Genomic DNA, 230,686 nt, shown 5'->3' with positions numbered 1-230,686 from the left:
ATAAACGCGCACATTGGCATGCCCCTCACTGAGCAAATGGTGAGCATGCAGGCGACTCATCACGCCTTTGTCGCAATACAGCAGGTACTGGCGAGTCGGATCCAGCTCCTTGAAACGAGCGTTCACTGCGTAGAACGGCATCGTCTGTACTTCTATTCCGGCAAGCTGCAGCGGGTCATCCTCGGCGGCATCCGGGTGACGGATGTCGATAACGATCTGACCGGCCAGCGCTTCGCCGACTTCTTCAATCTGCAAATCCTGGCCCAATTCGTCGATCACCCGATCGATCGGCACCAGTTTGGCGTTTTCGAGCGCTCGCTCGAGCACCGCCATGTCGAATTCTTTCTCTTCGTGCTCAACGCGACCACGCTTGGCAGCGGTCTTCGGATTGACCGAAATGACCCCGCAGTATTCGGGCATGTGCCGGGCGAAATCGGCAGTGCCGATCTCGTTGGCCGTGTCGATGATGTCCTGCTTGTGGGCGACGATCAGCGGACGCAGGACCAGTTTGTCGGTCACGCAGTCGATCACCGACAGGTTCGGCAGCGTCTGGCTCGACACCTGGGAGATCGCTTCACCGGTGACCAGCGCGTCGATGTGCAGGCGGTCGGCAATGGCCGTGGATGCGCGCAACATCATACGCTTCAATACGACGCCCATATGACTGTTATCGACTTTGCCGAGAATTTCTCCCAACACTTCTTCGAACGGAACACTGACAAATAGCACGCGTTGCGAGCTTCCGTACTTCTTCCAGATGAAATGCGCGACTTCCATCACGCCCAATTCGTGGGCACGACCACCGAGATTGAAGAAGCAGAAGTGCGCCATCAGGCCGCGCCGCATGATCTGGTAGGCCGCAACGGTCGAGTCAAAGCCGCCGGACATCAGAACCAGGGTCTGCTCAAGTGCGCCCAGCGGATAACCGCCGATGCCGTTGTGCTGGCTGTGGATGACAAACAACCGTTTGTCGCGAACTTCCATGCGCACTTCGATTTGCGGTGCCTTGAGGTCGATTCCGGCAGCGCCGCACTCGCGACGCAGCTTGCTGCCGACGTATTTTTCGACGTCCATCGAACTGAATGCATGCTTGCCCGCGCGCTTGCAGCGTACCGAGAAAACCTTCCCGGCCAGCGCATCGCCGTAGTGCTGCTTGCACTTTTCGGTGATGTCGTCGAAGTCGCCCAGCGGGTACTCGTCGATCTGCAGAAAGTGCGCGATGCCGGGCATGCAGGTCAGGCGCTCAACCATCTCTTTCAAGGCTTTGGGATCGGTAACGCGGGTTTCCAGCTCGAGATTGTCCCACACACCGTTCACCACCACGGCCGGGTCCAGGTCACGGAGCACGGTGCGGATGTTCTTGGCCAACTGGCGGATAAATTTCGTCCGGACAGGTCGGCTTTTGATGGTGATCTCGGGGAAGACTTTTACGATTAGTTTCATGAAAACAGCGCGCGCTGGGCCAGCCGAAAAAGGGGGGCGCGGATTATAGCGGAAATTGCTCAAGGTTTAACCAGTTAATGTGCAGAAGGTTTTGCTTGCACCAAAACAGGTCATCTTTCACCTGAAGCGCTACATTAAGGGGCGACATTTTCATCTTTAAGGCGCTTTGAACCTTTAAAAGCGTGAATTTGGGGCAAAAAACCCATGCTGGGGCACTGGCATGCAATTTGCTCCCTTGTGAGGCAGGTTGCCTTGGCAGAGTATCTGCGCCGGCATCACCCATATTAAGGGCATCCATTACTAGCCCTAAGCCACCCGGAGGACACTATGTCGAAGTCGGTTCAACTCATCAAAGATCATGACGTCAAGTGGATTGATCTGCGCTTCACGGACACCAAAGGCACTCAGCACCACGTGACCATGCCGGCTCGCGATGCGCTGGAAGACGACTTCTTCGAAGTCGGCAAGATGTTCGACGGTTCCTCCATCGCAGGCTGGAAAGGCATCGAAGCCTCCGACATGATCCTGCTGCCGGACGACGAAACGGCCGTGCTCGACCCGTTCACCGAAGACGCGACCCTGATCCTGGTCTGCGACATCATCGAACCGTCGACCATGCAAGGTTACGATCGTGACCCGCGCGCCATCGCTCACCGCGCCGAGGAATACCTGAAGACCACCGGTATCGGTGACACCGTCTTCGCAGGTCCCGAGCCAGAATTCTTCATCTTCGACGAAGTGAAGTTCAAGTCCGACATCTCCGGCTCGATGTTCAAAATCTACTCCGAACAAGGCTCGTGGATGTCCGACCAGGACATCGAAGGCGGCAACAAAGGCCACCGTCCAGGCATCAAAGGTGGTTACTTCCCGGTTCCGCCGTTCGACCACGACCATGAAATCCGTACTGCCATGTGCAACGCACTGGAAGAAATGGGTCAAACCGTTGAAGTTCACCACCACGAAGTGGCGACTGCCGGTCAGAACGAAATCGGTGTCAAGTTCAACACCCTGGTGAAGAAAGCTGACGAAGTTCAGACTCTGAAATACGTTGTACACAACGTTGCCGACGCTTACGGCCGCACCGCGACCTTCATGCCGAAGCCACTGTACGGCGATAACGGTTCGGGTATGCACGTTCACATGTCCATCGCCAAAGATGGCAAGAACACCTTCGCTGGCGAAGGCTATGCCGGCCTGTCCGAAACCGCTCTGTACTTCATCGGCGGCATCATCAAGCACGGCAAAGCGCTGAACGGCTTCACCAACCCGGCGACCAACTCCTACAAGCGTCTGGTGCCAGGCTTCGAAGCTCCGGTCATGCTGGCCTACTCGGCGCGCAACCGTTCCGCCTCGATCCGTATCCCTTACGTCAACAGCCCACGCGGCCGTCGTATCGAAGCACGTTTCCCGGATCCGGCTGCCAACCCGTACCTGGCTTTCGCAGCACTGCTGATGGCCGGCCTGGACGGTATCCAGAACAAGATCCACCCAGGCGATGCCGCTGACAAAAACCTGTATGACCTGCCGCCTGAAGAGGCGAAAGAGATCCCGCAAGTTTGCGGCAGCCTGAAAGAAGCCCTGGAAGAGCTGGACAAGGGCCGTGCGTTCCTGACCAAGGGCGGCGTGTTCTCCGACGACTTCATCGATGCTTACATCGCGCTGAAATCCGAAGAAGAAATCAAAGTCCGTACCTTCGTACACCCACTGGAATATGAGCTGTACTACAGCTGCTGATCCGGTAGCGCCGCGCTACGCGGCGTAACAAAAAGAGGCCTTCTTCGGAAGGCCTTTTTTATTGCCCGTGATTTCATTGGCGACGCACCACCCTGAGCGGGCTTGCTCGCGAAGGCGTCTTGTCAGTCGCCATATCCTTCAGTGACCGACCGCGTTCGCGAGCAAGCCCACTCCCACAGGGATTTTTGGCGGGCAAATAATCTCTGGATATGTCCAGGGTTGGGCCTACCGCAGCACCTGGCCTATGCTGCAACCCATCGCGTTCATTCCCGGTCGATTTCATGGGTCGCTTCTTTCTCTCCATCCTGCTGCTGATCGCCGTTCCCGCCGCCGCGCAGATCTACAAGTACACCGATGCCAACGGCAACACGGTGTACAGCGATCATTCGCCGGACGGCGTCAAGGCACAGCCGGTTGACCTGCCGCCGCTCAACACAGTCGAGCCTCCGTCACCGAGCGCACCCGCCGCGCCCACTACCGACAACCCGAAGCCGTCGCGCAATGCCTATGACATTCTCGAACTCGCCGGCCTGCCCACCGAAGAAGCCCTGCGCGCCAACAACGGCACCTTCACCGTCAATGTGTTGATCAAGCCGCGCCTGCAGCCGCCGCACCAATTCAGGCTGGTCCTGGACGACGAGCCTTACGGCCAGCCCAGCAACGTACCCATCCTGCAACTGGTGAACATCAATCGTGGCGAGCATCGACTCGCGGTGCAGGTGATCGATGGTCAGACGATCATTCAGCAGAGCCCTCCAGTGACCTTCACCGTGCAGCGGGTGCACACGCCATGATCCGCGCATGGCTGATCGTTGTGTTGGCACTGACGGCACTGCAAGCCACGGCGGAGGTGTTCACCTACGTCGATGGCCAAGGCAATCGCGTCTACACCGACCAGCCACGCGGGAACGCCAGGAAGGTTCCATTGGCGACCAGCAATCGCATGCCCGCCAATCCGACCGGCGCAGCACCGATCACCCCCGCGAAAAAGCCCCCGGAGCAACCGCCATTTCATTACGACATGCTGCGTATTCTGGTGCCCGAGCCTGACGCAACCATCCGCAGCAGCGCCGGCGAATTGATCGTCAGTGTCACCAACGAGCCAGGCCTGCATGCCGGCGATCGATATCGCCTGTTGCTGGATGGTCAGGCCGCCGGCGAGCCCGGCGTCAGCCCGGTTTTTCCGCTAAGCAACATCGACCGGGGCAGCCACAACCTGTCGGTGGAAATCCTGGATGCCGCGGGCCGCACCGTCGAGCGCACCGCCAACCAGCCTTTCCACATGCTGCGCATTTCGCTGGCACAGAAACGCCAGGTCAAACCCTGCACAAAAGACGATTACGGTGTGCGCCCGGAATGTCCGCTGAAAGACAAACCTGAAGAGCCGAAAAACCCCTTCCTGCGTTTCTTCTAACGCCATTGTGCTTTGCGCACTATATTGGTGCAAAAAACTGCACACTTCCCACTTTCCAACCCATTTTGGTTCGAAAGTACCCGCAAGAGCTGGCAAAGCGCCACGCAAACGAGCGTCAAACGCCCGTTTCAGGGGCTGAACGCTTCTTTTCGGAGCCTTGGTTTGGTTTTTGCATTTTCCATCCAAACACGCTTGTTTCTTGCGCACGCTCCGCCCCCAAAAGAGGCCTTGATGACTATTAGCGACGCAATCCCACGCTTGCTGCTCGACAACCTGACCACCGCCACCATTCTGCTCAATGCCCAATTGCGCCTTGAGTACATGAACCCGGCCGCGGAGATGCTGCTGGCCATCAGCGGGCAGCGCAGCCATGGCCAGTTCATCAGCGAGCTGTTCACCGAATCCACCGAGGCGCTCAATTCGTTGCGCCAGGCGGTCGAACAAGCGCACCCGTTCACCAAACGCGAAGCGATGCTCACCGCCCTCACCGGTCAGACCTTGACCGTGGATTATGCGGTGACGCCCATCCTCAGTAACGGCGCAACCCTGCTGCTGCTGGAAGTCCACCCGCGTGATCGCTTGCTGCGGATCACCAAGGAAGAGGCGCAAATTTCCAAGCAGGAAACCAGCAAGATGCTGGTGCGCGGCCTCGCCCACGAGATCAAGAACCCTCTGGGCGGCATCCGTGGCGCAGCGCAATTGCTGGCGCGCGAGCTGCCGGAAGACAGTCTGCGCGATTACACCAATGTGATCATTGAAGAGGCCGATCGCCTGCGCAATCTGGTCGACCGCATGCTCGGCTCCAACAAGCTGCCGTCGCTGGCCATGTGCAACGTCCACGAAGTCCTGGAGCGCGTCGGGCATCTGGTTGAAGCCGAAAGTCAGGGCTGCATCACGTTGGTGCGCGACTATGACCCAAGCATTCCGGACGTGTTGATCGACCGCGAACAAATGATTCAGGCGGTGCTGAACATCGTCCGCAACGCGATGCAGGCGATCAGCAGCCAGAACGAGTTGCGCCTGGGCCGCATCAGCCTGCGCACCCGTGCCATGCGCCAGTTCACCATCGGCCATATCCGCCATCGCCTGGTGACCAAGATCGAGATCATCGATAACGGCCCGGGCATTGCGGCGGAACTCCAGGAAACCATTTTCTTTCCCATGGTCAGCGGCCGCCCGGACGGTACCGGGCTGGGCCTGGCCATTACCCAGAACATCATCAGCCAGCACCAGGGCCTGATCGAGTGTGAAAGCCATCCAGGCCACACCACGTTCTCGATCTTTCTGCCACTGGAACAAGGAGCCACATCGACATGAGCCGTAGTGAAACCGTGTGGATCGTCGATGACGACCGTTCTATCCGTTGGGTTCTGGAAAAGGCCCTGCAGCAAGAAGGCATGACCACCCAGAGTTTCGACAGCGCCGACGGCGTGATGAGTCGTCTGGCCCGTCAGCAGCCGGACGTGATCATTTCCGACATCCGCATGCCGGGTGCCAGCGGCCTTGATCTGCTGGCGCGGATTCGCGAGCAGCACCCACGGTTGCCGGTCATCATCATGACCGCTCACTCCGATCTGGACAGCGCCGTTGCCTCCTATCAGGGCGGCGCGTTCGAATACTTGCCAAAGCCGTTCGACGTCGATGAAGCCGTATCGCTGGTCAAACGCGCCAATCAGCATGCGCAGGAACAACAAGGCCTTGAAGTCGTTCCTTCGCTGACCCGCACCCCGGAAATCATCGGCGAAGCGCCGGCGATGCAGGAAGTGTTTCGCGCCATCGGCCGCTTGAGCCACTCCAACATCACCGTGCTGATCAACGGCGAATCCGGCACCGGTAAAGAACTGGTGGCCCACGCCCTGCACCGTCACAGCCCGCGCGCGACCTCGCCGTTTATCGCGCTGAACATGGCGGCGATTCCCAAGGATCTGATGGAGTCCGAACTGTTCGGTCACGAGAAGGGTGCGTTCACCGGCGCGGCCAACCTGCGACGCGGTCGTTTCGAACAGGCCGACGGCGGCACGCTGTTCCTTGATGAAATCGGCGACATGCCGGCCGACACCCAGACGCGCCTGCTGCGCGTTTTGGCCGACGGCGAGTTCTATCGCGTTGGCGGGCATGTGCCAGTCAAAGTCGACGTACGCATCATCGCCGCGACCCACCAGAACCTGGAAACCCTGGTCCACGCCGGAAAATTCCGTGAGGACTTGTTCCACCGCCTTAACGTGATCCGCATCCACATCCCGCGTCTGTCGGACCGTCGCGAAGACATCCCGACCCTGGCCAAGCACTTCCTCAGCCGCGCGGCACAGGAGCTGGCGGTCGAGCCGAAACTGCTGAAAAGCGAGACCGAGCAATACCTGAAAAACCTGCCGTGGGGCGGCAACGTGCGTCAGCTGGAAAACACCTGCCGCTGGATCACTGTCATGGCGTCCGGGCGTGAGGTGCACATCAGCGACCTGCCACCGGAACTGCTGAACTTGCCACAGGATTCGGCGCCGGTGACCAACTGGGAGCAAGCCCTGCGTCAGTGGGCCGATCAGGCGTTGGCGCGTGGCCAGTCGAACCTGCTCGACAGCGCGGTGCCGGCATTTGAGCGGATCATGATCGAGACGGCGTTGAAACATACCGCCGGGCGTCGTCGTGATGCCGCGGTGTTGCTGGGTTGGGGGCGTAATACCCTGACGCGCAAGATCAAGGAACTGGGGATGAAGGTCGATGGTGGGGATGATGATGAGGGAGACGAAGGCTGATCAGCCACGACCCAATGTGGGAGTGGGCTTGCTCCCACATTTAGCCCTCCATGCACCAACCTAATGCACTTGGACCCGTGATCGGGCATCGCAACCTGTTCAAAAAACACCCAGAAAAAGCTGAAAAACCCAAGCTGCAGAAGCATGAAAGCCCCGAATTACGGGGCTTTCATGCTTCTGGGGACTTTTTCTGTTTCCGAATACTGAAAACTGGCACGCCCCCTGCAATATCGCTTACAGGTGATTCGATTCACCACCCGTTTCGGGGACCTTGGTACAGGCAGGCCGGGGATTCCCCTCTTTACACCGGGCTCATACCACAACGGATGCGCCTACCCTTTTGGGATCCTTGGTACAGGCAGGCCGGGGGTTCCCTCTTTACAGCGGACCGACGCCAACAGCGAAGTCCACCTTTTTGGGAACCCTGATACAGGCAGGTCAGGGATTCCCGCTTTTACACCGCTGGCCCGGTTTCGGGGTCAATTGACCCTCGGACGCTTGGGTAAATGATGCAAGGGGTGGTTCTGCCGCCCAGGATCAAACGCCTTTAACTCCTCTTCCAGCCTGTCCAGCATCTGTCCGGGACTGACCTCCTCCTTTGCGATGCTTCTCAAGCGCGACTTTTCGACAGCGCCTGCCTTTTCGAAATGTTCAAGGAACGCCCAGACCCGGCGCTCTAACAGCTGACGCTCGACGAAGAATTCAGGCGTACGGCTCAGATTTCGAATCCGTTTGAACAGGTTGTTTTCAGAAATGGTATTCAACCTGTCCCAAAGCGCCAGCTTCTCTGGCACTTGCGCTTGCGGTACATGCCGCAGCCAGAGATCCGCCGACGTATCGACGCTCTCTACTCCCAACCAGATATCGGTGCCCGTTTGCCGACGGGCGAATATCAATCGCCTCAGGGACGCCGGGTCGGAGACAGGATTACCGGTTAAATTGAAGCCTGCTCTAAGCTCCACGGACTCGGGAATCGATCTGATTCGATTATTCGCGAGATTCAAAACTGTACGGGGAATTTCAGACGTAATGCCTTCCGGAAACGTGTCGATATCGGTGTTGGAAAGATCGAGCTCCTGCAACTTGCTCATTCCTTCCAGCGAAGGCGTTTCAAGCAGCGCGTTCTCGCCAAGTTTCAGCACTTGCAACCCTTTGGGGCCATTCTCGGCGCCGAGCCCGACAGGCAACTGGTTGATTCCGGTGTGCGTCAAATCCAATATCCGCAGCTCGGACATCCCGGTAACGTCAGGAGCATTGCGTATATAGGGATTTCGTTGAAGGTCCAGTACCTCTAACCGTGACCGCACGGCCAGTTCACTCAGTCCGCCGGGCAGGTCTAAAAGCCCTGTGTTACCTAGTTTCAACACGCGCAGTTGCGCCATACCGCGCACCGAAAAACCGTACCCGACGGTTTGACCTTCCAGGTTCAGCTCCTGCAAGCGTGGCAACTTTTTCAACTGTTCGATATCGGCTGGCGCTATGTGGCCCCATGGGTCACTCAGATCAGCGACTCGCAATGCCTTGAGCATCCCGACGCCGTCAGGTAGTCCATTCATCTGGCCTGACGCACGCAGCACTTCAACGTTGGGAAACGCTGCAAAGAAATCCTTAACGACCAGCGGCGAAGGACCTCTCAGAGTAAGAGAAACAACGGAATTGATCGGTGTGGAAAAAACTGGAGTCATTTGCATTGGCCATGCACTCAGATCGATATACGCCTTGAAGCCCACCATTCGCCCACCGCGATAGACTCGCCCCCAAGGGTCGAGAGAGTCGCCTTGCCACTTATACAGTTGAATCAGCTTGCTACTCATTAACAGTCGACTAGCGCGCTCAGCGCCGGGAGAATCCTTGAGCGCATCCGTCCAGACGCTTAATTCACGCTCCAGTTGCGGCAAACCCGATTGAATACGCTTGAGTTCCGCCTCTACCGTCTCCTTGTCACCAAACCGGGATACAAAGTCATCCGCCTGTCGATCAGACAGTTGCGCAAGGTATTGTTTGACTTGCGCTCGAAGGGTCGAGTCAACCACCTCGCGCGCATGCCAGAGGCCGCTGTCATTGTCGCGCACCAACTCCGGTCCCGAGGCATACCGTTCACGGGATAACCGGGCACGAACCGTTGCCTCGACCAGATCCATTGCGACAAGAACAGTGCCGCCCTCTGACAGATCGACGTAAGTTTGCTTGTTAAAAACCCTGATGCCTCTACTGTCGGCACCCGGAAGCATTACGCCTGCGTTGATCACGTAATTCTCCAGCAGCGGCGCGGCTGCCGGAGGACGGATGTCATCGGGAGCCATGTGTACAACGACGGCCGGCGCCGGGCGGATGGCATCAACGCTTGCATCCCCGGAAGAGCCGGCTCGCGGATGAGGATTATCGAGAGAAATACCCGAATTGGCGCCTCGGCGGCCCGATGGGCCGGGGAGCAAAGTGTCCGCCTGAACCGATCGGCTCGAGCTACCTGGAACATCCACGTGGGTACTGCCACCGCGAGGTGGTTTTACTGGCATGTTTTTCATCCTTGAAGAACTCGCCCTTGGCATTCGCTCAAGGGACGAAGGTTCCGGCATCCTGCCGGTTTGAAAGAGAAGCGCACGATAGCGCGCACTAGCGATGAAGAAGAGCGGAAAGGCAGACTTGTGTGGTAGGAAACGGCATCAATCAGCGTGGGAGTGAACCAGCAGGACGGTAAGCCTCGGCTCAGTTCGCGTGCAGTCGAATCTCCAGCCGCCAGCGGTCATCGAACTTGCTGCCGGCCCATTCTGCTTGCAGCGGCCGCGCCGCCAGTACTGTCAGCAGCAGCCCACCGTCACTTGCTCGCGTACGCCAATTCACATCTTTGCCATTGAGCTTGAGCTGACCTTTCTGCGCGCGGCCTTCGGCCTGAAACAACAACGCCACCGCACCATCGACGATCTCGCCGTGCAACTTGGGCTCGTTGTTGAACCACACCACCAGGCCATCGTCGGTGACGTCAACCTGCTGCAGCACGCTCGGATCCGGCGTGGTCAGGCGACCGATCATCAAACCGATCATCAAACCGACAATCGCCAGCGAACCGATCACCCGCGGGAATAGTTTCGAACGCGGGTCCGCTTGCGGCGTAGAATGCGCGTCATCTTTACCTTCGGAGCCGTGCATGTTTCACGTCATCCTTTTTCAACCAGAAATTCCGCCGAATACCGGCAACGTTATCAGGCTGTGCGCCAACAGCGGCTGCCACCTGCATTTGATCGAACCGCTGGGCTTCGAGATGGACGACAAGCGCTTGCGCCGGGCCGGTCTCGACTACCACGAATATGCCACGCTGCAACGTCACGCCGACCTTGCCAGTTGCCTGGAGAGCCTGGGCAATCCACGCTTGTTCGCGTTCACCACCAAGGGTTCGCGGCCATTCCATGATGCCGCGTTCGTCCCGGGCGATGCGTTCATCTTCGGCCCGGAAAGCCGTGGCCTGCCGCCAGAGGTACTCGACGCCCTGCCCACCGAACAACGCCTGCGCCTGCCTATGCGCGAAGGCTGCCGCAGCCTGAACCTGTCCAACACCGTGGCAGTGGCCGTGTACGAAGCCTGGCGCCAGAACGGTTTCAAATAACACCGCAAAACAAATGTGGGAGCGGGCTTGCTCGCGAAGGGGCCGTATCAGCTGACATCAATGTCGCCTGACACACCGCTTTCGCGAGCAAGCCCGCTCCCACAAGGGTGTTGCTTAACCGTTTACTGAACGGTCGGGGCCTCGCCGCTTTCCTGCATGCGCTGCAGCTCTTGCGCGTACAGGGCGTCGAAGTTCACCGGAGCCAGCATCAGTGCCGGGAACGAACCACGGGTCACCAGGCTGTCCAGGGTTTCACGGGCGTACGGGAACAGGATGTTCGGGCAGAACGCACCCAGGGTGTGGCTCATCGAAGCCGGGTCCAGGTTCTTGATCAGGAAGATACCGGCCTGTTGCACTTCAGCGATGAAGGCCACTTCGTCGCCGTTTTTCACGGTCACCGACAGGGTCAGCACGACTTCAAAAAAATCGCCTTCCAGCTCTTTCTGGCGAGTGTTCAGATCCAGACCGACGCTCGGATCCCACTGCTGGCGGAAGATCGCCGGGCTTTTCGGGGCTTCGAATGACAGGTCGCGTACGTAGATGCGCTGCAAGGAAAATTGCGGTGCGGTTTCTTCTTCGCTGGCTGCAGTGTTCTGTTGGTCAGTCATCTCAGATCCTTATCGATCTTGGGTCTTTAGGGAGTGCTGTACGTGGGTGCAGCCGTTCAGGCCTTGAGCAGCGCGTCGAGCTTGCCCGCGCGTTCCAGGGCATACAAATCGTCACAACCGCCAATGTGCTTGCTGCCGATCCAGATCTGCGGCACGGACGTGCGCCCGGCCTTATGGGTCATTTCGGCGCGCACCTGCGGCTTGCCATCGACCTTGATCTCTTTGAAGTCCACACCTTTGTTCGCCAGCAGATACTTGGCTCGCGAGCAGTAAGGGCAGTAATCGCTGGAGTAGACGATGACTTCACTCATATCACTTCACCAGCGGCAGGTTGTCGCCTTTCCAGCTGGAGATCCCGCCGGACAGCTTGGCGGCGGTGAAGCCGGATTTCATCAGCTCGCGAGCGTGGGTGCCAGCGGTCTGGCCCAGTGCGTCGACCAGAATGATGGTTTTGGCCTTGTGTTTTTCCAGCTCGCCGATGCGAGCAACCAGCTTGTCCTGGGGAATGTTGATCGCGCCAACGATATGGCCAGCGGCGTAATCTTTCGCCGGACGGATGTCCACCACCACGCCTGCATCTTTATTAACCAGCGCGGTCAGCTCGCCGGTGCTCAGGCTTTTACCGCCGCCCTGCATCGTGTGCACCAGCAGCAGAGCCAGCAGTACGACGAAGATACCGACAAGAATGTAGTGGTTAGTGGCAAATTCAATCAGGTGAGCAACCATCGAAGGAGGTTCCAGGGCGTTAAAATGTCGGCCAGTATACACAGCCACTATGGTGGGCCAAACCCCGTCCGGCGGTGACGCCGTCGGAACTTCGCTTTAAACTCCAACTCCCTTTTCCATCTCCCCCTTCTTTATTAGCCACGAGTGGATTCCATGACTACCACGCCTAAACCTTTGGTTCTGATGATTCTCGACGGCTTCGGTCACAGTGACAGCCACGAATCCAATGCCGTTTATGCGGCGAAAAAGCCTGTACTCGATCACCTGTGGGCCACCGTGCCAAACGGTTTGATCTCGGGCAGCGGCATGGACGTCGGCCTGCCGGACGGCCAGATGGGCAACTCCGAAGTCGGCCACATGAACCTCGGCGCCGGTCGCGTGGTGTATCAGGACTTCACCCGAGTGACCAAATCGATCCGCGACGGCGAGTTCTTCGAGAACCCGACCCTCTGCGCCGCTGTGGATAAAGCCGTGGCCGCCGGCAAAGCCGTGCATTTCATGGGCCTGCTGTCCGATGGCGGCGTACACAGCCATCAGGATCACCTGATCGCCATGGCCGAACTGGCCTTCAAGCGCGGCGCCGAAAAAATCTACCTGCACGCCTTCCTCGACGGCCGCGACACCCCGCCAAAAAGCGCCGCTTCGTCGATCGAACTGCTCGATGCGACGTTCAAAGCGCTCGGCAAGGGACGCATCGCCAGCATCGTCGGCCGCTACTTCGCCATGGACCGTGACAACCGCTGGGATCGTGTATCCCAGGCCTACAACCTGATCGTCGACGGCCACAGCGAATTCAACGCCGCGACCGCTCAACAAGGCCTGGAAGCGGCTTATGCGCGCGGCGAGAGCGACGAATTCGTCAAAGCCACCACCATTGGCGAGCCGGTGAAGGTCGAAGACGGCGACGCGATGGTATTCATGAACTTCCGTGCCGACCGCGCCCGCGAGCTGACCCGCGTGTTCGTGGAAGACGATTTCAAGGAATTCGAACGCGCCCGCCAACCCGAACTGGCCGGTTTCGTGATGCTGACCCAGTACGCCGCGAGCATCCCGGCACCGTCGGCTTTTGCTCCCGGCAGCCTGGAAAACGTGCTGGGCGACTACCTGGCGAAAAACGGTAAAACCCAACTGCGCATCGCTGAAACCGAAAAATACGCGCACGTGACCTTCTTCTTCTCCGGCGGTCGCGAAGAACCGTTTCCCGGCGAAGAGCGCATCCTGATTCCGTCGCCGAAAGTCGCCACATATGACCTGCAGCCGGAAATGAGTGCGCCGCAAGTCACCGATCGCATCGTCGACGCCATCGAAAACCAGCGTTACGACGTGATCGTGGTCAACTACGCCAACGGCGACATGGTCGGCCACAGCGGCGTGTTCGACGCGGCGGTGAAGGCAGTTGAATGCCTGGACACCTGCGTCGGGCGCATCGTCGAAGCGCTGGAAAAGGTCGGCGGCGAAGCATTGATCACTGCCGACCACGGCAACTGCGAAAAAATGTCCGACGAAGAAACCCACCAGGCACACACCGCGCACACCACCGAGCCGGTGCCGTTCATTTATGTCGGCAAGCGCGACCTCAAGGTCCGTGAAGGCGGCGTGCTGGCGGACGTAGCGCCGACCATGCTGAAACTGCTGGGCCTGGAAAAACCGGCTGAAATGACCGGTACTTCGATTCTGGTCTGACCCTCAACAACAAAACACCGCAAACCCCTGTGGGAGCGGGCATGCTCGCGAATGCGCAGTGTCAGTCAACATCAACGTTGCCGACACACCGTATTCGCGGGCAAGCCCGCTCCCACATTGGTTTTGCGCTATTTTCAATAGCGAATCGGCTCCAGTTATCACACAGCCCCAATTGGGCGTTTTTTTTGCAGCGTCGGGCGGGCATACTAGGCCGTCCCTTACCCTGGTACCGCCCGCCCCTATGCTTCGCGTCCTGATCGCCCTTGCTCTGACATGCCTGCTCCAAACGGCCTTCGCTGACGAGCGCGCGCAAACCCAACAGCAACTGGACGCCACGCGCCAGGACATTGCCGAGCTGAAAAAGCTGCTGGGCAAGCTCCAGGAAGAAAAATCCGGCGTGCAGAAAGAGCTCAAGGGCACCGAAACCGAGATGGGCAAGCTGCAGAAGCAGGTCGATGCCCTGCAAAAGGAACTGCGCAAGAGCGAATCCGAGCTGCAGCGGCTCGATGAGGAGAAAAAAAAACTCCAGAGCGCGCGCACTGAACAGCAGCGACTGATCGCGATCCAGGCCCGAGCGGCCTACCAGAACGGTCGCCAGGAATACCTCAAACTGCTGCTCAACCAGCAGAGTCCCGAGAAATTCGCCCGTACCCTCACCTATTACGATTATCTGAGCCAGGCCCGCCTGGAGCAGTTGAAGAACTTCAACGAAACCCTGCGCCAACTGGCCAGTGTCGAAAAAGACATCGCCATGCAACAAGCGCAGTTGCTGGTACAGAAAAGCAGCCTGGACACCCAGCGCGAAGCGCTGGAAAAAGTCCGCAAGGAGCGCCAGCAAGTCCTCGCCAAACTCAACGACGACGTGAAAGCACGCGATCAGAAACTCGCCGCTCGCGAGCAAGATCAGGCAGACCTGTCTAAAGTCCTTAAAACCATTGAAGAAACCTTGGCCCGCCAGGCCCGTGAGGCAGAAGAGGCGCGACAAAAAGCGCTGATCGCCCAGCAGGAAGCGGAAAAAAAGCGTTTGCGTGAGGCGCAAGCTGAAAACAGCGATGCCCCACGCAAACCCGCCAGATCAACCTCCGGCCCTTTGGTGTCCAGCCGCGGCGAGACCTTCGGTGGCCCTTTTGCTGCAACCCGGGGAAAACTTCCTTGGCCGGTTGATGGTCGACTACTGGCGCGCTTCGGTGAAAGCCGTGGCGATGATGCCCGCACCAAATGGGACGGCGTGATGATCAGCGCCTCCGCCGGCAGCCAGGTGCATGCCGTACATGGCGGGCGCGTGGTGTTCGCCGACTGGTTGCGCGGTGCCGGGCTGCTGGTGATCCTCGATCATGGCAACGGGTATCTGAGTCTTTACGGTCACAACCAGACGCTGCTCAAGTCGGCCGGCGACGTGGTAAAAGCCGGTGAGTCCATCTCCACTGTGGGTAACAGTGGCGGCCAGGACACACCCGCACTGTATTTCGCAATTCGTCAGCAGGGTCACCCGAGTGATCCGGCGCAATGGTGCCGCGCGCAAGGATAGGCGTTGAGTCACCAACTTTAGGAGTTCGTTCGACATGCTGCATTTGTCCCGTCTTACCTCGCTGGCCCTGACGATCGCCCTGGTGATCGGCGCGCCTCTGGCGTTCGCCGCTCAGCCGGCCCCGGTCGTCGCTCCGGCAGGCACTGCCGCGACCTCCAAGGCACCGCTGCCGCTGGAAGAGTTGCGCACCTTTGCCGAGGTCATGGACCGGATCAAAGCTGCTTATGTCGAGCCGGTGGACGACAAGACGCTGCTGGAAAACGCCATCAAGGGCATGCTCAGCAATCTTGATCCGCACTCCGCCTATCTGGGTCCTGAAGACTTTACGGAATTGCAGGAAAGCACCAGCGGCGAGTTCGGCGGTCTGGGTATCGAAGTCGGTTCCGAAGACGGTTTCATCAAAGTCGTCTCGCCTATCGACGACACGCCCGCCTCGAAGGCCGGTATCAAGGCCGGTGACTTCATCGTCAAGATCAACGGCCAGCCGACTCGCGGCCAGACCATGACCGAAGCCGTGGACAAGATGCGCGGCAAGATCGGCCAGAAAATCACCCTGACCCTGGTGCGCGACGGCGGGACACCGTTCGATGTGACCCTGGCGCGCGCGGTGATTCAAGTGAAGAGCGTCAAGGCACAGTTGCTGGAATCGGGCTACGGCTACATTCGCATCACCCAATTCCAGGTCAAGACCGGCGAAGAGGTTTCCAAGGCCCTGATCAAGATGCGCAAGGACAATGGCAAGAAGCTCAGCGGCATCGTTCTTGACCTGCGTAACAACCCCGGTGGCGTGCTGCAGGCGGCGGTGGAAGTGGTCGACCACTTCATCACCAAAGGCCTGATCGTCTACACCAAAGGCCGGATCGCCAACTCCGAACTGCGCTTCTCCGCCACTGGCAAGGACGAAAGCGAAGCGGTGCCGATGGTCGTTTTGATCAACGGTGGCAGCGCCTCGGCCTCGGAAATCGTCGCCGGCGCCCTGCAGGATCAGAAACGCGCCGTGATCATGGGCACCACCAGTTTCGGCAAAGGCTCGGTACAGACCGTGCTGCCGCTGAACAACGATCGCGCGCTGAAGATCACCACCGCCCTGTACTACACGCCGAACGGCCGCTCGATCCAGGCTCAGGGCATCGTCCCGGACATCGAAGTGCGCAAGGCGAAGATCACCAATGAGGCGGATGGCGATTACTTCAAGGAAGCCGATCTGCAAGGCCACTTGAGCAACGGTAATGGCGGCGCCGACAAACCGACCAAATCCGGCACCAAGGCCAAGGCCATGCCGCAGGATGACGATTACCAGTTGGCCCAGGCCCTGAGCCTGCTCAAAGGCCTGAGCATTACGTCCGGCCGTTGAGGATGTCTTTGCGTTTCGTCTTCGTCCTGTTGTGCTGTCTGGCGGGTGCTGTGCAAGCAGAACCCGCCAGCTCCACGCCTCACAAAGCCTACCTGACACTGATCATCGACGATCTGGGGCAAAACCTGCCTCGGGATCGCCGTGTGCTTGCGCTACCCGGCCCGGTGACCACGGCGATCATGCCCGACACGCCGCATGCCACCGAGTTTGCCCGCGAAGCCCATCGCGCCGGCAAGATCGTTATCCTGCACATGCCCATGGATCCGGCGACCGGCCCCTACGCCTGGCTTCCGGAACTGCCTATCGAAGCGCTTGAGAAGCGCCTGAACGCCGCCTTCAAAAAGGTCCCTTACGCGGTCGGCATCAATAACCACATGGGTAGCCGCATGACGTCCCAACCGGCGGCGATGGCGTGGTTGATGGGCGAGTTGCAGCGCCGGCACAAATTCTTCGTCGACAGTCGCACCAGCGCGCAGACAGTGGCCGCACAACAAGCACAGAAGATTGATCTGGCGAGTGTTTCGCGGGATGTATTCCTCGATGACGAACGCACTGAAGCGGCGATCTTCACGCAGTTGCAGACTGCGATCACCCTGGCCCGCAAGCAGGGCTCGGCCGTCATGATCGGCCACCCTTATCCACAGACCCTCGCTGTGCTGGAGCGCGAGCTGCCCAAACTCGCAGCTCAGGGCATCGAGTGGATCGACATCAAGCAGATGATCAGTGTGCGCAGTAACCGCGCCATGGTCGGCCATGGCAAAGACGGCATTTATCGGTAACACCCTGATACGTTGCTCAATACATAGTTACCGCCAGACACTTGACCCAATTCCCGATAGTGAGACCTGCAACAGGTCGCGACTCCGCTGAGTCGCCTTTCTACTTTCAGGATTGACTATGACGACCCACGAACCAATCCCCTCGCCCGCGGGGCAGGTTGACTCCATAAAGATCGATAACCTTCTGATCAACTTCACGACGGAGTTTCTCCGTGTCTGGGATACCGCCGGTTTGCGTACAAAACCGGCCGCGTTCTGGCACCCCACTCCGGCACCCGATCTACTGCCAGGCTATTTCCCCTTGGGCGATGTCGCCGCTGCCGGCCATGGCAACATCAACGGAAAAAGAGTGGTGGTTGTGGCTCGCGAAGCTGACACACCCAGCGCTGACCCCACCAAAGGCAAGGCACTGCGCCGCCCCGACGATTTCGAGTTGATCTGGAAAGATGCAGGTTCAAGATCGAAGAAAGACCTCTCGATTTGGCGACCGATCCCCCCCGAAGGCTACGTGGCGCTGGGTTCGGTCTGTTCAAACGATCACGAAAAACCTTCGTTCAACGCTGTTCGTTGTGTCCGCGCCGACCTGGTGATCGCGTCAGCGACCAGCGAACTGGCATGGAACGACAAGGGGAGCGGTGCACGACAAAGCATCAGCGCCTGGCATGCCGTTCCGCCAACCGCCGCAACAGGTGAAATCCACCTGGCCCCCGGCACCTTTGTGGGATTTTCCGGTTACTCAAAACCCGAGAATTTCCTCGTCTACTCGCTACGCATGCAGATCCCGATCAAGGTCAATCCGAAGCCTGTGGCGCCGCTGCTTTGCGGGGAAGTACCGACCCTGCCGGAGGCACCGGATCAGCCTACATACATCGCCGAACTTCCGTGGTTCACGATAAAAGACCCATTGCTGTCGCCACTCGAGCAGCTAAGCAGATCGCCTTTGTATCTTCTGGAGCGCACGGATCAGTATTTGCTCGTCGGCCATGCCCACAACGCCGAAAACGAGAGCAGAACGTTCAGGTGGGTAGCGCCTCGTGCGCAGCGAGCGGGAAGCCTGCGGTCATTCACCTACAACACCTCTGTCGAATTTGGTGCTCAATGGCAAACCAACTTGCCCAACCCGTTCCTGTTTTCGGCAAGGCTGAACCATGATTTCACCCAGTGCGAAATACACTCGAACGAATGGCTCAACGCAGCCGCCATTGACGTTGTAGCGGTTGTGGACAAACAAAAGTCCGTGGCGATTTACCTGATTCAGAGCGATTACAGGCTGCGGCGTACCGACGGTACACCTGTGACCAGTGGTTTCAGTTACACCGATGGCAACAGCTTGCACATCAGCCAGTACGTACCTGAAATGCCTGAACCCATTGTCGTTCCCGAACAGGAACCAGAAGCGCAAATGCCCCTGGACACTCTGGCAGCAGACGACGAACCCGCCGCCCCGCTACCCGAGCCAGAATTGCCGACGGCTACAGATACCGCGCCATGATGTCGTCCACCACGCCTTCTTTGCGCAGTTGGTCCAGTGCGGCCTGAAGCCTGGCAACGACTTCGTCCGAGACATCTTTGTTCAATGCCAGATACAACTGCGCACTGTTGAAGCGCAGCACGGTCTTGAGTCCGCTCACACCATCCTGCCGCGCCAGATAACGCCCGGCAGGATCACCCGTTGCCCACAGGTCGATCTGGCCGCTGACCAGTTTCTTGGCGTTGTCCTGATCGCGCAGTACGACCACCGGCTTCAAGCCTTGTTTGGTCAGCGTCTCGGCAATCGCATCGCCCTTATAGGCGCCGATCTTGTACTTGCGTGCGTCATTGAGCGTTTCGAGGGTGATCTTGCTGTCAGCCTTGGCCAACAGGATCCAGTCGTCAGGGCCGATCGGGCCGACCCACTTAAAGAGCCTCTCGCGATCCGGCAGTCGCGCCATCACGAAGGCACCGTAACCGGGATTTTCCAGCGCCAGCTTGTACACTCGCTCCCAAGGGAAGCGCAGGGTCAGGCTGTAAGTAATGCCGGCACGCTGGAACATCTCGCGCACGATATCGGTAGCGATACCGTTGATGTTCTCGCCCTGGGCGAAGTTCTTGCCGTTCTTCGCCATGTTGTACGGCGGGAAGTTTTCGGTGAGAAGCACCAGATCGGTGTCAGGACTGGTTTCGGCCCGGGCCGGGCTGAGCAACAACACAGAGGCACTGGCGAGAACAAGAAGCAGGCGTTTGATCATGTCGGGCTACCGGAATCCATGGCGTGCCCAAGAGTGCCTTGGGTACGCCATGGTGTCCACTGGCCTGTACCGATTTTGGCGCTTAGCGCATCACGATGGCGCGATGAGCCATATACGCCTTGGCTTCCTGCACGGTGTATTCGCCGAAGTGGAAAATACTCGCCGCCAGCACCGCGCTGGCGTGGCCTTCAATAATGCCGTCGGCCAGATGCTGCAGGTTGCCGACGCCGCCGGAAGCGATCACCGGAATACCCAGTGCATCGCTGATGGCACGGGTCACGCCGAGGTCAAAGCCGTTTTTCATGCCGTCCTGATCCATGCTGGTCAGCAGGATCTCGCCGGCACCCAGGCCTTCCATTTTCTTCGCCCACTCGACCGCGTCGAGACCGGTCGGCTTGCGACCGCCGTGGGTGAAGATCTCCCAGCGCGGGGTTTCACCCGGGCCAGAAACCTTCTTGGCGTCAATGGCGACGACGATGCACTGCGAGCCGAAATGCTGCGCGGCTTCGCCGACGAACTCCGGGTTGAACACCGCCGCGGTGTTGATCGACACCTTGTCGGCACCGGCGTTGAGCAGGTTGCGGATGTCCTGCACGGTACGCACGCCACCGCCGACGGTCAGCGGGATGAACACCTGGCTGGCCATGCGTTCGACGGTATGCAGCGTGGTGTCGCGACCATCGACGCTGGCGGTGATGTCGAGAAAGGTAATCTCGTCGGCACCCTGCTCGTCATAGCGACGGGCAATTTCCACCGGGTCACCGGCATCGCGGATGTTTTCGAACTTCACACCTTTGACGACCCGGCCGTTGTCCACGTCCAGGCAAGGGATGATGCGTTTGGCCAGCGCCATGGTCAGTCCTCAGCCTTGGTACGAATCGCAGAAAGCTTGCGCTTGGGCGACGTCGAGGGTGCCTTCGTAGATCGCCCGGCCAGTGATGGCGCCGATGATGCCTGGCGCCTTGGCGTCGAGCAGCGACTTGATGTCACCCAGATTGTGAATGCCGCCGGACGCGATCACCGGGATCTTGGTAGCGGCAGCCAGCGCAGCGGTAAACGGTACGTTGCAGCCCTGCATCATGCCGTCTTTGGCGATGTCGGTATAAACGATCGAGGACACGCCGTCGGCTTCAAACTGCTTGGCCAGATCGATGACCTGGACGGTGCTGATTTCAGCCCAGCCATCGGTGGCAACAAAACCGTCTTTGGCGTCCAGACCAACGATGATCTTGCCCGGGAACGCGCGGCAGGCTTGAGCGACGAACGCCGGATCTTTAACGGCTTTGGTGCCGATGATCACGTAGCTCACGCCCGCCTTGACGTAGTGTTCGATGGTTTCCAGCGAACGGATGCCGCCACCGATCTGGATCGGCAGGTTCGGGTAGCGCTTGGCGATGGCGGTGACCACTTCGCCATTGACTGGCTGGCCTTCGAACGCGCCATTGAGATCGACCAGATGCAGACGACGGCAACCGCCCTCCACCCACTTGGCAGCCATGCTCACCGGGTCATCGGAGAACACTGTGGAATCTTCCATGCGGCCCTGGCGCAGACGTACGCAGGCACCGTCTTTAAGATCGATAGCGGGAATAATCAGCATCTGGCAAACCTTCAAATTTGAATGTTCAGCTTGGCTCGGAAATCAGTTTTTCTCGAGCGCCCACAGGTCGCTTTCGATGCTTTCAAACCGCTCTTTGAGGTGGGTCTGCACATCGAAAATCGCCCTGTTGTAATAATGCGGAGCGATTTCGCGGGTAAACAGCTCAAGAATCTCCGCCGCTTCGAATGACCCGAGGTCAAGTTCGAAACGATCCTCCATGAACCGCTTGATCTTGTGACTGGCCTCGCTCTCCTGCTCGGGAGTGAGGGTCAGGATCGGCGGCCTGGATTTCTTGACGGCCATTTACCAGCGACCATCCCACGCGGCGAAGTTCTGCAGCAATTGCAGGCCATGGGTATGGCTCTTCTCCGGGTGGAACTGCACAGCGAAACGCGAGCCATCGGCCAGCGCCGCAGCGAAATCAACGCCGTAATGACCGCCACCGACCACCTGCCGCGCATTGGCGGCGGCGATGTAGTAGCTGTGCACGAAGTAGAAACGCGCCATGTCCGGAATGTCATGCCACAGCGGGTGGCTGACCTTCTGCTTCACTTCGTTCCAGCCCATGTGCGGGACTTTCAGGTGTTCGCCGTCTTCGTGCAGGTCTTTGCCGAAGAACTTCACCGCCCCCGGAAACAGGCCGATGCAGTCGACGCCGTCGTTCTCTTCGCTGGTGTCGAGCAAGGCTTGCATGCCGACACAGATACCGAGGAACGGACGATCCTGACTGACTTCACGCACCAGCGAGTCGAACCCCAGACGACGGATCTCCGCCATGCAATCGCGAATCGCGCCGACGCCGGGGAACACCACGCGGTCGGCTTCGCGGATCACATCCGCATCGCTGGTGATCAGCACTTTGCCGGCACCGACGTGCTCAAGGGCCTTGGCCACCGAGTGCAGGTTACCCATGCCGTAATCGATCACTGCAACCGTCTGCATTACAGAACGCCTTTGGTCGATGGCATCTGCCCGGCCATGCGTTCATCCAGCTCGACGGCCATGCGCAGCGCGCGGCCGAAAGCCTTGAACACGGTTTCGATCTGGTGGTGAGTGTTGGTGCCACGCAGGTTGTCGATGTGCACACTGACCAATGCGTGATTGACGAAACCCTGGAAGAACTCCTGAAACAGGTCAACGTCGAAGCCGCCGACGGTGGCGCGGGTGTATGGCACATGCATCTGCAAGCCTGGACGGCCGGAGAAGTCGATCACCACACGCGACAGCGCTTCATCGAGCGGCACGTAGGCATGGCCGTAACGACGGATGCCTTTTTTGTCGCCGATGGCTTTGGCGAAGGCCTGGCCGAGGGTGATACCGACGTCTTCCACCGTATGGTGGTCGTCGATATGCAGATCGCCCTTGCATTCGATATCCAGGTCGATCAACCCGTGACGGGCGATCTGATCCAGCATGTGCTCAAGAAAAGGAACACCGATATCAAATCGGGCCTTTCCGGTGCCATCAAGGTTGATCGAGGCTTTGATCTGGGTTTCCAGAGTGTCGCGCTCGACAGACGCCTTACGTTCGGCCATCACCAGCTCCGCAAAATCATTGGGCGAAAAAGGCAGCCATTATAGGGGCGCGGGGCCGAAACAGAAACACGAGACGCAATATGGCTGACGGATAGAACCCCCGGCTGTCGCGGGTAGACATGTCCATACAAGCCATTACAGGCACCCCAAAACAACTGTGGGAGCGGGCTTGCTCGCGAAAGCGCTGGATCAGCCGACATTGATGTCGACGGACAGAACGCCTTCGCGAGCAAACCCGCTCCCACAGAAGTAAGTGCTGGCCTGAGAGATCTCAGGCCATTGACTCAGTGAAACAGTACCGCTGTCTTCTGCAGGGTCACCCACACACCCCACGCCAACGGAATACCTACCGCCAGCCACGCAGCAATCGCCAGCGGCTTGCTGCCCGGGGCGGCCTTCCACTCCAGAACGGTGGTCCCATCAGCACCTTTGTCGTGACCCAGCGCCTGTTCGGCAGCCAGTTCGGCGTCGGACATGAAGTACTTGTCGGCCACCGGGCGCACCATCAGATTGCACAGGAAGCCCAAGACCAACAGGCCTGCGAGGATGTACAGGGTAATGTCGTAAGCGGCCGCGCGTTCAACGCCGATGCTCAACTGATACTCACGCAGGTAGTTCACCAGCACCGGGCCGAGTACACCGGCCGCAGCCCAGGCAGTCAGCAGACGACCGTGGATCGCACCGACCATTTGCGTGCCGAACAGGTCGGCCAGATACGCGGGGACGGTCGCGAAACCACCGCCGTACATCGACAGAATGATGCAGAACGCCGCCACGAACAGCGCAACGTTGCCCAGGTGGCCGAGGTTGGGGATCAGCGCGTACAGCGCAAAACCGAGGGCGAAGAACACGAAGTAAGTGTTCTTGCGACCCAGGTAGTCCGAGAACGAAGCCCAGAAGAACCGGCCGCCGATGTTGAACAGGCTCAGCAGACCGGTGAAACCGGCAGCAATCGCGGCAATCGAAGCCAGTTGCCCGGCGTCCAGTTGACCAAACGGCACGTCAACACCCAGCAACTTGCCGCCGAACACTTCCTGCAGCAGCGGCGAAGCCATGCCGAGAATGCCGATACCGGCCGACACGTTCAGGCACAGCACCAGCCACACCAAACGGAATTGCGGGGTTTTCCACGCCACATTCACATGTACGTGACGGTGGGTGATCATCGAGTTGGAGGCTTTTTTCGCCGGAGCGGTCCAGCCTTCAGGCTTCCAGCCGGTTGGCGGTACGCGGTAGGCCAGGGCGCCACCGATCATGAACACGAAGTAGATCGCTGCCATGACCGCAAAGCTCTGCCACACACCGACACTTTCAGGCGAGGCGAAGTGACTCATCAGTGCCGTTGCCAACGGTGCACCCACCATCGCGCCACCACCGAAACCCATGATCGCCATGCCAGTCGCCATGCCGCGCTTGTCCGGGAACCACTTGATCAGGGTCGACACTGGCGAGATATAGCCCAGACCCAGGCCGATACCACCGATCACACCGGAGCCGATCCACATCAGCCAGATCTGGTGGGTATAGATACCCAGCGCCGAAATCAGCAGACCGCCGCACCAGCACAACGCCGATACAACACCCGCCTTGCGCGGCCCGGCGTGTTCAAGCCAGCCACCCCAGATCGCTGCCGAGCAGCCGAGGAAGATGAAGAACAGGGTGTAGATCCAGCCGAGCATCGAGATCGGCCAGTCGCATTGCGAGGAAAAAACTTGTGCGATGAAGCTCATGTCCGGCGCGCAAGCCACCGGAGCGGTAATGCCCAGCGCCTTGGACAGCGGCAACCAGAACACCGAAAAGCCGTAGGCCATGCCGATGCACAGGTGGATGGCCAAGGCGGCCGGTGGCACCAGCCAGCGGTTGAAACCGGGCTTGGCGATGATGCGCTCCTTGGACAGGAACGCGGGCTGGTCGGCTTTGAAGCCGTCCGCCGTTATGCTCGTGCTCATTGTGTATCCCCCAATTATTAGAATGGTTCGCCAGCCACTGCTCACCCTCGGCCTTATGCACGCAGGCACGACCGTTTTTTAAGGTGAAGCTCCCTGAAGGCGCGACGTTAAGTCGCAGAAGGACGGACGAACGCGCGAAGGTTACCATTTGCAGATGACAGAAAAACCAAACTGATATCACCTTTTTTCAGTTGTCTGATCTCTTGCACAAAGCATTTCTTGCCGATAACGCCATGCCGGTCATCCTTCAAACCCTTGAAAACGTCCGTTATCAGGATCAGCAGGACTTGCAGAAAACCTGCCGCGATGTTCCCGAATCGCTGTTTGCGCCGTTTTCCGGAGGAGTTCATCTGATCGAAAGCGCCTTGGCTGGGGGTTCATTTATTGCCGGACGTTTCAATCACCGCTTACTCGGCACGGGACGCCTGCAAAGGCACGGCAGCGTCTGGTATCTGTTCCATTTGTGCGTGCGAAAAGTTACCCCACGCCGTGGCGTCGCTGAACGATGGGTGAACCAAGCGCAGAAAATGGCGTCGCAAGCGGAGGCCGGACTGCGCCTGCCGGCACCCGCCGGACATCTTCAAACTCAGGCCACCGCCGCCACGTTGCCTGTGCCGCTGGAGGTGCTGGCAACATAGCTTCACACCGAACCGGGCAGATGCGGCGCTATACTCCCCGGCTAAATTACGAATTCGACTAACTACAAGGACTCGCCCATGAAAGCGTTCGGCAAAATCCTGGGTCTGGTACTTCTCGGGCTGTTGCTGATCATTGTGGCGGCAGGTTTTGCCCTGACCCACCTCTTTGATCCCAATGACTACAAAGACGAGATCCGCCAGATAGCCCGCGACAAGGCCCACATCGAGTTGACGCTCAATGGCGATATCGGCTGGAGCCTGTTCCCGTGGCTCGGGCTGGAATTGCACGACGCCAGCGTTGCAACCCTGATCAAGCCTGCCGAACCGTTTGCTGACCTGCAGATGCTCGGCCTGTCCGTGCGCGTGCTGCCGCTGCTGCGCCGCGAAGTGCAGATGAGCGACGTGCGCGTCGAAGGCCTCAACCTGCGCTTGAACCGCGACAAGAACGGCCACGGCAACTGGGAAGACATCGGCAAGCTGCCGACAGCCGCCGCACCGGCGGGCAGCCCGCCGCCTGCCAGCGAACCCGCTGCCGAGACAACCGCCAAAGCGGAAAAACCACCGCAGCCGATCCGGCTCGACATCGACAGCCTGACCGTCAACAACGCCCGCGTTGAGTACAACGACGAGCAGACCGGCAAGCAGTTCAGCGCCGAAAGCATCCAGTTGAGCACCGGCGCGGTGCACGATTCGACCAATATTCCGCTGAAGGCCACCGCATTTCTCAGCACCAATCAGCCAATGCTACGGGTACGCACCGAACTCAATGGTGAACTGCGCATTGAGCGCGCGCTGCAGCGCTACAAGTTCGAAGACTTGAAGCTCTCCGGTGAACTGACCGGCGATCCGCTGCAAGGCAAAGCCATGACCTTCTCCGCTCAGGGCCAGATGTTGCTCGATAAAGCAGCAAACGTCGCCGAATGGACCGGGATCAAAATCTCCGCCAACCAGTTGCGCGCCTTGGGCGAACTGAAAGCCAACAACCTCGACAAGACCCCACAGATCACTGGCGGCCTCTCGATCGCCCAGTTCGATCTAGCAAAATTCGTCGACAGCATCGGCCAGATCCTGCCAGCCATGGCTGAAGGCAGCCTGAGCAAGGTCGAACTGGTCAGCCGCGTGTCCGCTACGCCAACCAGCGTCGCGTTCGACAACATCAACCTGAAACTCGACGACAGCAGCTTCAGCGGCCGAATCGCCGTCGACGACTTTGCCAAGCAATCGCTGCGGGCGACGCTCAAGGCTGACACCTTCAACGTTGACCGCTACCTGCCGCCGAAATCGGCTCAGGCCACAAGCGACACGCAAGTGCGTCAGGCTGAAGTCGCCAGTACCGAAGCCAATGCCGTGGCCGGCGCCGGCACGACGCCACTGCCGGACAAACCGAGCAAAAGCGCCTGGAGCACCGAGCGCCTGCTGCCGGTGGAACGCCTGGCCAAGCTCGACGTGGATGCCGACCTGACCTTCGGCCAACTGACGCTCGACAAACTGCCCATCCAGAACGCTTCGCTCAAGGCCAACGGCCAGGGTGGCCTGCTGACCCTGACCAATCTGAGCGGCGAACTGTACAACGGCACTTTCGAAGCCAAAGGCACACTCGACGTCCGTCCGAGCGCACCCGTGCTGAACATGCAGACCAAAATCAACCGTGTGCCGGTGGAAAAAATCCTTGAGAGCCAAGGCAAGAACCCGCCGGTCAAAGGTCTGGTAACCCTCAACAGCAACGTCACTGGCAGCGGCAACAGCCAGCAGGCACTGATTGACTCACTCAACGGCAACGCCAGTTTCGTGATCAACAACGGCGTGCTGCTCAACGCCAACCTTGAACAGCAACTGTGCAAAGGCATCGCCACCCTCAACCGCAAAACCCTCAGCGGCGAGCCAAGGGGCAAGGACACACCGTTCCAGGAACTCAAAGGCAACCTGACGTTGCGCAACGGCATCGCCAGCAACCCCGACCTGAAAGTGCGCATCCCCGGCTTGACCGTCAACGGCGACGGCGACATCGACCTGCGCGTGCTGGGCATGGATTATCGCGTTGGCATCATCGTCGAGGGCGACACCAGCGCTATGCCCGACCCGGCCTGTCAGGTGGGTGACAAATTCGTCGGTATCGAGTGGCCGCTGCGCTGCCGTGGCCCTCTGGAACTGGGCGCCAAGGCTTGTCGCATCGACAACGAACGACTCGGCCAGGTCGCGACCAAACTGGCCGGCGACAAGCTCAGCGAAAAAATCGAAGAGAAACTGGGCGACAAGGTCAGTCCGGAATTGAAAAACGCATTGAAGGGGCTGTTCAAGCGATGAAAGCGGAGCAGTTTTCCACGGCGGTGCTGGATTGGTTCGACCGCCACGGCCGCCACGATCTGCCCTGGCAGCAAGACATCAACCCGTATCGGGTGTGGGTGTCGGAGATCATGCTGCAGCAGACGCAGGTCAGCACCGTGCTCAATTACTTCGACCGTTTCATGGCCGCGCTGCCGACCGTCGAAGCCCTGGCCGAAGCGCCGGAAGACGAAGTGCTGCACCTGTGGACGGGCCTGGGTTACTACACCCGCGCGCGCAATTTGCAGAAGACCGCAAAAATCGTCGTCAGCCAGTACGGTGGCGAGTTTCCGCGTGATGTCGAAAAGCTCACGGATTTGCCGGGCATCGGTCTGTCCACGGCTGGCGCCATCGCCAGCATCAGCATGGGCCTGCGCGCGCCGATCCTCGACGGCAACGTCAAACGCGTGCTGGCGCGTTTTACCGCGCAAGAGGGTTATCCGGGCGAGCCGAAGGTCGCCAAACAGCTGTGGGCCAACGCAGAGCGCTTTACGCCGCACGATCGGGTCAACGCCTACACTCAGGCGATGATGGATCTCGGTGCGACGCTATGCACGCGCAGCAAGCCGAGTTGCCTGCTGTGCCCGCTGGAACGTGGCTGCGAGGCGCACATGCTGGGTCTGGAAACTCGCTACCCGATTCCCAAGCCACGCAAATCCATCCCGCAGAAACGCACGCTGATGCCGATGCTCGCCAATGGCGACGGTGCGATTCTGCTTTATCGCCGCCCGTCCACAGGCTTGTGGGGCGGTTTGTGGAGCCTGCCGGAACTCGATAACCTCGACGACCTGCAACATCTGGCCGATCAACACTCACTGGCGCTGGGCGAGCAACAAGCATTGCCCGATCTTGTCCACACGTTCAGCCACTTCCAGTTATCCATCGAACCCTGGCTGGTTCAGGTGCAGGAGGCCAGCCATCACGTGGCCGAGGCCGACTGGCTCTGGTATAACCTCGCCACCCCGCCGCGCCTGGGCCTCGCCGCCCCGGTCAAAACCTTGCTCGAACGCGCGGCCGCCGTATTGAATACAGGAGAGTCGCCATGACCCGCACCGTAATGTGCCGCAAGTACAAAAAAGAATTACCCGCTCAGGAGCGCCCTCCGTTCCCGGGCGCCAAAGGTCAGGATATTTTTGACCACGTCTCGGCCAAGGCCTGGGACGACTGGCAAAAACACCAAACCCTGCTGATCAACGAAAAACGCCTGAACATGATGAACGCCGAAGACCGCAAATATCTTCAGGGCGAAATGGACAAGTACTTCTCCGGCGAGGAATACGCCCAAGCCGAAGGCTACGTTCCGCCAGCCGAGTAACCCCGCAAAATCGGGGGGCGGGTCGTAAGCAACGGAATTAATTTAAGAAATTTTAAAAAAGTCGTTGACGAGAATCCGAAAAACCCTTTTAATGCGCCCCGTTGCCCAGATAGCTCAGTCGGTAGAGCAGGGGATTGAAAATCCCCGTGTCGGCGGTTCGATTCCGTCTCTGGGCACCAAATACCGAAAACCCTGAATCGCAAGATTCAGGGTTTTTTTATGCCTGCGATTTGATGAGGACTGTTATCGACCTCTGGATTCGCGATAACTTGCCCCCCCTTACGGAAGAGGGTCGCCCCGTCGATGAACCAGAAACGAACCCGCATACCCCTGCCACATCCGCCGCCGTATCGCCCAAGCCGCGCAACTTACTGGCTGACAGTGTTCGTTGCCGTGATGATTGCTTTCGCCATCGGCGCATCGATCTACATGCTGATCGACAGCTGGGTCACTGGCTCCATCACCACCAACAATCGCGGCCCGCGCAGCACCTACACCCTGGCCCTGCAACCTCGGCGGTTTTGGTTCGAGTTCGTTTGGCAAAGCATCGGTACTGTATTTCTGCTGGTTATCGGGGTGTTCGGGCTGTGGGTTTATCGCAAAGTGCAGGAGCCTGTGGAAAAACCCAAAGGCAAGCGCCAACGCTAAGCACAGGTCGCATTCAAAGAGTGTTGACGTAATCGACCGGCAGCAAGACCGTGTCCAAAGCAGCGTCTACCGGCAGAGATACGACTGTAATCAGCGGGCAGACGATCATGAAGTAGCAGATGACAGCATGTGGCATGCCGTCCCCTCCTCTCACGCCAAGCAAGTGCAAGTTGCCATCGACGCCTTTGTAGTAAGGCTCTGCAGAGTCACCGTTCAATCGCCCGATCATCGTTCCACAACCGGCCAACATCAAAACCAGACTGGCTACTGAGCCAATACGCAAAATCCCTTTCAAACCAGCGCTCCCTTACGTCACAAAACATGAGGCGCGGGATTGTACCTGCGTCCATTCCATGCGAATGGATTATCGCTACGGCACGGTTGCGTGCCATCGAACGTCTGCTCGACTACTTCAGCAACGCGCCAAAAACACACTTGCGCATCGAGCCGCAGGACATCGGCGAACAACAAGTCGGACATTTCGCCTTTTTTCGCAGCGCATACCAAGCCACACTATGGCCCATCGCTCTGACCTGGCTGCATACCGGCGAACTGGCCCCCGACACACCCGGACGGCACCTGCCGCGCAGCTGAGCCCCTCCAACGCACGATGGAACACATCATGGCCTCCGCCAACAAGCAGCAAAAACGCGCCGCCCGGGCCAAGACCAAGGCCAAGCAGAACCGCACCAAACGCGCCGAGGCGCCGGTCGAACTGGATCCGAACGATGACCGCATTGATTTCGAATCAGTGGACCTGACCGAGCTGTTCAAGAAAATGATCGACGCCGAGAAGATCAGCCAGCAAGCCCTGTGCGCCGCGTTCCTCGAAGACCCGCTGCTGGAACTGGTCTACGAGCAGGAAGGCGAAGAAGGCGCGATGGACTTCATCCTCGCCGCGCTGATCGAGTATCGCCAGTGGTCGCAGGACACCGACGAAGCCGGCGCGCTGGCGTGGATTGAATCGCCGGCCTTCCAGGCCGACTATGTGGCGGCGTCCGACGCAATCGCCGCACAAACCCAACAGAAGAACTGAGTTCCCATGGCATCCCTGAACAAGCAACAAAAACGCGCCAAACGCGCCAAGGCCAAAGCCAAGCAAATCCGTATGGTTGGCCGCAAGCCGCTGGAGCAGGACGACGACCTCGGCCACCTCGCCGAGCCGATCCCGGAATACACCCTGGCGATGTTCAGCAAAATGCGCGACGCCGAAGCGGTCAGCCGTAACGAGATGCTGCTGACGCTGCTCAGAGAACTGGCGTTCATCATCGTCGACCACCCCGACCTGCTGGACATGGAGAACGCCGAAAACGAAGGCATGGCCGCCACCCATCTGGCCGCCGACATGTTGATCGACTACCGCATGTGGGCCGATGGCATGGACATCGAGACAGCCCAGGCCTGGCTGACCGAACCGCAGTTCATCACGGACTTCGGGATTGCGCTGGACACTTACGGCAAGTCGCTCGATACCGCCGAAGCCAAAGACGAGTCAGTCTGAAACGCTGAAATCTCAGGCAAAAAAAAAAACGGGCGCAATCAGTCATGATTGCGCCCGTTTTTTTGCCTGATCGAAGCGTTGAACCTTAGGCTGCGGCAACGCTCAGGCGCGGGATTTCAATGCCCAGCTTGGCTGCGGCGTAATCCAGTTCACCCTTGGCGATGGATTGAGCCTTGTAGCCTGCAGCGATCAAGTCCTGCACGTACAGCTTGTTGTAGATGAACATGAACACGATATTGCTCAAGCCCAGAGTGAAGCTCGCCGCGAGAAACATGATCGCAGCCCACTTGATATCACCACGGAACAATGGCGGAAAAAAACCAAAGAAAAACACGGTCCACGAGAAGCCGATTGGCGCTTCTTTCATGGCACCGGTGTTAGGGTTTTTGAACACAACCGATGTAAACGCCATGCTTATCTCCTTGAAGCCCCAATGAGTTGGCTGAACGGCCGGGCTAACTCCATGCAGCTCTTTTTAACGGCAAGCACGCAAAATCGCATCTGTACGTAGCGTCAGATGAGGGAGCAGACAAGGAAGAATCGAAAGCTTTAGCCAGAAAGGCTGAGGGCGTCGAACAATCCATGTCCTGAAACTCCATCGCATCCCGCAACAGCGAGATACATATTCGTCGCGCAGGCTACTATTTAGCCACCACTGTGTCCATCAAATTGCCAAGTAAAAACGACCGCGATCATCTCTGATGGCGGTCGTCTCTGTGGGCGAGCAACGTTTGGCGTGGAGTCAGAACACTCAGCGAGCCACGGCTGCGCTCAACTTCTCGTGACGACGCCGACGCGCCACCAGCAAACCGGTAGCCACCACCAGCAGGCTCAGCAGGCCGGTCGCAAGGATTTCCACGCGGTGGGCTTCCTGGAACAGCATGATGGTCAAAGCCGCGACGATGAAGATGATCACCGCGTAGGTCAGGCCCGGGAAGAGCCACATGCTGAAGACGATTTTCTCGCCGCGAGCCATGCGCTGCTTGCGCATACGCAGTTGCGAGAACGCGATCACCAGGTACACCAGCAGTGCGATCGCGCCGGAGCTGGCCAGCAGGAACTCGAACACGGCCGCCGGCGCCACATAGTTGGCGAAGGTGCACAGGAACGCCGCACCGGTCGACAGCATCACCGCCCAGTAAGGCGTACCGCTTTTGTTGACCCGAGTCGACATGGCGGGCGCATCACCGCGTTTGCCCAGTGAGAACAACATGCGCGACGACGTGTAGAGGGCCGAGTTCAGGCAACTGGTGACAGCGACCAGCACCACGATGTCGACGATCATTTTCGCGTTCGGGATGCCCATGCGCTCAAGCACAGTCTGGTAGGAACCGAGGTTGGCCAGGGTCGGATCGTTCCATGGCACCAAAGCCACAACGATGAAGATCGATACGAGGTAGAACAGGCCGATCCGCCAGATCACCGAGTTGGTGGCCTTGGAGATTTGTTTGCCCGGGTTCTTCGATTCCGCGGCCGCGATGGTCACGATTTCGGTACCCATGAACGAGAACATGGTGGTCAGGATCGCGCCCAGCACCGCGCCCATGCCGTTAGGCAGGAAGCCACCGCTGTCGAACAGGTGCGAAACGCCACTGACCTGGCTGTTTGGCAGGTAGCCAAAGATCGCCGCGAGACCGAGGGCGATGAAGCCGATGATCGCCAGCACTTTGATCAGGGCGAACCAGAATTCGAACTCGCCGTAATTCTTCACGCTGAACAGATTGGTGACGGTCAACAGCAGCGTGATGACCAGTGCAAATGCCCAGATCCCCACACTTGGGAACCACGCGTGCAGGATGGTCGCGGCGGCGTTGGCTTCCAGAGGAATCACCAGCACCCAGAACCACCAGTACAACCAGCCGATGGTGAAACCGGCCCAGTGCCCGATGGCACGGTCGGCGTACGTCGAGAACGAGCCGGTGTCCGGCGATGCAACCGCCATTTCACCGAGCATACGCATCACCAGCACCACAAGGGTGCCGGCGGCGGCATAGGCCAAGAGCACAGCGGGGCCGGCGGCGGCGATAGCGTGGCCGGAGCCAACGAACAGACCGGCGCCGATCACACCGGCGATCGACAACATGGTCACATGACGCGGTTTGAGCCCCTGTTCGAGGCCGTTGGAGCTTGGGGTACTGCTCATTGAAACTACCTTTGCGAGGAAAGCGATTGCGTCCGGCCTGTCTGGTTTGTTCTTTCTCGTAAAAAGAATCCAACAGGGCGTTCCTTATTCTGCACGCAATATTTGCGCCAAAATGTTTCAACCTCTTTGCTGCCGCGGCTTTGCGCGCGACCGGACGGTCATCGCAAGTCATTGAGAACAATGGCAATTCGCCAGAACGTTACCCTGCGACTCACTTTCAAGACGAATCAGCGCACCAAAAACACACTTAAAAAGTGTGGGATGCACAATAAAAGGGCGAATCAGGAACGTTCGGCCGGATAGCGCTTCCAACACCCCGCCAAAGCTGGCAACATCGCGCCTTTTTTTACGCGACACCCACGGGAATCCACGTTTAAACACCCGTTCGGTTGTTGATGGGGCGACAGTCTGCTGCGCCAATGCGACAACCTGCCACACGCCATCCGTTTACCGCTCGTAGCGCTGTTGGCTGCCATTGAAACGCTATGCTAGCTTGGCCGCCTCGCCAGGAAGGCCAACCAACAGCAGGAGCGCAACATATATGAGGAACGCACATGGCTGAGGCCACGCCCGCGCTTGAAATCCGTAACTTGCACAAACGCTACGGAAAGCTTGAGGTGCTTAAAGGCATCTCGCTGACCGCCCGCGACGGCGATGTGATCTCGATCCTCGGTTCCTCCGGTTCCGGCAAGTCCACGTTCCTGCGTTGCATCAATCTTCTGGAAAACCCGCATCAGGGCCAGATTCTGGTGGCCGGAGAAGAACTCAAGCTCAAGGCCGCCAAGAATGGCGAACTGGTTGCCGCTGACGGCAAGCAGATCAACCGCCTGCGCTCAGAGATTGGTTTTGTGTTTCAAAACTTTAATCTGTGGCCGCACATGAGCGTGCTCGACAACATCATCGAAGCCCCGCGCCGCGTACTCGGCCAGAGCAAAGCCGAGGCAATCGAAGTCGCCGAAGCGCTGCTGGCCAAGGTCGGCATCGCCGACAAGCGCCACGCCTACCCGGCGCAATTGTCCGGCGGTCAGCAACAACGCGCGGCCATCGCCCGCACGCTGGCGATGCAGCCCAAGGTGATCCTGTTCGACGAGCCCACCTCCGCCCTTGACCCGGAAATGGTTCAGGAAGTACTTAGTGTCATCCGCGCATTGGCCGAAGAAGGCCGCACCATGCTGCTCGTGACCCACGAAATGGGCTTCGCCCGTCAGGTCTCCAGCGAAGTGGTGTTCCTTCACCAGGGCCTGGTGGAAGAGCAAGGATCGCCACAGCAGGTGTTCGAAAACCCGCTTTCGGCGCGCTGCAAACAATTCATGTCCAGCAACCGCTAACGGAGCAACATGCATGCAGAACTATAAAAAGGTCTTCCTGGCTGCGGCCGTCACCCTCGCATTCAGCGCCGGTGCCATGGCTGAAACCCTGAAGATGGGCATCGAAGCGGCTTACCCGCCGTTCAACAACAAAGACGCCAGCGGCAACGTGGTCGGCTTCGACAAAGACATCGGCGACGCCCTGTGCGCGAAGATGAAAGTCGAGTGCACCGTGGTCACGTCCGACTGGGACGGCATCATCCCGGCCCTGAACGCCAAGAAATTCGACTTCCTGATCTCCTCGATGTCGATCACCGACGAGCGCAAAGGCGCGGTGGACTTCACCGACCCGTACTACTCCAACAAACTGCAATTCATCGCGCCGAAAGACAAAGAGTTCAAGACCGACAAAGACTCTCTGAAAGGCAAAGTGATCGGCGCCCAACGCGCGACCCTGGCCGGCACCTTCATGGAAGACAACATGCCGGACGTCGAACTGAAACTTTACGACACCCAGGAAAACGCCTACCTGGACCTGACGTCCGGTCGTCTGGACGGCATCCTCGCTGACAAATACGTCAACTACGAATGGCTGAAAAGCGAAGCCGGCAAAGCCTACGAATTCAAAGGCGACCCGGTGGAAGAAAGCGACAAGATCGGTATCGCTGTGCGTAAAGGCGACCCGATCCGCGAGAAGCTGAACGCTGCGTTGAAGGAAATCGTCGCTGACGGTACCTACAAGAAGATCAACGACAAGTACTTCCCGTTCAGCATCTACTGATCCTGACCTGCCGGACTGACGCCGTTATCCGACGGCGTCGGCTCCCGGCCCTGCCTGCCGCGATTTGAACAGAAATCCATGATTATCGACCTCTACGGATTCGGCCCGGCGCTCGCCGCTGGCGCGCTGATGACCGTCAAACTGGCACTCTCGGCCCTGTGCCTTGGGCTGGTGCTCGGTCTGCTCGGCGCCTTGGCCAAGACTTCCCCGTACAAGCCGCTGCAATGGCTTGGCGGCTTTTATTCAACGCTGGTGCGTGGTGTCCCGGAATTGCTCTGGGTGCTATTGATCTACTTCGGTACGGTCAACCTGATGCGCGCCCTCGGTGAGTTCTTCGGCAATCCCGACCTGGAACTCAGTGCCTTCGCCGCCGGTGTGATCGCGCTGGGCCTGTGTTTCGGCGCCTACGCCACGGAAGTGTTTCGTGGCGCGATCCTCGCCATTCCCAAAGGTCACCGTGAGGCCGGCGTGGCCCTGGGCCTGTCGAAATGGCGGATCTTCACCCGGCTGATCATGCCGCAGATGTGGCGCATCGCCCTGCCGGGCCTGGGCAACCTGTTCATGATCCTGATGAAAGACACCGCACTGGTGTCAGTGATCGGCCTGGAAGAAATCATGCGTCACGCGCAGATCGGTGTGACCGTATCCAAACAGCCCTTCACCTTCTATATGGTCGCCGCGCTCATGTATCTGGGCCTGACCGTGCTGGCAATGACTGGCATGCACTTGCTGGAAAAACGCGCCGCTCGCGGCTTCGCGAGGAGCACCCAATGAACTGGGAAGTCATCATCAAATGGCTGCCGAAACTGGCGCAGGGCGCGACCCTGACTCTGGAACTGGTGGCCATCGCCGTGATCGCCGGCCTGCTGCTGGCCATTCCGCTGGGCATCGCCCGCTCTTCGAAGCGGTGGTACGTGCGCGCGTTGCCCTACGCCTACATTTTCTTTTTCCGTGGCACACCGTTGCTGGTTCAGTTGTTCCTGGTCTACTACGGGCTGGCGCAGTTCGACGCCGTCCGTAACAGCCCGATGTGGCCGTACCTGCGCGATCCATTCTGGTGCGCCACAGCGACCATGACCCTGCACACCGCCGCGTACATCGCCGAGATCCTGCGCGGCGCGATTCAGGCGATTCCACCGGGCGAAATCGAAGCGGCGCGGGCCTTGGGCATGTCCAAACCCAAGGCGATGTTCTACATCATCCTCCCCCGCGCAGCGCGCATTGGCCTGCCGGCCTACAGCAACGAAGTGATTCTGATGCTCAAGGCCAGCGCCCTGGCCAGCACCGTGACCTTGCTGGAATTGACCGGCATGGCCCGCACGATCATTGCCCGCACCTACCTGCCGGTGGAGATCTTCTTCGCCGCGGGCGTGTTCTATCTGCTGATGTCCTACGTGCTGGTGCGCGGCTTCAAGCTGCTGGAGCGCTGGCTGCGCGTCGATGCCTGCCAAGGGCGCTGACACTTCCCACGTGCTGACGGGCGAGGACCTGCTCGCCCGCTTCACGGCGCTGGATACGTTTCTCACAACGCATCAAGCGCTGTGGAAACCTCGACCTTTCACGCATCTTTCGCTGGCCTGGGAAGCGTCCTACCCGGAGTTGGCCTTGTGGCTACGCGGACGGTCGCTGGACGATGCGGAAAACGCACACAACCAACCTGCTGATCTTGTGGATGCGCCGGAGCCTTTTGCCTCACTGGCGGCGATATCGGCTGAGCTGAGCGCTGTCGGTGAGTTGCCCGGGCATGCGCTGGAAGCTGCGGGCCATCGCTTGAATGTCGATGTGCCGGGGCGCAAGTGGCTGCAGATTGAAGCGTTTGCCAGTCGTCTGTCTTTTGCCTCGCAACCGACGCATTGGCTCGACTGGTGTTCCGGCAAGGGGCACTTGGGTCGACGCCTGTTGTGTGAAGGGCAACAACTGACGTGTGTTGAGTACGATCCGGCGTTGGTTGCCAGCGGTCAGGCGCTGAGCCAGCGCCATCGTCTGCATGCCTTGCATGTCGAGCAGGATGTGTTGGCGGCAGATGCAGCGACTGTGTTGAACGCCCAACACACACCGGTCGCCTTACACGCCTGCGGCGATCTGCATGTGCGCCTGATGCAACTCGCCTCCGCCAGCGGCTGCAAACAACTGGCCATCGCCCCGTGCTGTTACAACCGGATCAATCGCGCCACCTATCAGGCATTGTCCTGCGCCGGTTTGAAATCCGCTCTACAGCTGTCGCAGGAAGATCTGGCCCTGCCAATGAGCGAAACCGTCACGGCCGGCGCGCGAGTGCGACGTCAGCGCGACACCTCCATGGCCCGACGACTGGCGTTCGACCTGCTGCAACGGCAATTGCGCGGCCTCGACGAATATTGGCCGACACCTTCGCTACCCAGTGCCTGGCTGGATAAACCGTTCGCCGATTACTGTCGCGATCTAGCCGCTCTCAAACAGTTATCCACAGTCGGTACGCCAGATTGGTCGGCACTGGAAGCTGCCGGTTGGCAGCGGTTGGCCGAAGTTCGCAACCTGGAGTTGTTGCGCGGATTATTCCGACGGCCGCTGGAGCTATGGCTGACTCTGGATCGGGCACTCTTCCTCGTCGAACAGGGCTACGCCGTACGCCTTGGCAGTTTCTGCGAAACACCCCTCACCCCTCGGAACCTGCTGCTATTGGCCGAACGCGAATAATTCATCGCCGCCCTGTGGATAACTCTGTTGATGAATTTCGTTCGGATCCAATAATTACGGCTGTTTCGGGGCATTAACCACACTGGTCGTTTTTTGTTCACATTAATAAAAAACCGATAAAACAGGGATTTGCGAACAAAATGAGAACGCGTCCACAAAAATCCGCCTAAGCACGGTTTCAGGCCAGCCAGTTGTGCATAAGCCGCCAATCAAAACGACATAACCGCCGAAATTCCCCCGTTAGCCGCGAATCATTGCGGCGTCCTGTCAGCCTTGCTATACAAGGCCACAACGTGCCGCCAGCACGCGTCCCGACAAGCACAAATCAAACCGACAGGAAGCGACCGTGACGTTCATTTCTTATGCACAGAATTTCGAAGACGTCCGCTTGTGGCGTGCTCTCAAGCAAGTCGAACAGGGCTTCTATATCGATGTCGGTGCCAACGACCCGAATCACGACTCGGTCACCAAAGCCTTCTACGATCACGGCTGGCAAGGCGTGAACGTCGAACCGATGCAGAACTACTACGACGCCCTCTGCCAGCAGCGTCCGCGCGACCTCAATGTGCAATGCATCGCCAGCGATCAGCCCGGCGAAATGACCTTCTACGCCATCCCCGACACCGGCCTGTCCACCGCCGACCCGGCGATCGCCCAGCAATACAAAGATCAGGGCATGGACGTGCGCAACCTCACCGTAAAGTCGCGCACCCTCACATCGATCTGCGAGCAATATGCCGCCGACCGGCCAATCCACTTTCTGAAAATCGACGTCGAAGGCCACGAAGAGAGCGTCCTGCGCGGCATGGACTTCACGCGCTTGCGACCTTGGATCATCGTCATCGAAACCCCATGGCAACGCGACCACACCTGGGAACCGCTGGTCACCGACGCCGGTTATCAAGCGATCCTGTTCGACGGCCTCAACACCTGGTTCCTCGCCGACGAATACCTCAAGCTCAAACCCGCCTTCGACATCCCGCCGTGCAACCTCGACAACTTCCAACTGTGCAAAGGCCACGCCTTCGCACACCCGATCAGCGCCAGCGAACTCGACACCGCCCAACAACTGGCCAACGCTCTGCAACGCGCCGAACAGGCCGAAGCACAACTGTCGGCCCTGCAAAACAGCCGCACAGTGAAGGCGGTGCAAACGCTGCGAAATGTGCTGCGCAGGGCTTGATTCGAGCGAATGCAAAAATAGTCTGAATTCAGGGGTTTACAGGATCTTCCCAGTCGCTATAATCGTCGCCCACACGCCGGTATAGCTCAGTTGGTAGAGCAACTGACTTGTAATCAGTAGGTCCCGGGTTCGACTCCTGGTGCCGGCACCATACAAGGTTCCATAGAAAGCTTTCAAAATCTCTGGAACCCCCGAAAAACCCGCCTCTTGGCGGGTTTTTTCGTTTTAGCGTTCCATCGGTTTCCGTCAGAAACTGGTGGATTCCAACCGTTTTAAGGGTAGAGTTTGGGATACAGGTCACTTCGATAAAAGGGAGTACCCTTATGTCGCGCACCACAGCTCCGCTCTCCGACGCAGCTTGCCGCTTGGCAAAACCTACAGACCGCGCCTACAAGCTTTTCGACGGCGATGGCCTCTACCTCCTAGTCCAACCCAATGGCCGCAAAGGCTGGCGGCTCCGTTACGTCAAACCTGACGGACGCGAAGGACTGACCTCGTTCGGCAACTACCCCGTCATTGGCCTCGCCGATGCTCGCCGCAAGCGCTTGGACGTCAAGCGAATGCTGGCGGATGGCATTGATCCCATAGAGACCAAGCACCAAGCCAAGGCGCAAGCCGTAATCAAAGGCAGAACCTTTGAAAGCGTTGCGCTCGACTGGCATACGGAAATGTCGGCCAAGTGGGCACCAGGCCATTCCAAGACAGTGATGAGCCGCCTCAAAACCCACGTATTCCCGCTGATCGGCGCCCGCGCCATTGTTGATCTCGACACCCATGACCTTATGCAGCCCTTGGAAGCGATCAAGAAGCGCGGAACGATCGACGTTGCTTTAAGGGTACAAAACTACCTGCAGAGCATCATGCGCGAGGCAAAGCGCCTCCGGCTTATCACCATAAACCCTGCTTACGATCTCGAAGGCTCGATCAAAGCCCCGCGGGTGGTACATCGCCCCGCTCTACCCTTATCGCGACTGCCGGAACTGCAGGAGCGGATCGACACCTATAAAGGCCGAGCACTTACCCGTCTGACGGTGATGCTGTCGCTGCATGTGTTTGTACGATCCAGCGAGCTGCGTTTCGCACGCTGGAGCGAGTTCGACCTCAAGCGCGGCACCTGCGAGATACCGGACACTCGACCCGCGTTGGAGGGAGTACCCTTTTCCACAAGGGGTACGAAGATGGCAGGGGATATCCATTTAGTACCCTTATCGCCGCAAGCAGTGGCGCTACTCGAAAAAATCCATGCACTCACAGGCAAATTCGCATTGGTCTTCGCAGGTGATGCCAAACCCTGGAAACCCATGTCCGAAAATACCGTGAACAACGCGCTTCGGATGATGGGATACGACACCAAAACCGATATCTGCGGGCATGGATTTCGTTCGATGGCCTGCAGCGCACTGATTGAGTCAGGACTGTGGTCCGAGACAGCCATTGAAAGGCAGATGAGCCACAAGGAACGCAACAACGTCCGCGCCGCCTACATTCACAAGGCTGAGTTCATCGAGGAGCGTAGGCTGATCATGAACTGGTGGAGCCGGTACCTGGAGGCCAACCGGCAGGAGCATGTCACTCCACACGAGTTCGCGAACCAGACCGGAGCGAACGTCACTCGCCTAAAAGCAAAACGTGGCGCAACCGAGTAAGCGCTCGGTCTTCATATCTCAGTGATCCGCTTGTCCACGCGGGTCCATCCAAACAGGGCTGCAAAGCCGCCCAGTTTGGATGGACCTCACTTAAAAAATCTAAAGCCCACGCAACTGTCTGTGGAAAACCACAGATTTCCACCGGTGGATAATTTCATCCACAGCCGCAGAACTCCCAAAAATTCGAGCCTTGACCCGAATTATCCACAGGCGTAGAAAAGATCTGGCAAATCGCTGTCGCTGACAGCAACCCAGGTAGCCAGGACCTTTAAGGCTACGCCACACCGTGGTGGTTCTCCCAAAGTGCGATTAGCGTCCGGCGGCTCGCACGGTCACAGCGATGTGATGGATGCCTACTTTTATCAGTGTGCCCACTGCGGCAACTCATCCCCTTTCATAGCTGCCCTGCAGCAACCTATCCGCTTGGGCATGTCATTGCGCCAACCTGCGCCCGTCTCTTTCTCCCAGAAAGAGACGGGCGCTCCTACCACTGCTGCAGCCCATGTCGTACATGGCTTTGCGGCATTTCCCCTCGTGACAATCGGCGTGACAAACACCGAAGTCACCAGCAACAGCGATGCAGATGATGGTGCCGCAGTCCACGGAATGGACTTCACCTGACTGACAGTCAGGCACGCCCCGGTCATCGCTTCACTGCCTTCACCTGACTCAGGATCTCGCGGCGCTAGTCTCGTCAGCCAGCGCAACCTCCACCCGCCCACTTCCTCGGAAGTGCCCAGGAGGCCAGATCATGAGATGCCCAAGCTCCCGGTCGTAAAGAGCCGCCAGTCCCGCGTTAGTGGACAACCCTCACAGGTCGCAGGGGCCTTGATCCCTGATAACACTCAACATTCGTGGCGGGATGACGTGGGGAAAGCTTCAAGGATTTTGGCTTCGAGAGGAGTTGGATCATGGCATTGGTCGGTAGACGGGATGGGCGCAATTTTGGCTATGGGCGACAACTGAGTTATGCCGGGCCGCAGGCGCTGAAAGATCTATTTGGCGGCGGGCATTACGGCACGGTCAAAGCGCACAGTGATCGGTGGCGGGCGTTTGTGCGCTGGTGTCGGTCCGAAGATGGGCCGGGATTCAACGATGCGAGGAAGATCGACCGGCAGACCTTGCTGGACTACGCCGGGTATCTGCGCCAGCAAGTTGAACAAGGTGAGCTTGCCATCGCGACTGCGCAAAACCGATTGTCCAGCGTCAACCGAACCATGGCAGCGCTTCGTGGTGATGAGTATGTAAGGGTGGCGAGTCCGAGCAAGGCGCTTGGAATGCAGCGCACCACTGTTCGCACTACGGCCCCGCTGGGTCAGGATCGTGACCAAGTGATGCTGATTGTCAATGCGCTCCGCGAACAACAACTGCCGCGTGCTGCGGCTATTGTGTACTTGGCTCGAGCCACCGGTATGCGTCTACGCGAAGCCATCCTGACCAATCTTCCCCGCCTAAAACGTGAGGCAGTGCAATACGGCAGGATCAACATTCAGGATGGCACTAAAGGTGGCCGCTCAGGTGCATTAGCACCTCGCTGGCTCTGGGTGAATGACAATATTCGCAAAGCGCTCCGGTATGCCGAGCTGACTTCCCCCGCTGGGAGCCGAAATTTGCTCGCTCCGAATGAAAGCTACCTCGATTTTCAACAACGAATCGTCCGCCCCGCACGGGACATCCTCCATACGCTTAACCTCAAAGGTTTTCACGAATTGCGGGCAGCCTATGCGTGCGAACGCTATGAGCAAATCACCCATTATCTTGCGCCCGTCAAACGGGGCGATTGTAACCAGCTTGGCCGGAACCTCGACCAGGAGGCCCGAGTACAAATCAGCTATGAGCTGGGGCACGGTCGTATCGATGTGGTATCGGCTTACATCGGTGGACAAATATGACTAAGCCATTCGATATAGTCCTTTTCCTCAGTGGCGTGCTCACTGGCTCTGAAGCAACTCGCAGTAGGCATTTGAGGCAGGCAAAAGCAATCCAGGTTGAAATCGTACGGCGCTGGAAGCGCGAGAACCCTTGGACGTGGCAACGAAAACATCTAGCGTGGTTTCTCTCGCGCGGAATTGGCGGCAGCGCCATGGACACGCGCTATTACTACCTGCTGACCGTACGCCTGATCACGCTACGGTTAGGTAAAAAGTGGATTTGGCATTAAGCGGCTTACGCTCTCCCTTTATTGAACCAACCACATGGCAAAATACTGGCCAGCAACCCAAGATTGGCGCTATGCTTTTCTTTGCCGGCTCGGACCTACTCGGTAAAGGATGAACCTGAGGAGAGACTAAGTACTGACCATCTGCATGCAGGTCAATACAATTTAATAACCTCAGTGTCGTTATTATGCTGGAACAACACACACGGAAGTTTGTAATTGAACATCACCGAAATCAAACCTAGAGAAATTGTTGGCCGTGAAACCACCCGTAGGTTTGAAGCGCAATTCAAGGCTGCCGCGCTTGAAAGCCTACAACTTCTCGACCATTATAATATCGACAGAGTATTCTGTGACTTTCATGATGATTATGTCGTTCGTTACATATCTGCTTCTGGCCCATCCTACAGATTCGTCCAAGTAAAGACCAACGGCAAACTGAATAGTTTATGGTCTCCTCTAGAAATTTTCGGCATAAAGAAAAAACCGAAGAAAGGGGCGATTCACGATTTAAAATCTAGCTTCGCTGGCAGATTATTTTTACACATTGAAAATTTCGGGCCTGCGTGTAGCTGTGTCCAGCTTTCGACCAATATAAGTTTTGACGACGACGTACTTGCGCTTGAAAAAGACCTAAATGATGGGTCTCAGTTCGCGAAATACTCCGCCGCATTGATAAGTGAGCTACGCGCTAATTTCCCCACCTTAGAAGCAATCGACGACAGTACTATATTAAAGAAATTTTCCGCGCTTAAGCTTAGCCCCAGAGAGCACATTCTAGACGACGAAAAAGACCTTTTCGTCATGCAAGCGTCAACCAAAATATATAAATATAGCGAGGTACACTTATCCCCTCCCGAAGTTTTGAAAATTGTAGATAGCTTGGTCGACCTAGTGCGGAAAAAATCTTCGACTTCAATCTTGGAGGGTATGTCACAATTAGAACTAGACCAGATCACGTCGATCTGCCTCGACGATATACTTAGTCTACTTAGCATTTCAAAAACGGCATTCGAGATACTTAAAGACGGGGGCGATGAGCACGCCATAAAAAGCGCTTCTATTTTGCAAAGAACGTTAAAAAAATCAAATTTCTCTCAAGAAACGATAAATATTTTTGCGCAATATAAAAGCGATTGGGACACTTGGTTCAGAACCAACCGACATATCATTCCTAGTTTTAAGTTTATTATCTACTTAGAGCAGGCAACGGAAATCGCTAGAAAACTTGCCTGCGGCAGCCTAGACATCCAAAAATTATACGATGAAGTTGAGACATTATTTTCTCTAGGAAAAACCACTCCTGGAATGCTAACCATTAATGAAAACCAAGTAATGGGTAGTATTCTCGCCGAGCTGGTCAGGGGAGAGGGTGCATGAACCTACGATCTGTATTGGAGAAAGCCTCCACGGAGGCTAGGTTCATCCAAGCCGAAAACATTCCGGAGTTAAGAAAAGATCCATTTCAAAATGAATCTCTCTTTCACATCCCACTTATTGCCATGGCTGTACTTACCCTGACCAAGGGTCGATCAAAGCCTAAAGCAGAAGAGATCGGGCAGATTATCGGAGAATGCTTCGAGCAGACACTTGCTGGCTTTAAGGGCTCATCTCAAGGTCTCGGCTGGTCTGCCAATTTAAGAATACGGACAGTAAAGGCAGTTACATTTCTTGAGGTTTCACGTCTTATCATAAAAGATCAGACGACTGGAAAATTACAGTCAACTGAAGAGGGACGAAAAATCGTTGACAAGGTAATCGAAGAAGGTACCCAACTTTCAATAAGTTTACTTAAAATCAAAAGAGCTTATCGCAACATCTGCAAAGAGCGGACTATAGAGTTGGAGCTTGAATGAAACTTTTGTCGCTGGAAATTAAGCCAAATCCTATTTCAGGCTGGGCGTCTCCGATACTAAACTTCGGAAATGACATCACGCAGCTTTACGCAAAAAACGAAAGTGGTAAGACACCCATAATCCAATCGATTATTTTCTGCCTGGGATATCCAGTAGATTTCAGAGCCGACATAATCAAGCATTGTGCCTCTGCAAATCTAGTCGTGGAAATAGAAGGCGTCGAATATGTTTTCATCCGCCGATATGACTCAAAGTTTGATTTGACTGTAAAAAAAGACAATCTCGAAATTCATAGATTTTACAATGAGGCTGATTTTTCAAAGTTTATCCTGCCTGCTTTAGGGTATGCCCAAGACAGATTAGTTACAACGAGCAATCAGCCGTCACCGCCATACGTGTCGGCAGTAATCCCGATATTTTACCTAGATCAAGATCGTGGTTATTCTGAATATTATTTCCCAGCAAATAGCTTTTTTATAAAAAACCAATTCCCAGAGATGGTCCGACTCGCCGCGGGATTCCCTCCAATAAACTCATACGACCGCAAAGAAAAAGTAATTGAGGTAAGAAACACCTTAAAATATTTAGACCATTCTATCATCGACAGTAGAAAGCTTCTCCAGCGCCTACGAGGAGAAGTAAATGTACAGGGTCGAAATATTGACAATATAAATTCAGAAGTTGACACACTAAAGAAAAATTTAGAAAACTTAAAAAATACGAAAGATATAAAATCAGAAGCATTAAATAGTTTTGACGTACTTATTCATAAATTAAGATCTCAACTCCGAGAAGTTATTTCAGAGGAGCGTGATCTCCAATCAAAAATAAGCAGCTCAAAATCAATACAAAAAGAAATTGAGTCAGAGATAGAAACGCTCGCCTTAAATGAAGAGTCGTTGAGCGCCTTCAGAACTCTCTCTGAAATTTGCTCCACTCCGAACTGCGGCATGTTTTTTGCCAGTTCTGAATCTTATGGAAAAAGCCTACTTTATCTAAAAGATCAGATTAAAGACTTAGCCACCTCCACCGCAACAAACCAACAGCGCCTCGATATGATGACAGCAGAAAGAACTGTCATTGAGAAGTCGATACAGGAGCTGTCTGAAGAGCGAGGTCAAGCGGTATCCAAAGAAGGTATCGACTTGTTTGTTAAGGCAATAAGTCAAATATCATCTAGCATTTTCGATCTTGAGTTACAGAAAACCAAGCTATTGCAAATTAAACAGCAAGAGTCTAACTACTTAAACCTACAGTTAGAACGTGACAGGAACATCTCGCTAGAGGAGTCGATGCAAGGATCAAGAGAACCATCTGCCGAAATGATAACGTTTCGTCGGAATCTTGCAATCCAAATGGCCGACTGGTTAGACACATTACGTTCAATGACAATCTCTCGAGAGGTTAAAATAGACTCAGAGTTCAAACCAATACTTGGCGAAGAAAAACTAAAAGTATTCAAAGGCAGCTCCAAGGCGCGCACCGTACTGGCATACCATGCCGCGCTATTTTCTCAATTATTATCACGTACTGATAGCGGCTTCAGGTTCTTAATATTCGACACTCCGCGCCAGCATGAACTGCAGATAGAGGATCTCGATGACTATATGCAACTACTAAAGCAAATTGCCAGAGACTGTAACGCGCAGATAATTTTCTCCACCACCAGCTATCGATACAGTTTGACTGAGGGCGACGAAGAGTGGCTGCCAAGCTTCCCGCAATTTAATCAGCCTATGTACCTTGGTTAAAGCATTGACATGTAGTGATAAATATTTAGATATACTATATTTATCACTCACTCCAAAATGTTATACCACGCAGTCAATCTATTTCATTAGCCTAGAAATCAGCACACGGAATCAACTCAATGCGCGGGACAGACAAACTGACGAACGACCAATATATAAAACATCTATTTGAAGTTCTAAAGAGGGTAGACTCCTATATAGGTACGACAAATACCAAATGCACGCTAATCATGTCTTATTGCGCAGCTGCAATCGGCATTGTAGCTTTAAGCACATACAGAGTGATACCAACTATAGAAAACAATCTATTCCTGTATTTTTTTGGCGCGATATGTTGTTTTGTTTTCGCTACAGGGGTGGCATGCATGTTCTTGGCAATAAAAGTTATATTCCCGATTACTTTCAGTTCCGTTGAAAGATCTAAAGGTGATTCAGTAGTTTTCTATGGCGACGTTGCTACCTTTAACGGTGGAGCTGGAGGATACCATCTAAAATTGCAAGAAATTACAGAGGACGACTTTATAAAAGATCTGAGTCAACAAATCTTTACGGTGTCTAAAATCGCGTCGGATAAATTCTCAAAAATCCAAACCATCTCAAGCCTTCTTATATGGCTAAATTTTCTTCCGTTAGTGATTCTACTAATCTCATGTGTAATCCACTCAGTTATTTGTAGGGGTTTAGTATGAAAAAAGGATTTTCCTCGAGGGGTTTTGAGGCCATTGTCGAGAACGCCTTAAAACGCAAAAGCATTACAAAGTCTTTCGGGATGGGTACTGAATCATTTGAACAACAAATTTATGAGCGTGCTTTCGCAACAGATAATGCTATAGAAATACAAACAGAAGACACGTTACAAAAAGACATCCGTCGAGCATTCGGGAGGTCCGGAGAAAACTCAGCATCCATTGGAACACATCCTGACTTCGCTCACCTCGTGGGAACTAAGGATCAAGAATACCATCATATATCCTCACTTTTTCTTGACATAAAAAACTCAACTCGACTGTCGTTTCTATATGATCTCGAGGATGTGGTATGGATTAAAGACAGTATATTGAAAGCCGCATCAGAAACAGTTAGAGGAATGGATGGATACGTACATCGTTTCATGGGAGACGCTCTCTTAGCCTTTTTCGGAAGTAAAAACAAAAATAGAGATGACAGTATAATTGACGCTATAAACTGCGCAGCAGTACTTGAATCTTTGATGGTTGGGACTATCATACCATTTTTAGAGAGCAGGAACTTTGATGCGGCTTATCTTGGTTTCAGAATCGGTTTAGACTTCGGACCTGATGAAAAGGTATTATGGGCATCGTATGGATTCAAGGAAGTAAATGAAATAACTGCTACATCCTTTTATGTAGACGTAGCTGCTAAACTCCAGAGCATGGCGCGCAAAAATACCGCAATGCTTGGAGAAAACATTTTAGACACCATCGACTTCCCTAATGATTATGTTCAAAAGAAAGTCATCACGGTAAAGGGCGAGCGCACCGAAGTTGAGCATCTAAATAAAGTATATAGCGACCGGGATGGCCTACAACATCGCTACAAAGTAAGAGAATTAAAACATGATGCATACAGAGATCTTCTGCCGTACACTCCAGATTTAAAGCAAGAGTTCCCAGGAACCAAAATAGTTTCTGCCGAGGGTATAGATTTCAAATGTTACGCCAAAGACGGAGAAAACTTTAAGGAGTACTATTCCGTCTCGCAATCGCTAAAGAAAAATGTCGACTTACAATTCAAAGTACTTATTTCAAGAGTTTCATATAAAAAATATAACTTTCCATTATCGGTAAAGTTCACAAAAAGAAACTATGGCCGAGAGGCGCAATTAAAAACACAGGCAGGAGTTTTTCAAAAAACGGAGATACCGGTTACTATCACTCACCAAGATATTACCAGCGGATTCTTTCGTGGCCAAACAGTTATTGAGAACGAATCGACTTCCTATCGTGGACTACACACTATGGAAGCCCAAGTTAAAGATGCTAACGGCCAAGTGCTATTTCGCGACATCATTGGCGTTTACATTGAGTGACTCTCTCAGTCCAAATAACAATTTACATTAAAATTCCAAGCGAAGAAGTGAGCCCTAACTGACACCCTCTTAACAAAACTTTATCTTGAGGGTAAAAATAGGGATAGCACACGAGACTCAATCTAGTTAATTCTTTTAATATCATGCTGTTATTTTTTGATTCGACTCCTGGTGCCGCACCATACAAAACGACGCCCCTGCAGAAATGCAGGGGCTTTGTTGTTTCTGGGGTGTTTATATTTTTAGCAGCGTTTCAGCTTCAGTAGAAATAGCGCCTCTCCTCTGCACACGTCGATCTAACGCGCGGCCTCACCGGCCTTCATCTGACGTACAGACTCCAGTAAATCCTGCTGGAATTGGTCCAGTTCATCGACCATCGCTGATCTCCTCGTTCTGGTGTTTAGGAAGGGCTAAGGGCAAGTCGTAACCGACAAAACGCACGCCGCTAAATCCTGAGAAATGTGTTGTAACGACAAGCCAAGCAAAGCCACTACTGGCCACGATTGCGCGCCTGCCACTCCCCAAGCTACCGTCAAACCCGTCGCTGCCAATTCAGCGACCGGGCCTGAGAACCCGGGTAAGATACAGGCGCACCAGCGCCCCACCCACAATTGCCGGCGCTTTTTTTAGTGTCCGCATTCACGTGTTATGGCGGCTGTGCGTGGGAGACCTTCGGGTCTGCCGGGTTCCTGTATCTCCGGTTTCTCAGCCTGCGCATAGCTGCCACCCTTTCGCCTGAGAACGAAAATGGCGGCTCTCATTTGATACAGGGAGTTTCACAAATGAATGTCATTGATCCATCCGTAATCCGCCGCGCTGCCACACCGGTCACCTCACTCCACGCCTTCCGTACGGCAGGTGAAACGAAATGACCGACTACCTCGATTTGAAAACCCCAGGCCTTACGCACTTTTCCTTCCAGGCCAATCAGGCGCTGTTCCGCACCAATCATGGTGTTCCAGTGATCGCCGCCCTCTCACACGCCTCACACTTGCTTCACATCTCCAAACTACTGACCGCCGACTCCACAGTCTCGCGCGATCCTGATCTTCACGCTTATGCCTCGCAGTATTTGCAGGAGTTGAGCAAGGCGCTGATCGACGACGTGGTGAAAGTGCTGGATGCGCCAACAGCAAGCCATTGACGAAAACCATCGATATTAAGCCCTCACTATTTCGAGGGCTTGTTTGCGTTTCAAACCTGACTGATCTCAAACACAAACGAAATCCTGCGCTGACTCGCACTCCACACATACCGCAGATGCTTGCCCTGTTTCGGAATCGACACCGCCGGCGGCCTAAACGCGGCGACACATTCGTGGCCCGGCAGGCGGACGCTGTTGTAGAGCAGGCCCCAGGATTCGGACTCGCGCAGTTGCCGGGCAAATGCCTGGGACGGGCCATAGGCGTCTGGATCAGGTTGATGTAAGTCGGGAAAGCCGTGGCGAATATCGTGTAACGGTTTAACCACCCGATTAACGTAAGTCCGCATGGTCAACTCAAGGTCCGCTTCTTGGGTCGCCGCAAGAAATCGCTCCTGGTGATAACAAGTCTCGGCAATGGCCGCAGCCTGACTGCTCGCAGCGTAGTAGACGCCGAAGGTGCCATCGGTGAAGCGACTGCTTTTGCCGATGTGGGTGAACGCGGCCATTACCGGGGTCGAACCGGGGCCGGAGAGTCGGTCTTCGGGGCGTACGCGGGCGAGGACGCCGGCCTGTTCGATCAGCCGATCATTGGTCAGCGCTTCCAGCGCATAGGCGATTTCCAGGTCTTCGGGGTCGAGCACGTCCTCGAACAACGCAATCGGCGGGAAGCTGCTGTTGACGATCCGAAAGGCTTTCGGCCATTGCGGCTCCACCAGCGGCGGGGGCTTCAACCGCGCACCCCGTCGAGGTAACGGCGAACGTCAGCGATGTCGACCACCCTCCCCGCCAGCATGTAATCCAGCGCCGTCCGGCCATTGAATGGCGCGGCAGCATTGGGGCTGCTGACCCAGGTGTAGGCGCGTTCGCGGCTGTTGCTGAAGATGATGCTCAACGCCTTGTGAATGCCCATCAGATACGAGATGCGCTCCAGCGTGTCATGCGGCAGGCGTATGTTCGGCGGCAGGTGTTTGTACTTGTAGAACGTGGTGTTGCCGACGCCCCCCAGCAGTGTGCGCTGCTGCTCGGCGTTGCAACCCCAGCGCTCCATGAGGTTGAAGAAGAACTTCAACGCAACACGCCCGGCTTCGGGGACGTCGAGCTGTTCGCGCGGGGTGAGGACTGGGGATGAGGTAGGCACGGTCGCCTCCATTGATGGGTCACATACGATCCAGCCTAGTACAGGTATGGATATTTTTTATCTATTAATCCGCAAATGAATCAATTCGTCCCTTTTATCAAATCCTCGAAAGAGCCAAGAATTGTTATTCCGAGTCAGCTTTTTTTGACCTTCATCACCCCAACGTCACCAAAAACCCCGATCCTGTGTCAGCCTCCAGCCATCGGTGGAGACATCAATTCGCTACTAAACCCGCGACAACTATGCTCAGGTGCTGGAATATAGCCGGCATAAGACGCCGGACCGGCAGTCTCGTAAACAACAATACCCAGCCCACTTTAGAGGGCATTACCCATGGATAGCAGAACCTTACGCAACCTCATGCGCATCGTGCAGACCGGCTCTTTGTCGGCCGCAGCCGAGCATTCGTGCCTGACTGTGCAGGCGTTGGCCGCGCAGTTGAACAAGGTCGAAGAGCAGTTCGGTTTCCGCTTGTTTCGTCGTTCCAACAAAGGGCTGACGCTGACGCCGCAAGGCACTGAGCTGACGCCGTATATGGACAGAGTGCTGATTGCCACGCGACAGATGGAAGATAAAGTCGAGGCTCTGAAAGTGCCGGGGCAGCGTACGTTGAAGGTCGCGTTGAACAACACGTTGTCGCCGGACTTCAACCGGCGAATGATCGGGCGCCTGATTGAGGTGTTTCCCGATTATCAGATGGAGTTCAGCTACGCCGAGTCGATGGAAAACCTCAGCAAGCTGAAAAATGAGGACTTTGACCTCGCCGTGCTGATTGGCCCGCAGCGACCGGGTTTGCCGAGCATCGTCCTGCCCGAGGTGCAGGTGCAGGTGGTCGGGGCACATTGCGGTCAGGAGAATGATCCGCTGACGTTGCTGGGGGACAAGTTTCAGGTGCGTCCTGCGGAAGACTGTCCGTATTCCCACAGCTTCTTGCGTTTTCTCGACGCCGGTCTGGGCAATCACGAGAACGGACAGCGCATGGTCTACTCGTGCAGCGAAACCCTGACGCTGTCGCTCATCACGCAGATGGACGCGGTGGGCATGGTCTCGCGTGAGGCCGCGCAGAAAAACGGCCTGACGATTTTCCCCGGGTTCGAGGATTTCCTCGAGGTGCGCCTGGCGGTGAACAATCCTGAGTTGTCGAGCCAGGCGTTGAGCGATGTCGCCGCACTACCGCTACATGAACGAGCCGAGCGCAATGTACGCAGCCGTGCCAACCGCCACACTGAGAAAGAGGTTTTTGCTGAAATACGCACATAACAGCGTCGGAATCGCGGCATAGAATTCCGGGCGATCGAGCTGTAGGTGCTGATCCTTGATCAACAAGGGTGTCAGGCTGATCGCAGCGACGATCGCCACCGGCAAGTATTCCAGCGCCCGTGCAATAAACGGCGGCCAGTGCTCGGTGTTGACTTGCAGTGGCAGCGCGCGTGGCAGGAAGGTCACGGCCATCATCAGCGCGACCACCAGAATCAGGAACGTTTGGTCAGGCATACACCGACTCCGCAGCCCACAAACGTGGCGATAAACACATTAAACGGCGAGCTGCTGACCAGGCTCAGTGCCCCCATGCACAGCACGGCCGCCGCGGCGGCGATGAGTTTGTTGCGGGTGTTGCACAGTGACACCAGCACGTAGAGCATCATTGCGGTCAGTGCGTAATCGAGCTGGTATTTGATCAGGTGCGCCGCGTACTGCGCGCACACCGCTCCCAACAGGCCTCCGAGCACCCACGAGGTGTGGCAAAACAGGTTGAAGCCAATCAGATACCGCACGTTCACCGGTGCGCCGGTGCCCAGTTTCACGCTGTGAAAAGCAAAGGATTCGTCGGTCAGGCCACCGGCGTAACACCAGCGCTCCATGCGACTGAGGCCCATGGCACGCAGGGCCTTGGCCATGTACACCGACATCAGCATGTGCCGTGCGTTGATCAGGAACGTGGTCAGCACAATGGTGGTCAGCGACGCACCGCTTGAGATCAACGCCAACGCCGCAAACTGCGAAGCCCCGGCATAAACAAACAAGCACATTGCCACCGGCAGCCACATGGGCAACCCGGCATTCACAGCCATCAAGCCGAATACAAACGACACCGTGAAATACCCGGCCACCACCGGACTGGCTTCGGCAAAGGTGCGCGACGGCTGATGATTGACCATCAGCGGCGCACTGCCGGACGTTTCATTCATAGGTCCCTCTCAAATGTCCGTTCGCCGTGAGGCTCGCAAAAACCCTGGGCAGTCCAGAAACGTTTGCCCGCGAGGTTAGCATCGTCGACGAACAGAAACATCCGCAACACACCGACCCGCTTCATGTCGGACGACGCCGCTTCAACCAGACGTTGACCGACGCCCTGGCTGCGATAGCACGGGCTGACGGCCAGATGGTTGATCGTGCCGCGGCTGCCGAGCATGCCGCCCAACACCGCGCCGACGATTTCGCCGGCCACGTCGAAGGCGAGATAGGCCGTGGTGGTTTTCTGGATCAACACGCCGCGCAGACATTTGGCGTCCTGCCATTCGCAGAACGACACTTCGTCGAACTGGCGGAAGAAGCGCTCCATGGGTTGCGCATCCTTGGCCGTGGCGCGTCGCAGCACCACGGGCGTCGAACACTCGACGCCGTCGATTGGGGTGATCTGATTAGCGAACAATGTCGAAAGCGGTCCCGGGCCGCGAGAAGGAAATCGCCAGAATCTGCCGGTACGCCATGGCATGGGTGTGCGTGTTGCGCGCCGGGGTCACGTAGTGGCGCATGTCGCGGTCGAGGAAGTAAGTGGTATCGAGAATTTCCTGGTAGGTGGTCGACGCCAATTGATGCTCGTGAATGTCGTACAAACGACTTTCCGCACCCTCGACATTGTTGCGCCCCCAGAAGTGCACACCGCTGAACGGATAACCGTCGCAGTGAATCCCTTCGGGGGTAATTTCCAGTTGTTTGCCGGGTTTGATCTCGATGCGGATCTGATGGATCTGGCACTGCCAGATTTCATCGTGCAGTTCTTCCGGCAACACGCTTTTGTACACTTCGAAATCGGTGTCGATCAGGCTGCGCATCACCGGCGACTCGATGACTTCATCAGAGAAATCCTGAAAGTGGCGCACCAAACCGCCGACATAAGCGTTGTTTTCCTTGGACTGCACGTAGGCGCGATGCTCGAGTTGCTTCAGTTCGCGCGTCTTGGGGTTGTACTCAAAGTCGCTGTAACGACGGTAACGCATGCCGGCTTCGGCCTGACCGTAGTAGCTGTCAGGCTCCATGTTTTCCCAACTTTTGGTCAGTCTGACGAAGTCGGCAAAATGACCGTAGAGATTGAAGTCACCACCCTGGACGTTGACATATTTGTCGCGCCGTAGCGATTCGCCCACTTCTCTGTTCAAAACGATCATTACCAAATTCTCCGCTGCGTTGAGCGGCCTAATCTATTAGGTGGAGAATTTGCGTCCATGAGAAAGAATTTCAGGCATTTAAAGCCCTGCTTGAAACGAAGTTTGAAGTGGCTGAAAAACAACTTTCACATGACAAAAACACGGTTTTTTTCTGGTTTTCACCGGGAAACAGTCGAAAAAAAACCCCGACCAGTCGGGGTTTTTCTCAGATGTATTACACCTGTTCGATCATCAGAAGATGTTGATCGGGTAATCGACGAATACACGCACTTCGTTGCCGCTGACGTTGTACTCGCTGGATTTTTGCGAAACACGCAGGATCGAGCTGCGCAGTTTCACGCTCAGGTCTTTGGCCGGGCCGCTTTGCACGACGTACTTGAACTGGTTGAAGATTTCGCGCTCGGTGCCGCCTTCGCTGGTGGACGTGGTGATGTTGTCGCCACGCACATAAGCGAAGTTGTAGCTCAGGCCCGGTACGCCGAATGCGCCGAAGTCCAGGCCGTAGCCCAGTTGCCAGCTGCGTTCGTCTTCAGCGTTGAAGTCGGACCAGTAGGAGTTGGCCAGGTAGATGGTGTTGCCACCGTCGCCGACGCGACCCTGACCTTTCTGATAACCGCCGTAGGCGTAGCCCAGGTTGCTGTCGCCGGTGGAGCGCTGGTGCGCCACGGTGAACGAGTGCGGACCGGTGGCGAAAGTGGCTGCCAGGCTCCAGATCTTGTTGTCGTCACCGGTTACACCGTTTTCGCGGACATAAGAGTTGTCCAGCTTGGTGCGATAACCGTTGAAATCCAGGGTCAGGGACTGATCCTTGTCGATCGGGAACACGTAGTTGGCGTTCACGTATTGTTTCTTCAACACGTCTTCAACGTCGGATGCGTAGAGCGCCGCCTTGAACTGTTCGGTGAACTGGTAGCTACCGCCCAGTACGTTGATCGATTTCAGACCACCGCTGTCACGGCCTTCAGCGCTCTTGCGCGATTCGGCGGTGAAACGACCGGCGTTCAGCTCCAGGCCTTTGATCTCTTTGGAAGTGATCAAGGTACCGGTGTAGCTTTCCGGCAGCAGACGCGAGTTGTCGTAGTTCAACACCGGCAGGGCCGGCATCTGGTCACCGTAGGTCAGTACGGTGTTGGACACACGGAATTTGACCGCTGCACCAAACCTGGACAGATCGTCAGCCGCGTTGCCGCTGTCGCCCTGTTTGAAAAAGTCGATACCACCGGCGCCGCTGCGGCCCTTGCCGCCGTCCAGACGCAGTGCGTAAAGACCGAAGGCGTCAACGCCAACACCGACGGTGCCTTGGGTGAAACCGGACGAGAACGTACCGATGGCCGCTTGGCCCCACTCGGCTTTGTCTTTGTTACCGTCTTTGTAATCACGGTTGATGTAGGCATTGCGCAGCAGCACTTTGAGGCTGCTGTCTTCTTGAAAACCCTTGGACTCGGCCTGGTCGTTAGCCATGGCCGACGTGGCGCTCAACATCCCCAGAGCGATCAGGCTGATTCGCTTGTTCAACATTTTGTTTTCCTTATTACGGGTTGAAACGCACTGTGTCGAACGGCTGAAACGGCGCTCATGCGCTCTTTTTTCACTCCGAAACAAAAAGACCCGCCCACGATAAAGTCGTGTCGGGCCTTCTTGTTATTTTTGAGTCATGGCGGTTGGCCACAGGCGTTGGGGCGAATCCTAGCCGCGCCCGGAACAATGTGTCAATTTCAAGAATCGTCTTTAAATAGGCAAAAATCGTCTAAGAAACGTAATTTTTCCGCTGACTGGTTGCTCGAAAATGCTTGCAGCCAGTGAATCGCGCGCGTATCAGGCGCAACCGTCCAGTCCACAGAAGGCTGAAGACTCGCCAACCCCTTCGCGGCCAATGGCCTCCCCCAACCATTGAGCAAAAGCCTGCGGCTTGCCCAGCCAGGGACTGATGTCGATGAGGGTAAATTGACCGTTCTGTTCCAACGCAAAAGTCGGAAATCCCTGCCCTCCCAGTTGGGCCAACAACCCACGACTGGCTTTTATGTGTGCCTCGGTATCAACCGATTCAACCCTGGACTGAAAGGGTTCCCCGACGTATCCCATTTGCTCCGCCAGTTCCAGGAGAACGGATTGATCGGCAATTCGCCGCCCCTCCACGTAATGCGCTGTCTGCAACCGCCCGAGCATCTGCAAACCACGCGCGTCGATGGCCTCTGCGGCCAGGACGGCGGCAATCGGAGGCGTCGAATCGAAAACGGCGGTGTGATCGCGCAGCAAACCTTCGAAATACGCCTCGCCAAACGGCTGCCCGGTGTATTCGGCGATGCGCCGGTCGTGGGGCATGACGTAATTGCGCAACTGTGGCGTCACGCGCTGGCGGTTGGTGCCGCTCATCATGCCGCCCGCATGGGCGATTACCGGCAACACGTGTTGCGCCGCTTGCACCAGCGGTTTGGCGCCGTAACACCAACCGCACAACGGGTCATAAATGTAGTGAAGGATCATCAGAGCGCTCCGGCAGGAAAGTGGGAAAAATCGATGCCGGCAGACTAGTGCTCAAGCTGTTGCAGAAAAACGCCGGAATGGCTTTCAGACTGTTTCGTGAATCGGGCGAATGATCGGGTGTATCCAGATAGACATAAATTGAAACAATCAGACCAGGGAACTTCTTCGGAATAATTAACGGAAGCAAATGCAAAGCATTACCATTCGCGCGCTCGATATTCTTCCCACCTTTCGGATGCGCTTTTCAATGCCTGCCCCGTTTCGTCTTACGCCCGTAACCCTTGGGCTTTCTGCTTTCCTGTCCAGCGGTTTTGCCTACTCGGCGACTGAACTGCCCGCCACCGCCATCAGCGCTGAAGCGCAAGCGGATGACCCGCGCGTCACCATCAGCAACACCGCGACGCGCACATCGACGCCGGTGCGCTATGTGCCGCAGGCCATCGACTCGATCAAAACCTCGAACGTCGCCCAATACGGCACCCACGACATCGGCGACGCCTTGAGTGGCATGCCCAACGTCAGCAGCAGCGCCGATACCCGCTTCGACAGTTTGCGCATTCGCGGCTTCGACGCCAGCAACGATTTCTATCTGGATGGCATTCGTGACGACAGCCAGTACAAGCGCGACCTGCACAACGTCGAACGGGTTGAAGTGCTCAAAGGCCCGGCCGCCGTGCTGTACGGCCGAGGCAGCCAAGGCGGGATCGTCAACCGGGTGAGCAAAATGCCGGTGCCCGGCCGCCGCTCGACCATCGAAGCCCAGGGCGGCAGCGAGGATCTGCGCAGTTTGTACGCCGATCTCAGCGCCGATCCGAGCGAGAACATCAGCCTGCGCCTGAACATGGGCAACATGGATGAAAACAGTTTCCGCGACGGCGTCAGCGGCAACCGTCAACTGTTCGCGCCGTCGATGAGCTGGCAACTGACACCCGACCTGAACTGGCTGGTGCAGTACGAATACAGCCGCTACAACCGCACGCCGGATCGCGGTATTCCAGGGGTCAACGGGCGTCCGGCGGAGGTGGGCCGCGACACGACTTACGGCAACGAACACGACTTCATCGACGACAAGACGCAGTCCTTGCGTTCAAAACTCACTTACGAACTCAACGACAACTGGCAGCTGCGCCAGACCCTGGGTGTGTTCAAGCTCGACAGTGATTTCGACAACACCTACCTCACCGGATATACGCCTGCGACCCACAAGGTCACGCGCCAGCACTGGCAGCAGGACCTGACGACTCGCAACGTCTACAACAACCTGGAACTGGAAGGCGCGTTCGACACGTTCGGCCTGGAGCATCGCCTGCTCACGGGTATCGAAACCGGCAGTCAGCGCCGCGATCCAAAGCTGTATAACGCGGCCACCGGCCGGACGCCGGGCGCGCAAGCCGTGCCAGCGCTTGATCTGTTCAACCCCAATCGCGACCGGCGCCACACCGGCGCGATGCAGCGCTCAAGCAGTAGCCACACCGAAGTCGAAAGCCGCGCGGTGTACGTGCAGGATCAACTGCGCCTGAACGATCAGTGGCAAGTGCTCGCCGGCCTGCGCTACGACACCTTCGATATCGAGTCGACCAACAAACTCAAGAACATGTCCGAAGACCGCGACAGCCACAGCACCAGCCCGCGCGTGGGTCTGGTCTGGACGCCGCTGCGCGATCATTCCTTCTACGCCTCGTGGTCCAAGACCTTCTCGCCAGTGGGCGGCGGTCTGATCGGCATCACGCCGGGCGCGGCCGGTAACAGCAACGACCTGAGCCCCGAGCTGACCAGGCAGAAAGAAATCGGCGTGAAGAGTGACTGGCTCGATGACCGTTTGAGCACCACCCTGGCGATCTATGACCTGGAGCTCTACAACCGCCGCACCACCGATCCGAACGATCCAACCCTGACCATCATGACCGGCCTGCAACGATCTCGCGGGATTGAGCTCACCGCCACCGGCAAGATCGTCGGCAACTGGTATGTGCGCGGTGGCGTTGGTGTGCAGGATGCGAAGATCGAGAAGGACAACAACGGCCTCAAAGGCAAGCGCATCAACAACGTCGCCAAGCACAACGGTAGTCTTTTCCTGACCTGGAAACCGGAGATGGGCTGGTACGGAGAAACCGGTCTGACCCTGGTTGGCCAGCGCTATGCCGATAACGCCAACACCACCGTGCTGCCAGGCTATGGCCGTTGGGATGCGCTGGTCGGCTATCGCTTCAAGGACTGGGATTTGCGCGCGGCGCTGAACAACATCACTGATCGCGAGTATTACGCGTCGGCCACCAGTCAATATCAAATCCAGCCGGGGGCGCCGCGTAGCGTGGTGATGACGGGCACCTACAGCTTCTAAATCAGCGCAAAACCCTGTGAGAGGGGGCTTGCTCCCGAAGGCGTCCTGTCAGTGTTCACACTGGATTTTGCAACGCCCATAAAAAAGCGCCGCCATCCCGGCAGCGCTTTTACCCATCGCTGTTGTTTTTCTTATCCTTGCATCACAGCCCACAACGCATCCAGTTCTGCTTCGCTGAACAGGTCAGCGGGGTAACGCTCGATCATCATCCGGCGCGGATCAGCTTCCCTGATCTGACGCGTTCCATTGGATTTCAACCAGTGCGCGACTACCTGGAGCGATTTGCCGTTTACGGCCATGGGGCGCAAAGTTCGTGCTCTGACTGTGTTCACTTCGGCGTTCATTTCGGCGCTCTCCCCCCGTTAATGAGCGGCTAAGTTATCCAAGGTTTATGACAGAACTGTTGAAGTTCTCCTCCCTCCCTAGTACTCAAGATTCAATACAAGAGCTATGCCAATGTTTCGCACTTGTCGACAAGCGGATACAAAGAAGCCCGCCGTCCAACAGGGCGGCGGGCTTCTTTGTCTATCGGGCAAGCGAATCGTCGCCCGGCTGATTGTCCAATCAACTCAAGCTGTTACGACTCAACTCACTCTTTGTGCGGCGCTGGCTGCTGTTGGGTAAGGCAGTGAATATTGCCGCCACCCAGTAACAGTTCGCGGCCCGGCACCATCACCACTTCGTGCTGCGGGAACAGGTTCTGCAGGATTTCCCTGGCCGGGCCGTCCATCGGATCGTCGAAGCTCGGCGCGATGATGCCGCCGTTGACGATCAGGAAATTCACGTAGGAACCCGCCAGACGCACGCTCGGGTTGCGCTCTTGCGTGCCGTCCACCGGATCAACGCCAGCGCACTCTTCTTCGGTGGCAAACAGCGGCCCCGGAATCGGCATTTTATGCACCGTGAACGGGCGTCCCTTGGCGTCGGTGCTGTTTTGCAGCACGTTCATCGCCGCCTGGCAGCGTGGGTAGTTCGGGTCCTGTGGATCGTCGGTCCACGCCAGCAGCACTTCGCCCGGACGCACGTAGCAGCAGAAGTTATCCACATGGCCGTCGGTTTCGTCGTTGAACAAACCGTCCGGCAGCCAGATGATTTTATCCACAGCCAGGTTGGCGCTGAGCACCGCTTCGATTTCTTCGCGGCTCAGGTGCGGGTTGCGATTGCGGTTGAGCAGGCATTCTTCGGTAGTGATCAGCGTGCCTTCGCCATCGACGTGAATCGAACCGCCCTCGAGCACAAAACCTTCGGTGCGGTAACGCGGACTGCGCTCGATCTCAAGGATCTTGCCGCCGACTTGCGCGTCGCGGTTCCATGGCGAGTACAAGCCGCCGTCAAAGCCGCCCCAGGCGTTGAAGGCCCAGTTCACGCCGCGCACTTCGCCGCTGTTGTTGATGACGAACGTCGGGCCGCTGTCGCGTACCCAAGCATCATCGCTGGACATCTCGACCACGCGGATATTCGGCACGTCCAGACGCGCACGGGCGTTTTCGTACTGGCCGGCAGAAACGGCCACGGTCACCGGCTCGAAACGGGCGATGGCTTTAGCCACTGCCGCGTGTGCGGCTTGCGCCGGTTTTCCGCCCAGACGCCAGTTGTCCGGGCGCTCGGGCCAGATCATCCAGGTCTGAGTCTGGGGTGCCCACTCGGCCGGCATGTGGAAGCCGTCGGCGCGCGGGGTACTTTTCAATGTGGTCATCGGGATCAGGACTCCAGGGAACCGTCGAGGGTTTTCAACGCGCCGTACAGATTCGGCCGGCGGTCACGGAATGAACCCCACGCGCTGCGAATATGTTCGAGCTCGTCGAGGTTGAAAGTGTGCACCAGAATACCTTCTTCGGTTTTATTCAGCTCCTGCACTTTTTCGCCGAACGGGTCGGCGATGAATGATGAGCCGTAAAAGGTGATGTCGTAGCCGTCTTGCTCTTCATTGCCGATGCGGTTGCTGGCAATCAGCGGCATCAGGTTGGCGCCGGCATGACCCTGCTGCACGCGCTGCCAGTGATCGCGCGACGAGATGGTTTTGTCGTGCGGCTCGCTGCCGATGGCAGTCGGGTAGAACAGGATTTCCGCGCCTTGCAACGCCATGCTCCGTGCGGCTTCCGGGAACCACTGATCCCAGCAGATGCCCACGCCGATCTTCGCGTAACGGGTGTTCCACACCTTGAAGCCGGTATCGCCCGGGTTGAAGTAGTACTTCTCGTGGTAGCCCGGGCCGTCCGGAATGTGGCTTTTACGATAAATCCCGAGGTTGCTGCCGTCGGCGTCGATGATCGCAATGCTGTTGAAACGCGCACGCCCGGCCAGTTCGTAGAAGCTGATCGGCAATACAACCTGCAGCTCTTTGGCGACTTTGCGGAAATGCTTGATCGCGACGTTTTCTTCAACCGTCGTGGCCAGTTGCAGATAGTCCGGGTTTGGCTTCTGGCAAAAGTACGGCGCCTCGAACAATTCCTGGATCAGGATGATCTGCGCGCCTTGGGCGGCCGCTTCGCGCACCAGCCTTTCAGCGGTTTCAAGGTTGGCTTCCAGATCCCACGAACAGGCCATCTGAGTGGCGGCGACGGTAACGATACGGCTCATGAATCATCTCCGGGCAAGGGCTTTGACGGTCGAGGATTCGACCGAAGAGAAAAAACGCGCGCACCGGACAAAAAATCGCCATGCCGGAGCAATGGCGACTTTATAGCCGATAAATATCGGCTTTAGAAGCTACAAAAATGTATTCCGTCTGATTTTAAAGACTTAATACCGATAGAAATCGAATTAAACCACCAAACGAAAGGTGTGGGCTTGCTCGCGAAAGCAGTGTGTCAGTCACTTTGGATGTCGACTGATGCATCGCTTTCGCGAGCAAGCCCGTTCCCACAGGGGGTCGTGGGTTTACAAGCCTTCGGTGAGCACCCGGTCGAGCATGTCGACAAAGAAGTCCACACTGCGCCGCGGCGTCACCATCGGCGGTTTGATTTTGAGGATGTTCAGGTCATCGCCGGTCGGCTGCATGAAAATCCCCAGTTGGCGCAGACGATCACACAGCAACGCGGTCTCTTCGGTCGCGGGCTCCAGCGTCTCGCGGTTGCGGATCAACTCCAGCCCCAGGTAGAACCCCGACCCATGCACCGCGCCCACCAGCGAATGTTTATCGATCAAGGCTTCGAGCCGCGCCTTGAAGTGGCCGCCCACCACTTGGGCGTTCTCCCAGAGTTTTTCTTCCTCCATCACGTCCAGCACGGCCATGCCGATCTGGCAGCTCACCGGACTGCCACCGGCCGACGAGAAGAAGTAACCCTCAGCCTCCAGCGCCTCGGCGATTTCCCGGCGGGTGATCACCGCGCCCAGTGGCTGGCCATTGCCCATGCCTTTGGCCATGACGATGATGTCCGGTACCACGCCTTGCTCTTCAAACCCCCAAAAGAAATGGCCCATGCGCCCGTAACCGACCTGCACCTCATCGGCAATGCACACGCCACCCTGTGCGCGGACCCGCGCATACACCTGCTGCAGATACCCCGGCGGCAGCGAGATGCCACCGGCATTGCCGTACACCGGTTCGCAGATGAACCCGGCCAGTTGGCGCTTTTGCTCGGCGATTTTCGCCAAATGATGTTCGACGCTGCGCACATAGTCGGGCGCCGAATCGAGGCCACGAAACTCGCCGCGATACATGTTCGGCGCGGTCACTGGATGCACCCAGTCCGGACGGCTTTCGAGGGCTTTGGGGTTGTCGGCAATCGAGGTCGACACCGCATCGGCGCCCACCGTCCAGCCGTGGTAGGCCTCCAGCACGCTGACCATGTCGCGACCGCCGCTGTAAGCCCACGCCAGGCGGATCGCCAGGTCATTGGCCTCGCTGCCACTGTTGACCAGAAACACCCGATCCATGCCCTCCGGCGCCAGCTTCAGCAAACGCTCGGAAAACTCGGCGACCGCCGCATAGTTGAAGCGTGAGTTGGTATTGAGGAGCGACCATTGACGGGCGGCGACCGCCGCCATGCGCGGATGGCCGTGACCGAGCACTGCCACGTTGTTGAGCATGTCGAGATAGGAACGGCCCTGCATGTCGATCAGATGGTTGCGCCAGCCGCGCTCGATGCGCGGCGGATCGACGTAATAGTGTTTTTGTGTGCGGGCGAAACTGGCATCGCGGCGTTCAAGCAGGGTCTTGGCGTCCAGCTCTGGCTCGGCATCGCAGGCCAGCCCCAATAACCCCGCAGGAGACGGGCACAACGCTTGCCACGCGGCGGCGCGCGATGGCGTACAGAAGAGCGGCGCATTCAGTTGCGCAGCGCGATTCAGTTGCACGATCAACGGCCCGCTGACCGCGCCCAGCACCTGACCTTTGACCAGCGCTGCGCCGCTGTGCAGCGAAGGCGTCACGCCCCACAAGCGCACGCTGAGCTGTGGGCCGTCGAGTTGCAGCACGCCATCTGCGTGCTGATGAACCACACCGGCAAACGGCGACTCCACGGGTGTGCCAGTGGGCACGCGCAATTCGACGTGCAGCGCGAACGTGTCCGGTTCTTCAGCGCTGTCCGGCCGGGTGCGCGACAAACGGTATTGGCCATAACGGCTCGCCGCCAAACCATGGGCCGCCGCCGCGTCGTTCAACAGACGCTGATCGATGCCGTCCTGCTCCCAGTTCCCAGCCTCGAAATGCGCGCTCAACACGCCGAGGTCGATCAACGCAAATTCGCGTCCGACCAGACTCGGCAGCAACGGTACAAATCCTTCGCTGTTGATCGTCGGCAACGGCTGACCGACGGCGCTGAGAATCGCCGCTTCCATCAGTGCCAGCGGCACCGAGGTGGCCACGCGGAAGATTTCCCACTCATGGGTCAGGTTGTCGCGGCTGTAGGCGTTGCCCGGATCGATGCTGACCTGCTGCTCGCCACTGAGCACCAGCACCGCCGCCCGAGCGACGATCAACGGCCACAAGGCTTGCAGCTCTTCGTGTTGCAGCGGATTGACCGCGTGATAGGCCTGAACCGCCGGCAGAATGACAAACGGATCGCCACCGGCGTGATGCAGCAACGCCGCACAGGTCACCGACAAATCGGTGATGCGCCAGGTGCGGACCAGATCACCGAAATCGATCACCCCCTGCAACTGCCAATGACGCTGGGCGTCGCGTGCCCACACCGCGTTGTCATCGGTGATGTCCATGTGGATCGCCTGCACCGGCAGCTTGTCTGCCAGCGGCTGCAAACGGCGCTCGGCCTGTTCGGCGGCGTCGGCGATCAAGGTGCGCTGCTGATCGTCCCTGATCACTGGCAGCAAATGGCTGATCAAAGCGCTGGCATGGCGCGCGTCCCACTGCAACGTGCGTTCCAGGCCCGGATGGTCGAAGCCTGCCAGCGCCAGGTCCATCTCGCCACAAAGCCTGCCAAACCCGGCGACCACGTCATGGCCCAGGTGATCGAGATGCGTGAGCGGCTGGCCTTCGATGTAATCGAGCAGCCGCACATGCACTGCTTCACCGTCGACATCCAGCGTCAGCAAGTCCTGACCGTTATGGGCGGCAATTACTCGGGGCACGCTCACGTCACAGTGTTCGGCCAGATGTTTCAGGCCGGCGTGCTGGGCTTGTAGCTCCACGAGGGCGTAATCGCCACGGCAGATTTTCAGGACAAACCGCCCCCGCTCAGTGTCGACGCGGTAGTTGAGGTCTTGCTGGCTGCCGAGGGCCTGCAACGTGCCGCTGAGCCCGTAGTGCTCGGCCAGCCATTGCAGGGCCTGCGCCTGCGAAACCTGCGGGCTGGGCAAACTGGCGCGATGAATCAACGTGGCGAGCGACATGAAACGACCCCTGAAATTTTATTAGGCGCCTATATCGCCACTGCAGCAGAGGATGCGCAACCCCTGATCGTGGTTATTCGAGCGCTCGCATCTGTCGGCACTTTGCGCAAGAATGTCGGCCATTCACATCTGCCTATGGAAATTCTCATGAATGTCATCACCACCGATCTGCCCGGTGTTCTGATCATCGAACCCAAGGTGTTCGGTGACGAGCGCGGTTTCTTCTACGAGAGTTTCAACGCCAAGGCGTTCCAGGACGCCACCGGTCTGGACACCCAATTCGTCCAGGACAACCACTCGCGCTCGCAAAAAGGCGTACTGCGTGGCCTGCATTACCAACTGCAAAACACCCAGGGCAAACTGGTTCGCGTCACGGTCGGTGAAGTGCTCGATGTGGCCGTGGACATCCGCCGCAGCTCGCCGCACTTCGGCAAGTCGGTAGCGGTGCGCCTGTCGGCTGAAAACCATCGTCAGCTCTGGGTGCCGGAAGGTTTCGCCCATGGTTTCGTGGTGCTGAGCGAGTTCGCCGAGTTCCTCTACAAGACCACCAACTACTACGATCCCTCTTCCGAACGCAGCATTCGCTGGGACGACCCTGCTCTGGGCATCGACTGGCAACTGGACGAGGCGCCAAAACTGTCCGCCAAGGATCAGGCAGCAGCGCTGCTCAAGGACGCTGACGTCTTTTCCTGAGGCCGGGCATAATGCGCCTGTTCACTCAGGCGCATCCGGCTTATGAAACCCTCTCTCCCTCGCAGACCCCGCTGGCGCAGCCTCGCCCTTCTGGCCCTGTGCCTGGCGCCACTGCTGTGGCCGCTGGAGCATCTGGCTGAGCGCTATTACCGCAGCGAACTGGCCGGCCAGAACCGCCAGACCCTCGACCTGTACGTCGCCAACCTGTTGGGCACCCTGCACCGCTATGAAGTGTTGCCGCAGATCCTCGGCCAACTGCCGGCCCTGCGCGCTGTGCTCGGGGCGCCAGACGATGGGGTGACCCAAGGCAACGCCAACCGCCTGTTGAAAAACATCAGTGCGCAGACCGGTGCCGAAGTCATGTACCTGATGGACACAACCGGGAAGACGCTGGCCGCGTCGAACTGGGACAAGCACGACAGCTTTGTCGGCCGTAATTTTTCCTTCCGCCCCTATTTCAGCGAAGCCATGGCCGGACGTCTCGGGCGCTTCTTCGGTCTGGGCACCACATCGGCCAAGCGCGGCTACTTTTTCGCCGCCGCCGTGCACGATGGCGAGAGAATCCTGGGGGTGCTGGTGATCAAGGTCGATCTCGATCACACCGAAAGCCTGTGGGGCAAAACCCCGGAACAACTGCTGGTGACCGACCACAACGGCGTGGTCATCCTCACGTCGCGCCCGCAATGGCGCTTCCGCTCGACCCGCGCGTTGAGCGACGCCGAACGTGCCGCCATCAGCGCGATCCAGCCCTACCCGACCCGAGAACCGCGCCCGCTTAACCTCAGCCCCACCGCCTGGCTGACCCAGACTCACGACATCGCCGAAACCGGCTGGAGCGTCAGCATCCTCGCCCCGCGCACCCTGATCGACCGCCCGGTGCGCACGGTGGTGGCCATTGGCGGCGCCACGCTGTTGGTGTTGATGCTGTTGCTCGGTCTGATGATGCAGCGCCGTCGCCACTATCTTGAGCGCATCGCGTTTGAAGCCAAGGCGCGGCGAGAACTGGAAGGTCGCGTCGCCGAACGCACCAGCGATCTGGAAGGCCTCAACCGTCGTTTGAAGCAGGAAGTGCTGGAGCGGGAAACGGCCCAGCAGGAACTGGTACGTGCCCAGGACGATCTGGTCCAGGCCGGCAAACTGTCGGCGCTGGGCACCATGTCGGCGAGCATCAGTCACGAACTCAACCAACCCCTGGCGGCCATTCGCAGCTACGCCGAAAACGCCGAAGTGCTGCTTGATCATCAACGCACCGACGACGCACGCGGCAATCTCAAACTGATCAGCGAGCTGACCGGGCGCATGGCCTCGATCATCGCCCACTTGCGTGCCTTCGCCCGTCGCGACCGCCATGCGCCGGAAAGCGTGGCCCTGCAACCGGCGCTGGACGATGCGCTGGCCTTGCTGGCCAAACGTCGGCGCAGCATGGAGGTTGAGCTGATCCGCGACCTGCCCGCCGCCACGCTGTGGGTCGAGGCCGGGGAAACGCGCTTGCGTCAGGTGCTCGGCAACCTGTTGGCCAACGCCCTCGACGCGCTCACCGAAAAAGGCCCGCCACGCAAATTGTGGCTGAGTGCCGAATCAACCGCCGAGGGCGTCAATCTGTACATTCGCGACAACGGCCCGGGGTTCTGCATGGAAGCCCTCGGCCGCGCCAGTGAGCCCTTCTACACCACCAAGACCCGCACTCAGGGCCTGGGGCTGGGCTTGGCGATCTGTGAAACCCTGATGCGCGCCTTCGGTGGAGAACTGTCGTTCGCCAACCACAAGCAAGGTGGCGCCTTGATAACCCTGCGCCTGCGCGCCGGCGCGCCCGGGGTCAGCCTGCAACCGTCCGAGGATCGAAGTGCATGAGCATCGACAATCGCATTCAGGTGGTGTTGATCGACGACGATCCGCACCTGCGTCAGGCCCTTGGCCAGACGCTGGATCTGGCGGGGCTGAAAATCCTGCCGCTGTCCGAAGCCAAAGGTTTGGCCGCACAACTGGAGCGCGACTGGCCGGGCGTTGTCGTCAGCGACATTCGTATGCCCGGCATGGATGGTCTGGAATTGTTGAGCGAGTTGCACGCCCAGGACCCGGAATTGCCCGTGCTGCTGATCACCGGCCACGGCGACGTGCCTCTGGCGGTGCAAGCGATGCGCGCCGGCGCGTATGACTTCCTCGAAAAACCCTTCGCCAGCGACGCCCTGCTCGACAGCGTGCGCCGCGCCTTGGCCCTGCGCCGACTGGTGCTGGACAACCGCAGCCTGCGTCTGGCCCTCAGCGACCGCAACGAGTTGAGCGCGCGTCTGGTCGGCCACTCAAAACCGATGCTGCGCTTGCGTGAACAGATCGGGGCATTGGCAGCGACCAAGGCTGACGTGTTGATCCTCGGCGAAACCGGCGCCGGCAAAGAAGTCGTCGCCCGCGCGCTGCACGATTTGTCGAGCCGCCGTAACGGCCCGTTCGTGGCGATCAACGCCGGGGCATTGGCCGAGTCCGTGGTGGAAAGTGAACTGTTCGGCCACGAACCCGGCGCCTTCACCGGCGCGCAAAAACGCCGGATCGGCAAGTTCGAATTCGCCAACGGCGGCACGCTGTTCCTTGATGAAATCGAAAGCATGAGCATGGACGTGCAGGTCAAACTGCTGCGCATGTTGCAGGAGCGCGTGGTCGAGCGCCTGGGTGGCAACCAACTGATCCCGCTGGATATCCGCGTCATCGCCGCGACCAAGGAAGACCTGCGTCAGGCCGCTGATCAGGGGCGTTTCCGCGCCGACTTGTATTACCGCCTCAACGTCGCGCCGCTGCGCATCCCACCGCTGCGCGAGCGTGGCGAAGATGCTCTGGTGCTGTTCCAGCACTACGCCGATGAAGCCAGCACTCGCCACGGTTTGCCGCCTCACGAACTGCAACCGGCACACCGCGCCTTGCTGCTGCGCCACACGTGGCCCGGCAACGTGCGTGAACTGCAGAACGCCGCCGAGCGGTTCGCTCTCGGTCTTGAATTGGCACTGGATGACACCGGCATCGAGGGCGGCGGCACGACCGTGGAAGTCATCAGCGGAGGGCTCAGCGAGCAAGTGGAAAACTTCGAGAAATCGTTGATCGCCGCCGAACTGGCGCGCTCCCACAGCTCGGTACGCAGCCTTGCCGAAGCCCTCGGCGTTCCCCGCAAGACCTTGCACGACAAACTGCGCAAACACGGCTTGAGTTTTGCCGACAGTGGCGCCCAAGGAGACGAAACCGAATGAACCGTGACAGCCGCTATCTGCAATCGGTCCTGCATCACGACATTCCCCTGACCCAGGCGATGGGCCTCAAAGTGCTCGACTGGCAGGCGCAGCAGTTGCGCCTGCACTTGCCGCTGGACGCCAACGTCAACCACAAGAGCACCATGTTCGGCGGCAGCCTCTACTGCGGCGCGGTGTTGGCCGGCTGGGGCTGGTTGCATTTGCGGCTGAAGGAAGCAGGGATCGAAGACGGGCACATCGTCATTCAGGAAGGGCAGATCAGTTATCCGCTGCCAGTGACGGGGGATGCCACGGCGATCTGCCTGGCGCCGGATGCGGCGGTGTGGAAGAGGTTCGTGGCGATGTATCAGCGTTATGGCCGGGCGCGATTGACCTTGAATACGCGGATCGTCAATGCCGGCAGTGATGAGGATGCGGTGACATTCAGCGGGCAGTACGTCCTGCACCGCTAACCCGCAGGAACTCACCATGCGGTTGCGGCGAGGGAGGGCTCGCCACAACGGTTCGTTCACCGCTCAGGAACGGGCGAGCTCCAGCAATTTTGAACGCCACGCGGCCTTCGCCGGCAGGGCCAGAAACGACGTATTGAGCAGCGATTCGCGCGCCGGGTAACAGAACGCCTCACCCTGCAAGTCCAGCACCTCACCGCCCGCGCCTTCGAGCACGCCTTGCGCCGCCGCCGTGTCCCATTGCGAAGTCGGCGCCAGGCGCGGATAGCAATCCGCCGCGCCTTCGGCCAACAGGCAGAACTTCAGCGAACTGCCGATATTGGCCAATTGCAGCTCACCCAGACTGGCGCTCAACCCGGCCAGCAAGCGTTCCTGCTCAGGACTCGAATGCCTGCGGCTGGCCACCACCGTGAACGCCTCACCCGGTCCCGGCACATCACGCACCTGAATCGAAACCGGCGTACCGCCCTTGTCACAACGCCAGGCACCGAGCCCGGCACCGCCGACATAGAAACGACCGTTGGTTGGCATCGACACCACGCCAAACACCACCCGACCGTTGTCGATCAGCGCAATGTTGACGGTAAATTCTTCACTGCCGCTGATGAACTCTTTGGTGCCATCGAGCGGGTCCACCAGCCACCAGCGCTGCCACCCGGCGCGAACGCCTTGCGCGATGTCGGCGTCCTCTTCGGACAATACCGGGATGCTTGGATCGAGCGCCTTCAGCCCGGCGACGATCAGGTGGTGTGCGGCCAGGTCGGCCGCCGTAACCGGCGAATCATCCGACTTGGCGGTGACTTCAACACCTGATCGCCAAAACGGCAAAATCGCCTCACCGGCCTGCAATGCCAACTCGACCACCGGCGCCATCAACGGATGGGGAAAATTCATCGACACTTCACTCATGATTGAAAGGATCCACGCTGGGTCAGCAGGTCACGGGTCAGATACAGCGCGGCCAACGCGCGGCCTTCGGAAAACTGCGGATTCATTGCCAATGCCGACAACTCGCGCAGATTGACCTTGTCGACCCGCATCAGCTCGGGCTCGTCGCCCTCAAGCCGCTCCTCGTAAAGATCAGTGGCCAGCACCACTTGAATCTTCTGGCTCATGTAACCGGGCGACAGCGACAACTCGGTCAGATGTTCCAGTTGCCGCGCGCCAAAACCGGCCTCTTCCTTAAGCTCACGCTCAGCCGCCGCCAGCACATCTTCGCCCGGCTCGATCAAACCTTTGGGCAAGGACAATTCGTATTCATCAGTACCGCCGCAATACTCCTCGACCAACACCGCGTGTTCGGCGTCGAGCATGGCCACGATCATCACCGCGCCGTAACCCGCGCCCTTGCCGACCAGCCGCTCATAAGTGCGCTCCACGCCATTGGAAAAACGCAACTTCAATTCTTCGACGCAAAACAGGCGACTGGTGGCGACGATCTCGCGGGCGAGTACGGTGGGTTTCTGGCGCATGCAAAGCTCCTTGGCGTGAACGCGCTACTATAACGCGGCTTTCCCGATTGTTTACGTCGGATATCTTTCTACCGCTCGAGACGTTGCCATGCCTTCTTTACCGTGGTCTGACATCGATACCGTTCTGCTGGACATGGACGGCACGTTGCTGGATCTGCACTTCGACAACCATTTCTGGCTGGAACACCTGCCCCAGCGCTACGCCGAACTGCACGGCGTGAGCCGCGCCATGGCCGAGATGGAGTTGCAGCCGCTGTTCGAGCGACATGCCGGCCAATTGCAGTGGTATTGCCTGGATTTCTGGAGTGCCGAGCTGAAACTGTCAGTGCGTGAACTGAAACAGGAAACCGCGCACTTGATCGCCCTGCGCCCGGATGCCGATACCTTTCTGGCGGCGATAAAGCAGGCGGGAAAACGGGTGATCATGATCACCAACGCGCACCGCGATTCGTTGTCACTGAAACTGGAACGGGTCGAACTGGCGCCGTACTTCGAGCGGCTGATCAGCTCGCACGATTACGGTTACCCCAAGGAGAATCCGCAGTTCTGGGACGCCTTGCAGGCCGATATCGGCTTTGATCCGGCGCGCAGCCTGTTTATCGACGACACCTTGCCAATCCTGCGCAGTGCGCGTGATTTCGGCGTGACACATTTACTGGCGGTGAAGGAACCAGACAGCCGCAAGGGGCCTAAGGACACCGCTGAGTTTGCGGCGGTCGAGGACTACCGCGATTTGCTTGCAGGGCTATAGAGCGAGTCGCCTGCTTCGCGAGTTCAAGCCCGCTGCCATATTGGAATACGTTCCTCTGTGGGCGCGGGCTTGCTCGCGAAAGCGGCCTTGAGTCTTACTCGGGAATACGCAGCACCTGCCCCGGATAGATCTTGTCCGGGTGTGTGAGCTGAGGCTTGTTCGCCTCGAAAATCTTGTTGTACTTGTTGGCATCGCCGTACTCACGCTTGGAAATCGCGCTCAGCGTGTCACCCTTCTTGACGGTGACAAATTTCGCGGCGGTTGCAACACCACCGGTCACGGTGATCTGGTCGTCTACGCCACTGACGCCGTCGACGTTGCCAAGCGCCAGGAGGATTTTTTCTTTTTCTTCCTGGCTGGCCGCTTCACCCGTGGCAATGACTTTCTCGCCTTCAACCTTGACCTGAATCTTCGACGTGTCGATTCCCGTCAGCGCGTCCTGCACATGCTTGGTCAGCGCCTCGCCATTGGCTTGGGCCTTGTCCGGCGTGAGCGCATCAAGGATTTTTTCACCGGCATCTTTCAAAAAGCTGAATAGGCTCATCGTGTTTCACTCCATGGAATAAAAGGGGTCAGACGTCAAAGCCTAGACCACCTTCGCCAAATACGGTTCCACGCCGACCAATGACCCACCCCAGCCACAAGCGTTAGAATCGTCCACCCCTGCCAACACCCTTCGGAGCGAAGATGGACATCAAGCAACTGAAATTCCTCATCGCCCTCGACGAAACCCGCCACTTCGGCCAGGCCGCCGCGCGTTGCCACATCACCCAGCCGACCCTGTCGATGCGTCTGCGCAGCCTTGAAGAAGAACTCGATTTGCCGCTGGTCAACCGGGGGCAACGCTTCGAAGGCTTCACCGCGCCGGGGGAGCGCGTGCTGGCGTGGGCGCGCACGGTGCTGGCGGCTTATGACGGCTTGCAGGCGGAAGCGGCGGCCTGTCGCGGCAACCTCATCGGTACGTTGCGTTTAGGCATCGTGCCGCTGTCGAGCTTCGATCCACTGCCGCTGATACAGCGTTTGCACAGTGCGCACCCGAACCTGCGTTTCGAAATGTCGGCGTTGAGTTCCGAGCAGATCCTCGAACAGTTGGCGAACAACCGTATCGACCTTGGCGTGTCCTATCTCGATCGTCTGGATAATGAGCGTTTCGACTCCCTGGCCTTCAGCGAAACCCACATGGGCCTGCTCTACGATCAGCGCTCCTTCACCTTCGGCGAAGCGCCGTTGAGTTGGGAGGCGTTGATCGAACTGCCGTTGGGGATGCTCACCAGCGGCATGCATTTCCGCCAGTCCATCGACCACAACTTCCACAGTCGGAACCTGACCCCGCAGCCGTTGTTGCAAACCGACGCCGTGCATCAATTGTTACAAGCGGTGCACGGCGGGTTTTGCTGCGCGATCATGCCGCTCGACGCCGGCCTGGAAAAACTCACCGACCACCTGCGCCTGCAACCGATCGAAAGCGCCCAGACCCTCGCCCCGCTGGGCCTGATAATGCGACGCGGCGCCCCGCGATCGGCGCTGGCAGAAGCCTGTTTCGCGCTGTATCGGAAATCACCAAGCGACTCTTGATCGACGTCATCTATCGGTAGATCGAAAGTAGCGATTAGACGCGACATCTTGCCGCGCCTAGTCTTAGCGTTGATCAATCCGTTGGTGATGCCATGAACGCCAAGCGCCCAGCCTGCGCGGCGCCTGCACTCGAAACGCCCGCGCCCGCAGCCAGCCAGACCTACAGCTACAGCGATCTGCCCCTACAGGAATCGGCCAGCACCGCGCTGGCCGAGGAAGTGGCGTTGGCGATTGCCTACAACGGCATCAGTCAGGCAGTCATGCTGGTGACGCCGACCGACCTTGAGGACTTCATCGTCGGTTTCAGCCTCGGCAGCGGCATCATCGAAGACGCCAACGACATTTATGACCTGCAACTGACCGGCGCTGGTTCTGCGCAATATGCACAGGTGACCATCGCCAACCGCGCCTTCTGGAACCTCAAGCAACAGCGGCGCCAGTTGGCCGGCACCAGTGGTTGCGGCCTGTGCGGCGTCGAAGCGGTGGAACAGGCGCTGCCTGACCTGAAGGTGTTGCCCGGCGCACCGTTGCCGCCGAGTGCATGGCTCGACGGTCTGCGCCTGCGCATCGGCGCGTTCCAGCCGCTGGGTCAGCACTGCGGTGCGGTGCATGCGGCGGTGTTCATGAATGCCAGCGGCGAGCTGCTGCTCGGTCGCGAAGACATCGGCCGGCACAACGCCCTCGACAAACTGATCGGCGGGCTGATCCGCCAGCAGATATCCACAGAAGGCGGGCTGGCGATTGTCACCAGCCGTTGCAGCCTCGAATTGATCCAGAAAGTGTTGCGCGCCGGCATCCAGACCCTGGTCAGCCTGTCCGCCCCCACGGGCCTTGCCGTGCAATGGGCCCGTCGGCACAACCTCAATCTCATCCACCTGCCGCACAAAAGTGCGCCGCGGGTGTATAGCCCCGCGATGGAGAATCAAGCGTGAGCCAACATCATCAAGCCGACCAGAAACCTGTCCCGCGCTACAAGCCCTATAAAGGCGCTGCCGGCGGCTGGGGTGCCCTGATCAGTGTGGCTCAGGCCTGGTTGACCAGCGACAACGCGCTGAAAAACCTGCGCATGATGCTCAAGACCAACCAGAACGGCGGCTTCGACTGCCCGGGTTGCGCCTGGGGTGATTCGCCGGAAAGCGGCATGGTCAAGTTCTGCGAGAACGGCGCCAAAGCGGTGAACTGGGAAGCGACCAAGCGTCGCGTGGATGCCAAGTTCTTCGCCAAACACAGCGTGACTTCACTGCTGGAACAGAGCGATTACTGGCTTGAGTATCAGGGCCGCCTGACCGAGCCGATGGTCTACGACGCCCAGACCGATCGCTACAAACCGATCAGTTGGGACGACGCCTACGCGCTCATCGCCAAACACCTGCAAAATCTGCCAAGCCCGGATCTGGCCGAGTTCTACACCTCGGGTCGTGCGAGTAACGAAGCCGCCTACTTGTATCAGTTGTTCGTGCGCGCCTTCGGTACCAATAATTTCCCTGACTGTTCGAACATGTGCCACGAAGCCAGCGGCGTGGCGTTGGCGCAAAGTGTCGGCGTCGGCAAAGGCACCGTGACCTTCGATGACTTCGAACACGCCGACGCGATTTTCGTCTGGGGCCAGAACCCCGGCACCAACCATCCACGAATGCTCGAACCCCTGCGTGAAGCGGTGAAACGCGGCGCGCAAGTGGTGTGCATCAACCCGCTGAAAGAGCGCGGTCTGGAACGTTTCCAACACCCACAGCACCCGATCGAAATGCTCACCAACGGTGACAAGCCGACCAACACCGCGTACTTCCGTCCGGCCTTGGGCGGTGACATGGCGGTGCTACGCGGCATGGCCAAGTTCCTGCTGCAATGGGAGCGCGACGCGCAGAAAGCTGGCGCGCCTGCGGTGTTCGATCACGACTTCCTCAATGCACACAGCGCCAACGTGCTGGAATACCTGGGCGTTGTCGACGACACGCCGTGGGAGCAGATCGTCGAGCAGTCCGGCCTGACCCTGGTCGAGATCGAGCAAGCGGCGCGCATGTACGCCAAAGGCAAGAACGTGATCATGTGCTGGGCGATGGGCATCACCCAGCATCGTCATTCGGTGCCGACCATCCAGGAAATCGCCAACCTGATGCTGCTGCGCGGCAACATCGGCAAGCCCGGCGCAGGCCTGTGCCCGGTGCGCGGTCACAGTAACGTGCAGGGCGACCGCACGATGGGCATCAACGAGCGCCCGCCCGTGGCGTTCCTCGACTCCCTTGAGCGGCGTTTCCAGTTCAAGGTGCCGCGTGAAAACGGCCACAACGTGGTCGAGGCGATCCATGCCATGGCCGAAGGTCGCGCCAAGGTCTTTATCGGTCTGGGCGGCAACTTCGCCCAAGCCACACCGGACAGCCCGCGCACGTTCGCGGCGCTGAGCAATTGCGACCTGACCGTGCAGATCAGCACCAAACTCAACCGCAGCCATTTGGCCCACGGTAAAGACGCGCTGATCCTGCCGTGCCTGGGCCGCACCGACATCGACATCCAGACCGAAGGCCCACAAGCCGTCACCGTGGAAGACTCGTTCAGCATGGTTCACGCCTCCAACGGCCAATTGCAGCCGCTGTCGAACCAGATGCGCTCGGAACCGTCGATCATCGCCGGCATCGCTGCCGCCACGCTGGGCAGCAAACCGGTGGACTGGAACTGGCTGGTGGCCGATTACGGGCGCATTCGCGAGCTGATCGCCGACACCATCCCGAACTTCAAAGACTTCAATGAGAAGATCAAAAACCCGGGCGGCTTCTACCTCGGTAACAGCGCCGGTGCACGTAAGTGGAGCACCCCGTCGGGCCGCGCCAACTTCCGCGCCAACATGCTGCCCAAGGATCTGGTCCACGAACGCACCCGCGCCACCGGGCAACTGCCGGATCTGATCCTGCAGTCGATGCGTTCCCACGATCAGTACAACACCACGATTTATGGTCTCGACGACCGTTATCGCGGGGTGAAAGGCCAGCGCGACGTGCTGTTCGTCAATGAAGCCGACATCATTCGCCTGGGCTTCCGGCCGGGGCAGAAGGCCGACATCGTTTCGATCTGGGACGATGGTCGTGAGCGTCGGGTGAAGGGCTTTACGCTGCTGGCGTTTGATATTCCGGCCGGCCAGGCCGCCGCGTATTACCCGGAAGTGAATCCGCTGGTGCCGCTGGAAAGCACTGGGGATGGCAGCCATACGCCGACGTCGAAGTTCATTGCGATTCGCCTGGAAGCGGCGAGCGAGACCGGGTTGATCATGGCCAAGTCGGCTTGATACGGCGTCTGTTCCGGCCTCTTCGCGAGCAAGCCCATATTGGAATGCACTCCAATGCGCGGGCTTGCTTGCGAAGGCGTCGGTTCAGTCAATGCATTTCTTAAGCTCAAACACTTTTCCAGCGCCCACAAAAAAGGCCGCTTTTTCACAAAAGCGGCCAGTCCGAAGTAGCTAAAGACCGGCGAAAATCGGTTAAGTTCCGCATAAAAAACAGTAACTTGCACAATTGCATACAAGTCGTGTTATTCGTCGGATTTCGATTGTCACGCTTGTTACAGAGCCTCAGGATCGCGCCGTCATCCCTTTGAGGCTCACCTATGAAGTTCTCCTCGATTCTCTTGTTGTCCCTTGGCCTGGTCAGTGGCTTCGCGTCTGCTGGCGGCACCACCGAAGCAGGTGTGGGCGGCGCATTGGGCGGGGTTCTTGGCTCGGTCGTCGGTCAGTCGTTAGGCGGCAATACAGGTTCCACCATTGGCGCGGCCCTGGGCGGCGCGGGTGGTAGCGCCGTTGGCGCAAACAAACACAGCCGTGGCGAAGCGGCCATCGGTGGTGCGCTGGGCGCAGCCGGCGGTAACGTGGTTGGCCGCAGCGTGGGCGGCTCCACCGGCAGCCTGATTGGCGCCGCGGCGGGTGGCGGTGCCGGTGGCGCGCTGGGCAACTACATGGGCAACAAAAGCAATGACGATGATCGTCGTTATGATCGCGGTCGTGACGACCGTCGCTACTACCGCGACGACCGCCGTGGTCGCGGCCATGCCTACGGTCATCGCAAGCATCACAAGTACTATCGTCACCACTAAGGCGAATGCTTGAACAAAAATCGCAGCCCTGGGGCTGCGATTTTTTTTGCGTTTTTCACACCACCAGGCTTTCCAGTGCCCCGCGCAACCCGGCAGGAATCGGCACGGGCTGATTGCTTGCCCGATCAACAAACACATGCACGAAACGCCCGGCCGCACACGCCTCGCTTTCACCGACCTTGAACACTGCCAATTCGTATTGCACCGAACTGTTGCCCAGTTTGCCCACCCGCAGACCGATCTCGATCAAGTCCGGGAAAGCGATGGAAGCGAAGTAATCACACGCCGAACTGACCACAAAGCCCACCACCTCACCGTCATGGATATCCAGCCCACCGACCTGAATCAGGTAAGTGTTCACGGCAGTGTCGAAGAAGCTGTAATAGGTGACGTTGTTGACGTGGCCGTAGGCGTCGTTGTCGTGCCAGCGCGTGGTGATAGGCTGGAAATGCCGGTAGTCGGTGCGTTGGTTCATGCGCAGTTCTCGTCTTGATCGACCTCACACTGACAGCGAGGACGAGCACTATACCTGTGGGAGCGGGCTTGCCCGCGAAGGCGCCAGCACTGGCGCCCCATCACTCAACGGTCAGCAAACCCCTTCCCCTGCGCTGCCAACTCACCGATCAACCGCGCCGGTTTCCACTGATCGCCCTGCCGTGTCTCCAGCGCCAGCAAGCGCTGATGAATATCCGCCAGCCCTTGCTGATCCGCCCAGGCCATCGGCCCGCCCTTGTCCGCCGGGAAGCCATAGCCGTTCAGATAGACCAGATCAATGTCATGCGCCGACTCGGCAATGCCTTCCTGCAAAATCTTCGCCCCTTCGTTGACCAACGCGAGCAAACACCGCTCAAGGATCTCTTGCGGGCCAATCTCACGGCGCTGGAAACCCAATGCGTCACTGACCCGCAACACCAGCGCATCGACCTCGGGATCATGCTCAGCCTGACGACTGCCCGGCTCGTAATGGTAATAACCGTTGCCGGATTTCTGACCAAACCGGCCCATCTCGCACAAGCGGTTGTCCACCTGAACTTCTGGAGCCTCCTGGCCCTTGCCGGCCAACTCACGCGCACGCCACTCCAGATCGATGCCGACCACGTCGTACATGCGAAACGGCCCCATGGCAAAACCAAAGCCCTGCAAGGCTGCGTCGACCTGCTGTGGGTAAGCCCCTTCCAGCAGCATCTTGCGTGCTTCAAGCACATACGGATGGAGCATGCGATTGCCGATAAAACCGTGGCAGTTGCCCGATACCACACTGACCTTGCCCATGCGCTCGCCCAGCGCCAGCGCGGCTTGCACCACGGCCGGTGATGTCTTCGCGCCACGGACGATTTCAAGCAGTTTCATGATGTGCGCCGGGCTGAAGAAATGCAGGCCCAGAACTTGCTCAGGGCGTCGGGTGGCGGCAGCAATCGCATCGATATCCAGCGCCGACGTATTACTCGCCAGCAGCGCCTCGGGCTTGAGCAGACCATCGAGTTCGCGAAAGATCTTCTGTTTGAGTTCAAGGTTTTCGTACACCGCTTCGATCACCAGATCGACATTGCGGATTGCCGCGTAATCCGCCGCCGCACTGACCCGGGAGAGCCGCGCATCTGCCTCAGCCTGATCAATGCGCCCCTGACGCACGTTGTGTGCATAAGTGTCGGCCACCGTGGCGAGCGCCTGCTCAAGCATCTGTGGATTGTTGTCGACCCACTGCACCGTCACCCCAGCGTTGGCCAGGCACATGACAATGCCGCGCCCCATGGTCCCCGCACCGATCACGGCAGCCTGCTGAATATCGAATGTCTGGCTCATGTTGTTCTCTTGTTGGCGATCCATAGACGGGTCTCACCATAGTCAGCCCGCGACGGTTTTTGAAGTTTATTCCCGTGATGATCGACATTCAGCGGATGGATGCAGCCGCGCAAAGACTGTGCACTCTCCCACGGGGCGGGGCTTAATCGAGCAGGTGATTGTCAGCCCAATGGCGGACTTCAGCGTAGGGATACGCCTCCAACGCCGCATACCCGGAAATCGTCCGCGCCTTGAGCTTGGTGAACAGCGGCACACTGATCCCGCACAGAAACCGCGTCAGCCGTTCCGCCGTCGGCGCATGGCCCGTGTGCTGCTCATGCTTGTGGATAAAATCACCGCACAGTGCCGCAAAACTTTTATCCACAAGCGCAGGCAATTCCGGTGGCGCCGGCAACCGGGCAATGTGCCCATGGCACACCGAACAATGCCCACAGCGCTCCGGGGCATTGTGATCGCCGAAGTACTCGGCCAGGCGATACCCCAGGCAACGATCGGTGGCGAACACATCCAGCATGGTGTGAATCCGCGCGACTTCGGTTTGCTCGTGGCGAGTGAAGTCATCGTGCAGTTCTGCGCTCAGAACATCGCTGTCGACGTCGCTGTGCAACAAGCTGTAGACCTCGGTCATCTGCTTGCTCTCAAGCTCGATCCAGGCCTTTTCCTGGAAGTAATCCAGCGCCTTCACCACCCGATTACGCTCGGCCGAATACTGCGTATACATCGCCTCGAAATCCACCGTAGCCCAGGTGCGCGCCCGGCTTGAGGTGTGGATGATCGCCGCGACGAAATCCCGGCGCTCGCCCTCGAAACGCTCAAGCAACGCCTCGGGTTCCAGCAAATATTTGAAACGGTATTCGGCGTAATAGGCGTAACGCGGTGCGATCAAGCCACGCAACTCCAATTGCACCAGCAAAGTCTTCAGGGGCAACGCCCGGATGTTGCTGTGATCGGCCAATGGCCCGAGTAGAAACTCCCACTGCCCTTGCGGTGCCGAAGCTTTCAATTCATCGAGGACATAACGAATGCCTTCGCGTTCCGGCGTGTCGCCGTAGACGAAGTTTTCCAGGACATTGAGGCTGTCGCGATTGGCCAGCACCAGACAGTCCGAAGGCTGCCCGTCACGTCCGGCGCGGCCGATTTCCTGGCTGTAGTTTTCGATGGATTTGGGCAGGTCGAAGTGCACCACATTGCGGATGTCGCTTTTGTCGATACCCATACCGAAGGCGATGGTCGCGACGATGCAATTGGACTGCCCGGCCATGAAGCGTTTCTGGATGCCCTCGCGCTGATCGTGGGGCAGACCGGCGTGATAGGCCTCGGCCTGAATACCGTTGCGCTCGAGGTGTTCGGCGATGTGTTCGGCGGTTTTCTGCAAAGTCACATAGACGATGCTCGGCTGGCCCGGACGCTCGGCCATCCACTCCACCAGACGCCGGCGCTTGTCCTGCCCGCGCACCGGTTCCACCAGCAAATTGAGATTGGGCCGGTAGAAACCGGTGGTCACCACATCGTCAGCGGCAATGGCAAATTTTGCCTGCATGTCGGCGATGACTTTCGGCGTGGCGGTGGCCGTCAGCAGCAAGGCTTGCGGGATGTTGAACTGGCGCTGGTAGTCCGGCAGTTTGAGGTAGTCGGGGCGAAAGTTGTGGCCCCACTCCGAGATGCAGTGCGCCTCATCCACCACCAGCAAAGAGATCGGCACCTGCTGCAGGAAATTGCGGAAGCGCTCGTTTTTCAGACGCTCGACCGAAATCATCAGAATCTTCAACTCACCCGAACGGGCGCGGCCCATCACGTCATTGGCATCGTCTCGACTCTGCGCAGAATCGATGCTCCCCGCCGAAATGCCATGGCGTTGCAGGAACGCCAATTGATCCTGCATCAGCGCCAGCAAAGGCGAAACCACCAGGGTCAGATTCGGCAGCATCAGCGCCGGTAGTTGATAGCAGAGGGACTTGCCGGATCCGGTGGGAAAGATCGCCGCCGCCGAGCGCCCGGCCAGCACCGCGCTGATGGCGGCCTCTTGTCCGGGTCGAAACTGTGGATAACCAAAAACCTGTTCCAGGGTGTTGTGCATTCGCTGTCACTCCTTTGACCGCTGCCATGCCAACAGCCTAGCGGGCGATCGCAGCGAGTCGAGAAAAGGTCGGGGCCAAATCGATACGCAATGATACAGCGAAAGGCGCGGACAACTCAGGGCCCGCGAGACGGCCTGCCAAAGCCATACAACATCCAGAACTCAGGGCCGCAACACCGCCACGCGCAACTGCTCGTTCAGCATTTGCTCATGCACATCCAGGCTCTTGCTCGCCCACAGCGCATGAGCCGGGCTGATGTCTGCGGTGAACGCCGCCGCCAGTTGGCGCAGATCGGAGATGCTACGCACCTGTGGACAAAAGGGTTGCCCGTCACAGTCCTGACTGGCGTTGCGATAGGTGCTCAGCAAACGATCCCAGAGATCATTGCGCACTTGCCTGATCGACTTGAGCTGCACTTGCGGCACGCCCAGCCGTTGCTTCAAACCTGACTCGTCCAGCGCTTCGCTGGCGAGCAAGGCTTTGGCGAACATCAGCACTTCGGCGCGAGAGGCCGTGTCGACATTCGCCTGGTTGGTAAGCGCGCCTGGCCAACCGGTTCGATCCAGATGATCCAGTACCAGCGCATTGCCAATATCGGCTGCCAACGTCAAACGGTAGCCAATAGCCCACAGCAATATGATCGAGGCCATTCGTAGCCACTGCATACCTAATTCCCTTTAAGCGCGTATCAGAAGTTTGGAAACGTCCCACAGATTCTGGCGCGCACAATACAGATGTTTACCCAGAAGCGCCTGATAAAGCCGTGGGAAATTTCCTGTCTAAGGGTTTTGCCTTAAAAAGGTCATGAAAAACTGTAGGGCGAATACCCGCCCCCCCGGAAAACCCCCTACAAACGCTGTCCATCCTGGCCGTCTTGTCCCGCTGCGCAGCACCCTCCTATAGTGGCCGGCGCGACTGAACCTCGCCGTAGCGACTTCTCAAAGGACAGACTTCATCCATGAACTCACTGCATCCACCCATCAACCGCTATCGCCGCTTGAAAACTGTCTACAGCGACAATCCGGTACTGGTTATCGACACTGACGCCAGCCATGAAGACTTGCTGAATGCCGCTCAACAAAGACTGTGCGCCGCCAACAATCTGCTGGAAACGCTTTACTGCATGTGTTTTCAACAAGCGGATGTCAAAGACATCCCCAACATCGTCAATGCGCTTTACTTATTGACTCAGGATGGTTGCGAACTGCTGGAAGTGGCGAAGTTCAAAGCGAATAATAAAAACTGAAAAACAATACGCAACAAACTTGGCAACAACCCATTGCTTCACCACAAAAAACAACCGCACTAGATTGATTGCTCTTCCATTAACAGAGCAACAAACATGACGACTTTAACTGTCTTTTTTTGCGGTACCGGCTCCACCAGATTTGATACGAACAACCCGAACTACTGGAACGGCGAACTGGTTTCCACACTGGCTTCGCACCACAGCGGCCGGGAGTTTGCCGAATGGGTCATCGTCGACGGCCCGGGCACCAGCAATTTGCAGACCGATGAACTGTTTACCGAATCCGGCGATTACGACCTGAGCGGTACGCTGTTCGGAAAAGGTTGGGAGGAGAATGTCCAACATGCCGTGAACATTATCAAAGGCCAGTGCGACTGGCAGCGTGAACAACTGACCGAAGCAGAATACAACCGACTGAAAGCTGCCGGTATTCCCATCGAAGACGTAAAAATAGAAGGCTCGTGGATGTGGCGAAAATATAACTACGGAAAGCGAAGCGTTACTCAGCAAAAGTTACAGGAACAAATCATCAAGACGTTCCGTAAGGATGGCGTCATTCCCACTCAAGTCAACCTGGTGGGATGGAGTCGTGGCGGCGTCAGTTGCCACATGTTGGCCAACGCCTTGTACGCCGACGACGCGCTGAAGAATATTCCGGTCAGGATCTTCGCCATTGACCCGGTTCCGGGTATCGGCAACTTTCAGGAACACCGGGTGAAACTCAACGCCAACGTCAAAGAATACGTCGGCTTTTATGCCCGGAACGAGCGCTCCAAAGGCTTCAGTTGCGTCATCCCGCAAACCGCCACCGGCACCAGAACCAGCGTTTTCCCAATGCCCGGCCGCCACGCCACACTGGTGGGCAACGCCGCCGTTGACGGCGACAGAGGCCCTAACGTGCTGGCCGAACCCGGCCTGATCGTCCGCCACTTCGCCGAAGTGTGCCTGCAGCGCTGGGGCACGCCGCTGAGCAAAACCCTGAACCTGAGTGACGCTGACCTGCGCCAGCACACCGACGCCATCGTGAGGGCCGCCGCGAAATACCAGGCCATGGAAAAGTGTTCGTACACCTACTTCACCGAACTGGATCAAGACGAACGGTGTGTGTCGCTGGGCAGCAAAGGTGTGCCGTTTTCAGCGGTGAAAGGTTCGATTTACACACCCGAAACCGGGCTGACGACCAGTGTGCTGGATACGGCGGCGTACAAGAATCTTGGTTGACGGTGAACCGACGAAAAAACCTACAACAATCTCCTATCTGATCTTCGTACCGATCCTACAGGTCTGGACTCCGTTGCCGCCTATCGGCGCCTGGTAGTTCAAACCTATAGTCGTGACTGTCGCTGCCAAATCAGCGGTTCGGGCTTGGTCACCCGTATGAGTTGTGCACTCGCACTCGTTGTATGCTGCTGGCGCTTTTTGTGTCGGCACGCTTTATGGCGGCTGAGTTCGGGACGCCTTCGGGCGTGCCGGTTGTGAGTGCCTCACCGGTTGACCAACCCGAACGCAGTCCGCCACCTATCCCTTGTGGTCACGGTGGGTGCGAATTCTCATGACATATTTCGAGGCCAAAAATAATGAAAACATGGAACCCGCTCACCCCTGATCGCTACCGCCCACTCGAATCCAACCTCACCGACACCAAGCCCCTGATCATCGACGCTGCAGCCAACCCGCAAGACATCCTCGAATGCGCCGTCCAGCGCCTGCGCGCCTCCAGCGACCTGCTTAAAACCCTCTACTGCCTCAGCTTCAAACAAGCCGACGTCGAAGACATCCCCCACATCACCCACGCCCTCTATCTGCTGACGCAGGATGGCTGTGACCTGCTGCAAGTCGCGCAGCAGCAAATGCTCAACTGGAAAGCGCCAGTCTGAAAAATCTCAGGCAGGTGTGCTCCCAATAAGTGGCGCCTGCCTCACCAAAGAACATGGATGCGGGACACCCGGCGCCCAGTGCAGGAGTTGAATTTTGCAAACTACTATTGATTGCGTACGATGGCAGCCATTGTTCAGCCAAGAGCTCGCCGTCATGACCACTGAAACCATCGATCACAGCATCCTGACGCGCCTGATTGAAAACGGTTCGGTCAGCAGCACACGTATCATCGCCAAGCCTGGTGGCTGGTCGATTCAAATTCATCAGGGAAGCAAAGAATGTTCGCTCGCAGCGCAACGCAGTGGTCAGGTGCGCCTGTTCAAACGCCTTGAAACACTAGTGGCCTATTTGCAAGAACTGGGTATCACTCACTTCGATGTGGATGCATCCAGCTATGACCCGCTGCAAATGAAAACCTACACACGTCCTGATCGCGCTGAAGCAATGAAGCAAGCACATGAGGCGGCGGCGTATGAAGAGTGGTTCAAGCGGCAGGTGCAAATCAGCATTGATGATCCAAGACCCAGCGTGAGCGATGAAGACGCTCGACGAATATTTGCTGCCAAGCGCGATGCCCTGCGTCAACGCGTGCGTTGATGAGGTTGGTCTGGCGCCAAGAGGCGCTTGATGACCGAGACCGAATCATGGAGCACATCAGTGAGGACAACCCTGAAGCGGCTGCGGATCTCGACGATATGTTCGAATCAAAAGGGGAAGTCGCCCGAAAGCGCCCGACCTTATACAGAAGGGGCAGCGTTGAAGGCACACGAGAAATCGTCGCAGCGTCCAACTATGTCATCGTCTACACGATCAAAGATGAATGTGTGGAGGTGCTTCGAATAATGCATGCCCGACAGCAATGGCTATGACAGATCACGAGGATTCGACAGGGCAAACCCATTCCCCGGGTCGACCAGCCAAGTGCAATTATTCTGGCGTTATCACTACCCAAGTGAAGGAATACTAGCGTTATGGCCAGAAAGACTGCGGCTCTGCTTCCTAAAACTGCGCGACTCCTGAAGAACCTTGGCGAACGCTTGAAACTGGCTCGGTTACGCAGGAGGCTGACGGCCAAACAACTCGCACAAAAAAGCCGCCCCTAAAGGGCGGCTTCTTCATTCACCACAAACCAACGCTTACAACTTCGGCCCAGCAGCCTTGATCGCGTCGCTCACTTCGAACTTCTTGAAGTTCTCGATGAACAGACCGGCCAGCGCCTTGGCAGCCTCGTCGTACGCAGCCTGGTCAGCCCAGGTGTTGCGTGGGTTGAGCAGGTTGGTTTCAACGCCCGGTACGGCCAATGGCACGTCGAGGTTGATGGTGTCCAGGTGCTCGGTGGTGGCGCCGATCAGTGCGCCGCTCTGGATAGCGGCGATCACTGCGCGGGTGGTCGGGATGTTGAAGCGTTTGCCGACGCCGTAGCCACCGCCGGTCCAGCCGGTGTTGACCAGGTAGACCTTGGAGCCGAAGCCGCGGATGCGCTTGATCAGCAGCTCTGCGTATTCGCCGGCCGGGCGCGGGAAGAACGGTGCGCCGAAGCAGGTGGAGAAGGTCGACTTGATGCCGCTGCCCGAACCCATTTCAGTCGAGCCCACCAGTGCGGTGTAGCCGGACAGGAAGTGGTAGGCCGCTTGTTCTTCGTTGAGGATCGACACTGGCGGCAGCACGCCGGTCAGGTCGCAGGTCAGGAAGATCACAGCGTTCGGCTCGCCACCGAGGTTGTGCTCGGAGCGCTTGGCAACGTGCTCCAGCGGGTACGCGGCGCGGCTGTTCTGGGTCAGGCTGACATCGGCGTAGTCGGCGTGCTTGGCGTCATCGATGACGACGTTTTCCAGCACAGCGCCGTGCTTGATGGCTTTCCAGATGACCGGCTCGTTCTTCTCGGACAAGTCGATGCACTTGGCGTAGCAGCCGCCTTCGATGTTGAAGACAACGCCTTCGCCCCAGCCGTGTTCGTCGTCACCGATCAGGTAACGGCTTTCGTCGGCCGACAGGGTGGTTTTACCGGTGCCCGACAGACCGAAGAACAGGGTCACGTCGCCTTCTTCGCCGATGTTGGCGGCGCAGTGCATTGGCAGCACGTCAGCGGCCGGCAGCAGGAAGTTCTGCACGGAGAACATGGCTTTCTTCATTTCACCGGCGTAACGCATGCCGGCGATCAGCACTTTCTTCTGGGCGAAGTTGAGGATCACGCAACCATCGGAGTTGGTGCCGTCACGCTCAGGCACGCACTCGAAGTTGGCCACGTTGAGCACTTGCCACTCGTCACGACCAGCCGGGTTGTACTGGGCCGGGTTGATGAACAGGCAACGACCGAACAGGTTCTGCCAGGCCGTCTGGGTGGTCATTTTCACGGCCAGGTAGTGATCTTCAGCCGCGCCGACATGCACATGGGAAACAAAGTGCTCTTGCGCGTTGTTGAACGCCTCGACGCGAGCCCACAAGGCATCGAACTTGTCGGCCGGGAACTTGCGGTTGATCGGGCCCCAGGCGATAGCGGCCTGGGTGGAAGGCTCTTCAACGATGAAACGGTCGACTGGCGAACGGCCGGTACGATGACCGGTGCGAACAACCAGAGCGCCGGTATCGGCAAGCTCGCCTTCACCGCGGTTCAGGGCTTCTTTTACCAGATCATCAACACTCAGATCGGTGTACACGGCGTTATTGGCTTGCGTCATGAGGTTCCCCGTCGGCCAGTGGCCGAGTGTGCTCCAAACGTTTTGTAGTAGAAAGTTGCGCACTACTACCGCGAAAAAAGTGGGCCGGATTATGCCAGAAAAGCCCAAAAAGAGTAGGGTCCTCCCGTCGTAACGGCGAAATTCCGTCGTTGAGCAGTGAATTTACCTGCGCTGAACCGTTTTAGTGCCGGGTATCTGACGGCGTGTCGACGCCCGCACCAGCGAACAATTGAGCGATGTCGGCCGCATCGAACAAGTAGCGTTCGTTGCAGAACTGGCAATCGATCTCGACGTTGCCGCCCTGTTCGGCAACCAGCGCCTGCGCATCTTCCAGACCCAGACTGACCAGCGCATTGCCCGAGCGTTCACGCGAGCAGCTGCAACGGAAACGCAGCTTCTGCACGTCGAACAGGCGCACTTGCTCTTCATGGTAGAGACGATGAAGCACGGTTTCGTTGTCCAGGCTCAATAATTCATCGGCGGTCAGCGTGCTAGCCAGCGCGGTGATGTGCTGCCAACTGGCGGCGCGGTCTTCTTCGTCTTTCAGACGATCGGCCGGCAGTTGCTGCAGCAGCAGACCACGGGCGCGGCGGCCGTCGGCGAACAACTTGAAGCGGGTGCCGACCTGTTGCGACATGACGAAATAATTGGTGAAGCAATCGGACAGGGTTTCGCCGTCGAGATCGACGATGCCCTGATAGCGCTGGCCAACCGTCGGGTCGACGGTCAGGGCCAGCACACCTTTTGGCATCAGGTCGCTGAGGGTCGCATCGGCGGCAATCTGATCGGCGTGGTAGCGCGCCAATCCTCGGATCTCGCGCTCGCTGGAGCATTCGATCATCAGCATCGGGATCGGGCCTTCAGAGCGCGCCTGCAAAATCAGCAAGCCGTCGAACTTCAGGGTGCCCACCAGCAAAGAGGCCGCCGCCATCAATTCGCCCAGCAATTGCGCGACCGGCTCGGGGTATGGGTGTTTGGCGAGCACTTCAGCGTAGCTGCGCTCAAGCGCCACCAGTTCGCCACGGGTGTCGCTGTCATCGAAGATGAAGCGTTGGGTGAAATCGGTATCCGTTAGGTCGGTCATAGGTCCGGTATCTGAAAGTGATGACAAAATGATTACAAAGAATGAAAATTCGCGTTTCTTGGCACCCTCTTTGGTGCCGACTGCTACGCCATGGGAGGCATTTTATGAACAATCCGGGTTTGTTCCAATCAAGGTGGAACCTCGGCCGGCTGGTTCTGTGCAACGTGGTGCCGTTAGCGCTACTGGCTTTCTGGTTATGGCCTACGGGTAACTCGCTGTGTGTGATTTTCGACGAGTGGCTGTTCCGCTCGCTCAATGCACCACTGGCCAGCAACCCCATATGGCTCCACATCTGGGCAATTGCAAGTATGCGTCCGTTCGACATCGTCGTCGGGCTGATTCTGCTGACGCTGTTGATCAAAGGTGACTGGGTATTCAAGGCGATTGATGCGCGCCGTGCTTTTTTCGGTTTTTTATCGATTCTGCTGTTGATGGTGGTGATCCGTACGCTGTTTTCCAAGTTCGCCGATTTCATGGACTGGCAGCACAGCAGTCCGTCGATGGTGCTTGAAGGCGCGGTACACCTCAGCGATTACTTCCCGCATCTGGAAAAGACCTGGGAGTTGAAAGATCGCTCGAGCCAGAGCTTCCCGGGCGACCATGCTTCGGTGTTGCTGATCTGGGCATTATTCATGGGGGTGTTCAGCCGCTCGGTTGGCCAGTTCCTGACGATCTGGGGCCTGGCGGTGCTGTTCATGCTGCCGCGGCTGGTGGCCGGGGCGCATTGGGGTCAGGACGATTACATCGGCGGCGTGTTGCTGGCGGTGCTGGCGTTGGGCTGGGGCTACTACACGCCATTTGCGTATCACGCCGCGAATTTCTGGCTGAAAGTGACGGCGCCGATTTTCAGTTTGCTGGGCAAGCTGCCGCTGATTTCGCGGATGAGTGTGGTGCGTAGCGCCTGATATCGCGGCGTCCATGGCGAGTGCTGTGCACTCGATTCGCCAACAGGCTAGCTCCCACATTGGAATGCAATCTTGTGTGGGAGCTTGCTCGCGAAGAGGCAGTGACGCCCTACTCGCTGCCGCTACCCCGAAACTTGAACAGATCCCGCCGCTGCTTCTTGCTCGGCTTGCCATCGGTGCTCACGCCCAACGCACCGGCCTTGCGCATCGCCGCAGCCGCTTCGCGCTTGGCGATACTCGCCTCGGTCTCCGCATACAGCGTTTGCGCTTCGGGCGCGCCACGACGCACGATAGACAGTGCCTCGACCCTCACTATGCGCACTTCGAAACCGGTGCGAATCTCAAATTCGTCGCCAATGCGTGGCTCTTTGCCAGGCTTGCAGCGCTCGCCTCGACAATGCACCTTGCCACTCTCGATCGCTGCTTTGGCCAAGGCCCGGGTTTTGTAGAAACGCGCGGCCCATAGCCACTTATCGAGACGGACCTTGTCGTCGTCTTCGTTTTTTTGTGCCATGGAATGTCCTCATTCTGAAATATTGGTGAACTGTACTACCGTTTCTGTCGTGCCATGAATGACCCCATCCCGGATTACAATGCACACATTCCGGCGCCTGCTTCAGGCGCCGGTAATCCGGGCTGTAGATATCTGTCGCCTTTTAACCATTATTCTGCGTGAATACCGCGAATCCGGCCCCTGCGGACTGAGCGGTTGTCACGGTTGAGCATTTTTTTGAAGACATTTGACCATTTGACCGTTGTCGGTCTGCGCGAGTGGGTGGCGCTCCCTGATTTGGGAGTCGCGGGCCTGCGGGCAAAAATCGACACCGGTGCCAGCACCTCCAGCCTGCACGCCACTGACATCGAGCCGTTCGAACGCGACGGCGCGAAGTGGGTGCGCTTCACTGCGCACCTGGGCACAGTGGTGCAGTTGCGTCACCGGCGTTGCGAAGCGCCTTTGGTGGCGCGCAAGACCATTAAAAGCTCCAACGGTCAGGCTCAGGTGCGCTATGTGATCAGCACCACCCTGGCCCTCGGTGATCGGGTCTGGTCGGTCGAGTTCACCCTCGCTTGCCGCAAGTCCATGCGTTATCGCCTGCTACTCGGTTCCAAAGCTTTGATTGACGGCCAACTGGTGGTCAATCCGGGCATCAAATATGTACAAGACAAGCCGGTGTTCCCGGTATCTACCTCCTCCACAGGTGTTGCATGAAGATCGCTGTGCTGTCGCGGAACCCGCGTCTGTATTCCACCCGTCGCCTGGTCGAAGCCGGCACCGAGCGCGGGCATGAAATGGTGGTGATCGACACCTTGCGCGCCTATATGAACATCGCCAGCCACAAGCCGCAGATCCACTATCGCGGCAAACCGCTGGAAGGTTTCGATGCGGTGATTCCACGGATCGGCGCGTCGGTAACGTTCTATGGCTGCGCGGTGTTGCGTCAGTTCGAAATGATGGGGGTCTTCCCGCTCAACGAATCGGTGGCCATTGCCCGTTCCCGGGACAAGTTGCGCTCGTTGCAACTGCTGTCGCGCCGGGGGATCGGCTTGCCGGTGACCGGGTTCGCTCACTCACCGGATGACATTCCGGACCTGATCGACATGGTCGACGGTGCTCCGCTGGTGATCAAAGTGCTGGAAGGCACTCAGGGCATTGGTGTGGTGCTGTGTGAAACCGCGACGGCGGCGGAGTCGGTGATCGAAGCGTTCATGGGCCTGAAGCAGAACATCATGGTCCAGGAATACATCAAGGAGGCTGGCGGTGCGGACATCCGCTGTTTCGTGGTCGGCGACAAGGTGATCGCGGCCATGAAACGTCAGGCCAAACCGGGCGAGTTCCGCTCCAACCTGCATCGTGGCGGTAGCGCCAGCCTGATCAAGATCACCCCGGAAGAACGCATGACAGCGCTGCGGGCGGCCAAGGTCATGGGCCTGGCGGTGGCGGGGGTGGATATCCTGCGTTCCAATCACGGGCCGCTGGTGATGGAAGTGAACTCGTCGCCGGGGCTTGAAGGGATCGAGACCACCACCGGGAAGAATGTGGCGGGGATCATCATTGAGCATCTTGAGAAGAATGGCGGGCCGAATATGACTCGCACCAAAGGCAAGGGCTAAACCCGGAAATATGTGGCGGCTCAGAGGCCGCCTTCGCGGGCAAGCCCGCGAAGGCGCCATCAGCCTCACCCTGGATGTCAGTGTTTAAACAGCATCGCGAGGCAGCATCAACCCCAACGGCAACCTGACCCGCGCCTCCAGTCCACCCCCGGACCGATTACGCAACTCAACATTGCCGCCATGCATCGAAGCGATCCGCTTCACGATCGCCAACCCCAACCCGGTGCCTTTGCCGCCACGAGCGCGGTCACCACGGGTGAACGGGTTGAAGATCGCCTCAAGCTCCGAAGGATCGATCCCCGCCCCACGATCCATCACACTCAGCACCACATACGGGGCACTGGTGTCGCCAGACACATACGCGGCGACTTCAACGCCGCTGCCGGCATGATTCAAGGCGTTGCCAATCAGGTTGTTCAACAAGCGCTTCATTGAAACCCGACGCAGCGGAAACGGCTGGATCGGTTCCAGACGCAACCGAACCTTCTCTTCACTCTGGTTGTACGGCGCCACGACTTCACGTACCAGATCGCTGAGATCCACTTCCTCCACAGACTCGTCCCGACCGTCGCGAATGAACGCCAGGAACTGGTCGAGAATCGCATCCATGTCCTCGATGTCGCGCACCATGTCGTCGGTCAGGTCGTTACGGTCGCCCATCAATTCAAGCGACAGCCGCAACCGGGTCAACGGCGTGCGCAAATCGTGGGAAACCCCGGCCAGCATCAACTCGCGCTCACGTCCGGCCTGTTCGACGTCCTCGGCCATCTGGTTGAAGGCGCGATAGACCTCGGTCATCTCGCTTGGCGTGTCGCTGATCGGCAGGCGCACGCTGCGGCCCTGACCGAGTTGCCGGGCGGCATACACCAGTCGCTTCAAGGGTTGGTTGAGCTGGCTGACGAAAATCCATGCCGACGCGGTCGACAGCAAACCAATGGCGAGGAACCAGCCGAGGACGTTCCAGATTTTCTGGCCACGCAATGGATGCGGGTACAGTGGGACTTTCAGCCAGCCATCACCCAGGCTCGGTGCACGGACCCAGAGCGCCGGCGGTGAGTGCATGCGTAATCGCACCTCGGTGTCGGGGCCCAGCTCGGTCTGCATCTGCCGCTGATAGATTTCGCTATAAGGCCAATGTTGTTCGCCTTCCGGCACACCCGCCCCGACCACCCTGATCAGGGGCACCTTATCGGCGATCTTCGCGCGGTTTTCTTCGTCTGCGGCCCAATAGGCGCGCAGCGTCAGAGCGACGCCGTGACTGTATTGACGATCCACCAGCACGTCCTCGTTCATCAACAGATAAACCAGGGTCAGCGCCTTGGAAAACAGCACGACGATGAGCACCAGCCAGAGGGTGCGGGAGAAAAAACTTTGGGGAAACCAGACGGGGGTTTTCATCTTTAACCGCTACACACTTGCAGGAGCGAGCCATGCTCGCATATTGCGGATTGCGAGTCTGTGAGATGGGTCATTCGACCCGCCCCCGACAGACTCGCTCCTACAAATCACCGATCACTTGGTGGCGGTGCCATCCGGTACAAACACATAGCCCACGCCCCAGACCGTCTGGATGTAGCGCGGTTTGGACGGATCGGGCTCGATCATCCGGCGCAGACGGGAAATCTGCACATCGATGGAACGCTCGAGGGCATCCCACTCGCGGCCACGGGCCAGGTTCATCAGTTTATCGCGGGTCAGTGGCTGACGCGCGTTCATGACGAGGGCCTTGAGTACCGCAAACTCACCGGTGGTGAGCATGTGTACTTCGTCGCCGCGCTTCAGTTCGCGAGTGGCCAGCGACAACACGTAATCACCGAAGGTGACGTTTTCGTCTTCGCTGCCAGGTGCGCCCGGCACCGGTGCGGCCTGACGGCGCAGCACTGCTTTGACCCGTGCCATCAGCTCGTCCGGGTTGAACGGCTTGGCCAGATAGTCGTCGGCACCCAGTTCCAGGCCCTTGATGCGGCTCATCTCATCGCCCTTGGCGGTGAGCATGATGATCGGAATCTGGTTGTTCGCCGCCCGCAGACGGCGGCAGGCGGTCAGACCGTCTTCGCCAGGCAGCATCAGGTCGAGGACGACCAGATTGAAAACTTCACGCGAGAGCAGACGATCCATCTGCTCGGTGTTCGGTACGGTACGGGCACGATAGCCCTTGCTGACGAAAAAGCGTTCCAGCAGGCTACTCAGCCCTGGATCGTCGTCAACGATAAGAATTTTTTCGCCTTCAGCAGGTTGTGCAGTGCTGCTCATTGGATGCTCCTTTTAGCTCGGCGCGCATTATGGCGTAGCTGCCGTTATACGCACCGTGTGCATTGTTAGCAGATTTTTCCTTCACTGCCAGAAAACCGGGGTTTATGCCTACAGACTGCAACGCCCCCGAATGACAGAACGCTGGTTATAATGCGCGGCGTTTTGTGCCAGGCAACGTCTGAATCGTTACCGGAGTTGGCCGGGCTTTTTTCCCGGTGGCCGCAGTAATTGTTCGATTTCACGGGTCAATGGGGTGCCTTTTGACCCAGGCAGCGGCAATCCTCTAGCCGTTCAACCAGACTCCGGGCCTTTGTTTCCGTGCCTGCGAGCCTGCTTTCACACTATGTCAGGTGGTTTTATGGACAGCATCAACAGCCGCATCGCCGAGGAACTCGGTGTACGCCCACAACAGGTCGAAGCGGCCGTCGCGCTACTCGATGAAGGCTCTACCGTTCCCTTCATCGCCCGTTACCGGAAAGAAGTGACCGGCAGCCTTGATGACACGCAGTTGCGTCATCTGGAAGAGCGTTTGCGCTACCTGCGAGAACTCGACGAACGGCGCATCAGCATCCTCGCCAGCATCGAGGAGCAAGGCAAACTCACCCCTGCCCTTGAACGCGATATCAAACTCGCCGACACCAAGACCCGCCTCGAAGACTTGTACCTGCCGTACAAGCAAAAGCGCCGCACCAAGGGCCAGATTGCCCTGGAAGCCGGCCTTGGCGACTTGGCTGACGGGCTGTTCAACGACCCGAATCTTGCTCCGGAAACCGAAGCCGTACGCTTCGTCGACGCCGAAAAAGGCGTGGCCGATGTGAAGGCTGCGTTGGAAGGCGCCAAATACATCCTGATGGAACGCTTCGCCGAAAACGCCAGCCTGCTGGAAAAACTGCGCAGCTACCTCAAACAGGAAGCAACCCTCAGTGCCCGCGTAATTGCCGGCAAGGAAGAAGAAGGCGCCAAGTTCCGCGACTACTTCGAACACGACGAGCCGCTCAAAAGCATGCCGTCGCACCGCGCACTGGCGATTTTCCGTGGCCGCAACGAAGGCATCCTCAGCTCCGCACTGAAGGTCGGCGACGAACTGCCGGGCGCCATGCACCCGTGCGAAGGCATGATCGGCCAGCAGTTCGGCATCCAGAATCAGAACCGTCCGGCCGACAAATGGCTCGGCGAAGTGGTGCGCTGGACCTGGAAGGTCAAGCTCTACACCCACCTGGAAACCGACCTGCTGGGCGAGTTGCGCGACGGCGCCGAAACCGAGGCGATCAACGTGTTCGCCCACAACCTGCACGACCTGCTGCTGGCCGCACCGGCCGGCCCGCGTGCGACCCTGGGCCTCGACCCGGGCCTGCGTACCGGTTGCAAGGTGGCCGTGGTCGACTCCACCGGCAAGCTGCTGGATCACGCCACGGTTTACCCGCACGTTCCACACAACAAGTGGGATCAGACCATCGCCATCCTGGCCGCGCTGTGTGCCAAGCACTCGGTTGACCTGATCGCCATCGGCAACGGCACCGCCAGCCGTGAAACCGATAAACTGGCGATCGAGCTGATCAAAAAATACCCAGCCATGAAGATGACCAAGGTCATGGTCTCCGAGGCCGGCGCATCGGTGTACTCGGCGTCGGAACTGGCGGCCAAGGAATTCCCCGATCTGGACGTGTCGATCCGTGGCGCGGTGTCCATCGCCCGTCGTTTGCAGGATCCGCTGGCCGAGCTGGTGAAAATCGACCCGAAATCCATCGGGGTCGGCCAGTACCAGCACGACGTGTCGCAGCTGAAACTGGCACGAGGCCTGGACGCGGTGGTCGAGGACTGCGTGAACGCCGTCGGTGTCGACGTCAACACCGCTTCGGTAGCGCTGCTGGCACGGATCTCCGGCCTCAACGCCACACTGGCGCAGAACATCGTGGCGCACCGCGACGAACACGGCGCATTCAAAACCCGTGCAGCGCTGAAGAAAGTCGCACGCCTGGGCGAAAAAACCTTCGAACAGGCCGCCGGTTTCTTGCGCGTGATGAACGGTGACAACCCGCTGGATTCCTCGGCGGTTCACCCGGAAGCCTATCCGCTGGTGCAGCGTATTGCCGCTGAAACCGACCGCGACATCCGCTCGCTGATCGGCGACGCCGGGTTCCTCAAGCGTCTGGATCCGAAGAAGTTCACCGACGAGACCTTCGGTCTGCCGACCGTGACCGACATCCTCCAGGAGCTGGAAAAACCGGGCCGCGACCCGCGTCCCGAGTTCAAGACTGCCGAGTTCCAGGAAGGCGTCGAAGACCTCAAAGACCTGCAACTGGGGATGATCCTCGAAGGCGTCGTCACCAACGTGACCGCGTTCGGTGCCTTCGTCGACATCGGCGTGCATCAGGACGGTCTGGTGCACATCTCGGCGCTGTCGGAGAAGTTCATCAAGGACCCGCGTGAAGCGGTGAAAGCCGGTGACGTGGTGAAAGTAAAGGTCATGGAAGTCGACATTCCTCGCAAACGCGTGGGCCTGTCGATGCGCATGGGCGACACCCCGGGCGAGAAGATTGATGGCGCCCGTGGCTCGCGTCCGGGCTCGGCGCAACGCCAGCCGTCGAACAATGCGCCACGCAAGGAAACCGCAACAGCGACGCCCGTGAACAATGCGATGGCCTCGCTGTTCGCCAACGCCAAGCAGTTGAAGAAACGCTGATGGACATTCCGGCCGGGCTCGTCGAGAGCGCGTTTTTCAAGCTGTTGGGCTGCCGCCTGCACAGCCTGGAAACCGGGGTGGCGCAAGTCGCCCTGGTGCTGGAACCGGAACTGCGCAATCGCGGCGGCAAATTGCACGGTGGCGCGCTGTTCAGCCTGGTCGACATCGCCATGGGTCTGGCCTGTTCCAGCACCCACGGTTTCGATCAGCAGAGCGCGACCATCGAATGCAAGATCAACTATATCCGCGCCGTTTCCGACGGCGAGGTGCTGTGCACGGCGCGGGTCATCCACCCGGGCCGCCGCACGCTGGTGGTCGAAGCCGACGTGATGCAGGGCGAAAAACTGGTCGCAAAAGCGCAAGGCACGTTCGCTGTCCTGTAGATGTTGTTCATCATTTTGAGTTAATTTCGGCGCAGTGATCGCCGCGTCGAGCTTTTCTGTGAGAGCGGGCTTGCTCGCCAAGGCTGTGTGTCAGTTTGCATGTCTGTGACTGATACACCGCCTTGGCGAGCAAGCCCGCTCCCACAAGGATCGCGTTTACTTCGCGTGCATCTGCCAGATTCAGGGATTGAAGTCGGCGGTTCGAAAGGGCTTCGTGAGCCCAAAAAACCAGGCGAAAACGCCAGTTTCAACTTCACCCTTGTAGACCGTCTTGCCCACCCCCATATTGGGGCGACTGACGCGTGAAGGAATCCAAATTGAGCGAACTTCTCAACCGCCGCCTGGCTCTGCTCGGCGAGCGCGCTAACCTCTCTCTGCTCGAACAGTGCCTCCACGGTATCGAACGTGAATGCCTGCGCGTGACCAGCGAAGGTCGTCTGGCGCAAACGCCGCACCCCGAAGCCTTGGGTTCCGCGCTGACCAACGAAAAAATCACCACCGACTATTCCGAGTCGCTGCTGGAATTCATCACGCCCGCCCTGCCCGACCCGGCAGATACACTGGCGAGCCTGGACAGGATTCACCGTTTTGCCTACAGCAAACTCGGCAACGAGTACCTGTGGAGTCCATCGATGCCGTGCCCATTGCCGGCCGAGGAAGACATCCCGATTGCCTATTACGGCACGTCCAATATCGGTCAGCTCAAGTACGTCTATCGCAAGGGCCTGGCCCTGCGGTACGGCAAGACCATGCAGTGCATCGCCGGGATTCACTACAATTTTTCCCTGCCGGAAAAACTCTGGCCGTTGCTGCGCGAAACCGAGGGTTTTGTCGGCACTGACCGGGATTTCCAGTCGTCGTCCTATATCGCGCTGATCCGCAACTTCCGGCGCTACAGCTGGTTGCTGATGTACCTGTTCGGCGCCTCACCGGCGCTCGACGCGGGCTTCCTGCGCGGTCGTTCGCATCAGTTGGAACAGCTCGATCCAGACACGCTCTACCTGCCGTACGCCACCAGCCTGCGCATGAGCGACCTCGGTTACCAGAGCAACGCCCAGGCCGGCCTGACGCCGTGCTACAACGATCTGACGAGCTACACCGACAGCCTGCGCAAGGCCGTGGCTACGCCGTACGCACCGTACGTTGAAGTCGGCACGCACAAGGATGGCGAGTGGGTTCAGTTGAACACCAACATCCTGCAGATCGAAAACGAGTACTACTCCAACATCCGCCCAAAACGCGTGACCTACAGCGGCGAGCGGCCGATTCAGGCGCTGGTGGCCCGTGGCATTCAGTACGTCGAAGTGCGCTGCCTGGACATCAACCCGTTCCTGCCGATGGGCATCGACCTCACTGAATCGCGCTTCATTGATACGTTCCTGCTGTATTGCGCACTCAACGACAGCCCGCTGCTGACCAACACCAGTTGCAGCAACGCGACCTCGAACTTCCTCAGCGTGGTCAAGGAAGGTCGCCGTCCGGGTCTGCAATTGCAGCGCGACGGTGAGCCGGTCGAGATGAAGGCATGGGCGGTAGAGTTGCTGGAAAAGATTGCCCCACTCGCTGCGCTGCTCGATCAAAGCCATGGCGGCGATGCCCACAGCAAGGCACTGGATGCGCAACTGGCAAAAGTCCGCGACCCGTCGCTAACGCCTTCTGCCCAAGTGCTGGCAGCGATGGCCGAGCACAAGGAAAGCTTCGCGCAGTTTTCCCTGCGTCAGAGTCAGGCACATGCCGAGTTTTTCCGCAGCGAGTCGTTGACAGCTGACGAGCAGGCGAAGTTTGAGGAACTGGCGCGCTCTTCCCTGGTGGCGCAGGCTGAGCTGGAGCAGAACGAGGTGGGCGATTTCGATGTGTTTGTCGGGTCGTACCAGGCGAGCATTCTGGCGATCAGCAACTGAAAAAAACCTCACCCTGATCCTCTCCCGCAGGGAGAGGACTGGGTTGAAGGATGCTCACTGCGCCATCGAGGGCTTCTCCCAAAGATTGATCCCGCCCTCTTGGGCAAACCGGTCAATCTCTGCCAGTTCTTCAGCACTGAAGCTCAGATTCTTCAACGCCCCGACGTTCTCGATAATCTGCTCCGGTCGGCTTGCGCCGATCAGCGCCGAGGTCACGCGCGGGTCACGTAGCGTCCAGGCCAGTGCCAGTTGCGCCAGGCTCTGGCCACGACGCTTGGCGATCTCGTTCAGCGCACGGACGTGGGCGATGTTGGCTTCGGACAAATGCGAAGCCTGCAGCGAACCACCGCCCGGACGATTGACCCGCGCATCCGCCGGCACGCCGTTGAGGTATTTGTCGGTCAGCAGACCTTGCGCCAACGGCGTGAAGGCGATGACGCCAGTGCCGAGTTCATCGGTGGTGTCGAGCAGGTCTTTTTCCACCCAGCGGTTGAGCAGGTTGTACGCCGGCTGGTGAATCAGCAGCGGCACCTTCCACTCTTTGAGCAGCGCGGCGATCTCGCGGGTTTTCACCCCGGAGTACGACGAGATGCCGATGTACAACGCCTTGCCCTGTTGCACGGCGCTGGCGAGGGCGCTGGCGGTTTCCTCCAGCGGGGTGTCCGGATCGAAGCGATGCGAATAGAAGATGTCCACATAGTCCAGGCCCAGGCGCTGCAGGCTCTGATCAAGGCTGGCCAGCACATATTTACGCGAGCCACCGCCCTGACCGTAAGGGCCAGGCCACATGTCCCAACCGGCCTTGCTGGAGATGATCAACTCATCGCGGTATGGCTTGAAGTCTTCGCGCAGCAGGCGACCGAAATTGATCTCGGCGCTACCGTACGGAGGGCCGTAGTTGTTGGCCAGGTCGAAGTGGTTGATCCCCAGGTCGAACGCAGTGCGCAGCAGGGCGCGCTGGGTGTCGATCGGCGTGCTGTCGCCGAAGTTGTGCCACAGGCCCAGCGATAGCGCCGGCAGCACCAGACCGCTGCGCCCGACGCGGCGGTAAGGGATGGACTCATAGCGGTTTTCGGCAGCGGTGTAAGTCATCGAATCCTCTCTTGTTTGATGAACAGCTAATGGACGATTGACGTAACCCCTGTGGGAGCGGGCTTGCTCGCGAAGGCGTCAGAACCGTCGATGATTATCCACCCTGCACACCCCAATCATCCTCTTCGGCCTGATCCTGGCAGGGTGCTTGAGCACCGAGTCTTGATCCGACTCGGCGCTCAACCCACGATCAACGCACCAGATGCAGGAACTGCATGTGCCGTTCGTACTGGTCGAGGATGTCGTTGATGATCTGCTCTTTGGTGTAGCCGACCATATCGTAGTCCTGACTGCCCTCGCTCAGGTGCACTTCGGCGCGGTAGTAGCGGCGATTGTTGAGCTGCTTGGAGCCCATGCCACCCCGGGCGAATGATGGCGTGAAGTAGCCGCGCATCTGCACTTGGTAGATGAACGCATGCTGCTCGCCATGGCCGATTTCCAGGCTGACGCTGTCGTTGGCCGGGTCCGGCTGGGTGACCACGTTCAGGCCTTTTTCGACAAACACCGCCGTCACTTCTTCAATTGCCGGGCGCACGGTGGTGTCCATGAAACGGTACACCTCGTCACGCGACGGGAAGTGCACGGCCTGGCTCAGACGCTGTCGCCAGCCCCCTGAACCACGCCGCGAGCCGGACACCGGCGCCAGCGAGTGCAGTTGCGCGATCTGCTTCTGCGACTCCAGATAGAACGCCTTGTGCAGGCCCCACATCATCAAAAGCAGGATCAGCGAGAACGGCAACGAGGTCAGCACCACCGCCGACTTCAGTGCATCGATGCTGCCGGAGAATAGCAGCGAGCTGGTGATCAGCGCCGTCATCACGCCCCAGAACACCCGCAGCCATTTCGGCCCGTCTTCGTCCGGGTTGCCGCCCTTGGCCGACAGTGTCGAGAGCACCACGGTACCGGAGTCGGCTGAGGTGACGAAGAACACGAAGCTGATGAACACCGTCACAGCGATGACGGTTTTGCTCCACGGGTAGGTTTCCAGCAACAGATAAATGCTCATCGACGGGTTGTCGAGGGCCGACATGCCGAGCGCGCTCATGCCGTGATTGAGCACCTGATCGAGGGCGCTGTTGCCGAAGATCGACATCCACGCCAAGGTGAAGCCGAGCGGGATCAGCAGCACGCCGAAGACGAACTCACGAATGGTGCGGCCACGGGAAATCCGTGCGATGAACAAGCCCACGAAGGGCGACCATGCGATCCACCAGGCCCAGTAGAACACCGTCCAGCCGCCAAGCCAGTCGCTCGGTGTGTCATAGGCGTAGAGGTCAAAACTCTTCATCGGCAAGGCACCGAGGTAGTCGCCAACGTTCTGGATCAAGGTATTGAGCAGATGCTGGGTGGGGCCGGCGAACAGCACGAACAGCAGCAGCGCGCAGGCCAGCAGCATGTTGATGTCGGACATCACCCGCACGCCTTTATCCACACCGGCGACAGCCACGATGATCGCCGCGCCCATCATCAGGGTAATCAAACCGACTTGAATCCACTGGGTGTGCGCGATGCCGAACAAGTAGTCCAGGCCCGAGTTCAGGTGCAGCACGCCAAAGCCCATATCGGCGCCGAGGCCGAACACGGTAGCGATGATGCCGAAGCCGTCCACCGCGTAACCGATGGGGCCGTTGATGCGTTTGCCGATCAGTGGATACAGCGCCGAACGCAGGGCCAGCGGCAGGTTGTGACGGTAGGCAAAGTAGGCCAGCGCCATGCCGACGAAGGCGAACACCCCCCAGCCGTGCAAGCCCCAGTGCAGAAACAGAATCTGCATCGCCTGGCGCGCCGCGTCCGCCGTGCCGGCCTCGCCTTGCGGCGGTTGCAGCATGTGGGTCAGCGGTTCGGACACGCAGAAGAAAAACAACGTGATGCTGATCCCGGCAGCGAACAGCATGCCGGCCCAGGACAGGTAACTGAATTCGGGTTCGTCGTGGTCGGCACCGAGTTTGATCTTGCCGTAGCCGGATAACGCGGTGACCACCACGAAGACCAGATACAGGCTCATCGCGAGCATGTAGTACCAGCCGACCGTATTGGCCGCCCAGTTCTGCGCAGCCAGCAGCCAGGCACCGGCCTGTTGTGGCATGGCGATGACCACAAGACCAAAGAGCAGAATGACCGTCGCGGCGAAGTAGAACACCGGCGGATTCATGCGTACCAGGCCGCTGGCGGGGGTTGACGATGCACTCATGAAACGCGCACCTCGATGGATTGAGACGTGGCTGAAATGATCGGACTCAGCAAAGGCAAGCCTCCTGTTGTGAGCGGGCAGCGAACCACCGGTTTAACTTGAATGAACGTTCAAGTTAAACATGGATAGGACGCTAACGACTAATCGTACGGCCAGCCGGTCGTGTTCCTACGCTAGCTCAAGGTGAGGTATGACGTGGAGTTGGAGAGATTGGTTCAGTGGAGAATTGGCGCAGGGACATTATCTGGATTCGCCCCAAGACCCATTCGTGAGCAAGCCCCCTCATTCCTGCGATGGGAGCGGGCTTGCTCGCGAAGAGGCTGGATGCCGCAACAAAAATCAGAAGCTACTTCTGCGTCCCGTCATCATGCTGCAAATTGGCCTGGGTCAAATTGCACCCCGCCGGCACGCTGCGGGTCAGCCACACGTTGCCGCCGATGGTCGACCCCTTGCCGATGGTGATCCGCCCAAGAATCGTCGCCCCGGCATAAATCACCACGTCGTCCTCGACAATAGGATGGCGTGGATGGCCCTTCTGCAATTGCCCGTCTTCATCGGCCGGGAAGCGCTTGGCGCCTAACGTTACCGCCTGATAGATCCGCACACGCTCACCAATGATCGCCGTCTCGCCAATCACCACACCCGTGCCGTGATCAATAAAGAAACTACGGCCGATCTGCGCGCCCGGATGGATATCAATGCCGGTGGCCGAGTGCGCAATTTCTGCGCTGATCCGCGCCAGCAACGGCAGCCCTGCACGATACAAATGGTGGGCGAGACGATGGTGAATCACCGCCAGAATCCCCGGGTAGCACAGCAGTACTTCATCCACACTGCGCGCCGCCGGATCGCCGTGATAGGCCGCCAGCACATCGGTGTCGAGCAACGTGCGCAAGCCCGGCAATGCCAAGGCAAAATCCTGAATGATCTGGAGCGCCCGGGTCTCCACTTCGCTGTCGTCCTGGGCGCTGTGGCGGGCGACGTAGCGCAGTTCCAGACGTGTCTGGGCGAGCAACGCATTCAGCGCGACATCGAGGGTGTGGCCGACGTAGAAGTCTTCGCTTTCCTCACGCAAATCCACCGGCCCCAGACGCATCGGGAACAATGCCCCACACAGCGCTTCAAGAATCTGCGCCATCGCGGCGCGGGACGGCAGTTCGCGCCCACCCTGCTCGCCGGATGCCCGGCCATTCTGGGCGCGCCACTGATCCCGCGCGCTGCGCAGTTGACTGACGATGGTCTGTAATTGCCAATGGCTGGAACGCTCGCTCACGGTAAAGACTCCTCACGGGCGGCCGGAGTGCCTGGCCGCGTCAACGGCGACTACTTTAAGGCATGCCTGTGAGGGCGAATTAAGAACCGATAGTGCTGGGCTCAGTCCATTTGGCTATAAGCGATTGATGGTTGCCCGTGCAAAAGCGCGTGCCTATAGTCCCTTCATCTTTCTCCTCCAGTACGCAACCATGATTAAACAACAGCTGGATCGCTTTACTCGCCTGGAACTGCTTGGCCAGCCGACCCCACTGGAAAAACTTGAGCGCCTGTCCACCTGGCTCGGCCGTGACGTCTACATCAAACGCGATGACCTGACGCCGCTGGCCATGGGCGGCAACAAGCTGCGCAAACTCGAGTACCTCGCCGCCGACGCCCTCGCCCAGGGCGCCGACACGCTGATCACCGCCGGTGCGCTGCAATCGAACCACGTTCGCCAGACGGCGGCGCTGGCCGCCAAACTCGGCCTGAGTTGCGTGGCGTTGCTGGAAAATCCGCTGGGCACCGAAGACAGCAACTACACCGGCAATGGCAATCGCCTGCTGCTGGATCTGTTCGACACAAAAGTTGAGCTGGTCGACAACCTCGACAACGCCGATGAACAACTCGCGGCCCTCGCCGTGCGTCTGCGCAGCAACGGAAAAAAACCGTATCTGGTACCGATTGGCGGCTCCAACGCCCTCGGTGCCTTGGGTTATGTGCGTGCCGGGCTTGAGCTGGCCGAACAGATCAAAGACACCGGGCTCGACTTCGCCGCCGTGGTACTGGCATCGGGTAGCGCCGGGACCCACAGCGGCCTGGCGCTGGCGTTGAGTGAGGCATTGCCGCAACTGCCGGTGATCGGCGTGACCGTGTCGCGCACTGAAGAAGAGCAGCGCCCGAAAGTGCAGGGGCTGGCGCAACGTACTGCTGAGCTGCTCGGCGTTGAGCTGCCGGCCAGCTTCAAGATTGAGCTGTGGGACGAATATTTCGGCCCGCGTTATGGCGAACCCAATGCCGGGACGCTGGCAGCGGTGAAATTGCTGGCCAGTCAGGAAGCGGTGTTGCTCGACCCGGTATACACCGGCAAGGCCATGGCCGGGTTGCTTGATGGCATCGGTCGGCAGCGCTTCGAAGAAGGCCCGATCATCTTCCTGCATACCGGCGGGGCGCCGGCGTTGTTTGCCTATAAGGACTTCTTGTAAGCGGAAGACGAGACCGTTCCCACGCAGAGCGTGGGAAGGTTTTATATTCAAATAAGGAATATCAATTTCAATATTAAGTATTTTCAAGTCTAACCAAGTCGTCATATAGTCTCGCCGCAGGCGAATTTCGCGCGAGACGCTTAAGCTGCTTTAAGGCAGGATAGCGCTGTCGTCCAATTCCCGAATTCGCCAACTTTCCTTAAGCGTCTTCCATAAGAAAACACAGGGGCTTGTCATGAATTTTTCCGCACTACGTCGCAATCTGCTGGTCGGTTCGCTGGGCCTGGCGCTGAGCGCCGGTCTGATCAGCCAGGCGGTTGCTGGTGAGCAACTGCAACAGATCAAGGACAAAGGCGTAATCAACGTCGGCCTGGAAGGCACTTACCCACCGTTCAGCTTCGTCGATGCCGACGGCAAGCTGTCCGGTTTCGAAGTCGAGCTCTCCCAAGCGCTGGCGCAGAAACTGGGCGTCAAAGCCAAGATTCAGCCGACCAAGTGGGACGGTATTCTCGCGGCGCTGGAATCCAAGCGCCTGGACATAGTGGTCAACCAAGTGACCATCTCCGAGGACCGCAAGAAGAAGTATGACTTCTCCGAGCCGTACACCATCTCCGGGATTCAGGCGTTGGTGCTCAAAAGCAAAGAAGCCGCGCTGAACATCAAGACCGCAGCTGACCTGTCCGGCAAGAAAGTCGGCGTAGGCCTGGGCACCAACTACGAACAATGGGTTCGTGCCAACGTGCCTGGCGCTGACGTGCGCACCTACGATGATGATCCGACCAAGTTCGCCGACCTGAACAACGGCCGTACCGACGCCATCCTGATCGACCGCCTGGCCGCGCTTGAATACGCCAAGAAAGCCCCGAAAACCGTGGCGGCCGGTCAAGCGTTCTCCCGTCAGGAGTCCGGCATTGCCTTGCGCAAAGGTGAACCGGAACTGCTGGCTGCCGTGAACAAAGCCCTCGACGAGCTGCGTGCCGACGGCACTCTGGCCAAGATCTCGGAAAAATACTTCCAAGCTGACGTCACTCAATAATGGAAGAAGCTTTCCAACTCGCACTCGACTCCGCGCCCTTCCTGCTCAAGGGCGCGTACTACACGGTCGTCCTCAGCCTTGGCGGGATGTTCTTCGGCCTGCTGCTGGGCTTTGGCCTGGCGTTGATGCGTCTGTCGCGTTTCAAAACAGTCAACTGGCTGGCCCGTATCTACGTGTCGTTCTTTCGCGGCACGCCGTTGCTGGTGCAACTGTTCGTGATCTATTACGGCTTGCCGCAAATGGGTGTGGAACTCGACCCCCTGCCCGCCGCGCTGATTGGCTTCTCGCTGAACATGGCCGCTTACGCCTGTGAAATCCTGCGCGCGGCGATCGGTTCGATCGAACGTGGCCAGTGGGAAGCTGCGGCGAGTATCGGTATGACCCGCGCGCAGACTTTGCGCCGGGCCATCCTGCCGCAAGCGATGCGCACGGCACTGCCGCCGCTGGGCAACAGCTTCATTTCGCTGGTCAAGGACACCGCGCTGGCCGCCACCATCCAGGTGCCGGAACTGTTCCGTCAGGCGCAGTTGATCACCGCCCGGACTTTCGAAGTCTTCACCATGTATCTTGCCGCCGCGCTGATCTACTGGATTCTGGCCACAGTGCTCTCGCACTTGCAGAACAAGTTGGAAGAGCGGGTCAACCGGCACGACCAGGAGTCCTGACCCCATGATTGTCGTGGAAAAACTGACCAAGCAATTCAAGCATCAAGTCGTGCTCAACGGCATCGATCTTGAAGTCAAGGAAGGCGAGGTCGTGGCAATCATCGGCCCCAGCGGCTCGGGTAAAACCACGTTCCTGCGCTGCCTGAACTTCCTTGAACAACCCACCAGCGGCCGGATCAAGGTCGGCGATATCGAGATCGATACCAGCCGCCCGCTGAACCAGCAGCAAAGCCTGGTGCGCAACCTGCGCCAGCATGTGGGTTTCGTGTTCCAGAACTTCAACCTGTTTCCCCATCGCACTGCCCTGGAAAACGTCATCGAAGGCCCGGTCGTGGTCAAGAAGATGCCGCGCGAGCAAGCCATTGCCCTGGGCATGAAGCTGTTGGCCAAGGTCGGCCTCGCCGGTAAGGAAGACGCCTATCCGCGTCGTCTCTCCGGTGGCCAGCAACAGCGCGTGGCGATTGCCCGGGCGCTGGCAATGGAGCCGGAAGTGATCCTGTTCGACGAGCCGACTTCGGCCCTCGATCCGGAACTGGTGGGCGAAGTACTGGCGACCATCCGCGGCCTCGCCGAGGAGAAACGCACCATGGTCATCGTCACCCACGAAATGGGCTTCGCCCGCGACGTGGCCAACCGCGTGGTGTTTTTCGACAAGGGCGTGATCGTCGAACAAGGTGAAGCCAAAGCATTGTTTGCCGACCCCAAAGAAGAGCGCACCAAACAGTTTCTCAGCAAGTTTTTGAATCACACCTGAAAACCCTTGCTGTGCGAGACGTCAACTTCCATGGATGGAAGTTACCTTTTTCGCCGCGTAAAACTTTCCTGAATATATACAACCTGCCTGGAACCGATGCGATACATGTATATATTCTGAAACCACTATTGCGTGTATAAAATCCGCCGCGCCTTTCATCGCAGCTACCAAATAACGCTGCGCCAAAACTGGCAAAAAGCCCGGAGTTCTGTGGTCTCGTTCACCATACACCCTAGGCACACGGCTTCAACAACGTAGGAATATTCTGATTAGTTCGTAATTCATTGATTAACTAACGCCGTCTATTGACACCCCTTCCCGCACACTCTTATCTAGTCGCCAACCGGCGCTACTTAGTTCAATCAACCCGCACTAACTTGGACATCAGTTCACAGATTTATTGCCCGTTGATTCACGCCTTTTGTTCTTTCAGAAACGGACTTCGCTGCAAGGCTTCAAGGAGAGAAATCGATGACTCGCACTTCGCATACCCCCGAACTGGCAGCGCCGACCCTGGCGTCAGCGCAAAAAAACGGCATCAATCTGGCTGCTGCCGCTCATCTGTTGATCGAGGTGTCGCCCTACCCCGACATGGACTGCGGCGACCTGATCGAACTGTTCTGGAACAAATGCTATGTCGCCTCCAAGGTACTGACGACCGAGGACGTTGGCGCGACAGTCAACCTGCGGGTGCCGGAAAGTTTTATTGTCAATGGCACCGCCCGCATTCACTACCGGGTGATGCAGGTCGGCCAAGGCCCGGCGCTGTCGGCGGCAAGCCGTGTGCAGGTCAAACTCGATTGCCCGGGCGGCCAACCGTCGGCATTGTGCGGTGACGAAAACCAGCAACTGGCGCCGGTAACGATCCCTGACACCATTCGCCGCCAGGGCGTGAACCCGAACCAGATCAAACGCGGTGTGCCGTTGACCATCGAGCCTTACACGAACATGGCCGAGGATGACGCCATTACTGTGCGCTGGGGTGATGTTCGCATGGATCTGGCGCCCATCACGGCAGCGGATGTCGGCCTGCCGATTCAGGTCTGGGTACCGCCGGCAGTGATTGTCGAAGCCGGCGAGGATCTGCGCCTGGACGTGACCTATTGCATCCTCGACCGGGTCGGCAACAACTCGCGCTGGGCGCCGCCAAGGACGCTGAAGATCGGTTGCGTGAATCCTTATCTGAAAGTGCCGTTGAAGCCCACCTGCAAGGCGGCTGAATCCCGCAAAAAATAAAGCCTAAGGCGGAGTGAGGAGCCTTGGCCCCTCACCGCAAAGGGCTTGAGCATCCCGACCATCACACCTTCATATGCATATTCCTAAAAGTTAGTTCATTTAATTTTTATACACGCTTAGGGTATATGAACCGGACCACCGGACATTCTTTCGTTCGCCGCACTTCGCGGCGTTATTCATGAGATGTGAGGTAGGTCGTATGGTCCGGAACACAATCACCCCAGTGCAGATCGCCAGGGCATTGCGTGCAGCCAGGGAGTGGCGCTGATGTCCAGTCTGGCAGACGCGAACGTCCAGTCTGATCTGGACATCGCCCCCTTGTTGTTGCCCGCGCAGGTCTTGCGCAACGACGCCCAAGCCATTGAGGCCGCCCATGAGCTGGCGCAAGTCGCGCTCGTGCAAGCCGCCAATCGCGACCGCCAGCGCCAGTTGCCTTGGTTACTGATCGAACAGTTCACCCGCAGCGGTCTGGGCAGCATTGCAATCGCGCGCCAATACGGTGGCCCGCAGGTTTCGTTCGTCACGCTGGCCGAGGTGTTCGCGATCATTTCCGCCGCCGATCCGGCGTTGGGACAGATCCCGCAGAACCAGTTCGGCATCATCCATCTGCTGCTCGGCAGTGCCACCGACGCGCAAAAACAACAGCTGTTCCAGAGTGTTCTCGAAGGCTGGCGCATCGGCAATGGCGGCCCTGAGCGTGGCACCAGAAACACCCTCCAATTGAAAGCGCGAATCACCGCCGACGGCGACGATTACCTGCTCAATGGCCAGAAGTTCTATTCCACTGGCGCGCTGTTTGCGCACTGGGTTGCGGTCAAAGCGCTCAACGATGATGGCAAGCAAGTGCTGGCGTTCGTCCGACGTGGCACGCCAGGTTTGCGCATTGTTGATGACTGGTCGGGCTTCGGTCAGCGCACCACCGCCAGCGGCACGATCGTGCTCAACAACGTGCGCGTCGAAGCGGCTCTTGTCGTTGATAACTGGAAGATCAACGAAACCCCGAACACCCAAGGCGCAATCTCGCAATTGATTCAGGCGGCGATCGACGCCGGCATTGCCCGTGGCGCTATCGAAGACACCATCGAATTCGTCAAAACCCGTTCGCGACCATGGATCGACGCCAAGGTCGAACGCGCCAGCGATGACCTCTACGTGATCGCCGACATCGGCAAACTGAAAATCGAACTGCACGCCGCCCAGGCGCTGCTGCGCAAGGCCGGGCAAGTGCTCGATCAAGTGCACGCCGCGCCGATAACGGCCGAGTCCGCCGCCCGCGCTTCAATTGCCGTGGCCGAAGCCAAAGTGCTGACCACCGAGATCTCGCTGCTGGCCAGCGAAAAGCTTTTCGAACTGGCCGGCAGCCGCGCGACCCTCGCCGAATTCAACCTCGACCGTCACTGGCGCAATGCCCGGGTGCACACCCTGCACGACCCGGTGCGCTGGAAATATCAGGCGGTCGGCGCCTATCACCTCAATGGCAAGCTACCGGCTCGCCACTCCTGGATCTGACGACCGCACACCTTCTCAAGAGCCTTGGAGAAACCTATGCCTCTTTCCCATCCCGTCGCGGTCATCACCAGCGATGAGCAAGCCCTGATCATCGCCAGCGACCTGGCCGAAGATTTCAAACGCGACAGCGCCGTGCGGGACCGTGAGCGGCGACTGCCGCTGCCGGAACTCGACGTGTTTTCCCGCTCCGGCCTGTGGGGCATCAGCGTGCCGAAAGAATACGGCGGCGCCGGTGTGTCCAACGTGACGCTGGCCAACGTCATCGCCCTGATCGCTGAGGCCGATGGCTCTCTCGGGCAGATTCCGCAGAACCATTTCTACGCCCTCGAAGTGCTGCGAGTGAACGGCAGCCACGAACAGAAACAACGGTTGTACGCCGAGGTTTTAGCCGGTCAGCGCTTCGGCAATGCGCTGGCGGAACTGGGCACCCAAACCGCCCACCATCGCGTCAGCAGCCTCAAGCGTGAAGGCGAGGGCTATCGCATCAATGGCCGCAAGTTCTATGCGACCGGCGCGATTTACGCGCAACGCATTCCAACGTCCGTCGTCGATGAAAACGGCGTGCAGCAACTGGCCTTCGTGCCTCGCGACAGCCAGGGCCTGAGCGTGATCGACGATTGGAGCGGCTTCGGCCAGCGCACCACCGGCAGCGGTTCGGTGCTCTTCGAAGACGTGTATGTCGCCGCCGAAGACGTGATCCCGTTCCAGAGCGCCTTCGAACGTCCGACCACCGTCGGTCCGCTGGCGCAGATTCTTCACGCCGCTATCGACACCGGCATCGCCCGCGCCGCTTACGAAGATGCGTTGCACTTTGTGCGTAGCAAGACGCGCCCATGGATCGACGCCGGCAACGACAACGCCACCGAAGACCCGCTGACGTTGAAGAGCTTCGGCCACTTGAGCATTCGCCTGCACGCCACCGAGGCGCTGCTGGAACGCGCCGGTGAATTCCTCGACAAGGCTCAGGCCCAGACCAGCGCCGAAACGGTCGCCGCCGCCTCGATTGCCGTCGCCGAAGCACGGGCGATCAGCACAGAAATCTCCCTCACCGCCGCCAGCACCTTGTTCGAACTGGCCGGCAGTCAGGCCACCCTGATCGAGCACGGCCTCGACCGCCACTGGCGCAACGCCCGCGTGCACACGCTGCACGATCCGGTGCGCTGGAAGTACCACGCGGTGGGCAATTACTACCTCAACGATGAAAACCCGCCATTGCGGGGCACGATCTGATGAGCAAGAAAAAGATCCTGCTCAACGCGTTCAACATGAACTGCATCGGCCACATCAACCACGGCTTATGGACGCATCCACGCGACAACTCAACCCAGTTCAACAGCATTGAATACTGGACCGAACTGGCGCAGTTGCTGGAGCGTGGCTTGTTCGACGGTTTGTTCATCGCCGACATCGTCGGCGTGTACGACGTCTACCAGAACTCGGTGGACGTCACGCTGAAAGAGTCGATCCAGTTGCCGGTCAACGATCCGTTGCTGCTGGTGTCGGCGATGGCGGCGGTGACGAAAAACCTCGGTTTCGGCCTGACCGCCAACCTCACCTATGAGCCGCCGTATCTGTTCGCCCGACGCCTGTCGACCCTCGATCATTTGAGCCGTGGCCGCGTCGGCTGGAATATCGTCACCGGATACCTCGACAGCGCGGCAAAAGCCATGGGCCTGCGCGAGCAGGTCGAGCATGACCGTCGTTACGATCAGGCTGACGAGTACCTGGAGGTGCTCTACAAACTCTGGGAAGGCAGTTGGGAAAACGGCGCGGTGCTCAATGATCGCGAGCAGCGGATCTACGCCCAACCGGAGAAAGTGCACAAGGTCGAGCACAAGGGCGAGTTCTATCAGGTCGAGGGTTATCACCTCTGCGAGCCTTCACCGCAGCGCACGCCGGTGCTGTTCCAGGCCGGCAGTTCCGATCGCGGCTTGCTGTTCGCCGGGCGTCACGCCGAGTGCGTGTTCATCAGCGGCCAGAACAAACCGTCGACCAAGGTGCAGGTGGACAAAGTCCGCGCCAGCGCCGTCGAGGCCGGGCGCAATCCCGAGGACATCAAGGTGTTCATGGGCCTCAACGTCATCGTCGGCGAAACCGAAGAAGCGGCGTGGGCCAAGCACGCCGAGTACCTGAGCTACGCCAGTGCCGAGGCCGGCGTGGCACATTTTTCGGCGTCCACCGGCGTCGACTTTTCCCGGTACGCGATCGACGAACCGATCCAGTACGTGAAGAGCAACGCCATCCAGTCCGCGACCAAGAATCTGCAGAACAACGACTGGACCCGACGCAAATTGCTCGAACAGCACGCTCTGGGCGGTCGCTACATCACCGTGGTCGGCTCGCCTGCGCAAGTGGCGGATGAGCTGCAATCGTGGATCACCGAAACCGGGCTGGACGGCTTCAACCTCACGCGCATCGTTACTCCGGAAAGCTATGTCGATTTTATCGAACTGGTGATTCCGGAGTTGCAACGGCGTGGGTCGTACAAAACCGCGTATGACAGCGGCAGCTTGCGCGAGAAGCTGTTTCACGCAGGGGCGCAGTTGCCCGAGCAACACATCGGATCTTCATTTCGTCGCTAAAAGCTTGCTCGCGAAGAGGCCCTACCAGACACCCATATTCATGCACTGACTGGAAACCACACCATGACCCAGAAATTCCTGACCCACCCAGTCAAAGCACTGGCCCTGACCTTCGGCCTGTTCAGCTCGGCGGTGTTCGCCGCCGATGCACCACTGAAAATCGGCACCACCGCCGCGTTCGCGATTCCGCTGGAAGCCGCCGTCGAAGAGGCCTCCAAACAAGGCCTGAAAGTCGAGCTGGTGGAGTTCACCGACTGGATCGCACCGAACGTCAGCCTCGCGGCCGGCGACATCGACGTGAACTACTTTCAGCACATCCCGTTCCTTGAAAACGCCAAGGCCGCCGCCGGTTTTGACCTGGTGCCGTTCGCCCCGGGGATCATCAACAACGTCGGCCTCTATTCGAAAAAATACAAAAGCTTCGACGAGTTGCCTGAAGGCGCCAGCGTCGCCATCGCCAACGACCCGATCAACAGCGGTCGCGGTCTGCAACTGCTGGCCAAGGCCGGGTTGATCACGCTGAAACCGGGCGTTGGCTACAAGGCCACCGAAGACGACATCGTCGCCAACCCGAAGAAAATCAAAATCCTTCAGGTCGAAGCCGTGCAACTGGTGCGCGCCTATGACGACGCCGATCTAGTCCAGGGCTACCCGGCCTATATTCGTCTGGCCAAGACCTTCGATACCGGCTCCGCGCTGCTGTTCGACGGTCTCGACCACAAGGAATACGTGATCCAGTTCGTCATCCGGCCCAAGAGCAAGGACGATCCGCGTCTGATCAAATTGGTCGACATCTACCAGCACTCGCCGGCCGTGCGTGCCGCGCTGGATAAGGCCCACGGCAAGCTGTACCAGGCCGGTTGGGAAAGCTGAACATGACGGCCGCGATCCAACGGCGACTGGAGATTCCAGAGCCCAACAATGCTGAAAAAACCGAACTGCATCCCGAGCTGAATCGCGCCCACATACGCTTCATCGGCCTGGGCAAAACCTATAACGGCCGGCAAGGTCCGGTCGCGGCCCTGCAAGGCATTGATCTGGCGATCCAGCGCGGCGAGGTGTTCGGCATCATCGGCCGCAGCGGCGCGGGCAAATCGTCGCTGATCCGCACGATCAATCGTCTGGAGCAACCGACGTCGGGGCGTGTGCTGATCGATCAGGTCGACATCGGCGAGTTCGATGAAGATCGCCTCGTCGCCCTGCGCCGACGCATCGGCATGATCTTTCAGCACTTCAATCTGATGTCGGCCAAGACCGTTTGGCAGAACGTCGAATTGCCGCTGAAAGTCGCCGGGGTGCCGAAAGAACAGCGCGAGAAAAAGGTTCGCGAACTGCTTGAACTGGTCGGTCTGCAAGCCAAACACAAGGCCTATCCGGCACAGCTTTCCGGCGGCCAGAAACAGCGCGTCGGCATCGCCCGGGCCTTGGTTCACGACCCGGACATTCTGCTCTGCGACGAAGCCACTTCGGCACTCGACCCGGAGACCACTCAATCGATCCTCGGCCTGCTGCGCGAGATCAATAAACGTCTGGGCCTGACCATCGTGCTGATCACCCACGAGATGGCGGTGATCCGCGAAATCTGCGACCGCGTCGTGGTGCTGGAGCACGGGCGGATCGTCGAGCAAGGCCCGGTCTGGGAAGTGTTCGGCGACCCACAGCACGCGGTCAGCCAGACGTTGCTCGCACCGCTGCAACACGCTTTGCCACAAGAATTGCAGAGCCGTTTGCACACGCTACCGCCCTCGCCCGGCGCCGCTGTGGTGCTGCGTTTGCAGTTCACTGGGGCGGCCGGCGATGAGCCGGACCTGGCGGCCTTGTTCGCCGCACTCGACGGACGGGTGAAATTGCTTCAGGGCGGTGTGGAACGGATTCAGGGCCACGCGCTGGGGCAACTGCTGCTGGCCGTCAGTGGATCATCGCTGAGCACCGAGCAGTTGCGTCAGCGCGCGGGTGATTGGGCGCAACGGGTGGAGGTGTCGGGTTATGTGGTTTGAGCGCTTGCTACAGGGGTTTATCGACACGTTTGTGATGGTCGGTGTGTCGTCGCTGATCGCCCTGCTGGTGGGGATTCCCATGGCGGTGATTCTGGTCACCAGCGACAAGGGCGGGATCTACCAGGCGCCGGTGCTGAATCGCGCCTTGGGTGCGTTCGTGAACCTGTTCCGCTCGGTCCCGTTTCTGATTCTGATGGTGGCGCTGATTCCGTTTACCCGGTTGATCGTCGGCACCACCTACGGCGTGTGGGCGGCGGTGGTGCCGCTGACGATTGCAGCGACGCCGTTCTTTGCGCGGATTGCCGAAGTCAGCCTGCGCGAAGTCGATCATGGTCTGATCGAAGCCGCGCAAGCCATGGGCTGCCGGCGCTGGCACATCGTCTGGCATGTGCTGTTGCCCGAAGCGCTGCCGGGAATTGTCGGCGGTTTCACCATCACCTTGGTGACGATGATCAACTCCTCGGCCATGGCCGGGGCGATTGGTGCCGGTGGCCTGGGCGACATCGCTTATCGCTACGGCTATCAACGCTTTGACAGCCAGGTCATGTTGACGGTGATCGTGCTGCTGGTGGCGTTGGTGGCGGTGATTCAGTTGGGTGGCGATCGGTTGGCGCGGGGGTTGAACAAGCGTTGAGTGGGTTGTTCTTGTTCATTGTGGCTTGGGGTACGCCCCCCAAGTCACTCAACCTTTTGTTGGACTATAGCTATCGAGTCACCCGCATCGAATTTCAACCATAAAGCAAACTGTTGAATAAATTGTTGTCTTCCTGCCTGGATCGATACAGATCACTCATACTTTTTGCTGCGTAAACAAGACTATCCGCGTTATTAGCCGCCATTTCCGCACGCAGATGAGGAGCCTGATTAAACATTTCAATCGACGTTTCAAGATCCAATATATCCGGCATCCCCATATAGTTACCAACCGAGGTAATGAAATCACGATGAGACGCCGTGTACTGTTGTGAAAAAACAAGATTCAAACCGCCGTGCATGATGGCTTCGGACAGACCTCGAGCAGGCAAATCATATTGCATCACTGGGTAATTCAAAAGCTCCGGCGAATTAGAGTTCAGGTAGAAATTATCTAACGCACCAGGCCCGACCGCGCTAACCCGGCTAACCCTGTTCAAGTGCATTAATTCATGCCCCAATACCAGACCTGAGTTGCCATTAACTCTGTCTAGATTAATAGCAATACGCCCATAAAAATCGCCAGGTCTGACCTCTGCAGTTGAGTGCCTCGCTGTTCCTGGGACCGCTATAAAACCTAAAAACTTTCCTCTCGCCGCTGGCCTACCGTAGGCATTTGCCAGTTCCCTTCCACGCGTCCAAATTCCCGGAAGCCTGTTTTCTACCGCGCTGTATTGCGGACCAAAGTAACTCTGCAAGATTCCTGAGGTTTCTGCGTACCCTTGCGTTAACACATAAGTTGCCTCTGCGAAAACCTTCTCCACTTCAGACAACTGCGAGCTTATTACAGACGCTTGGTCCATAGGAAACGCATCAAGTCCTCGTGCAGCAATCAGTTTCTCCGAGCCGATGAGTGCTGTTTCCACAAAATCATCTTTACCTTCGTAAAAAAACCTGCCATCCACGTCTTTCCTAGCGACAGGATTATTTGCAACAAAACAGAAAATGTTCAAGCCATTGATTTCTCCAGCTGGATCCGGACTAATCCAGCGCTGCAACCATGGCGCGTAATACCGATGTCCATAGTAATAGAGCCCGGTCGCATCCCTCTCCTTGCCCGAATAACGAATGGTTTTGTCATTCGCCACCCCTGCACTTTTACCCGCCCAGCACGCCGTACCGCCAAAGGGATAATAGTGTTCCTGCGTTAGCACAGTCGCTTGCTCATTCAGTTCCAATGTGCTGGAACCGAGATGATCGCTGAGGCTGTACCTCTGTTGGTCGACGTAATTACCTTCGGGCCAGTGCAACACTCGAACGCTGCAAGGTCCGGCTTCGACGCGGACGACATGGCGTACTTCGCCACTGGCCTGTCGATGGATTTCCAGGCCAGGGAGATAACGGATTTCACTGTGCAAAGTCCGGCGATTGGATTGGCTGAAAATTGCCTTGCGCAACCGATGGCCTGGTCGGTCATAGGCATACGACTCATAGTCGTCAGCTTCGCCCTCGCGTTTGACCAACGTCACCTGACTCAACTGATTGCGGATGTCCCAGAGCATAGCCTGTCCGCGTTGCAGCTCCAGTTGATTGCCGCAGGCATCAAAGCCCAGCGTTATTTGTGGCTCTCCCGGCAAAGTACCGTCATCCCGTTGCCCCAAACCTCGATTGCTGTGCGCGGAGGTGAACATCGAAAACCCCGGCGCACCACTGTGGTGTCGGGTGATCAGGTTGCCCGCCGTGTCGTAGTCGAATGTCTGGGTGTAGTTGCGCCGTTGATTAGGGTCCAGCGGTGTGGGCAGCAGATCCGGTAACGCCGGGCCATGGCTCGGCTGACTGACTTCCCAGCCCTTGGCCTCAACCAGTTGATACAGGCTGTCGTAGCGATAACGGCTGATCGGCTCGATGCGCTGGTGATTGAAGTACGTGACGGCCTGGGTTTTATCTTCCAGGCTGACGATGTTGCCCACCGGGTCGTAGCCGTAATGCAAATTCTGCAATGGAGGTTGCTCACCGAGACCGGCGATCAGGCTGAGCAACCGGCCGTCATCTGGGCTGTATTCAGCGCGGCTGACGACGCCGTTTCCGGCGGTCTCACGTTCGATCTGTTCTTGAGCGTTGTATTGGATATCACTGAACAGACACTGCAACGGCTTACCTTCACCGGCCAGTAGAAGCCAGGTCGCGGAGGGTTTGCCCGATACGTTGTAATGAACGGTTTGGGTATTGCCCATGGCATCGATCTGGCGCTGCAGTTCGCCCGTCGGGTAGAAAGCGTGACGGGTTATGTACGACTTTTCTTCAAGATACTCGTCACGAACGTCGGGATCGGTGGGCCAGTCAGGCAGGTCGAGCACTGTCAGAAAGCGCCGGGATTCGGCCAGCTCGGCACCGGTCAGACCGTAGTCGTTGATGATGCGGTTACCGGCCGGATCGTCATGGCGGATCAGGCGACCGCACTGGTTGTGCTGCGCGAACGCATCGCTGGCAGCGGCATAGGTCAATCGCTCGACCACACGAGATGGCTCGCCACGGGCCTGCTCCTTCAGTGCCACCGGACGCTGCTGTTCGTCGAATTCGGTGTGACGCTGGCTACCTCGTGCATCCCAGAACGAACAGGTCAAACCCGCCTGGTTCAGCAAACTCAACTGCCAACCCGCATCGACACTGTCCGTCAGCAAGGCCTGACCGCTCAGCCCATAAGCCGTGGCCAGATTCGGTTTCGGCGCCGTTCCCCACAATCGCGGGTCCCACGACGCCACCTGACGTCCAGCCGCATCGAACATTTGCCGAGTAATGCGCGGGTCGATGTCGGGCTGGTCCGGATGTCGGCAATAGCCGACGCGGCGGATCACCTGCGAGCGAGAGTCCATGACCGACAGCGTCGGCGTGGCGGTGTCGTGGTGAACAATCATGGTCGGCGGCGTCCGTCATACACATGGGTGAACACTGAACGCTTTTGGCTCGCGCCGATACTGTAAGAACTAACAGGTACAGAGTCGGCGCCGCCCAATTCAACTCAAAGATCCTCGATCAGGCTGTCGAGCCATGCATATTCAGTTTTGCTTCGATGCAACTCTTGCATGCTTTTTGTCGCGCAGATAATGCTGTCAGCATTATTGGCGGCCATGTGCGCGCGCATCTGCGGGTTTGCATTGAAGAGATCAACGGCCGTCTGAAGATCCGGAACGTCGCGCATTCCCAGGTAATGGCTGACCCCCGACAGGAACTCACTGTGGTCGTTCATAAAGACATTCAAATATTCGGCTGTCAGTCCACCGCGCATGATGACCTCGGAAACACCGCGCTCCGGAACGTCGTAAACGGTTAGCGGTTCCGATGTCAGAAAAGCACGCGCCTCGACGCCCAGGTAGAAATAATCCGACGCGTTGGGTCCGATGGCCGCGAACCGATCGATTCTGTTGGTGTGCAACATTTCATGGCCCAGCGTCAGGCTCAACGCCCCGGCACGCAGGTATTTGCGATTGATGAACACCCGGCCATGGAAATCACCTTTGTACATCCAGGCCAAGTGATTGCCGGCAGTATCAACCCCCAGGAATTTATCGTCCCCCCAAAACCCTTGATACTCTTTGGAAACTGCCAATCCTCGCGAGACGCACTCAGAGAATCGCGGCGAAACGGTTTGGTGGTCGGTCCCAAAGTAGCTTTCGTAGACGGCATCGGCTTCCTGGTATTTCAGCGCGATTGCCCGACTGGCATCAGAGAACGTGCTTTGGACCACTCGCAACTCCGAGCGGATAATGGCTGCCTGCTCCGCAGGAAATTGCCGCAACCCACGCGCCACCAGAGTGGTGCCCGCGTCGAGTCCGAGCTCAAACACGTCATCCTTGCCGGTATGAATGCGGTCGCGTTCCAGTTTCCAGGTTTTGCTTTGCGGCTCGAAAAACAGTACCGGTCCCGAGGGCTCCAGTTCAGACAACAGGGTCGCTCGATACTCTCCGCTCGTCCGGTCTCGCCTGACCTGGGCGATCTTGCCGGGCGCGATATCGACGTACAGCCGCCCCTTGACCACCCTGAAGCCTTGAGCATTGGCCTCAGCCAGTTTCTCCGGAGGTTTCAACAGATAGTGTTCAAGTGTTTTAACCTCGGGGCGAATAGGCAAAATCCCGGCAGACAGCAACGGGGTAATCGTAACGGCCGGGACTGCAGGAACCGACGCGCCAGGGTCGCGGGCAACCTCCATGTGTGCTTGCTCCGCATCAGGGCGAAAATTCTTTATCGCAGGCCCATCTCCGTCCAGCGGATTGCCGGGTCTTCTGCGGGGTGAATCTACGTCTGCCGGGCTACGGATGGTCGACGAGGTAGTAGCGGGTTTGCGAACAATGCTCATGAAAAAATCCTTTTTTCTAAGTGAATCTCCCCTTAAAAAAAACCGGGCAGACATCGCGACAGTCGTCTATCGCGCAGGCGTCATTACATCCCGAAGCGGACAACGCGGTGCGGTACATATGTATTGCACAGACGTTGGGGGTTTATGCTTTGCCGTGAGTAGCGATTCACACCGAAAAGGAAAAATTTCGCACAGGAAAATCAGAGAACCTACAGGCCTGTTCCCTTTCCTTTGTCATCTGAAAGGCGCGGACCGGGCCAGGGCTTTTTCGGTCTGGCATTTGCTGAAGATGGCCAAGACGATGGTGGATCGTTCGATTGATTGTCTGGGGATGAAACCTTCTGGCTGAAGTACTTTGTCGCCAGTAAAACCGCTTTCGCGGGCAGGCTCGCACAGTCGGAATGCGTGCTCCTGTGTGTGGCGATGAGTTGCGCAGCAGCCCCCAGCCTGATGGCGTATATTCGCCAAACCTCCATCGCCCCACGCAGCCCAGCCATGAAGCAGACGCCCTCCGACCTTCAACAGATCACCGCCACCACCCTCGGCCACTACAACTCGGTGGCCGAAGACTTTCGCGAAGGCACGCGCGATCACGATGTCAGCCAGAACATTGATGCGCTGTTGCGGCACATTCAGGGTGCCGCGCCGTTCACCATTCTTGATTTCGGCTGCGGCCCAGGGCGGGATTTGCAGACGTTCACACGTTTGGGCCACGTCGCGGTCGGCCTCGACGGCTCGCAGGAGTTTGCGCGCATGGCCCGCGAGGACAGCGGTTGCGAGGTCTTGCAGCAGGACTTTTTGAAACTCGATCTGCCTTCAGAGCGCTTCGACGGTGTTTTCGCCAACGCCGTGCTCTTTCATGTGCCCTTGCAGGAGTTGCCACGGGTATTGCAGCAGTTGCGCAACGCACTGAAACCCGGTGGCGTGCTGTTCAGCTCCAATCCACGCGGGGATAACAGCGAGGGCTGGAACGGGCCGCGGTATGGCGCGTATCACGACCTTGAGGCGTGGCGCCGGTTGCTTACCACGGCCGGGTTCGTCGAACTGGAACATTACTTCCGCCCCGCCGGGCTGCCACGCGAGCAACAACCCTGGCTGGCCAGCGTCTGGCGCAAGGCCTGAGTCAGGGAGCAGCCTGCACCCGGTAGTGGCTGACGGCGCCGTCGGGCGTCAACACCGTGATGCTCTCGCCGGGCAAGGTCTGCCCCTGCACTTCACGCGATGCCTGATCAAAATTGGCCAGCAGTCGAGTGCCGTCTTCAAATGAAGTCTGCTGCACCTGCCGATCCTCGCTCAGCCATTGGAAACCGGTGAGTGCCTGAGTGGCCAGCCGCTCATGCAGCGGGCGGAAAAACGCATCCTGCCGCGCAATCAAAGGTAAGCGCTGCGCCAGCGTCGCCGCACTCAGGTGATACAGCGGCGGCACGTTGTAGAGCAACTGCGTGAGTTCGTTTTCTACCCGTACGTTGCTCAGCTTCAGGCTGTCGAACAACCAGTGATGCGTGGTGATGACCGAGCCGTGAAACACCGCCTGGTACAGCGGCAAACGGCTGGCCGGATCAAAGTGAATGCGTCGATACGGCGCTTTAATCGGCACCGGTTTGAAGAACACCGCCGGTTGCTCGGGTGGATACCATTGGCCCGTGAAGTATTCGGAGTCGCGGTTCTTGCTCATGTCGACATCACCCCATCCGATCACGGGCGTCTGCATACCATGGGCGAACAACACGCCCTGCGCCGTCGTCGCGTTGCCGTCCTCGGAACCGCTGGGCAGTTGCAGCGTTTCATTGATCCAGCGTGATGCCTGGACGTTACCTTCAGCGTTTTGCGCCTGGGTCATCGTCGAGCCCGGCCGATAGCTGTCGAACACCATGCCCGTGGCATAGGCGTCGAGGAACCAGCTGTTGAAACCAGCGGCAGCGCTGACCGCTTTGACTCGCTGCTCCAGCAACGGGCGCACGCAACGAGGATCGGTGTAATGGCCCGACTGCTGAAAGCCGGTTTTCGGCTCACCGCTTTGCAGCACGATGGCGCAGTCCACGTTGGCTTTGTCCCCCAGGTGCGCCGTCGTCCAGTCCGGGTTCTCGTCACGGCTCAGCGCCGTCTCGTAGGAGTCGTACGGTGCCATCAGATACCCCGCCGCCACGCCAGCGCGAACCGCCTCAGGATGCCAGAGTCCACCCTCCCAGCCTTCGCCGAGCCCCAGCCACAGGCGTGTCAGCCCGGCACTCTGCAAGCCTTTGATGGTATCGAGCGACAAGGTACTGCCCCAACGCTTAGGATCGTCCGTCAAGGCGTCAACAAACTCCGTGGCCAACTGCGCACGCAGCGCAACGTACCCGTCGACCAGCGCTTGCATGTCGGGCTGCGCGCGGGCCTGCCAGGTTTTGCGCGCCTGCGTGGCCAGCGCACGGTTGAGACCGCGCAACAGGACGGTTTGCTGGTAGCGGTTGACCACCGTTTGGGTGGCGAGCAGTTGCAATGCCTCACGATCCATCCCGGCGCGCAGCGCGCTGGCGAGCTCGCCCTGGCCGCGTAACTGGCCAAGCAGTGCCGGCCAGTTACGCACATCCTTTGACCCCAGCAGATCATTGCCCCACAGGTAGACATGACTGGCACCCAACAACTTGCTGGCCTGCGGGGTTTTCTCAAGTTTGCTGTTCAGGGTTTCGTAGCGCCCGTTATCGATCAGCCATTGCCGGTAGCGCTTGGCCCCCGCCAACGGCTCGGCCGCGCCCAGGTACAGGCTGAAGGTCAGCGGCGTTGAAGGGGCGAGTGCAGTGAATTGGTGCCGCGCCGCCAACGCCAGCGTGTCGCCGTCAGCGCTGAACAGCAGTTGATTGTTGTAGGGGTTGGTCAGCAACCAGTTGAGGCTGAACCCATCATGCTCAACGCCCCACAGCGGCAGGCTCAGGTCCTGGGTCGTGTTGAATTCGCCCTGCCCCAGCAAAAACTGTCGCCACACCGGATCAGCCCGGGGCACGTAATGTCCTTCGGCCAGTGGCCAGATCAGGCCTTTGCCCATGGCGCTGCCGGGTTGGCGCAGGAACTCCAGTTCGGCGGGGTCGCGCGCGGTGATCGAGAAGGACAGGTCACGCTGATCGAGTTCTACGCTGAGCGACCAGGCGCCATCGTCCCATTGCCAATCGAGGCGATTGCCGCGTCTGACCAGTTGGCTGACCTTGTGCGCTTGCCCCCCCGAAGATGCCTGCACGGTCGCGCTGTTGGCCGGGGTGACCCGTAACGCGAGCGTCGCGGGGTCGATCTGCACCTGCCACAGCGAGTTTTCCAACAGCGTTTCGGCCAGCGATGAGGGCGACAGGCACAGGCCGGCCATCAACAGCAGTTGGCGCAGCCAGCAAGCGACAGTCGACATCGGGTGTCCTCCTCCAAATGGAGGAGGGACGGTAACGCAATAAATCATGGTTGTAAGTCAGACCGTTCCCAAAGGTGTAACAGGCGCCCTCAACGGGCCGATGTTGAAGCGTCTTTCTTCGGCTCGCGAATCTTGTACCAGGCCACATACAGCGCCGGCAGGAACAGCAGCGTCAGCAGCGTCGCCACCACGATCCCGCCGATCATCGCGTACGCCATCGGCCCCCAGAACACTTCCCGGGCGATCGGGATCATGCCCATGCTCGCCGCCGCCGCAGTCAGCAGAATGGGCCGGCGTCGATGCTCGGTCGCCTCCACCACCGCATCCCACGGCGCATAGCCTTTGCTCTCGTACTCATCGATTTGCGTCACGAGGATCACCGAGTTACGGATGATGATGCCGATCAGCGCGAGAATCCCGAGGATCGCCACGAAGCCCATCGGCGTACCGGTCGGCACCAGCGCCAGCACCACGCCGATCAGCCCAAGCGGCGCGACACTGGCCACCAGAAACATCTTCTGCACGCTGTGCAACTGGATCATCAGGAAAGTCGCCATCAGGAACAGCATCAGCGGCAGAACCTTGGCTATCGGCCCCTGAGCTTTGCCGCTTTCTTCGACCGTACCGCCGGTGGCGACCTTGTAGCCCACCGGCAGTTTGTCGGCGAAGGCATCAATCGACGGTTTGAGCAGTTTCACCAGATCGGTCGGCTGGATTTCGTCGCGCACCGACGCCTTGATGGTGATGGTCGGCAAGCGGTCGCGACGCCACACCAGCGGTTGTTCCAGCTCATAACGCACCGTGGCGAATGCCAGCAATGGAATCGACGCGCCGTTGGGCGTGACGATCTGCAGGTTCTGCAGGGTTTCTGGCGTGCCCCGCTCGGAGTCCACCGCACGACCGACGACGTTGATCAGGTAGATATCATCATCGACCTGGGTCAATGGCGAGCCGCTGACGATGCTGTTCATCACGTTCGCCACGTCTTCGGACGACAGCCCGAGTTGGCGGGCCTTGTCCTGGGCGATGTCGATGCGCAGGACTTTGCCCGGCTCGTTCCAGTCATAGATGATCTCGCCGATGTGCGCGTTCTTGTCCAGTTCGGTGGCCAGGTCGATGGCGTGCTTGCGCACCTGATCGATGTCTTTGCCGCTGACCCGGTACTGGATCGGACGCCCGACCGGCGGGCCCATTTCCAGTGCCTGGACATAACTGCCGATGCCGACGAAATCTTTGCGCAAGCGCTCACGCAAGCGTTGACTCAAGGCCTCGCGTGATTCGAAATTTTTGCTGACGATCACCAGTTGTGCGTAGTACGGGTTTTGCAATTGCTGATCGAGCGGCAGATAGAAGCGGATCGCACCCTGACCGATATAAGTGCTCCAGCGCACGATGTCCGGATCACCCTTGAGGGTTTCTTCCAGTTTGTCGACGACCTTGCGGGTCTCGTTGATCGAGGCGTTCTGCGGCAGGTTCAAGTCGACCAGAATTTCCGGTCGATCCGAGGAGGGAAAGAACTGGTTCTGCACAAACCGCATGCAGAACACCGACAGCGCGAACAACAGCACGGTGATGCCGATCGCCCACCAGCGGTTGCGCATGCACCACAGCAGACCACCGTTGAAGGCCCGCCCGATACGCCCGGGCTCGGCCTCATGGGGTTTCACATTGGCGCTGAGAATGTGGACACCGATGACCGGCGCAAACAACACCGCCACCACCCACGACACCAGCATCGCCACCGCAATCACCGCAAACAGGGTGAAGGTGTATTCACCGGCCGAACTGGCGTTGAGACCGATCGGCACGAACCCGGCCACGGTCACCAGCGTACCGGTGAGCATCGGGAAAGCCGTCGAGGTATAGGCGAACGTGGCGGCCTGCTCCTTGGTCTCGCCCATCTCCAGGCGCGTGACCATCATCTCCACGGTGATCATCGCATCGTCCACCAGCAGGCCGAGGGCAATGATCAGTGCGCCAAGGGAGATCCGCTGCATGGTAATGCCGCTGTATTCCATGAACACAAACACCATCGCCAGCACCAGCGGAATCGAGCACGCCACCACCAGACCGGCGCGCACGCCGAGGCTGACGAAGCTCACGACCAAAACGATGATCACCGCTTCGAACAAAGCGCTGGTGAAACCGCCGACCGCCTCTTCCACCACCACGGCCTGATCGGACACGGTGTGAACGCCGACACCGACCGGCAAGTCTGCCGTGAGCTGATCGATGCGCTCGTGCAGGGCCTTGCCGAAGGCCTGAACGTTGCCGCCCTTCTGCATGGCAATGGCCAGCCCGATGGCCGGCTTGCCGTTGAAGCGGAACTCGGGCGTGGCCGGGTCGACGTAACCGCGACTGATGTCGGCGATGTCGGCCAGACGGTAGAAGCGGTCATTGAGCTTGAGATTCACCTCGGCCAGGTCTTTCTCCGAGGCGAACTGCCCCGAGGTCCGCACGGAAATCCGCTCCGGCCCGGCTTCGATCACCCCTGCCGGGGTCACCGCGTTTTGCGATTGCAGGCTTTGCACAACCTGACGCTGATCGATGCCCAGCGCCGCCAGTTTGCGCGTGGAGAAGTTCAGGTAGATCACTTCATCCTGCTGACCGACCATCTCGATCTTGCCCAGCCCCGGCACATCACGGATCTCCGCCCGGGCCTGTTCCACGTAGTCGCGCAACTGGCGCATCGTCAGGCCGTCGGTGGTAAACGCATACACCGAGCCGTAGACATCACCGAACTCATCGTTGAAACCAGGCCCTTGAATCCCTTTGGGAAACTGGCCGCGAATATCGTCGACTTTCTTGCGCACCTGGTACCAGATTTGCGGAATGTCCTTGGCACTGGTGGTGTCGCGCAGGTACACGTAGACCGTTGATTCACCCGGCCGCGTGTAGCTTTTCACGTAGTCGAGGGAGTCGAGTTCTTCGAGTTTTTTCTCGATGCGGTCGGTGACCTGCTTGAGGGTTTCCTCTTGGGTCGCGCCCGGCCATTTGGTCTGGATCACCATGGTCTTGATGGTGAACGAAGGGTCTTCTTCACGCCCCAGATTGAAGTACGAGAACACCCCCATGAGTAATCCGACGAACATCAGATACCAGACGAAAGACTGATGCTTGATGGCCCATTCGGAGAGGTTGAAAGAGCCTTTCATTGACTGTCCTCGTCAAGATTCACGGATTGTCCGGGTTTGAGGCTGTTGACGCCGGCGCTGACCACCTGCTCACCATTCTTCACACCGCCAGCCAGCACCACGGTGCCGTCGGTGCGACTGATCACGCGAACGTCGCGAGGGCTGACGGTTTTGCTTTGGGTGTCGATCACCCAGACGCGCGATTGGCCATCGACGTCCTGTATCGCCGTGGCGGGCAATTCGATGCGTGGTTTGATCGCCGAGCTGAGGGTCACGCTGATCGCCGTGCCGAGACGCAAACCGCTCGGGGTATCGGCCAGGGTCAAGCGTGCGCGGCGGGTGCGCGTAGCGCTTTGTGCCTGAGGCTCGATTTCGCGCAGGGTCGCTGTGGCGTTGATGCTCGGGTCGAGTTGCGCAGCGACCAGAAACACCACGTCGCGGGGGATCTGATCGACCAGGGTGTCGGGCAGGTCGATCACCGCTTCCTTGATATCGGGCTGCGCCAGGGTCACCACTTGCTGGCCGGCCGTCACCACTTGCCCGGCCTCGGCGTTCCACGCGGTGACCACGGCTTTGTGATCGGCGCGTAACTGGGTGTAGCCAAGTTGATCCTTGCTCTGATTGACCGCCGCCTGCGCCTGCTCCAGCGAAGCCTGGGTGGTTTTCAGATCCGTATTGGCGATGTCCAGTTGCGCTTGCGCACCGACCCCGCGATCAAACAGTGCTTGCTGACGCCTGGCGTTGGCCTGAGCGTTGATCAATTGCGCCCGGACCTGCGCCAGATCGCCCTGGGCTGAACGCAATTGGTTCTGCTGGTCGGAGGGGTCGAGGGTGGCGAGCAGCGTGCCCTTTTCAACCTCGGCGCCGACATCGACGTTACGGCTGGCGATGCGCCCGCCCACGCGAAAACCGGTGTTGCTCTCGTAACGCGCCTGAATGCTGCCGGCAAAACGCCCAAGGGTCTCCTCGTTCAGCGCTTGAACCCTGACCGACAGCACCGGACGCACCGGCTCCGGCGGCGGCTCGCTTTTCGAGCACGCGGCCAACAACACCGCCATGAACAACAGCCCCAGACGTTTCATGGCTGTGCTCCCGGTTGCAGATCCTTGTAAGTGTTTTCGGCAATCTCGACTTTGATGCCCGGATGCAACAACTGCCCACCGGCCACAATGACCTTCTCGCCGCCCTTGAGGCCGTCGCTGATGATGACTTTGCCGGTCAGGTATCGGCCGACCGTGACCGTGTGCAATTGCGCTTCACCTTGGTCGTCGACCATCCACACCGCCGGTTCACTGACTTTTTTCGTCAGCGCCGACCACGGCAGTTCCACCGCCGACGTGCCACTGCCCTTGGCAGTAGCGCTGACCACCGAACCGAGTTGCATGCCCGGCGGCAGGCTGTCGAGGGTCACTTTGACCTGCACCGTGCCGGACTGCGCCGACACCGCCGGCGTAATTTCGCGCACGGTGCCGGTGGTTTTGATCGCCGGGTTATCCAGCATGCTGACCACGATCGAACGATCCGAAGGACGCTCGGCCAGTAGCGACTCGTACACGTTGAACACCGCATCACGAGCACCGTCGCGGGCCAGCGTGAAGATCGGCGCAGTCGCCTGAACCACCTGGCCGACTTCGGCCTGACGCTCGGTGATGATGCCCGGTGCATCGGCAATCAATGAGGTGTAGCTGAGTTGATCTTTGGCATTGGCCAATTGCGCCTGCGCGGCGCTCAACGCACTTTGGCTACTGCGCAATGCTGCCTGCGCGGAATCGTATTCGCTCTGGCTGGTGTAACCCTTGGGCAACAGTTTCTGCTGACGCACGAACGCGGCCGCGGTCTGCTTGACCCGCGCCTGTTCGGCGGTCACTTGCGCCTGGGCGGAGTCGACATTGGTCTGCAAATCCTTGGGATCGAGTTTGGCCAACACTTGTCTGGCGCTGACGCGGTCACCGACATCGACCATGCGCTGGATGATCTTGCCACCGACCCGGAACGACAACTCGGTCTGCACCCGCGCCTGCACGTCACCGGTCAGGGTCACGGCGGCGGCGTATTCGGCGGGTTTCACCACTTGCACAAAGACCCGTGGCAAGTAGTCCTCAGGCGCTTCTTTCTTGCCGCAAGCGGTCAACAACGTGAACAGGCCCAGCATGACTGCTGTTTTCAATCCGGGACTCGCCATGCAGACTCCTTCCTGTGTACGAACGTGCAAGTGACGATACGACTGTGAGCTTAGAACAGGGTTCCGCGTCTGTATGCCCGATCCCTATACTTCCTGCGGTCGTTCAAGGGGGCATTCCCACGCCGAGCGCCGGAACGATCAATGAGGAGCCCCATGCTCAAGACCCTCGCGGTGGCCAATTACCGCTCAATCAATAAATTGGTGATCCCGCTGGGCCGTCTGAACCTGATCACTGGCCCCAACGGCAGCGGCAAATCCAATCTCTATCGGGCCTTGCGCCTGTTGGCGGAGACCGCTCAGGGTGGCGTGGTCAACGCACTGGCCCGCGAAGGCGGACTGGACTCAACCTTCTGGGCCGGACCGGAAACCATCAGCCGGCGCATGCGCAACGGCGAAGTGGCGATCGAGCCGACGGTGCGCCAGGGCGTGAAGCGTCTGCGCCTGGGCTTTGCCGGGGAGGATTTCAGTTATTCGATTGCCCTCGGCTTGCCTGCGCCGACCCACTCCTGTTTCTCGCTTGATCCAGAAATCAAAAAGGAATGCATCTGGGCCGGGCCACTGTATCGCCCGGCCAGCCTGCTGGTGGATCGCGACGGCCCGATGATCCGCGCCCGCGACGGCCGCCGCTGGGACGTGCTGGCGCAACACACACCGAACTTCGACAGCCTGTTCGATCAGGTCGGCAACTTGCGCAGCTCACCGGAAGTGTTCCAGATGCGCGAATTCATTCGGCGCTGGCGCTTTTATGACCACTTTCGCAGCGATGCCGACGCCCCGGCGCGCCAGCCACAACTGGGCACGCGCACGCCGGTGTTGCATCACGATGGCCGGGATCTGGCGGCGGCGTTGCAGACCATCGTCGAAATCGGTGATCCCGAAGCGCTGCGCACCGCCATCAGCGATGCGTTTCCCGGCGCACGGCTCGACATCGCTCCGTTGGCGGGAGGACGTTTCGCCATCGAGTTTTATCAGGAAGGGTTGTTGCGACCGCTGTCGGCGGCGGAGTTGTCGGACGGAACGTTGCGCTATCTGCTGCTGGTCGCGGCATTGCTGACACCGCGACCGCCGTCACTGATGGTGCTCAACGAACCGGAAACCAGCCTGCACCCGGATCTGTTACCGGCGTTGGCACGCTTGATTATCCGCGCCTCTGAGCAGTCTCAGGTATGGGTGGTGTCCCATGCGCGGCGGTTGATATCAGCGTTGCAGCAAGACCCGGAGTGCAACTGCATCGTGCTGGAAAAGACGCTGGGCCAGACCGGGATTGTCGGGCAGCGAGTGCTGGATGAGCCGGCGTGGAATTGGCCTGACTGATGCTGATCCCCACGCGAACGGTTTTACGTGTTGGCGGAGAACAAATAACAAGGCTATTTTTCCTTTTGCTGTAGGAAGGATCTTTTTTTCAAAAAAGGCCTCCAAGGACGAACAGCTTTTGGCCAGACTCCCCCGGCCCAACCATCACAAGGAAGAGAATATGGCTGACTTAAAAGTGCCGCAGCGCCTGGATCCGCAGGACATCGTGAAATTGCTGGTGGCGTTGCGAAGGGCATTGAAGGCCCAGGCGGTCTGAGATCACGGTCAACAGCAACCTCTCCCAGCCCTCTCTCGGTGGGCGAGGAAACTGAGCACACACAAAAACGCCGATGACTATTTCCAGCCATCGGCGTTTTCATATCCAAACCCTGGAAGGGGTTTGCCGAATCTTCAAATCAGAACGCCGGCAGTACCGCGCCGTTGTACTTCTTCTCGATGAACGCTTTGACTTGCGGGCTGGTCAGGGCAGCGGCCAGTTTCTTGATGGCGTCGCTGTTCTTGTTGTCCTCACGGGCCACCAGGAAGTTCACGTAAGGCGAGTCGGCGCCTTCGATCACCAGGGCGTCCTTGGTCGGGTTCAACTTGGCTTCCAACGCGTAGTTGGTATTGATCATGTCCAGATCAACTTCGTTCAGAACGCGCGGCAGCATGGCCGACTCCAGTTCCTTGAACTTGAAGTTATGCGGGTTCTTGGCGATGTCTTTTGGGGTCGCCAGGGCGTTTTTCGGGTCTTTCAGTTCGATCAGGCCAGCCTTCTGCAGCAGGATCAGCGCACGGCCGCTGTTGCTGCCTTCGTTCGGGATGGCGATGGTCGCGCCGTCAGGCAGTTCAGCCAGGGTTTTGTATTTGCTCGAGTAGCCACCGAACGGTTCAACGTGAACACCTTGCACGGTTACCAGGTACTTGGACTTGTCGTCCTTGTATTTGCCGGCGTTGAAGCTGTCCAGATAAGGCTTGGTCTGGAAGTAGTTGGCGTCCAGGCGCTTCTCGCCCACTTGCACGTTCGGCTGCACGTAGTCGGTGAAGACTTTGATTTCCAGATCCACGCCTTCTTTGGCGAGGGTCGGTTTGATCAGCTCAAGAATTTCAGCGTGTGGGACCGGCGTCGCCGCCACCACCAGTTTCTCGCCGGCCTGGACCAGGGAAGCCGTCAGCGCAGCCGCCAATGCGGTAAACAACAGAACCTTTTTCATGCAGTGTCCTTATCGAAAATCACGGTCGTCATCGACGACGGCATCTAATAGCGGTGCCAGTGAAGGGCTATCGCTGGCGTGAAGCGGACAATACCGGGATTTTTTATTCCCGGACAATAACGTTTATTCAGCTTCATATTCCATTTTGTTCATACAGAGTTACACGGCTCAAAGCCTCTCACTCAGGCTAATCAGCCACTCTTTCAATGCCTTGCGCTCGGCCACGCTGCCGCCAATGTCGATGTGCGTCACCAGCCGTTCGATCTGAAGCTGCGGCCCAGACGCCTCGGGCAGGTTCAGGTGCTGCGGCAAAATCTCGTCGCCGGTGCTCACCAGCAAGGCAAAGTGAACGACGTTTTCCAACTCGCGGGTGTTGCCCGGCCAATTGTGTTGCTCAAGTACATGCTGCGCCGCTGCGCTGATCAACGGCACCGGCAGACCCAGTCGCTGGCTATAAATGCCGAGAAAATATTCAGCCAGCGGCAGAATGTCGCCAATGCGTTCGCGCAGCGCCGGCAATGCCAACGGCCCCTCGCTGAGGTAGTGATAGAGCCGTTCGTGGAATTTCCCGGCGTCCACCGCTTGCGCCAGATCGATGCTGGTCGCGGCCACCAGACGCACATCCACCGAGCCTGACTGATGCGCACCGACGCGGGTGACTTCGTGGGTTTCCAGCGCGGCAAGCAATTTGATCTGGATCGGCAGCGGCAAGTCGCCGATTTCATCGAGGTACAAGGTGCCGCCATTGGCCGAACCGAACCAGCCTGCGCGACTGCTGGCCGAACCGCTGTAACTGCCGGCAGCGTAGCCGAACAGTTCAGCATCGGCGTAGGTCGGGCTGATCGCGCCGCAATTGACCGACACGAACAAGCCGCTGCGATCACTGGCGCGGTGGATGTGCCGGGCAAGCAACTCCTTGCCCGTTCCGGTCTCACCGCGAATCAATACTGAAATCGAACGCGAAGCCAGTTGCTCCAACTCTTCTCGCAACTGCCGCGAGCGCGGATCGACGAACACCAACGCCTTGGCGCGAATGCTCAGGGGGCTTTTTTCCGCATCGGGAAAGGTCAGCAATGGCTGACCGAACGTTTCAACACTCATGACTGACTCCCGCCCACAACCGCCAGGAGACGGGGGCGTTGCAAGAAACAGAAAAATCAGGCGCGACGTCGAGCGTTTTGTTCCATGCGGGTTTGCAGGCGATAGAGATAGGCAAAACCCTGTTCCCAACGCTGATGCCCGGATTTCACATTGATATGCCCGGCGCCAGCGAGAATCCCCGCCTCGGCGCCCCAGTTACGCGCCAGTTCCAGCGCTCGTGGCGCACTGACGGCGGCGTCGTTGTCGGAGCTGACGACCTGGCTTGGGAACGGCAGCAGATCACTCGGAATCGGCGCGAAGTTACGCAGCGCCGGCGCGCAGGTCGCACGCTCGACATCGGCCGGGGCGACCAGCAACGCACCGCGCACCTGAAGCAGGTATTGCAGCGGCGCAGTGGCGGCCCAGTGGGCAACGGTGATGCAGCCCAGGCTGTGCGCGATGAGGATGACGGGCGTGCTGTCGGCAGCAATCGCCTCGGCCAGTGCGCCAACCCAGTCCTCGCGGCGCGGGGTCAGCCAGTCGGCCTGCTCCACCCGTGCGCTGTTGGGCAGGCTGTTCTGCCAGTGGGTCTGCCAATGATCTTCTGGCGATCCTTGCCAGCCCGGCACAATCAGGTAGCGAATTGATTCGTTGTGCATGGGGGCGTTCTCCTGCGTGTCTGTTGCTGACCGAGTATAGGGAGGGGATTTATATCCGCGAAGGAATAAGAAGCTATTTATTAATACCCATATCGAATATCAAATAAAAAACCGGTCGGCGCGAGCAAATAAAAAAGGGCCGCACCCTGCCAAGGAGACGGCCCCGGAAAATCAAAAATTCTTTTACCGCGCAGTGATCACCGATAAGTGAGTGATCCCCGTCCCGGGCGACTTCGCTGTCGCCCAAGTGCAGATGCCAGCCACATCATCATCTCCCCACCGTATAAACGTTTCGCGCGAATTTGGTTTCGGTTTTATGAATCTTGAATTTGATTGGTCCCTTGACCGAGCCGTTTTGGACGACATCTACATTATTGATTGACGCACTCTCCCCGCCAGCACGGATCTGCGGGCCACACTCAGAGTCGGTCTACACTCCAGTCAGCGTCATCGCCTTCATCGTTGAGCACCGTGATAAACCATGATGTTTGCACCTGCTCCGCAAAAAACCCGTACCGCAAACATACCACGACTTGTACAGTACGAAATCGATTCTAAAACCAACGTCGGTGCGCGCCTTCGAAGCCAGCAAAGGCAAGTAAACACTGATCTCTACCCACTTCAGGAGAGTCTCAACCTGTCGCGCCGCAGTACGATTGGGTGTAATCCGCACTCAAATCAGACCGATTTACAAGATCAGTCCCCTCTCCCTCTGGGAGAGGGTGGGTAACAGCAACTGTCAGGCCTCCACCGCCTCACCCGACACCACGACCTCATCCTTGCGAACAAACCGATTGGCCCGCCCGAACGTTCCGAAATCATTGAACCGCACGCCCATCTCACGCATCACTTTGTGCGCCACTGGCACGGTCATCTGGCGAATGTAGAACGGCTCCTTCACCACAAAATGGTGAATCCCGTGACTGCTGCCAAAGTTGAAGCAGAACGCCTGCAACGGCCACAACCACCATGGGTTCAACACCTGACATTGCTGCAGCACATTGCCCGGTTCGATATCCCCGTAGTAATGCATGTTCGAACTGATGAAGTGCAGGCAAAACGTGCGCAATACATTCGGGCCGATGATTACCACGGCGGCGATATCAATCACCTGCATCACGGACAACGTGGTCGCCGACCATTCAATCGGCGACCCCATCAGGTAGGCGATGCCATTGGCCGCATGAAAGCCGAGAAACACATACCAGGCGCCCCAATGCACCAGCGCCAGCGGCGCGTAGACCTTCAGCGTGCGTTTGAGGATGCTGAATTTATGCGCCCAGGTTTTCGCCCGCAGCAGGCGGATGATCGCCGACATCACGTTGTCGCCCACCATCAGCAACCGCGCAAAACCCCACGGCTCGCCATTGGTGATCGCCCGCTCTTCCATGTCGGTCTCAGTGCCGGAGACTTTGTGGTGATTGAGGTGCAGATGTCGGCGAATCCATGGGTTGATGGTGCTCGGCCGCGCCATCCACACCAGACCCATCATCACGTTGTGCGGTACGCGCTGTTTGCGGAAATACATGCTGTGGATCAGGTCGTGCTCAAGCTCATGGGTGAGCGAGGCAAAAAACGCATTGAGTAGCAGGCACACCCACCAGGCCATGTAGCCACTGATGTACAGCGCCGCCGAACCGATCATCCCGACCAGGGCAAAGGCCAGAATCCCCGCCCCAAGTGCATCCTGATGCTTGAGAATCGGGTAGCGCTCGCGCAGTTCCACGCCTTTGGCCAGCACCACTTGGCGAATATGCGCTGATCGCTGGGCTGCATTGTGTCGCTGGGGACTTGCAGAAGTACCGTCCATGCTTCCATCCTCTGGTCATTGATACTCGCATCCTGCCCTGTGCCGATTGCGAACGTGGTAGCCGTGCACGCCAACCTGTTGACCGGAAGCGCCAATCAGCATGAAGGAACCGACCTCCCTCGCCAGTTGGACCCGTGCCTTGCGCAAGCAACTCGATGCGCTGGGGCTGGACAGCGCTGACCTGTGCCAACAGGCCGGGCTTGATCCACAGTTGATGGACGACCCCAACGCGCGCTACCCACTGTCCGGCACCACAAGCCTGTGGGAGATCGCGGTGCAGGTCAGCGGTGATCCGGCGATTGGTTTGCGGGTGTCGCGGTTCGTCAGCCCGACCACCTTCCACGCGCTCGGTTATGCGCTGGTCGCCAGTGGCAGTTTGCGCGAGGTATTCGAACGCATCGTGCGCTATCACCCGGTGGTCAGCGATGCGCTGGAACTGGATCTGCGCCGCAGCGACGACCGCTATCTGTTCCGCCTGAAAGTCCCGCCAGGCAATCCCGCGCCGGCCTTCGAAGCCATCGACGCGTTTGCCGCCATCTATGTGCGCACCTGCCGCAATCGCCTGGGGCGTGACTATGCACCGCTGGCGGTGTACTTGCGCCGCCCGGAGCCGGCGGACGCACATCAATGGCACAAAGTCTTCCGCGCCCCCGTGCATTTCTCATCCGCCGAAGATCGCCTGGAGTTTGCCCTCGCCGACTTCGACAGCCACCTGGACGACGCCAACCCGGAACTGGCCGAACACAACGAAGCGGTACTCAAACGCACCATGGCCCAGCTTCAGCCGCTGACCTGGGAGCGCAAGGTGCGCGACGCCATCGAAGAACAACTGCCCGAAGGCGAGCCCGGCGCCGAACGCATCGCCCAGGCCTTGCACCTGAGCTTGCGCAGCCTGCAACGGCATCTGGCGGATGAGGGTTGCCGCTTCGATACGCTGCTCAACGAGAGCCGCGAGAATCTTGCACTGCAGCATTTGCGTGATCCGCAGTGTTCATTGAGCGAGATCAGCTACCTGCTCGGCTTCGCCGACACCAGCAGCTTCAGCCGCGCGTTCAAGCGCTGGACGGGGCTGACGCCGGGGCAGTTTCGGGATGGGTTGCGCTGAGCGATATTTTTATTGGATTCACTGGCCTCTTCGCGGGCAAGCCCGCGAAGGCGTCAGTCAGATCACCACAAAGCCCAGCTCAAACACCGTGCCCGTCGCATCACTACTGACCCGCACCTGGCCGCCATGCAATTGCATGATCGATTGCACAATCGCCAGCCCTAATCCGCCCGAATCACCCGGCTCGGCGCGGGCCGGGTCAACGCGGTAGAAGCGGTCGAACAGTTTGCCCAGATGCTCAGAGGCGATGGCCGGCCCCAGGTTGTGAACCTGTAACCAGCACCAGCCCGGCTCATCGCGACGGCGCAGGCTGATGACGGTGCCGGGATCGGCGTGGCGCACCGCATTGGCCAGCAGGTTGCCGAGGGCACGTTGCAGCAGTTGTTGATCGGCGTGCAGTTCGCCGTGCAATTGGTTTTCCAGCAGCAGGCGGCGGTCATCGGCCAAGGCTTCGAAGTATTCACACAGTTCGCTGCCGACGCCGTGCAGCTCCAGCGTACGCCGCTCGAGCGCTCGTTCGGCCTGTTCGGCCCGGGCGAGGAACATCAGGTTTTCGGCCATGCGTTTGAGCCGTTCGAACTCTTCCATGTTCGAGGCCAGCACGTCCTGATACTCCGATGCGCTGCGCGAGTGATTCAGCGCCTGACCGTTGCTCGCCAGCAATGTGTGCAGCGGTGTGCGGATCTCGTGGGCAAGATCGGCAGAAAACTGCGACAAGCGCTGCACGCTGTCCTCCAGACGCGCCAGCATGCCGTTGAGCGCCTGTACCGGCTCAAGCAGTTCGGCGGGCGTGCGGGCGACGGGCAAACGTTGATCGAGGCTGCGCAGATCAATGCCGCGTAACGCTTCGCTCAATTGCCGTAACGGTTGCAGGCCCCGGCGCAGCAACAGCAATCCCAAACCGAAGGCCAGCACGGCACCGAGGCCGACCGCCAGATACAAACACAAGCGATAGCTGGCGAGCATCTGTTCGCGCTCACTCAGCACTTTACCGGCGATCACCGTCAGCGACTCGCCGTTGGGCCCTTGCGCTTCGCCGGACAGCAGGGCCAGTTCGGCGCCGTCCGGTGCTTGCCAGGTCAGCACGTCGTGGCGTTGCGGGGTTTGCCCACGGGCGATGGCGTTGATCGGCGGCAAATCGCGGTGACGCGGGTTGATGGCGATCACGTTCGCACCATCGGCGCGGCGCACCAGCAAGAGGCTATCGAGATTGCCGAGCATGTTCTGGTACAGGCGCGGCCGTGCCTGCAAAGCGTCGAGGCTGTCACTGTCGGCAAGCAAGGCGCGCACTTGCTCAAGACGCCCGAGCAAGGCCAAGTCATCGCGGTAGGCGATTTGCGCGGCGAGCGAGCGGTAAAGGAACACGCCAATCGCGCTCAGCACCAACGCGCAGACCACGGCGAACGCCAGCGCCAGACGCCAGGCGATCGACCTAGAGCGCATCGTCAGGGGCTTCCAGTTGATAGCCAACCCCGCGCACGGTGTGGATCAGTTTCGGCATATACGGATCATCGACTTTCGCCCGCAGACGACGCACCGCGACTTCTACCATGTTGGTGTCGCTGTCGAAATTCAGGTTCCACACCTGCGAGGCGATCAGCGTGCGCGACAGCACTTCGCCCTGGCGACTGGCGAGCAGTTGCAGCAGGGCGAATTCTTTGTTGGTCAGGGCGATACGCTGGCCGCCCCGACTGACCCGTCGGCGCAGGACGTCGATCTCCAGATCGGCAATGCTGTAAGACTCGGCTTCGCGCATCGGCCCGCGTCGCAGCAGCGTGCGCACCCGCGCCAGCAGTTCGGCGAAAGCGAAGGGTTTGAGCAAGTAGTCGTCGGCGCCCAGTTCGAGGCCACGCACGCGGTCTTCAATGGCGTCCTTGGCGGTGAGGAACAACACCGGCGTGGCACCGCGCTGACGGATCAGTTGCAGCAATTGCCAGCCATTGAGGCCGGGCAGCATCACGTCCAGGATAATCAGGTCATATTCCTGCTGCTCAATGTAATAGCGCCCGTCGAGGCCATTGAGCGCCACGTCCACGGCAAATCCCGACTCGCCCAGGCCCTTGGCGAGGAAGTTCGCGGTTTTGGCTTCATCTTCTACGACCAGCAAACGCATGGCACACCTCGATTGATCAGGCACACAGGCTAGGCGCCTTCGGCGGTGTTGCCCATTACAAACTTGTAATCAGACTGACGAGGTTCTGACGAAGACGGGCGGATAAGGTGGCGACCTTCGCTTTCGGAGCCTGCCCATGACCCTCAAATACCTTGTAGCCAGCCTGGCCCTCGGCCTCAGCGGCAGCGTTTTCGCTGCCCCCGAACTGCCGCGTCACGCCGACCTCGACCTGAAAACCGCACGCCTGCTGGCCGATACGGCGCAGCGCAATTGCACCGGCACGGTGTCGGTCCTCGACCGTGGCGGCAACTTGTTGGTGACGATGCGCGGCGACGGCGTCGGCCCACACAACACTGCTGCCAGCCAGCGCAAGGCCTACACGGCGCTGTCGACCAAAACCCCAACCCGGCTGTTCGCTGAACGCGCTCGCAGCAACCCGCAAACCGCCAATCTCAATACCCTCGACGAACTGCTGCTACTGGGCGGCGGCATTGCGCTGTTCGCCGGTGATGAACTGGTCGGCGCCATGGGCGTGGCCGGTTCCGGCGGTGGCGAGCAAGACGAAACCTGTGCAATCCGCGCCGCCGACAAGGCCGGCCTGTCCATTACCCGCCCCCAATAAGGAGCTTCATCATGACCACTTTGCGCATGACGTTCGCCGCCCTCGGCCTCAGCGCGTTTTCCAGCCTGGCGTTGGCCGCTGGCAACCCACTGAGCGTCCACGTACTCAATCTGGAAAACGGCCTGCCCTCAGCGGGTGTCAACGTGACGCTGGAAAAACACGTCGGCCAGAACTGGCAACCATTGGCCGAAGGCACCACCAACGAACAGGGACGCATCGGCGAACTGTTCCCGGCCAAACAGCCTTTTGAGGCCGGTGAATACCGCGTGGTGTTCAAGACCGGCGATTATTTCAAGCAAACCAGACGCGAGACGTTTTTCCCGGAGATTCCGGTGATTTTCGAAGTGAAGCAGACGGACCAGCATTACCACATCCCACTGCTGCTGAGCCCTTACGGCTTCTCGACCTATCGCGGATCCTGAAATCAACACAGATCAAAAATGTGGGAGCGGGCTCGGTTGCCCGCTAGATCGCGGCGAGGGCGCGCAATCGCTTGGCGTCGAGGATCTCGATTTCGCCATACCCAAGGCCGATAATCCCCTGCCCCTGCAAGTCCTTGAGAATCTGGTTGGTGGTCTGCCGTGACAGCGACAGCATCGACGCCAACTGCTCCTGCGGCAGTTGCAGCACCCGGCGCGGCGCACCGAGTTCGCCGTAGCCCTCGGCGATCATCAGCAATCGATGCGCCAGTCGTGCCGGGGCCGGCAGCAGGCTCAGCTGTTCGAGATTGATGAAAGCAAGACGCAGTTTATGGCTCATCAGCAGCGCCAGATGCCGCCAGTACACCGGCTGTTCGTCGAGGATTTTCAGCAGCGTGGCAGGCGGGATATTCAGCAGGGTGCACGGCCCGACCGCATAAGCATCGTGAGTGCGTGGCTGGCCATCGAACAGGCAGATTTCGCCGAACCAGTGCGGCGCTTCCACCAGACTCAGCAACGCCTCCTTGCCCTGCTCGCTGACCGCACCGATGCGCACGGCACCGTCGAGCACCGCGTACAAACCGCACGGTGGATCACCTCGCTGGAACAGCCGTTGCCCCGCCGTCAGCCGCCGCTCCCGGGCCACTGCCAGCAGACTATCCTGAAAGGACGCAGGCAGATGGCTGAACCACTGGCCGGTCAGCAGCCGTGAACGCATATCCATGAACACTCCTGATTGTCGCCTGCCTGACAGTACCAACGCTGAACCCTGGGCATGATGCGATCACCCTACAGGAGGAACAACAATGAAAAGCCTCGTCGATCACCTGAGTCAATACGCCGCCTACCACCGTGATCCGCGCAACATCGCCAGCCACTTTATCGGCATTCCGCTGATTGTGGTGGCCGTGGCTGTTTTGCTGTCGCGCCCCGAGTGGTCGGTGGGCGAGTTGTGGCTATCGCCAGCCGTGCTCGTGGCGCTGGCTTCGGCGTGGTTTTACCTGCGCCTGGAAGTGAAGCTCGGTTTTTTGATGACGGTACTGATGGGCCTTTCGGTCTGGGCCGGGCACGTGCTGGCGCAGCAGAGCACCCTGGTCTGGCTGAGCAGCGGTTTGGCGATGTTTGTGATCGGCTGGGCGATCCAGTTTGTCGGCCATCACTACGAAGGCCGCAAACCGGCGTTTGTCGATGACATTTCGGGGCTGATTGTCGGGCCGCTGTTTGTGGTGGCCGAACTGGCGTTCATGCTCGGGATGCGCCATGAACTGAAAGAGCAGATCGAGGCGCGAGCGGGGGTGGTGCGGGTCAATCCGAATCGGGCGGCGGTGTAGACCGCTTTCGCGAGCAAGCCCGTTCCCACAATGGAATGCGTTCCCACTGCGGGAGCGGGCTTGCTCCGGGCGGCGATGCGACGAAGCTTTTGACGTTAGAGGCTGGCGATTTTCTGCCAGACCTTCGGCTTGAAGAACAGGGTTTCCCCTTTGGCCAGCCCCGTCAGGCTGTCGTGATCCTTCACCACTTCGGCTTCGATCAGATCCGTCTGCCCCTCAACCTTCAGCGTCACCCGCGTGGTCGCACCCAACGGCCGGATATCGCGGACTTCGGCGGCGTGATGATCCTCCAGCTCATGCCGTGACAGCGACACTTCATGGGGACGGAACAGCACATGATTGTCATCGCCCAAGTGCAGACGGTTCGAATCACCCAAGAAGTGATAAACGAAATCGCTGGCCGGGTTTTCGTAGACGTCGCCCGGTGAGCCGATCTGCTCGATCACGCCTTTGTTCATCACCACGATGCGGTCGGCGACTTCCATCGCTTCTTCCTGGTCGTGAGTCACGAACACCGAGGTCAGGTTGATGTCTTCGTGGAGCCGCGCGAGCCAGCGGCGCAGTTCTTTACGCACCTTGGCGTCAAGGGCGCCGAAGGGCTCATCCAGCAACAGCACTTTGGGCTCCACCGCCAACGCACGGGCCAGAGCAATGCGCTGACGCTGACCACCGGACAGTTGCTCGGGGTAACGATCCGCCAACCAATCCAGTTGCACCATGTTCAGCAGTTCATGAACTTTGGTCGCGATCTGGCTTTCGCTCGGGCGCTGGTTTTTCGGTTTCATGCGCAGGCCGAACGCGACGTTGTCGAACACCGTCATGTGGCGGAACAAGGCGTAATGCTGAAACACGAAACCGACGTTGCGATCCCGCACGTCGTGGCCGGACACGTCTTCACCGTGAAAGACGATGTTGCCCTGATCCGGGGTTTCCAGACCGGCAATAATGCGCAGCAAGGTGGTTTTGCCACAGCCGGATGGGCCGAGCAGCGCCACCAGTTCACCGCTTTGAATGTCCAGGCTGATGTTGTCCAGCGCCTTGAACGCATTGAAATTCTTGCTGACGTTACGCACTTCGATCGACATGAATTATTCCTCCGCGGCGCTGGCGCGCAGGCGGTTGATACGGTTTTCGCTCCACTGCTTGGCCAGCAGGATGAAGAGCGCCAGGATCAGCAACAGGCTCGCCACAGCGAACGCGGCCACATGGTTGTATTCGTTGTAGAGAATCTCGACGTGCAGCGGCAAGGTGTTGGTCACCCCGCGAATGTGCCCGGAAACCACCGACACCGCACCGAACTCACCCATGGCCCGCGCCGTACACAACACCACGCCATAGATCAGGCCCCACTTGATGTTGGGCACCGTGACGTGCCAGAACATCTGCCAGCCATTGGCGCCGAGCAGACGCGCGGCTTCCTCTTCCTGCGTGCCTTGTTCCTGCATCAACGGAATCAGCTCACGGGCCACGAACGGCACGGTGACGAAAATCGTCGCCAGCACGATGCCCGGCAATGCAAAGACGATCTGAATGTCGTGATCCTGCAGCCACGGCCCGAACAGGCCTTGAGCGCCGAACATCAGCACGTAGACCAGACCGGCAATGACCGGCGACACCGAGAACGGCAGATCGATGAGCGTCACCAGTAGGCTTTTTCCACGGAACGCGTACTTGCTCACGCACCACGCCGCGCTGACGCCGAACACCAGGTTCAGCGGCACCGAAATCAGTACGGCGAACACGGTGAGCTTCAGTGCCGACAGTGCATCCGGTTCAAAGATCGCGGTGAAGAATGCGCCAAGGCCATTCTTCAAGCCTTGGGACACCACGATGAACAGCGGCAACAATAGAAACAGCGTGAAAACCAGCCAGCCGAGGCCGATCAGGATTCTGCGCGAAGTGGCACTGCCACGGCGCGCTGCGTTGGCCGAAGAGGCGGCGGCAATAGACGATTGGGACATGTTCGCGCCTCCTTATGGGGTTTCGATGCGCCGCTGCAGCAAGTTGATCAGCAGCAACAGGACAAAGGACACCACCAGCATCAAAACGCCGATGGCGGTGGCGCCGGTGTAATCGTACTGGTCGAGTTTGACCATGATCAGCAGCGGCAAAATCTCAGTTTTCATCGGCATGTTGCCGGCGATGAAAATCACCGAACCGTACTCGCCGACGCCACGGGCAAAAGCCAGGGCAAAACCGGTGAGCCAGGCGGGCAGCAGCGCCGGCACCAGAATGTAACGGAACACCTGCAACGGCTTCGCTCCCAGACACGCAGCAGCTTCTTCGACTTCACGGGGAATGTCGGCCAGCACCGGTTGCACCGTGCGCACCACGAACGGCAGGGTCACGAAGGTCAGCGCCAGGGTGATGCCCAGCGGGGTGTAGGCGATCTTGAAACCCAGGTCTGTGGCGAACTGCCCGACCAGACCGGTCGGCGCGTACAGCGCAGTCAAGGCGATACCCGCCACCGCCGTCGGCAGGGCGAATGGCAGATCGATCATCGCGTCGATGACCTTGCGCCCCGGGAAGGTGTAGCGCACCAGCACCCAGGCCAGCAGCGTGCCGATGATGCCGTTGATGATCGCGGCACACAGCGCGGTACCGAAGCTCAGCTTCAGGGCGGCCAGCACACGCGGCGCGGAGATGATCGTCCAGAACTGATCCCAGGTGAGTTGCGCGGCGTGGACGAACATCGCCGCCAGCGGGATGAGCACAATCAGGCTGAGGTACACCAAGGTGTAACCCAGCGTCAGCCCGAAGCCGGGTATGACGGGGGAGATACGACGCGACATAAAAGTCCTTGGTTAAAAAGCCTTCCGCTGAACGCATCAGGCTCGTGGTGTGGCTGAAGTCAGATTACTGCGCCTGATAAATCTGGTCGAACACGCCACCGTCGTTGAAGAATTTCGGCTGTGCGGCTTTCCAGCCGCCGAAGTCCTTGTCGATGGTCACCAGTTCCAGTGTCGGGAACTGCTGGGCATATCTGGCGGCGACAGCCTTGTCACGCGGACGGTAGAAGTTCTTCGCGGCGATTTCCTGGCCGGCCGGGCTGTACAGGTGTTTGAGATAGGCTTCGGCGATCTGCGCATTGCCCTTCTTCTCGGCGTTCTTGTCGACCACGGCCACGGGCGGTTCAGCGAGGATCGAGAGTGAAGGCACGACGATGTCGAACTTGTCCGTGCCGCCGTCTTCTTTCAGCGCCAGGAACGCTTCGTTTTCCCAGGCCAGCAACACATCACCCTGACCATTGTTGACGAAGGTAATGGTCGAGCCGCGAGCGCCGGTATCGAGAATCGGCACATGCTTGAACAGGGTCTGTACGTACTCCTTGGCTTTGGCTTCATCACCGCCATTGGCTTTCAGGCCGTAGGCCCAGGCGGCGAGGAAGTTCCAGCGCGCACCGCCGGAAGTTTTCGGGTTCGGAGTGATCACCGAGACGTCGTTCTTGACCAGATCACCCCAGTCCTTGATGCCTTTGGGATTGCCCTTGCGCACCAGGAACACGATGGTCGAGGTGTACGGCGTGCTCGCCTGCGGCAGGCGCTTGTGCCAGTCGGCCGGCAGGGTTTTGCCGAGTTTGGCGATTTCGTCGATGTCACCGGCCAGGGCCAGGGTCACGACGTCGGCACGCAGACCGTCGATCACCCCACGGGCCTGCTTGCCCGAGCCGCCGTGGGATTGCTGGATTCTCACCGTGTCGCCGGCATGTCCTTGCTGCCAGAACTGGATGAATTCGGCGTTGTAGTCCTGATACAGCTCACGCGTCGGGTCATACGACACGTTGAGCAGTTCGTAATCCTTGGCAACCGCGCAACCGGCAAACGCGGCACTGGCCACGGCGGCCAACGCGTAACGGCGAATCGACGACATGGTGAAAGCTCCTGGAATTCTGGGTGATGGCTTTTTCTTATGAATATCTGCAATCGAGTTGCCGGTCGGGATCTTTTAGCCCGGTTGCTTGCCCGGCTGCTGCAAGCGGAATTTCTCTTTGCGCTCGATCTGGACCACTTGCGCGTTGTGCACAGTGATCTCCACTGCGCCAAAGCGCAGGTCGCGCAGGGCACTCTGGATCTCACGCAAAATGGTGGCTTCGTCCTGACCGTCAACGCTACGCAGGGATGCGCTCATGGTGCTGCTCCTTTGAAGGGGATTGGCCTGGCAGCGGAGGGCACTGCATTGGCGTGGGAGCAATATAAGAGAGGCACTGTTATTCTTAAAAATACTATTTAAGAATTTTTATATAACCGAAAAGAATTATCTATACGGACAAGGGGTTGCGATCTGTTGATCTTCAATCGATCAATGGCGCTCGCGACCAATCGATCTCCGGCGCCGGTACCGGCCGTCCAAACCAGTACCCCTGCCCCAGATTGCACTCCTGCTCCAACAGAAACGCCGCCTGCTCAACCTGTTCGATGCCCTCGGCATGCACCTGCATGCCCATGCTGCGGGCCAGCGCGATGATCACCCGGACAATCGCCACATCATGTTCGTCCCCGGGCAATCCGGCGACGAACCCCTGATCGATCTTGAGTTTCTGCACCGGCAAGCGCTTGAGCCGCAGCAGCGATGAATAGCCAGTGCCGAAATCATCAATGGCCAAACGAATGCCCAATTCGCGCAAGCGATGCATCTGCTCCAGCGCCACTTCCGGGTCGTCCATCACCGCACTTTCGGTGACCTCCAGTTCCAGATAGGCCGGATCCAGCCCAGTGTCGTGCAGCACCTGCGCCACCTGTTGATACAACTCGCGTCGAGCAAACAGCCGCGACGAGACATTCACCGCCACAAACGCCAGCAACACCCCGGCTTTCAGCCATTGGCACATTTGCCGGCAAGCCTGCTGCATGACCCACGCGTCGATCTCGGCGATCAACCCGGTGCGCTCGGCAATCGGGATGAATTCGGCCGGCGACACCAGGCCGCGCTGCGGATGCTGCCAACGCACCAAGGCTTCAACGCCGATCAGGCGCCCGGTTTTCAGGTCATGCACCGGTTGGTAGTAGACCCGCAGCTCCTGCTGCTCCAGCGCTCGGCGCAATTCGAAAGCGATTTCGACCCGTCGCTGGGCATGGGCCGTCAGCTCTTCGGTGTACAAGGCGTAACCGTTGCGCCCGTTGCTCTTGGCCTTGAACAGCGCAGCATCGGCATTGCGCAGCAGTTGTTCGGCGCTCAGCGCATCGCTGGGAAACAGGCTGATGCCGACACTGGCGTTGATGAACAACTCATGACCTTCGATACAAAACGGCTCTTTGAGCGCGTCGAGAATGCGCCGGGCCAACGCCGCTGCCTGCACCAGTTGTGGACAACACTCGGCCAGCACCGCGAATTCATCGCCTCCGAGTCGCGCCAGAGTGATGCCGGGACCGAACAAGTCCTGCAACCGCGCAGCCACGGACTTGAGCAGTCGATCACCGACGTTGTGACCGAGGCTGTCGTTGATCATCTTGAAGTGATCCAGATCGAGCATCAGCAGGGCGCAGCCGCGTTTTTGGAGCTGCGCCGAGGCCAGCGCCTGCTCGGCGCGGTCGCTGAACAGCAGGCGATTGGGCAGATCGGTCAGCGGATCGTGGTGAGCGAGGTGCTTGAGTTCATGCTCGGAGTGCTTGATCGCACTGATGTCGGAGAACACCGCCACATAGTGACTAAGGCGCCCCTGATCATCGTGTATGACGCGGATGGTTTGCCACTGAGGATAAATTTCGCCGCTTTTACGGCGGTTCCAGATCTCACCGCTCCACTCGCCCTGCGACGCCAGCGTGGCGAACATCGCCTGATAGAAACCCGGCGGATGATGGCCAGACTTGAACAGGCTTGGCTGCTGACCCAGAACTTCCTCGCCTTGGTAACCAGTGATCTCGATGAACGCACGATTGACGTGCACGATCAGCCCACGATGGTTGGTGACCAGTACGCCTTCACGCGTGCAATCGAACACAGCCGCCGCCTGCCGCAGGCGTTCGCGATCAGCATGCCGCTCGCGCAAACGCGCGCCAATCCCCAGAAACGCACACAAACGCGCCCGCGCCAGAAAGATCAGCCCGGCACTGAACGCCGCCAATACATAACCGTTGATCAGTTGCCAACGGGCAAGATCGACGGCGTTATCGAAGAAACTGTTTAATAAATAACCAGCCCCCTGCAGCCAGACGACTGCAACTACAAGATAGAGCAGCGCTGCACGCAAGGCATCGCGATAAGTGGCTGACATTCGGCCGTCCATGTCCCTACAAAAAGGTTGGGATTATAGGTCAAGAAACATCCAGCGACTCTTATCTGAAAGGGTGACTGGTTTTATCTGTGTGCTTGGTGATAATGCAACGGCTGTTTTTATCTTTATCGAGGGCCCTATAGCCTATGTGGTACGAAGGTTTTCTTGGTTTGTCGGCCTGGTCACTGGTCGCCGTAACCCTGCTCATGACCCATGTGACAATTGTCGCCGTCACGGTCTATCTGCACCGTTACTCCGCCCATCGCTCGCTGGAGCTGAATGCCGGGCTCAAACACTTTTTCCGCTTCTGGCTGTGGCTGACCACAGCGCAGAACACCCGCGAATGGACCGCCATCCACCGCAAACACCACGCCAAATGCGAAACCGAAGAGGACCCGCACAGCCCGGTCATCAAAGGTCTGTCCACTGTGCTGCGCACCGGCGCCGAACTGTACCGTGCCGAAGCGCAAAACCCCGAGACCCTGCGCATCTACGGCAAAAACTGCCCCGAAGACTGGATCGAACGCAACGTCTACAGCCGCTATCCGCTGCTGGGCGTGGCCATCATGGGCGTCATCGACCTGCTGCTGTTCGGCACCATCGGCATCACCATCTGGGCGATCCAGATGATGTGGATCCCGGTGTGGGCTGCCGGCGTGATCAACGGCCTGGGCCATGCCGTCGGCTACCGCAACTTCGAATGCCGCGACGCGGCGACCAATCTGGTGCCGTGGGGCATCCTGATCGGCGGCGAAGAACTGCATAACAACCATCACACCTACCCCAACTCGGCCAAGCTGTCGGTGAAGAAGTGGGAGTTCGACCTCGGTTGGGCCTGGATCAAAGTCTTCAGCTTCCTGCGTCTGGCCAAGGTGCAACGTGTCGCGCCGATTGCTCACCGTGTCGAAGGCAAGGGCAACCTGGACATGGACACCGCCATGGCGATCCTCAACAACCGCTTCCAGATCATGGCCCAGTACCGCAAGCTGGTCATCGGCCCGCTGGTCAAGCAAGAGCTGGCCAAGGTCGATCATTCGGTGCGTCACCAGTTCCACCGCGCCAAGCGTCTGCTCTCGCGGGAAACCAGCCTGCTGGAAGATCGTCATCACCTGCGTATCCAGACCATGCTCGAGCACAGCCAGGCACTGAAGGTAATTTACGAAAAACGTCTGGCCCTGCAACAGATCTGGGTCAAGACCAGTGCAAATGGCCACGACATGCTCGCCGCCATCAAGGAATGGATTCACGAGGCCGAGGCCAGTGGCATACATTCCCTGCGCGAATTCGCCGACCAGTTGAAAACCTACTCGCTGCGCCCTGCAGCGGTCTGAGACCGTTGATCGGTGCGTCCGGACTCCCGGGCGCACCCATCGGAACTTAGCCCGCAATCCCCTATCTCAAAGACACTTCGCCACCCCGGCGGGCCGTACTGTGGTCGTTGTCGAATTCCGGCACGCCCTTTGAGATCTGTGCCGATGGTCAACAACAACCAAAAAGACTCATCCCTCCCGCAATGGCCCGAGGCCGCGCAAACCCTCATGGCGTTGATGCACGCCCAAGGCGAAGTCGCCCGGCTGAGCGAGCGCGAGCAACTGTTCAGCGCCCTGCTGGTCAGCGTCAATGCCGTGCTGTGGGCCTTCGACTGGGAAACCCGGCAGGTGCTGTACGTCAGCCCCGCCTATGAACGGATTTTCGGCCGCTGCGCCGGCCTCTTGCTCGCCGACTACAACCAGTGGCGCGACAGCATCTACCCCGACGATCTGGACTACGCCGAACGCAGCCTCGCCGACGTCCTGCACAAAGGCGCCGTGGAAGATCGCGAATACCGGATCATTGCCGCCGACGGCCAGGTACGCTGGATCAGCGATAAATGCTTCATCAATCGTCAGGACGAACCCGGACAACCGGTGGTGATTGTCGGTATCGCCGAGGACATCACCGATAAAAAGCAGATGGAAACCGAGTTGCAACGCCTGGCCACTACCGACGTGCTGACCCAAAGCAGCAATCGGCGCCACTTCTTCGAATGCGCCAATCGCGAATTCGAAGAGGCGCGCCTGCAAGGTTCACCACTGGCATTCCTGCTGCTGGATATCGATGACTTCAAAGTGATCAACGACAGCTACGGCCATCCCGAGGGTGACAATGTGCTGCAACGGATCGCCGAGTGCGGTCGCGGTTCGCTGCGACGCGCAGATCTGTTCGGGCGTATTGGTGGGGAAGAGTTTGCCGCCGTGTTCCCCGGCTGCGCGCCAGACATGGCGATGCAAGTGGCCGAACGGCTGCAACGAGAGATCCAACGCTTGAGTTTCAACCACAACGGCCAGACGTTCGGCATTACGGTGAGCCAGGGTCTGACCAGCCTCAAGGAGGGCGATGGCAGCCTCGACAGCCTGTTCGCCCGTGCGGATGCAGCGATGTACGAAGCCAAACGCCAGGGCAAAAACCGGATTATCTCTGCCTGACAACACAAAACAACTGTGGGTTTGTGAAAACTCCAGTTATTTGCGCATCCGCATCAATTCCGGCAGCCCGATCTTGAGCAACCGCGCCGTGCGGCTCTTCGCCAGTTCCTCAACACCTTCATGCTCCGTCAGGCGAGCCATCTGCGCTGCCATGTTCATCACCAGCGCCTCGCGGGAATACACCCCGCCGCCGAGCTGGTAGACCGAAGCAATCAGCTCACGCAACTCCAACGGCAAACGCCAGCGTGTACGCAACGCCGAACCATACGCCGCGCCAAACTCGGCCAGCGCGTCGCCGACTTCCTCACACTCATCCAGCTCCCCGCCGGCCTGCTTCCACTCCTGCAGACAGCGCAGCAACGCCAGATCGCCCAAACGATGCAACATGCCGGCGCAATAGCAGCGCTCCTGATCCAGATCGAGCAAGCGCGCCAGGGTGCGAGCGTACTCCGCGGTGTGCAGCGACAGGCCCCAGTAACGCTCGGCATAGTCCGCCAGACACGGATCGCTGAGCCTGGCGCTGCGTTTGAGCGCCAACCCCAGAATCAGGTTCATGCTTTGCCCAGTCCCCAGCCGATGCAGCGCCTGCGCCAACGTCTGCACCGGTGCACCGTGGTGCTGCGCCGCGCTGTTGGCTGCGGCGATCAGTACGGCGGTGATCTGCGGGTCGATGCGGATTTCCTCTTCCAGCAGCTTCAGGTCCAGCCCATTGGGATTGAGGCTGCGTTTGACCGCCACCTGCACATCGGTCATCAGCGGGGCGCCGTCAGTCTGCTCGCGGCGCCGCTCAAGGAACACCGACAAGGTCATGCCCGGCGCGAGTGCCGGCACTTCGCAGAACACTTCCTCACCGGCATTGAGCAACAAACCTTGCAGACGCTCCGTCAGGCTTTCCATGTTCAGGGGTTTGGTCAGGTACGCCGTCGGCGCCAGCGGAAGGGCTTCGCGCACGCTCGCGCTGTCGTTGCGACTGCTCATCAGAATGAACGGCAGCGGCGGATTGCGTTTGCGCTGGCGCACGCTGCGCAACACGCTCAAGCCATCGACACCGGGCAGCTCCCAATCGACGATGGCCAGGTCATAGGGCACTTCGCTGAGCAGCGAGAGGGCTTGCTGGCCGTCGGCACACAGATCCAGCCGCGCATCGCAGCGCACATTGAGCAGCACTTGCTTGAGCAGGTCACGAGACCATGGGTCGGCCTCGGCAATCAGCACTCGGGGTACGGCGGGTAAATCAACGGCAGTCATGCGCGCTCTCCCTTGCAATGCCTGAACCTTAGCCAATGCGAGCTATTCGATACAGCGCTAAACCTGATGATGTGATTCCACAGACGAAAAAAAACCCGCCGAAGCGGGTTTTTTGTCTATCCAGTCACACAGCGCCCGACCTTACAGCTCGGAGAAGCACTCTTCGATGATCGCCAGACCTTTGTCCAGTTGCTCATCCGGCGAGGTCAGCGGTACGAGTACGCGCAGAACGTTGCCGTAGGTGCCGCAGGACAACAGGATCAGGCCCTTGTCGCGAGCCTTGGCCACAACGGACGCCACAGCGGCAGCGTTCGGCTTGTGGCTGTCGCCGTTCTCGAACAGCTCGACGGCGATCATTGCGCCCAGGGCACGGACTTCGCCGATAACCGGGTACTTGGCCTGGATGGCTTTGAGGCCAGTGACCAGTCGCTCGCCGACAGCCTTGCAGCGATCCAGCAGTTTTTCTTCTTCGAAAACTTCCATCACCGCCAGAGCCGCCGCGCAAGCGATCGGGCTACCGGCGTAAGTGCCACCCAGGCCGCCTGGAGCGATGGCGTCCATGTATTCGGCCTTGCCGCACACACCGGCCAGCGGGAAACCGCCAGCGATGGATTTGGCGAAAGTGGTCAGGTCGGCAGCAACGCCCATCTGCTCCATGGCGAAGAAGGTGCCGGTACGGCCAGCGCCGGTCTGCACTTCGTCAGCGATCAACAGAATGCCGTGCTGGTCGCACAGGGCGCGCAGACGCTTCATGAACTCTTTAGGCGCGACGTAGAAACCGCCTTCGCCCTGAACCGGCTCGATGATGATGGCAGCGATGTCACGCGGCTCAGCGTCGTTCTTGAAGATGCGCTCGATAGAAGCGATCGAATCGTCGATGCTCACGCCGTGCAGTTCGTTAGGGTACAGCGCGCGGAAGATGCCGCCTGGCATCAGGCCCATGCCGGCCGAGTAAGGCACGACCTTACCGGTCAGGCCCAGGGTCATCATGGTGCGACCGTGGTAAGCGCCGGTGAAGGCGATCACGCCGGCACGGCCAGTGGCGGCACGGGCGATTTTCACGGCGTTTTCCACCGCTTCGGAACCGGTGGTGACCAGCAGGGTTTTCTTGGCGAAATCACCTGGCACCTTGGCGTTGATTTTTTCGCACAGCTCAACGTACGGCTCGTAGGCCAGCACCTGGAAGCAGGTGTGGGTCAGCTTGTTCAGCTGTTCGGTCACGGCGGCGATGATTTTCGGGTGCACGTGGCCGGTGTTCAGTACAGCGATACCGCCGGCGAAGTCGATGAATTCACGACCTTCAACGTCAGTCACGGTAGCGTTCTTCGCGGATTCGGCGAAGATCGGGTGAATCTGGCCAACACCACGAGGTACGGCAGCGGTACGGCGGGCCATCAGTTCAGCGTTAGTCTTGCTCATTACAGTCCTCATTCGCCGCTCATCGGGCGGCGTGGTTCAAGGATTAAGCGGGAGGAAGCGACGGTGGCAGCATGCGATGATCGACTGCCACGGCGTTCCCGGCCGCAGAGAAAATTCCGGTTTGAAACGACGCAAAGGGACAGCGCTCTCGTGCCCTTTGCGTTTGCAGCAATCCCTTTCCCGGCTTAGATGCCCAGGCAGAGGTATTTGATTTCCAGGTAATCTTCGATGCCGTACTTGGAGCCTTCACGGCCCAGACCCGACGCCTTGATGCCGCCGAATGGCGCGACTTCGTTGGAGATCAGCCCGGTGTTGACGCCGACCATGCCGTATTCCAGGGCTTCGGCCACACGGAACACACGGCCCAGGTCACGAGCGTAGAAGTAAGAGGCCAGACCGAACTCGGTGTCGTTGGACATCGCGATCACTTCGGCTTCGTCTTTGAAGCGGAACAGCGGCGCCAGCGGACCGAACGTTTCTTCCTTGGCGACCGCTGCGTCTTTCGGCACGTTGGTCAGGATGGTCGGCTCGAAGAAGTTGCCTTCCATCGGCTTGCCACCGGCCAGCACCGTGGCGCCTTTGGCCACGGCGTCAGCGATGTGTTCTTGCACCTTGGCCACGGCTTTTTCGTCGATCAGCGGGCCAGTGGTGGTGCCGTCTTCCAGACCGTTGCCGATCTTCAGTTTGGCCACGGCCACTTTCAGCTTCTCGGCGAAGGCGTCGTAGACCGAATCCTGAATGTACAGACGGTTGGCGCAGACGCAGGTCTGACCGTTGTTGCGGTACTTGGAAATGATCGCGCCTTCAACGGCCTTATCCAGGTCTGCGTCGTCGAACACGATGAACGGCGCGTTGCCGCCCAGTTCCAGCGAGACTTTCTTGATGTCCTTGGCACATTCGGCCATCAGTTGACGGCCGATTTCGGTCGAACCGGTGAAGGACAGCTTGCGCACGATCGGGTTGCTGGTCAGCTCGCTGCCGATGTCGCCGGCGCTGCCGGATACCACGCTGAACACACCCGCAGGAATGCCGGCACGCTGGGCCAGTTCAGCCAGTGCGAATGCGGAGAAAGGGGTTTGCGAAGCAGGCTTGAGCACCATGGTGCAACCGGCAGCCAGCGCCGGGCCGGCCTTACGGGTGATCATCGCGGCCGGGAAGTTCCACGGGGTAATGGCTGCGGTCACGCCGATTGGCTGCTTGATCACGATCAGGCGTTTGTCCGGCTGGTGGCCCGGAATCACGTCACCGTAAATGCGCTTGGCTTCTTCAGCGAACCACTCGATGAACGAAGCGGCGTAAACGATTTCGCCCTTGGCTTCGGCCAGCGGCTTGCCCTGTTCGAGGGTCATCAGGCGAGCGAGGTCGTCCTGGTTTTCGATCATCAGCTCGAACCAGCGACGCAGTTTGCCGGCACGCTCTTTGGCGGTCAGTGCACGCCAGGCCGGCAGCGCTTTATCAGCGGCTTCAATGGCACGGCGGGTTTCGGCAGCGCCCATCTTCGGCACGGTACCGAGAATTTCGCCGGTGGCCGGGTTGTTGACCTTGATCGTCTGACCGTTGTCCGCATCGACCCAAGCGCCATCAATGAAGGCTTGCTGGCGGAACAACTGGGTGTCTTTAAGCTGCATGTCGGCTTTCCTTAACAGCACCGCGGCCTGCGCGGAGCAAATTATGATTGTAGAAAGGCGCCTCGCAAGGCTGCCGTCAGGGAAATCAGTGACCGGGTGAGGCGCATCAATCGTGCACGACTCGAAACACCTGCGCTTCAACGCCCAGTCAACGAGCGTTTGAAATCTCAAACGGATCGTAGGAGCAAAGGGTTTAAAGGACAATAGGGCGTTCGAAAAAAAGAACAAAAACGGCGTGTTTGTGAAGTTTTTCAGATCAACGAGCAAAACGCCCCCGCCGCAGGAAAACCATAGAACACCCCCGTCAAAGCGCCAAGCGAGGGTTTTGCAGGACGTTACCGCTTTATGGAATACAGCGACTCCAGCCGACACTCGCACTGACAATACGCCCCAAAACCCGGCATGGACGCCCCGAGCCGACCTAGGTATGATGTCGCCCGCTGCACCAGTAGCTCAGCTGGATAGAGTACTGCCCTCCGAAGGCAGGGGTCGTGGGTTCGAATCCCGCCTGGTGCACCATTGATTTAAACGAGAAAGCCCCGGACTGTAATGGTCCGGGGCTTTTTTGTGGGCGTTGGCTTTTCGGGTGAATAATTCCAGCTTTTTGATCAATGAAGCCTCGGCCGGGCGGGCAGTTGTCAACTTAGAGTTGACAACTGCCTTCAAACGCAACGACCAAAAGCCATGAGTTGCTGGGTTTCACCGAGCATCCAAACTTCAACCATCACTCCGTCGTCCAATCAAACTCGTCGTAATCCTCATCCTCATCCTCTTCCTCCCCCAACTCCTCTTCAAAGACATCCTCTTCCTCAAGCACATCCTCTTCCTGCTGGCTCAGCAGAAACTCCTTACGCGCTTCGGTAATCGCGCGGCGCATCTCTTCGCCTTTTTGCGGGCAGTTGAGGAGTTGGGCGATGCGGTCGATTTTTGGTGCCACGGTGTTCTCCAGCGATTCAGCTATGGCCCGATATTGCGCGTTTTTGCGGGGCAATGCCAAATGGCTGGGCGAACAGGCGGTCAGTTCTGCTGGATTTGCTGGAGCCGGGCGTCGAGGTCGGCGTTCGGGTAGCGTTTGTGCAGTTGGTTGAACAGGGTGTCGGCGACTTTTGATTGGCCGGATTCGCGCAGGCGCAGGACTTCGCGCAGTTGTTCGTCGAGGCCGTTGGCGGGGGCGGCGGCGCGTTTGCTGAGTTTGGCTTCGTCGGCGCGGTTGGATTGGCTTTGCATAGGCGCGGCCATTTCCGCCATCGGTGCGGGGGCGGCCAGTGATTGCGCTTCGGGCGCTTGTTTACGGGCCATTGAGGCAGCAGGTTTGGCCGCCGGGGCGAAGTCGAATTGGGGTTGCGGTTCGGGGGCGCGTTGCACCAGTGACAACATCAGGGCCACGCCGACGAGGCTGGCGAATGCGACTTGCCAGCGTGGTTTGCGGCAGGCGTCGAGCCAGCGTTGCCACAGGCCTGGCTTCGGTGCCGAGACTTCGCGGTGGGCAGCCTTGAGGATGAACGCGTCGAGGTGCGCGGGCGGCTCGGCATTGTGCTGTTCGCGAACATGTTTGATCACAGGATCTTCGGGTGTCTGGCGGGCGTCAGTCATGTCAGTACCTCCTCGGCCAGCAGCCGACGCAGTTTTTGCTGGGCGTAGCGCAAGCGGCTCTTGACGGTTTCCAGCGGTGTTTCGGTGAGGCTGGCGATTTGTGCCAGGTCGAGGTCGCCGTGGGCGCGCAGCAGGAACACTTCGCGCTGGTCGGCGGGCAGGTTTTGCAGAGCGGTTTCGAGGCGTTGGCTGTCGCGGCTGAGGCTCAACAGTTGCTCGGGATCGGTCGCCTCGTCACTGACAGCGTGGGTTTGCTCATCGTAACTGTCGTGCAGCGGTTGCTGGGCGCCGTGCTTGCGCCAGTGATCGATCAGGCGATTGCGGGCGATCTGGAACAGCCATGTACGAAAGGTCGCCCGTCCTTGTGGCTGACTGGCGCTGCGGATCAGGCTCAACCAGGTTTCCTGAAACACTTCGTCGGCCAGTTCGGGTTTGCCGCTCAAGCCGAGCAGGAACCGATACAACGCTTGGCGATGGCGGGCGTACAAGATCTCGAACGCCGCGCCGTCGCCCTCGCGGTAGCGCGCCAGCAACGCTTCATCGCTGCTGGCGGTTGAGCTGTCTGGCGAAGCAAACAGCTGACCGATGAAGCCTTTGAGGCGACTCACTATTCAATCCGTCGCTCAGTGGGCTGCGCATTCGATGCGGTTGAACTGCGCAGGCTCTGCGCCAGTTCGACCAATTGCACGAACTCGTTGCGCAGGCCGAAACGGTCATCGCCTCGCGCGCCACGGGCCAGCGCTTCGGTGTCCTTGAGGCTGAAATCGCCGGTGTAGCGACCGTCCTTGAGTTGCTGGGAAAACGCAGCAACCGCCGCCGCAAAGCGCAGGTCTTCGCTGGCCGGTGCAACCTGATTGGCAATCGGCCGCTCGATCAGCAGACTTTTCCCACCTTCGGGCTGTTGATATCGCACACGCAGCATCGCCAATTCTCCGTTCTTCTGCGCAACAACCGCACTCGATTGACCATAGCGCAGTGGCTCCAGCCAGCCCTTCTCGCCTGCCGGAACAATTTCGTACAGCGCGGTCACCGTGTGTCCTGCGCCGATTTCGCCTGCATCGACTTTGTCATTGCTGAAATCCTCACGCTTGAGTGCACGGTTTTCGTAGCCGAGCAGGCAATATTCACTGACCTGCGCCGGGTTGAACTCCACCTGCAATTTGACGTTTTTCGCCACCACGGCAAGGGTCGAGGCGAGTTGATCGACCAATACTTTGCGTGCTTCGCGCAGGTTGTCGATGTAGGCGTAGTTGCCATCGCCAGCGTCCGCCAGTTGTTCCATCAGGTGTTCATTGTAGTTATCCACACCGAAACCCAGGGTGGTCAGGGAAATTCCGGTTTTACGTTTATCCACAGCCATTTGTTTAAGGCTGTCGAAGTCGCTGACGCCGACGTTGAAATCACCGTCGGTGGCCAGCAGGATGCGGTTGATGCCTTTGGGGATGAACGCCTGTTGGGCCATTTGATAGGCCAGTTCGATGCCCGACGCGCCAGCGGTCGAGCCGCCGGCGGTCAATTGCTCGATGGCGTTACGAATCCTGGCTTTTTCCCGCCCGGAAGTGGGTTCAAGCACCACGCGGGCGTCGCCGGCATACACGACCAGCGACACCCTGTCCTGCTCGCGCAATTGATCGACCAGCAGTTTCAGTGTGCTTTTGACCATCGGCAGACCTTCGCGGCGATCCATCGAGCCGGACACGTCCACCAGAAACACCAGATTGGCCGGGGCCAGTTCTGCCACGGCGCGGTCGGACGCCTTGATGCCGATGCGCAACAAGCGAGTGTGCGGGTTCCATGGCGACGCCGCCAGTTCGGTAGTCACGCCAAACGGCGAGCCGTCGCTGGGCAGCGCATAGTCATAGGGGAAGTAATTGACCATTTCCTCCAGCCGCACCGCACCTTCCGGCGGTAGGCGTCCTTGATTGAGCAAGCGGCGGACATTGGCATAGGCGCCCGTGTCGACGTCGGCGCTGAAGGTCGAGACCGGGGTTTGGGCCACGCTGTGGATGGGGTTGTCGGCCAGCGTTTGATATTGCTCACGCGGCTCGTCGCGATAGCCTTGTGGATAACTTTCCCGCGCGGGCATCGCTGCGAAACTGGCAATCGGTGCAGGGCGAACACTGCGCTTGGCCTGCGCACTGTCGGCCAGCATCGCCTCCTGTTGAACCGATGGCTGGGCCGGCGCGGGGACAGCAACGGATTGCGGGTTGGAGGAAACACCGCAACCGGCGATGGACAACAGCACGCTGACCGCAGCAGGTCGCAGAAAAGGCAGGGAACGGGACATGGGGGCTGACCTCGGGATGAAATTGATCATTCATCCACTGAGACGGGCAGTCCGTTGCGTTCGGGTTAACGCCGTTGAAATATTTCTGCTGTGGATAACGCCGCAGACTACGCAGCGTTCTCGGCGCATTCAAAACAGGCTGAGCGGTACATTCGCCACCAGACGGAACTCGTCGTAACTGCCGTCGATCTGCCCGCCACTCGCGCGGTGGTTATAGACGATACTGCGCAGCGCCGTATTTTTCAGGGTGCCGGACTGCACCACGTAGGCGAGCATCAAGCCATTTTCGTTGTGCTTGGCACCGTCCAGCCCGCGCACGTTGTAGCCGGTGTTGCGTCCGTCGCGGTCGCCGCTGTAGTGGGTGCCATCGATGCCCCAGCCCTTGGCGTGCCACAGGCTGGCGGTCAGGCCCGGCACGCCGTAGCTGGCGAGGTCGAAGTCATAGCGCAGTTGCCAGGATTTTTCGTTCGGACCGTTGTAGTCCGAGTACAGCGAGTTAGCCATGTAGTTGCCTGTGGACTCCCACACGTAGTCGAAATATTCGTTGCCGAACACCTGCTGCCACGCCGTAGTCAGAGCGTGCGCGCCATGGGCGGCGGTGATTGCCAGGCTGTAGGCGTGGTTGTCGATGAAGCCCAGGTTTTGTTCACCCTGATCGCGCGTGCGGTAGTAGTTGAGGCTGGTTTTCAGCGCGAGATTGGCGCGATCCCCCGTTACGTGAGTCGCGCCCAGATAGTATTGCTGCCACATGTCCTCGAACCGCGAGCCATAAGCGCTCAATGTCAGACCGTAGGGCGCTTTGGCTGTCGCGCCGAGATAGCTGATACGTGAACCGCTGTAGGCGCGATTGCCGAAGGTGGTGGTCAGGCGTTCGCTGCCAGTGCCGGTACGCGGGATGGCGCGCTCGAAGCTGCCCGCTTGCAGCGCCAGCCAGTCGAGTTCGTTGCTGTTCAGGCCAATGCCCTGAAAGGTTGACGGCAAGGCACGGTTGTCCTTGTAGCGCAGGATCGGGTTTTCCGTGAGCATCCGCCCGGCCTTGAGTTCGGTGCTCGACACTCGCAGTTTCACGTCGCCGACACCCAGACGACTCCAGCTCGGGACCGCGTCGCCATCGCTGTCGACCAGCACCCGGTCACCGCCATTGGCCACCGCACCGTGCCCACGCTCAAGGGTCACTGCGCTGAACAGCGAGGCATCGACACCGAAGCCCACCCAACCTTCGGTGTAGCCCGAGATGTAATTGAGCATCGCGGTCTGCACCCAGGTGTCGCGCTGGCGTGTGGGCTGTGCGACGCCGGCCTTTTTGATCACCAGGTGGGTACTGCGCTGGGTGTGCTGGTTGGAATAGTAGTGGCGCAAATTCAGGTTGAGGTGGCTGCCATCGATCAGACCTATCGCCTGATCCTGCGCTGTGACGGGGTCACCGGCACAAGCGGGCTGGGCGATGAGCAGCATTGGCAGCAACGCCCGACGTACATGTGATTGCATGGAAAAAGGCCTTTAAAAAAGAGTGCACGCAGCCTAAGCGTCTGGCGCTTGAGCGGCCTACGGGCACGGCCAGGGATCAGTGGGGTGGCGCAGACGGCCAGTGTTTGATCGGGCCGCGCCAGCCTTCGTAAGCCTTGGCGCACTGCAACAACCATTGATCGGCAAACCGCGGTGCAACCATTTGCAGGCCGATCGGCATACCCGCTGATGTGAACCCGCAGTTGATCGACAAGGCCGGTTGCTCGCCCATATTCCATGGCAGCGTGAACACGATGTGTTCAAAAGGCTGGCGCGGGTCATTGCCGGGCGAGGGCCATTCAGCGGGAAAGCTGCTGACCTGATTGGTCGGCGACAACAGCAAGTCGACGTCGCCGAACAACTGCGCGCAGCGACGACGGATTTCAAAGGTCTGATTGAAACCTTCAACCGCATGCACCGCGCTCATCTCGGCCGCCGGTGCCGCCCAGTCCTGAATGTAGGGCAAGACGTTGTCGCGTTGCGCCGTGCTCAAGCTTTGCAGTTGCGACAGCTGGCGGGCGCGCCAGAAATCATCGAGGCCGTCGAGCAATTGTCGATCCATCAGCGACCCGATCAAGTGCACCTGCGCGCCATGCGCCTCGAACATTCGCGCGGCATCTCGCACCGCTTCACAGACTTCATGTTCAGGCTGGAAGCCGCAGCCGGGGTCGAGCATCAGCCCGATGCGTAGACCCTGCATCGACGGTGTTTGCAGGTTCCAGTCCAGCGCTTGCGCCGGCAGGCTGGTGGCGTCGCGCGCATCCGGTAACGCCAGATAACGCATCATCAGCGCGCAATCATCCACGGTGCGGGTCATCGGCCCCGCGCAACGGCCGGTGTAATACGGATCAATCGGGATCCGTCCAAGCGTTGGCTTGAACCCCACCAACCCACACCAGCCGGCCGGCAAGCGTACCGAGCCGCCGATGTCGGTGCCGACATGCAGCGGACCATAACCCGCCGCCGCCGCAGCCGCCGCGCCGGAACTCGAGCCGCCGGGGTTTTGCGTGGTGTCCCACGGGTTGCGCGTGATGCCATGGAAACTCGACAACCCCGACGACAGCATGCCGAAATCCGGCACCGTGGTTTTGCCCAGAATGATCGCCCCGGCTTCACGCAAACGCGCGGCCGGCGGCGCGTCGGCAGTCGCCGCGATCAACGTCGTGGCGCGCGAACCTTGGGGGATGCAATCGCCCTCAGTGGCGATCAATTCCTTGAGTGTCACCGGGATGCCGTCGAGCATGCCGCGTGGGGTTCCACGACTCCAGCGTTCAGTCGACGCGCGCGCCTGATCGAGTACGCGCTGCGGATCGAACGCGTACAGCGCATTGATGCTCGGTTCCCAGCGCTCGATGTGCGCCAGCAGGTGATCGTAGTAGTCCAGCGGCGACAACTTACCGCTGGCAAACAAGGCCAGCAGTTGTGCCGCCGACAAGTCATGTAAATCAGTCATCCAATAGCCGTCCGTGCAAAACCATAGTGCGCAGGCTGCAAAATGTCTGCCTTAGCGCTCGGCAACCAGCGTCTGACTGGTTGAAGCCGTATCGCGCCCACCGAAATATGCGGCGCAGGCAACGCCCACCGCGCCCATCACCAGGCTGTACGCCACGCACACCCACGGGCTCCACGGCATCAGCCCGATCAACAACAGCGGTGTGGTGCTCGCCCACAGTGCATAGGCAATGTTGTAGGTAAACGAAATGCCCGAGACGCGGATGTGTGCGGGAAACAGGCTAACCATCACCGACGGCACTGCGCCGACCACACCACACCCCAATCCCGCCAGCGCATACGCCAGCCCCAGCCACGCACCGCCACTGATCAGGCAGCCATAAAGCAGGGCCACGCCGACCGGCAGCAGCACGCTGTACAACATGACCGTGCGCCAGGCGCCGAGCCGGTCGACGATCAACCCGGCCAGCACACAACCGATATTCAGGAAGACAATACCGAGGCTGCTCAGGGCGAATGTATGGCTGGGGCTCATGCCGAAGCTTTTTTGCATGACCGTCGGGGTGATCACCACCAGCACCACCACTGCCGACGTCAGCACGCAGGTCAGAATCATCGCCGGCAACAACATGTGCCGATGCTCGCGCATCACGGTGCGCAACGGCAGTTCGGCGTCAGCCTCACGGCGCGCCTGCAAAGCCATGAACACCGGCGTCTCGCTCAGCCAGCGACGCAGCCAGACACCGATCACGCCGAACAATCCGCCGAGCAGAAACGGAAAGCGCCACGCGTAATCGAGAATTTCCGCGGGAGTGAACACTTGCGCCAGCAGGGTCGCGGTCAGCGCTCCGAGCAAATAGCCAAAGGTCAGTCCGGCTTGCAGGAAACCCAGCGCATAACCGCGATGACCGGCCGGCGCGTGCTCGGCGACGAACACCCAGGCACTCGGCACTTCCCCACCGACTGCGGCGCCTTGCAACACACGCAGCAGCAACAGCAGCAACGGTGCGAAGTAACCAATCTGAGCGTAGGTCGGCATGATGCCAATCAGCAGGCAGGGCAACGCCATCATCAAGATGCTCAGGCTGAACACGCGCTTGCGCCCCAGCTGATCGGCGAAGTGCGCCATCAGAATTCCGCCGAGCGGTCGTGCCAGATAGCCAGTGACAAAAATGCCGAAGCTTTGCAGCAATCTCAGCCACTGCGGCATTTCTGGCGGAAAGAACAGCTGACTGAGGGTCAGTGCGAAAAACACGAAGATAATGAAGTCGTAGATTTCCAGTGCACCACCCAGGGCTGCGAGGCCCAGGGTCTTGTAGTCAGACCTGGAAAACCGATGGGATCGCGAACCGGTCAGGGCAGTCATGGGCAAACTCTGAATAGACAGATAGAGAAAACGACGCCTGCCAACAAGGGCCCGAACGAACTGCCCCCCAGGTGCGCCAACTGATCAATTTCAACAGCGCGACATCGTCCACGCAAAAGGTCATGTAAACAACCAAACCGAGGCTCTGTGTTGCTTTTTAGCCGAAATCTGTACATTGAGTTTTCTTCCGATTAAACAATAATCAGGCCTCCCTAACTCCCTGAATATCTGGCCAATCATGGAAGAAATTACAAGTAACTTCGCCGATTTCGCTAATCCTGACATAGAATCCATTGCCATCGTCCGAGGACGTGTCCTACAGGCGCTACAACAGTATTTGCTTGAGCGTGACTTCAAACAGTTGATGCCGATTCTGATGTCGCCCATCACAGATCCGCTGAATCACGCGGTGTATCCCGCTGAACTTCAATATGAAGAACGGCGCCTGAAACTGACCGCCAGCATGATCTTCCACAAGCAGTTGGCATTGACCGCCAAAGGCCACGACAAGATCTTTATCGTGGCGCCGAACATCCGCCTGGAAAAGGCCGAGATCAAGGATTCGGAAAACCATTTGCTGGAGTTCTCGCAGTTCGATTTCGAGATCCGCGACGGTGACATGCATCAGGTCATGGCCCTTATTGAAGGCCTGATAAAGCATGTGTTCGCCGAGGTCACTCAGCACTGCGCCGCCGAACTGTCCCAACTCGGCCGCCAACTGCCGCATTTCGCCACAGCGTTCCCGATCTACAGCTGCGACGCGTTGCGCGCCGAACATGGCGACGACTTCGAGAAGATCATGTCGGCCAAAGCGCACACGCCGTTTTTCGTCACCAACTACCGTCGCGAGTTCTACGATCGCGAAACACCGGGCAAGCGCGGCACTTACAACAACTACGACCTGATCTATCCCGATGGCTATGGCGAAGCCCTGTCCGGCGCGGAGCGTGAGTTCGAGTACGAGCAGATCGTCTACCGCATGAACGAGCTGTCGATGGACCTGCAGCCGTTCGCCAACTACCTGGAAGTCGCCCGGCGCGGCTTGCTGCACCCGAGCGCCGGTGGCGGTCTGGGCATCGAGCGTCTGCTCAAGTTCATCTGTGGCAAGCGACGCATCCGCGATGTAGCGCTGTTCGACCGCACGGTCGGTACCCGCTTCCTGTTCTGATCCGGACCTGACTCTCACAGCCTGCTCCGCTGCCGCGGCGGCAGGCTTGGCCATGGAGAAACATAATGTCTGCACTGCGTATTCACTGGTGCTCACCGCTCGATAGCGGTCAGCAAAAGGCCTCGGAAAAATACGACACCGGCGCCCTCGACTTCGCCGGGATCGTCGATTTCGCCAAGGAAGCCGATGAGCTGGGCATCGACTCGCTGTTGATGGGCATCAGCTACCACATGCCCGATCCGCTGCCGATGATTGGCGCGCTGGTGCGTGAGACCGATCGCGTCAAATTCATTCTGGCTTACCGTCCGGGGCTGGTGCCGCCGACCCTGTTCACGCAGATCGTCAACACCGTGTCGTGGATGTCGGACAAGCGTATCTCGCTGAATCTGGTCGCCGGCATTTCCCCGGACGAACAAGCCTATTACGGCGACTTCGTGGCGCACGACGGACGCTATGAGCGCACCGGCGAATTCCTCGACATCCTCAATCGGTTCTGGAGCGGCGAATCACCGCTGACCTACCACGGCAAGCACTACCGCATCGAAAAAGCCCAGCTCGGGTTGCCGTTCAAGGATGCCGAGCGTCCGCGTATTTATCTCAGCGGCGCCTCGGACGTTGCCCAGCAGATCGCCATCCAGCACAGCGATTGCTGGCTGCGTTACGGCGATACACCGCAAGGAATTGCCGAGGCCGCCCGCACGGTTTTGCAGTCCGGTTGCTCGGTGGGAATTCGCATGCACGTACTCGCCCGCGAAACCCGCGCCGAAGCGCTGGCGGCGGTCGAGAGCATGATGGAAAACCCGGACGAACAGCATCGCGAATGGGTGCGTGAGTTCGTCGGACGCTGCGATTCGGAAGCGGTGAAAACCTCGTTCCGCCTTGCCGACAAAGCTGAACACGACTGGCTGTCGCCGATGCTCTGGTCGGGTGCCGTGGCCTATCGTGGCGGTCCGGCATTGTGCGTGGTCGGCAGCTATCAGGAAGTCGCCGAATACTTGTTCGAGTACAAAAAAGTCGGCATCAGCGAGTTCATTTTCTCTGGCTGGCCAACCCGCGACGAAATGCGCCGTTTCTGCAAATACGTGCTGCCTTATCTGCGCGAGCTGGAAACCGTTTGGGACCGCGAGCATGCATGACATCAACGACGCTGCACGCAATAGCGCGATTCGTTGGTTCGGTGCCGGGTTGCTGTGTGCCTTGCTGGCGGAGCAGACCGTGCTGTTTGCCGTGCCGTTGATGATTTTCCAGCTCACTGGCAACGTGCGCTATTCCGGCGTGGCGTTTGCGCTGGAGTGGCTGCCGGCACTGATTGCCTATCCGTTCGCCGGGTTGCTGGCTGACCGGTTTGGTGGGCGCCTGCTGTTTCGCGGCGCCAATACTGCGCGGGGACTGAGCATCGCCGTGACACTGGGGATCTGCTGGTATCAGCCGCAATGGATGATCTGGGCGTTGATCGGCAACGGCATCGTATTGTCGGTGCTAATGGCGCCGGTGCGCATGGCGGTTGAAAAAAGCGTGCCGCTGATCGCCGGCCCTGAACGCCTCGCTCACTGTCAGTCGCTGGTGCAGAACATGGAGCTGCTGGCCATGGCGCTGGGCCCGGCACTCGCCGCCGGGTTGGCGATGTATGCCGACAAGCGCTGGCTGCTGGGGCTGGCGGCAGTCGCACTGTGTGCTGCGGCGCTGTTCTGGACAGGTTTGCCGACGGCGCGCTCCGTCAGTCGCCCGACCAGCGTGTTCAAGGATCTCGCGCTCGGCTGGCGCCTGTTGCTTGGCAACCCGCCAGTGCTGTCGCTGGCCGGGCTGAATTTCAGCATCAATCTGGCATTCGCTGCCGTGCTCAGCGCCAACGCGTTCGTCATCAGCGGCGTGTTCAGCGCCGCCGACGGCGTGTTTGGTCTGATGAATGCAGGGGCCGGCGCGCTGGGTCTGTTGAACTTCATTCTGGTGCCGCGACTGTTGGCGCGCATGTCGATTTATCGACTCGGTGCACTGGGTTTTGCCTTGCTGTGCCTGGGCCTGATCTGCATGGGCGTGGCCAGCGGTGTGTTGCTGTATGCCCTGAGTTTCCTGCTGGCAATGGCCGGATGCGCACTGTTCAACGTGTTCAACCGTACGCAGCGGATCAAGGCGATCGAGAGCGCTCATCTGGGCAAAGTCATGGGGCCGTTTTATCTGGTCAACCTGCTCTCTTATCCCCTGGGTGGTTTGCTCACCGCCAGCGTCGGCCACGTCTACGGCGTGCAGGTGCTGATTCTGGTGCTGGCACTCGTGCTGACCGTGCCCGGCACTCTGCTGTTCATTTTAACCACCCGGCGCTTTCGCCTCGCCCTCGAAGGTCCATCGCTCGCCATGGAGGCATCCCAATGAAAACTCGGCCTCACTGCCTGCTCGCCACCGTCGAGTCTGACTCGCACATGTGGAATCTGGTGTACCTGCAACTGTGGCTGGGCGAGCACGGCTTGAACGTGAAGAACCTCGGCAGTTGCACGCCGATGGACACAGTGCTCAGTGCATTGCAACAGCGCCGCACGCAGTTGCTGGTGGTCAGCAGCGTGAATGGCCACGGTTACTCCCAGGGTCTGGAGCTGATCCGCAAGGTGCGCCAACTGCACCCGCAACTGGCCTGCGTGATCGGCGGCAAGCTGACCACTTCCGAAAATGAAACCCTGGCAGTCCGGCAAGCCTTGATCGATGCCGGTTACAACCAGGTGTTCGTCGGCCCCGACGCTATCGACACCTTCAGCCGCTATCTGGGCTCGCTGCACGCGCAGCCCGACGCTGACTCCGTACTCGCCGACAGTGTGACGTCCTGGGGCTGACCCTCCGGCCACGACTGACTTCACTCATTCATAGGATTACCACGATGCACATCGTAATCGTCAACCGCTGGCCGCGCTTTCGTGATGGGCGCCGCTGGGACAACGAACTGACTCGCTACGAAGATTTCTTCGACCATCAACAACACCGGATCAGCTACGTGGTCGATGCACTCGGCGCCGACGGCGTACTCGCTCCGGCGCAGCATATCGCTCATCAGGTGCAGGTCGCTGACGTCAACCAATACGAGCAACTGCTCGGCGCGGTGCAGGAAGTCATCGAACGCGTCGGCCCCGTCGATCAGTTGATTGCCCTGTCCGAGTTCACCCTGGAAATCGCCGCGCGCGTGCGCCAGACCCTGAACATTCCCGGACACGGCCCGGATGAAGTGGCGGTTTACCGCGACAAGGCACGCATGAAGGAAATCCTGCAAAACCATGGCCTGCCGGTGCCGCCGTTTGCGCGTTGCGAGTCGGTGCAACAGGCCGTGGATTTTGCCCGGGAAATCGGTTTCCCGCTGATCGTAAAACCAGTGGACGGCGCCGCGAGCATGGGCGTGGAGAAGGTCGAAAACGAGATTGAACTGCGCACGCTGCTCAATAGCATCGACCTGTCGCGCTATGAGATCGAAGGCTTCATGCACGGCCAGACCTACCACATCGACGGCTTCGTCGATGTCGACGGCAGCGTGCCGTTTCAGGTGGTGTCGCGTTACATCAACAGTTGCCTGGATTTCGCCAAGGCGCAGCCACTGGGCTCGGTGATCGTCCAGGCATCGGCCCTGCGTACGCGCATCGAGGCTTTCAGCCAACAGATCATGCGTGCCCTCGATCTGCGCTGCACGGCGTTCCACCTGGAAATTTTCGTCGAACCGGACGACTCGCTGGTGTTCCTCGAAATCGGTGCGCGGGTCGGCGGCAGCGAAGTCCCGCACCTGATCAACAAAGTGTTCGGAGTCAATCTCTACGAGCATTGGCTGCGCCGCCTCGCCGGCGATCAAGTGCCGGTGCCCGCCGTCAGCCACGACCCGAGCGGCGGCTGGCTGGTGATCCCGAAACCCGCTGCCCTGCCGTGCCGGGTAGTGCAAGCCGATTCGTTGCGCGAAACCGTGCCCAGTCTGTGGCGCGAGTTGCTGCCCGAGCCGGGGCAGATTCTCGAGTCCGGCGGCAGCTACGACGCCCTGCACAGCGGACGCTTCATTTTTGTCGGCGGTAGCGAAGTGGCCACTGAAAACGATATCCGCCACACCACTCAGGCATTCCAATTCCAGGCGGAACCACTATGAACGCCCCCACTTCCCAAGCCTTGAACGACGAACCGCTGCTGGGTCAGATCAACCACTATTTGCGCGCCGACGAACGTCGCGCAGTGGCTGTCCTCGGCGAGCGTCTGATTGACGCTGCGGGCGGTCTCGACGGGCTGACCGGCTACAAATTGATGGTCGCTTACGGCGGCGGTAAAGACAGTTCTTACACCGTGGCCATGCTGCGCGCCACCCAGTTACAGCTGTCAATCCTGCATGGCCGTACCTTTCAGTTGCGCATCGCCAACATGCGCCATGCCGGCGTGCCGGATGCGGTGATGGCCAACATTGATCGGGTCTACCGCGCGCTGCACCTGTTCGATGATCCGCGAGTAGAAATGCTGGTGGTCGATCACCGCCAGATTCGCCCGTTCGAACGGCATCTGCCGTTCCCCGACGATGTACAGGCGATGAACCGTTTCGACGTGCTGATGAACGGCCACCGCACCGCTGGCGACGGTCGCCCGACCTTCTGCAACAGCTGCAACCTCGCCGTGGCGGATTTCTATGGTCGCGCCGCGTGGTGGCAGGGCGGCGTCGATGCAGTGGTCACCGGTGATTCGCGCAAAGAGCAGAAGCACTATTTCACCTGGATCATGCGTCTGGCGCAGCGTCTCGGGCTGGATGTCGAAGAATGCCGCCGGCAGGGCTTTCGCGGGTTGCTGCAAGCACTGGATGGCGTGGCCCAGCGCTATTTCATCGAACTGTTCGGCGAAGGCTTCGATCAGCATCGCGAGGAACGACGCGTTGCCTGCGGTGACGACAACGCCGATCCAGCGTTCATCAGCATTTATGATCTGGTCAGCTACAAGGTCGAGGATCATTGGGAGCTGATTACCGAATTCCTCGATTTTCGCTTCGAAGAGCTGGCATTCAGCTTCACCGAATCCGATTGCGCCAACCCGATGTTGATGGCGCACTTTCGCGGGCTGAAGGCCGAGTACGTGCAGGGTCGCAGCTACAACCAGGGGATTGCCGAATACCTGGAGCTGGCGCAGGCGCTCATGCGCAAGAAAGAAATGCCCCAGCGCCTGATCGATCTGGCCATGTCGGCCTATGTCGATGCGCCGGGCATGCAGGCGCGCCGCACGCTCGCCGAGCGCTTCGCCGAGCAGGCGTTCGGTCTCAATGAAATGCAATTGGTGTGTATGCAGTTTGCGCCGTTCGTTGATCGTGGCCGCGAGTTCTCCAGCTTCGTCGGGCTATGCCATCCGCAGCGTCTGGCCGATCTCGACAACCTGCACCGAGTGCTCGCAGGCGAGCACGACGAGCCGGCCCTCTGTCAGTGGCTGAGCGAGGTCAGTGGCCTGCCGCTGCCGGCGTTGCGCAGTCTGTACGCCCATCAACGCATCGATTTCGACAGCGACGTCACGCTGATCGCACGGGTGCGCGCTGGTGATCCGCACAAGGGACGCATCAGTCGCTACGACCCGGCGACCGGTGAAACCGTGGTTGAACTGGTCTCGGGACGCTAAAGCATGACGGCGTTCAACGGCGGCCATTTTCAACAGTTCATCGAGCGCGCCCGCGTCCGAAATGAGCTGGTGGTGCAACCGCGCATGGGTTTTGGCGCACTCAGCCAGATGCGTGCGGGGCTGGCGAGCGTCGCCGCCCTGCCCTGCGCGGCCATCGGCACCATCACGCTCGACAGCTACACCCGGGTCGGCGATTACCAGAGTGCGTTGCAATGTCTGAACAGTTCGGCGCCGATGAACGGGTTCCCGATCATCAGCCATCCGATCGAAGCGGTACGCGGCATGCTCGCCGGACTGTACAGCGCAGAGTTTCCGATCCAGATCCGCCACGGCACGGCCAAACCGCAGAATGTGTTCCAGCGTCTGGCGGCATTGGGTCTGGACGCAACAGAGGGCGGCCCGGTGTCGTACTGCATGCCCTACAGCCGCCTGCCGTTGGCCGAGGCGGTCAGTGCTTGGGCGCAAAGCTGTCAGGTGCTGGCCGGCGCAACTGAACATGCGCATATCGAGAGTTTCGGCGGCTGCCTGTTGGGGCAGTTGTGCCCGCCCTCGCTGCTGATCGCCATGACCTTGCTGGAGGCCCTGTTTTTCCGTCAGCACGGGGTGCGCGGCGTCTCGTTGAGCTACGCCCAAGGCACTTCGATGGAACAGGATTTCGGCGCGTTGCAGGCATTGCGCGAATTGGCCGCCCAGTATCTCGACGGCGATCACTGGCATGTGGTGGTGTATTCGTACATGGGCGTGTTCCCGACCTCCCGCCACGGCGCACGGCGTTTGATTTGCGACAGTGCGCGGCTGACCAAGGCTGCCGGTTGCGAGCGGTTGATCGTCAAGACCGTCGCAGAATCGCGGCAAATTCCCTCGGTCGAGGACAACCTTGATGCCTTGTGCATGGCCGCCGAAGTCGCTGCTGGCGAACTCCCGACGGTAGACGCGGGCAGCGCCGCCTATTACCAGGAAACGCTGTTCGAAGCGCGGCGACTGGTGGAGACCGTGCTCAATCTGCACGCTGACATCGGCGTGGCGCTGGTGCAGGCCTTCGCGCGCGGCTTGCTCGACATTCCCTACTGCCTGCACCCGGACAACCCGGGCCGCGCCACCACCCGTATCGACGACCAGGGCGCGTTGCGCTGGGGCAACACCGGCCGTTTGCCGTTGCCTCGCAGCAGTGGCTGGTCGGTCGACGGCCCCGGTATCAGCTCGTCCGAGCTGTTTCAGATGTTGCATTACACGGTGAACCGTTATGACCAACCCTTGCATTGATTCCAGCGCGGCGCCGTTGATTCTGGTCGACGCTTACTCGACCGGAGCCCTGCTGGCCCGCTCACTGGCCGGACAGCGGCCTCTGCTCCATGTGCGTTCACGCGCACACATGCCGGCCGCATTTGCCGCGAGCTGCCCGACAGAATTGTTCGCCAAGGACTACAGCGTCGCCGAGGAAGGCCTTGAACCATTGTTGCTCAAGCTCGCCGCCTATCGCCCGGGCGCCGTGCTGACGGGCAGCGAATTCGGCGTAGAACTGGCGGACTTGCTGGCCGCACGTCTGGGCCTGCCCGGCAATAATCCGGCGACCTCCGCCGCGCGTCGCGACAAGTCATTGATGGCTGAACGCGTGGCCGAGGCCGGGTTGCCAGTGGCGGCACAGCTGCGCACCCGCTCGCTGGAGCGAGCGCTGGTCTGGTTCAAGGCCCGCGGCGGCGAAACCGTGGTGGCGAAACCGCTGGACAGTGCCGGTTCGGATAACGTGTTCATCTGCCACGATGCGCTGCAACTGGAAGCCGCCATCGAGTCGATCCTCGGCGCCACCAATCTGATGATGCTCAACAATGAACAGGTGCTGCTGCAGGAATACCTGACGGGCGCCGAGTACGTGATCAACAGCGTCAGCCACGCGGGCGAGCACTGGATCACCGACGTGTGGAAATGCTCGAAGACCTTCGCCGCCGACGGCCGCAAGATCTACGACCGCGAGGACCTGCTGCCGGCGGACGCCCACGAGCTGCCGCAACTGATTGAGTATGTGCAAGGCGTGCTCGATGCGCTGGGGATCGTGCATGGCCCGGCGCACACCGAGTTGATCCTGACCGGCAATGGCCCGCGCCTGCTGGAAACCGGTGCACGCCTGTCCGGACTGGCCTGCCCGCCCGCCCTGCAAGCGGCCACCGGCAACGATCAGGTAGCCCTGACCTGCCAAAGCTATCTGGACCCGGCGCGTCTGGCGCAGTGGCCCAAACGCTATCAGCTGTTGCAACACGCGCGGGGCATGAACCTGATCGCCCACCGCCACGGGCTGTTCGCGCAAGCGCATGTGCGCCAACGCCTGGAAGCCTTGCCAAGTTTTCACAACGCCAGGTTCCGCTTCGCCGAAGGGGCAAGGATTGCCCCCACCGTAGACCTGAACAGCTCACCGGCTGCGGTGTTTCTACTGCACCCACAGAGCGAACGCATCGACGCTGATTACGACGCATGGCGTGGATGGGAAAGGGATGGGTTGTAACCACTGACGCCCCCGACCACGGGGCTTAACAAGGAAGAGAGCCATGAGCCTGCATACCCGAACCAAACGACTTACCGTTCCTCAATTGGTCGCGATGAAGGGGCAACAGAAAATTGTCTCCCTGACTGCCTATACGAGCTGGATGGCCAGATTGATGGACCCTGTTGTCGACTTCATCCTGGTGGGTGACTCGACCAACATGGTCGGACTTGGCCGCCACTCAACGCTGGACATGAGCCTGGAGGAAACCATCGTTTTCACCCGCGCCGTGGTCAGCAGTACCCGGCTGGCCTGCGTAATCGCCGATATGCCGTTTGGCAGCTATCAGGAATCGCCGCAGCAGGCCTACCGCAACTGCGCGCAGGTGATGGCGCGCACCGGCTGCGATGCGGTCAAGCTCGAAGGCGGCGCGGTGTTCGCCGAAACCGTGGAGTTTCTGGTCAAACGCGGCATCCCGGTGATGGCGCATCTCGGCCTGATGCCGCAATACGTCAACACCATGGGCGGCTTCAAGGCCCAGGGCATGAATGAGGCTGGCGCCATGAACCTCGAAGCCGATGCACGCGCACATAGTGAGGCCGGTGCGTTCAGTCTGTTGCTCGAAGGCGTGGCCGAAGGCGTGGCGCGCCGGATCAGCGACTTTTCCCCCGTGCCGACCATCGGCATCGGTGCTTCACCGGCGTGCGATGGTCAGGTGCTGGTGACCGAGGACATGCTAGGGCTGGGCGGTGATCACGTACCGCGCTTCGTCAAGCAATACACCGATGTTGGCGCGCAGATTCGCCAGGCGTGTGAGGCGTTCGCCGACGAAGTGCGCGCCGGCACATTCCCCGAACCCCGGCATTGCTATGGCATCAACTGAGCGCCGGCCATCGAACCTTCATCCTGAATGGCCTGAGTCAGCACTTTCAGCGCGTGGGTGATGTCCTTGCTCCAGTCGATGGTGTAGCTCAGGCGCAAATGATGCTGCCACGCCCCCTGCTGGCTGAAGATTTCGCCGGGTGCAATCACGATGCGTTTGGCCAACAAGCGCTCAAATACCCCGCGCATGTTCACCGGGCGCGTGGCCTCGATCCAGAACGCCGCGCCGCCCTGCGGCGCGACAATGCGTAACTGACCCTCCGTGTGTTCGTGCAGCATGGCTTTCATGCGCTGCATGCGGTCGATCAGCATGCTGCGCAACATCTGCGTGTGTTGGTCGATGCGCCGTGTGGTGTAGAGCTTGGCAATCGCTTTTTGCCGAATCGGCGACAAACGAAAGGCTCGCTCCAGAAACAGCCGATGCAGCTCGGGCCCTTGAAAGCGGCTGAGCACAAAGCCATACGGCGCCTCCGAACCGATGATCTTGTCGAACGTGGAAAACACCAGCAGCCGTTCCGGGTCGGCAAAGTCACGGTAGCGCGCGGCTTCAGGGACGAAGCTGAATTCGCCATAGCAGTCATTTTCGAACAGCCAGACCCGCCGTTCCGCCAGCCAGCGGCAGATCACTTGCTTGTCTTCGGCGGGCATCAGGCTGCCGTGGGGAATGTTCACGGTGGAGGACAATACCGCCAGAGTGATGGGTTCTCGCTGCAACAACGCCTGGACTTTGAGCAAGTCAAAGCGGCCATCGTCACCCAGCGGCACTTCGATGACGCGGATGTTCGCCGCGTGCAGTTGCCGCAGAATCGCCCACGAGCACGGCGATTCCACCAGCGCCACAGTGCCGGTCAGCTTCAACGCCTCAAGGGACAAATCAAGCACGCTGCGCAGATCGGAACCGATGTAAACATGCTCGGCACGCCAGTAGCAGCGCGTCGAACGGGTGTAACGATCGGCCAGAACACTGCGCAATTCGGTTTCGCCAAACGGTTGATACAGCGGCGCATGCGAGCGCGGGTATTGGCGCGTCAGTTCGCGTTCGGTCATCAATAACGGGTTTTCCAGCGACAGCAGCATGGCCGGGGCATCACTGCTCAGCGCCAGCATTCCCGGTTGCCGGGCGTTGGAGAACACGTTGTCGAGCAGGTTCGGCGAGCCTTCGTTGATCAGCGCGGATGGCATGGCGCGGGTGTAGTAGCCAAGCTTGGGCCTGGCGTAGATACGCCCTTGGTCTTCCAGCAAGGAATAGGCGTATTTGGTCGTGGACACTGACACATTCAAGCGCTGCGCCAATTGTCGCAGCGACGGCAGCTTCTGTTCTCCCTCAGGGCTCGCAGCTTCGATCAGTTCGACGAGATAGCGGTATACGGCCTGATAGGCAAATGTCGAATCTTTATTTGGGTTCATGCTCAATCGCTTTAAATCCTGGTGCGTTAGGTACTGCGCTTACCACGCGCGGTCGGGACCACGGGGAAAACGCTTGCACTCGGCCATCCATGCCAACGCTCGGGCATCGAACGGATGCCCGCAGGTTTGAAAACATCATCAGCAATGGACGTTGCGAAGGGGTGAAGTCGCTATCTGGAACCAGCGGGGTGTTGCGCAAGTTTTCCGCTGGATGAATCACGCACATCATCCATAGGGTAGGCCTCCTGCCCGGCGTCGATCGTCAGGAACAGCGCCGATAGTGCTCGCTTTTATCAGTCGATACCAAGCGCGACCGCATTCAGCGATGATAACGCCGCACCACGCTGCTGTTACGCAGCACATGGCCTTTGATTTTTTCCATCAGTTCGGCGCGGGTCAAACCGGCCGGCAGTGCGTCCGGGGCCAGATCCAGGGCGTAGAGCTGAATGATGTAATGGTGCGCGCTGTCACCGACCGGCGGGCATGGGCCCATGTAGTGGGTGTTGCCCTTGCTGTTGGTACCGCCGACGCCTTGATGGTTCGATTTGGCGCCCACACCGGCCGGAATCTGCCGGGTGCTGGCTTTGATGCCGTAATGAATCCAGTGATCGACGCCCAAACCTTTCTGGCCGTCCGGGTCGTGCATGACAATCGCGTAGCTCAGGGTGCCAGCGGGACCTGCGCTCCAGCTCAGGGCCGGCGACTGGTTCTTGCCGTTACAGCCCGGCGCATCGCTGGCCGCTGCCGAGGTGAACAGTCGATTATCGGAAACACCGGGGATGCTGAGCGTAAAACGCTCCTGGGCCTGCGCCGGAAACTGCACGCAAAGGGCAACGGCAATGGCCGCCAGCCAAGGGTTGAGAGAGGTCAATCGGGTCATTCCGGGAGCACCTTGTACAGTGAGGCCGTCGTCGGCCTGCAAACTATAGCTGTACCTGCCGTGCCATGGCAGCAGCAAATGCCCGAACCTAGCACCGCGCCGCACACTCACGAGAGCAATACCCGCGAGCAAACCCTGCGCGGTGCCGCCCGTTCAGCGGCTCATGGGCTCAGCGACTGACGATTGTCGTCGTCCTCGGCATGCAGAAAGATCACGCGCGGGTGCTCCAGCGGCGCCAGGGGTGGCGGCAGCTCCGCCAGTTCCACCGGCCGGAAATTCAGCACCACGTTGCTCACGTCACCCTCTTGATCGTTGTGAATGGTCATCACCCCGGGCGTACGCAGCTTCTGCAAACGCTCGTCGCACAGCTTGAAGCTCTTGCTCAACCCCTCGTCATCGGCCACCGGCGCTGGCAAACGGCGTTGAGCGAAACCGCGGCTTTTGCGCTGTTGGTAACGCGCCCAAGCGATCAGGATCACCGCGTTGACCACCGCCACCCACAGATAAATCTGCAAGGTGGCCAGCGCATCAAACGCCGAGCTATCGATCCGCGGCGCACCTTCGTGGCTTTCGATCAGCGGCCACAACCCTCGCACCATCAGATACAACAGACCAATCCAGGCAATAACGGTAAAGAATGCATCGACCACGACCAGAAACGGCCGCTGGCGAGTCCGGATGATTTTCATTTGATAACCTCCTCTTCATCGTCCCCGATCGGTTTGATACCCCGATCAGGACTGACCCAGCGCGCACGCTTCTGATGTTGACCAAACAGCACCTTGGGGAAACTCACAAGCGTGGTCAGCAAGCTGACTAGCCAGAACGCAATCGGGTACCACACCACCCAGAACATGGTTTTGCCCAGCCCCGGTTCGTAGCGCCGATCAATGATGATGCTGACGGCGAACTGCACGAGGCAGACGAAGGCCAGCAACAACCCGGTAAACGCCGGCGGCATCAGGTGATCCACGGCGATGGCTTCGGGCATGACCACGAACTTGCCGACACCCCAGAAGATCACCGACAGCAGGAAGGTGAACGCCCAACCGGTCGACAAGCAGTATTCGAACAACAGCGGCCACAGATAACGATGGCGGTATTGCCAGATCCCGCGGATGTTCTTGAACAGCACCTCGGCGCCGCCCTGGGCCCAACGCAGACGCTGCTTCCACAAACCAGCGAGGGTTTCCGGCATCAGGATCCAGCACAGTGCGCGCGGCTCGTAGAAGATGCTCCAGTGGTCCAGTTGCAGCTTCCAGCTGATGTCGATGTCTTCGGTGATCATGTCCGGGCTCCAGTAACCGACCCGGTGCAGCGCGGTGCGGCGGAACGCGACGATCACACCCGACACGGTGAAGATCCGCCCGAATACCCGCTGCGTGCGTTTGATCAAACCGATGATCGAGGAGAACTCACCCACCTGCACCCGCCCGACCAGCGTCGAGCGTGTACGAATCCGTGGGTTGCCGGTGACCGCGCCGAGGCGGTTGTTATCCAGCATGGGCGCCACCAGATAGGCCGCCGTGTTCGGCGCCAGCAGCGCGTCACCGTCGATGCACACCAGATATTCGCTGCGCGCGGCGATAGCGCCCATGCGCAGGGCGACTGCCTTGCCCTGGTTTTCTGCCAGATGCAGAACCCGCAATCGCGGGTCTTCCTTGGCCAGCCGGTCGAGCACTTGGGCGGTGTTGTCCTTGGAGCCGTCATTGATCGCGATGACTTCGATGTTCGGGTAATGCTGGGCCAGCGCCGCATGGATGGTGTCGGCGGCGTTGTCGCCTTCGTTGTAGCAAGGGATCAGGATCGAGATCAGCGGCTCGCCGGCCAGTGGTGGCGGCAGCGTGTCGTCCTTCCAGGGCCAGTGGCGTTCCCAGTGCAGCCAGAAATACAGGCCACCGGCAATCCACAGCCCCGACATGAACAACGGGTAGAAGAACACGAAGTCCATCAGGAACTGCCCGGTGACGAGGAAAATCAGTCCCAGCGGCACGCCGAGAACAAGTGCCAGAACAAGCAGGGCTAACAGTCTATCCAGCATGTCATGGGTTCCATTTGTTGGAGAACGCGGGCCGGACGGTTTTCAGCTCCGGCAGGTTGTCGAGGAAGTTGTCCGGGTAGTAACCGAAACTGGTCGCGCCCTGACGTTTGAGACGGCTCATCCAGTCAGCCAATTGCTGGCTGTCGATGTCGGCCTGGTCCTTTTTCGTCCAGTCCCGTGCCTGCAATTCGAACACCGTGCGATCCAGTGCGCCGGGACGGGCCTTGACCGTGTCGACCAACGCTTCGAGCCACGGCCCGGATTGCGCCTGAGTCTGTTTTTCCATGAGTGGCATGGCCATCGGGGCCGTCCAGTCGTAGGTGGCGAGGAAGTCGTCGAGGTTCTGCGCGTACCACGCTTCGCTCTCGGGATTGAGCATCGGTTCGGCAAAGATGTTGCGCGCGGTCTTCACCTGCGGGCCGCGAATGGCGCGAACCTTGGCCGTCAGCTCGTTGGTGAAATCGATCAGGTAGCGGCTCTTGAAACGCGTCCAGCGCTGCATGGCCGCCGGATCATCACGCAGCGCTGCAATCGAGCCCGGCAAGCCGTTGGCCGCGTAGACTTTGAGCGCCGCCGGGCTGGCGTCTTCGAAGTCCGAGAGCACCGCGTCATCGTGATAGAGAATGCCGTCGACCGACGTCAAGCGCGCCACGTCCTCGTAGATTTCACCGATGATCCGTCGTACTTCAGGGTCGAACGGTGACAAGCGTTGATACTGATCCGGGTCCACCGAAGTGGTGCCGGTTTTTGGGTCCCAACGGGTCACGCGCGGCAGTTTTGAGTCCAGACCAAAACTCAGCACCGGCATCCACGCGAAGACCTTCACATTCGCGCGGGTGCGCAGTTGCCAGGCAACGCGGTCGAAAATGTCCGCACGCATGGGCAGATGGCGGTTGGGGAAGTACAGCGAGTGCACCAGACCATCGCCCTTCGGGTCGCCGAACGCCTGCAGGAACACGGTATTGGCGCCCATGTCGGCCATGCGCTGGATCAGCTTGCCGAGGTTGATTTCCTGCTGCGCCGGGTCCGGGTCGTAGACGTTGTCCAGATCCACATGCACCACCCGCATCACCGCATCGGACTGCACCTCGACGACGCTGCTGGCGAAATGTTCGCCATCCGGGTCAGAGGCGACCAAAAAGCGCGGGCTGCTCATCACGTTGTCGAGGCTGTCTAGGCCATCGTTCAGGGTCAGGGCCATCTGATAGCCCTGTTCATCGACCACCGTCAGCGACGTGCCGTCTGCCGCACCGTAAGGCCAGACCCAGACACGCGGCTTATGACCGGTGACCTTGCGGATTTTTTCCGTGATGGCCGCTACGTCGGTGCGAATTCGCGCCTGAAATTCGGCCTCGGTTTCGTAGCGTTTGGTCTGAGGGTTATAGCCCCGGGTAGCCGCCGCAGGCTGCAAATTGCCTTGCGGGTTGGCCAGGATGCCTTTGTGGCTGGCATCGGTGTGGGCGGCGATTTCCACCAGCCCGGAGCGCGAGATTTCGCGCACCTGATCCCAGGTCAGAAAGTCGGAGCGAGCACGCGGCGTGCCGGCGAAATCCACCGGTTGATCGAGCGGTGTATCGAGCCAGGTGCCGACTGGCGCCAGCAGCGCATGCCAGTTGTAGGCGCGCAGCACTGGCAACACACGGGTGTAGAAACTGGCATAACCGTCGTCGAAGCTGAGCAGGATGGCCTTGGCTGGCAGCTGCGGCCCACCCTTGCGTGCGGCCATGATCTGATCGACCGTAACCGGCTGGTAATTGTTTTCCCGCAGCCACGCGAGTTGCTCGATCAGGCGCTCGGTACGCACCGCCACCACGGCCTGATCGGGGTCGACATCCTCGACGTCGTGATAGGCGATACCGAGTACGTGATTTTTCGGCCACGGCTTTTCGCTGGCCGCCACCGGGCGCTCGGACGGCGGGGCGAACGCCGGGGCTTGCTGGGCACAGGCGCTGACCAGCAGCACCCCCAGCAGAAGGATGAAACGCGAAGTCAAAGGCATCTTCAAACTCTTCTAGAAGCGGAAAGTGAGGTCGACGAGCAGACGCAAATCGGATTCCCGGTCACCGTCGTAAGGCCGGTTGATCACACTCAACATGCCTCCCACCTCGAATACGTCGTTCCAGGCATAGCGCTGGCCATAACCGAGCAACGCCATGCCTCCAGTGCCCTGGTCGCGCTGGCTGTAAGTGCCCGCGCCGACCTGGAACTGCTGGCTCCACGAGGTTTCGTAGCGGTGGTAGAGCACATGATTGACGTTCAGCAGCGGCATGACGCTGAAGTCCGCCTTCGGGTTGAAGTACGGCACGTCTGCGGAGTTGGAGTTGTGGCTGGTGCCGACCTCAAGACCGGCGTCGACCTGCACGTTCGGTGCGCTGTAGAGACCTTCACGCCCGGTCAGCAAGGCTTCGACCCGGTTGTTGCCATCGCTGAAGTGCGAAGGGCTGACGGACAGGCGCCACTCGCGACTTTCATTGGCACGCCAGCGAATGAAGCCGCTGCCGCCATTGGCGGTGATGTCGCTGTTCAAGGCCCGCAGCGGGGTTTGCGCCGACAGGTATTCGAGGCTGGCGCCATACTGCCAGTGGTCGTTGATATCGCGGGCAATCGCCAGTCGTGCGCCGAGTTTGTCGCCGAAACCATAAGCGTGATTGGAGACTTCAGCCTCCAGGCTCATGTCGCGGCTGCGCCGCTCCAGACCCACACGCTGGAAACGGTGATGACCGGTGCCTTCGGCGAAGTCGCCGGTGGCATAGCCGACCCCGGCAAACACGCGCCAGTCTTCATCGATCGGCGGGCTGTACAAGGTGCTTTCGATACCGAAATCCTTGCTGCCGGCAACCGCCCCGGTATCGCCGCTGTTGCCGCCGAAAGCCTTGCCACCATAGCTTTCGACACGCAACTGGGCCATGTCATGCACGTCGCGCTGGCGGGCCAGGCGCTGTGCTTGCCGGTTATCCGGGAAGCGCTCGATCACGTCGTCGGTCAGCGCATCCATTTGCCGCCATTGCTGCAACTCCATCGCGGTTTGGGCTTGAGCGATTTCCAGGCCCATATTGCGCGGCGCCATGGCCTCGGTTTCCTTGAGCAGGTTCTCGGCGCGGCGCGGCCAGTTACGGGCCAGGTACAAATCAGCCTGGGCCAGACGCAAACCGATGTTGCCCGGCGCCTGCCCGACCAGCACCTGCAAACGTTCTTCGCCGTGGGACAAATCGGAGCCGTAAGTGCCGGCCTGCGCCGCGAGTTGCTGGGCATCCATCCATTCGTCATTGGGGTTGCCGATGGGCAGACCTTTGAGCTCGATACGCGGGCGCTGAGACTTGGCTGCATCCTCGGCCACGGTTCGGGCCTCATCGGCGCGATCACTTTCGAGCAGCGAGTAATACAGCGCGGTCGTGTCTTCCAGGCGATCACCGACATCGGCGTCCGGTGCCGAAAGCACTTGGCGGTAGAGGTCAGTGGCGATTTCCGGTTCGCGTTGATCCAGATAGGACGACGCCACCCAGCGTTGGGCATAGGTCGGCACCTTCACGCCTTCGGCTTGCAGCTTTTCGTATTCAGCAATGACGTCTGCGGTACGCGCCCGCGCCTTGAGCGCGCCCATGCGGTCGATGCGCCAGCGGATCACGTCGTCGTGAGCCGTCGCGTCCGGTGTCCAGGTGGCGAGCAGTTTGTCGTAATCGGCCAACGCCCGGTCGGCGATCACATAGCGTTCTGTTTCGCTGCGGGTGGCCAACTCCGCCAGACGCACGCGCTCGGCGGCCAGATCGCCTTCGAGGCGGCGCAGGGTCACCGGATCGATCAGACCCGGACGCTGATGGGCCAGCCGCAGCGCCGGCTCCGGCAGACGTGCCTTTTGCAGCGCAACCACGTATTCGCGGGCGACTTCAGGTTTGTTGCCGGCGCGAATGACCGCCTGATCGTATTCAAACAGGGCGTCGTAAGGTTTGTTGGCGCGGGTCAGGGCATAGCCCAGGGCGAGGCGGCGTGACGGGTCGTCGGGTTTGGCGGCCACCAGCGCTTTGGCGCGCGAGACCGACTCATCGGGCTTGCCGGCGTCAGCCTGGGTCAAGGCCAGGCCCAGTTGCAGGTCGGCATTGTCCGGCTCCAGCGCCAGTGCCTTGTTATAGACCTGAGTGGCCTGATCCCAACGTTTGAGGTTGCGATAAGCACGGGCGGTGGCGGTCAGCGCCTGAATCGGCAGTACCCGGTCGCGGCCCTGGGTTTCATAAACCTTGACCACTTCGGCGTCGAGCCCGGCCCAACCGGCAATTTGCAGGTGATCGCTGATCTGCCCAGTGGTTGCCAGACCCGGCGGCACCTGACGCAGCACGGTCAGCGCAGGCGTGTAATGCCCCGCACGGGCATCGAGCACCCGTTGATCGTATTCAGTGTCGGCAAGCGCCAGCGCCGGCCACAGCAACTGGCTACAGAGCGCGATTCGAATCCAGGGGCGTAGACCACGATGTAATACAGGACCATCAATACGCGGCATTCGTCAGCATCCTTACATGGCCAGCCGGGTCGTCATGCCCTTTTTGCCCAATTCGTAACGGAGACTGGGTGAAAAACACTCAGCCAAGCTCAGTCGGGCAGTTTTGCACGCAAGCATGGACCAGGACTCAGAACACAATAATTGTTCAGATTCACGGTAACGGCTTAGCCGGGATGCCGAAAAGCCAAACGCCAGACAGCAAAACGCCCGGCGTCTGCGCAATGCAGAGGCCGGGCGTTGCTATTTAGAGCGCAGTATTACTGCACTTGCGTGACGCCTGCGAACTTGCTCATCAGGAAGCCAACGAACTGCTCAACGGTCATCTTCTGGCCGTTGAATTCCACCTGATTGGCGGCGTAATGCAGCTTGGTCACGACGTTGGTGCCATCGACGGTCGCCAATTGCGAACCAACGGCCATGGCGGAGAACATGTCGGCGGTGCCGCTGGCCCCATCGACGATGGCTTTGGCGTCGGTCTGACCATCAAGCTGCGCCTGTACGCTGAGCAGATCGACCAGCATCGGCTTGGACACCGTGACATTGAGGTCGAGCAGCGCGATCAACTGTCTGGCCAGTTGATCCGGCGGCAGATCCATCGACTGCGGCTTGGTCAGGTCGATCACCAGATTGGCGCGGCTCTCACCGTTGGCGGTCTTGAGCGACAGGTTTTCCAGTGCCACTTGCGGGCCAGCGGCCAGCAATTTCTGCAAGTCGGCTTTGACCTGGGCCGATTCGGCTTCGGTCAGATTCAGCTCCGGTGCCGGCAGGCCAGCAGCGGCCGCTTCGGCCGCGGCTTTTTCGTACGGCTGCAATTTGGTCTGGTAGACCTGCATCAGCGACATCGTCGACGGGATGTCGAGGTTCTTCAGGCTCATGGCCATGCTGGCCGAACCGATTTTCTTGTCGTTGAGGGTGACTTCGCCGATCTGGTAGTCCGCACGGCCGGACGCATTGCTGCCGTTCTCCTCGGTGAGGTTCTTCATTTCGAAGTTCTTCACGCCGAGCACCGATTGCTTGGCGCCGAAGGTGGTTTTGCTGTTGGACAGTTCCAGGGTGTTGCTGCCGGTGTAGTAGCCGTAGCTGCTCTTGGTGAGGTTGCTGGCCAGGGTCAAACCGTTGAGTTCGATCTGCACCGGCGCCTGATCTTCGGCCACAGTGACCAGTTTCAGGCTGTCCATGTAACCGTCAGCCTTGACCTTCTGCGCTTGGGCGCTGGCGGAGATGTCCATGGTCAGGCCAGAAAATTTCAGGCTCGACTGCTCATCCAGAGCGATTTCCAGTGGCAACAGGTCGACGGTGCTGGTGGTGGATTCGTCGTAGCCGATGTTGGTCACGCCTTTGAGCGGTGCGGCGCCCTTGGTGGCGGCGAACCATTTTTCGGTGGCCGGACTCTTTTCGAGTTCGTAATTGCTGGTGGCCATGACCGGCAACCACTTCAGCGACACCAGACGCGAGAACGGCAGCGGGCCATGCTCGAGGTGATCGACAAACAGCAATTCAACCGGCGCATCGCCGAACATTTCACCTTCGGCTTTGAGGCGATAGTGCGCGGTGCTGGTGAAGGTGTGACGTTCCAGCGACACCAGTTCCAGCGACATCGTGCCGTTGGAGCCGGCCATGGCGGTTTGCAGCTCTTTGTTGGTATTGGTGACGGCGTTGTTCAACACGCCTTCGATCTTGGTCCCGGTGTACCAGGCCCCGCCTGCACTGATCGCGCCGATGGCAACAACAATTCCGAGTAGCACGCCTGCTGATTTATTCATGAATGACCTGATCGATTTCCGTGGCTGAAAGTGGGGTCGTCTTCCCTGAACCCGTGACCGGGTTGCGGCTCGACTCCGCTGAAATGAGGAGTGGAGATTAGCACTGGGGCGCATGATGGCCCAATGTTTAAAGGTTAAAGAGTGTCTATGGGGAGTGTGGACAGCTGACAAGCCGGGAGAGTTTCAGTGCTGCTCGGCCCGCCTTCGCGAGCACGCCCGCGCCCACAGGAGCGTGGTGCTGAGCACACATCTCCTGTGGGCGCGGGCTTGCTCGCGAAGAGGCCAGATCATTCAACGAAAGATCAGGAATACTGAACCTCGATCTCATCGAGTTGATGATCAAAGCTTTTGAGGCGTGCCGTCCAGGTATACACAAGCACTTCAAAGTCCCGATCGATCACCGCCCCGCCCGGCCCATCGGCGCGCGGGTCGCAGTAGTCGAGTTGATAGCGCTCGCGGGCCATGGCGGTGGCGACGTCGGACAGTTCACGGGCATTGTTCAGCCAGTGCCAGCCCTCGCTGTCGATCTGCTTGTCGAGTTCCAGACACTGCTTCTTCAGCGCTTCGAGGCTTTTTTCCAGCGGCGTGCCGGTGAGTTCGCCCATGACTTCGGCGAAGGTGCGGCCGGGCTGCCAGTAGCTGCCCCAGAAATACCGGTCGAACACGGTTTCGACCCGGCGCAGGGCGACTTTGGTGTCCCAGATCAGCACCAGCGTCTTGCCCTGTTCAAGCTGTCTTTTTTTGACTCGCTGAACCTGGACCGACGCCCACGCCACCACGACGATTGCCATGACCGCAATCAGCGCCACGGCGCTGTCGAGGAAAACCATGGCCTTGTCGATCTGGTGGGCCAGCATGATGCCGTAGAAATAGGTGGCCGAGAGCAGCACCAACGCTGCGAGGGCGCACCAGAAGCCGAGAGCGTAAGGGTTTTTCATTATTGGTTTCCCCTAGACCAGCGCTAGCGATGTGCGCTGAAGGGGCGCTTTGCTCGGGGCGCCCTTTCAACACTTCAAAGCATAGCTATGGCCTCAGGGTTTGCTCGGGCTTGAAGCTTGCGTTCGTCCGCTTTCCCAACCGCCGCCGAGGGCGAGGAACAAATCGATCTGGCTCATGGCGACTTGCGTGTTGGCAGCGGCCAGTTGCGCGGTGACATCGGTGTAGGTGCGGGTCGCTTGCAAGTCGGCGAGAAACGACTCGCGGCCGGCCTGGAAGAAGCGGTGTGTCTGGTCGGCGGCCTGTTTCGCCGACTGCGCGGCATCGGCCAGCGCGTCACGGCGTTGCAGCACAGCGCTGTACTGCGCAAGGCCCGTCTGGGTTTCGCGGATGGCGTTGAGCACCACGCCATCGAAATGCGCCAGTGCGCCTTGCGCCGCCGCTTCGGCTTCGCGGATGCGCGCGCGGGCGCCGTTGGTCGGCACCTTCCAGCTCAACGACGGGCCGAAGCCCCAGCGGTTGGTCGAGGGATCACCCAAGTCGTCGATGATGCCGACAGTGCCGATGGTCGCGCCGATGCTGATGTCCGGGTACAACTCGCCCGTGGCGACGCCGATCCCGGCCGTCGAGGCCGCCAGACGCCGTTCCGCCTGACGAATATCCGGGCGGCGCTTGAGCAGCGCGGCGCCATCGCCGACCGGCACCCGTTGGGCGATTTTCGGCAACTCGGCGCAGGTCGCGGTGCCGGCCGGCAACTGATCGACCGGTCTGGCCAGCAGCATCGACAGGCGAAACAGCCCGGCCTGACGCGCTGCTTCATAACGCGGCATTTCAGCGCGCAAGGATTTGAATTGGGTTTGCGAGCGGGTGACCTGGGTTTCATCACCACGCCCGGCATCGCGCAAGCGCTGCGTCAGCGTGGTGCTTTGCGATTGCAAGTCGAGGGAATGCTGGGCGATTTCTCGCTCTTCATTGGCCGCGCAAACCTGGGTATAGGCGCGAACCACGTCGGCCACCAATGTGATCCGTGCGGTGTCAGCAGCGGCTTGAGTCGCATCGGCATTGGCCTTCGCGCCTTCGATCCCGCGTTGCAGGGTGCCCCACAGGTCAAACTGATACGAAGCGCTGAGGCCTATGTCGGCGACGTTGGCCACTGGCACTTTCTCTGGCAGCAAAAATGCCTGACCGGATTCCTGCAAACGCTGTGCGCCCATCTTCACCCCGGCGCTCCAGCCACCCGCGGCCTCGGCCTCGTCGACTTGAGCGCGAGACCGCGCAAGGTTCGCTGCCGCCACGCGCAGATCCGTGTTGGAGGCCATGGCTTGCTGCACCAGTTGATCCAGGCGCGGATCCTTGTACAACCGCCACCAGTGCGCTGGCACCGGCGCCGACACCACGGGTTTGCCGGCCACCGCCAATTCACCCTGAAAATCCTTGCGCTGGACCGCCGCGTCCTCGGGCACCTGATAGTCCGGCCCGACCATCTGACAGGCCGAGAGCATCACGCCCAAGCCTGCGATCATCAGGGCCCTGTTCATGGCGCGGACTCCTGTTTTTGATCGTCGATGATCGAAACAGTGGCGGTACGCCCGGCGATCATGCGGAAGTCCGCCGGCACCTCATCAAAGGCAATACGTACGGGAATCCGCTGCGCCAGGCGCACCCAACTGAACGCCGGGTTGACGTTGGGCAGCAGGTTACTGCCGCTGGTGCGGTCACGGTCTTCGATGCCGGCGACGATGCTTTCGACATGCCCGCGCAGCCTGGCGCGGTCGCCGACCACGCGGATATCCACCGACTGGCCGACATGGATGCCGTCGAGTTTGGTCTCTTCGAAATAGCCGTCGATATGAAACGAGTTGCTGTCGACCACCGACAGCACCGGACGCCCGGCGGTAACGAATTCCTGAGCACGCGGCGCCCGGTCGTTGACGTAACCGTCCACCGGGCTGCGGATTACCGAGCGGTCGAGGTTGAGCTGGGCGCTGTCCACCGTCACCCGCGCTTCGGCCAGTGCCGACTGCGCACGGGCCACGCGAGACTGGCTTGCTTCCAGTTGCTCGGCCGGCACCAGGTTGCCCAGGCCACGATTACGCTTGGCTTCGCGTTGTGCTTGCGCGAGCGTTTCCTCGCGATCGGCGGCGGCCGCTTTGGCTTGGCGCAGGGCCAGTTTGAATCGATCCTGGTCGATGCTGAACAGCACCTGACCCCGTTTGATCAACTGGTTGTCTTTCACCTCGACCTGCTGGATCAGCCCGGAGACGTCCGGGGCAATCTGCACGATGTCGGCACGGATGTGGCCGTCACGGGTCCACGGCGCGAACATGTAATACATCACCATGCGCCAGACGAGGACAACGGCAAAAGTCACGATCAGCAGGGTCAGTACCACGCGACCGATGGTCAAAAACGGTTTTTTCATGTCATCAGGTATCGACTGAGTGAGTCCACGCCGTACAGCAGCACGGCGTAGAGGGCCACGTTGAACAATGCCCGGTGCCAGACCAGACGGTAAAAGTGCAGACGTGTCAGCACGCCATGCACCAGCAAAAACAGCACATACGTGATGCCCATCAACACCAGCAAGGTCGGCAGAAAGATGCCGCTGATGTCCAGATCACCAATCATAGGGGCGCTCCATCGGGCAACGGTTCTTCGGGCTCGGCGCTGGAAACGAATTCGACGCCGGGCAACAGCGCCAGACGCAGCCCGCTCAAGGCGTGCAACAGGTGGAAACGGGTTTCTTCGTCGCCGTGGCCATTGAGTGCACGGCGCGTGCGGTCCATGGTCATCAGCAACGGACTCGGCGCCGGCAGGCGTTCGCCAGCCTTGAGGCAGGCGCGGAAGTACTCGCCGACCTCGACCACCACTTGCTGCAACAGCGCCTTCGGCACGCCGGTGACCCGTGGGGTGTAGGCGAGCAAATCGAGCAGGTTCAGACCCACGCGCACTTCACGCATGGCGATGCCGGTGTCCTGGCCGGTGAGGGCAAGACGCGGCAGGTGCTGCATCAGGCGATCGAGCAACTGCACGCCCAACTTGCGGTGTTCGGCAAGGTTGGCCGGCTCGGTCATGTCGACGATGTCTTTCCAACTGAAACGGGTCAGGCGCTTGGCCGCCAGCTCGGCGCCGAACGGGCGCGCCACCAGCGTCCAGATGAACGCGAACAACAGGCCCATCGGCCCCGCCAGGTTGGAATTCACGAAGGCGAAAAAGTCCGCATCGTAAGCGCCCTGAATGCTGATGAACGATGAGGTGTTGACCAGCGTCAGGAGCATGCCGAGGTAGAAACGCGGCTGCACCGTCAGGGTACCGATGCAGATGAACGGGATGGCAAACGCCAGGACCAGCATCGGGAAGTCATGCAGGTTGGGCAGAATCAGAAACAGATACAGACTGGCGAACAGCACCGACATGCCCGTCCAGAAAAAGAACCGGTAGATCTGCGGCGCCGGGTCGTCCATCGAGGCGAAGAAGCTGCACGCCACCGCCGCCAGAATCACTGCGCTGCCGCCGTCCGGCCAGCCCAGCAGAATCCACAGCAGCGAAGCGACGATGATCGCCAGAATGGTCGAGGCCACCGAATAGAGCATCAGCCCGCGATCAAGAAACGGCGTCAGGCGACCGAGGCGCCAGTGGCGATACACCGCGCGCCAGCTGTCCTGACGCTCACACACAATCGCCGCCTGCAGACTGCGGCAGTCTTGCCACAGATCGATGAATTCACCGAGGCGATAGATCGCGTTGGAGAAGAGCAATTGTCTGCGATCCTCCAGCGCCTGCGTGCTCGGTTGCAGGGCCTGGAGCTGGTCTTTCAGGGCTTGCCAGCGTTGCAGATCGGCGTCCTGGTGAGCGAGCCAGTCACGGGTCGCCGCCAACAGCGGCGCGAACTGTTCTGCCAGTTCCGGGGTGCGCCGCTCGAGGGCGTAGAGCGAATCTTCGAGGGCGTCGATGACCGGCAACAGATGGATCATGCGCCCGCGCAGTTCCTTGGTGTTTCGCACGGTTTGCGGCAGCGAACCTTCATGGGGTAACTGGCCGATCATCAATTCCAGGCTGTTGAAATTGGCCACCATGGCCATGCGCAGGGCCGTGACTGCTTCAGGCTGCACGTCGCGGCTGAGAAACTTCAGGCTGTAGCTGGTCGCATCGATGAACCATTTACCGACGGCATCGTTGAACACCGGCGCCAAGCGGCGTGGCCAGAACATCGCGCCGACCACAGCGGCGACGGCAATGCCGAGGAAAATCTCTTCGGTACGTGCTTGTGCGACATCCCACACCGCCAGCGGGTTATCCACCACCGGCAAGGCAATCAGCGGCAAGGTGTAGCCGGCAAGCATCAGCGCGTAACTGTTGGCGGTGCGCAAATGCAGGGATAGAAACAGCAAAATACCCGTCCACAGCGCGATGACGACTACCAGCACATAAGGGCTCTGCACGAACATCGGCACGAAAAAAACCGCCGCCGCTGCGCCGAGAAAGGTACCGATTGCACGGTACAACGCCTTGGAGCTGGTCGGCCCGAGGAACGGGCTGGAGACGATGTACACCGTGGCCATCGCCCAATACGGACGCGGCATTTGCATGAGCAAGGCGATGTACAACGCGATCATCGACGCGGCAAAAGTACGAACCCCGTAGAACCAGTCGCGGGTCGGCGGAATGCCTGAGAAAAAACCGTTCAAGAATTGACCACCAGCGGCGGATTCGCCGCCTCAAAAGCCCTGAGTACCCGAAGCGTAGCTTCCAGATCGCTCTGATCAATCCCGTCGAGCACTTCGTGACGCAGGCGCACCAGTTCGACTTCCACCGCGTGCACCAGCTCACGACCGGTGTCGGTCAGGCTCAGGCATTTGGCGCGGCGATCCTGCACATCCTCGGTGCGGCGCACGTACCCCGATTGGCACAACTGATCGAGCAGACGCACCAGCGACGGGCTCTCCATCCCGGCCGCCTGCGCCACCTGCACCTGACGCACACCCTCACCCAAACGCCCGATCATCAATAAAGGGACGGCGCAGGCTTCGGAGATTCCATAGTTGACCAGCGTGGTCTGGCAGATCTTGCGCCAATGCCTGGCGGCCACCACCATGGCACTGCTGATGTTCATCTGGAGAGCGTCGAGGGTATCGGGCACGGGACAAGGCACACTGTTAGTTTGCTAACTATCAATATCGCATTGCGAGGGAAATTCAGTCAAGTTTTGAAACAAAGTGATTGTCAGCCGAAGAGAAACGACGAGGTGGGGACCTGTTAGCGTTTTTGGGCCTTCTCGTAAACTCTGCTGCGCTCACGCTGACCTGAAGCGACGACAACTCGCTCATCGATTACTTGATAAACCAAACGGTAACCCGACGTTTTGAGTTTGATTTTGTAACAGTTGGGCATCCCGTGGAGTGCATCAGCCGGGACTCTCGGCAGCGCCAATCTTTCAGCGAGCTACTTTTTTCAATTGATCTCGGAGCGAATGATTTCTGCCAGTTCCAAATCATCAAGCCGTTCCATCATTGCTTCGTAAACATCGGCTGGCATCCATCCGGCAGGAAACGATCACCCTTCGGTCAGGCCTACCGCCCCGTACGCAACAACACATTCAATTGATCAACCACCTCCGCCCAATCGGCATCGTCCAGAATTTCGTCGCGCAAAAAATCAGCCTGACTCTTGGTCCAGAAAAACGCGTCTGCCAGGTGCAATTCGGGTTTGAGCGGAGAATGGCTCGTGATGAATTGGTCGATGCGGACGGGGTCGTTGTCCAGGCCGAGTTGTTTGAACAGGGATGGCAGGCTATGGGTGGGGCTTTCCATGGGGGAACTCCTTGGGAACATGGTGTCTGGGCGATTATTCGCGAGCGGCATCCAAGGGGTCGCGGTCACCTGTGGGAGCGGGCTTGCGCGCGAAAGCGCCAACGCGAACGCCACAAAACCTGATGACTCAACTCCCGGCCTGATGCACCTCGGCGCTGCATTGGAACGGTTGTAGCGGTGTGTTTGAGTCTAGTTCGGCGAGTTGCAGGCGCAGGAAAATCCGCTCACTGGACACATCCGCACACTGATCAACATTCAACCAGTTCAAGGCTCAACTAGACTCAAAGAAGCACACCCATGACGCGCCCGGAGGGTCACGTGAACAGTCGATGTTGTGCGTTTCTCTGGTTACTGCTGTTGAGCGGCTCGGCGATCGCCGCCGATGTTCCACTGTCGTCGGTCAACCCGATCGGTCTCTGGCTGGTCACCCTCGGTATCGTTTTTCTGATCGCCGAAGCCGCACTGCCCAATTACGGCGTGATTGGTCTGGGCGGGATCATCATGTTCGTGATCGGCGCGCTGATGCTGGGCAACGCGGACTTGCCGGTGCCGATGATGATCGGTCTGGGTCTGGTCAGCGCTTTGCTGTTGCTTGCGCTGATCATCCGCGCCCTGAAAACCCGACCGCGCCACGCCGTCAGTGGCGATGCGGGCCTGGTCGGCAGTGTGACGGCAATAACCACGGTGCAGACTGAAGATGCCCATCACGGCTGGATACACCTGCAAGGTGAGCAATGGCAGGTGCACAGCGCGACACCGCTGCACAGCGGACAATCGGTACGCGTAGTGGGACGCAAGGGCTTACTGCTGAAAGTCGCCGCGGCTGACGCGGCTCGACACGGAGAGTGATCATGGGTCTGCAAATCGGTTTTTTCGCGCTGCTGTTATTGGTGATCGCCCTCGCCGCGTCGACGTTTCGCATCCTGCGCGAATACGAACGCGGCGTGGTGTTCCAGCTCGGGCGCTTCTGGCAAGTCAAAGGTCCGGGGCTGATCCTGCTGATTCCGGTGGTTCAGCAAATGGTTCGGGTCGACTTGCGCACCATCGTTCTCGATGTACCGCCGCAGGATGTGATTACCCGCGACAACGTTTCGGTGAAGGTCAATGCAGTGCTGTACTTTCGCGTGCTCGACCCACAAAAGGCGATCATTCAGGTCGAGAACTTCCTCTCCGCCACCAGCCAGTTGGCTCAGACCACCCTGCGTGCGGTACTGGGCAAGCATGAGCTGGATGAATTGCTGGCCGAGCGCGAGCAGTTGAACATCGACATCCAGCAAGTGCTCGACGCCCAGACTGACGCGTGGGGCATCAAGGTCGCCAACGTTGAGATCAAGCACGTCGACCTCAATGAGTCGATGGTGCGCGCCATCGCCAAACAGGCCGAAGCCGAACGGGAACGACGGGCCAAGGTGATTCACGCCGAAGGCGAGTTGCAGGCCTCGGAAAAACTCATGCAGGCCGCCGAAATGCTCGGCCGTCAGCCAGGGGCCATGCAGTTGCGTTATATGCAGACCTTGAGTTCGATTGCCGGCGACAAGAGTTCGACCATCGTCTTTCCGCTGCCGATCGAGTTACTCAAGGGGATGGCGGATTTGTCGGCCAAGTCCTGAGATGACGCAAGCGTTCCAGCGCTTCATAGGGCGCGTGCGCGAAATGTTGCACATGCCTGTGCAACAACGCCGAAGCCGCGCCGCGCTTTTCGTCGCTGTCGGCGACGAACGTCCGTGAGGGCTGCTTGGCATGTTGCGCCGTCGCCGCGAACGCCTGCTGAAGCTGCTCAGCGCTCAACTGAAAAAAACTTGCCAATCGCCCTGCCATCGCCCCGGGCAACTCGCTGTAATTGACGGGCAGCCCACCTGACACTTCGCATTGCCTCCGACCCGCCTCCAGCAATCGACCCAAGCGCCGGGCAATGAAATCCTCACGCCCCTCAAACGGCAAACCGTCCTCCAGCACGCAGTCGCCGAGCATGCCCGGCACCATGTGCATGCCCGGGCGGCGCAGGTGGGAAACGGCGATTTCCAACGGGTCGCGATACAGAAACAACCATGGTGTATCAGGAAAACAGTCTTGCAGGAGCGGCCACTCACCGATGTTCCACGCATCAAGCTTGATCACCAACCGCTGTTCCACGCCTCGACGACGCTGCCCGTAAGCCGAGAGCAATCCGCTGATAGCGGCTCGACGTTCAGACGCCGGCAGATCGCTGCGCAACAAGGCGTCCAGCGGCGGTGGTTCCGAGACGACGATGTGATCATCGAGCCGGGCGAGCATCTGGCTGATCAGCGTCGAACCGCAGCGCGAGGCGTGCAAAATGAATGCGCTCGGCGCCCCCCCCGTACTTTGCGCCTGCCAATCGGTCAGCGCCGACAGTGGCGTCTGTCGACGAAATGCCTGATTGAACGGCAGGCGCAATGCCTCCTCGACCGCGTCGCGAAAAAAGGGCTGATGCAGTGGCGTATCGCCGAACCAGCACCAATCCACCTGCCAACGCCCTGCGACCGGCCAGACACGCACCGGTAACCAGCCGTCCAGGTTCAGCCGCTCCATTGTTCGTTCCATTGCCGCCGTCCCTGGCGCATCGCCGCGCGCAGTTCCTCGCTAGAGAACGGCAAGCCCTGTTCGGCGGCCAGTTCGAGGGTTCGCGTGATGAACTGTTCAGGGTCGTTGAGTGCCCGCAAGGTTGAGGACAGCGAGGCATCCTCAGCGACCAGTCGCTGAAAACGCTGCAGCGCCGTGTCGGCCCATTGCGCTGGAGGCGTACTCGGCAGCCCTTCATCAATCATCCGTGCAAGCCAGGCGCCAGGCCGGCAATCGAGCACCAGATGAACCCGCGTCGAGGTATCGCGGTTAACCACCCGATGCGGTCGTGCCAGATCGAGAAACCAGCATTGCCCCGCCATCATCGGCACACGTTGACCGTCGAGCCAGAAATCCACATCGGGTGGACTGAGCAACGGAATGTGCAGGCGCACATCGGCGTCTGGCTCGGCGAGATCGTAGTCGCGGTGCTCATGAATTCGCCCACCGGGGCCCAACCGCAACAATCGCGCACTGACGATGTCCAGTTGCAAATCCCGCAGACCGTGGCGCCAGCGCTCATCCAGCAGCCAAGGCGCGCGCAGTAACGGTTGACCGCGTCCGGGCGACAATTCGGTCAGCGCATCGGCCGCCGAAATCAGCGCCACGCCGCTCCAGTCTCCCGAGAAATATTGCGTGTTGAAGTGACTGCGCCAGGCGTCTTCGGCAATCGCCGCCAGCGCTTGTAACAACAGTGGCAAATCCACCGGCACCGGCAGTCGCGCATACGCCGGACGGCTCATGTCTTGGGCAGCACCGAGCAATCGCCGAGCCAGGTCAACAGACGATCAAGGCAGGCCTCAACGGTCTGCGTACCCGTATCGAGCACCAACGAGGCCTGCAACGGTGGCTCATACGGTGCCGAGACCCCGGTAAACCCGGCCAACTCACCCCGTCGCGCCCGAGCGTAATGCCCTTTCGGATCACGCTGCTCGCACACTGCCAATGAGGCGCTGCACCAGACCTCGCGATAGTCCTCGCCCAAACGCTGGGCAAAGACTTCTCGCAGTTCGGCCAATGGCGCAATCATTGCCAGAATCACGATCTGACCATTTTCCACCAGCAAAGCGGCGAGCTCGCTGGCGCGGCGAATGTTTTCCTGGCGATCCGCGTCACTGAATCCCAAATCCCGATTGAGCCCGATACGCAAGCTATCGCCATCAAGCACCACCGTTTGCCAGCCACACCCGAACATCGTGGCGTGCAGCGCTTGAGCCAGCGTCGATTTGCCCGCCGCCGGCAAACCGGTCAGCAGAATGGCCGCACCGCGATGGCCATTGCGGACCTCGCGCTGCATACGGCTGATGCTGGCGCTTGGCGCCAGCACGTCATTGCGCGGAGGCATTCGCCACCACTGGCAACGAGATATCCCCCGCCGCCCACGCCGACTCACGATTGGCCAGTGCGTTGGCGATCGCCTGCACGTCCGTGGACTGCACTTGATCCGGTAACGGATCGAGCCCGGCACTGGCGAAGATCTGGCCGTAGGCATTGCGCAGGTCGGCGTAAGAAAGATCACGACGCAGGTCGGCTTGCAGGTTGTTCAGCTCACCCTGAATCAACTCCAGCTCACCAATGCCGGCGGCCTGATGACGATTGCGCAACTGGCCAACGATCTGCCCGTCAATGTCGGACAACTGCTGGCTGGTCTTGAACTGGCGCAACGCCTCTTGATAGTTGGCATTGGCCACATAGAGCTGCGCCAGCACTGCAATCGACATTGCCTGACGCCGTGCAGTGGCGACTTCTTCGCCGGCCTTGGCGACGTTGATCGCCGCCGGAGCAGAGATCACGTTGAACAGGTTCCAGGTGATTTTCACGCCGTAGTCGGCCCAGCCTTGCTCGACGAGGAACGAGTTGCTGTCGTAATGCCCGCCGGCCGAAAACTCCAGACCCGGCAGCAAGCGCAGCATGGCTTTGCGGGTCTCGGCGGCGCTGATGCGCGTCTGGTAATCCTGCTCGCGCAGTTCCGGACGGCTGGTCAAAGCCTCCTGTTCGAGTTTCGCCAGATCGACCTTGAGTTCGGGAACCTGATAACCATCATCAGTGGCCAACGTGAGATTTGTGCCCAGCGGCAGATTGATCAGGGTGGCCAGTTCGGTTTTCGCCAGCGACAGCGCACGGCGCTGCTCCTCCAATTGCCGCGTGGCTTCGATGAGTGAGCGCTGATAACCCAAGGCCTGAACCGGGTCGCCAATGCGCTGCTCGCTCATGCTCTGGCTGTTTTTCCGGGCCGTGTCGACCCGCGCCATCAGGCTGTCGATCTGCTTGAGCAGACGTTCGGCGGCCATCGCTCGCCAGTACGCCGAGCGCACATCCTGGACGATGGTGTTGATCACTTTGCGCCGACGCTCCTGCACGATCAGGCGCTGGTCACCCTGCTGTTTGGCGCTGATATAGCTGACACCGAAGTCGAGGACGTTCCAGACCATGGTCAGATCCGCCACTTCGCGGTCACGATCCTGCGAGGTCGACGGTTCCAGCGACTGGGTGCCGGTGCGCACGCTCTGGCTACTGGAAGCACTGACGTTGTTACGCCCCACATACCCGGCATCCAGCGCCATGCGCGGCAACATGTCGAAACTGGCGAGGTCGAGCTGCCGCTTGGCCAGCGCTTCCTCCATGATCTTCAAGCGGCCTTCAAGGTTGTACTTCACTGCGCGGGCCATGGCCTGATGCAGCGTCAGGGGGCCGCGCAGCGGTTCCTGATCCTTGTACATGTTTTGCAGGTCGGTTCTGGCCCGCTGCTCACTGACACTGCGCTCAATCGGTTCGCTGGTGACTGCACACCCGCTGATCGCCAGCGCCAGCAGGCTGGCGCCGAACAACTTCTGACTTCTTTTCATCCGTGGATCGCCCCTAGGTCCCGCTCAGTGTTAAGTAGTGGTGTGTTATCAGGCCGATATTTCGCTGATGCCGGCCTGTTGCAGAGCGGACGCCAGGTTGTCGACCCGGTGCTGCTCGCTGTCTTTGAGTTGCTGCAGTTGCTCAACCAGAGACGGGGCGCCAAACACGCCGCGCAGCCCTTGGGAAACATCGCCAGCCTTGATCGAATGGCTGCCGAAGGCATTCAGCGAATCACGCGCGGCCTCGCTGTTCTGATTGAACAGACTGGAGAGCGTGCTGGTGCCGAACACCCCGCCATCACCGCCGCCAAAGCCAAGGAAACCATGGCCGGCGCCGTCACCAACGTTGTCACTGCTGCTGAACACCTGAGCAAGGAAACTCGGGCTCAGGGCACCGTGGTTCATGAATATGTCGCCCAGGGGGCGGATGCCGTTGCCGATCACCCGTTGTTCGAACAACGGCGTAAAAGTCAGCGGTGAGCCAAGGTCGCCCGTCGGGGCGCTGAACACGATCGGTTGCAGCGCGGTGTAAGGCACATCGGGGAACGTCACCGGATCACTGCTGCGGAACTGTGGATTCGGCGAGACCACGAAGGTCGGCGTCGTAGCCGTGTTCACCACGTAGTTGCCGGACTGGCTCACACCGCTGCCGCTATTGCCCGCCAGGTCACTGACGCCGCCCCGGTTGACGGTAATCGCATTGCTGGCGCTGCTGACATTGGCGCTTGGCGTCAGGGTCGCAGTCCAGGTCTTGCCGCCGTCGTTGCTGCTCAGGTTGGACAAGGTGCCATTGGCGACACTGATATCAGAGAGATCAAAACCGCTGACCGCCTCATTGAAGGTGATCGTCACCTGCGAGGTCTGGCCAACACCCAGGTTCGGATTGGCGACCACCACCGTGGCGGTCGGCCGTTCGCTGTCCAGGGCATAGTTGTTCGACACCGCCACGGTGCTGCCGACGTTGCCCGCCAGATCCGTGACGTTGCTCGTGTCGAGCGCGATGAAATTGCTCGGGTCGGTCACATTGGCGGTTGGCGTGAACATGGCGGTCCAGGTTTTGCCGCCGTCATTGCTGCTCAGGTTTCTCAATTCGCCGTTGGTCACGCTCAGGTCGGACAGGTCGAAGTTGCTCACCGCCTCGCTGAAGGTGAACGTCACGGTGGTGGTCTGGCCGATACCCAGAGTCGGGTTGGCGACCACGATGCTCACCGTTGGCCGGGTCGCGTCGAGCACGTAATTATTGGAGATGGCGATGCTCGCACCGAGGTTGCCGGCCAGGTCCTGCACGCCGGCAGTGTCGATCACGATCAGGTTGGTCGCATCGTTGACGTTGGCAGTCGGCGTTAGCGTGGCGATCCAGGTGATGCCGCCATCGCTGCTGCTCAGGTTCGACAGCGTGCCGTTGGCGACGCTGATGTCCGACAGGTCAAAGCCGCTCACCGCTTCACTGAAGGTGATCGTCACGGTGGTGGTTTCGCCGATGCCCAGGCGATTGTCGGCCACCACGATCGTGGCGGTGGGCAGTGCGGTGTCGATCGCGAAATTATTCGAGTCCGTGGTGCCCACGCCGCTGTTGCCCGATATATTGACCACACCGCTGTTGTCGAGGGTGATGACGTTGGTCGTGTCAGTGATATTGCCGGTGGGTGTGAACGTCGCCGTCCAGGTAATGCCGCCGTCAATGCTCACGACGTTGCTCAGGGCGCCATTGACGATGGTCAGATCAGCGTTACTGAAGTCTGCGACGGCCTCGCTGAAGGTAATGGTCACCGTCGAGGTTTCCCCGGCCTTGAGCGCGGTGTCTGCGACAACAATGGTTGCGGTCGGCACTTCGGTCTGCACTGCGTAATTGCCCGAGTTGGTGGAGCCGGTGCCGGCATTACCGGCCAGATCGCTGATGCCGGTATTGTTCAGGGTGATCAGGTTGGTGAAGTCGCTGACGCCAATGGTCGGGGTAAACGTAGCCGTCCAGGTGATACCGCCGTCGCTCGACGACACGTTGCTCAGCGTGCCATTGGCGACGCTCAGGTCGGAATTGTCGAAACCGGTCACCGCTTCGCTGAAGGTGATGGTCACGGTCGCTGTTTCACCGGGGCGCAGATCGTTGTCGCTCATGACGATCGTGGCGGTCGGACGCTGACTGTCGACGGCGTAGTTGTTCGAATCGGTGGTGCCGCTCCCGGCATTGCCTGCCCCGTCAACGACACCGGTGTTGTCCAGGGTGATCAGGTTGCTGGTGTCGGTGATGCCGGCCGCTGGGGTAAACGTCGCGGTATAAGTGATGTTGTCCGAGGTGCTCAGCCCGGAAAGTGTGCCGTTTTCGGCGGTCAGGTCAGCCAGGGTGAAACCGGTCACCGCCTCGCTGAAGGTGATGGTCACCGTGGTGGTCTGGCCAACGCCCAACGCCGTGTCCGCCACCACAATGGTCGCGGTCGGACGCTGGGTGTCGATGGCGTAATTATTCGAATCAGTGGTGCCGACCCCCACGTTGCCAGACCCGCTCTGCACCCCGGTATTGTCCAGGGTAATCAGGTTGGTCGCGTCGGTGATATTGGCGCTCGGGGTAAAGGTCGCCGTCCAGGTAATGCCGCCGTCGCTGCTGCTCACGGCGCTCAGCGTGCCGTTGGCGATGGTCAGGTCGGCATTACTGAAGCCCATCACGGCCTCGGAGAAGGTGATCGTCACCGTGGTGGTCTCGCCGATGCTCAGGCTGTTGTCGGCGACCACGATCGTGGCCGTCGGCACCATCGTGTCGATCACGAAATTGCCGGAGTTGGTGACGCCGGTGCCGGCGTTACCGGCCAGGTCAGCGATGCCGGTGTTGTTCAGGCCTATAACGTTGCTCGTATCGTTGACCCCGAGTGTGGGCGTGTACGTCGCCGTCCAGGTGATGCCGCCATCGCTGCTGCTCACGGCGGTCAACGTGCCATTGGGAATGTTCAGATCGGCGTTGGTGAAGCCTGTCACGGCCTCGGAAAAGGTGATGGTCACCAGCGAGGTTTCACCGGCACTGAGGCTGGTATCGGCCAGCACGATGGTCGCGGTCGGGCGTAGCGTGTCGATGGCGTAGTTGTTCGAATCGGTGGTGCCGCTGCCGGCGTTACCGGCCAGGTCAGCGATGCCGGTGTTGTCCAGGGTCACCAGGTTGGTGGCGTCGGTGATATTGCTGGTCGGGGTGAACGTTGCCGTCCAGGTGACACCGCCATCGCTGCTGCTCACGGCCGTCAGCGTGCCATTGGCGATGGTCAGATCGGCATTGCTGAACCCGGTCACCGCTTCGGAGAAGGTGAAGGTCACCAACGATGTGTCGCCGATTTTCAAGGCAGTGTCGGCGAACACGACGGTGGCCGTCGGGCGCTGGTTGTCGATGGCGTAGTTGTTGGAGTCGGTGGTGCCGCTGCCGGCATTGCCGTTCGAGTCACTGACCCCGCTGTTGTCCAGGGTGATCAGGTTGGTGGCATCGGTAATGTTGGCGGTCGGCGTGAAGGTTGCCGTCCAGGTGATCCCCCCATCGCTGCTGCTCACGGCGCTCAGCGTGCCATTGGCGATGGTCAGGTCGGCATTACTGAAACCCGTCACGGCTTCAGAGAAGGTGATGGTCACCAACGAGGTTTCGCCGATTCTCAAGGCGTTGTCGGCGACGACGATGGTCGCGGTCGGACGCTGCGTGTCGATGGCGTAGTTGTTCGAATCGGTGGTGCCGCTGCCGGCATTGCCGGACAGATCGGAGATACCGGTGTTGTCCAGGGTGATCAGGTTGGTGGTATCGCTGACGTTATTGGTTGGCGTGAAGGTCGCCGTCCAGGTGATCCCGCCGTCGCTGCTGCTCAAACCGCTCACGCTGCCGTTGGCCACGGACAGATCGGCAGTGGTGAAACCGGTCACGGCCTCGCTGAACGTGATGGTGACCTGCGAGGTTTCCCCTGCCTTGAGCGCGGTGTCCGCGACGACAAGGGTGGCCGTCGGGCGCACAGTGTCGATGGCGTAGTTGTTGGAATCGGTCGTACCGCTGCCGGCGTTACCGGCCAGATCAGCGATCCCGGTGTTATCCAGCGTGACCACGTTAGTGGTGTCGGTGACACCGGCGCTCGGCGTAAACGTCGCCGTCCAGGTAATACCTCCGTCGCTGCTGCTCACGGCGGACAACGTACCGTTGGCGATGGTCAGGTCGGCGTTGGTGAAACCGCTGACCGCTTCAGTGAAGGTGATGGTCACCAGCGACGTTTCACCGATTTTCAGGGCCGTGTCAGCGACAACGACAGTGGCTGTCGGGCGCTGGGTATCGATCACATAGTTGCTGGAATTGGTGGTTCCGATACCCACGGTACCGTCAGAGACGGTCGCCACACCGGTGTTGTCCAGAGTGATGACGTTGGTGGTGTCGGTAATCCCGTTGGTCGGCGTGAAAGTCGCGGTCCAGGTGATTCCGCCATCGCTGCTGCTCACGGCCGTCAACGTGCCGTTGGCGATGGTCAGGTCGGCATTGGTGAAACCGGTGACTGCCGTGTTGAAGGTGATGGTCACCAGCGAGGTTTCGCCAATTTTCAGAGCGCTGTCCGCCAGTACGATGGTCGCGGTCGGTGGCTCGACGTAGTTGGGGTTGTACGTGCCGCCGGTACTGTAAACCGCAGCCGTGGAACTGGGCGAAGCGCCTGCCGAGCCGGTGTTTGAAGGACCGCCAACACCACTGGCCGCCGCGTTGCCGGTCATGGCGGCGACGTTGGCAGCGGTGATCAATACCGTACCGCCGTTGTTCCAGATGGCCCCGACGCCGCGGCCACCATCACCGCCGTTGGCAAGGTTGCCGCCGCTGCCACCCCCACCGCCGCCGCCACCCGCCGCGAGGTTGTTGCTGATGACTGACGTGCCGATGACTTTCAAGGTGCCGGTCGAGGCGTTGTAAATACCGCCGGCCGCGCTGCCACCAACGCCGCCGACCGCGTTCCAGCCCGAACCACCACCGCCGCCACCAATGGACAGCGTGCCATTGGTCGCGGAGCCGCCGTTGCCGCCGTGACTGTAGCCGGAGGCGCCATTGCCGCCGACGCCGCCAATGTTGGTACCGCCGCGCCCGCCCATGTCGTTCTGGGTGTAGCCGCCGCCATAACCACCGGTATTGGCAGTGCCGGCCCCACCGGCATAGCTCAAGTTGCCTGGGCCTGTCGAACCGCCATGGCCACCGTTACCGCCACCGATCCCACCGCCGCCACCGCCGCCGCCGCCGGAGTATCCACCGGACACGCCACCACCACCGCCGCCACCGGAAGCGGCGTTGGCAGTCACCGTCACGTTATTGAGCGTAAGAATGCCGGCGTTGAAAATCCCGCCACCCATGGCGCCCGCCGCTGCGGCGCCACCGTTACCGCCGTTGCCGGCCACCAGTCCCTTGGTAATCACCAGCCCGTCCAGTGTCACGGTGCTGCCGGAAGTGACTTCCACCACACGGGTCTTGTATTGCCCATCGAGGGTCACGTCAGCCACGCCGTCGTTATTCAGATCGCCATCGACGGTGATGTTCTTGTTGATCAACAACTCGGAGTTGAGCTGCACGGTCATGCCGGCGTTGAACGTGACAATGTCGCCGTTTTGCGCAGACGCCAGTGCGGTACGCAACGAGCCGACACCCGAGTCGAGGTTGTTAGTCGCGGTCCAGGTGGCCAGGCCCCACTGATATTCGCTCATCGCCTTGGTCGACAGGACGTTGGCGCTTTCGATGGTGCCGGTGGCAATTTCCAGATCCCAGTCGCCGCCGACACCGGTGCGGTTGTTCGAAGCGGCCACATCCCGGCCGGTCAGTTGCGCCAGCGAGTCGACGAAACTCAAGCCGCGATCCCCCTCGGCGGTGTAGCAGCCGTAGATCAGGATGTCGCCGCCAACGTTCATGTCCTTGCCGATTTCGCCGAGGATCGCACTGCGTTGCGCGACGTTGTCGGCAGACAGATAACTGTTGCCCAGCCACAGATCGCCGGCGTTGCCGTGGGCAATGATCTGCACCGAGCTGACGCCTTGATGCTGATCGAGATAATCGGCGATCTGTTGCAAGCCGTCCTTGGTCGCGTCGAGTTTCACCACCTGAGTGCCGGGAGCAATGCCCTGGAGCAGGCTGTCGGCGTCCTTGACCCGGGAATCGACGAACACCACGCTCTGACCCGGCACGGCGACGGGGCTGGCGGCTGGTGTCGCATCGGCCTGACCGTGGGTGTCCTTGCTGGCCACCGGCTGATCGGCCGTCGGCGTTTTCGCTGCCTCCGCCGTGGCGTGGCTGTCAGCCTGGGCAGCGGTATCGGCCACCGTTGCCGCAACGGCACCGTCGAACAGCATGCGCGGCTCCAGCGACATGATCATCGGCGCGGCAAGCGTCTGCTGACATTCGGTTACTCGCGACTTCTGCTTGCTCCACCACATGCTGCTCACCCGGATTCGAACACAGTTATTGACGCATCAATGAAAAACGCCGCGATCAACTGATCGCGGCGTCGGACTTCATACGAATGACATTGGCAGCGCTGGCTGAGCCATCGAGCCAAAAAGACAAATCAGCGTATTGCTTGAACAGGTCCGGCGGCAGAATCGTGCGCCGAGACTCCAGAGCGACCTTGGGTTTGACCTTGTGCAGGCCGGCAACGCCTAGGGCTTGATCGAATTGCGGCGCGTCGTACGCCAGATGGTCAAAATCGTGTTCGAACCATGGCTCGCCGATAAAATCGTAGACCAGCCGCAGTACCCGCTCCGGGGCCTGGGTCAGCAAGTCGTAATCGATGATCAGCAGCGAGTCGGCGTGCTCGCCGTAATAGGCTTCCTTGAGCGCCGCCCAGGCAAAACCCACCAGCCGGTTACGCTGAGCCAGGGTTTCGCAGCGGCTGTAGACCGTGTTGCGCTCGACGGCGTCGCCGAACAGCTTGGTGTTTTCGTAAGGATTGGCGCGGTAGAGGCGTTCAAGGCTGTCCATCACCCACGCGACGTTGCGCACGCAAGCGATGATTTTGGCGTTGGGGAACAGGTCGTTGAGCGCGGGCAGCCGCGAGCTCCATTGACGGTTGGTGTCGAACACCACCGGTTTGTCGGTCTTGTCGGCGTAGTAGGAATCGAAAAGACCCCGCAGCAAACGGCGGCGCGTCTCGGTGTCGATCACCGCGCCGAACTCACTGCCGGCGCTGCATTGCTCCAGCACACTGGCAAACAGCGAGCCCACCGGGCTGGTCATACCGGCGTGAAACCGCGGATTCTGCAACAGGATCGCAGAAAGCAGGGTCGAGCCTGAGCGCGGCAAACCGGCGACAAAGTGGAACTGCTGCAATCCATTCACCGTAATCGGAAGTCCTTTTGTTCGACGAAGCGTAGTTCAAGAACAACCCTACGACTAGTAGTGTTTTGACATCATTCAAGAGCAAAAAGGACTAACCGGTTAAATTTTTATCGCGAATAAAAAGGTGAATCGATTAAGTCCGCGCAGGACTTATTCCACTGCCGGCTTCACGACGAATAATCGCGCTTGCGCCCCACCGGCGCGCACCTCGGCGCCGACTTGCCAAGTCGCCGGCAATGGCAGGAATTCTCCAGGTTCATCGAGCGTTCCCACCAGCCAGACCCGGCGATAGCCCGTCAGTTCGGCCAAGCTGTCGAGGTAGACGCCAGGGGTGACCAGCGTGCCAAAACCGTACTCGTTCGGCCGCGTCGAATGGCCGTCCGCGCGGGGTGGCGTGTAGAGACGCACTTGAGCGCCGGTTTGATCGTAATAGACGTAGCTCAGGTACCAGAGCATGTCGCTGATGACGATGCCGTCACCGGGCTGGAAGTGCTGATTGACGTAACTCACCATATGGTCGAGTTGATCATTGCTGTCGACCGTGGCGTTGTTGTTCACGCCAATCAGTTCGACCCCGACCAGCGACACCAGCACCGCCAGCGCCAGGCTCCGTACACGGCTGTACAAACGGTCGATGGCCAACGCCGCAAGCATCGGCAGGCCCAACGCAAACGCCGTCAGGTAGCGTTCGATGAACACCGGGGTGATGAACGACACCGCAAACACCAGCAACAGCGGCAGGCCGGTGTAGAGCGCCAGCAGCACACTGCCGCGCGACACGCTGCGGTCGCGGGCCAATGCCACCCCGGCCAGCACCAGCAAGGCCATTGGCATCGCGATGAAGACCAGCAGCGGCAGGTTTGCGCCATCATCCTGAATCAGCCAGGACCAGATCATCGCCGGCAACGAGGTCAGGCTCACGGGGTCTTCCCAGCCCACATCGCTAGCGGCCTTAAGCTGTTCCATGTGCTGCATCAGATTCAGCAGTTTGGGTAACCACGGCAGATAAAGTCCGGCAATGGCCAGGTTCGCCAGCCACCATGGCAGTTGTTGAATATGCCGGAATCGATAACCGCGTTGGGTACGAATCACGCCCAGATAAATCCAGTGACTCAACGCCGCCAACACCGCGAAGTAATGGGTGTAGAGCGCCGCGCTCATCAACAGCACGTAAAACACCCGATAACGCCTGCGTTGCGCATGTCTGATCCAGTAGACCAACGCCAGGCTCGCCGCAATGAGCAACAGCCCGAGCAGCGAATACATGCGCACTTCCTGGCTATAGCGCACCGCCGTGGGCAGCAACGCCAGCAGCACTCCGGCGATGATAGCGGCGCGGCGGGTGGCCAACCGATCCACCAGCCACACCCCTGCGCCCACCACAGCAATACCCAATAGTGCGCTGAGGCAACGGATCGCGAAAATCCCGTCACCGAACAGTTCGATCCAGCCATGCAGCAGCATGAAGTACAGCGGCGGATGCACATCGAACGCCGCATGGTTCCAGATCCCGCCCAGCGAATAACGCGCCAGCAGCAGGCTGGAACCTTCGTCGCCCCAGATCGCGGCGGCCGTCAAATCGTAAAAACGCACAATCGCGGCCAGCGCCATGATGGGCAGCAGCCATTGTTTTTTCGCCCAAAGGATCACTCGCCAGTTGCCGAACCAGGAGCCGGGTGTTGCCTGGGGGTCTTGCGTGTCGCCAACCGGCGTGACTCTGTTTAGCGTCATTGTTTCCTCTGGCCCGTGGCAAAACACTGCTAATGCAGACCCCCCGAAACCTGCCGGTCACTTTAGGTCAGCCACGCGACAGCCGTCGATGCCGGCGTACTGTTTCACGACATTCGGCAACCTCGCCGATCCGGGTCTACGCTGAGCCGTGGCGTAATCTGGCAAAGGAGGGGGAGGCATCACCGCAGCCTGAATCCTCGCGCGGCCCGCCGACCATCAATCAGAAGGGAGAGGACTTTATGGACGTTTACATGGGCACTGTTTTGACGTTTGCCTTCAACTATGCGCCCAGCGGCTGGGCCTTGTGCAACGGTCAGATGATGAGTGTTTCGCAATACAGCGCGCTGTTTGCGTTGCTGGGCACCAACTATGGCGGCAACGGTGTCCAGACGTTCGGACTGCCCAATCTGCAGAGCCGAATGCCGGTCTGCCAGGGCACCGGTCCCGGCCTATCGACTCGCGTAATGGGTGAAATTTCCGGCACTGAAGCCGTCATACCGACCCTCAATAATCTGCCGAACCACACTCACTCACTGGCTGGCCTCACGGCCACCACCACCGTGCAACTGGCCAACCCGGCGAGCAACCCGTTGGGCGCCCCGACGGCCACCAACGCCTATATCGGTGCTTCGGGCACCGGGCCCGGTCTGGCGAATATCTTCTCGGACGCACAAGGCGCTTCGCCCGTCGCCCTCAAAGGTGCGCAGACCGCGATCAGCGGGACCATCACCCCCACGGGCAACGGCCAGTCGATGGCGATCATGAACCCGTATCTGGTGCTCAACTTCAGCATCGCGCTGCAAGGCATTTTCCCGTCCCGCAACTGACCGACTGCCGGGGGTGGCTACCCTCCCCCGGTTTCCTGACTGGCTGGAGCGAAACCATGTTGCAAACGGTTCAAAGCCAACATTTCCAGGCGCTGCTGGGCCGGATTGGCACCCTGCACCTGCCCGATGGCAGTGCACTGCAGATCCATATCGAACACCTCGAAGAGCAGCCCGCCGCAAAAATGCGCTACAGCGAGCGAATGCCATTCAGTGTCGAACTGAGAAGTCTGGAGCCGACTGAATTTGTCGACGGATTGTGTGCGCTGGAACTGCCGGAAATCGGGCGAGTGCAGGACATCTTCGTGTCCCGGGTGCCGCCGATGGGGCGGGATCCGCAGTTGGGCTATTTCCACATCACCTTCAACTGACGCAACAACAATCCCCCGGTGGGAGCGGGTTTGCTCGCGAAGAGCCCTATCAGTCAATAGAGAGGGTGACTGACACCGCGCAATCGCGAGCAAGCTTGCTCCCACAGGGGGGTTGTGGTTTCAGGCCCGTGAGTCGAGGCCGCCAAGGGTCCGGTTGACCGTCCATTTGCCGAGCACCAACCGCCACAAAAAATCGGAATAACCCTACACATAAAAGAGAATCACCCGGCATACAAGCTTGAGGTCGCTCGCCAAAGTCCCGCGTTTTGCAGAACGGGACACGGACGTGACCAAACTCATTAACCAACACGATACCCACGCCCAACAGGTACTCGACAGCCACCAAGCCATGGATACCTTTCGACAGGCTCTCAACCGCCCGGATGAACTGCCGGGCTTCGATGACCTGCTCAATGCAATGGGCCTCAATCAATCGGGTGCCAACCAGCGAAAACTCGTCGAAGCCATCAGCAGCGGCCAGTGGGTCGTGGTGAAACCAAGGGTTGTTGAGGATAACGGCGGCGCCTCCTGGAATGCCTTCAAACCTAAACCCGAGCCACCACCGGCGCAGCATTGGGTGGCAGAGTACGCCTACACCCTGCCTCAACCGGCTGAGTCGGGTTTTCACATCGTCCAAAAACCCATGAGCCGCGAAGCGCTGGAGCGTGCGCTCTACGAAACCACGCCCAGCGATGCCCTGCGCCGCGAATTCCGCTCCCTAAACCGCCATCTCGGCGAACAGGTCAAATCGGGACAAATGGTCATCTTCAGCGACTCGCGCAACTACATGTGCCGACGCGAAGAAGCGCAGATGATGGCGGCGGCGGCGGAAAAAGTGAATGAGGCGCTGAAAGATCTAACGGATGAAGAGGCGTCGTTCATGGTTGAACACCATGAGCGGGTAATTGCACAGACTTGCCCACCCATTTGCATTCGACCGAACCGGTCATTTGCATCGGATTTGACCAGCACGATTCGTGGGCATGACCGGCAGAAATCGGCCAGAAGCGGACGATCAATTAGGAGTTGTAACAAAGAGTTGTCCGCCATTTAATGAGCGATCGAACATCAGGTTGATGAACCGCAAATGAGCAAACTGGGTTGCAAGTGTGGCCATGTGATTACCGATCAGACCGACAGCTTGCCCTACAAGGCGAGCTTGCTTCGCGACGAGGTGGAAAATAAATTTTGGGATGAGGTGCACCGAGAACTCAAACCTCTGGTCGAGGCGGCGGAGTCCGGAGACAAGACTTCAATCGACGATGCATTTGGCGAGTTTTCACCCATATTCGGCGCTGCTGACAAGCTGCAAGACCGGATATCCAGCCTTTACATTCAACGAATGTCGACTGCCTACGAGTGCCAGAACTGTGGGCGCCTTTGGGTGCAAAAAGATAACAGTGAACGATTTGTTTCCTATGTCCCAGAGGAAGGCGCATATGGCGCGATCCTGGCAGTGGCATCAGGAGTACCTGAAAATCTGGATTAGGCATGCGCGATTGGTCGGAAGCTGAGATTGCAATCGGTAGCAATCGACCCATACCAGACACTCAGCTTGCCTCTAGTCTCGACTATCCCTAGGGTGTTGCTCGTCACAAGATCGCGTTGGGCAATCAGGTCGCTTTGATTCCATGTGTCTTTGTACTAGAGCGTTTCCGCGCTTAATCGCACCAGTGAGAGCGGTTAGCCGTCCGTCTCGCTCGGGTCACAAGTCGGCGGCAAACGATCGACCCGCAAAGCATCAACGACCAGCGAAAACGCCTGGGAGGGTTGTCGGCGGCTGGGGTAGTACAGGTGAAAGCCGTCGAAGGGTTCACACCAGTCCTCCAGTACCCGAACTAGTCGCCCTTCGGTTAGATGCGGGGCAAACTCATCCTCGGGCAGATAGGCTATACCCAGCCCACTCACCGCAGCATCGGCGATATGGGTGGTGGAGTTGAATACCAACTGGCCGTCTACACGTACCTTAAGCTTCTTGCCCCGGCGTTCGAATTCCCATGCATCCACGCCGTCATAGGTGGGAAAACGGATATCGATACAGCGGTGTGCTACTAGATCGCGAGGGTGTTTCGGGGAGGGATTTTTCGCGAAATAGCTTGGCGCGGCCACTACGGCCATTCGTAACGGCGGGCCAATGGGCACGGCAATCATGTCTTGGGCCACCGTGTCGCTGAAGCGCACGCCGGCATCGAAGCGGTCGGCGACGATATCGCAAAAGCCATAGTTGATATCGAATTCCAGCTTGATATCCGGGTACATCTGCAGCAACGGCGCCAACTTGGGAAGCAGGGTTGTCTTGATGACGTTGTCGCCGCAGGTAATGCGTACCGTCCCGGCCGGCTTATCGCGCAGCTCGGTCAAAGCTTCCACTTCGGCCTCGATTTCATCGAAGCGATGGCCCACCGCTTCCAGCAATCGCTCGCCCGCCGCCGTTAACGATACGCTGCGCGTGGTGCGGGTAAGCAAGCGAATTTTCAGCCGCGCTTCCAGTGCCGAAACCACCTGACTCACTGCCGATTGCGTCACCCCAAGCTGTACCGCCGCGCGGGTAAAGCTGCCCTCCCGCGCCACGGTTACGAAAGCCAGCAGATCGTTGAAATTGGATTTGGCCATAGCGAGCATGCTCGATTGATTGATTAGGCATGGTTATATCCGCATTAAGCATTCATTAGCTAATCAAAGTCTCTTTACTGCGTAACACTAACCGGCATCCCACCCGATCGGCATGGAGAAGGTTGAGCCTTGCGCTAACTGCCTGCATCGCCTTTAGCCTTCCCTAATAAGGATGCCCCATGAAAAGACTTCTCGTAATGCTCGGGTTTCTACTCAGTTCATTCACCGCATTAGGAGCCGATATGTCCAACGGTGCAGATAATTTCTTTAAAAGTGACAAGGTGACCGTACAAAAGGTCAGCTTCAAAAATCAGTACCAGCTCAATGTCGTGGGCAATCTTTTCATCCCCAAAGGGCTGGACAGCGCCACCCGCAGCCCGGCCATTATCGTTGGCCACCCTATGGGCGCGGTGAAGGAGCAAAGCTCAAATCTATATGCGCAAAAATTGGCGGAACAGGGCTTCGTTACCCTGGCCCTGGATTTGTCGTTTTGGGGCGAAAGCGAAGGCCAACCCCGTAACGCGGTACTGCCAGACATGTACGCCGAGGACTTCAGTGCCGCCGTGGATTACCTTGGCACGCGGCCCTTTATCGACCGCCAGCGCATAGGCGTGCTGGGCATTTGTGGCAGCGGCAGCTTTGTAATCAGTGCAGCCAAGATAGATCCGCGCATGAAAGCCATCGCCACTGTCAGCATGTATGACATGGGCGCCGCCAATCGAAACGGGCTTAAGCATTCGCAAACCCTTGAGGTGCGTAAGCAAGTTATCGCGGCGGCGGCCGAGCAGCGTTATGTGGAATTTACGGGCGGCAAGATCGAATACACCGGCGGCACGGTGCAAGCGCTGAATGCTGACACCCACCCCATCCAGCGCGAGTTTTTTGACTTCTACCGCACCCCGCGTGGCGAATTCACCCCGGCCAGTTCCACGCCGCAACAGACCACCCGGCCGACGCTGAGTAGCAATACCAAATTCATGAATTTCTACCCATTCGTCGATATCGAGAGCATTTCGCCTCGCCCGATGTTGTTTATTGCAGGTGAAAACGCCCACTCCCGCGAGTTCAGCGAAGAGGCTTTTCGCCTGGCAGGCGAACCTAAAGAGCTGGTCATTGTGCCCAACGCAGGCCATGTCGATCTGTACGACCGCGTCGACTTGATTCCTTTCACCAAGCTGACCCATTTCTTTCAGGACCACCTGAAATGACCGCTGAAGTCCATCTGAACGCCACCGTCTTGAGCGAGACATTTACGCGTACCGGTCATTGGGGAGGTGTCTATGCAATGACGCTGTGCGTATTCGCGCTGATCGCTTCGGAGTTCATGCCCGTTAGCCTGCTGACACCATTGGCAAACGACCTGCAGGTCAGCCAGGGCTTGGCCGGGCAGGGCCTTGCCATCTCTGGCGCGTTTGCGGTGTTGGCCAGCCTGTCGATCAGTTGGATCGCCGGCACGCTGAACAGAAAAACCCTACTGCTGGCTCTGACCGGTTTGATGGCTGTATCGGGCGCCATTGTGGCGCTTGCCCCGAACTACCTGATCTACATGGTTGGGCGAGCCCTGATCGGCGTCGTGATTGGCGGATTTTGGTCGATGTCGGCAGCCACTGCGATGCGTCTGGTGCCGGCTGCACAGGTGCCCAAGGCGCTGGCTGTTTTCAACAGCGGCAACGCCTTGGCTACGGTAGTGGCAGCGCCACTGGGCAGTTATTTGGGCTCGGTTGTGGGTTGGCGTGGTGCGTTTTTGTGCCTGGTTCCGGTGGCGCTAATTGCGCTGGTTTGGCAGTGGATAAGCCTGCCAAGCATGGCAGCGCAGAAGCGCTCGCCGGGTGCAGGCAATGTTTTCAAACTGCTGAAAAATCGCAAGGTGGCGCTGGGCATGGCGGCCGCCGGCTTGTTTTTTATGGGCCAATTTACGCTGTTCACCTACCTGCGCCCGTTTCTGGAAACAGTCACCCAGGTCAACGTGCCGATTCTTTCTCTGCTGCTATTGGTGATAGGCGTCGCTGGCTTTTGCGGAACAGCGCTGATCGGATCAGTGCTCAAGCGCAGCCTGTACGGCACCTTAAGTACCATCTCGCTGCTGATGGCGGTTATTGCTGTCGCGCTGATTCCTGCGGGCACTTGGCTTATCGCGGTAGCGGTATTGCTCGGCCTATGGGGCTTTATTGCGACAGCAGCGCCCGTGGGCTGGTGGAGCTGGATTGCGCACGCCTTGCCTGATCACGCCGAGGCGGGCGGCGGCCTGATGGTGGCGATTGTCCAATTGGCTATTGCCGTGGGCTCCACAGTCGGCGGTGTACTTTTTGACGCTCTCGGCTACCAGAGCACCTTTATCGCCAGCGCCACGATGCTGATGCTTGCCGCCTTGTTGACCTTTCTAACCTCTCGTTCGCCGGTGCCGCACACCCGGTGAATCCTCTATTCCAAGGAGCAAGGCCATGTTTTTCGATTATGTCCCAGGATGGAAGGGCCTCTGGTTCGCGGCCTTGATGCCATTTGCCCTATCGGCATTGCCCCTCGCAGCCGCGACAGATATCGCCGGCCCATCAACAGGGATGGAGAACTACACGATGTGGATGACCATAGGCCAACAGCGCTTCGCCATTACCCTTGAGGACAACCGGAGCACTCGGGAGCTTGCCGCCCGTTTGCCGCTCACCCTGGACATGAGCGATCTGAACGACAACGAAAAGCACGTCACCTTGCAGCGCCCGTTACCCACTCAAACTTATCGGCCTGGAACAATCCACAACGGTGATTTCCTCCTGTACGGCCCTGACACGTTAGTGGTCTTTTATAAATCCTTCAGTTCGTCTTACAGCTATACCCGTCTCGGTCGCATCGACAACCCAGCGGGCCTCTCGCAGGCTCTGGGTCGGCATGATGTTCGGGTGACGTTTTCAGCGGATTAGTTTCAGTCATCTTCCGCCCGGCCAGCTATGTCACGTGGTGCGCCCCCCCTCTCGCACGTTGATCCAGGAGCTTCTTATGCCGTCCAAGCACACTAATTCAACCTTGGCCGCATTGGCGCTGCTCACCGCCAACTGCATCGAACCAACCTTCGCGGCCGAGCTGAGCCCTGCCAGCCAGAAAATCACACGTGCGGGTGAGCAGGCTTCGATGACAGGGCCTGCCGATTATTTCACTGGTCATGTGCGGATCGATCCATTGACGACTGCAACGGCCGAACTCAACACCTCAACGCTCTACGTCACCTTTGAACCTGGCGCTCGTTCGGCCTGGCACACGCATCCTGCAGGACAATATCTTGTCGTGACAGCGGGGGTCGGACGTACTCAGGAATGGGGAAAGGCAGTGCAGGAACTACGTCCCGGTGATGTGGTGTTTTGCCCGCCGGGGGTAAAGCACTGGCATGGCGCCGCGCCATCGACTGCCATGACGCACATAGCTATCACTGGCATGAAGAACGGCAACAACGTCCGTTGGATGGAGAAGGTCAGCGATGAACAGTACCCAACCAAGTAAATATCACTATGCCCGCTTATGGCCGTTAGCCGGCCTGGTAGTGCTGGCCAGTGTTTTAGGTGCTCACGTATCGAGTGCCAGTACCACACACATTTCGGAGACGCAGACGGTGACTGAGCAAACCCTGACTGCAAAACAACTGGCTGTCGCCCCTATCGGCGCCACCATGGCCACCGGCGATATGCCCCGTTTGCGTGATGCGCTCAATCGCGGTCTCGATGCCGGTCTGACGATTAGTGAGAGCAAGGAAATCCTGGTTCAGCTCTATGCGTACGCCGGGTTCCCGCGCAGCCTCAATTCACTGTCGCAGCTGATGAGCGTTTTGCAAGAGCGCGAAGCAGGCGGAGTTCAAGACGAGCCGGGACGCGAACCAGGCCCCGTGCCGTCGGGGCACGCTTTGCTCGACCTGGGCACCGACAATCAAACCCGTCTGGTGGGTGCACCGGTCTCAGGACCGTTGTTTGAGTTCGCCCCTGCGATTGACCAGTTTCTGAAGGTTCACCTGTTCGGCGATATCTTCGCTCGAGACAACCTCGATTGGGCTACTCGCGAACTGGCCACTGTTGGGGCACTTGCCGCGATGCCAGGGTTAGCGTCGCAGTTGGCGTCGCACCTGAAGATCAGCATGAATGTTGGCCTCACGGCGCAGCAGTTGAACCAAGTGGCTAGCGACCTCAAACGCCACGGTGACCAAGAGGCGGCTGAGCGCATTGTTGTGACCTTGGAAAAAATCAGGGGCTGACGACGCCACCGATGGCGACAAGATATTGATGAGCTCAGCTAATAACGGCTATCGGAATCCTCGGATTCTGAATTTGCGGGCGAATGCTAAGTTCCTGAGGCACTGAGAACACCCTCCGAATACCTTCATCCAAAAGACTAACCCTCATGAAAGCAGGTGAGCCATGGAACTGCGAATAAACCAAAAAACCTACCAGGTCGATGCCGAGGCGGATACGCCGCTGCTATGGGTTATCCGCGATGACCTAGGGCTGACCGGTACCAAGTACGGCTGCGGTCTAGCGCAATGTGGCGCGTGCTCGGTACTGGTGGACGGCAACGTTGTACGCTCGTGCGTTACTCCGGTAGCCGGGGTGGTGGGCCGAGAGATCACCACGATCGAGGCGATAGAAACCGACGATATCGGAAAGCGTGTGGTCGCTGCGTGGGTTGAGCATCAGGTCGCCCAGTGCGGCTATTGCCAGTCTGGCCAGGTCATGGCCGCGACAGCCCTGCTCAAGCGCAACCCCAAGCCCAGTGATGTGCAGATCGCGGCGGCGATGGTCAATCTGTGTCGCTGCGGCACCTACAACGCCATCAATTCTGCCGTCCACGAGCTGGCAACCGACGTTGCAATCGTTGCGGCGCCAGCCGGGGAGACGATCTGATGAATAAGCATGGTGATACCGGCCTTGGTGAGCCGATCAATCTATCGCGACGTCGCTTTCTCGTGGCCTCTGCTGGCACGGCTGTTGGCGCGTTGGTGCTCGGTTTTGGCGTGCCGCTGGGTTCTGCACGTATGCAGGCGATGGCGGCCGAGCGCCAAGCGGCAGGCACCCAAGTTAGCGCTTTTCTTGAGATCCGCCCGGATAACACTATCCGACTGCTATGCCCCTTTATTGAGGGCGGTCAGGGCACCTATACCGCCATGGCACAAATAGTCGGCGAGGAACTGGATGCCGATCCATCGACCTTTGTAGTCGAAAGCGCGCCGCCCGGCGAAGCGTATGTGGTGATGGAAAATGGATTGCGCATTACCGGCGGTAGCATGTCGGTGCGCATGAGTTACCCGACCATGCGCCGGCTGGGAGCCCTTGCCCGCGCGATGTTGCTGCAGGCCGCAAGCGCACGTCTGAATGTGCCGGTGACTGAACTGACCACCGAGCCTGGCCACGTTTTGCATGTGGCTTCTGGACGTTTGCTGAGCTACGGCGAGCTGGCCAGCCTTGCGTTAGACCTGGCAGTGCCCGCTGTCGAGAGCGTCACGCTGCGCGACCCCAGCCAGTTTCGCTGGATCGGTAAGCCTGTACGCCGTCTGGACAGCTACGACAAGTCCACCGGCAAAGCGCTGTACACCATCGACATGCAGGCGGACGGCATGCTCCACGCCGCCGTGCAACATGCGCCACGCCTGGGCATGACGGTGGGCGAGTTGCGCAACGAAGCGCAGGTTAAGGCGATGAAGGGGGTGCACTCGGTGCATAGCTTGTCCGGCGCCGTGGCAGTCGTCGCCGAGCGCTGGTGGCACGCCAAACGTGCCGTCGAAGCCATACAGGTGCAATGGCAGGAGCCCGCTGCCGATTCGCCTTTGCGGGTGATGCCCGCCGACTTCTCCACGGTGGCGTTCCGTGAGCGTCTGGCCAATGAGCCCGGGCCGGGGCGTGATGCCGAGGTGGAAGGCGACTTCTCCGGCACGCTAGCAAAGGCGCCTACGCACGTTGAAGCCAGCTACCACAACCAATACGTCAATCACGCGCAACTCGAACCCCCTTCAGCATTGGCCCGCTTTCATTCCGATGGTTCGCTGGAAATCTGGTTGCCCAATCAGGCTCAGGACTTTTTCTTGGCGGACATTGCGAAACGTACCGGCTTGGACCCTTCTAATATCACGCTACATACGCCGTTGCTCGGCGGCTTTTTCGGGCGGCACTTCCTGTACGAAACCGCCAACCCATACCCGCAGGCCATCGAATTGGCGAAGGCAGTCGGGCGCCCGATCAAGCTGATTTGGAGCCGAGAGGAAGAGTTTCTGCGCGACGTGCTGCGCCCTATGGCCGTCGTTAAGTTTCGCGCAGCGCTGGATGAAAAGGGCTTCCCCATCGCACTCGAGGCGGTGAGCGCCACCGAGGGGCCGACCGAGGGTCTTGCCGGCAAGCAAGGTGCAAAGCTCGACCCGTCGGCCGTTGAAGGCTTGACCGACAAGGCGTACGCGATTCCCAATCGGCGCATTGCCCAAATCTACGTCAAGGGCCCTGTCATGCTTGGCTACTGGCGCTCGGTGGGCAATTCGCTCAATGACTTCTTTTACGAGGCGTTTCTGGACGAACTGGCCGACAAGGGTGGCCATGACCCCTTTGAGCTTCGTCTGCACTTGTTGCAAGGCAACGCGCGGTTGACCCATCTGCTGCAGTCCGTCGCTGAAATGTCCGGTGGCTGGAAACGTGGGCCGTTCACCGCTGAAGATGGTTCACGACGCGCGCGGGGTGTGGCCATGGCCTCGCCCTTTGGTACGGAAACAGCGGTGGTCGCCGAGGTGTCGATTGAAAATGGCCAGATCAAGGTTCACGACATTTGGCAGGCGATAGACCCCGGTAGCATCGTCAACCCCGCCATTGTCGAAGCGCAGGTCAATGGCGCAGTGGCCCTTGGCCTGTCCCAGGCGTTGGTAGAAGAAGCGGTGTACGTCGACGGCAAACCGCGCGCACGTAACTATGATCTCTACCCGATCTTGCCGCCCGCCCGCATGGCAAGGGTGCACGTTAAAGTAATCGAGAGCGGCGCCAAAATGGGCGGCATCGGTGAGCCACCGCTGCCAGCTGTGGCGCCGGCAGTGGCCAATGCCGTGGCCAGGCTTACCGGCCAGCGCCTTCGCAGCATGCCGTTCTCCAGCTACACCTTTAGCCAACCAGCCTGACGGGAGACGTGTCCATGAGCAGACGGCATTACAAAAAAGTTGCCGGCACACTGGCATTGGTCGGTCTCGTCGCGTTGGTCCTGCTGGTTTGGTATGGCACCCGGATGCCGGCGTCGGCGCTCGACGCCGCAGGCAGTGTTGCCACAGGCGACGCGGCACTGGTGCAGCGCGGCGAGTATGTGGCCCGGTCTAGCGACTGCGTGGCTTGCCACAGCTTGCCGGAGGGTCCCCCATTCGCCGGAGGCCTGGCGATGGCTACGCCACTGGGGACCATTTACGCGACCAACATTACCCCCGACCGCGCGGCAGGTATCGGTCACTACAGCCTGGCTGACTTCGACCGTGCCGTTCGCCAAGGTGTTGCCCCTGAAGGGCGCCGGCTTTACCCCGCGATGCCTTACCCCTCGTACGCCAAGCTGACAGACGAGGATGTGCGGGCCTTGTACGCCTTCTTCATGCACGGCGTCAGCCCGGCAGCAAAACCCAACAAACCGAGCGAAATTCCCTGGCCGCTGAACATGCGCTGGCCCATCTCGCTGTGGAATAGCTTGTTCACTGAGGCTGCAACCTTCGTTGAACAATCCGCCAGAGACGCTCAGTGGAATCGCGGCGCGTACTTGGTCCAGGGCGCAGGCCACTGCGGCAGTTGCCATACGCCACGCGGCCCGGCTTTCAATGAAAAAGCGTTGAGTGATGCCGGTGACCAGTTCCTGGCCGGCGCACTGCTGGATGGCTGGTACGCCCCCAGCTTGCGCAACGACCCCAACACGGGGCTGGGGCGCTGGAGCGAAGCGGATATCGCGCAGTTCCTGAAAACCGGGCGCAATGAGCATGCGGTGGTTTTTGGTTCGATGACCGAGGCGTTCAATAATTCCACGCAATTCTTGAACGACGACGACCTAGCGGCTATCGCTCACTACCTCAAGTCCTTGCCGGGTGATCCACAGCGCGATGGCGCGCCATGGCAATACGAGGCGGCAGCTGCTTCGGAATTCGTCAGCGCCGGGGGACACCTTTACGAGACGCGCTGTGCCTCCTGTCATGGGCAGGATGGGAAGGGACAGGCGCCATGGATGCCGCCTCTGGCCGGGGCCACTTCAGCACTGACGTTGGCACCTGACTCAGCCATCAATATCAGCCTCAACGGATCAATGCGTGTGGTCACGGCCGGGGTTCCAGATGCGTACCGGATGCCTGCCTTTCGCGGACAACTCTCGGACGTAGAGATCGCGCAGGTGTTGTCTTTTGTCCGCACGACCTGGGGCAATCGGGGGGGCGAGGTTGATGCGCAGGCGGTCTCCCGACTGCGCGCGCATACCGACCCGGCCAGCGCCACGCCAATTATCTTGCACATGCGCTGACCCTGCGGAGGCTTGATGGAAAGCATTGACCTGCTAGTACTGCGTACCGCCCGCGATTGGCTTGCTGCGGGCGACCGCGTGCTGCTGGTAAGCGTGGCACGAACCTGGGGCTCATCACCACGGCCGGTTGGCTCGATGATGGCGCTGCGCAACGATGGGCGTGTAGTGGGCAGCGTCTCCGGCGGCTGCATCGAAGACGACCTTATCCACCGATACACCACAGCTTACGGCGCAGCAGGCTTACCGGAGCGGTTGCCCGATGTGGTTCGCTATGGCGTGAGCGCCGACGAGGCGCACCGTTTCGGCTTGCCTTGCGGAGGCACGCTCGAATTGGTTCTGGAATTCATGCCAGCCGTCGAGGCCATTGAGCAACTGCTAGCACTTCTCGACGCGAGGCAACTGGTGCGGCGCCAACTTGATCTGCGAACTGGAAAAGTAGATCTGCACAGCACAGCGACGCCCGATCAATTCACCTTTGATGGCCTACACATGAGCAACACACTTGGTCCAGGCTATCGGATGCTGCTGATCGGCGCGGGGGCGTTAGCTGAGTACGTTGCCGTGATGGCCCAGTTCAATGGCTTTCAGGTGACCATCTGCGATCCCCGGCCCCAATACATAGAAATGTGGAATGTTCAGGGCATCACTCGAATCCAGGACATGCCAGACGACGTGGTCAGAGCCTTTGCCCCCGACTTACGCACCTGCATCATCGCCCTTAGTCATGATCCAAAGCTTGACGACCTGGCATTGCTGGAGGCCCTGCAAGGTCCAGCCTTCTACATCGGCGCCATCGGCTCGCGACGCAACAGCCAGAACCGACGGAGTCGTTTGATCGAGCATTTTGGTGAGACCGAGGGATCGCTGAAACGTTTGCATGGACCGATCGGCATATACATCGGAAGCAAGACGCCGCCGGAGATCGCCGTCAGTGTGATGGCCGAAGTGCTAGCCGCCAAAAACGCAGTAACACTCCCAAGCGAATTCTCTATTTCCAAGGCCAAGGAAATCAGAGAGGTGGAGAGATGTACATAAGCCCGTGACGTTGCATGCCACTTGTCGCTTGAGTGCAGTGCACTGCATCAAGCGTCCCCACACTAACTGCCGAGCGAAATCTGTTTTCAGTGCAAAAAGGGAGGCTCCAGTTTGGGCCGCCCATGCTCAGCCATGTACAAAGTTGAAGGGGCTCGGAAAACTCGTATGTGTGCTGGTGGTTGGAGCGACAGTATCCGTATTAACTGGAACAGTGCTGACTGAGGGCGGAGAGTATTTGGGGCAAGAAATTCACGAGTATTGCGAATCATGGAGATGACACGCACTTTATTTACCTGGGCATGGGGGGCAGTAATTTTAATCGGCGTGATAGATGCCGCCATGATTGTCTACGTGGCTAACAAAAGACTCGCCCCCCCCTGGAAGAACACTTTAAACGGTGGCTCTCCATATCCATGGATCACCCGATTTTAGAGAAGAGGTTTCACGCAAAAGTTGTTGAGCTCGCCACCATCAGCGTTTTGATTTCATCCAAGAGAAATCAGAGCATCGACCCTTCTTTAAAAGAAGGAAAGCATTCGGAGTATTTGCCTGAAACCAGCAAGTTGTACCTACTGATTCCCTGCTCGCGATCACAATCTGTCGGCCAACATTCGCCTGACTGACACACCGCAGTCGCGAGCAAGCCCGCTCCCACCGGGGGATTTGGATTTCAGGCCGCAGGGTCGAGGTTGTCGAGGGCTTGGTTGACGGTCAGTTCGCCGAGCATCACGACCTGCTGGATGCCCAACAAGGTGTGGCGCTAGGGCGCGTCCAGCAAACCGGCGAAATCACTGAGCCTCACGCAAGGTTGTGTAGCCTGGGTCCGCGTCCGGGAATGTCGCTTGAACATTGCCGTTCAAGACCCGGCTCCTGCACGGGGTTTATTGGGGATACCAGACAAGTCTTTCGGCGGCCGGATTGCTTTCTTCCACGGCAAATCCCAGTGCCAGATAGTGCCGGCGTGCCTGGGGATTGCTGCGCCAGACCACCGTCGCCACCGGGCAGCGAATCTGCTGCGCGGCTTTCTGCACGCCTTGCAGCACGGCGCGGCCAAAACCCTGGCCACGCGCCGGCGGGATGAACGCCAGATACAACACGCGAATTTCGTTGGCGCCGAAATCGGTGCTCAAGGCACCGATGGCCGTGCCGAGTTTTTCCACCACGTAGTGCATGGCGTTGGGGTAGTGATCCCCCATGCCCTGCTCCTGCACCTGAAACTGCTGGGCGGCCAGTTGCTGCACCTGTTCCGGCTCGCCGTCGATCCACTGCAGATCCGGCCGCGCCGTTTGATACAGGCTTTGCAGAAATGGCCCGTCGGTTGCCCGCGAAGGCCGCACCACCAATCCCTCTGCTGCCACTGCTGTGTTATCCGTCATCGCCGCTCTCCGTTAAAAACCGCTTTCCCTGACCCCCAGCGCCGCCATCCGTCGCCATGCCACACCCAGCAACGACTCGCCGCGCCCCTGCAACACGACCACGCCGCGCAACGGTTGCGGCGGCGTCGGCGCGCTATCGAGCACACTCAAGCGCGCGCCATATTGCGCCTGCACCGGTTCAGCCCGTTGCTGTTGATCGCGGCGTACAGCAATCGGCCCGTGGTGATCGGACGTCAGCGCTTCCTGATCGACGTAGGCCACGCCGTTGGTGTCGATTTCATCCAGTTGCACCGCGAGCGCCGGGTGCATCGGGTCGTCGGCGATGAACCGGCCGCTGGCGCCGGGTTTGACCCGCCACAACTGCGCTTCGGCCAGATAACCGCGCAGGCGTGTGCCGTCCTCGACGACCCGGGCCAGTGCATCCTTGCTCGAAATCCAGCGCCCGACGCTCAGGTTCGGCAGCAAATCACGCACATATCCGGCGTGCGGGGCGCGCAGCAACAGGCGTTCACGTCGGGCGGTGAGCCCGCGGTATTCGGCCACTGCTTCGGCCAGTTTTTGTTCAACGACACCGGCGTCCGCCGCTGTTTCACTGCGGCCGGCCTGCCGGCGCATCAGCAACTGCTGGATCTGGATTTCCCGCCGCACGATGGCGCGCTTCGAATCGAGATCCGGGGATTCCAGCTCGATCAGCACATCCCCTTGGGCCACCTTCTGACCGTCCTGCACTTTCACCGCTTTGACCCGCGCCGCGGTGGGTGCATACAGAGCGCTTGCACGTCCGGCCTGCAACATCGTCGGCAGTTCCACAGCGCTGCGCCAAGGCACCACCAGCACCAGCAACAACCCCAGCAATGCCAGACTGAAAAGCAACACGCGCGGGCCATGCGCCTGCTCGCGGCGGCTCCACCACTGGCGCCACTCACGCATGATCGGCAGAAAGATGAACCACACCAGTTCCACCAGCATCAGGAAGATCCCCAACACCTTGAAGAACAGGTGATAGACCGCCAACGCGATCCCGAAAAACAACGCCGCACGCCATAACCACGAGCCATACCCCCAGATCAGCAAACGCCGTTGCATTTTCGGCGACCAAGGCTCCGGCGCGGGTGCGCCATAACCGAACAAAAACTCGCGCAAGCGCCAGCGACACAAGGCAAACGCCCGGCCCTGAAGGTTGTCGACCTGCCACAAATCGCTGATCAGAAAGTAGCCGTCAAAACGCATGAAGGGATTGAGATTGACCACCAGCGTGGTGATCCAGGTGGCGCTGGCGAGCATGAACGCCGCCGTGCGTCCCGGGCCATCAGGCAAGAACGACCACGCCAGCAGCGCGATGCACGCCAACAGCAACTCAGCCATCACGCCACCGGCGCCAATCAACAACCGTGCGCGACGATCATTGACGCGCCAGGCATCGCTGACATCGGTGTAGAACATCGGCAGCAGCACCATGAACGCCACGCCCATGCTCTGCACCCGACACCCGGCGCGCTTGGCCATGAACGCGTGGCCGAACTCGTGACACAGCTTGGCAAAAAACAGCGCCACGCCGAACGCCAATGCGCCGCCGAGGCTGAACAGGTGCGGAAAGGTGCCGACAAACCGCTGCCAGTCCCGCGAGACCAGAAACACCCCAAGCGCCAACGTCGCCGGCAAACCGTAGCGCAACACACGTGGGCCGAAGCGTTCCAGCCACGGCCAGGCGCGATTGAGAAAGGCGTCAGGACGCCACAGCGGTATACGGAAAAACAGGTACTGATGCAGAAGGATTTGCCACAGGCTCTGTTTCTGCGCCAGGGCCTTGAGCCGGTAACTGGCGCGCTGTTGATCGTCGAGGGCACTGATCAAATCGTGCCCACGGAGAAACTCCAGCAATTGCTCAAGCTCGGTGCCGTCCAGCGGCAGGCCCGGCTCACGATTGGCCGCACGCAGGACCTGATCGGCATCGCCCAGCGACCAGTGGCGCAACAGGCGCATCGCCGCCGCGCCCAGTTTGAAATAACGCCCGCGCACCGGGTCGGCCAGGGTCCAGCGTGGCGAGCCGTCCAATGCTGGCGCTGCGGGCGACAGTTGCAGGTCGGCACGCAGGCTCGGCAGGTTCATTTACAGGCCCACGCTCTGGCGCAGACCGGCCAATGGACGACGCAACAGGTACAGCGCCAGCGGCGCACGGTCACCGAATATTTTCGCCGTACCGCGCAGGCCGATGCGCGGCGGTGCGTCGACGAAATTGGCGTCGAGCCGATACGCCAGTTGCCCGCCAGCGGTCGGTTGTGCCTCGTAGGCCGAGCGCTCCAGCGTCGCGTGGTGGCGCTTCAAGGGATCGCTGTCGAGAAACAACGCGATCTCGGCACCGGGCGCTAACGATATCGCGTCGCCCACCGCCAGTTCGATACGCAGTTCGGCCTGGTTCGGGTCGGCAATTTCCATCAGCCGTTCACCGGTCTGCACGGGTTTGCCGGTCAAGCGTTCGGCATCGGCAAACACCGCGATACCATCGCGTTCGGCACGCACTTCGCTGCGGTTGAGCAACTCGCGGGCGTAGTCGCGTTCGGCGCGTTTTTGCTCGACGCGCGCGGCCAGCAAGTCGATCCGCGAGTTGGACTCGGCATCGGTGAACGAGCGTTGGGAATTGGATTTGAGTTCGGCCTCGGCCACATCCAATGCCCGTTCGGCCACATCGGCCTGAGCCGTGAGGGTGGTGTTTTCGAAGCGCAGCAACAGTTCGCCGGTTTTCACCGTTTGATTGGGTTTGACCAGAAACTCGGCGATCACCCCGTCCAGCGGCGCCGCCACCACACGGCCGCCCAGCGGCACCACTTCGGCCGGTGCCAGCACCGATTGACGCACCGGAATCAACAACCCGAGCAACAGCGCCGCGACCAGTGCCACCTGACGTTTACGCGTCCAGCGCAACCGCCAGGGTTTGCGTGGCTGCAGCGCCAGCCAGGCGTGGCTGTAGGTGTCGCCCAGTTGCGAGAGCAAAACTTGTTCGGAAGGATTCCACGGCACATCGCGGGCCAGCCACAAACCGCCGAACACCTGTCCATCCCGATCAATCAACGGCAGCCAGAACACTTGTGCGGCGGACAAACTGCGCCAATCGGCCTGGATCGATTCGCCGAGCGACTGCGGCGCAATCACCAGCGCCTGCTGCAGCACATCCTGCTTGAACAACTGCGCCACGGCTTGCTCGACAAACGCCACGAACGGCGCATTGGGCTCCACCGCGCTGACGCCGGTCACCGCTTGCACCTTGCCTGCGATCAACAACGCGGCATGGCGAAAACCGAACAGCGACTGGCCGTCATTGACCAGGCTGTAGGCCAGTTGGGACGCGTCGCGGGCCGTGCGGGTCTGGCGTTCGAGGTCGAGAAACCGCGCAAAGACCTGCTCGGCACCGCCGCTGACCGGGGCGTTCAATTGAGCTCCGCAAAATGCGCCGTACCGCTCATGCCGGCCAGCAAGCCTTTGGCTTCGGGGAGAGAGGCGACCAGCAACAAGGTCTGACTGCCCTCATCGATTCGCGCGCCGAGGCGTTTGACCGTGGCCTCGAGCGGTTGACCGGTTTCATCGGGAACAAAGGAAAACGTCTGGCCAGGCTTGAGTTTGGCCATCCAGCGCGACGGGACCAACAGATGGATTTCCAGTGTGCGGTTATCGACCACATCCAGCAGCGGCGCGCCGGCCGACACGCTCTCATAGCGCTTGACCTTGCGCTCCACCACTTGCCCGTCAAATGGCGCAATCACGCTGCAGCGTTTGACCTGCACCTGATAAACCTGAGATTGCGCCTGGGTTTCGCTGACCTTGGCCTGCGCCCGCGCCACTTCGAAACGCCCGACGGAATTGAGCGCGGCCAATTGTTTGTTGTGCGCCAATTCTTCACCGGCGCCACGGCTGGCCGCTTGCGCAGCATTGAGTTGCGCCTGATAGGCCGAGCAATCGAACCGGGCCAGCACGTCGCCCTTCTTGAACGACTCGCCCTCACTGAACGGCAACTCGACAATCCGCCCGGACAGCTCACTGGCCAGAATCGCCTGATCCCGAGCGCGAAGCACACCCCGCGCCTCACTGCTCGCGGTACCCGCCCCGGCCGCTGGGCTATCGAGCAGCGGATCGTCTAGCCCGGGCGTTTGCGCCTGAACGGCACACGTTACAAAGGTCAATCCAAAAACCCAACCACGAAAACGCTGCATAACCGCTACTCCCTGACGGATGTGCGGAGTCTACGACAGCGAGGGTTAGCGTCAAGCGAAAGGCCAGCATTGCGCCTTTGTCTTTGGTTTAAGCAGACCGCAAGTGCTCAGGTCAGCCCATCGAAAATATAACCCTGATGGAATATTCCATAGCGCCCATATTCGCCTCCCATGAAGTGGGATATCGAATACACCGACGCGTTAGGCAACTGATGGGAAGACCTGACTGAAAACGAGCAGAGTTCTGTGGCTGCAAGCGTCAAACTGCTGGGTCAATTCGGACCGGGTTTACGCTTTCCGCACAGTAATGCGATCAACGGAGCGCGGCACGGCCATTTACGAGAACTGCGAGTTCAACATGCCGGACGGCCGTATCGCATTCTTGATGCGTTTGATCCAAGACGTTGCGCAGTACTATTGATCGGTGGAGACAAAACCGGTCAGGACCGCTGGCATGAAGTCAATGTCCCGCTCGCCGATCAACCGATCGGCTGTACGCTGAGCATCTAGAAACATTGCGCAACTATATCCATGCGATGGGCGGCGAACTTGAAATCATCGCAACGTTTCCCGAAGGGCAAATCAAAATCAAAAATTTCGCAGATTGAGCACCCGAAGTCCGCTTCAACCTGTGACACCTTCTGCTGACGATCTACTCGGCAGCCTGCACATCACATCGAATTCGTCGATTTGATCCGTTTTTGCGACAACCTCAGCGTTGCGCCATCTTGTCGACCGGATACACCGACTCCCATCCCCCACCCAACGCCCGGTACAACCCGACCATCGCCAGCGACACCGCGGTCGAACTCTCCACCCACTGCTCCTGAGTCGCGAGCAACGCGCTCTGCACGGTAAGGACGTTGACGAAGTCGACCACGCCTTCGACGTATTGCCGTTGTGCGGTGCGCAGGGCGATCTGGTTCTGGCGCACGGCTTCGGCGAGGCGGCCTGCGCGGCGCTGGCTGGCGTTATAGGCGGTCAGTTCCAGCAACAGGCTGATCGCGTTGATCAGTTGCGATTGGCGCTGCTCCAGTGCCGGCAGCCGCGATTCGATGGCCGCGACTTGTGCGGCGGCTTCGGCGACTTCCAGATTGGCGTCGGCGGCTTCGGTTTCCCGGCGCACGCGGCCCCAGACATCCAGTTCCCATGAGGCGGATAAACCGGCGTCCCACAGGTTGAAGGCCGAATCGCCGTTATGTCCGGATGGGTCGCTCAGGCCCTTGGCACTGTTGCGTTCGCGCCCATAGCCAGCGGTGGCGGCGGTATTGGGGTAGCGGTCGGCGCCGATCACCCGGCGTGCGGCGCGACTTTGATGCAGCCGGCTGCTGGCCAGTTGCAGGTCGAGGTTACTGTGCACGGCGCGCTGGGTCAGGGCCAAGAGTTGCGGGTCGTGGAAGACTTCCCACCAGCGTTCGTTCAGGGGTTCGCTGACCGCTTGGCCGGGGGCTGATTTGGCGGGTTTGGCCCAATCGGCGATCTGCGTGGCTACCGGCTTTTGGAAGTCAGGGCCCACGGTGCAGGCGGTAAGGCCAGCGGCAATTACGACGGTGGATATCAGGCGCTGCAACTGGCCTCTTCGCGAGCAAGCCCGCTCCCACACTGGAATGCATTTCAATGTGGGAGCGGGCTTGCCCGCGATGAGGCCACTGAAGATCTAGCGCTCGTGCAGCGCCTCGGCACGCGCCCGAATGATCGGTTTGAGCAGATAGCTCAACACCGACTTCTTGCCGGTGATGATATCCACCGAGGCCACCATCCCCGGGATGATCAGCAACGGCTTCTCATCGGTGCCCAAGTGGCTGCGATCGGTGCGCAACTTGATCACGTAATACGTGGTTTTCTTGTCTTCGTCGGTAATGGTGTCTGCGCCAATCTGCTCAAGCTTGGCTTTGAGCCCACCATAAATGGTGTAGTCATACGCGGTGAATTTCACCGTCGCTTCCTGCCCTGGATGCAGGAACGCGATGTCTTGCGGGCGGATCTTGGCTTCGACCAGCAACGTGTCGTCCAACGGTACGATTTCCACCATGTCGCTGCCCGGCTGGATCACGCCGCCGATGGTGTTGACCAGTAACTTGTTGACGATGCCGCGCACCGGCGACGTGACCAGTGTCCGGCTGACGCGGTCTTCCAGCGCCTTGCCGGTGGCCTTGGCCTTGTTCAGGTCAGTGCGCGCTTCGTTGAGTTGAGTGAGCGCTTCGCTGCGGAACTTGCCACGCGTCTCGTCGATCTTGCGCTGCACTTCCTTGATCGCCGATTCGGCGCGCGGGATGGCCAGCGTAGTGGCATCGAGCTGACCACGGGTTTCGACTTCGGCACGCTTGAGCCGCAGCACTTCAACCGGGGAAACCGCGCCCTGCGCCACCAGCGGCTCGGACATGTTGATTTCCTGACGCTGCAAACCGAGTTGCTGGCGGTACTGCGCCTGCTTGGAGGTGAACTCGCGCAGCTCTTGCTGACGCTGGATCAACTGCTCCTGCAAACCGCCGATCTCGTCGTGCAGCTGCTGGCGACGGCTGATGTACAGCGATTCTTCGCTTTTGGCCTGGCCCGGAACAGCTTTGAGCACGTCCTCGGGGAAGTTCAGCGGTCGGTCATCGACCTCGGCACTCAGACGCTCGACCCGCAGCACCATCGACAGCCTGTCGGCCTCGGTTTCGCCAACGTTGGAGGCAAATCGCGTGTCGTCCAGGCGAATCAGCGGCGCACCGGCCTCGACGATCTGGCCTTCCTTGACGTAGAGCTCAGTAACGATGCCGCCCTCAAGGTTCTGGATTTTCTGGATCTTCGAAGACGGAATAGCCTTGCCCTCGCCTTTGGTCACTTCGTCGATCACGGCGAAATTGGCCCAGAGCATGAGGAACACGAAAAAGCCGATGATCGCCCATATCGTCAGACGAACGACGCGCGGGGCGTCTTCGATCAGCGCTTTGTTGACCTCTGGCAGTGGCTGGCCCTGCAGCGAGGCAGAACCCTTGAAGTAGCGACGGATCGACTCCTTGATACCCGACTTAAGCAACACTGATCTGCCCCTTCTTCAACGCTTCCATCACGGCGGCTTTCGGGCCATCGGCGAGAATCTGTCCGCGGTCGACCACCAGCAGGCGATCCACCAGCGACAGCAGCGACGCCCGGTGCGTCACCAGCACCACGGTCTTGTTTTCGATCACCGCCGCGAGGCGTTGCTTGAGGCGTTCTTCGCCGGTGTTGTCCATGGCGCTGGTCGGTTCGTCCATCAGCAGAATCGGCGGATTGAGCAACAATGCCCGGGCCAGGGCGACATTCTGGCGCTGGCCGCCGGACAGGTTCTGCCCGCGCTCGCCCACTTGCAGCTCATAACCTTGCGGGTGCAAACGGGCGAATTCGTGGACGCCGGCCAGTTCGGCGGCCTGCAGGACGAGTTCGTCCTCTACATAACGCGCGCCGGACACCAGGTTGTCACGCAGGGTGCCGGCCAGCAGTTGAATGTCTTGCGGCACATAGCCGATGTTGTAGCGCAACTCGCTGACGTCGATCTGACGGATGTCCACACCGTCGACCAGCAACGCGCCGTCGTCCGGTTGATACAGGCCCACCAGCAGCTTGGCGAGGGAGCTTTTGCCAGAGCCGCTGCGACCGATGATGCCGATCTTCTCGCCGGGACGGATCACCAGGTTGATGTTCTTCAGCGCCGGGTTCTGTTGTTCCGGGTAGGTGAAGTTGAGCTGGCGGCATTCGATGGCACCTTGCAGAACCTTGCGGCTCAGCGGGCGCTCTTCGAAATTGCGTTCCTGCGGCAGCTCCATCATCTGGTCGACCGAGGTCATGGTCACTCGCGCTTGCTGGTAGCGCGTCAGCAGGCCGGACAGCGACGCCAGCGGGCTCAGTGCGCGACCGCTGAGCATGTAGCACGCAATCAGACCGCCCATGCTGAGGTTGCCGGCGATGATCTGGTACACGCCGAAGACGATCATGATCACCCCGGCCAGTTGCTGGATCAGCAGGGTGATGTTCATCGCCAGGCCGGAAAGCATTTTCACCCGCAGTTCGAGGCGGCTGAGGGTGCCAATGGTCTGTTCCCACTGGTATTGGCGTTCGCTTTCGGCGTTGTTGACCTTGACCGCGTCTAGGCCGGCGAGGGTTTCGATCAGGCTCGACTGACGCTCGGCGCCGAGGGCCATGGTGCGTTCCATGGTGGCCACCAGCGGCTTCTGCAACGCGTAGCCGATGGCCAGGGCAATCGGGAACGCCAGCACCGGAATCCACACCAGATGCCCGCCAAGAATGGCGATGACAATGAAGATCAGGATGGTGAACGGCAGATCGATCAGGCTGGTCAGGGTCAGCGAGGCCAGGAAGTCACGCAGGCTCTGAAACTCATGGATGTTCTGCGCGAAGCTGCCGACCCGCGCCGGCCGATGCTTCATGGCCATGCCGACGATGCGCTCGAACAGCGTCGCAGAGATGATCAGGTCGGTTTTCTTGCCGGCCAGATCCAGACACAGGCTGCGCAGGCTCTTGAGAATCAGGTCGAACATGTAGGCGCCGGTGATACCCAGTGCGAGCACCCACAGGGTGGCCTCAGCCTGGTTCGGCACCACGCGGTCGTAGACGTTCATCACGAACAGCGGCGCGGCCATGGCGATGATATTGATCAGGAAACTGGCGGCAATGGCGTCGGCATACAGCCAGCGCGAACGCTTGAGGGTGTCACGGAACCACGAGCGTGCACGCGGGATCAGCGTGCCGTGGTTGACGTCGAATTTATGTTGGGGTTGGGCGAAGAAGACTTTGCCGGTGTAATCGTCGGCGAGCAGTTCACGACTGACCACGGACTCGCCACCATCGCTTTCGCTGAGCAGCACCCGCGCTTCATTTTCACCTTGCCAGCCGAGCATGACGGCACTGCGGCCATCCTTGAGCAACAACAACGCCGGCATGGCGATCGCCGGAATCTCTTCCAGTTTGCGCTGCAGCACTCGACCCTGCAGGCCGGCGCGAGCCGCCGCGCGAGGCAGCAACTCGACACTCAAACGTTGTTTGGGCAGCGGCAGGCCGGTGGTCAGCATCGCCGCGCTGGCAGGTTTCTGGTGCAGTATGCAAAGGGCGAGCAGACCATCCAGCAACGGATCGTCGTGCAACGCGCGTGGATCATGACTGAGATGAACTCGACTGACTTCTGATTCCACGCTCGACACTCTTTGACTGTTTAAAAGGGATAACTCAATTCATCCCAGGTAACTGCACCTTGGGCTTCACGTCGTTTTGCACAACGGATGCCAACGGTGCGACCACTCCCTGGCTTCTGAGCAACTCGCCCATGGTCGCCTTGATTCGGTATTGAGTAAATAACTGAATGTTTTTGATTTCAGCCAGACGCCGCGAAGCGGTGAACAACTCGTTTTCGCTGTCGAGCAAGTCAAGCAGAGTGCGCTCGCCGAGGCTGAACTGACGCTGGTAAGCGGTACGCACCGCCATGCTGTGATCGACATACTGCTGAGCGATCGGCACCTGAGCATTGGCGTTGTTGAGGGCGTTCCAGGCCAGGCCCAGTTCTTCATTCAATTGACGCAAGGCGTTGTTGCGGATGTCCAGCGCCTGGTTCGACAGGTACGACTTGGATTCCAGGTCAGCCTTGTTGCTGCCACCCGAATACAGGTTGAAGCGCATGCGCAGCATGGCCTGCCATTCGTTGTTGTGACCGTTCTGGCCGTCGAGGTCGTTGTCGGCGGTGCGGCCCAACTCGGCGTCGAAGCGTGGGTAGAAGGTCGACTTGGCGGCTTCGTACTGTTTCTCGGCAGCCGCAATATCGGACTCGGCCGAGCGCAGGATCGGGCTGTTTTCCAGCATCTGCGTGCGGGCTTCATTGAGGTTGGCCGGCATCATCGCCATGAACGGCGCCGGACGCTCCAACTGATCGGGCATCTGGCCGACAGCGCTGAGGAAGTTGGTTTCAGAGTCGGCGAGGTTGGTTTGCTCGGTGATCAGGTTGTTGCGGGCCTGAGCCATCCGCGCTTCGGCTTGATCAAGATCGGCACCGCTGCCGACACCGCGCTGGGTGCGCAGTTGAATCTGGTCATAGATGCGCTGATGGCTCTTGAGGTTTTCCTCGGCCAGACGCACGAATTCGCGGCGGGTCAGCACGTCCAGATACACCTGGGCCACCGTCAGCGCGGTGCGCTCGGACGTGCCAAGCAACGAGTAGGCGCGCGAGTTGACGGTGGCTTGTTGACGCCCGACTTCGCTGGACGTCGCGAAACCGTCGAAGACCATTTGCGAGAGACGTAAACTTGACTCGCTGCGGTTCAGGGTTTCCCAGTGATTGCCACCACCGTTGGCTCGCGTGGTCACGCTGTCGGTGCCTTCACGACCATAACCGCCGAGCAGATCGACCTTCGGCAGGTATCCACCTTTGGCTGCCTTTAATTGATAATCCGCGGCCAAACGACTGTTGACCCCTGCCTGGATTTCCGGATGGACATCCAGCGCCTGTTGCATGGCTTGCGGTAGGGATTGTGCTTGTACGAACGATGCGGCGAGGGCGAACGGTAGGGCCTTGAGCAGATGCAAACGCATGATAAAGATTTCCCAGAACTTCTTGTCTTGAATCACAGCAAAACGTGGTGCTGCGTCGGATGATTGGCAACCGGAATGACCGTATGTCGGAAAGTTCAAAATAGGAACTGGATCACACGCTGAAGGACAGGTCGCCGCGGAAATATCAATGTGACATTAGTGGGGCGATTGTTTAGGATGGCACCCAGAAGGTCAATAGTTTGGCATAAAGTTAATCGCGAAAGAATATAGCCAAATTATTGACAAAATCATGCGTCAAACTTGTTTCGCAAATTTTTAAAGTACGTCCAGACTGAAATGGCGCAGACGCCATCAGGTCTATGGAAGTCAACTGAACGTGACACCCCGGAGAGTCTTCAATGAGCAGTGTTGTTGCCATCGTCAAAAGCATTGTCGGTCAGGTTTTCGTGGTGTCGCCGGAAGGCGTACGCCGCGTACTCGTTGAAGGCGACCGCCTGTTTGTCGGCGACCAGATCGACACCGGCCTCTCCGGCGCCGTGTCGCTTGAACTGGCTGATGGCCGCACCCTCGATCTGGGTCGCGACACTCAATGGAGCGCCAGCGCGCCCGACTCCAGCACTGACCTGGCCGAAGCCACCGCACAGGCCGCGCCGTCGGTAGAAGAACTGCAACAAGCCATCGCCGCCGGTGTCGACCCGACCACCGCGCTGGAAGCCACCGCAGCCGGCGCCACTGCCGCGGGTACGGGCGGTGCCGCCGGTGGTGGTCACAGCTTCGTGCTGCTTGATGCCACGGCCGGCAGCGTTGACCCGACCATTGGTTTCCCGACAGCGGGCATCGATTCGGCTGCGCAAGCGGCTCAGAACATCACCGGCGGCCAGACCACCGACACCACCAACAACGCTCTGCGTGAATCGACCCTGAGCCTCAGCGCCACGCCGACCATCACCGAAGCCGGCGGCGTGCTGGTGTACACCGCGACCCTGACTCAGGCGCCGCTGACGGACCTGACCATCACCCTGTCCAACGGCGCAGTGATCGTGATCCCGGCCGGCTCGACCACTGGCACCGTCAACGTGCCGCTGGCGCCGAACGACACCGTTTATAACGACCCGACCCAGATCGACGTGACCGTCACCGGCACCACTGGCGGTAACGGCATCACCGTGACCCCGCCGACCACCCCGGCCACCACCCAGGTCACCGACACCATCGACACCACCACCGTCACCCTGACGGCGGGATCGAGCGTCACCGAGGGCGGTCAGATCACCTACACCGCGACCCTGACCAATCCGGCGCAAACCCCGGTGACCGTCACCCTGTCGAACGGGTCGACCATCACCATTGGCGCGGGCCAGACGACCGGCACCGTCAACGTGCCGACCCCGGCCAACGACGTGTACAACAACGGCAGCACCGTCACCACGACCATCACCGGTGCCACGGGCGGCAACTTCGAAAACCTGGTGCCGAACCCGACACCGGCGGTGACCACCATCACCGATTCGATCGACACCACCGGCCTGACCCTGACCGCGACCGGTACCGTGGTCGAGGGTGGCCAGATCACCTACACCGCGACCCTGACCAATCCGGCGCAAACCCCGGTGACCGTCACCCTGTCGAACGGCTCGACCATCACCATTGGCGCGGGCCAGACGACCGGCACCGTCAACGTGCCGACCGCGCCAAACGACGTCTACAACAATGGCACCACCGTCAGCACCACAATTACCGGCGCTACCGGTGGCAACTTTGAAAACCTGGTGCCGAACACCACGCCAGCGACCACCACCGTCACCGATTCGATCGACACCACCAGCGTGAGCCTCACCGCGACCGGCACCGTCGTCGAGGGTGGCCAGATCACCTACACCGCGACCCTGACCAACCCGGCGCAAACCCCGGTGACCATCACCCTGTCGAACGGGTCGACCATCACCATTGAGGCCGGCAAAACGACCGGCACCGTAGACGTGCCGACCCCGCCAAACGACGTCTACAACAATGGCAGCACCGTCAGCACCACAATTACCGGCGCTACCGGTGGCAACTTTGAAAACCTGGTGCCGAACACCACGCCAGCGACTACCACCGTCACCGATTCGATCGACACCACCAGCGTGAGCCTCACCGCGACCGGCACCGTCGTCGAGGGTGGCCAGATCACCTACACCGCGACCCTGACCAACCCGGCGCAAACCCCGGTGACCGTCACCCTGTCGAACGGGTCGACCATCACCATTGAGGCCGGCAAAACGACCGGCACCGTAGACGTGCCGACCGCGCCAAACGACGTCTACAACAATGGCAGCACCGTCAGCACCACAATTACCGGCGCTACCGGTGGCAACTTTGAAAACCTGGTGCCGAACACCACGCCAGCGACCACCACCATTACCGACTCGATCGATACCACCAATCTGTCGCTGAGTGCCACTGGCTCGGTGGCCGAGGGTGGTTCGATCGTTTACACCGCGACCCTGACCAACGCTGCTGGCTCGCCAGTGACTGTGACCTTGTCGAACGGCGCAGTGATTACCATCGAAGCCGGCAAAACCACAGGCACTGTGACTGTTCCAGCGCCGGCCGATGACGTTTACAAAGATGCCGGCAAAGTCGAAGCAACCATTTCCACCGCGACTGGCGGCAACTTCGAGAACCTGGTGCCAAGCACTGTTACGGCCGTGACTGAAGTGACCGACACCATCGACACGTCGACCGTCAAACTGACGGCCGATGCTTCCGTGGCCGAGGGTGGCACCGTTACTTACACCGCAACCGTGGGCGCCCCGGTCACGGGTTCGCCAGTCGTGGTAACTCTGGCCAACGGTCAAAACATCACCATCGAAGTGGGTAAAACCACTGG

Annotated in this window: 202 protein-coding genes, 3 tRNA genes and 8 pseudogenes (1 of these 213 cut by a window edge); 107 read left to right on the top strand and 106 right to left on the bottom strand. The window is 59.5% G+C overall.

Features of this window, described 5'->3' with window-relative positions; genetic code table 11:
• Positions 1-1,443, bottom strand: partial view of a tRNA uracil 4-sulfurtransferase ThiI gene (gene thiI / locus AACY18_RS01050; protein WP_339463992.1) — the 5' portion only. 12 nt of this gene lie to the left of the window's left edge; 1,443 of the gene's 1,455 nt are visible here — the first part of the coding sequence; it begins with the start codon at positions 1,441-1,443; its stop codon lies off the left edge, out of view.
• 327 nt (positions 1,444-1,770) lie between these two features.
• Between thiI and glnA the strand changes: the two genes are divergently transcribed.
• The 5 genes from glnA to ntrC all read left to right on the top strand — a co-directional run bounded on the left by glnA (position 1,771) and on the right by ntrC (position 7,341).
• On the top strand, positions 1,771-3,177 hold the full coding sequence (gene glnA / locus AACY18_RS01045) for a glutamate--ammonia ligase (protein ID WP_016985745.1): 1,407 nt from the start codon (positions 1,771-1,773) through the stop codon (positions 3,175-3,177).
• A gap of 281 nt (positions 3,178-3,458) precedes the next feature.
• Entirely contained in the window at positions 3,459-3,971 is a 513-nt protein-coding gene (locus AACY18_RS01040) for a DUF4124 domain-containing protein (RefSeq protein WP_339432993.1), read from the top strand.
• Positions 3,968-4,591: a DUF4124 domain-containing protein gene (locus AACY18_RS01035; protein ID WP_339463991.1), complete on the top strand. Its 624-nt coding sequence runs from the start codon at positions 3,968-3,970 to the stop codon at positions 4,589-4,591. Before AACY18_RS01040 ends, AACY18_RS01035 begins: the two co-directional genes overlap by 4 nt.
• A 231-nt stretch (positions 4,592-4,822) precedes the next feature.
• On the top strand, positions 4,823-5,908 hold the full coding sequence (gene glnL, locus AACY18_RS01030) for a nitrogen regulation protein NR(II) (protein WP_339432995.1): 1,086 nt from the start codon (positions 4,823-4,825) through the stop codon (positions 5,906-5,908).
• Positions 5,905-7,341, top strand: coding sequence for a nitrogen regulation protein NR(I) (gene ntrC, locus AACY18_RS01025; RefSeq protein ID WP_339432996.1), 1,437 nt, complete (start codon positions 5,905-5,907; stop codon positions 7,339-7,341). The genes glnL and ntrC overlap by 4 nt, the downstream gene beginning before the upstream one ends.
• A gap of 479 nt (positions 7,342-7,820) precedes the next feature.
• On the opposite strand, the gene AACY18_RS01020 is transcribed toward ntrC, so the two are convergent.
• Positions 7,821-9,644 (bottom strand): leucine-rich repeat domain-containing protein, encoded by a 1,824-nt coding sequence (locus AACY18_RS01020; protein ID WP_339463990.1) that lies wholly within the window; start codon positions 9,642-9,644, stop codon positions 7,821-7,823.
• A 403-nt stretch (positions 9,645-10,047) separates the two neighbouring features.
• Positions 10,048-10,488 (bottom strand): hypothetical protein, encoded by a 441-nt coding sequence (locus tag AACY18_RS01015; RefSeq protein ID WP_339433525.1) that lies wholly within the window; start codon positions 10,486-10,488, stop codon positions 10,048-10,050.
• On the opposite strand from AACY18_RS01015, the gene AACY18_RS01010 reads away from it, so the two are divergent.
• Entirely contained in the window at positions 10,487-10,942 is a 456-nt protein-coding gene (locus AACY18_RS01010) for a tRNA (cytidine(34)-2'-O)-methyltransferase (protein WP_339433526.1), read from the top strand. The two genes, AACY18_RS01015 and AACY18_RS01010, sit on opposite strands and share 2 nt — an antisense overlap.
• A gap of 122 nt (positions 10,943-11,064) precedes the next feature.
• On the opposite strand, the gene secB is transcribed toward AACY18_RS01010, so the two are convergent.
• Genes secB through AACY18_RS00995 form a run of 3 tightly spaced genes read right to left on the bottom strand, consistent with a single transcriptional unit; the run spans position 11,065 to position 12,276 of the window.
• On the bottom strand, positions 11,065-11,550 hold the full coding sequence (secB, locus tag AACY18_RS01005; protein ID WP_339433527.1) for a protein-export chaperone SecB: 486 nt from the start codon (positions 11,548-11,550) through the stop codon (positions 11,065-11,067).
• A gap of 56 nt (positions 11,551-11,606) precedes the next feature.
• Positions 11,607-11,861, bottom strand: coding sequence for a glutaredoxin 3 (grxC, locus tag AACY18_RS01000; RefSeq protein ID WP_339463989.1), 255 nt, complete (start codon positions 11,859-11,861; stop codon positions 11,607-11,609).
• Between the two features lies 1 nt (position 11,862).
• The gene (locus AACY18_RS00995) at positions 11,863-12,276 is read right to left on the bottom strand and encodes a rhodanese-like domain-containing protein (RefSeq protein WP_339433529.1); all 414 of its coding nucleotides are present in this window, start codon (positions 12,274-12,276) and stop codon (positions 11,863-11,865) included.
• Between the two features lie 153 nt (positions 12,277-12,429).
• Between AACY18_RS00995 and gpmI the strand changes: the two genes are divergently transcribed.
• The 5 genes from gpmI (at position 12,430) to AACY18_RS00970 (ending at position 19,112) form a co-directional block, all read left to right on the top strand.
• Positions 12,430-13,959, top strand: a complete 1,530-nt coding sequence (gene gpmI, locus AACY18_RS00990) for a 2,3-bisphosphoglycerate-independent phosphoglycerate mutase (protein ID WP_339433530.1) — start codon at positions 12,430-12,432, stop codon at positions 13,957-13,959.
• 241 nt (positions 13,960-14,200) lie between these two features.
• Entirely contained in the window at positions 14,201-15,487 is a 1,287-nt protein-coding gene (locus AACY18_RS00985) for a murein hydrolase activator EnvC family protein (protein WP_339463987.1), read from the top strand.
• Positions 15,488-15,521: 34 nt separating this feature from the next.
• Positions 15,522-16,841, top strand: a complete 1,320-nt coding sequence (locus AACY18_RS00980) for a S41 family peptidase (RefSeq protein ID WP_339433532.1) — start codon at positions 15,522-15,524, stop codon at positions 16,839-16,841.
• Positions 16,842-16,843: 2 nt separating this feature from the next.
• The gene (locus AACY18_RS00975; protein ID WP_339463986.1) at positions 16,844-17,620 is read left to right on the top strand and encodes a divergent polysaccharide deacetylase family protein; all 777 of its coding nucleotides are present in this window, start codon (positions 16,844-16,846) and stop codon (positions 17,618-17,620) included.
• Between the two features lie 118 nt (positions 17,621-17,738).
• Positions 17,739-19,112, top strand: a complete 1,374-nt coding sequence (locus AACY18_RS00970; RefSeq protein ID WP_339463985.1) for a Vps62-related protein — start codon at positions 17,739-17,741, stop codon at positions 19,110-19,112.
• Here the strand turns inward: AACY18_RS00970 and AACY18_RS00965 are convergent.
• From AACY18_RS00965 to AACY18_RS00935, 7 genes are all read right to left on the bottom strand, one after another.
• Complete coding sequence (locus AACY18_RS00965; protein ID WP_339433535.1) at positions 19,093-19,848, bottom strand: substrate-binding periplasmic protein; 756 nt, start codon at positions 19,846-19,848, stop codon at positions 19,093-19,095. The genes AACY18_RS00970 and AACY18_RS00965 overlap by 20 nt on opposite strands.
• Positions 19,849-19,930: 82 nt before the next feature.
• Positions 19,931-20,701, bottom strand: coding sequence for an imidazole glycerol phosphate synthase subunit HisF (gene hisF, locus AACY18_RS00960; RefSeq protein WP_095058287.1), 771 nt, complete (start codon positions 20,699-20,701; stop codon positions 19,931-19,933).
• Between the two features lie 9 nt (positions 20,702-20,710).
• A complete protein-coding gene (gene hisA, locus AACY18_RS00955) occupies positions 20,711-21,448 on the bottom strand; it encodes a 1-(5-phosphoribosyl)-5-[(5-phosphoribosylamino)methylideneamino]imidazole-4-carboxamide isomerase (RefSeq protein ID WP_339433536.1) in 738 nt (245 codons plus the stop codon).
• Between the two features lie 42 nt (positions 21,449-21,490).
• A complete protein-coding gene (locus AACY18_RS00950; RefSeq protein WP_339433537.1) occupies positions 21,491-21,751 on the bottom strand; it encodes a DUF2164 domain-containing protein in 261 nt (86 codons plus the stop codon).
• On the bottom strand, positions 21,752-22,390 hold the full coding sequence (hisH, locus tag AACY18_RS00945) for an imidazole glycerol phosphate synthase subunit HisH (RefSeq protein ID WP_025110934.1): 639 nt from the start codon (positions 22,388-22,390) through the stop codon (positions 21,752-21,754).
• Positions 22,390-22,983: an imidazoleglycerol-phosphate dehydratase HisB gene (gene hisB / locus AACY18_RS00940; RefSeq protein WP_016772125.1), complete on the bottom strand. Its 594-nt coding sequence runs from the start codon at positions 22,981-22,983 to the stop codon at positions 22,390-22,392. Before hisB ends, hisH begins: the two co-directional genes overlap by 1 nt.
• Before the next feature lie 284 nt (positions 22,984-23,267).
• Positions 23,268-24,932 carry an OFA family MFS transporter gene (locus AACY18_RS00935; protein ID WP_339433538.1) on the bottom strand — a complete coding sequence of 555 codons (1,665 nt, stop codon included), beginning with the start codon at positions 24,930-24,932 and terminating at the stop codon, positions 23,268-23,270.
• Positions 24,933-25,165: 233 nt separating this feature from the next.
• Here AACY18_RS00935 and AACY18_RS00930 point away from each other — a divergent pair, with 233 nt between their 5' ends.
• From AACY18_RS00930 to AACY18_RS00905, 6 genes are all read left to right on the top strand, one after another.
• The gene (locus tag AACY18_RS00930; RefSeq protein ID WP_339433539.1) at positions 25,166-25,570 is read left to right on the top strand and encodes an acetyl-CoA sensor PanZ family protein; all 405 of its coding nucleotides are present in this window, start codon (positions 25,166-25,168) and stop codon (positions 25,568-25,570) included.
• Positions 25,571-25,648: 78 nt separating this feature from the next.
• On the top strand, positions 25,649-27,874 hold the full coding sequence (locus AACY18_RS00925) for an AsmA family protein (RefSeq protein WP_339463984.1): 2,226 nt from the start codon (positions 25,649-25,651) through the stop codon (positions 27,872-27,874).
• Positions 27,871-28,938 carry an A/G-specific adenine glycosylase gene (gene mutY, locus AACY18_RS00920; RefSeq protein ID WP_339433541.1) on the top strand — a complete coding sequence of 356 codons (1,068 nt, stop codon included), beginning with the start codon at positions 27,871-27,873 and terminating at the stop codon, positions 28,936-28,938. The genes AACY18_RS00925 and mutY overlap by 4 nt, the downstream gene beginning before the upstream one ends.
• Positions 28,935-29,207: an oxidative damage protection protein gene (locus AACY18_RS00915; RefSeq protein WP_339433542.1), complete on the top strand. Its 273-nt coding sequence runs from the start codon at positions 28,935-28,937 to the stop codon at positions 29,205-29,207. The genes mutY and AACY18_RS00915 overlap by 4 nt, the downstream gene beginning before the upstream one ends.
• Before the next feature lie 103 nt (positions 29,208-29,310).
• Positions 29,311-29,386: transfer RNA gene (locus AACY18_RS00910), tRNA-Phe, on the top strand.
• A gap of 124 nt (positions 29,387-29,510) precedes the next feature.
• A complete protein-coding gene (locus AACY18_RS00905) occupies positions 29,511-29,855 on the top strand; it encodes a hypothetical protein (RefSeq protein WP_339433543.1) in 345 nt (114 codons plus the stop codon).
• Positions 29,856-29,868: 13 nt separating this feature from the next.
• Here the strand turns inward: AACY18_RS00905 and AACY18_RS00900 are convergent, their stop codons facing one another.
• Positions 29,869-30,150: a YceK/YidQ family lipoprotein gene (locus AACY18_RS00900; protein WP_260456031.1), complete on the bottom strand. Its 282-nt coding sequence runs from the start codon at positions 30,148-30,150 to the stop codon at positions 29,869-29,871.
• Positions 30,151-30,242: 92 nt separating this feature from the next.
• On the opposite strand from AACY18_RS00900, the pseudogene AACY18_RS00895 reads away from it, so the two are divergent.
• The 3 genes and pseudogenes from AACY18_RS00895 to AACY18_RS00885 all read left to right on the top strand — a co-directional run.
• A pseudogene (locus AACY18_RS00895) lies at positions 30,243-30,449 on the top strand (alpha/beta hydrolase); the annotation flags it as partial.
• Positions 30,450-30,477: 28 nt separating this feature from the next.
• Positions 30,478-30,891, top strand: coding sequence for a hypothetical protein (locus AACY18_RS00890; protein WP_339433544.1), 414 nt, complete (start codon positions 30,478-30,480; stop codon positions 30,889-30,891).
• Between the two features lie 6 nt (positions 30,892-30,897).
• On the top strand, positions 30,898-31,356 hold the full coding sequence (locus AACY18_RS00885) for a hypothetical protein (RefSeq protein ID WP_339433545.1): 459 nt from the start codon (positions 30,898-30,900) through the stop codon (positions 31,354-31,356).
• 85 nt (positions 31,357-31,441) lie between these two features.
• Here AACY18_RS00885 and AACY18_RS00880 read toward each other — a convergent pair whose 3' ends face one another.
• The gene (locus AACY18_RS00880) at positions 31,442-31,768 is read right to left on the bottom strand and encodes a hypothetical protein (RefSeq protein ID WP_339433546.1); all 327 of its coding nucleotides are present in this window, start codon (positions 31,766-31,768) and stop codon (positions 31,442-31,444) included.
• Between the two features lie 339 nt (positions 31,769-32,107).
• A complete protein-coding gene (gene gabP, locus AACY18_RS00875; RefSeq protein WP_339433547.1) occupies positions 32,108-33,499 on the bottom strand; it encodes a GABA permease in 1,392 nt (463 codons plus the stop codon).
• A 554-nt stretch (positions 33,500-34,053) separates the two neighbouring features.
• Between gabP and AACY18_RS00870 the strand changes: the two genes are divergently transcribed.
• The 15 genes from AACY18_RS00870 (at position 34,054) to AACY18_RS00805 (ending at position 48,907) form a co-directional block, all read left to right on the top strand.
• Positions 34,054-34,827, top strand: coding sequence for an ABC transporter ATP-binding protein (locus AACY18_RS00870; protein ID WP_221733167.1), 774 nt, complete (start codon positions 34,054-34,056; stop codon positions 34,825-34,827).
• 13 nt (positions 34,828-34,840) lie between these two features.
• Positions 34,841-35,587: an ABC transporter substrate-binding protein gene (locus AACY18_RS00865; RefSeq protein WP_339433548.1), complete on the top strand. Its 747-nt coding sequence runs from the start codon at positions 34,841-34,843 to the stop codon at positions 35,585-35,587.
• A gap of 78 nt (positions 35,588-35,665) precedes the next feature.
• Entirely contained in the window at positions 35,666-36,361 is a 696-nt protein-coding gene (locus AACY18_RS00860) for an ABC transporter permease (RefSeq protein WP_221733169.1), read from the top strand.
• Positions 36,358-37,047, top strand: a complete 690-nt coding sequence (locus AACY18_RS00855) for an ABC transporter permease (RefSeq protein WP_339433549.1) — start codon at positions 36,358-36,360, stop codon at positions 37,045-37,047. The genes AACY18_RS00860 and AACY18_RS00855 overlap by 4 nt, the downstream gene beginning before the upstream one ends.
• Complete coding sequence (locus AACY18_RS00850) at positions 37,028-38,263, top strand: methyltransferase (protein WP_339463983.1); 1,236 nt, start codon at positions 37,028-37,030, stop codon at positions 38,261-38,263. Before AACY18_RS00855 ends, AACY18_RS00850 begins: the two co-directional genes overlap by 20 nt.
• Before the next feature lie 346 nt (positions 38,264-38,609).
• Positions 38,610-39,446 carry an FkbM family methyltransferase gene (locus AACY18_RS00845; RefSeq protein ID WP_339433551.1) on the top strand — a complete coding sequence of 279 codons (837 nt, stop codon included), beginning with the start codon at positions 38,610-38,612 and terminating at the stop codon, positions 39,444-39,446.
• Between the two features lie 75 nt (positions 39,447-39,521).
• A tRNA-Thr gene (locus AACY18_RS00840) sits at positions 39,522-39,597 on the top strand.
• A 172-nt stretch (positions 39,598-39,769) separates the two neighbouring features.
• A complete protein-coding gene (locus AACY18_RS00835; protein WP_339463982.1) occupies positions 39,770-41,092 on the top strand; it encodes a tyrosine-type recombinase/integrase in 1,323 nt (440 codons plus the stop codon).
• Positions 41,093-42,003: 911 nt separating this feature from the next.
• Positions 42,004-42,984 carry an integrase domain-containing protein gene (locus AACY18_RS00830; protein WP_339463980.1) on the top strand — a complete coding sequence of 327 codons (981 nt, stop codon included), beginning with the start codon at positions 42,004-42,006 and terminating at the stop codon, positions 42,982-42,984.
• A complete protein-coding gene (locus tag AACY18_RS00825; RefSeq protein ID WP_339463979.1) occupies positions 42,981-43,253 on the top strand; it encodes a hypothetical protein in 273 nt (90 codons plus the stop codon). Before AACY18_RS00830 ends, AACY18_RS00825 begins: the two co-directional genes overlap by 4 nt.
• 216 nt (positions 43,254-43,469) lie before the next feature.
• Positions 43,470-44,630, top strand: coding sequence for a dsDNA nuclease domain-containing protein (locus AACY18_RS00820; protein ID WP_339463978.1), 1,161 nt, complete (start codon positions 43,470-43,472; stop codon positions 44,628-44,630).
• The gene (locus AACY18_RS00815; protein WP_121135980.1) at positions 44,627-45,106 is read left to right on the top strand and encodes a hypothetical protein; all 480 of its coding nucleotides are present in this window, start codon (positions 44,627-44,629) and stop codon (positions 45,104-45,106) included. The genes AACY18_RS00820 and AACY18_RS00815 overlap by 4 nt, the downstream gene beginning before the upstream one ends.
• The gene (locus AACY18_RS00810) at positions 45,103-46,857 is read left to right on the top strand and encodes a hypothetical protein (protein WP_339463977.1); all 1,755 of its coding nucleotides are present in this window, start codon (positions 45,103-45,105) and stop codon (positions 46,855-46,857) included. The genes AACY18_RS00815 and AACY18_RS00810 overlap by 4 nt, the downstream gene beginning before the upstream one ends.
• 119 nt (positions 46,858-46,976) lie before the next feature.
• Entirely contained in the window at positions 46,977-47,546 is a 570-nt protein-coding gene (locus AACY18_RS27935; protein ID WP_445261937.1) for a Pycsar system effector family protein, read from the top strand.
• Complete coding sequence (locus tag AACY18_RS00805) at positions 47,543-48,907, top strand: nucleotide-binding domain-containing protein (RefSeq protein ID WP_339463975.1); 1,365 nt, start codon at positions 47,543-47,545, stop codon at positions 48,905-48,907. The genes AACY18_RS27935 and AACY18_RS00805 overlap by 4 nt, the downstream gene beginning before the upstream one ends.
• A 299-nt stretch (positions 48,908-49,206) precedes the next feature.
• On the opposite strand, the pseudogene AACY18_RS00800 reads toward AACY18_RS00805, so the two are convergent.
• A pseudogene (locus tag AACY18_RS00800) lies at positions 49,207-49,284 on the bottom strand (helix-turn-helix domain-containing protein); the annotation flags it as partial.
• A 491-nt stretch (positions 49,285-49,775) separates the two neighbouring features.
• Here AACY18_RS00800 and AACY18_RS00795 point away from each other — a divergent pair.
• Complete coding sequence (locus AACY18_RS00795; protein ID WP_339434269.1) at positions 49,776-50,051, top strand: DUF3077 domain-containing protein; 276 nt, start codon at positions 49,776-49,778, stop codon at positions 50,049-50,051.
• Between the two features lie 50 nt (positions 50,052-50,101).
• On the opposite strand, the gene AACY18_RS00790 is transcribed toward AACY18_RS00795, so the two are convergent.
• Together AACY18_RS00790 and AACY18_RS00785 are read right to left on the bottom strand one after the other, a co-directional pair.
• The gene (locus tag AACY18_RS00790) at positions 50,102-50,782 is read right to left on the bottom strand and encodes an RES family NAD+ phosphorylase (RefSeq protein ID WP_339434268.1); all 681 of its coding nucleotides are present in this window, start codon (positions 50,780-50,782) and stop codon (positions 50,102-50,104) included.
• Entirely contained in the window at positions 50,779-51,189 is a 411-nt protein-coding gene (locus tag AACY18_RS00785) for an MbcA/ParS/Xre antitoxin family protein (protein WP_339463974.1), read from the bottom strand. Before AACY18_RS00785 ends, AACY18_RS00790 begins: the two co-directional genes overlap by 4 nt.
• A 333-nt stretch (positions 51,190-51,522) precedes the next feature.
• Here AACY18_RS00785 and AACY18_RS00780 point away from each other — a divergent pair, with 333 nt between their 5' ends.
• The gene (locus AACY18_RS00780) at positions 51,523-52,449 is read left to right on the top strand and encodes a LysR family transcriptional regulator (RefSeq protein ID WP_339434266.1); all 927 of its coding nucleotides are present in this window, start codon (positions 51,523-51,525) and stop codon (positions 52,447-52,449) included.
• Here the strand turns inward: AACY18_RS00780 and AACY18_RS00775 are convergent.
• The 6 genes from AACY18_RS00775 to AACY18_RS00750 all read right to left on the bottom strand — a co-directional run bounded on the left by AACY18_RS00775 (position 52,366) and on the right by AACY18_RS00750 (position 57,062).
• Positions 52,366-52,683, bottom strand: a complete 318-nt coding sequence (locus tag AACY18_RS00775) for an AzlD domain-containing protein (RefSeq protein ID WP_339434265.1) — start codon at positions 52,681-52,683, stop codon at positions 52,366-52,368. The genes AACY18_RS00780 and AACY18_RS00775 overlap by 84 nt on opposite strands.
• On the bottom strand, positions 52,662-53,378 hold the full coding sequence (locus AACY18_RS00770; RefSeq protein WP_339434264.1) for an AzlC family ABC transporter permease: 717 nt from the start codon (positions 53,376-53,378) through the stop codon (positions 52,662-52,664). The genes AACY18_RS00775 and AACY18_RS00770 overlap by 22 nt, the downstream gene beginning before the upstream one ends.
• Complete coding sequence (locus AACY18_RS00765) at positions 53,375-53,752, bottom strand: GNAT family N-acetyltransferase (protein ID WP_175555635.1); 378 nt, start codon at positions 53,750-53,752, stop codon at positions 53,375-53,377. The genes AACY18_RS00770 and AACY18_RS00765 overlap by 4 nt, the downstream gene beginning before the upstream one ends.
• A 79-nt stretch (positions 53,753-53,831) precedes the next feature.
• Positions 53,832-54,578 carry a 2OG-Fe dioxygenase family protein gene (locus AACY18_RS00760; protein WP_166218415.1) on the bottom strand — a complete coding sequence of 249 codons (747 nt, stop codon included), beginning with the start codon at positions 54,576-54,578 and terminating at the stop codon, positions 53,832-53,834.
• A gap of 231 nt (positions 54,579-54,809) precedes the next feature.
• A complete protein-coding gene (locus AACY18_RS00755) occupies positions 54,810-56,096 on the bottom strand; it encodes an OprD family porin (protein WP_339434263.1) in 1,287 nt (428 codons plus the stop codon).
• Between the two features lie 297 nt (positions 56,097-56,393).
• Positions 56,394-57,062, bottom strand: a complete 669-nt coding sequence (locus tag AACY18_RS00750) for a DsbA family protein (RefSeq protein ID WP_339463972.1) — start codon at positions 57,060-57,062, stop codon at positions 56,394-56,396.
• Between the two features lie 247 nt (positions 57,063-57,309).
• Between AACY18_RS00750 and AACY18_RS00745 the strand changes: the two genes are divergently transcribed.
• Positions 57,310-59,403, top strand: a complete 2,094-nt coding sequence (locus AACY18_RS00745; protein ID WP_339463971.1) for a TonB-dependent receptor — start codon at positions 57,310-57,312, stop codon at positions 59,401-59,403.
• 131 nt (positions 59,404-59,534) lie between these two features.
• Here the strand turns inward: AACY18_RS00745 and AACY18_RS00740 are convergent, their stop codons facing one another.
• From AACY18_RS00740 to AACY18_RS00725, 4 genes are all read right to left on the bottom strand, one after another.
• A complete protein-coding gene (locus AACY18_RS00740) occupies positions 59,535-59,747 on the bottom strand; it encodes a hypothetical protein (RefSeq protein WP_339434260.1) in 213 nt (70 codons plus the stop codon).
• 245 nt (positions 59,748-59,992) lie between these two features.
• The gene (gene aguA, locus AACY18_RS00735; protein WP_339463969.1) at positions 59,993-61,099 is read right to left on the bottom strand and encodes an agmatine deiminase; all 1,107 of its coding nucleotides are present in this window, start codon (positions 61,097-61,099) and stop codon (positions 59,993-59,995) included.
• Between the two features lie 5 nt (positions 61,100-61,104).
• The gene (gene aguB, locus AACY18_RS00730; RefSeq protein WP_339463968.1) at positions 61,105-61,983 is read right to left on the bottom strand and encodes an N-carbamoylputrescine amidase; all 879 of its coding nucleotides are present in this window, start codon (positions 61,981-61,983) and stop codon (positions 61,105-61,107) included.
• A 300-nt stretch (positions 61,984-62,283) separates the two neighbouring features.
• Positions 62,284-65,196, bottom strand: coding sequence for an aminotransferase (locus AACY18_RS00725; protein WP_339463967.1), 2,913 nt, complete (start codon positions 65,194-65,196; stop codon positions 62,284-62,286).
• A gap of 147 nt (positions 65,197-65,343) precedes the next feature.
• Here AACY18_RS00725 and rfbC point away from each other — a divergent pair, with 147 nt between their 5' ends.
• Genes rfbC through AACY18_RS00705 form a run of 4 tightly spaced genes read left to right on the top strand, consistent with a single transcriptional unit; the run spans position 65,344 to position 69,574 of the window.
• The gene (gene rfbC / locus AACY18_RS00720) at positions 65,344-65,889 is read left to right on the top strand and encodes a dTDP-4-dehydrorhamnose 3,5-epimerase (RefSeq protein ID WP_221731050.1); all 546 of its coding nucleotides are present in this window, start codon (positions 65,344-65,346) and stop codon (positions 65,887-65,889) included.
• A gap of 42 nt (positions 65,890-65,931) precedes the next feature.
• On the top strand, positions 65,932-67,740 hold the full coding sequence (locus AACY18_RS00715) for a sensor histidine kinase (RefSeq protein WP_339463966.1): 1,809 nt from the start codon (positions 65,932-65,934) through the stop codon (positions 67,738-67,740).
• Positions 67,737-69,122, top strand: a complete 1,386-nt coding sequence (locus tag AACY18_RS00710) for a sigma-54-dependent transcriptional regulator (RefSeq protein WP_339431544.1) — start codon at positions 67,737-67,739, stop codon at positions 69,120-69,122. Before AACY18_RS00715 ends, AACY18_RS00710 begins: the two co-directional genes overlap by 4 nt.
• Complete coding sequence (locus AACY18_RS00705; RefSeq protein ID WP_339431545.1) at positions 69,119-69,574, top strand: thioesterase domain-containing protein; 456 nt, start codon at positions 69,119-69,121, stop codon at positions 69,572-69,574. Before AACY18_RS00710 ends, AACY18_RS00705 begins: the two co-directional genes overlap by 4 nt.
• Before the next feature lie 63 nt (positions 69,575-69,637).
• On the opposite strand, the gene cysQ is transcribed toward AACY18_RS00705, so the two are convergent.
• Together cysQ and nudE are read right to left on the bottom strand one after the other, a co-directional pair.
• A complete protein-coding gene (gene cysQ / locus AACY18_RS00700) occupies positions 69,638-70,465 on the bottom strand; it encodes a 3'(2'),5'-bisphosphate nucleotidase CysQ (RefSeq protein ID WP_339431663.1) in 828 nt (275 codons plus the stop codon).
• A gap of 11 nt (positions 70,466-70,476) precedes the next feature.
• Positions 70,477-71,043: an ADP compounds hydrolase NudE gene (gene nudE, locus AACY18_RS00695; RefSeq protein WP_339431546.1), complete on the bottom strand. Its 567-nt coding sequence runs from the start codon at positions 71,041-71,043 to the stop codon at positions 70,477-70,479.
• Positions 71,044-71,131: 88 nt separating this feature from the next.
• Here nudE and yrfG point away from each other — a divergent pair, with 88 nt between their 5' ends.
• Positions 71,132-71,794: a GMP/IMP nucleotidase gene (gene yrfG, locus AACY18_RS00690; protein ID WP_339463965.1), complete on the top strand. Its 663-nt coding sequence runs from the start codon at positions 71,132-71,134 to the stop codon at positions 71,792-71,794.
• 94 nt (positions 71,795-71,888) lie between these two features.
• On the opposite strand, the gene lysM is transcribed toward yrfG, so the two are convergent.
• Entirely contained in the window at positions 71,889-72,338 is a 450-nt protein-coding gene (gene lysM, locus AACY18_RS00685; RefSeq protein ID WP_339431548.1) for a peptidoglycan-binding protein LysM, read from the bottom strand.
• 143 nt (positions 72,339-72,481) lie between these two features.
• On the opposite strand from lysM, the gene AACY18_RS00680 reads away from it, so the two are divergent.
• The 4 genes from AACY18_RS00680 to AACY18_RS00665 all read left to right on the top strand — a co-directional run bounded on the left by AACY18_RS00680 (position 72,482) and on the right by AACY18_RS00665 (position 77,446).
• Positions 72,482-73,369, top strand: coding sequence for a LysR family transcriptional regulator (locus AACY18_RS00680; RefSeq protein ID WP_339431549.1), 888 nt, complete (start codon positions 72,482-72,484; stop codon positions 73,367-73,369).
• A 92-nt stretch (positions 73,370-73,461) separates the two neighbouring features.
• Complete coding sequence (fdhD, locus tag AACY18_RS00675) at positions 73,462-74,301, top strand: formate dehydrogenase accessory sulfurtransferase FdhD (protein ID WP_339463964.1); 840 nt, start codon at positions 73,462-73,464, stop codon at positions 74,299-74,301.
• The gene (locus tag AACY18_RS00670) at positions 74,298-76,646 is read left to right on the top strand and encodes an FdhF/YdeP family oxidoreductase (RefSeq protein ID WP_339431551.1); all 2,349 of its coding nucleotides are present in this window, start codon (positions 74,298-74,300) and stop codon (positions 76,644-76,646) included. The genes fdhD and AACY18_RS00670 overlap by 4 nt, the downstream gene beginning before the upstream one ends.
• 317 nt (positions 76,647-76,963) lie before the next feature.
• Positions 76,964-77,446 carry a glycine zipper domain-containing protein gene (locus tag AACY18_RS00665; RefSeq protein ID WP_339431552.1) on the top strand — a complete coding sequence of 161 codons (483 nt, stop codon included), beginning with the start codon at positions 76,964-76,966 and terminating at the stop codon, positions 77,444-77,446.
• Positions 77,447-77,501: 55 nt separating this feature from the next.
• On the opposite strand, the gene AACY18_RS00660 is transcribed toward AACY18_RS00665, so the two are convergent.
• The 4 genes from AACY18_RS00660 to AACY18_RS00645 form a co-directional block, all read right to left on the bottom strand.
• Entirely contained in the window at positions 77,502-77,921 is a 420-nt protein-coding gene (locus AACY18_RS00660; protein ID WP_339431553.1) for an acyl-CoA thioesterase, read from the bottom strand.
• A 104-nt stretch (positions 77,922-78,025) separates the two neighbouring features.
• Entirely contained in the window at positions 78,026-79,249 is a 1,224-nt protein-coding gene (locus tag AACY18_RS00655) for a 3-hydroxyacyl-CoA dehydrogenase (protein ID WP_339463963.1), read from the bottom strand.
• Positions 79,250-79,391: 142 nt separating this feature from the next.
• Positions 79,392-81,326: a RecQ family ATP-dependent DNA helicase gene (locus AACY18_RS00650; RefSeq protein ID WP_339431555.1), complete on the bottom strand. Its 1,935-nt coding sequence runs from the start codon at positions 81,324-81,326 to the stop codon at positions 79,392-79,394.
• Between the two features lie 162 nt (positions 81,327-81,488).
• Positions 81,489-81,992, bottom strand: a complete 504-nt coding sequence (locus AACY18_RS00645; protein WP_339431556.1) for a polysaccharide deacetylase — start codon at positions 81,990-81,992, stop codon at positions 81,489-81,491.
• Between the two features lie 293 nt (positions 81,993-82,285).
• Here AACY18_RS00645 and AACY18_RS00640 point away from each other — a divergent pair, with 293 nt between their 5' ends.
• From AACY18_RS00640 to AACY18_RS00615, 6 genes and pseudogenes are all read left to right on the top strand, one after another.
• On the top strand, positions 82,286-82,573 hold the full coding sequence (locus AACY18_RS00640) for a hypothetical protein (protein ID WP_339431557.1): 288 nt from the start codon (positions 82,286-82,288) through the stop codon (positions 82,571-82,573).
• Between the two features lie 96 nt (positions 82,574-82,669).
• Complete coding sequence (locus AACY18_RS00635; protein ID WP_339431558.1) at positions 82,670-83,797, top strand: hypothetical protein; 1,128 nt, start codon at positions 82,670-82,672, stop codon at positions 83,795-83,797.
• Positions 83,798-84,153: 356 nt separating this feature from the next.
• Positions 84,154-84,453, top strand: a complete 300-nt coding sequence (locus AACY18_RS00630) for a hypothetical protein (RefSeq protein ID WP_339431559.1) — start codon at positions 84,154-84,156, stop codon at positions 84,451-84,453.
• Between the two features lie 154 nt (positions 84,454-84,607).
• Positions 84,608-85,051, top strand: a complete 444-nt coding sequence (locus AACY18_RS00625) for a hypothetical protein (RefSeq protein ID WP_339431560.1) — start codon at positions 84,608-84,610, stop codon at positions 85,049-85,051.
• Positions 85,051-85,323, top strand: coding sequence for a type II toxin-antitoxin system RelE/ParE family toxin (locus tag AACY18_RS00620; RefSeq protein WP_339431561.1), 273 nt, complete (start codon positions 85,051-85,053; stop codon positions 85,321-85,323). The genes AACY18_RS00625 and AACY18_RS00620 overlap by 1 nt, the downstream gene beginning before the upstream one ends.
• Positions 85,324-85,425: 102 nt before the next feature.
• Positions 85,426-85,548: pseudogene (locus AACY18_RS00615) on the top strand (helix-turn-helix domain-containing protein); the annotation flags it as partial.
• Positions 85,549-85,590: 42 nt separating this feature from the next.
• Here the strand turns inward: AACY18_RS00615 and AACY18_RS00610 are convergent.
• Together AACY18_RS00610 and hslO are read right to left on the bottom strand one after the other, a co-directional pair.
• A complete protein-coding gene (locus AACY18_RS00610; RefSeq protein WP_339431562.1) occupies positions 85,591-87,132 on the bottom strand; it encodes a phosphoenolpyruvate carboxykinase in 1,542 nt (513 codons plus the stop codon).
• 181 nt (positions 87,133-87,313) lie between these two features.
• Positions 87,314-88,216: an Hsp33 family molecular chaperone HslO gene (gene hslO / locus AACY18_RS00605; RefSeq protein ID WP_221731029.1), complete on the bottom strand. Its 903-nt coding sequence runs from the start codon at positions 88,214-88,216 to the stop codon at positions 87,314-87,316.
• A 104-nt stretch (positions 88,217-88,320) separates the two neighbouring features.
• Here hslO and AACY18_RS00600 point away from each other — a divergent pair, with 104 nt between their 5' ends.
• Complete coding sequence (locus tag AACY18_RS00600; RefSeq protein WP_339431563.1) at positions 88,321-89,121, top strand: phosphatase PAP2 family protein; 801 nt, start codon at positions 88,321-88,323, stop codon at positions 89,119-89,121.
• A gap of 109 nt (positions 89,122-89,230) precedes the next feature.
• Here the strand turns inward: AACY18_RS00600 and AACY18_RS00595 are convergent, their stop codons facing one another.
• Positions 89,231-89,635 (bottom strand): RNA-binding S4 domain-containing protein, encoded by a 405-nt coding sequence (locus tag AACY18_RS00595; protein WP_339431564.1) that lies wholly within the window; start codon positions 89,633-89,635, stop codon positions 89,231-89,233.
• A 216-nt stretch (positions 89,636-89,851) separates the two neighbouring features.
• On the opposite strand from AACY18_RS00595, the gene rimB reads away from it, so the two are divergent.
• Positions 89,852-90,331, top strand: a complete 480-nt coding sequence (gene rimB / locus AACY18_RS00590) for a retropepsin-like aspartic endopeptidase RimB (protein ID WP_401138337.1) — start codon at positions 89,852-89,854, stop codon at positions 90,329-90,331.
• Positions 90,328-91,233, top strand: a complete 906-nt coding sequence (gene rimK, locus AACY18_RS00585) for a 30S ribosomal protein S6--L-glutamate ligase (RefSeq protein ID WP_221731026.1) — start codon at positions 90,328-90,330, stop codon at positions 91,231-91,233. Before rimB ends, rimK begins: the two co-directional genes overlap by 4 nt.
• Before the next feature lie 84 nt (positions 91,234-91,317).
• Here the strand turns inward: rimK and AACY18_RS00580 are convergent, their stop codons facing one another.
• Both AACY18_RS00580 and ompR read right to left on the bottom strand, forming a co-directional pair.
• Entirely contained in the window at positions 91,318-92,631 is a 1,314-nt protein-coding gene (locus AACY18_RS00580) for an ATP-binding protein (protein WP_221731025.1), read from the bottom strand.
• Positions 92,632-92,745: 114 nt separating this feature from the next.
• Entirely contained in the window at positions 92,746-93,486 is a 741-nt protein-coding gene (ompR, locus tag AACY18_RS00575; protein ID WP_339431565.1) for an osmolarity response regulator transcription factor OmpR, read from the bottom strand.
• Between the two features lie 358 nt (positions 93,487-93,844).
• On the opposite strand from ompR, the gene AACY18_RS00570 reads away from it, so the two are divergent.
• The 3 genes from AACY18_RS00570 to gshA all read left to right on the top strand — a co-directional run bounded on the left by AACY18_RS00570 (position 93,845) and on the right by gshA (position 98,453).
• A complete protein-coding gene (locus AACY18_RS00570) occupies positions 93,845-96,169 on the top strand; it encodes a Tex family protein (protein ID WP_339463962.1) in 2,325 nt (774 codons plus the stop codon).
• Positions 96,169-96,552 (top strand): PaaI family thioesterase, encoded by a 384-nt coding sequence (locus AACY18_RS00565; protein WP_339431567.1) that lies wholly within the window; start codon positions 96,169-96,171, stop codon positions 96,550-96,552. Before AACY18_RS00570 ends, AACY18_RS00565 begins: the two co-directional genes overlap by 1 nt.
• A gap of 317 nt (positions 96,553-96,869) precedes the next feature.
• The gene (gene gshA / locus AACY18_RS00560; protein WP_339463961.1) at positions 96,870-98,453 is read left to right on the top strand and encodes a glutamate--cysteine ligase; all 1,584 of its coding nucleotides are present in this window, start codon (positions 96,870-96,872) and stop codon (positions 98,451-98,453) included.
• A gap of 54 nt (positions 98,454-98,507) precedes the next feature.
• On the opposite strand, the gene mgrA is transcribed toward gshA, so the two are convergent.
• The 3 genes from mgrA to epsC all read right to left on the bottom strand — a co-directional run bounded on the left by mgrA (position 98,508) and on the right by epsC (position 103,009).
• Positions 98,508-99,545 (bottom strand): L-glyceraldehyde 3-phosphate reductase, encoded by a 1,038-nt coding sequence (gene mgrA, locus AACY18_RS00555; protein WP_339431569.1) that lies wholly within the window; start codon positions 99,543-99,545, stop codon positions 98,508-98,510.
• Between the two features lie 190 nt (positions 99,546-99,735).
• Positions 99,736-101,697, bottom strand: coding sequence for a choline transporter BetT (gene betT / locus AACY18_RS00550; RefSeq protein WP_339431664.1), 1,962 nt, complete (start codon positions 101,695-101,697; stop codon positions 99,736-99,738).
• 385 nt (positions 101,698-102,082) lie between these two features.
• Positions 102,083-103,009, bottom strand: a complete 927-nt coding sequence (gene epsC, locus AACY18_RS00545) for a serine O-acetyltransferase EpsC (protein WP_339431570.1) — start codon at positions 103,007-103,009, stop codon at positions 102,083-102,085.
• 190 nt (positions 103,010-103,199) lie between these two features.
• Between epsC and AACY18_RS00540 the strand changes: the two genes are divergently transcribed.
• The 11 genes from AACY18_RS00540 (at position 103,200) to AACY18_RS00490 (ending at position 114,605) form a co-directional block, all read left to right on the top strand.
• Positions 103,200-104,192 carry a D-cysteine desulfhydrase gene (locus AACY18_RS00540; RefSeq protein WP_339431571.1) on the top strand — a complete coding sequence of 331 codons (993 nt, stop codon included), beginning with the start codon at positions 103,200-103,202 and terminating at the stop codon, positions 104,190-104,192.
• 235 nt (positions 104,193-104,427) lie between these two features.
• Positions 104,428-105,228, top strand: coding sequence for a cystine ABC transporter substrate-binding protein (tcyJ, locus tag AACY18_RS00535; RefSeq protein ID WP_339431572.1), 801 nt, complete (start codon positions 104,428-104,430; stop codon positions 105,226-105,228).
• Positions 105,228-105,893 carry a cystine ABC transporter permease gene (tcyL, locus tag AACY18_RS00530; protein ID WP_339431573.1) on the top strand — a complete coding sequence of 222 codons (666 nt, stop codon included), beginning with the start codon at positions 105,228-105,230 and terminating at the stop codon, positions 105,891-105,893. The genes tcyJ and tcyL overlap by 1 nt, the downstream gene beginning before the upstream one ends.
• A gap of 4 nt (positions 105,894-105,897) precedes the next feature.
• Positions 105,898-106,647 (top strand): L-cystine ABC transporter ATP-binding protein TcyN, encoded by a 750-nt coding sequence (gene tcyN, locus AACY18_RS00525; protein WP_339431574.1) that lies wholly within the window; start codon positions 105,898-105,900, stop codon positions 106,645-106,647.
• A 471-nt stretch (positions 106,648-107,118) separates the two neighbouring features.
• Positions 107,119-107,883, top strand: a complete 765-nt coding sequence (locus AACY18_RS00520) for a hypothetical protein (protein ID WP_339463960.1) — start codon at positions 107,119-107,121, stop codon at positions 107,881-107,883.
• Positions 107,884-108,150: 267 nt separating this feature from the next.
• Positions 108,151-109,392: an SfnB family sulfur acquisition oxidoreductase gene (locus AACY18_RS00515; protein ID WP_339463958.1), complete on the top strand. Its 1,242-nt coding sequence runs from the start codon at positions 108,151-108,153 to the stop codon at positions 109,390-109,392.
• Positions 109,393-109,428: 36 nt separating this feature from the next.
• Positions 109,429-110,622, top strand: a complete 1,194-nt coding sequence (locus tag AACY18_RS00510) for an SfnB family sulfur acquisition oxidoreductase (RefSeq protein WP_339431577.1) — start codon at positions 109,429-109,431, stop codon at positions 110,620-110,622.
• On the top strand, positions 110,622-111,974 hold the full coding sequence (locus AACY18_RS00505) for an LLM class flavin-dependent oxidoreductase (protein ID WP_339463957.1): 1,353 nt from the start codon (positions 110,622-110,624) through the stop codon (positions 111,972-111,974). Before AACY18_RS00510 ends, AACY18_RS00505 begins: the two co-directional genes overlap by 1 nt.
• Before the next feature lie 63 nt (positions 111,975-112,037).
• Positions 112,038-112,847 carry a MetQ/NlpA family ABC transporter substrate-binding protein gene (locus AACY18_RS00500; RefSeq protein ID WP_339463956.1) on the top strand — a complete coding sequence of 270 codons (810 nt, stop codon included), beginning with the start codon at positions 112,038-112,040 and terminating at the stop codon, positions 112,845-112,847.
• Positions 112,848-112,849: 2 nt separating this feature from the next.
• A complete protein-coding gene (locus AACY18_RS00495; RefSeq protein WP_339431580.1) occupies positions 112,850-113,971 on the top strand; it encodes a methionine ABC transporter ATP-binding protein in 1,122 nt (373 codons plus the stop codon).
• Entirely contained in the window at positions 113,961-114,605 is a 645-nt protein-coding gene (locus AACY18_RS00490) for a methionine ABC transporter permease (RefSeq protein WP_339431581.1), read from the top strand. Before AACY18_RS00495 ends, AACY18_RS00490 begins: the two co-directional genes overlap by 11 nt.
• Positions 114,606-114,699: 94 nt before the next feature.
• On the opposite strand, the gene AACY18_RS00485 is transcribed toward AACY18_RS00490, so the two are convergent.
• Together AACY18_RS00485 and AACY18_RS00480 are read right to left on the bottom strand one after the other, a co-directional pair.
• Complete coding sequence (locus tag AACY18_RS00485; protein WP_339463955.1) at positions 114,700-117,519, bottom strand: RHS repeat domain-containing protein; 2,820 nt, start codon at positions 117,517-117,519, stop codon at positions 114,700-114,702.
• 104 nt (positions 117,520-117,623) lie between these two features.
• Entirely contained in the window at positions 117,624-118,958 is a 1,335-nt protein-coding gene (locus AACY18_RS00480) for a hypothetical protein (RefSeq protein WP_339463954.1), read from the bottom strand.
• Here AACY18_RS00480 and AACY18_RS00475 point away from each other — a divergent pair.
• Complete coding sequence (locus tag AACY18_RS00475) at positions 118,957-119,307, top strand: hypothetical protein (protein WP_339463953.1); 351 nt, start codon at positions 118,957-118,959, stop codon at positions 119,305-119,307. The genes AACY18_RS00480 and AACY18_RS00475 overlap by 2 nt on opposite strands.
• Positions 119,308-119,453: 146 nt before the next feature.
• The gene (locus AACY18_RS00470) at positions 119,454-120,080 is read left to right on the top strand and encodes a class I SAM-dependent methyltransferase (protein WP_339431585.1); all 627 of its coding nucleotides are present in this window, start codon (positions 119,454-119,456) and stop codon (positions 120,078-120,080) included.
• A gap of 1 nt (position 120,081) precedes the next feature.
• Here the strand turns inward: AACY18_RS00470 and AACY18_RS00465 are convergent, their stop codons facing one another.
• From AACY18_RS00465 to AACY18_RS00450, 4 genes are all read right to left on the bottom strand, one after another.
• A complete protein-coding gene (locus tag AACY18_RS00465) occupies positions 120,082-122,334 on the bottom strand; it encodes a glycoside hydrolase (protein WP_339463952.1) in 2,253 nt (750 codons plus the stop codon).
• An 89-nt stretch (positions 122,335-122,423) separates the two neighbouring features.
• On the bottom strand, positions 122,424-125,489 hold the full coding sequence (locus AACY18_RS00460) for an efflux RND transporter permease subunit (protein ID WP_339431587.1): 3,066 nt from the start codon (positions 125,487-125,489) through the stop codon (positions 122,424-122,426).
• Positions 125,486-126,550 (bottom strand): efflux RND transporter periplasmic adaptor subunit, encoded by a 1,065-nt coding sequence (locus AACY18_RS00455; RefSeq protein WP_339463951.1) that lies wholly within the window; start codon positions 126,548-126,550, stop codon positions 125,486-125,488. The genes AACY18_RS00460 and AACY18_RS00455 overlap by 4 nt, the downstream gene beginning before the upstream one ends.
• Positions 126,547-127,650: an efflux RND transporter periplasmic adaptor subunit gene (locus tag AACY18_RS00450; protein ID WP_339463950.1), complete on the bottom strand. Its 1,104-nt coding sequence runs from the start codon at positions 127,648-127,650 to the stop codon at positions 126,547-126,549. Before AACY18_RS00450 ends, AACY18_RS00455 begins: the two co-directional genes overlap by 4 nt.
• 153 nt (positions 127,651-127,803) lie before the next feature.
• Here AACY18_RS00450 and AACY18_RS00445 point away from each other — a divergent pair, with 153 nt between their 5' ends.
• Positions 127,804-128,964 carry an AAA family ATPase gene (locus AACY18_RS00445; protein ID WP_339431590.1) on the top strand — a complete coding sequence of 387 codons (1,161 nt, stop codon included), beginning with the start codon at positions 127,804-127,806 and terminating at the stop codon, positions 128,962-128,964.
• A gap of 395 nt (positions 128,965-129,359) precedes the next feature.
• Here the strand turns inward: AACY18_RS00445 and AACY18_RS00440 are convergent, their stop codons facing one another.
• The 4 genes from AACY18_RS00440 to AACY18_RS00425 all read right to left on the bottom strand — a co-directional run bounded on the left by AACY18_RS00440 (position 129,360) and on the right by AACY18_RS00425 (position 133,706).
• On the bottom strand, positions 129,360-130,157 hold the full coding sequence (locus AACY18_RS00440) for a MetQ/NlpA family ABC transporter substrate-binding protein (RefSeq protein WP_339463949.1): 798 nt from the start codon (positions 130,155-130,157) through the stop codon (positions 129,360-129,362).
• A gap of 168 nt (positions 130,158-130,325) precedes the next feature.
• The gene (locus tag AACY18_RS00435) at positions 130,326-131,258 is read right to left on the bottom strand and encodes a sigma 54-interacting transcriptional regulator (RefSeq protein ID WP_339463948.1); all 933 of its coding nucleotides are present in this window, start codon (positions 131,256-131,258) and stop codon (positions 130,326-130,328) included.
• Positions 131,259-131,314: 56 nt separating this feature from the next.
• Entirely contained in the window at positions 131,315-131,896 is a 582-nt protein-coding gene (locus tag AACY18_RS00430; RefSeq protein WP_339463947.1) for an alpha/beta hydrolase, read from the bottom strand.
• 739 nt (positions 131,897-132,635) lie between these two features.
• On the bottom strand, positions 132,636-133,706 hold the full coding sequence (locus AACY18_RS00425; protein ID WP_339431594.1) for a fatty acid desaturase: 1,071 nt from the start codon (positions 133,704-133,706) through the stop codon (positions 132,636-132,638).
• A gap of 100 nt (positions 133,707-133,806) precedes the next feature.
• Here AACY18_RS00425 and AACY18_RS00420 point away from each other — a divergent pair, with 100 nt between their 5' ends.
• Positions 133,807-134,811: an AraC family transcriptional regulator gene (locus AACY18_RS00420; RefSeq protein WP_339431595.1), complete on the top strand. Its 1,005-nt coding sequence runs from the start codon at positions 133,807-133,809 to the stop codon at positions 134,809-134,811.
• 57 nt (positions 134,812-134,868) lie between these two features.
• Here AACY18_RS00420 and AACY18_RS00415 read toward each other — a convergent pair whose 3' ends face one another.
• A complete protein-coding gene (locus AACY18_RS00415; protein WP_339431596.1) occupies positions 134,869-136,254 on the bottom strand; it encodes a heavy metal sensor histidine kinase in 1,386 nt (461 codons plus the stop codon).
• The gene (locus AACY18_RS00410; protein ID WP_339431597.1) at positions 136,244-136,924 is read right to left on the bottom strand and encodes a heavy metal response regulator transcription factor; all 681 of its coding nucleotides are present in this window, start codon (positions 136,922-136,924) and stop codon (positions 136,244-136,246) included. The genes AACY18_RS00415 and AACY18_RS00410 overlap by 11 nt, the downstream gene beginning before the upstream one ends.
• 136 nt (positions 136,925-137,060) lie before the next feature.
• On the opposite strand from AACY18_RS00410, the gene AACY18_RS00405 reads away from it, so the two are divergent.
• Both AACY18_RS00405 and uraH read left to right on the top strand, forming a co-directional pair.
• Positions 137,061-137,546 carry a GlcG/HbpS family heme-binding protein gene (locus AACY18_RS00405; RefSeq protein WP_339431598.1) on the top strand — a complete coding sequence of 162 codons (486 nt, stop codon included), beginning with the start codon at positions 137,061-137,063 and terminating at the stop codon, positions 137,544-137,546.
• A gap of 11 nt (positions 137,547-137,557) precedes the next feature.
• Positions 137,558-137,968 carry a hydroxyisourate hydrolase gene (uraH, locus tag AACY18_RS00400; RefSeq protein WP_339431599.1) on the top strand — a complete coding sequence of 137 codons (411 nt, stop codon included), beginning with the start codon at positions 137,558-137,560 and terminating at the stop codon, positions 137,966-137,968.
• A gap of 43 nt (positions 137,969-138,011) precedes the next feature.
• Here the strand turns inward: uraH and AACY18_RS00395 are convergent, their stop codons facing one another.
• On the bottom strand, positions 138,012-138,689 hold the full coding sequence (locus tag AACY18_RS00395) for a Crp/Fnr family transcriptional regulator (protein ID WP_339431600.1): 678 nt from the start codon (positions 138,687-138,689) through the stop codon (positions 138,012-138,014).
• Positions 138,690-138,771: 82 nt separating this feature from the next.
• On the opposite strand from AACY18_RS00395, the gene AACY18_RS00390 reads away from it, so the two are divergent.
• The gene (locus AACY18_RS00390) at positions 138,772-139,296 is read left to right on the top strand and encodes an Mpo1 family 2-hydroxy fatty acid dioxygenase (protein ID WP_339463946.1); all 525 of its coding nucleotides are present in this window, start codon (positions 138,772-138,774) and stop codon (positions 139,294-139,296) included.
• A gap of 95 nt (positions 139,297-139,391) precedes the next feature.
• On the opposite strand, the gene AACY18_RS00385 is transcribed toward AACY18_RS00390, so the two are convergent.
• The 6 genes from AACY18_RS00385 to dibA all read right to left on the bottom strand — a co-directional run bounded on the left by AACY18_RS00385 (position 139,392) and on the right by dibA (position 145,507).
• The gene (locus AACY18_RS00385) at positions 139,392-140,381 is read right to left on the bottom strand and encodes a sulfate/molybdate ABC transporter ATP-binding protein (protein ID WP_339431602.1); all 990 of its coding nucleotides are present in this window, start codon (positions 140,379-140,381) and stop codon (positions 139,392-139,394) included.
• Between the two features lie 3 nt (positions 140,382-140,384).
• Positions 140,385-141,257, bottom strand: coding sequence for a sulfate ABC transporter permease subunit CysW (gene cysW / locus AACY18_RS00380; protein ID WP_339431603.1), 873 nt, complete (start codon positions 141,255-141,257; stop codon positions 140,385-140,387).
• Between the two features lie 12 nt (positions 141,258-141,269).
• The gene (gene cysT / locus AACY18_RS00375) at positions 141,270-142,088 is read right to left on the bottom strand and encodes a sulfate ABC transporter permease subunit CysT (protein ID WP_221730987.1); all 819 of its coding nucleotides are present in this window, start codon (positions 142,086-142,088) and stop codon (positions 141,270-141,272) included.
• Positions 142,089-142,152: 64 nt separating this feature from the next.
• Positions 142,153-143,166, bottom strand: coding sequence for a sulfate ABC transporter substrate-binding protein (locus AACY18_RS00370; protein ID WP_339431604.1), 1,014 nt, complete (start codon positions 143,164-143,166; stop codon positions 142,153-142,155).
• Between the two features lie 75 nt (positions 143,167-143,241).
• The gene (gene oscA, locus AACY18_RS00365; protein WP_041477433.1) at positions 143,242-143,424 is read right to left on the bottom strand and encodes a sulfur starvation response protein OscA; all 183 of its coding nucleotides are present in this window, start codon (positions 143,422-143,424) and stop codon (positions 143,242-143,244) included.
• Positions 143,425-143,587: 163 nt separating this feature from the next.
• The gene (dibA, locus tag AACY18_RS00360; RefSeq protein ID WP_339463944.1) at positions 143,588-145,507 is read right to left on the bottom strand and encodes a phosphodiesterase DibA; all 1,920 of its coding nucleotides are present in this window, start codon (positions 145,505-145,507) and stop codon (positions 143,588-143,590) included.
• A gap of 146 nt (positions 145,508-145,653) precedes the next feature.
• On the opposite strand from dibA, the gene desA reads away from it, so the two are divergent.
• Both desA and AACY18_RS00350 read left to right on the top strand, forming a co-directional pair.
• Positions 145,654-146,838: a delta-9 fatty acid desaturase DesA gene (gene desA, locus AACY18_RS00355; RefSeq protein WP_339431606.1), complete on the top strand. Its 1,185-nt coding sequence runs from the start codon at positions 145,654-145,656 to the stop codon at positions 146,836-146,838.
• A 144-nt stretch (positions 146,839-146,982) separates the two neighbouring features.
• A complete protein-coding gene (locus tag AACY18_RS00350) occupies positions 146,983-147,972 on the top strand; it encodes a GGDEF domain-containing protein (protein WP_339463943.1) in 990 nt (329 codons plus the stop codon).
• Positions 147,973-148,008: 36 nt separating this feature from the next.
• Here the strand turns inward: AACY18_RS00350 and AACY18_RS00345 are convergent, their stop codons facing one another.
• The 3 genes from AACY18_RS00345 to gabD all read right to left on the bottom strand — a co-directional run bounded on the left by AACY18_RS00345 (position 148,009) and on the right by gabD (position 152,267).
• Positions 148,009-149,220, bottom strand: a complete 1,212-nt coding sequence (locus AACY18_RS00345) for a response regulator (RefSeq protein WP_221730982.1) — start codon at positions 149,218-149,220, stop codon at positions 148,009-148,011.
• Between the two features lie 141 nt (positions 149,221-149,361).
• Positions 149,362-150,639: a 4-aminobutyrate--2-oxoglutarate transaminase gene (gene gabT / locus AACY18_RS00340; RefSeq protein ID WP_339431609.1), complete on the bottom strand. Its 1,278-nt coding sequence runs from the start codon at positions 150,637-150,639 to the stop codon at positions 149,362-149,364.
• A gap of 185 nt (positions 150,640-150,824) precedes the next feature.
• Positions 150,825-152,267 carry an NADP-dependent succinate-semialdehyde dehydrogenase gene (gene gabD, locus AACY18_RS00335; RefSeq protein ID WP_339431610.1) on the bottom strand — a complete coding sequence of 481 codons (1,443 nt, stop codon included), beginning with the start codon at positions 152,265-152,267 and terminating at the stop codon, positions 150,825-150,827.
• Between the two features lie 442 nt (positions 152,268-152,709).
• Here gabD and AACY18_RS00330 point away from each other — a divergent pair.
• Positions 152,710-152,786 (top strand) — tRNA-Arg (locus AACY18_RS00330).
• A 205-nt stretch (positions 152,787-152,991) separates the two neighbouring features.
• On the opposite strand, the gene AACY18_RS00325 is transcribed toward AACY18_RS00330, so the two are convergent.
• The 7 genes from AACY18_RS00325 to AACY18_RS00295 all read right to left on the bottom strand — a co-directional run bounded on the left by AACY18_RS00325 (position 152,992) and on the right by AACY18_RS00295 (position 160,471).
• Positions 152,992-153,228, bottom strand: coding sequence for a hypothetical protein (locus tag AACY18_RS00325; protein ID WP_445261939.1), 237 nt, complete (start codon positions 153,226-153,228; stop codon positions 152,992-152,994).
• Positions 153,229-153,284: 56 nt separating this feature from the next.
• Positions 153,285-153,860: a hypothetical protein gene (locus AACY18_RS00320; RefSeq protein WP_339431612.1), complete on the bottom strand. Its 576-nt coding sequence runs from the start codon at positions 153,858-153,860 to the stop codon at positions 153,285-153,287.
• On the bottom strand, positions 153,857-154,438 hold the full coding sequence (locus tag AACY18_RS00315; RefSeq protein WP_401158969.1) for an RNA polymerase sigma factor: 582 nt from the start codon (positions 154,436-154,438) through the stop codon (positions 153,857-153,859). The genes AACY18_RS00320 and AACY18_RS00315 overlap by 4 nt, the downstream gene beginning before the upstream one ends.
• Before the next feature lie 29 nt (positions 154,439-154,467).
• On the bottom strand, positions 154,468-156,147 hold the full coding sequence (locus AACY18_RS00310) for a vWA domain-containing protein (RefSeq protein WP_339463941.1): 1,680 nt from the start codon (positions 156,145-156,147) through the stop codon (positions 154,468-154,470).
• Positions 156,148-156,276: 129 nt separating this feature from the next.
• A complete protein-coding gene (locus tag AACY18_RS00305; protein ID WP_221730976.1) occupies positions 156,277-157,635 on the bottom strand; it encodes an OprD family outer membrane porin in 1,359 nt (452 codons plus the stop codon).
• A 76-nt stretch (positions 157,636-157,711) separates the two neighbouring features.
• Positions 157,712-159,106, bottom strand: a complete 1,395-nt coding sequence (locus tag AACY18_RS00300; protein ID WP_221730975.1) for an amidase — start codon at positions 159,104-159,106, stop codon at positions 157,712-157,714.
• Between the two features lie 51 nt (positions 159,107-159,157).
• Positions 159,158-160,471, bottom strand: coding sequence for an MFS transporter (locus AACY18_RS00295; RefSeq protein WP_339463940.1), 1,314 nt, complete (start codon positions 160,469-160,471; stop codon positions 159,158-159,160).
• Positions 160,472-160,709: 238 nt separating this feature from the next.
• On the opposite strand from AACY18_RS00295, the gene AACY18_RS00290 reads away from it, so the two are divergent.
• From AACY18_RS00290 to panB, 9 genes are all read left to right on the top strand, one after another.
• A complete protein-coding gene (locus tag AACY18_RS00290; protein ID WP_339431616.1) occupies positions 160,710-161,639 on the top strand; it encodes an asparagine synthetase A in 930 nt (309 codons plus the stop codon).
• Between the two features lie 65 nt (positions 161,640-161,704).
• Positions 161,705-162,775 (top strand): LLM class flavin-dependent oxidoreductase, encoded by a 1,071-nt coding sequence (locus AACY18_RS00285; protein WP_339463939.1) that lies wholly within the window; start codon positions 161,705-161,707, stop codon positions 162,773-162,775.
• Positions 162,768-164,009, top strand: a complete 1,242-nt coding sequence (locus tag AACY18_RS00280; protein WP_339463938.1) for an MFS transporter — start codon at positions 162,768-162,770, stop codon at positions 164,007-164,009. The genes AACY18_RS00285 and AACY18_RS00280 overlap by 8 nt, the downstream gene beginning before the upstream one ends.
• On the top strand, positions 164,006-164,461 hold the full coding sequence (locus AACY18_RS00275) for a cobalamin B12-binding domain-containing protein (protein ID WP_221730971.1): 456 nt from the start codon (positions 164,006-164,008) through the stop codon (positions 164,459-164,461). Before AACY18_RS00280 ends, AACY18_RS00275 begins: the two co-directional genes overlap by 4 nt.
• Positions 164,462-164,505: 44 nt before the next feature.
• Positions 164,506-165,744, top strand: a complete 1,239-nt coding sequence (locus AACY18_RS00270) for an ATP-grasp domain-containing protein (protein WP_339431617.1) — start codon at positions 164,506-164,508, stop codon at positions 165,742-165,744.
• Entirely contained in the window at positions 165,741-167,237 is a 1,497-nt protein-coding gene (locus AACY18_RS00265; RefSeq protein WP_221730969.1) for a hypothetical protein, read from the top strand. The genes AACY18_RS00270 and AACY18_RS00265 overlap by 4 nt, the downstream gene beginning before the upstream one ends.
• A gap of 3 nt (positions 167,238-167,240) precedes the next feature.
• Positions 167,241-168,500 carry a methylaspartate mutase gene (locus tag AACY18_RS00260; protein ID WP_221730968.1) on the top strand — a complete coding sequence of 420 codons (1,260 nt, stop codon included), beginning with the start codon at positions 167,241-167,243 and terminating at the stop codon, positions 168,498-168,500.
• Positions 168,481-169,734, top strand: a complete 1,254-nt coding sequence (locus tag AACY18_RS00255) for an ATP-grasp domain-containing protein (protein ID WP_339463937.1) — start codon at positions 168,481-168,483, stop codon at positions 169,732-169,734. The genes AACY18_RS00260 and AACY18_RS00255 overlap by 20 nt, the downstream gene beginning before the upstream one ends.
• A 43-nt stretch (positions 169,735-169,777) precedes the next feature.
• Complete coding sequence (gene panB / locus AACY18_RS00250; protein ID WP_339431620.1) at positions 169,778-170,596, top strand: 3-methyl-2-oxobutanoate hydroxymethyltransferase; 819 nt, start codon at positions 169,778-169,780, stop codon at positions 170,594-170,596.
• Here panB and AACY18_RS00245 read toward each other — a convergent pair.
• From AACY18_RS00245 to AACY18_RS00175, 16 genes and pseudogenes are all read right to left on the bottom strand, one after another.
• The gene (locus tag AACY18_RS00245) at positions 170,581-172,002 is read right to left on the bottom strand and encodes an aminotransferase-like domain-containing protein (protein ID WP_339431621.1); all 1,422 of its coding nucleotides are present in this window, start codon (positions 172,000-172,002) and stop codon (positions 170,581-170,583) included. The two genes, panB and AACY18_RS00245, sit on opposite strands and share 16 nt — an antisense overlap.
• A gap of 319 nt (positions 172,003-172,321) precedes the next feature.
• Positions 172,322-172,882 carry a YbhB/YbcL family Raf kinase inhibitor-like protein gene (locus AACY18_RS00240; protein ID WP_339431622.1) on the bottom strand — a complete coding sequence of 187 codons (561 nt, stop codon included), beginning with the start codon at positions 172,880-172,882 and terminating at the stop codon, positions 172,322-172,324.
• 161 nt (positions 172,883-173,043) lie between these two features.
• Positions 173,044-173,571 carry a poly-beta-1,6-N-acetyl-D-glucosamine biosynthesis protein PgaD gene (gene pgaD, locus AACY18_RS00235; RefSeq protein ID WP_339463936.1) on the bottom strand — a complete coding sequence of 176 codons (528 nt, stop codon included), beginning with the start codon at positions 173,569-173,571 and terminating at the stop codon, positions 173,044-173,046.
• The gene (pgaC, locus tag AACY18_RS00230; RefSeq protein WP_339431624.1) at positions 173,568-174,923 is read right to left on the bottom strand and encodes a poly-beta-1,6-N-acetyl-D-glucosamine synthase; all 1,356 of its coding nucleotides are present in this window, start codon (positions 174,921-174,923) and stop codon (positions 173,568-173,570) included. Before pgaC ends, pgaD begins: the two co-directional genes overlap by 4 nt.
• Position 174,924: 1 nt before the next feature.
• The gene (gene pgaB / locus AACY18_RS00225) at positions 174,925-176,922 is read right to left on the bottom strand and encodes a poly-beta-1,6-N-acetyl-D-glucosamine N-deacetylase PgaB (RefSeq protein WP_339463935.1); all 1,998 of its coding nucleotides are present in this window, start codon (positions 176,920-176,922) and stop codon (positions 174,925-174,927) included.
• 12 nt (positions 176,923-176,934) lie between these two features.
• Positions 176,935-179,415 (bottom strand): poly-beta-1,6 N-acetyl-D-glucosamine export porin PgaA, encoded by a 2,481-nt coding sequence (pgaA, locus tag AACY18_RS00220; protein ID WP_339463934.1) that lies wholly within the window; start codon positions 179,413-179,415, stop codon positions 176,935-176,937.
• A gap of 257 nt (positions 179,416-179,672) precedes the next feature.
• Positions 179,673-181,178, bottom strand: coding sequence for a YdgA family protein (locus AACY18_RS00215; RefSeq protein WP_339463933.1), 1,506 nt, complete (start codon positions 181,176-181,178; stop codon positions 179,673-179,675).
• Positions 181,179-181,480: 302 nt separating this feature from the next.
• On the bottom strand, positions 181,481-182,116 hold the full coding sequence (locus AACY18_RS00210) for an NADH:ubiquinone oxidoreductase subunit N (RefSeq protein WP_221730958.1): 636 nt from the start codon (positions 182,114-182,116) through the stop codon (positions 181,481-181,483).
• A 93-nt stretch (positions 182,117-182,209) separates the two neighbouring features.
• Positions 182,210-183,652, bottom strand: coding sequence for an efflux transporter outer membrane subunit (locus AACY18_RS00205; protein WP_339463932.1), 1,443 nt, complete (start codon positions 183,650-183,652; stop codon positions 182,210-182,212).
• Positions 183,649-184,536 carry an HlyD family secretion protein gene (locus tag AACY18_RS00200; RefSeq protein WP_339431629.1) on the bottom strand — a complete coding sequence of 296 codons (888 nt, stop codon included), beginning with the start codon at positions 184,534-184,536 and terminating at the stop codon, positions 183,649-183,651. The genes AACY18_RS00205 and AACY18_RS00200 overlap by 4 nt, the downstream gene beginning before the upstream one ends.
• Positions 184,533-184,742 carry a DUF1656 domain-containing protein gene (locus AACY18_RS00195; protein ID WP_027611129.1) on the bottom strand — a complete coding sequence of 70 codons (210 nt, stop codon included), beginning with the start codon at positions 184,740-184,742 and terminating at the stop codon, positions 184,533-184,535. Before AACY18_RS00195 ends, AACY18_RS00200 begins: the two co-directional genes overlap by 4 nt.
• Positions 184,739-186,802 (bottom strand): FUSC family protein, encoded by a 2,064-nt coding sequence (locus tag AACY18_RS00190; RefSeq protein WP_339431630.1) that lies wholly within the window; start codon positions 186,800-186,802, stop codon positions 184,739-184,741. The genes AACY18_RS00195 and AACY18_RS00190 overlap by 4 nt, the downstream gene beginning before the upstream one ends.
• Entirely contained in the window at positions 186,799-187,227 is a 429-nt protein-coding gene (locus tag AACY18_RS00185) for a MarR family winged helix-turn-helix transcriptional regulator (protein WP_339431666.1), read from the bottom strand. Before AACY18_RS00185 ends, AACY18_RS00190 begins: the two co-directional genes overlap by 4 nt.
• A 143-nt stretch (positions 187,228-187,370) precedes the next feature.
• Positions 187,371-187,587: pseudogene (locus tag AACY18_RS00180) on the bottom strand (type II toxin-antitoxin system RelE family toxin); the annotation flags it as partial.
• Positions 187,566-187,649: pseudogene (locus tag AACY18_RS27930) on the bottom strand (antitoxin); the annotation flags it as partial. The pseudogenes AACY18_RS00180 and AACY18_RS27930, both read right to left, overlap by 22 nt.
• A gap of 35 nt (positions 187,650-187,684) precedes the next feature.
• Entirely contained in the window at positions 187,685-187,924 is a 240-nt protein-coding gene (locus AACY18_RS00175) for a DUF2789 domain-containing protein (protein ID WP_339431631.1), read from the bottom strand.
• Between the two features lie 318 nt (positions 187,925-188,242).
• On the opposite strand from AACY18_RS00175, the gene AACY18_RS00170 reads away from it, so the two are divergent.
• Entirely contained in the window at positions 188,243-188,773 is a 531-nt protein-coding gene (locus AACY18_RS00170) for an NfeD family protein (protein ID WP_339431632.1), read from the top strand.
• A 2-nt stretch (positions 188,774-188,775) separates the two neighbouring features.
• On the top strand, positions 188,776-189,534 hold the full coding sequence (locus AACY18_RS00165; RefSeq protein WP_221730952.1) for a slipin family protein: 759 nt from the start codon (positions 188,776-188,778) through the stop codon (positions 189,532-189,534).
• Here the strand turns inward: AACY18_RS00165 and AACY18_RS00160 are convergent.
• The 7 genes from AACY18_RS00160 to AACY18_RS00130 all read right to left on the bottom strand — a co-directional run bounded on the left by AACY18_RS00160 (position 189,500) and on the right by AACY18_RS00130 (position 202,387).
• Positions 189,500-190,474 carry a sulfotransferase family protein gene (locus AACY18_RS00160; RefSeq protein ID WP_339464021.1) on the bottom strand — a complete coding sequence of 325 codons (975 nt, stop codon included), beginning with the start codon at positions 190,472-190,474 and terminating at the stop codon, positions 189,500-189,502. The genes AACY18_RS00165 and AACY18_RS00160 overlap by 35 nt on opposite strands.
• On the bottom strand, positions 190,462-191,247 hold the full coding sequence (locus tag AACY18_RS00155) for an aspartyl/asparaginyl beta-hydroxylase domain-containing protein (protein ID WP_339431634.1): 786 nt from the start codon (positions 191,245-191,247) through the stop codon (positions 190,462-190,464). The genes AACY18_RS00160 and AACY18_RS00155 overlap by 13 nt, the downstream gene beginning before the upstream one ends.
• On the bottom strand, positions 191,244-191,849 hold the full coding sequence (gene cysC, locus AACY18_RS00150; protein WP_339431635.1) for an adenylyl-sulfate kinase: 606 nt from the start codon (positions 191,847-191,849) through the stop codon (positions 191,244-191,246). Before cysC ends, AACY18_RS00155 begins: the two co-directional genes overlap by 4 nt.
• On the bottom strand, positions 191,833-193,350 hold the full coding sequence (locus tag AACY18_RS00145) for a TolC family protein (RefSeq protein ID WP_339431636.1): 1,518 nt from the start codon (positions 193,348-193,350) through the stop codon (positions 191,833-191,835). The genes cysC and AACY18_RS00145 overlap by 17 nt, the downstream gene beginning before the upstream one ends.
• Before the next feature lie 48 nt (positions 193,351-193,398).
• Positions 193,399-199,755 carry an Ig-like domain-containing protein gene (locus AACY18_RS00140; RefSeq protein ID WP_339463931.1) on the bottom strand — a complete coding sequence of 2,119 codons (6,357 nt, stop codon included), beginning with the start codon at positions 199,753-199,755 and terminating at the stop codon, positions 193,399-193,401.
• A gap of 55 nt (positions 199,756-199,810) precedes the next feature.
• Entirely contained in the window at positions 199,811-200,656 is an 846-nt protein-coding gene (locus tag AACY18_RS00135) for a sulfotransferase family protein (protein ID WP_339431638.1), read from the bottom strand.
• A gap of 150 nt (positions 200,657-200,806) precedes the next feature.
• Positions 200,807-202,387, bottom strand: a complete 1,581-nt coding sequence (locus tag AACY18_RS00130) for a glycosyltransferase family 39 protein (protein ID WP_339431639.1) — start codon at positions 202,385-202,387, stop codon at positions 200,807-200,809.
• 239 nt (positions 202,388-202,626) lie between these two features.
• On the opposite strand from AACY18_RS00130, the gene AACY18_RS00125 reads away from it, so the two are divergent.
• The 4 genes from AACY18_RS00125 (at position 202,627) to AACY18_RS00110 (ending at position 205,071) form a co-directional block, all read left to right on the top strand.
• Positions 202,627-203,214, top strand: coding sequence for a phage tail protein (locus AACY18_RS00125; protein WP_339431640.1), 588 nt, complete (start codon positions 202,627-202,629; stop codon positions 203,212-203,214).
• Positions 203,215-203,270: 56 nt separating this feature from the next.
• Positions 203,271-203,582, top strand: a complete 312-nt coding sequence (locus AACY18_RS00120) for a DUF6916 family protein (protein ID WP_339431641.1) — start codon at positions 203,271-203,273, stop codon at positions 203,580-203,582.
• Positions 203,583-203,868: 286 nt separating this feature from the next.
• Positions 203,869-204,636 (top strand): hypothetical protein, encoded by a 768-nt coding sequence (locus AACY18_RS00115; protein WP_339463930.1) that lies wholly within the window; start codon positions 203,869-203,871, stop codon positions 204,634-204,636.
• 33 nt (positions 204,637-204,669) lie between these two features.
• Entirely contained in the window at positions 204,670-205,071 is a 402-nt protein-coding gene (locus AACY18_RS00110) for a hypothetical protein (protein WP_339431643.1), read from the top strand.
• A 194-nt stretch (positions 205,072-205,265) separates the two neighbouring features.
• Here AACY18_RS00110 and AACY18_RS00105 read toward each other — a convergent pair whose 3' ends face one another.
• Entirely contained in the window at positions 205,266-206,195 is a 930-nt protein-coding gene (locus AACY18_RS00105) for a LysR family transcriptional regulator (RefSeq protein ID WP_339431644.1), read from the bottom strand.
• A 179-nt stretch (positions 206,196-206,374) separates the two neighbouring features.
• Between AACY18_RS00105 and AACY18_RS00100 the strand changes: the two genes are divergently transcribed.
• The 9 genes from AACY18_RS00100 to AACY18_RS00060 all read left to right on the top strand — a co-directional run bounded on the left by AACY18_RS00100 (position 206,375) and on the right by AACY18_RS00060 (position 215,714).
• Positions 206,375-207,403 carry an alpha/beta hydrolase gene (locus AACY18_RS00100; RefSeq protein ID WP_339431645.1) on the top strand — a complete coding sequence of 343 codons (1,029 nt, stop codon included), beginning with the start codon at positions 206,375-206,377 and terminating at the stop codon, positions 207,401-207,403.
• Positions 207,400-208,611 carry an MFS transporter gene (locus tag AACY18_RS00095; protein ID WP_339431646.1) on the top strand — a complete coding sequence of 404 codons (1,212 nt, stop codon included), beginning with the start codon at positions 207,400-207,402 and terminating at the stop codon, positions 208,609-208,611. The genes AACY18_RS00100 and AACY18_RS00095 overlap by 4 nt, the downstream gene beginning before the upstream one ends.
• 25 nt (positions 208,612-208,636) lie before the next feature.
• Positions 208,637-209,110, top strand: coding sequence for a cyclophilin-like fold protein (locus tag AACY18_RS00090; protein WP_339431647.1), 474 nt, complete (start codon positions 208,637-208,639; stop codon positions 209,108-209,110).
• A gap of 76 nt (positions 209,111-209,186) precedes the next feature.
• Positions 209,187-209,684 carry a (R)-mandelonitrile lyase gene (locus AACY18_RS00085; RefSeq protein WP_339463928.1) on the top strand — a complete coding sequence of 166 codons (498 nt, stop codon included), beginning with the start codon at positions 209,187-209,189 and terminating at the stop codon, positions 209,682-209,684.
• On the top strand, positions 209,662-210,426 hold the full coding sequence (locus AACY18_RS00080) for a carboxymuconolactone decarboxylase family protein (RefSeq protein WP_339463927.1): 765 nt from the start codon (positions 209,662-209,664) through the stop codon (positions 210,424-210,426). The genes AACY18_RS00085 and AACY18_RS00080 overlap by 23 nt, the downstream gene beginning before the upstream one ends.
• A gap of 163 nt (positions 210,427-210,589) precedes the next feature.
• Positions 210,590-211,072: a (2Fe-2S)-binding protein gene (locus AACY18_RS00075; RefSeq protein WP_339463926.1), complete on the top strand. Its 483-nt coding sequence runs from the start codon at positions 210,590-210,592 to the stop codon at positions 211,070-211,072.
• Complete coding sequence (locus tag AACY18_RS00070; RefSeq protein WP_339463925.1) at positions 211,072-213,318, top strand: xanthine dehydrogenase family protein molybdopterin-binding subunit; 2,247 nt, start codon at positions 211,072-211,074, stop codon at positions 213,316-213,318. The genes AACY18_RS00075 and AACY18_RS00070 overlap by 1 nt, the downstream gene beginning before the upstream one ends.
• A 14-nt stretch (positions 213,319-213,332) precedes the next feature.
• Entirely contained in the window at positions 213,333-214,679 is a 1,347-nt protein-coding gene (locus AACY18_RS00065; RefSeq protein ID WP_339431651.1) for a c-type cytochrome, read from the top strand.
• A 15-nt stretch (positions 214,680-214,694) separates the two neighbouring features.
• Positions 214,695-215,714, top strand: coding sequence for an XdhC family protein (locus AACY18_RS00060; RefSeq protein WP_339463924.1), 1,020 nt, complete (start codon positions 214,695-214,697; stop codon positions 215,712-215,714).
• A gap of 670 nt (positions 215,715-216,384) precedes the next feature.
• Here the strand turns inward: AACY18_RS00060 and AACY18_RS27925 are convergent.
• From AACY18_RS27925 to AACY18_RS00040, 5 genes and pseudogenes are all read right to left on the bottom strand, one after another.
• Positions 216,385-216,516 (bottom strand): annotated as a pseudogene (locus tag AACY18_RS27925) (DUF6124 family protein); the annotation flags it as partial.
• Between the two features lie 79 nt (positions 216,517-216,595).
• Positions 216,596-217,090: a GNAT family N-acetyltransferase gene (locus tag AACY18_RS00055; RefSeq protein ID WP_339463922.1), complete on the bottom strand. Its 495-nt coding sequence runs from the start codon at positions 217,088-217,090 to the stop codon at positions 216,596-216,598.
• Positions 217,091-217,102: 12 nt separating this feature from the next.
• On the bottom strand, positions 217,103-219,199 hold the full coding sequence (locus AACY18_RS00050) for a biotin/lipoyl-binding protein (protein WP_339431655.1): 2,097 nt from the start codon (positions 219,197-219,199) through the stop codon (positions 217,103-217,105).
• On the bottom strand, positions 219,200-220,519 hold the full coding sequence (locus AACY18_RS00045) for an efflux RND transporter periplasmic adaptor subunit (RefSeq protein ID WP_339463921.1): 1,320 nt from the start codon (positions 220,517-220,519) through the stop codon (positions 219,200-219,202).
• Positions 220,516-221,295 (bottom strand): efflux RND transporter periplasmic adaptor subunit, encoded by a 780-nt coding sequence (locus AACY18_RS00040; RefSeq protein WP_339431657.1) that lies wholly within the window; start codon positions 221,293-221,295, stop codon positions 220,516-220,518. Before AACY18_RS00040 ends, AACY18_RS00045 begins: the two co-directional genes overlap by 4 nt.
• A gap of 222 nt (positions 221,296-221,517) precedes the next feature.
• Between AACY18_RS00040 and AACY18_RS00035 the strand changes: the two are divergent.
• Both AACY18_RS00035 and AACY18_RS00030 read left to right on the top strand, forming a co-directional pair.
• Positions 221,518-221,816, top strand: a pseudogene (locus AACY18_RS00035) (type II toxin-antitoxin system RelE/ParE family toxin); the annotation flags it as partial.
• A pseudogene (locus tag AACY18_RS00030) lies at positions 221,799-221,903 on the top strand (transcriptional regulator); the annotation flags it as partial. The pseudogenes AACY18_RS00035 and AACY18_RS00030, both read left to right, overlap by 18 nt.
• Before the next feature lie 104 nt (positions 221,904-222,007).
• On the opposite strand, the gene AACY18_RS00025 reads toward AACY18_RS00030, so the two are convergent.
• From AACY18_RS00025 to AACY18_RS00010, 4 genes are read right to left on the bottom strand one after another with little or no spacing between them, the layout of a single operon-like run.
• On the bottom strand, positions 222,008-222,904 hold the full coding sequence (locus tag AACY18_RS00025; RefSeq protein ID WP_445261938.1) for a TolC family protein: 897 nt from the start codon (positions 222,902-222,904) through the stop codon (positions 222,008-222,010).
• Between the two features lie 48 nt (positions 222,905-222,952).
• On the bottom strand, positions 222,953-224,320 hold the full coding sequence (locus tag AACY18_RS00020) for an HlyD family type I secretion periplasmic adaptor subunit (protein WP_339431659.1): 1,368 nt from the start codon (positions 224,318-224,320) through the stop codon (positions 222,953-222,955).
• Entirely contained in the window at positions 224,310-226,466 is a 2,157-nt protein-coding gene (locus AACY18_RS00015; RefSeq protein ID WP_339463920.1) for a type I secretion system permease/ATPase, read from the bottom strand. Before AACY18_RS00015 ends, AACY18_RS00020 begins: the two co-directional genes overlap by 11 nt.
• A 34-nt stretch (positions 226,467-226,500) precedes the next feature.
• On the bottom strand, positions 226,501-227,853 hold the full coding sequence (locus AACY18_RS00010) for a TolC family outer membrane protein (RefSeq protein ID WP_339431661.1): 1,353 nt from the start codon (positions 227,851-227,853) through the stop codon (positions 226,501-226,503).
• A gap of 359 nt (positions 227,854-228,212) precedes the next feature.
• Between AACY18_RS00010 and AACY18_RS00005 the strand changes: the two genes are divergently transcribed.
• Positions 228,213-230,686 (top strand): retention module-containing protein (locus AACY18_RS00005; protein ID WP_339463918.1); only part of this gene is annotated, 2,474 nt, incomplete at its 3' end.

The sequence above is a fragment of the Pseudomonas sp. EA_65y_Pfl2_P74 genome (genome assembly GCF_963970575.1).
In the GTDB taxonomy this organism is placed as follows: Bacteria; Pseudomonadota; Gammaproteobacteria; order Pseudomonadales; family Pseudomonadaceae; genus Aquipseudomonas; species Aquipseudomonas baetica_A.
Note: the sequence above shows the minus strand (reverse complement) of the source record. Positions and strands in the feature narration are given on the sequence as shown.

Bases quoted from the DNA above. Each gene is read 5' to 3' on its own strand.
- AACY18_RS00245 (WP_339431621.1), bottom strand. From the start codon at position 172,002: ATGAACCCAAATAAAGATTCGACATTTGCCTATCAGGCCGTATACCGC.
- AACY18_RS00070 (WP_339463925.1), top strand. From the start codon at position 211,072: ATGAATAAGCATGGTGATACCGGCCTTGGTGAGCCGATCAATCTATCG.
- AACY18_RS00855 (WP_339433549.1), top strand. From the start codon at position 36,358: ATGAACTGGGAAGTCATCATCAAATGGCTGCCGAAACTGGCGCAGGGC.
- uraH (WP_339431599.1), top strand. From the start codon at position 137,558: ATGACCACTTTGCGCATGACGTTCGCCGCCCTCGGCCTCAGCGCGTTT.
- AACY18_RS00805 (WP_339463975.1), top strand. From the start codon at position 47,543: ATGAAAAAAGGATTTTCCTCGAGGGGTTTTGAGGCCATTGTCGAGAAC.
- AACY18_RS00520 (WP_339463960.1), top strand. From the start codon at position 107,119: ATGACTCGCACTTCGCATACCCCCGAACTGGCAGCGCCGACCCTGGCG.
- AACY18_RS00935 (WP_339433538.1), bottom strand. From the start codon at position 24,932: ATGAGCACGAGCATAACGGCGGACGGCTTCAAAGCCGACCAGCCCGCG.
- AACY18_RS00285 (WP_339463939.1), top strand. From the start codon at position 161,705: ATGTCTGCACTGCGTATTCACTGGTGCTCACCGCTCGATAGCGGTCAG.
- AACY18_RS00280 (WP_339463938.1), top strand. From the start codon at position 162,768: ATGCATGACATCAACGACGCTGCACGCAATAGCGCGATTCGTTGGTTC.
- AACY18_RS00300 (WP_221730975.1), bottom strand. From the start codon at position 159,106: ATGACTGATTTACATGACTTGTCGGCGGCACAACTGCTGGCCTTGTTT.
- AACY18_RS00385 (WP_339431602.1), bottom strand. From the start codon at position 140,381: ATGTCGATCGAAGTGCGTAACGTCAGCAAGAATTTCAATGCGTTCAAG.
- AACY18_RS00885 (WP_339433545.1), top strand. From the start codon at position 30,898: ATGGCATCCCTGAACAAGCAACAAAAACGCGCCAAACGCGCCAAGGCC.
- AACY18_RS00200 (WP_339431629.1), bottom strand. From the start codon at position 184,536: ATGAAAAAACCGTTTTTGACCATCGGTCGCGTGGTACTGACCCTGCTG.
- tcyL (WP_339431573.1), top strand. From the start codon at position 105,228: ATGGAAGAAGCTTTCCAACTCGCACTCGACTCCGCGCCCTTCCTGCTC.
- AACY18_RS00120 (WP_339431641.1), top strand. From the start codon at position 203,271: ATGTTGCAAACGGTTCAAAGCCAACATTTCCAGGCGCTGCTGGGCCGG.
- glnL (WP_339432995.1), top strand. From the start codon at position 4,823: ATGACTATTAGCGACGCAATCCCACGCTTGCTGCTCGACAACCTGACC.
- AACY18_RS00205 (WP_339463932.1), bottom strand. From the start codon at position 183,652: ATGAACAGGGCCCTGATGATCGCAGGCTTGGGCGTGATGCTCTCGGCC.
- gabD (WP_339431610.1), bottom strand. From the start codon at position 152,267: ATGCAGCTTAAAGACACCCAGTTGTTCCGCCAGCAAGCCTTCATTGAT.
- AACY18_RS00765 (WP_175555635.1), bottom strand. From the start codon at position 53,752: ATGGAGCGCTTCTTCCGCCAGTTCGACGAAGTGTCGTTCTGCGAATGG.
- AACY18_RS00445 (WP_339431590.1), top strand. From the start codon at position 127,804: ATGCTCAAGACCCTCGCGGTGGCCAATTACCGCTCAATCAATAAATTG.
- AACY18_RS00085 (WP_339463928.1), top strand. From the start codon at position 209,187: ATGCCGTCCAAGCACACTAATTCAACCTTGGCCGCATTGGCGCTGCTC.
- AACY18_RS01010 (WP_339433526.1), top strand. From the start codon at position 10,487: ATGTTTCACGTCATCCTTTTTCAACCAGAAATTCCGCCGAATACCGGC.
- AACY18_RS00970 (WP_339463985.1), top strand. From the start codon at position 17,739: ATGACGACCCACGAACCAATCCCCTCGCCCGCGGGGCAGGTTGACTCC.
- AACY18_RS00095 (WP_339431646.1), top strand. From the start codon at position 207,400: ATGACCGCTGAAGTCCATCTGAACGCCACCGTCTTGAGCGAGACATTT.
- AACY18_RS00155 (WP_339431634.1), bottom strand. From the start codon at position 191,247: ATGAGCCGTCCGGCGTATGCGCGACTGCCGGTGCCGGTGGATTTGCCA.
- AACY18_RS00570 (WP_339463962.1), top strand. From the start codon at position 93,845: ATGGACAGCATCAACAGCCGCATCGCCGAGGAACTCGGTGTACGCCCA.
- yrfG (WP_339463965.1), top strand. From the start codon at position 71,132: ATGCCTTCTTTACCGTGGTCTGACATCGATACCGTTCTGCTGGACATG.
- AACY18_RS00435 (WP_339463948.1), bottom strand. From the start codon at position 131,258: ATGAGTGTTGAAACGTTCGGTCAGCCATTGCTGACCTTTCCCGATGCG.
- AACY18_RS01020 (WP_339463990.1), bottom strand. From the start codon at position 9,644: ATGGCTCCCGATGACATCCGTCCTCCGGCAGCCGCGCCGCTGCTGGAG.
- AACY18_RS00595 (WP_339431564.1), bottom strand. From the start codon at position 89,635: ATGGCACAAAAAAACGAAGACGACGACAAGGTCCGTCTCGATAAGTGG.
- AACY18_RS00495 (WP_339431580.1), top strand. From the start codon at position 112,850: ATGACGGCCGCGATCCAACGGCGACTGGAGATTCCAGAGCCCAACAAT.
- AACY18_RS00395 (WP_339431600.1), bottom strand. From the start codon at position 138,689: ATGGATATGCGTTCACGGCTGCTGACCGGCCAGTGGTTCAGCCATCTG.
- rfbC (WP_221731050.1), top strand. From the start codon at position 65,344: ATGAATGTCATCACCACCGATCTGCCCGGTGTTCTGATCATCGAACCC.
- hslO (WP_221731029.1), bottom strand. From the start codon at position 88,216: ATGACCGACCTAACGGATACCGATTTCACCCAACGCTTCATCTTCGAT.
- AACY18_RS00060 (WP_339463924.1), top strand. From the start codon at position 214,695: ATGGAAAGCATTGACCTGCTAGTACTGCGTACCGCCCGCGATTGGCTT.
- aguA (WP_339463969.1), bottom strand. From the start codon at position 61,099: ATGACCACATTGAAAAGTACCCCGCGCGCCGACGGCTTCCACATGCCG.
- AACY18_RS00680 (WP_339431549.1), top strand. From the start codon at position 72,482: ATGGACATCAAGCAACTGAAATTCCTCATCGCCCTCGACGAAACCCGC.
- AACY18_RS00165 (WP_221730952.1), top strand. From the start codon at position 188,776: ATGGGTCTGCAAATCGGTTTTTTCGCGCTGCTGTTATTGGTGATCGCC.
- AACY18_RS00050 (WP_339431655.1), bottom strand. From the start codon at position 219,199: ATGAACCTGCCGAGCCTGCGTGCCGACCTGCAACTGTCGCCCGCAGCG.
- AACY18_RS00275 (WP_221730971.1), top strand. From the start codon at position 164,006: ATGAAAACTCGGCCTCACTGCCTGCTCGCCACCGTCGAGTCTGACTCG.
- AACY18_RS00140 (WP_339463931.1), bottom strand. From the start codon at position 199,755: ATGTGGTGGAGCAAGCAGAAGTCGCGAGTAACCGAATGTCAGCAGACG.
- AACY18_RS00470 (WP_339431585.1), top strand. From the start codon at position 119,454: ATGAAGCAGACGCCCTCCGACCTTCAACAGATCACCGCCACCACCCTC.
- AACY18_RS00750 (WP_339463972.1), bottom strand. From the start codon at position 57,062: ATGATCCTTCACTACATTTATGACCCGTTGTGCGGTTGGTGTTACGGC.
- AACY18_RS00440 (WP_339463949.1), bottom strand. From the start codon at position 130,157: ATGAAAAAGGTTCTGTTGTTTACCGCATTGGCGGCTGCGCTGACGGCT.
- AACY18_RS00815 (WP_121135980.1), top strand. From the start codon at position 44,627: ATGAACCTACGATCTGTATTGGAGAAAGCCTCCACGGAGGCTAGGTTC.
- AACY18_RS00475 (WP_339463953.1), top strand. From the start codon at position 118,957: ATGAAAAAATCCTTTTTTCTAAGTGAATCTCCCCTTAAAAAAAACCGG.
- AACY18_RS00950 (WP_339433537.1), bottom strand. From the start codon at position 21,751: ATGGCCGTCAAGAAATCCAGGCCGCCGATCCTGACCCTCACTCCCGAG.
- AACY18_RS00265 (WP_221730969.1), top strand. From the start codon at position 165,741: ATGAACGCCCCCACTTCCCAAGCCTTGAACGACGAACCGCTGCTGGGT.
- AACY18_RS00305 (WP_221730976.1), bottom strand. From the start codon at position 157,635: ATGCAATCACATGTACGTCGGGCGTTGCTGCCAATGCTGCTCATCGCC.
- AACY18_RS00915 (WP_339433542.1), top strand. From the start codon at position 28,935: ATGACCCGCACCGTAATGTGCCGCAAGTACAAAAAAGAATTACCCGCT.
- AACY18_RS00510 (WP_339431577.1), top strand. From the start codon at position 109,429: ATGCCTCTTTCCCATCCCGTCGCGGTCATCACCAGCGATGAGCAAGCC.
- betT (WP_339431664.1), bottom strand. From the start codon at position 101,697: ATGAATCCGCCGGTGTTCTACTTCGCCGCGACGGTCATTCTGCTCTTT.
- AACY18_RS00310 (WP_339463941.1), bottom strand. From the start codon at position 156,147: ATGTCCCGTTCCCTGCCTTTTCTGCGACCTGCTGCGGTCAGCGTGCTG.
- AACY18_RS00630 (WP_339431559.1), top strand. From the start codon at position 84,154: ATGAAAACATGGAACCCGCTCACCCCTGATCGCTACCGCCCACTCGAA.
- AACY18_RS00925 (WP_339463984.1), top strand. From the start codon at position 25,649: ATGAAAGCGTTCGGCAAAATCCTGGGTCTGGTACTTCTCGGGCTGTTG.
- AACY18_RS00860 (WP_221733169.1), top strand. From the start codon at position 35,666: ATGATTATCGACCTCTACGGATTCGGCCCGGCGCTCGCCGCTGGCGCG.
- AACY18_RS01015 (WP_339433525.1), bottom strand. From the start codon at position 10,488: ATGCACGGCTCCGAAGGTAAAGATGACGCGCATTCTACGCCGCAAGCG.
- AACY18_RS00350 (WP_339463943.1), top strand. From the start codon at position 146,983: ATGGTCAACAACAACCAAAAAGACTCATCCCTCCCGCAATGGCCCGAG.
- hisH (WP_025110934.1), bottom strand. From the start codon at position 22,390: ATGCAGACGGTTGCAGTGATCGATTACGGCATGGGTAACCTGCACTCG.
- AACY18_RS00725 (WP_339463967.1), bottom strand. From the start codon at position 65,196: ATGTCGCTCGCCACGTTGATTCATCGCGCCAGTTTGCCCAGCCCGCAG.
- desA (WP_339431606.1), top strand. From the start codon at position 145,654: ATGTGGTACGAAGGTTTTCTTGGTTTGTCGGCCTGGTCACTGGTCGCC.
- gabT (WP_339431609.1), bottom strand. From the start codon at position 150,639: ATGAGCAAGACTAACGCTGAACTGATGGCCCGCCGTACCGCTGCCGTA.
- pgaC (WP_339431624.1), bottom strand. From the start codon at position 174,923: ATGCTGGATAGACTGTTAGCCCTGCTTGTTCTGGCACTTGTTCTCGGC.
- cysC (WP_339431635.1), bottom strand. From the start codon at position 191,849: ATGCCTCCGCGCAATGACGTGCTGGCGCCAAGCGCCAGCATCAGCCGT.
- AACY18_RS00760 (WP_166218415.1), bottom strand. From the start codon at position 54,578: ATGATCGTTTTGAACAGAGAAGTGGGCGAATCGCTACGGCGCGACAAA.
- glnA (WP_016985745.1), top strand. From the start codon at position 1,771: ATGTCGAAGTCGGTTCAACTCATCAAAGATCATGACGTCAAGTGGATT.
- AACY18_RS00240 (WP_339431622.1), bottom strand. From the start codon at position 172,882: ATGACCCGATTGACCTCTCTCAACCCTTGGCTGGCGGCCATTGCCGTT.
- AACY18_RS00655 (WP_339463963.1), bottom strand. From the start codon at position 79,249: ATGAGCCAGACATTCGATATTCAGCAGGCTGCCGTGATCGGTGCGGGG.
- AACY18_RS00705 (WP_339431545.1), top strand. From the start codon at position 69,119: ATGAACCGTGACAGCCGCTATCTGCAATCGGTCCTGCATCACGACATT.
- AACY18_RS00660 (WP_339431553.1), bottom strand. From the start codon at position 77,921: ATGAACCAACGCACCGACTACCGGCATTTCCAGCCTATCACCACGCGC.
- AACY18_RS00425 (WP_339431594.1), bottom strand. From the start codon at position 133,706: ATGGACGGTACTTCTGCAAGTCCCCAGCGACACAATGCAGCCCAGCGA.
- AACY18_RS00145 (WP_339431636.1), bottom strand. From the start codon at position 193,350: ATGAAAAGAAGTCAGAAGTTGTTCGGCGCCAGCCTGCTGGCGCTGGCG.
- AACY18_RS00465 (WP_339463952.1), bottom strand. From the start codon at position 122,334: ATGTCGACTGTCGCTTGCTGGCTGCGCCAACTGCTGTTGATGGCCGGC.
- ntrC (WP_339432996.1), top strand. From the start codon at position 5,905: ATGAGCCGTAGTGAAACCGTGTGGATCGTCGATGACGACCGTTCTATC.
- dibA (WP_339463944.1), bottom strand. From the start codon at position 145,507: ATGTCAGCCACTTATCGCGATGCCTTGCGTGCAGCGCTGCTCTATCTT.
- AACY18_RS00645 (WP_339431556.1), bottom strand. From the start codon at position 81,992: ATGCAGTGGCTACGAATGGCCTCGATCATATTGCTGTGGGCTATTGGC.
- gabP (WP_339433547.1), bottom strand. From the start codon at position 33,499: ATGAGCAGTACCCCAAGCTCCAACGGCCTCGAACAGGGGCTCAAACCG.
- AACY18_RS00905 (WP_339433543.1), top strand. From the start codon at position 29,511: ATGAACCAGAAACGAACCCGCATACCCCTGCCACATCCGCCGCCGTAT.
- AACY18_RS00320 (WP_339431612.1), bottom strand. From the start codon at position 153,860: ATGACTGACGCCCGCCAGACACCCGAAGATCCTGTGATCAAACATGTT.
- AACY18_RS00505 (WP_339463957.1), top strand. From the start codon at position 110,622: ATGAGCAAGAAAAAGATCCTGCTCAACGCGTTCAACATGAACTGCATC.
- AACY18_RS00405 (WP_339431598.1), top strand. From the start codon at position 137,061: ATGACCCTCAAATACCTTGTAGCCAGCCTGGCCCTCGGCCTCAGCGGC.
- AACY18_RS00370 (WP_339431604.1), bottom strand. From the start codon at position 143,166: ATGTCGTCGATTCGCCGTTACGCGTTGGCCGCCGTGGCCAGTGCCGCG.
- tcyJ (WP_339431572.1), top strand. From the start codon at position 104,428: ATGAATTTTTCCGCACTACGTCGCAATCTGCTGGTCGGTTCGCTGGGC.
- AACY18_RS00745 (WP_339463971.1), top strand. From the start codon at position 57,310: ATGCCTGCCCCGTTTCGTCTTACGCCCGTAACCCTTGGGCTTTCTGCT.
- AACY18_RS00295 (WP_339463940.1), bottom strand. From the start codon at position 160,471: ATGACTGCCCTGACCGGTTCGCGATCCCATCGGTTTTCCAGGTCTGAC.
- AACY18_RS00270 (WP_339431617.1), top strand. From the start codon at position 164,506: ATGCACATCGTAATCGTCAACCGCTGGCCGCGCTTTCGTGATGGGCGC.
- AACY18_RS00640 (WP_339431557.1), top strand. From the start codon at position 82,286: ATGAACTCACTGCATCCACCCATCAACCGCTATCGCCGCTTGAAAACT.
- cysT (WP_221730987.1), bottom strand. From the start codon at position 142,088: ATGTCGCGTCGTATCTCCCCCGTCATACCCGGCTTCGGGCTGACGCTG.
- AACY18_RS00210 (WP_221730958.1), bottom strand. From the start codon at position 182,116: ATGAAAAACCCTTACGCTCTCGGCTTCTGGTGCGCCCTCGCAGCGTTG.
- pgaB (WP_339463935.1), bottom strand. From the start codon at position 176,922: ATGCCTTTGACTTCGCGTTTCATCCTTCTGCTGGGGGTGCTGCTGGTC.
- AACY18_RS00780 (WP_339434266.1), top strand. From the start codon at position 51,523: ATGGATAGCAGAACCTTACGCAACCTCATGCGCATCGTGCAGACCGGC.
- AACY18_RS00215 (WP_339463933.1), bottom strand. From the start codon at position 181,178: ATGAATAAATCAGCAGGCGTGCTACTCGGAATTGTTGTTGCCATCGGC.
- AACY18_RS00755 (WP_339434263.1), bottom strand. From the start codon at position 56,096: ATGTTGAACAAGCGAATCAGCCTGATCGCTCTGGGGATGTTGAGCGCC.
- AACY18_RS00620 (WP_339431561.1), top strand. From the start codon at position 85,051: ATGAGGTTGGTCTGGCGCCAAGAGGCGCTTGATGACCGAGACCGAATC.
- AACY18_RS00625 (WP_339431560.1), top strand. From the start codon at position 84,608: ATGACCACTGAAACCATCGATCACAGCATCCTGACGCGCCTGATTGAA.
- AACY18_RS00600 (WP_339431563.1), top strand. From the start codon at position 88,321: ATGAACAATCCGGGTTTGTTCCAATCAAGGTGGAACCTCGGCCGGCTG.
- AACY18_RS00485 (WP_339463955.1), bottom strand. From the start codon at position 117,519: ATGATTGTTCACCACGACACCGCCACGCCGACGCTGTCGGTCATGGAC.
- AACY18_RS01035 (WP_339463991.1), top strand. From the start codon at position 3,968: ATGATCCGCGCATGGCTGATCGTTGTGTTGGCACTGACGGCACTGCAA.
- AACY18_RS00125 (WP_339431640.1), top strand. From the start codon at position 202,627: ATGGACGTTTACATGGGCACTGTTTTGACGTTTGCCTTCAACTATGCG.
- AACY18_RS00825 (WP_339463979.1), top strand. From the start codon at position 42,981: ATGACTAAGCCATTCGATATAGTCCTTTTCCTCAGTGGCGTGCTCACT.
- grxC (WP_339463989.1), bottom strand. From the start codon at position 11,861: ATGAGTGAAGTCATCGTCTACTCCAGCGATTACTGCCCTTACTGCTCG.
- AACY18_RS00455 (WP_339463951.1), bottom strand. From the start codon at position 126,550: ATGAAACGTCTGGGGCTGTTGTTCATGGCGGTGTTGTTGGCCGCGTGC.
- AACY18_RS00565 (WP_339431567.1), top strand. From the start codon at position 96,169: ATGGACATTCCGGCCGGGCTCGTCGAGAGCGCGTTTTTCAAGCTGTTG.
- gpmI (WP_339433530.1), top strand. From the start codon at position 12,430: ATGACTACCACGCCTAAACCTTTGGTTCTGATGATTCTCGACGGCTTC.
- AACY18_RS00650 (WP_339431555.1), bottom strand. From the start codon at position 81,326: ATGCACAACACCCTGGAACAGGTTTTTGGTTATCCACAGTTTCGACCC.
- AACY18_RS00195 (WP_027611129.1), bottom strand. From the start codon at position 184,742: ATGATTGGTGATCTGGACATCAGCGGCATCTTTCTGCCGACCTTGCTG.
- AACY18_RS00850 (WP_339463983.1), top strand. From the start codon at position 37,028: ATGCCTGCCAAGGGCGCTGACACTTCCCACGTGCTGACGGGCGAGGAC.
- AACY18_RS00390 (WP_339463946.1), top strand. From the start codon at position 138,772: ATGAAAAGCCTCGTCGATCACCTGAGTCAATACGCCGCCTACCACCGT.
- lysM (WP_339431548.1), bottom strand. From the start codon at position 72,338: ATGAGCCTATTCAGCTTTTTGAAAGATGCCGGTGAAAAAATCCTTGAT.
- hisA (WP_339433536.1), bottom strand. From the start codon at position 21,448: ATGCTGATTATTCCCGCTATCGATCTTAAAGACGGTGCCTGCGTACGT.
- AACY18_RS00345 (WP_221730982.1), bottom strand. From the start codon at position 149,220: ATGACTGCCGTTGATTTACCCGCCGTACCCCGAGTGCTGATTGCCGAG.
- AACY18_RS00010 (WP_339431661.1), bottom strand. From the start codon at position 227,853: ATGCGTTTGCATCTGCTCAAGGCCCTACCGTTCGCCCTCGCCGCATCG.
- AACY18_RS00980 (WP_339433532.1), top strand. From the start codon at position 15,522: ATGCTGCATTTGTCCCGTCTTACCTCGCTGGCCCTGACGATCGCCCTG.
- fdhD (WP_339463964.1), top strand. From the start codon at position 73,462: ATGAACGCCAAGCGCCCAGCCTGCGCGGCGCCTGCACTCGAAACGCCC.
- AACY18_RS00450 (WP_339463950.1), bottom strand. From the start codon at position 127,650: ATGGCGAGTCCCGGATTGAAAACAGCAGTCATGCTGGGCCTGTTCACG.
- AACY18_RS27935 (WP_445261937.1), top strand. From the start codon at position 46,977: ATGCGCGGGACAGACAAACTGACGAACGACCAATATATAAAACATCTA.
- AACY18_RS00930 (WP_339433539.1), top strand. From the start codon at position 25,166: ATGCCGGTCATCCTTCAAACCCTTGAAAACGTCCGTTATCAGGATCAG.
- AACY18_RS00460 (WP_339431587.1), bottom strand. From the start codon at position 125,489: ATGAAAGGCTCTTTCAACCTCTCCGAATGGGCCATCAAGCATCAGTCT.
- AACY18_RS00160 (WP_339464021.1), bottom strand. From the start codon at position 190,474: ATGGAGCGGCTGAACCTGGACGGCTGGTTACCGGTGCGTGTCTGGCCG.
- ompR (WP_339431565.1), bottom strand. From the start codon at position 93,486: ATGAGCAGCACTGCACAACCTGCTGAAGGCGAAAAAATTCTTATCGTT.
- AACY18_RS00975 (WP_339463986.1), top strand. From the start codon at position 16,844: ATGTCTTTGCGTTTCGTCTTCGTCCTGTTGTGCTGTCTGGCGGGTGCT.
- oscA (WP_041477433.1), bottom strand. From the start codon at position 143,424: ATGAGCGCATCCCTGCGTAGCGTTGACGGTCAGGACGAAGCCACCATT.
- rimK (WP_221731026.1), top strand. From the start codon at position 90,328: ATGAAGATCGCTGTGCTGTCGCGGAACCCGCGTCTGTATTCCACCCGT.
- mutY (WP_339433541.1), top strand. From the start codon at position 27,871: ATGAAAGCGGAGCAGTTTTCCACGGCGGTGCTGGATTGGTTCGACCGC.
- AACY18_RS00065 (WP_339431651.1), top strand. From the start codon at position 213,333: ATGAGCAGACGGCATTACAAAAAAGTTGCCGGCACACTGGCATTGGTC.
- AACY18_RS00185 (WP_339431666.1), bottom strand. From the start codon at position 187,227: ATGAACATCAGCAGTGCCATGGTGGTGGCCGCCAGGCATTGGCGCAAG.
- mgrA (WP_339431569.1), bottom strand. From the start codon at position 99,545: ATGACTTACACCGCTGCCGAAAACCGCTATGAGTCCATCCCTTACCGC.
- AACY18_RS00890 (WP_339433544.1), top strand. From the start codon at position 30,478: ATGGCCTCCGCCAACAAGCAGCAAAAACGCGCCGCCCGGGCCAAGACC.
- AACY18_RS00175 (WP_339431631.1), bottom strand. From the start codon at position 187,924: ATGGAAAGCCCCACCCATAGCCTGCCATCCCTGTTCAAACAACTCGGC.
- AACY18_RS00410 (WP_339431597.1), bottom strand. From the start codon at position 136,924: ATGCGTTTGCTGGTCGTAGAAGATGAAGCCAAAACCGCGAACTTCCTC.
- AACY18_RS00500 (WP_339463956.1), top strand. From the start codon at position 112,038: ATGACCCAGAAATTCCTGACCCACCCAGTCAAAGCACTGGCCCTGACC.
- AACY18_RS00580 (WP_221731025.1), bottom strand. From the start codon at position 92,631: ATGAAAACCCCCGTCTGGTTTCCCCAAAGTTTTTTCTCCCGCACCCTC.
- AACY18_RS00430 (WP_339463947.1), bottom strand. From the start codon at position 131,896: ATGCACAACGAATCAATTCGCTACCTGATTGTGCCGGGCTGGCAAGGA.
- AACY18_RS00995 (WP_339433529.1), bottom strand. From the start codon at position 12,276: ATGGTTGCTCACCTGATTGAATTTGCCACTAACCACTACATTCTTGTC.
- AACY18_RS00415 (WP_339431596.1), bottom strand. From the start codon at position 136,254: ATGCGCTCTAGGTCGATCGCCTGGCGTCTGGCGCTGGCGTTCGCCGTG.
- AACY18_RS00880 (WP_339433546.1), bottom strand. From the start codon at position 31,768: ATGGCGTTTACATCGGTTGTGTTCAAAAACCCTAACACCGGTGCCATG.
- AACY18_RS00255 (WP_339463937.1), top strand. From the start codon at position 168,481: ATGACCAACCCTTGCATTGATTCCAGCGCGGCGCCGTTGATTCTGGTC.
- AACY18_RS00105 (WP_339431644.1), bottom strand. From the start codon at position 206,195: ATGGCCAAATCCAATTTCAACGATCTGCTGGCTTTCGTAACCGTGGCG.
- AACY18_RS00610 (WP_339431562.1), bottom strand. From the start codon at position 87,132: ATGACGCAAGCCAATAACGCCGTGTACACCGATCTGAGTGTTGATGAT.
- AACY18_RS00665 (WP_339431552.1), top strand. From the start codon at position 76,964: ATGAAGTTCTCCTCGATTCTCTTGTTGTCCCTTGGCCTGGTCAGTGGC.
- nudE (WP_339431546.1), bottom strand. From the start codon at position 71,043: ATGCGCCAGAAACCCACCGTACTCGCCCGCGAGATCGTCGCCACCAGT.
- AACY18_RS01040 (WP_339432993.1), top strand. From the start codon at position 3,459: ATGGGTCGCTTCTTTCTCTCCATCCTGCTGCTGATCGCCGTTCCCGCC.
- hisF (WP_095058287.1), bottom strand. From the start codon at position 20,701: ATGGCGCTGGCCAAACGCATCATCCCTTGCCTGGACGTGGACAACGGC.
- AACY18_RS00965 (WP_339433535.1), bottom strand. From the start codon at position 19,848: ATGATCAAACGCCTGCTTCTTGTTCTCGCCAGTGCCTCTGTGTTGTTG.
- cysW (WP_339431603.1), bottom strand. From the start codon at position 141,257: ATGTCCCAATCGTCTATTGCCGCCGCCTCTTCGGCCAACGCAGCGCGC.
- AACY18_RS00870 (WP_221733167.1), top strand. From the start codon at position 34,054: ATGGCTGAGGCCACGCCCGCGCTTGAAATCCGTAACTTGCACAAACGC.
- panB (WP_339431620.1), top strand. From the start codon at position 169,778: ATGAGCCTGCATACCCGAACCAAACGACTTACCGTTCCTCAATTGGTC.
- pgaD (WP_339463936.1), bottom strand. From the start codon at position 173,571: ATGAAAATCATCCGGACTCGCCAGCGGCCGTTTCTGGTCGTGGTCGAT.
- AACY18_RS00715 (WP_339463966.1), top strand. From the start codon at position 65,932: ATGAAACCCTCTCTCCCTCGCAGACCCCGCTGGCGCAGCCTCGCCCTT.
- AACY18_RS00290 (WP_339431616.1), top strand. From the start codon at position 160,710: ATGGAAGAAATTACAAGTAACTTCGCCGATTTCGCTAATCCTGACATA.
- AACY18_RS00110 (WP_339431643.1), top strand. From the start codon at position 204,670: ATGAGCAAACTGGGTTGCAAGTGTGGCCATGTGATTACCGATCAGACC.
- AACY18_RS00985 (WP_339463987.1), top strand. From the start codon at position 14,201: ATGCTTCGCGTCCTGATCGCCCTTGCTCTGACATGCCTGCTCCAAACG.
- AACY18_RS00260 (WP_221730968.1), top strand. From the start codon at position 167,241: ATGACGGCGTTCAACGGCGGCCATTTTCAACAGTTCATCGAGCGCGCC.
- AACY18_RS00865 (WP_339433548.1), top strand. From the start codon at position 34,841: ATGCAGAACTATAAAAAGGTCTTCCTGGCTGCGGCCGTCACCCTCGCA.
- AACY18_RS00835 (WP_339463982.1), top strand. From the start codon at position 39,770: ATGTCGCGCACCACAGCTCCGCTCTCCGACGCAGCTTGCCGCTTGGCA.
- AACY18_RS00090 (WP_339431647.1), top strand. From the start codon at position 208,637: ATGTTTTTCGATTATGTCCCAGGATGGAAGGGCCTCTGGTTCGCGGCC.
- AACY18_RS00055 (WP_339463922.1), bottom strand. From the start codon at position 217,090: ATGACGGATAACACAGCAGTGGCAGCAGAGGGATTGGTGGTGCGGCCT.
- tcyN (WP_339431574.1), top strand. From the start codon at position 105,898: ATGATTGTCGTGGAAAAACTGACCAAGCAATTCAAGCATCAAGTCGTG.
- cysQ (WP_339431663.1), bottom strand. From the start codon at position 70,465: ATGAATTTTCCCCATCCGTTGATGGCGCCGGTGGTCGAGTTGGCATTG.
- AACY18_RS00740 (WP_339434260.1), bottom strand. From the start codon at position 59,747: ATGAACGCCGAAGTGAACACAGTCAGAGCACGAACTTTGCGCCCCATG.
- AACY18_RS00515 (WP_339463958.1), top strand. From the start codon at position 108,151: ATGTCCAGTCTGGCAGACGCGAACGTCCAGTCTGATCTGGACATCGCC.
- AACY18_RS00795 (WP_339434269.1), top strand. From the start codon at position 49,776: ATGACCGACTACCTCGATTTGAAAACCCCAGGCCTTACGCACTTTTCC.
- AACY18_RS00770 (WP_339434264.1), bottom strand. From the start codon at position 53,378: ATGAATGAAACGTCCGGCAGTGCGCCGCTGATGGTCAATCATCAGCCG.
- AACY18_RS00710 (WP_339431544.1), top strand. From the start codon at position 67,737: ATGAGCATCGACAATCGCATTCAGGTGGTGTTGATCGACGACGATCCG.
- aguB (WP_339463968.1), bottom strand. From the start codon at position 61,983: ATGAGCCGTATCGTTACCGTCGCCGCCACTCAGATGGCCTGTTCGTGG.
- pgaA (WP_339463934.1), bottom strand. From the start codon at position 179,415: ATGCCGCGTATTGATGGTCCTGTATTACATCGTGGTCTACGCCCCTGG.
- AACY18_RS00040 (WP_339431657.1), bottom strand. From the start codon at position 221,295: ATGCAGCGTTTTCGTGGTTGGGTTTTTGGATTGACCTTTGTAACGTGT.
- AACY18_RS00810 (WP_339463977.1), top strand. From the start codon at position 45,103: ATGAAACTTTTGTCGCTGGAAATTAAGCCAAATCCTATTTCAGGCTGG.
- hisB (WP_016772125.1), bottom strand. From the start codon at position 22,983: ATGGCCGAACGTAAGGCGTCTGTCGAGCGCGACACTCTGGAAACCCAG.
- AACY18_RS00635 (WP_339431558.1), top strand. From the start codon at position 82,670: ATGACGACTTTAACTGTCTTTTTTTGCGGTACCGGCTCCACCAGATTT.
- AACY18_RS00100 (WP_339431645.1), top strand. From the start codon at position 206,375: ATGAAAAGACTTCTCGTAATGCTCGGGTTTCTACTCAGTTCATTCACC.
- AACY18_RS00775 (WP_339434265.1), bottom strand. From the start codon at position 52,683: ATGCCTGACCAAACGTTCCTGATTCTGGTGGTCGCGCTGATGATGGCC.
- AACY18_RS00830 (WP_339463980.1), top strand. From the start codon at position 42,004: ATGGCATTGGTCGGTAGACGGGATGGGCGCAATTTTGGCTATGGGCGA.
- AACY18_RS00490 (WP_339431581.1), top strand. From the start codon at position 113,961: ATGTGGTTTGAGCGCTTGCTACAGGGGTTTATCGACACGTTTGTGATG.
- AACY18_RS00480 (WP_339463954.1), bottom strand. From the start codon at position 118,958: ATGAGCATTGTTCGCAAACCCGCTACTACCTCGTCGACCATCCGTAGC.
- secB (WP_339433527.1), bottom strand. From the start codon at position 11,550: ATGACTGACCAACAGAACACTGCAGCCAGCGAAGAAGAAACCGCACCG.
- AACY18_RS00540 (WP_339431571.1), top strand. From the start codon at position 103,200: ATGATTAAACAACAGCTGGATCGCTTTACTCGCCTGGAACTGCTTGGC.
- AACY18_RS00420 (WP_339431595.1), top strand. From the start codon at position 133,807: ATGAAGGAACCGACCTCCCTCGCCAGTTGGACCCGTGCCTTGCGCAAG.
- AACY18_RS00130 (WP_339431639.1), bottom strand. From the start codon at position 202,387: ATGACGCTAAACAGAGTCACGCCGGTTGGCGACACGCAAGACCCCCAG.
- AACY18_RS00080 (WP_339463927.1), top strand. From the start codon at position 209,662: ATGAACAGTACCCAACCAAGTAAATATCACTATGCCCGCTTATGGCCG.
- AACY18_RS00075 (WP_339463926.1), top strand. From the start codon at position 210,590: ATGGAACTGCGAATAAACCAAAAAACCTACCAGGTCGATGCCGAGGCG.